178 protein-coding genes and 3 tRNA genes (1 of these 181 cut by a window edge) are annotated in these 230,686 nt (G+C 32.2%); 93 read left to right on the top strand and 88 right to left on the bottom strand.

Annotation, left to right across the window (positions count from 1 at the left end):
* Positions 1–4: 4 nt before the first annotated feature.
* The 19 genes from CLV91_RS05155 (at position 5) to CLV91_RS05065 (ending at position 22,083) form a co-directional block, all read left to right on the top strand.
* Positions 5–1,006, top strand: a complete 1,002-nt coding sequence (locus CLV91_RS05155; protein WP_121064631.1) for an AAA family ATPase — start codon at positions 5–7, stop codon at positions 1,004–1,006.
* A gap of 98 nt (positions 1,007–1,104) precedes the next feature.
* Positions 1,105–1,971: a DUF58 domain-containing protein gene (locus tag CLV91_RS05150; RefSeq protein WP_121064629.1), complete on the top strand. Its 867-nt coding sequence runs from the start codon at positions 1,105–1,107 to the stop codon at positions 1,969–1,971.
* A gap of 6 nt (positions 1,972–1,977) precedes the next feature.
* Positions 1,978–3,636 carry a BatD family protein gene (locus CLV91_RS05145; RefSeq protein ID WP_121064627.1) on the top strand — a complete coding sequence of 553 codons (1,659 nt, stop codon included), beginning with the start codon at positions 1,978–1,980 and terminating at the stop codon, positions 3,634–3,636.
* Positions 3,637–4,635, top strand: a complete 999-nt coding sequence (locus tag CLV91_RS05140; protein ID WP_121064625.1) for a vWA domain-containing protein — start codon at positions 3,637–3,639, stop codon at positions 4,633–4,635.
* A 3-nt stretch (positions 4,636–4,638) separates the two neighbouring features.
* Positions 4,639–5,685 carry a VWA domain-containing protein gene (locus CLV91_RS05135; RefSeq protein ID WP_121064624.1) on the top strand — a complete coding sequence of 349 codons (1,047 nt, stop codon included), beginning with the start codon at positions 4,639–4,641 and terminating at the stop codon, positions 5,683–5,685.
* 1 nt (position 5,686) lies between these two features.
* Positions 5,687–6,568, top strand: coding sequence for a tetratricopeptide repeat protein (locus tag CLV91_RS05130; RefSeq protein ID WP_121064622.1), 882 nt, complete (start codon positions 5,687–5,689; stop codon positions 6,566–6,568).
* Positions 6,568–8,349: a BatD family protein gene (locus CLV91_RS05125; RefSeq protein ID WP_121064620.1), complete on the top strand. Its 1,782-nt coding sequence runs from the start codon at positions 6,568–6,570 to the stop codon at positions 8,347–8,349. The genes CLV91_RS05130 and CLV91_RS05125 overlap by 1 nt, the downstream gene beginning before the upstream one ends.
* A gap of 2 nt (positions 8,350–8,351) precedes the next feature.
* Positions 8,352–9,113 (top strand): tetratricopeptide repeat protein, encoded by a 762-nt coding sequence (locus tag CLV91_RS05120; protein ID WP_121064618.1) that lies wholly within the window; start codon positions 8,352–8,354, stop codon positions 9,111–9,113.
* Between the two features lie 58 nt (positions 9,114–9,171).
* Positions 9,172–9,465 carry a hypothetical protein gene (locus tag CLV91_RS05115; RefSeq protein WP_121064616.1) on the top strand — a complete coding sequence of 98 codons (294 nt, stop codon included), beginning with the start codon at positions 9,172–9,174 and terminating at the stop codon, positions 9,463–9,465.
* 67 nt (positions 9,466–9,532) lie between these two features.
* Positions 9,533–11,131: a SulP family inorganic anion transporter gene (locus tag CLV91_RS05110; RefSeq protein ID WP_121064614.1), complete on the top strand. Its 1,599-nt coding sequence runs from the start codon at positions 9,533–9,535 to the stop codon at positions 11,129–11,131.
* A gap of 29 nt (positions 11,132–11,160) precedes the next feature.
* Positions 11,161–11,787, top strand: a complete 627-nt coding sequence (locus CLV91_RS05105) for a carbonic anhydrase family protein (protein WP_121064612.1) — start codon at positions 11,161–11,163, stop codon at positions 11,785–11,787.
* Positions 11,788–11,961: 174 nt separating this feature from the next.
* A complete protein-coding gene (locus tag CLV91_RS05100) occupies positions 11,962–13,821 on the top strand; it encodes a SulP family inorganic anion transporter (protein WP_121064610.1) in 1,860 nt (619 codons plus the stop codon).
* Positions 13,822–13,918: 97 nt separating this feature from the next.
* Complete coding sequence (gene pheS, locus CLV91_RS05095) at positions 13,919–14,938, top strand: phenylalanine--tRNA ligase subunit alpha (protein ID WP_121064608.1); 1,020 nt, start codon at positions 13,919–13,921, stop codon at positions 14,936–14,938.
* Positions 14,939–14,950: 12 nt separating this feature from the next.
* Entirely contained in the window at positions 14,951–15,346 is a 396-nt protein-coding gene (locus CLV91_RS05090; RefSeq protein ID WP_121064606.1) for a hypothetical protein, read from the top strand.
* Between the two features lie 93 nt (positions 15,347–15,439).
* A complete protein-coding gene (locus tag CLV91_RS05085; RefSeq protein ID WP_121064604.1) occupies positions 15,440–15,916 on the top strand; it encodes a GbsR/MarR family transcriptional regulator in 477 nt (158 codons plus the stop codon).
* A gap of 102 nt (positions 15,917–16,018) precedes the next feature.
* A complete protein-coding gene (locus CLV91_RS05080) occupies positions 16,019–17,107 on the top strand; it encodes an efflux RND transporter periplasmic adaptor subunit (protein ID WP_121064602.1) in 1,089 nt (362 codons plus the stop codon).
* A 37-nt stretch (positions 17,108–17,144) separates the two neighbouring features.
* Positions 17,145–20,291 (top strand): efflux RND transporter permease subunit, encoded by a 3,147-nt coding sequence (locus CLV91_RS05075; RefSeq protein ID WP_121064600.1) that lies wholly within the window; start codon positions 17,145–17,147, stop codon positions 20,289–20,291.
* 7 nt (positions 20,292–20,298) lie between these two features.
* Positions 20,299–21,702, top strand: a complete 1,404-nt coding sequence (locus tag CLV91_RS05070; protein WP_121064598.1) for a TolC family protein — start codon at positions 20,299–20,301, stop codon at positions 21,700–21,702.
* A gap of 18 nt (positions 21,703–21,720) precedes the next feature.
* Positions 21,721–22,083 (top strand): TetR/AcrR family transcriptional regulator, encoded by a 363-nt coding sequence (locus CLV91_RS05065; RefSeq protein WP_121064596.1) that lies wholly within the window; start codon positions 21,721–21,723, stop codon positions 22,081–22,083.
* Positions 22,084–22,195: 112 nt separating this feature from the next.
* Here CLV91_RS05065 and CLV91_RS05060 read toward each other — a convergent pair whose 3' ends face one another.
* Positions 22,196–22,672, bottom strand: a complete 477-nt coding sequence (locus CLV91_RS05060) for a CYTH domain-containing protein (RefSeq protein WP_121064594.1) — start codon at positions 22,670–22,672, stop codon at positions 22,196–22,198.
* 51 nt (positions 22,673–22,723) lie between these two features.
* Between CLV91_RS05060 and dinB the strand changes: the two genes are divergently transcribed.
* Positions 22,724–23,821: a DNA polymerase IV gene (gene dinB, locus CLV91_RS05055; protein WP_121064592.1), complete on the top strand. Its 1,098-nt coding sequence runs from the start codon at positions 22,724–22,726 to the stop codon at positions 23,819–23,821.
* A 54-nt stretch (positions 23,822–23,875) separates the two neighbouring features.
* Here the strand turns inward: dinB and CLV91_RS05050 are convergent, their stop codons facing one another.
* The 9 genes from CLV91_RS05050 to CLV91_RS05015 form a co-directional block, all read right to left on the bottom strand.
* The gene (locus CLV91_RS05050) at positions 23,876–24,265 is read right to left on the bottom strand and encodes a cupredoxin domain-containing protein (protein ID WP_121064590.1); all 390 of its coding nucleotides are present in this window, start codon (positions 24,263–24,265) and stop codon (positions 23,876–23,878) included.
* 37 nt (positions 24,266–24,302) lie between these two features.
* Positions 24,303–24,851 carry a carboxymuconolactone decarboxylase family protein gene (locus CLV91_RS05045; protein WP_121064588.1) on the bottom strand — a complete coding sequence of 183 codons (549 nt, stop codon included), beginning with the start codon at positions 24,849–24,851 and terminating at the stop codon, positions 24,303–24,305.
* Between the two features lie 51 nt (positions 24,852–24,902).
* On the bottom strand, positions 24,903–25,058 hold the full coding sequence (locus CLV91_RS16800) for a hypothetical protein (protein ID WP_170146700.1): 156 nt from the start codon (positions 25,056–25,058) through the stop codon (positions 24,903–24,905).
* A 90-nt stretch (positions 25,059–25,148) separates the two neighbouring features.
* Positions 25,149–25,997: a helix-turn-helix domain-containing protein gene (locus tag CLV91_RS05040; RefSeq protein WP_121064586.1), complete on the bottom strand. Its 849-nt coding sequence runs from the start codon at positions 25,995–25,997 to the stop codon at positions 25,149–25,151.
* Positions 25,998–26,115: 118 nt separating this feature from the next.
* Complete coding sequence (gene pyk / locus CLV91_RS05035; protein WP_121064584.1) at positions 26,116–27,558, bottom strand: pyruvate kinase; 1,443 nt, start codon at positions 27,556–27,558, stop codon at positions 26,116–26,118.
* A 2-nt stretch (positions 27,559–27,560) separates the two neighbouring features.
* Positions 27,561–28,025: an IPExxxVDY family protein gene (locus CLV91_RS05030; protein ID WP_121064582.1), complete on the bottom strand. Its 465-nt coding sequence runs from the start codon at positions 28,023–28,025 to the stop codon at positions 27,561–27,563.
* A 109-nt stretch (positions 28,026–28,134) separates the two neighbouring features.
* Complete coding sequence (gene rnc, locus CLV91_RS05025) at positions 28,135–28,872, bottom strand: ribonuclease III (protein WP_121064580.1); 738 nt, start codon at positions 28,870–28,872, stop codon at positions 28,135–28,137.
* 6 nt (positions 28,873–28,878) lie between these two features.
* The gene (fabF, locus tag CLV91_RS05020) at positions 28,879–30,129 is read right to left on the bottom strand and encodes a beta-ketoacyl-ACP synthase II (protein ID WP_121064578.1); all 1,251 of its coding nucleotides are present in this window, start codon (positions 30,127–30,129) and stop codon (positions 28,879–28,881) included.
* 107 nt (positions 30,130–30,236) lie between these two features.
* Positions 30,237–30,470 carry an acyl carrier protein gene (locus tag CLV91_RS05015; protein WP_008269813.1) on the bottom strand — a complete coding sequence of 78 codons (234 nt, stop codon included), beginning with the start codon at positions 30,468–30,470 and terminating at the stop codon, positions 30,237–30,239.
* A 161-nt stretch (positions 30,471–30,631) separates the two neighbouring features.
* Here CLV91_RS05015 and purN point away from each other — a divergent pair, with 161 nt between their 5' ends.
* From purN to CLV91_RS04995, 4 genes are all read left to right on the top strand, one after another.
* Entirely contained in the window at positions 30,632–31,201 is a 570-nt protein-coding gene (purN, locus tag CLV91_RS05010) for a phosphoribosylglycinamide formyltransferase (protein ID WP_121064576.1), read from the top strand.
* Positions 31,201–31,836: a ribonuclease H1 domain-containing protein gene (locus CLV91_RS05005; protein ID WP_121064574.1), complete on the top strand. Its 636-nt coding sequence runs from the start codon at positions 31,201–31,203 to the stop codon at positions 31,834–31,836. The genes purN and CLV91_RS05005 overlap by 1 nt, the downstream gene beginning before the upstream one ends.
* Before the next feature lie 122 nt (positions 31,837–31,958).
* Positions 31,959–32,885, top strand: a complete 927-nt coding sequence (locus tag CLV91_RS05000) for a PfkB family carbohydrate kinase (RefSeq protein ID WP_121064572.1) — start codon at positions 31,959–31,961, stop codon at positions 32,883–32,885.
* A gap of 45 nt (positions 32,886–32,930) precedes the next feature.
* Entirely contained in the window at positions 32,931–34,829 is a 1,899-nt protein-coding gene (locus CLV91_RS04995) for an amidophosphoribosyltransferase (RefSeq protein ID WP_121064570.1), read from the top strand.
* A 1,104-nt stretch (positions 34,830–35,933) separates the two neighbouring features.
* On the opposite strand, the gene CLV91_RS04985 is transcribed toward CLV91_RS04995, so the two are convergent.
* Positions 35,934–36,542, bottom strand: coding sequence for a superoxide dismutase (locus CLV91_RS04985; RefSeq protein ID WP_121064566.1), 609 nt, complete (start codon positions 36,540–36,542; stop codon positions 35,934–35,936).
* A 118-nt stretch (positions 36,543–36,660) separates the two neighbouring features.
* On the opposite strand from CLV91_RS04985, the gene CLV91_RS04980 reads away from it, so the two are divergent.
* The 3 genes from CLV91_RS04980 (at position 36,661) to CLV91_RS04970 (ending at position 44,110) form a co-directional block, all read left to right on the top strand.
* A complete protein-coding gene (locus tag CLV91_RS04980; protein WP_121064564.1) occupies positions 36,661–39,759 on the top strand; it encodes a UvrD-helicase domain-containing protein in 3,099 nt (1,032 codons plus the stop codon).
* A gap of 191 nt (positions 39,760–39,950) precedes the next feature.
* On the top strand, positions 39,951–41,297 hold the full coding sequence (locus tag CLV91_RS04975; protein ID WP_121064562.1) for an OmpA family protein: 1,347 nt from the start codon (positions 39,951–39,953) through the stop codon (positions 41,295–41,297).
* 65 nt (positions 41,298–41,362) lie between these two features.
* Entirely contained in the window at positions 41,363–44,110 is a 2,748-nt protein-coding gene (locus CLV91_RS04970; RefSeq protein WP_121064560.1) for a PD-(D/E)XK nuclease family protein, read from the top strand.
* A gap of 2 nt (positions 44,111–44,112) precedes the next feature.
* On the opposite strand, the gene CLV91_RS04965 is transcribed toward CLV91_RS04970, so the two are convergent.
* The 5 genes from CLV91_RS04965 to CLV91_RS04945 all read right to left on the bottom strand — a co-directional run bounded on the left by CLV91_RS04965 (position 44,113) and on the right by CLV91_RS04945 (position 49,441).
* Positions 44,113–44,826 carry an SDR family oxidoreductase gene (locus CLV91_RS04965; protein ID WP_121064558.1) on the bottom strand — a complete coding sequence of 238 codons (714 nt, stop codon included), beginning with the start codon at positions 44,824–44,826 and terminating at the stop codon, positions 44,113–44,115.
* 164 nt (positions 44,827–44,990) lie between these two features.
* On the bottom strand, positions 44,991–46,106 hold the full coding sequence (gene hppD / locus CLV91_RS04960; RefSeq protein WP_121064556.1) for a 4-hydroxyphenylpyruvate dioxygenase: 1,116 nt from the start codon (positions 46,104–46,106) through the stop codon (positions 44,991–44,993).
* Between the two features lie 16 nt (positions 46,107–46,122).
* A complete protein-coding gene (locus tag CLV91_RS04955) occupies positions 46,123–47,010 on the bottom strand; it encodes a flavin reductase family protein (protein WP_121064554.1) in 888 nt (295 codons plus the stop codon).
* A 4-nt stretch (positions 47,011–47,014) separates the two neighbouring features.
* Positions 47,015–48,259, bottom strand: a complete 1,245-nt coding sequence (fahA, locus tag CLV91_RS04950; RefSeq protein WP_211333189.1) for a fumarylacetoacetase — start codon at positions 48,257–48,259, stop codon at positions 47,015–47,017.
* Positions 48,260–48,277: 18 nt separating this feature from the next.
* The gene (locus CLV91_RS04945) at positions 48,278–49,441 is read right to left on the bottom strand and encodes a homogentisate 1,2-dioxygenase (RefSeq protein WP_121064552.1); all 1,164 of its coding nucleotides are present in this window, start codon (positions 49,439–49,441) and stop codon (positions 48,278–48,280) included.
* Between the two features lie 108 nt (positions 49,442–49,549).
* On the opposite strand from CLV91_RS04945, the gene CLV91_RS04940 reads away from it, so the two are divergent.
* A complete protein-coding gene (locus CLV91_RS04940; protein WP_121064550.1) occupies positions 49,550–50,128 on the top strand; it encodes a TetR/AcrR family transcriptional regulator in 579 nt (192 codons plus the stop codon).
* A gap of 21 nt (positions 50,129–50,149) precedes the next feature.
* On the opposite strand, the gene CLV91_RS04935 is transcribed toward CLV91_RS04940, so the two are convergent.
* From CLV91_RS04935 to CLV91_RS04885, 11 genes are all read right to left on the bottom strand, one after another.
* Complete coding sequence (locus CLV91_RS04935) at positions 50,150–51,451, bottom strand: glycoside hydrolase 5 family protein (protein ID WP_121064548.1); 1,302 nt, start codon at positions 51,449–51,451, stop codon at positions 50,150–50,152.
* A 15-nt stretch (positions 51,452–51,466) separates the two neighbouring features.
* Positions 51,467–52,879, bottom strand: coding sequence for an alpha/beta hydrolase family protein (locus tag CLV91_RS04930; RefSeq protein ID WP_147406402.1), 1,413 nt, complete (start codon positions 52,877–52,879; stop codon positions 51,467–51,469).
* Positions 52,880–52,966: 87 nt separating this feature from the next.
* The gene (locus CLV91_RS04925; protein ID WP_211333188.1) at positions 52,967–53,818 is read right to left on the bottom strand and encodes a sialate O-acetylesterase; all 852 of its coding nucleotides are present in this window, start codon (positions 53,816–53,818) and stop codon (positions 52,967–52,969) included.
* Between the two features lie 32 nt (positions 53,819–53,850).
* Positions 53,851–54,675 carry a sugar phosphate isomerase/epimerase family protein gene (locus CLV91_RS04920; protein ID WP_121064544.1) on the bottom strand — a complete coding sequence of 275 codons (825 nt, stop codon included), beginning with the start codon at positions 54,673–54,675 and terminating at the stop codon, positions 53,851–53,853.
* 42 nt (positions 54,676–54,717) lie between these two features.
* The gene (locus tag CLV91_RS04915; protein ID WP_121064542.1) at positions 54,718–56,313 is read right to left on the bottom strand and encodes a sodium:solute symporter; all 1,596 of its coding nucleotides are present in this window, start codon (positions 56,311–56,313) and stop codon (positions 54,718–54,720) included.
* A 23-nt stretch (positions 56,314–56,336) separates the two neighbouring features.
* The gene (locus CLV91_RS04910; protein WP_121064540.1) at positions 56,337–57,887 is read right to left on the bottom strand and encodes a cellulase family glycosylhydrolase; all 1,551 of its coding nucleotides are present in this window, start codon (positions 57,885–57,887) and stop codon (positions 56,337–56,339) included.
* Positions 57,888–57,889: 2 nt separating this feature from the next.
* On the bottom strand, positions 57,890–58,933 hold the full coding sequence (locus CLV91_RS04905; RefSeq protein WP_121064538.1) for a glycoside hydrolase family 130 protein: 1,044 nt from the start codon (positions 58,931–58,933) through the stop codon (positions 57,890–57,892).
* A 48-nt stretch (positions 58,934–58,981) separates the two neighbouring features.
* Positions 58,982–60,508, bottom strand: a complete 1,527-nt coding sequence (locus tag CLV91_RS04900) for a hypothetical protein (RefSeq protein WP_245987144.1) — start codon at positions 60,506–60,508, stop codon at positions 58,982–58,984.
* Between the two features lie 50 nt (positions 60,509–60,558).
* Complete coding sequence (locus CLV91_RS04895) at positions 60,559–62,256, bottom strand: hypothetical protein (protein ID WP_121064536.1); 1,698 nt, start codon at positions 62,254–62,256, stop codon at positions 60,559–60,561.
* 11 nt (positions 62,257–62,267) lie between these two features.
* Positions 62,268–63,767: a RagB/SusD family nutrient uptake outer membrane protein gene (locus CLV91_RS04890; protein WP_245987143.1), complete on the bottom strand. Its 1,500-nt coding sequence runs from the start codon at positions 63,765–63,767 to the stop codon at positions 62,268–62,270.
* Positions 63,768–63,814: 47 nt separating this feature from the next.
* Complete coding sequence (locus CLV91_RS04885; protein WP_121064534.1) at positions 63,815–66,898, bottom strand: SusC/RagA family TonB-linked outer membrane protein; 3,084 nt, start codon at positions 66,896–66,898, stop codon at positions 63,815–63,817.
* Positions 66,899–67,141: 243 nt separating this feature from the next.
* Here CLV91_RS04885 and CLV91_RS04880 point away from each other — a divergent pair, with 243 nt between their 5' ends.
* The gene (locus CLV91_RS04880) at positions 67,142–68,002 is read left to right on the top strand and encodes an AraC family transcriptional regulator (protein WP_121064532.1); all 861 of its coding nucleotides are present in this window, start codon (positions 67,142–67,144) and stop codon (positions 68,000–68,002) included.
* A 108-nt stretch (positions 68,003–68,110) separates the two neighbouring features.
* The gene (locus tag CLV91_RS04875) at positions 68,111–70,771 is read left to right on the top strand and encodes a T9SS type A sorting domain-containing protein (protein WP_121064530.1); all 2,661 of its coding nucleotides are present in this window, start codon (positions 68,111–68,113) and stop codon (positions 70,769–70,771) included.
* A 223-nt stretch (positions 70,772–70,994) separates the two neighbouring features.
* On the opposite strand, the gene CLV91_RS04870 is transcribed toward CLV91_RS04875, so the two are convergent.
* The 6 genes from CLV91_RS04870 to CLV91_RS04845 all read right to left on the bottom strand — a co-directional run bounded on the left by CLV91_RS04870 (position 70,995) and on the right by CLV91_RS04845 (position 78,130).
* Positions 70,995–72,689 carry a restriction endonuclease subunit S gene (locus tag CLV91_RS04870; protein WP_121064528.1) on the bottom strand — a complete coding sequence of 565 codons (1,695 nt, stop codon included), beginning with the start codon at positions 72,687–72,689 and terminating at the stop codon, positions 70,995–70,997.
* 1 nt (position 72,690) lies between these two features.
* Positions 72,691–74,121: a class I SAM-dependent DNA methyltransferase gene (locus CLV91_RS04865; RefSeq protein ID WP_121064526.1), complete on the bottom strand. Its 1,431-nt coding sequence runs from the start codon at positions 74,119–74,121 to the stop codon at positions 72,691–72,693.
* On the bottom strand, positions 74,118–74,702 hold the full coding sequence (locus tag CLV91_RS04860; RefSeq protein WP_121064524.1) for a hypothetical protein: 585 nt from the start codon (positions 74,700–74,702) through the stop codon (positions 74,118–74,120). Before CLV91_RS04860 ends, CLV91_RS04865 begins: the two co-directional genes overlap by 4 nt.
* A gap of 5 nt (positions 74,703–74,707) precedes the next feature.
* On the bottom strand, positions 74,708–77,077 hold the full coding sequence (hsdR, locus tag CLV91_RS04855) for an EcoAI/FtnUII family type I restriction enzme subunit R (RefSeq protein ID WP_121064522.1): 2,370 nt from the start codon (positions 77,075–77,077) through the stop codon (positions 74,708–74,710).
* Positions 77,078–77,229: 152 nt separating this feature from the next.
* Positions 77,230–77,316 (bottom strand) — tRNA-Gly (locus CLV91_RS04850).
* Positions 77,317–77,332: 16 nt separating this feature from the next.
* On the bottom strand, positions 77,333–78,130 hold the full coding sequence (locus CLV91_RS04845) for a universal stress protein (RefSeq protein WP_121064520.1): 798 nt from the start codon (positions 78,128–78,130) through the stop codon (positions 77,333–77,335).
* Between the two features lie 137 nt (positions 78,131–78,267).
* Here CLV91_RS04845 and CLV91_RS04840 point away from each other — a divergent pair, with 137 nt between their 5' ends.
* From CLV91_RS04840 to CLV91_RS04825, 4 genes are all read left to right on the top strand, one after another.
* The gene (locus CLV91_RS04840; protein WP_121064518.1) at positions 78,268–79,602 is read left to right on the top strand and encodes an MATE family efflux transporter; all 1,335 of its coding nucleotides are present in this window, start codon (positions 78,268–78,270) and stop codon (positions 79,600–79,602) included.
* 15 nt (positions 79,603–79,617) lie between these two features.
* Positions 79,618–80,385: an enoyl-CoA hydratase/isomerase family protein gene (locus CLV91_RS04835; RefSeq protein WP_121064516.1), complete on the top strand. Its 768-nt coding sequence runs from the start codon at positions 79,618–79,620 to the stop codon at positions 80,383–80,385.
* Positions 80,386–80,614: 229 nt separating this feature from the next.
* Complete coding sequence (locus CLV91_RS04830; protein WP_121064514.1) at positions 80,615–81,064, top strand: 6-pyruvoyl trahydropterin synthase family protein; 450 nt, start codon at positions 80,615–80,617, stop codon at positions 81,062–81,064.
* 8 nt (positions 81,065–81,072) lie between these two features.
* Positions 81,073–81,840 (top strand): UDP-2,3-diacylglucosamine diphosphatase, encoded by a 768-nt coding sequence (locus CLV91_RS04825; protein ID WP_211333187.1) that lies wholly within the window; start codon positions 81,073–81,075, stop codon positions 81,838–81,840.
* On the opposite strand, the gene CLV91_RS04820 is transcribed toward CLV91_RS04825, so the two are convergent.
* The 9 genes from CLV91_RS04820 to CLV91_RS04780 all read right to left on the bottom strand — a co-directional run bounded on the left by CLV91_RS04820 (position 81,833) and on the right by CLV91_RS04780 (position 88,611).
* A complete protein-coding gene (locus CLV91_RS04820) occupies positions 81,833–83,098 on the bottom strand; it encodes an MFS transporter (RefSeq protein ID WP_121064512.1) in 1,266 nt (421 codons plus the stop codon). The two genes, CLV91_RS04825 and CLV91_RS04820, sit on opposite strands and share 8 nt — an antisense overlap.
* 99 nt (positions 83,099–83,197) lie before the next feature.
* Complete coding sequence (gene recJ, locus CLV91_RS04815) at positions 83,198–84,886, bottom strand: single-stranded-DNA-specific exonuclease RecJ (protein WP_121064510.1); 1,689 nt, start codon at positions 84,884–84,886, stop codon at positions 83,198–83,200.
* 95 nt (positions 84,887–84,981) lie between these two features.
* On the bottom strand, positions 84,982–85,275 hold the full coding sequence (locus CLV91_RS04810) for a GIY-YIG nuclease family protein (RefSeq protein WP_121064508.1): 294 nt from the start codon (positions 85,273–85,275) through the stop codon (positions 84,982–84,984).
* Between the two features lie 69 nt (positions 85,276–85,344).
* Complete coding sequence (locus CLV91_RS04805; RefSeq protein ID WP_121064506.1) at positions 85,345–85,773, bottom strand: OsmC family protein; 429 nt, start codon at positions 85,771–85,773, stop codon at positions 85,345–85,347.
* A gap of 84 nt (positions 85,774–85,857) precedes the next feature.
* Positions 85,858–86,433 carry a uracil-DNA glycosylase family protein gene (locus CLV91_RS04800; RefSeq protein ID WP_121064504.1) on the bottom strand — a complete coding sequence of 192 codons (576 nt, stop codon included), beginning with the start codon at positions 86,431–86,433 and terminating at the stop codon, positions 85,858–85,860.
* Complete coding sequence (locus CLV91_RS04795; protein ID WP_121064502.1) at positions 86,434–86,775, bottom strand: HopJ type III effector protein; 342 nt, start codon at positions 86,773–86,775, stop codon at positions 86,434–86,436.
* 13 nt (positions 86,776–86,788) lie between these two features.
* Positions 86,789–87,460, bottom strand: a complete 672-nt coding sequence (rsmI, locus tag CLV91_RS04790) for a 16S rRNA (cytidine(1402)-2'-O)-methyltransferase (RefSeq protein ID WP_121064500.1) — start codon at positions 87,458–87,460, stop codon at positions 86,789–86,791.
* 9 nt (positions 87,461–87,469) lie between these two features.
* Positions 87,470–87,826 (bottom strand): DoxX family protein, encoded by a 357-nt coding sequence (locus CLV91_RS04785; protein WP_121064499.1) that lies wholly within the window; start codon positions 87,824–87,826, stop codon positions 87,470–87,472.
* Between the two features lie 101 nt (positions 87,827–87,927).
* Entirely contained in the window at positions 87,928–88,611 is a 684-nt protein-coding gene (locus tag CLV91_RS04780) for a hypothetical protein (RefSeq protein ID WP_121064497.1), read from the bottom strand.
* Positions 88,612–88,713: 102 nt separating this feature from the next.
* On the opposite strand from CLV91_RS04780, the gene CLV91_RS04775 reads away from it, so the two are divergent.
* The 7 genes from CLV91_RS04775 to arfB all read left to right on the top strand — a co-directional run bounded on the left by CLV91_RS04775 (position 88,714) and on the right by arfB (position 95,741).
* Complete coding sequence (locus tag CLV91_RS04775) at positions 88,714–89,358, top strand: thymidine kinase (protein ID WP_121064495.1); 645 nt, start codon at positions 88,714–88,716, stop codon at positions 89,356–89,358.
* Positions 89,351–90,457, top strand: a complete 1,107-nt coding sequence (gene alr, locus CLV91_RS04770) for an alanine racemase (RefSeq protein ID WP_121064493.1) — start codon at positions 89,351–89,353, stop codon at positions 90,455–90,457. The genes CLV91_RS04775 and alr overlap by 8 nt, the downstream gene beginning before the upstream one ends.
* A gap of 81 nt (positions 90,458–90,538) precedes the next feature.
* Positions 90,539–90,940 (top strand): large conductance mechanosensitive channel protein MscL, encoded by a 402-nt coding sequence (mscL, locus tag CLV91_RS04765; RefSeq protein WP_121064491.1) that lies wholly within the window; start codon positions 90,539–90,541, stop codon positions 90,938–90,940.
* 189 nt (positions 90,941–91,129) lie between these two features.
* Positions 91,130–92,119, top strand: a complete 990-nt coding sequence (locus CLV91_RS04760; RefSeq protein ID WP_121064489.1) for an aspartate-semialdehyde dehydrogenase — start codon at positions 91,130–91,132, stop codon at positions 92,117–92,119.
* A 156-nt stretch (positions 92,120–92,275) separates the two neighbouring features.
* A complete protein-coding gene (locus CLV91_RS04755; protein ID WP_245987142.1) occupies positions 92,276–94,357 on the top strand; it encodes a prolyl oligopeptidase family serine peptidase in 2,082 nt (693 codons plus the stop codon).
* A complete protein-coding gene (locus tag CLV91_RS04750; RefSeq protein ID WP_121064485.1) occupies positions 94,358–95,329 on the top strand; it encodes an ABC transporter ATP-binding protein in 972 nt (323 codons plus the stop codon).
* Entirely contained in the window at positions 95,301–95,741 is a 441-nt protein-coding gene (gene arfB, locus CLV91_RS04745) for an alternative ribosome rescue aminoacyl-tRNA hydrolase ArfB (RefSeq protein WP_317124768.1), read from the top strand. Before CLV91_RS04750 ends, arfB begins: the two co-directional genes overlap by 29 nt.
* Here arfB and CLV91_RS04740 read toward each other — a convergent pair.
* From CLV91_RS04740 to CLV91_RS04720, 5 genes are all read right to left on the bottom strand, one after another.
* Complete coding sequence (locus CLV91_RS04740) at positions 95,733–96,866, bottom strand: glycerate kinase (RefSeq protein ID WP_121065728.1); 1,134 nt, start codon at positions 96,864–96,866, stop codon at positions 95,733–95,735. The two genes, arfB and CLV91_RS04740, sit on opposite strands and share 9 nt — an antisense overlap.
* Before the next feature lie 5 nt (positions 96,867–96,871).
* Positions 96,872–98,518: a sodium:solute symporter family transporter gene (locus tag CLV91_RS04735; protein ID WP_121064480.1), complete on the bottom strand. Its 1,647-nt coding sequence runs from the start codon at positions 98,516–98,518 to the stop codon at positions 96,872–96,874.
* A gap of 23 nt (positions 98,519–98,541) precedes the next feature.
* Positions 98,542–99,135 carry a GNAT family N-acetyltransferase gene (locus CLV91_RS04730; RefSeq protein WP_121064478.1) on the bottom strand — a complete coding sequence of 198 codons (594 nt, stop codon included), beginning with the start codon at positions 99,133–99,135 and terminating at the stop codon, positions 98,542–98,544.
* Between the two features lie 19 nt (positions 99,136–99,154).
* The gene (locus CLV91_RS04725; protein WP_121064477.1) at positions 99,155–100,468 is read right to left on the bottom strand and encodes an MGH1-like glycoside hydrolase domain-containing protein; all 1,314 of its coding nucleotides are present in this window, start codon (positions 100,466–100,468) and stop codon (positions 99,155–99,157) included.
* A gap of 77 nt (positions 100,469–100,545) precedes the next feature.
* Entirely contained in the window at positions 100,546–103,224 is a 2,679-nt protein-coding gene (locus CLV91_RS04720; RefSeq protein WP_121064475.1) for a TonB-dependent receptor, read from the bottom strand.
* A 182-nt stretch (positions 103,225–103,406) separates the two neighbouring features.
* On the opposite strand from CLV91_RS04720, the gene CLV91_RS04715 reads away from it, so the two are divergent.
* A complete protein-coding gene (locus tag CLV91_RS04715; RefSeq protein WP_121064473.1) occupies positions 103,407–104,432 on the top strand; it encodes a LacI family DNA-binding transcriptional regulator in 1,026 nt (341 codons plus the stop codon).
* Positions 104,433–104,441: 9 nt separating this feature from the next.
* On the opposite strand, the gene CLV91_RS04710 is transcribed toward CLV91_RS04715, so the two are convergent.
* From CLV91_RS04710 to pdxA, 13 genes are all read right to left on the bottom strand, one after another.
* Complete coding sequence (locus CLV91_RS04710; protein WP_121064471.1) at positions 104,442–104,900, bottom strand: 3-oxoacyl-ACP synthase; 459 nt, start codon at positions 104,898–104,900, stop codon at positions 104,442–104,444.
* 38 nt (positions 104,901–104,938) lie between these two features.
* A complete protein-coding gene (locus CLV91_RS04705; protein ID WP_121064469.1) occupies positions 104,939–105,568 on the bottom strand; it encodes a hypothetical protein in 630 nt (209 codons plus the stop codon).
* A 119-nt stretch (positions 105,569–105,687) separates the two neighbouring features.
* On the bottom strand, positions 105,688–106,809 hold the full coding sequence (locus tag CLV91_RS04700) for an NAD(P)/FAD-dependent oxidoreductase (RefSeq protein WP_121064467.1): 1,122 nt from the start codon (positions 106,807–106,809) through the stop codon (positions 105,688–105,690).
* 213 nt (positions 106,810–107,022) lie between these two features.
* Positions 107,023–108,411 (bottom strand): hypothetical protein, encoded by a 1,389-nt coding sequence (locus CLV91_RS04695; RefSeq protein ID WP_121064465.1) that lies wholly within the window; start codon positions 108,409–108,411, stop codon positions 107,023–107,025.
* 2 nt (positions 108,412–108,413) lie between these two features.
* Positions 108,414–110,243, bottom strand: coding sequence for a hypothetical protein (locus tag CLV91_RS04690; RefSeq protein WP_121064463.1), 1,830 nt, complete (start codon positions 110,241–110,243; stop codon positions 108,414–108,416).
* Positions 110,244–110,252: 9 nt separating this feature from the next.
* Positions 110,253–110,810, bottom strand: coding sequence for a hypothetical protein (locus CLV91_RS04685; RefSeq protein WP_245987141.1), 558 nt, complete (start codon positions 110,808–110,810; stop codon positions 110,253–110,255).
* Between the two features lie 206 nt (positions 110,811–111,016).
* Positions 111,017–111,358 carry a hypothetical protein gene (locus CLV91_RS04680; RefSeq protein ID WP_121064459.1) on the bottom strand — a complete coding sequence of 114 codons (342 nt, stop codon included), beginning with the start codon at positions 111,356–111,358 and terminating at the stop codon, positions 111,017–111,019.
* 141 nt (positions 111,359–111,499) lie between these two features.
* Complete coding sequence (gene accC, locus CLV91_RS04675) at positions 111,500–112,849, bottom strand: acetyl-CoA carboxylase biotin carboxylase subunit (RefSeq protein ID WP_121064457.1); 1,350 nt, start codon at positions 112,847–112,849, stop codon at positions 111,500–111,502.
* A gap of 70 nt (positions 112,850–112,919) precedes the next feature.
* Positions 112,920–113,408 (bottom strand): acetyl-CoA carboxylase biotin carboxyl carrier protein, encoded by a 489-nt coding sequence (gene accB / locus CLV91_RS04670; protein WP_121064455.1) that lies wholly within the window; start codon positions 113,406–113,408, stop codon positions 112,920–112,922.
* Positions 113,409–113,447: 39 nt separating this feature from the next.
* On the bottom strand, positions 113,448–114,440 hold the full coding sequence (locus CLV91_RS04665) for a beta-ketoacyl-ACP synthase III (RefSeq protein ID WP_121064453.1): 993 nt from the start codon (positions 114,438–114,440) through the stop codon (positions 113,448–113,450).
* Between the two features lie 240 nt (positions 114,441–114,680).
* Positions 114,681–114,878, bottom strand: a complete 198-nt coding sequence (gene rpmF, locus CLV91_RS04660; protein ID WP_121064451.1) for a 50S ribosomal protein L32 — start codon at positions 114,876–114,878, stop codon at positions 114,681–114,683.
* A 6-nt stretch (positions 114,879–114,884) separates the two neighbouring features.
* A complete protein-coding gene (locus CLV91_RS04655) occupies positions 114,885–115,421 on the bottom strand; it encodes a YceD family protein (RefSeq protein ID WP_121064449.1) in 537 nt (178 codons plus the stop codon).
* Between the two features lie 127 nt (positions 115,422–115,548).
* Positions 115,549–116,598, bottom strand: coding sequence for a 4-hydroxythreonine-4-phosphate dehydrogenase PdxA (pdxA, locus tag CLV91_RS04650; RefSeq protein WP_121064447.1), 1,050 nt, complete (start codon positions 116,596–116,598; stop codon positions 115,549–115,551).
* 58 nt (positions 116,599–116,656) lie between these two features.
* Between pdxA and CLV91_RS04645 the strand changes: the two genes are divergently transcribed.
* Positions 116,657–117,247 (top strand): riboflavin synthase, encoded by a 591-nt coding sequence (locus tag CLV91_RS04645; protein ID WP_121064445.1) that lies wholly within the window; start codon positions 116,657–116,659, stop codon positions 117,245–117,247.
* 2 nt (positions 117,248–117,249) lie between these two features.
* Here CLV91_RS04645 and CLV91_RS04640 read toward each other — a convergent pair whose 3' ends face one another.
* The gene (locus CLV91_RS04640) at positions 117,250–119,061 is read right to left on the bottom strand and encodes a sodium:solute symporter family protein (RefSeq protein ID WP_121064443.1); all 1,812 of its coding nucleotides are present in this window, start codon (positions 119,059–119,061) and stop codon (positions 117,250–117,252) included.
* A gap of 75 nt (positions 119,062–119,136) precedes the next feature.
* Here CLV91_RS04640 and CLV91_RS04635 point away from each other — a divergent pair, with 75 nt between their 5' ends.
* The 18 genes from CLV91_RS04635 (at position 119,137) to CLV91_RS04550 (ending at position 148,487) form a co-directional block, all read left to right on the top strand.
* Entirely contained in the window at positions 119,137–119,892 is a 756-nt protein-coding gene (locus CLV91_RS04635; RefSeq protein WP_121064441.1) for a sulfite exporter TauE/SafE family protein, read from the top strand.
* A 399-nt stretch (positions 119,893–120,291) separates the two neighbouring features.
* A complete protein-coding gene (locus CLV91_RS04630; protein ID WP_170146699.1) occupies positions 120,292–120,873 on the top strand; it encodes an RNA polymerase sigma factor in 582 nt (193 codons plus the stop codon).
* A 110-nt stretch (positions 120,874–120,983) separates the two neighbouring features.
* On the top strand, positions 120,984–122,039 hold the full coding sequence (locus tag CLV91_RS04625; protein WP_121064437.1) for a FecR family protein: 1,056 nt from the start codon (positions 120,984–120,986) through the stop codon (positions 122,037–122,039).
* A gap of 180 nt (positions 122,040–122,219) precedes the next feature.
* On the top strand, positions 122,220–125,633 hold the full coding sequence (locus tag CLV91_RS04620; protein ID WP_170146698.1) for a TonB-dependent receptor: 3,414 nt from the start codon (positions 122,220–122,222) through the stop codon (positions 125,631–125,633).
* Between the two features lie 10 nt (positions 125,634–125,643).
* Positions 125,644–127,383 (top strand): RagB/SusD family nutrient uptake outer membrane protein, encoded by a 1,740-nt coding sequence (locus CLV91_RS04615; protein WP_121064433.1) that lies wholly within the window; start codon positions 125,644–125,646, stop codon positions 127,381–127,383.
* 80 nt (positions 127,384–127,463) lie between these two features.
* Entirely contained in the window at positions 127,464–130,754 is a 3,291-nt protein-coding gene (locus CLV91_RS04610) for a VCBS repeat-containing protein (protein ID WP_245987140.1), read from the top strand.
* Between the two features lie 187 nt (positions 130,755–130,941).
* Positions 130,942–134,247 carry a VCBS repeat-containing protein gene (locus CLV91_RS04605; protein WP_121064429.1) on the top strand — a complete coding sequence of 1,102 codons (3,306 nt, stop codon included), beginning with the start codon at positions 130,942–130,944 and terminating at the stop codon, positions 134,245–134,247.
* A 165-nt stretch (positions 134,248–134,412) separates the two neighbouring features.
* Positions 134,413–137,337: a glycoside hydrolase family 2 protein gene (locus tag CLV91_RS04600; protein ID WP_121064427.1), complete on the top strand. Its 2,925-nt coding sequence runs from the start codon at positions 134,413–134,415 to the stop codon at positions 137,335–137,337.
* Between the two features lie 348 nt (positions 137,338–137,685).
* Positions 137,686–138,600: a DUF4268 domain-containing protein gene (locus CLV91_RS04595; RefSeq protein ID WP_121064425.1), complete on the top strand. Its 915-nt coding sequence runs from the start codon at positions 137,686–137,688 to the stop codon at positions 138,598–138,600.
* 9 nt (positions 138,601–138,609) lie between these two features.
* Positions 138,610–140,073 (top strand): class I SAM-dependent DNA methyltransferase, encoded by a 1,464-nt coding sequence (locus CLV91_RS04590; RefSeq protein WP_121064423.1) that lies wholly within the window; start codon positions 138,610–138,612, stop codon positions 140,071–140,073.
* A complete protein-coding gene (locus CLV91_RS04585) occupies positions 140,070–141,341 on the top strand; it encodes a restriction endonuclease subunit S (RefSeq protein ID WP_121064421.1) in 1,272 nt (423 codons plus the stop codon). Before CLV91_RS04590 ends, CLV91_RS04585 begins: the two co-directional genes overlap by 4 nt.
* A gap of 71 nt (positions 141,342–141,412) precedes the next feature.
* Positions 141,413–141,832 carry a virulence RhuM family protein gene (locus tag CLV91_RS04580; protein ID WP_121064419.1) on the top strand — a complete coding sequence of 140 codons (420 nt, stop codon included), beginning with the start codon at positions 141,413–141,415 and terminating at the stop codon, positions 141,830–141,832.
* Positions 141,829–142,791, top strand: a complete 963-nt coding sequence (gene rhuM, locus CLV91_RS04575; RefSeq protein WP_121064417.1) for a RhuM family protein — start codon at positions 141,829–141,831, stop codon at positions 142,789–142,791. Before CLV91_RS04580 ends, rhuM begins: the two co-directional genes overlap by 4 nt.
* Positions 142,788–145,256 carry an EcoAI/FtnUII family type I restriction enzme subunit R gene (gene hsdR / locus CLV91_RS04570; RefSeq protein WP_121064415.1) on the top strand — a complete coding sequence of 823 codons (2,469 nt, stop codon included), beginning with the start codon at positions 142,788–142,790 and terminating at the stop codon, positions 145,254–145,256. The genes rhuM and hsdR (CLV91_RS04570) overlap by 4 nt, the downstream gene beginning before the upstream one ends.
* A 35-nt stretch (positions 145,257–145,291) precedes the next feature.
* Positions 145,292–147,004: a hypothetical protein gene (locus tag CLV91_RS04565; RefSeq protein ID WP_121064413.1), complete on the top strand. Its 1,713-nt coding sequence runs from the start codon at positions 145,292–145,294 to the stop codon at positions 147,002–147,004.
* Positions 147,005–147,114: 110 nt separating this feature from the next.
* Positions 147,115–147,657: a hypothetical protein gene (locus CLV91_RS04560; RefSeq protein ID WP_121064411.1), complete on the top strand. Its 543-nt coding sequence runs from the start codon at positions 147,115–147,117 to the stop codon at positions 147,655–147,657.
* A 6-nt stretch (positions 147,658–147,663) separates the two neighbouring features.
* A complete protein-coding gene (locus CLV91_RS04555; RefSeq protein ID WP_121064409.1) occupies positions 147,664–148,026 on the top strand; it encodes a helix-turn-helix transcriptional regulator in 363 nt (120 codons plus the stop codon).
* 2 nt (positions 148,027–148,028) lie between these two features.
* The gene (locus CLV91_RS04550) at positions 148,029–148,487 is read left to right on the top strand and encodes a hypothetical protein (protein ID WP_121064407.1); all 459 of its coding nucleotides are present in this window, start codon (positions 148,029–148,031) and stop codon (positions 148,485–148,487) included.
* Between the two features lie 208 nt (positions 148,488–148,695).
* Here the strand turns inward: CLV91_RS04550 and CLV91_RS04545 are convergent.
* Together CLV91_RS04545 and mce are read right to left on the bottom strand one after the other, a co-directional pair.
* Positions 148,696–148,769 (bottom strand) — tRNA-Ile (locus CLV91_RS04545).
* Positions 148,770–148,830: 61 nt separating this feature from the next.
* The gene (gene mce, locus CLV91_RS04540) at positions 148,831–149,232 is read right to left on the bottom strand and encodes a methylmalonyl-CoA epimerase (protein WP_121064405.1); all 402 of its coding nucleotides are present in this window, start codon (positions 149,230–149,232) and stop codon (positions 148,831–148,833) included.
* A 70-nt stretch (positions 149,233–149,302) separates the two neighbouring features.
* Here mce and rbfA point away from each other — a divergent pair, with 70 nt between their 5' ends.
* Together rbfA and CLV91_RS04530 are read left to right on the top strand one after the other, a co-directional pair.
* Positions 149,303–149,695, top strand: a complete 393-nt coding sequence (rbfA, locus tag CLV91_RS04535) for a 30S ribosome-binding factor RbfA (protein WP_121064403.1) — start codon at positions 149,303–149,305, stop codon at positions 149,693–149,695.
* A 3-nt stretch (positions 149,696–149,698) separates the two neighbouring features.
* A complete protein-coding gene (locus CLV91_RS04530) occupies positions 149,699–150,904 on the top strand; it encodes an ABC transporter permease (protein ID WP_121064401.1) in 1,206 nt (401 codons plus the stop codon).
* A 151-nt stretch (positions 150,905–151,055) separates the two neighbouring features.
* Here CLV91_RS04530 and dusB read toward each other — a convergent pair whose 3' ends face one another.
* Positions 151,056–152,051 carry a tRNA dihydrouridine synthase DusB gene (dusB, locus tag CLV91_RS04525; protein ID WP_121064399.1) on the bottom strand — a complete coding sequence of 332 codons (996 nt, stop codon included), beginning with the start codon at positions 152,049–152,051 and terminating at the stop codon, positions 151,056–151,058.
* On the opposite strand from dusB, the gene CLV91_RS04520 reads away from it, so the two are divergent.
* From CLV91_RS04520 to CLV91_RS04510, 3 genes are read left to right on the top strand one after another with little or no spacing between them, the layout of a single operon-like run.
* On the top strand, positions 152,032–152,862 hold the full coding sequence (locus CLV91_RS04520) for a prolipoprotein diacylglyceryl transferase (protein WP_245987139.1): 831 nt from the start codon (positions 152,032–152,034) through the stop codon (positions 152,860–152,862). The two genes, dusB and CLV91_RS04520, sit on opposite strands and share 20 nt — an antisense overlap.
* 7 nt (positions 152,863–152,869) lie before the next feature.
* Positions 152,870–154,264 carry a radical SAM protein gene (locus CLV91_RS04515; protein WP_121064397.1) on the top strand — a complete coding sequence of 465 codons (1,395 nt, stop codon included), beginning with the start codon at positions 152,870–152,872 and terminating at the stop codon, positions 154,262–154,264.
* Positions 154,261–154,476, top strand: a complete 216-nt coding sequence (locus CLV91_RS04510; RefSeq protein ID WP_121064395.1) for a hypothetical protein — start codon at positions 154,261–154,263, stop codon at positions 154,474–154,476. Before CLV91_RS04515 ends, CLV91_RS04510 begins: the two co-directional genes overlap by 4 nt.
* Positions 154,477–154,478: 2 nt before the next feature.
* On the opposite strand, the gene CLV91_RS04505 is transcribed toward CLV91_RS04510, so the two are convergent.
* Positions 154,479–156,878 (bottom strand): TonB-dependent receptor, encoded by a 2,400-nt coding sequence (locus tag CLV91_RS04505; protein WP_121064393.1) that lies wholly within the window; start codon positions 156,876–156,878, stop codon positions 154,479–154,481.
* Between the two features lie 245 nt (positions 156,879–157,123).
* Here CLV91_RS04505 and lepA point away from each other — a divergent pair, with 245 nt between their 5' ends.
* Both lepA and CLV91_RS04495 read left to right on the top strand, forming a co-directional pair.
* Entirely contained in the window at positions 157,124–158,920 is a 1,797-nt protein-coding gene (gene lepA / locus CLV91_RS04500; protein ID WP_121064391.1) for a translation elongation factor 4, read from the top strand.
* Between the two features lie 158 nt (positions 158,921–159,078).
* Positions 159,079–159,309 carry a GTP-binding protein LepA gene (locus CLV91_RS04495; RefSeq protein ID WP_121064389.1) on the top strand — a complete coding sequence of 77 codons (231 nt, stop codon included), beginning with the start codon at positions 159,079–159,081 and terminating at the stop codon, positions 159,307–159,309.
* A 3-nt stretch (positions 159,310–159,312) separates the two neighbouring features.
* Here the strand turns inward: CLV91_RS04495 and CLV91_RS04490 are convergent, their stop codons facing one another.
* On the bottom strand, positions 159,313–161,136 hold the full coding sequence (locus CLV91_RS04490) for a cation:proton antiporter (protein ID WP_121064387.1): 1,824 nt from the start codon (positions 161,134–161,136) through the stop codon (positions 159,313–159,315).
* 275 nt (positions 161,137–161,411) lie between these two features.
* On the opposite strand from CLV91_RS04490, the gene CLV91_RS04485 reads away from it, so the two are divergent.
* The 5 genes from CLV91_RS04485 (at position 161,412) to CLV91_RS04465 (ending at position 167,921) form a co-directional block, all read left to right on the top strand.
* Complete coding sequence (locus CLV91_RS04485; RefSeq protein WP_121064385.1) at positions 161,412–162,272, top strand: MBL fold metallo-hydrolase; 861 nt, start codon at positions 161,412–161,414, stop codon at positions 162,270–162,272.
* Between the two features lie 36 nt (positions 162,273–162,308).
* Positions 162,309–163,943 carry a S8 family peptidase gene (locus tag CLV91_RS04480; RefSeq protein WP_121064383.1) on the top strand — a complete coding sequence of 545 codons (1,635 nt, stop codon included), beginning with the start codon at positions 162,309–162,311 and terminating at the stop codon, positions 163,941–163,943.
* 78 nt (positions 163,944–164,021) lie between these two features.
* Positions 164,022–165,875: a M1 family metallopeptidase gene (locus CLV91_RS04475; RefSeq protein ID WP_121064381.1), complete on the top strand. Its 1,854-nt coding sequence runs from the start codon at positions 164,022–164,024 to the stop codon at positions 165,873–165,875.
* A 50-nt stretch (positions 165,876–165,925) separates the two neighbouring features.
* Complete coding sequence (rnpA, locus tag CLV91_RS04470; protein WP_121064379.1) at positions 165,926–166,300, top strand: ribonuclease P protein component; 375 nt, start codon at positions 165,926–165,928, stop codon at positions 166,298–166,300.
* Positions 166,293–167,921, top strand: a complete 1,629-nt coding sequence (locus CLV91_RS04465; protein ID WP_121065722.1) for a S41 family peptidase — start codon at positions 166,293–166,295, stop codon at positions 167,919–167,921. The genes rnpA and CLV91_RS04465 overlap by 8 nt, the downstream gene beginning before the upstream one ends.
* 4 nt (positions 167,922–167,925) lie before the next feature.
* Here the strand turns inward: CLV91_RS04465 and CLV91_RS04460 are convergent, their stop codons facing one another.
* Both CLV91_RS04460 and CLV91_RS04455 read right to left on the bottom strand, forming a co-directional pair.
* Entirely contained in the window at positions 167,926–168,762 is an 837-nt protein-coding gene (locus CLV91_RS04460; RefSeq protein WP_121064377.1) for a 3-keto-disaccharide hydrolase, read from the bottom strand.
* 284 nt (positions 168,763–169,046) lie between these two features.
* Positions 169,047–170,252, bottom strand: coding sequence for a C40 family peptidase (locus tag CLV91_RS04455; RefSeq protein ID WP_121065719.1), 1,206 nt, complete (start codon positions 170,250–170,252; stop codon positions 169,047–169,049).
* A 96-nt stretch (positions 170,253–170,348) separates the two neighbouring features.
* On the opposite strand from CLV91_RS04455, the gene CLV91_RS04450 reads away from it, so the two are divergent.
* Both CLV91_RS04450 and CLV91_RS04445 read left to right on the top strand, forming a co-directional pair.
* The gene (locus CLV91_RS04450) at positions 170,349–171,575 is read left to right on the top strand and encodes a DNA cytosine methyltransferase (RefSeq protein WP_121064376.1); all 1,227 of its coding nucleotides are present in this window, start codon (positions 170,349–170,351) and stop codon (positions 171,573–171,575) included.
* Between the two features lie 3 nt (positions 171,576–171,578).
* The gene (locus tag CLV91_RS04445; RefSeq protein ID WP_121064374.1) at positions 171,579–172,193 is read left to right on the top strand and encodes a hypothetical protein; all 615 of its coding nucleotides are present in this window, start codon (positions 171,579–171,581) and stop codon (positions 172,191–172,193) included.
* 167 nt (positions 172,194–172,360) lie between these two features.
* Here CLV91_RS04445 and CLV91_RS04440 read toward each other — a convergent pair whose 3' ends face one another.
* From CLV91_RS04440 to CLV91_RS04430, 3 genes are all read right to left on the bottom strand, one after another.
* The gene (locus CLV91_RS04440) at positions 172,361–172,807 is read right to left on the bottom strand and encodes a GNAT family N-acetyltransferase (protein WP_121064372.1); all 447 of its coding nucleotides are present in this window, start codon (positions 172,805–172,807) and stop codon (positions 172,361–172,363) included.
* Positions 172,807–173,721 carry a cation diffusion facilitator family transporter gene (locus CLV91_RS04435; RefSeq protein ID WP_121064370.1) on the bottom strand — a complete coding sequence of 305 codons (915 nt, stop codon included), beginning with the start codon at positions 173,719–173,721 and terminating at the stop codon, positions 172,807–172,809. Before CLV91_RS04435 ends, CLV91_RS04440 begins: the two co-directional genes overlap by 1 nt.
* A gap of 68 nt (positions 173,722–173,789) precedes the next feature.
* The gene (locus CLV91_RS04430) at positions 173,790–174,221 is read right to left on the bottom strand and encodes an RpiB/LacA/LacB family sugar-phosphate isomerase (RefSeq protein ID WP_121064368.1); all 432 of its coding nucleotides are present in this window, start codon (positions 174,219–174,221) and stop codon (positions 173,790–173,792) included.
* A 609-nt stretch (positions 174,222–174,830) separates the two neighbouring features.
* Between CLV91_RS04430 and rnr the strand changes: the two genes are divergently transcribed.
* Genes rnr through CLV91_RS04415 form a run of 3 tightly spaced genes read left to right on the top strand, consistent with a single transcriptional unit; the run spans position 174,831 to position 178,445 of the window.
* Entirely contained in the window at positions 174,831–177,038 is a 2,208-nt protein-coding gene (gene rnr / locus CLV91_RS04425; protein ID WP_121064366.1) for a ribonuclease R, read from the top strand.
* A gap of 39 nt (positions 177,039–177,077) precedes the next feature.
* Positions 177,078–177,761 carry a head GIN domain-containing protein gene (locus tag CLV91_RS04420; RefSeq protein ID WP_121064364.1) on the top strand — a complete coding sequence of 228 codons (684 nt, stop codon included), beginning with the start codon at positions 177,078–177,080 and terminating at the stop codon, positions 177,759–177,761.
* Between the two features lie 12 nt (positions 177,762–177,773).
* Positions 177,774–178,445: a LysE family translocator gene (locus CLV91_RS04415; RefSeq protein ID WP_121064362.1), complete on the top strand. Its 672-nt coding sequence runs from the start codon at positions 177,774–177,776 to the stop codon at positions 178,443–178,445.
* Between the two features lie 56 nt (positions 178,446–178,501).
* Here CLV91_RS04415 and CLV91_RS04410 read toward each other — a convergent pair.
* The 6 genes from CLV91_RS04410 to CLV91_RS04385 form a co-directional block, all read right to left on the bottom strand.
* Positions 178,502–178,575, bottom strand: a tRNA-Cys gene (locus CLV91_RS04410).
* Between the two features lie 52 nt (positions 178,576–178,627).
* Entirely contained in the window at positions 178,628–178,987 is a 360-nt protein-coding gene (gene folB, locus CLV91_RS04405; protein ID WP_121064360.1) for a dihydroneopterin aldolase, read from the bottom strand.
* 44 nt (positions 178,988–179,031) lie between these two features.
* Positions 179,032–179,979 (bottom strand): PorP/SprF family type IX secretion system membrane protein, encoded by a 948-nt coding sequence (locus CLV91_RS04400; RefSeq protein ID WP_121064358.1) that lies wholly within the window; start codon positions 179,977–179,979, stop codon positions 179,032–179,034.
* Positions 179,980–179,998: 19 nt separating this feature from the next.
* Positions 179,999–194,668: a T9SS type B sorting domain-containing protein gene (locus CLV91_RS04395; protein WP_121064356.1), complete on the bottom strand. Its 14,670-nt coding sequence runs from the start codon at positions 194,666–194,668 to the stop codon at positions 179,999–180,001.
* Between the two features lie 1,183 nt (positions 194,669–195,851).
* Complete coding sequence (locus CLV91_RS04390; RefSeq protein WP_121065716.1) at positions 195,852–197,990, bottom strand: PorP/SprF family type IX secretion system membrane protein; 2,139 nt, start codon at positions 197,988–197,990, stop codon at positions 195,852–195,854.
* A gap of 4 nt (positions 197,991–197,994) precedes the next feature.
* Positions 197,995–200,247 (bottom strand): T9SS type B sorting domain-containing protein, encoded by a 2,253-nt coding sequence (locus tag CLV91_RS04385; RefSeq protein ID WP_245987138.1) that lies wholly within the window; start codon positions 200,245–200,247, stop codon positions 197,995–197,997.
* 289 nt (positions 200,248–200,536) lie between these two features.
* Here CLV91_RS04385 and CLV91_RS04380 point away from each other — a divergent pair, with 289 nt between their 5' ends.
* The gene (locus tag CLV91_RS04380; protein WP_121064354.1) at positions 200,537–202,219 is read left to right on the top strand and encodes a glutamine--tRNA ligase/YqeY domain fusion protein; all 1,683 of its coding nucleotides are present in this window, start codon (positions 200,537–200,539) and stop codon (positions 202,217–202,219) included.
* Between the two features lie 141 nt (positions 202,220–202,360).
* On the opposite strand, the gene pdxR is transcribed toward CLV91_RS04380, so the two are convergent.
* On the bottom strand, positions 202,361–203,845 hold the full coding sequence (gene pdxR / locus CLV91_RS04375) for a MocR-like pyridoxine biosynthesis transcription factor PdxR (protein ID WP_121064352.1): 1,485 nt from the start codon (positions 203,843–203,845) through the stop codon (positions 202,361–202,363).
* A gap of 190 nt (positions 203,846–204,035) precedes the next feature.
* On the opposite strand from pdxR, the gene CLV91_RS04370 reads away from it, so the two are divergent.
* Positions 204,036–204,326, top strand: a complete 291-nt coding sequence (locus tag CLV91_RS04370; RefSeq protein ID WP_121064350.1) for a DUF1272 domain-containing protein — start codon at positions 204,036–204,038, stop codon at positions 204,324–204,326.
* 2 nt (positions 204,327–204,328) lie between these two features.
* The gene (locus CLV91_RS04365) at positions 204,329–204,991 is read left to right on the top strand and encodes a pyridoxamine 5'-phosphate oxidase family protein (protein ID WP_121064348.1); all 663 of its coding nucleotides are present in this window, start codon (positions 204,329–204,331) and stop codon (positions 204,989–204,991) included.
* Between the two features lie 55 nt (positions 204,992–205,046).
* Here the strand turns inward: CLV91_RS04365 and CLV91_RS04360 are convergent, their stop codons facing one another.
* Together CLV91_RS04360 and gltX are read right to left on the bottom strand one after the other, a co-directional pair.
* The gene (locus CLV91_RS04360; protein ID WP_121064346.1) at positions 205,047–206,009 is read right to left on the bottom strand and encodes an SPFH domain-containing protein; all 963 of its coding nucleotides are present in this window, start codon (positions 206,007–206,009) and stop codon (positions 205,047–205,049) included.
* 184 nt (positions 206,010–206,193) lie between these two features.
* Positions 206,194–207,717 (bottom strand): glutamate--tRNA ligase, encoded by a 1,524-nt coding sequence (gltX, locus tag CLV91_RS04355; RefSeq protein ID WP_121064344.1) that lies wholly within the window; start codon positions 207,715–207,717, stop codon positions 206,194–206,196.
* Between the two features lie 152 nt (positions 207,718–207,869).
* Here gltX and CLV91_RS04350 point away from each other — a divergent pair, with 152 nt between their 5' ends.
* The 7 genes from CLV91_RS04350 to CLV91_RS04320 all read left to right on the top strand — a co-directional run bounded on the left by CLV91_RS04350 (position 207,870) and on the right by CLV91_RS04320 (position 216,269).
* Positions 207,870–211,271: a hypothetical protein gene (locus CLV91_RS04350; protein WP_245987137.1), complete on the top strand. Its 3,402-nt coding sequence runs from the start codon at positions 207,870–207,872 to the stop codon at positions 211,269–211,271.
* Positions 211,264–211,683 carry an rRNA maturation RNase YbeY gene (gene ybeY / locus CLV91_RS04345; protein WP_121064340.1) on the top strand — a complete coding sequence of 140 codons (420 nt, stop codon included), beginning with the start codon at positions 211,264–211,266 and terminating at the stop codon, positions 211,681–211,683. The genes CLV91_RS04350 and ybeY overlap by 8 nt, the downstream gene beginning before the upstream one ends.
* A 4-nt stretch (positions 211,684–211,687) precedes the next feature.
* Positions 211,688–213,556, top strand: a complete 1,869-nt coding sequence (gene mnmG / locus CLV91_RS04340) for a tRNA uridine-5-carboxymethylaminomethyl(34) synthesis enzyme MnmG (protein WP_121064338.1) — start codon at positions 211,688–211,690, stop codon at positions 213,554–213,556.
* Positions 213,553–214,029, top strand: a complete 477-nt coding sequence (locus CLV91_RS04335; RefSeq protein WP_121064336.1) for a hypothetical protein — start codon at positions 213,553–213,555, stop codon at positions 214,027–214,029. The genes mnmG and CLV91_RS04335 overlap by 4 nt, the downstream gene beginning before the upstream one ends.
* 83 nt (positions 214,030–214,112) lie before the next feature.
* Complete coding sequence (locus CLV91_RS04330) at positions 214,113–214,664, top strand: hypothetical protein (RefSeq protein WP_121064334.1); 552 nt, start codon at positions 214,113–214,115, stop codon at positions 214,662–214,664.
* A complete protein-coding gene (locus CLV91_RS04325; RefSeq protein WP_121064332.1) occupies positions 214,642–215,469 on the top strand; it encodes a class I SAM-dependent methyltransferase in 828 nt (275 codons plus the stop codon). Before CLV91_RS04330 ends, CLV91_RS04325 begins: the two co-directional genes overlap by 23 nt.
* Before the next feature lie 293 nt (positions 215,470–215,762).
* A complete protein-coding gene (locus tag CLV91_RS04320) occupies positions 215,763–216,269 on the top strand; it encodes an OmpH family outer membrane protein (protein ID WP_121064330.1) in 507 nt (168 codons plus the stop codon).
* Between the two features lie 59 nt (positions 216,270–216,328).
* On the opposite strand, the gene CLV91_RS04315 is transcribed toward CLV91_RS04320, so the two are convergent.
* The gene (locus tag CLV91_RS04315; RefSeq protein WP_121064328.1) at positions 216,329–217,453 is read right to left on the bottom strand and encodes a leucine-rich repeat domain-containing protein; all 1,125 of its coding nucleotides are present in this window, start codon (positions 217,451–217,453) and stop codon (positions 216,329–216,331) included.
* Between the two features lie 235 nt (positions 217,454–217,688).
* On the opposite strand from CLV91_RS04315, the gene dinD reads away from it, so the two are divergent.
* A complete protein-coding gene (gene dinD, locus CLV91_RS04310; RefSeq protein ID WP_121064326.1) occupies positions 217,689–218,525 on the top strand; it encodes a DNA damage-inducible protein D in 837 nt (278 codons plus the stop codon).
* A 95-nt stretch (positions 218,526–218,620) separates the two neighbouring features.
* Positions 218,621–218,791: a hypothetical protein gene (locus CLV91_RS16795; RefSeq protein ID WP_170146697.1), complete on the top strand. Its 171-nt coding sequence runs from the start codon at positions 218,621–218,623 to the stop codon at positions 218,789–218,791.
* Between the two features lie 2 nt (positions 218,792–218,793).
* Here the strand turns inward: CLV91_RS16795 and CLV91_RS04305 are convergent, their stop codons facing one another.
* Both CLV91_RS04305 and CLV91_RS04300 read right to left on the bottom strand, forming a co-directional pair.
* A complete protein-coding gene (locus CLV91_RS04305) occupies positions 218,794–219,192 on the bottom strand; it encodes a DoxX family membrane protein (protein WP_121064324.1) in 399 nt (132 codons plus the stop codon).
* Between the two features lie 12 nt (positions 219,193–219,204).
* The gene (locus CLV91_RS04300; RefSeq protein ID WP_121064322.1) at positions 219,205–220,356 is read right to left on the bottom strand and encodes a DNA polymerase III subunit; all 1,152 of its coding nucleotides are present in this window, start codon (positions 220,354–220,356) and stop codon (positions 219,205–219,207) included.
* Between the two features lie 174 nt (positions 220,357–220,530).
* Here CLV91_RS04300 and CLV91_RS04295 point away from each other — a divergent pair, with 174 nt between their 5' ends.
* The 3 genes from CLV91_RS04295 (at position 220,531) to CLV91_RS04285 (ending at position 224,499) form a co-directional block, all read left to right on the top strand.
* A complete protein-coding gene (locus CLV91_RS04295) occupies positions 220,531–221,721 on the top strand; it encodes a phosphoglycerate kinase (protein WP_121064320.1) in 1,191 nt (396 codons plus the stop codon).
* Between the two features lie 116 nt (positions 221,722–221,837).
* The gene (locus CLV91_RS04290) at positions 221,838–223,481 is read left to right on the top strand and encodes a LysM peptidoglycan-binding domain-containing protein (RefSeq protein WP_121064318.1); all 1,644 of its coding nucleotides are present in this window, start codon (positions 221,838–221,840) and stop codon (positions 223,479–223,481) included.
* Positions 223,482–223,491: 10 nt separating this feature from the next.
* Positions 223,492–224,499: a DUF4837 family protein gene (locus tag CLV91_RS04285; protein ID WP_121064317.1), complete on the top strand. Its 1,008-nt coding sequence runs from the start codon at positions 223,492–223,494 to the stop codon at positions 224,497–224,499.
* A 110-nt stretch (positions 224,500–224,609) separates the two neighbouring features.
* Here CLV91_RS04285 and CLV91_RS16790 read toward each other — a convergent pair whose 3' ends face one another.
* The 5 genes from CLV91_RS16790 to CLV91_RS04270 all read right to left on the bottom strand — a co-directional run.
* Positions 224,610–224,780, bottom strand: coding sequence for a DUF6747 family protein (locus CLV91_RS16790; RefSeq protein ID WP_170146696.1), 171 nt, complete (start codon positions 224,778–224,780; stop codon positions 224,610–224,612).
* 313 nt (positions 224,781–225,093) lie between these two features.
* Positions 225,094–225,264 (bottom strand): DUF6747 family protein, encoded by a 171-nt coding sequence (locus tag CLV91_RS17045; RefSeq protein ID WP_317124767.1) that lies wholly within the window; start codon positions 225,262–225,264, stop codon positions 225,094–225,096.
* 213 nt (positions 225,265–225,477) lie between these two features.
* The gene (locus CLV91_RS04280) at positions 225,478–227,916 is read right to left on the bottom strand and encodes an OmpA family protein (protein ID WP_245987136.1); all 2,439 of its coding nucleotides are present in this window, start codon (positions 227,914–227,916) and stop codon (positions 225,478–225,480) included.
* Between the two features lie 11 nt (positions 227,917–227,927).
* Complete coding sequence (locus tag CLV91_RS04275; protein ID WP_170146695.1) at positions 227,928–228,860, bottom strand: PorP/SprF family type IX secretion system membrane protein; 933 nt, start codon at positions 228,858–228,860, stop codon at positions 227,928–227,930.
* Positions 228,861–228,863: 3 nt separating this feature from the next.
* Positions 228,864–230,686, bottom strand: the end of a protein-coding gene (locus CLV91_RS04270) for a T9SS type B sorting domain-containing protein (RefSeq protein WP_121064315.1). The gene runs 4,387 nt beyond the window's last position; the window shows 1,823 of its 6,210 coding nt (coding positions 4,388–6,210); its start codon lies beyond the right edge, outside the window — the gene reads right to left on this strand; it ends in the stop codon at positions 228,864–228,866.

The following is a 230,686-nucleotide window of genomic DNA, read 5'->3' as shown; positions in this document are numbered from 1 at the left end:
TTATATGGAAGAAAATACCACGGTAGACATTAGCGCAGTGAACGAGAAAATTGCCCAAGAAAGCGCTTTTATTGATCTTCTTATTACAGAAATGAATAAGGTAATTGTGGGCCAAAAACATATGATAGAAAGATTGTTAATTGGTCTTTTAGGGCAAGGGCATATTTTATTAGAAGGTGTTCCTGGATTAGCAAAAACACTTGCTATTAATACGTTATCTAAAGCGGTTAAAGGAAGTTTTAGTAGAATACAATTTACACCAGATTTATTACCTGCCGATGTGGTTGGTACTATGATTTATAACATGAAGTTAAATGACTTTTCTATTAAGAAGGGTCCAATTTTTGCAAACTTTGTGCTAGCAGATGAGATTAACCGTGCTCCTGCAAAAGTACAATCGGCACTATTAGAGGCCATGCAAGAAAAGCAGGTTACTATTGGTGATCAAACTTTTGTATTAGACAAGCCTTTTTTAGTAATGGCAACGCAAAACCCAGTAGAACAAGAAGGAACCTATCCTTTACCAGAAGCACAAGTAGACCGTTTTATGCTAAAAACAGTTATTGATTATCCTAAAATGAATGAGGAGCAAATGGTAATGCGCCAAAATTTATTGGGAAAATACGAAGAAGTGAAACCTGTTGTAAGTGTAAACCAAATTTTAAGTGCCCAAAAAGCAGTTAGAGAAGTTTATATGGATGAGAAAATAGAAAAATATATCCTAGATATTATTTTTGCTACTCGTTATCCAGAAAAATATAACCTAGAGAGTCTTAAGCCACTTATTAATTTTGGTGCATCTCCTAGGGGTAGTATTAACCTTGGAGTTGCTTCTAAATGTTATGCCTTTATTAAAAGAAGAGGGTATGTAATACCAGAAGATGTAAGGGCTGTTGTACATGATGTATTAAGACACCGTATAGGAATTACCTATGAAGCGGAAGCAGAAAACATTACTTCGGAAGAAATAATTAATAAAATTATTAATGAGGTTGAAGTACCTTAGGCACTAGCGTGCCAGTATTAAGTGCAACGTATAGAGAACTAAATTTTCTTAATATTTTGTACTAACTACTTTGTACTAAATGAGCCAACGGCGAATGTATGGATACTAAAGAGTTACTAAAAAAAGTTCGTAAAATAGAAATAAAGACTAGACGTCTTTCTGATAATATTTTTGGAGGAGAATACCACTCTACCTTTAAAGGTCGTGGTATGACATTTAGTGAGGTACGCCAATACCAATTTGGAGATGATGTACGTAGTATAGACTGGAATGTAACTGCAAGATATAACGAACCTTTTGTAAAAGTTTTTGAAGAAGAACGCGAACTTACCATGATGCTTATGGTAGATGTTAGTGGTTCTGAACATTTTGGCTCTAACCAACAATTTAAGAAAGAGGTAATTACTGAAATATCTGCAACACTTGCTTTTTCTGCATTGCAAAATAACGATAAAGTAGGCGTAGTTTTATTTACCGATGAAGTAGAACTTTTTATTCCTCCAAAAAAAGGAAAAACACACGTTTTACGTATTATTAGAGAACTACTAGAATTTCAACCAAAAAGTACTAAAACCAATATTGCAGAAGCATTAAAATATGTTTCTAATGTTATGAAAAAGAAAGCAATAATTTTTGTGCTTTCAGATTTTATAGCAGATGATTATGAAAAAACCTTGAAAATAATAGGTAATAAACATGATGTTACTGGTATAAGAATCTATGATGAAAGGGAAGAAACAATACCAAATTTAGGTATGGTTCAAATGCAAGACGCAGAAACAGGTACAATTAAATTGGTAAACACCCAATCTAAAAAAGTCCGTACAGCGTATAGTAACTTTTACAAAGAACAAGTAAACTATTTTACAAACACCTTTACAAAATCTGGCTGCGGTGTTCTAAGTAGTAGGGTTGATGAAAGTTATGTAAAAAAATTATTAGGTTATTTTAAAAGAAGAGCATAACTACAAATGAGTTATAACAAATTATTTAATAAAGATTTTATTTTATGCTTTTTGCATAAAGTAGTACTGTGTTTATTTTTTATAGGAACCTATTCTAGTTATTCCCAAACAACACCAAAAGTAACTTCTGAAGTAGATGTTACTACATTAAAAATAGGAGAGCAACTACATTTTAAAGTATCTGTAGAGGTAGACTCTACTGCACAAGTAATATTTCCTGAAGGACAAACCTTTTCTCCTCTAGAAACGGTTGAAGCCTTTAAAACAGATACTACAAGAAAAAAAGACCGTGTTACGCTACAAAAAACATATGCTTTAACGCAATTTGATTCTGGTTCTTATAAACTACCACAACAGCGTATAGAAATTAACGGAAAAGGTTTTTTTACAGACTCTTTGCGTATTGAAGTTTCTACAGTAAAAGTAGATACTATTGCGCAAAAAATGTTTGATATTAAACCATTACTTAGTGTAGATAAAAGCAATACTAAATTATGGAAAATAGTACTTGCAATACTATTTGTTTTACTAATTGCAGGCCTTGTATACTGGTTTTTATATAGAAAAAAACCTTTAACAGAAGAAGAAAAAGTAGCACTACTACCTCCTTACGATAGAGCACTATTAGAACTTAAAAAACTAGAGAACTCTAGATATTTAATACAAGACGAATACAAACAATATTACTCTGAACTTACAGATATTGTACGTTCTTATTTAGAGGAAGATGCTAACGTATCTGCTCTAGAAAGTACCACAGATGAGCTTATTTCTAAATTAGAATTACGTAAAGATGCCGGGGAGTTAGATTTGGACCATGAAACCATATCTCAATTTAAAAAAATACTACAAACAGCAGATTTGGTAAAATTTGCCAAATCTAAACCTCCAATTTCTACTGCAGAAAATGACCGTAAAGCTGTAGAACAAATTGTGGTTAAAACACATGAAGCTATTCCGGAACCTTCCGAAGAAGAACTTTTAGAGCAAGCAGAATACCAAGAAGAATTAGCTCGTAAAAAACAAAGAAAAAAGACAATAGTTGCAATAAGTGCTGCATTAGGAGCTGTTATAATTGGTATTGCAGGCATAACAGCATATTATGGGCCAGCTAATACGTGGGACACCATTACAGGAAATCCATCTAAAAAAATGTTAGACAATAAGGAATGGGTTTCTAGTTCTTATGGCTACCCTCCAATTAGTTTAGAAACTCCAGAAGTTCTTATTCGTCAAAAAACAAAAATACCTGCAGAGGCGAAAGAAAAAATAAAAGAGTTACAAACTTTTGCATACACAAACAAAGCTGCTTTATTTACTATTGCAACCACCTCTACCACTTTTACTTCAGAAGAAGAACCTGATTTTCAAAAATCGGTAGAACATTTAATTAAAAACTTTGAGAAAAAAGGAGCAAAAAATATTATTACTAAAAGCGAAGAATTTACCACAATTTCTGGTGTTAAAGGTCTAAAAACTTACGGTAATGCTAAATTTAAAATTCTAGAATCTAAAGAGCTTGTAAAAGGCAACTATATAATATTAAGTTTTGGTGGTAAAGGTTTTCAGCAACAAGTATTGTTAACATGGTTAGCTAATGATACGTATGCTCAAGAAATTATAGATCGTATACTAACCACTGTAGAAGTTAAAACAGAAGCATAAATGTTAGAAAATATATCTTTTGCAAATCCTGAGTTCTTTTGGTTGTTTTTACTACTTCCAATTGCTTTGCTATGGTATTTTTTTAAACGTAAAGAGCAAACAGCTACTTTAAAAATATCTAGTATACAAGGTTTTAATACCTCTAGCATTCTACCAAAACTAAAACCTATTTTATTCTTATTTAGACTGCTAGCTCTTGCAGCAATAATTGTTGCAATGGCAAGACCGCAAACAGAAGATATTTCTACAAGAACAAAAACTACAAAAGGGATTGATATTGTAATGGCAATAGATGTTTCTTCTAGTATGCTTGCTCGCGATTTAAAACCTAACAGATTAACTGCTTTAAAAGAAGTTGCTGCAGATTTTATTAAAAAACGCCCTAGTGACCGTATTGGTATAGTAGAGTACGCAGGTGAAGCCTTTACTAAAACACCTATAACTAGTGACAAATCTATTGTACTAAGTTCCTTAAAAGGAATTACATACGGCCAATTAAATGATGGTACTGCAATTGGTATGGGACTTGCAACCTCTGTAAACAGATTAAAAGAGAGCAAAGCAGTTAGTAAAATAATTATTCTATTAACCGATGGGGTAAATAACTCTGGATTTATAGAACCCCAAACTGCTGCAGATTTAGCTATAGAATTTGGTATAAAAACATATACAATAGGTTTAGGAACAAACGGTAATGCACCCTCTCCAATTGCCTATAATCCTGATGGTTCTTTTAGGTACGGAATGCGACAAGTAGAAATAGATGAAGCTCTCCTAAAAGATATTGCCAAAGTTACTGGTGGCAAATACTTTAGAGCTACTAACAATAAAAAATTAGAAGCTATTTATGACGAAATAAATAAGCTTGAAAAAACGGAAATAGAAGAATTTAAATACTATAAGTACGAAGAAAAATTTAGACCATGGATTTATTTGGCCGGAATACTTCTTTTACTTGAGTGGTTATTAAGAAATACTATATTTAGAAGTTTTGTATAAACTATGATTCAGTTCGACGAAAAAATATATTTCTATCTGTTATTTATCATTCCAGTGATAATTGTCTTATTTATATTGGCATTAATCTGGAAGAAAAAAGCACAGAAAAAATTTGGCAACCCTATATTGCTTAAAAAATTAACGCCTAATAAATCGCATTTTAAATCTACCCTAAAACTAATTCTTTTGCTTTTAGGCATTGCCTTATTAGTTATTGGTTTGGTAAACCCCAAAATAGGAACCAAACTAGAAACTGTAAAAAGAGAAGGGGTAGATATTGTTTTTGCGGTAGACGTTTCTAAAAGTATGCTAGCAGAAGATATAGCTCCTAACAGATTAGAAAAAGCAAAAAGATTAGTATCCGAAATTATAAACCAATTAGGAAGTGATCGTATTGGTATAATTGCATATGCAGGGCAAGCCTATCCACAATTACCAATAACAACAGATTATGGTGCTGCAAAAATGTTCTTACAAAGTATGAACACAGATATGCTAACCTCTCAAGGTACGGCAATAAATGAAGCTATAGAACTTGCAACAACCTATTACGATGATGAAGAGCAAACCAATCGAGTATTATTTATTATTTCTGACGGAGAAGACCACTCCGAAGGATTAACATCTGATGCTGTAGAAGAAGCTACCGAAGAAGGTATACAAATATTTACAATTGGTGTAGGTAAAGAAAAAGGAGCCCCAATACCAATAAAAAGAAATGGTATTGTAGAAACTTTAAAGAAAGACTCTCAAGGAGAGGTTGTTATTACAAAACTTAATGAAAAAGTTTTGGTAGATATTGCTGATGATGGAAATGGAGAGTATATTGATGGAACCAATACAGAACAAGCGGTTGATTTTATAAAGGAGCAACTAATAAAAATGGATAAAACTGAGTTTGAAGCAAAACAATTTGCAGAATACAAAGACCAATTTCAATGGTTTTTAGGAGCGGCTCTTTTATTTCTCTTTTTAGATATTTTTGTGTTAGATAAAAAAACTAAGTGGTTAAAGAAACTTAACCTGTTTAACGAAAAAGAAGAAGAATAAAATGAAAAAATATATTTTACTTATTGTTTTTCTATTTGGTTATTTTGGTATTTCTCAAGAAGAGGAAAAAGAAAAAGCCAAGGCTTTAGAGGCTTCAAAAAATTATACATGGAATGCAAATAAAAATTTATCCGAAGATAAATTTGTAGATGCAGAGGTAGAATACAGAAAAGCAATTTCTAAAAGCTCTGAAAATGCTGCTGCTCCTTATAATTTAGGAAACGCTTACTATAAAAAAGAAACCTATAGTGAAGCTTTTGGGCGTTTTAAACAAGCAGGAGAAGTAGCTACTAGCAAAGCCGATAAACATAAGGCATACCATAATATGGGTAATGTATTTATGAAACGTAAAGAATATGAGAAAGCTGTTGAAGCCTATAAAGAAGCTTTAAGAAATAATCCTAAAGATGAGGAAACACGTTATAATTTAGCTCTTGCAAAAGAAATGCTAAAAAAACAACAAGACGAGCAAAAGAACGACCAAAATAAAGATCAGGATAAGGATCAAAATAAAAAAGAACAAGACAAGAAGGATAAAGAAGACAAAAATAAAGACAAGAAAGACGGGGACGAGGGAGATAAAGGAGATAAGGACAAAGAGGAGGAGAAAAAAGACGGAGACGAAGGAGATAAAGGCGATCAAGGGGAAGAGGAAAAAGAAGATAACAAAGAAGGAGAAGGTGATGAGAAAAAAGAGGATAAAAAACAACCTAATCAAGGAGAGCAACAACAAGAAAAAGCACAGCCTAGACCTAATCAATTATCTAAACAACAGGTCCAAAATTTGCTAGAAGCTATGCAGAATGAAGAGAAAAAAGTAAAAGATAAAATAGACGCTAAAAAAGTAAAAGGAGCTAAAGTTAAAAACGAAAAAGACTGGTAATGCCAAAACTATTTAAAATAAACATTCCCCTGCTATTTTTAGTTTTCTTTTGCCTATTTACACAGGCTCAAGATAAGGGTGCCGTTACTTTTGAAATGAAACTTAGTAAAAATAAGCTAGGTATTAATGAACGTTTGCGGGTAGATTTTGCTATGAATAAAGATGGAGACAACTTTACGCCTCCAGACTTTAGTGGCTTTAGAGTTCTAATGGGCCCTTCCCAATCTATTAGCTCTTCCTGGATAAATGGCGTTCGTAGTTATTCCAAAACCTATTCTTATACTTTAGCACCAACGGCAAGAGGTAAATTTTCTATAAAACAGGCCTCTATTGTTATAGGAGGTAAAATATATAAGTCTTTAGCTAAAACGGTAGAAGTAACTGCTGCTGTAGATAAACCAAATGGAGAAAAATCTGCAGATGCTATCGCAGATGACAATTTACATTTAGTTGCAGAAGTTTCAAAGACTAATCCTTATTTAAATGAAACAGTAAGTGTAGTTTATAAATTATATGTAAGCCCACAAATAAGTGTTTCTAATTACCGACCATTAGACAATCCTAAGTACAATAATTTTTGGAGTCAAGATATTCAAGTTTCTAGACTCAATGCACAAAATGGAACCTATAAAGGAAAAGCATATCGCTACGTAGTATTAAAACGTGTGGTACTATACCCTCAAAAATCAGGAAAATTAGAAATAGAACCTTTATCGCTTGAGGTAACTGTAGATGTTCCTACAAACAAGAGAGATTTTTTTGGTGGTCGAGTATACTCCCAAACTAATAAAACTGTTTCTGCCGGTAAACGCACAATAAATGTAAAAGCGCTTCCAGAAAAAGGAAAGCCTGCAGATTTTAGTGGCGCTGTTGGCGACTTCGATTTTAAAGTTACCACTAGTAAAACACAATTAAATGCATCAGAATCTTTACAAGCTAAAGTAGAGGTTAGTGGTAAAGGAAATTTAAAACTTTTTCAACTTCCAAAACCTAATTTACCAAGTTCATTAGAAGTATATGAGCCAGAATTTAAAGAAGGGATAAGAACAAATTTAGCTGGTATGCAAGGGAAGGTTAGTGATAGTTATACTATTGTACCAGCTTATAAAGGCAAATACCCAATACCGTCTATTTCTTTTAGTTACTTTAATCCAAAAACTAAAAAGTACATTACAGAAAATTCTGAGGAAATTTTAATAAATGTAATAAAAGGTCCTTCAAGTTCTTCCGCTACAAATCAAACTAATTCAAATAACAAACAGGTAGTATCTTCTAGTAATAATGCATTTCATTTTATTAAAACTAAAACAAGTTTACAAGCTATAAAGTCTAATTACTTTTTTGGCTCTACTCCTTTTTACTTATGGTTACTACTTCCTCTTTTGTTAATTCCTATGTATATTTTACTACGTAAAAAAAGAGAGGCTATTACTAATGATGTGGTTGGTAATAAAGTTAGAAAGGCAAATAAATTAGCTAAAAAATATTTATCTAAAGCAAAAGCAACATTAGGAACCAAAGATGCATTTTATGTTGCATTAGAAAAAGCTTTACATAATTATTTAAAAGCAAAATTAAAGATAGAAACATCCGAATTTAGTAAAGATAAAATTCAAGTTTTACTGTCAGAAAAGAAGGTAGATACAGCTACTATAGATGAATTTATTTCTCTTCTTAAGAATTGTGAAGCAGCACGTTATAGTCCATTCTCAAATGTGCAAATGCAACAAGATTATGACAAAGCTAGTGAGGTAATTTCATTAATGGATAAACAATTATAGGTATGCTAAAAAAATTAATATTCCTATTTGTTCTTTGTTTAAGTACTTTAGGAAACGCTCAAAATACTACTCTATTTAATGATGCTACAACGGCATATAATAATGGTAATTATAACAAGGCTATAGAGAATTATTTAAAAATAGTGGAAAATGGGGAGCATTCTGCTGAAGTATATTATAATCTTGGTAATGCCTATTATAAATTAAACCAAATAGCTCCAAGTATTTATTATTTTGAAAAAGCGTTACTTTTAAAACCTAATGACAGTGAAATTAAAAATAACCTAAGTTATGCTCAAAACATGACTTTAGATGCTTTTGAAACACTTCCTGAGACACAATTTTCTAAAATTTACAAATCTATAATAGGAACTTTTTCCTTTGATCAGTGGAGTTATATTGCAATTTTATTTATCTTTTTATTTGTTTTATTATATATTGCTTTTAAACATTTCAGGTTTTCCACAAAAAAACGTGCTGCTTTTATAGGAAGTATTATATCGTTGTTTATGGTTATAACTAGTCTAGTATTTGCCTATGCACAGTACAAGGAGTTTAATGCTAAACAACCCGCTATAATTTTTACAGAAGAAGTTGTAATTAAATCGGACCCAAATAAAAGTGGTCAAGAACTATTTAGATTACACTCTGGAACCAAAGTAAATGTTCTAGAAGAACTTAAAAATTGGAGAAAAATAGGGTTAATAGATGGGCAAACTGGCTGGTTATTAGCTGAAGATATTAAGTTACTTAAAGATTTTTAAAAGTTTGTTAACAGTTTTTAATCGAATGCGCATTATATTTACCATCGAATTTTAGTATATGAAAATTTTTGCACGCATTACTTTACTTATATTATGGCTTTTTGCAGTTACTGCACCAAGCATAATAACCTTATGCGATGTTGAAAACCCAATTGTAATTACCAATCTTAATGAAGAAGAGCAAGAGTCTGGTAAAAAATCATTGGGAGAAGAAAAATTCGTTAATGAAAATTCCTTAGACTTTTCAATGGTTGCTATTTTTGTAAGTTCAATAATTAGCAATTATAATAGAAAAGGATATCAAGATTTATCCTTAGAAGTATTATCCCCTCCGCCTGACCTGGTAAGTTAGTTATTCTCGTTTTTTCTATTTAACTAATCTTGTCCTAAATTATTTAGGGCTCAAATAATTTATTTACATGTTTAAACATTTAAAAAAAGACTTACCAGCTAGTATTGTCGTATTTTTTGTTGCACTACCTTTATGTTTAGGTATTGCCTTAGCCAGTGGAGCACCACTTTTTTCAGGATTAATTGCTGGTATTATTGGTGGTATTGTTGTTGGTGCAATAAGTGGGTCTAAAATTGGAGTAAGTGGTCCTGCTGCAGGTTTAGCCGCAATTGTATTAGTGGCAATTACCTCCTTAGGCTATGAAAACTTCTTAGTAGCTGTAGTACTTGGTGGAGCTATTCAAATTCTATTTGGTGTATTACGATTAGGTATTATTGGGTATTTCTTTCCTTCCTCTGTAATTAAAGGAATGCTTACAGGTATTGGAATAATTATTATTCTAAAACAAATTCCCTATTTTTTTGGAATGGGTAAAAATCCCAAAGGTAACTTTGATCTTCTACAAGTAGAATGGGATAATTTAATATCTGGACTTTTAAAAGCTATTAATGCCCTAATAAGCGGCAACATAAGTATTGGTGCAACCGTAGTTGGTATAATTGCATTAGGAATATTGCTTTTATGGTCTAATGTACTTTCTAAAAAAGGAAAAATATTTCAATTAGTACAAGGGCCATTAGTAGCAGTTGTTTTTGGTATTATATTTTATGTAGTAACGCAAGGAGGTTCATTAGAATTAGCCATAGATCAACTTGTAAAAGTACCAGGAAGCATAGATGCCATTAAAGAGCAAATAACTTTTCCAAATTTTGCAGCCATAGCAAATACGGAAGTTTGGATTACTGCATTTACTATAGCTTTAGTTGCTTCATTAGAAACTTTACTATGTGTAGAAGCTACAGATAAGTTAGACCCGCATAAAAATGTAACCCCAACTAACAGAGAATTATTTGCTCAAGGAACAGGAAACATCGTTTCTGGTTTAATAGGAGGTTTACCAATAACTCAGGTAATTGTAAGAAGTTCTGCAAATATACAATCTGGAGGAAGAACTAAATTATCTGCAATTATTCACGGATTATTATTAATAGTATCTGTTCTTTTAATTCCTACATTACTTAATCAAATACCTTTAGCTGTACTTGCAGCAGTATTATTTATAGTTGGATTTAAATTAGCAAAGCCATCTACTTTTGTAAATATGTACAAGTTAGGTTGGAAGCAGTTTGTACCATTTATGGCAACGGTATTACCAATGGTTATTACTGGAGATTTATTATTGGGTATTGGCTTAGGTTTAGCAGTAGGTATTTTTATTATTCTACTTAAAAACTTTCAAAACTCACACTTCTTACATAAAGAAGGTGAAAATCTTGATGATGGTAAAATTAAAATGACCCTTGCAGAAGAAGTTACTTTTTTTAACAAAGGAGCTATCTTAAAAGAGCTAGATAGTTTGCCAGAAAATACCTATTTAGAATTAGATGTAAGGCAAACTAGATATTTAGATAACGATATTATAGAAATCTTAGAAGATTTTGCATTTAAAGCTAAAGAAAGAAATATTGATATTAAGTTAATTTCAAAACGAGGCACTGTTGAAAACCCAGATAGCTTTATTGAGTTTTTTAAACTAAGACCAAAATCAAATACTAGCTTAAGCTAAACCATTTTTAATAGAAAAGTAAATAACATATGAAAGCACATACAAAAGAAACACAAGCAACCATGAACCCTATAAAAGCTCTTGATTTTTTAAAAGAGGGAAATAAAAGGTTTGTAAATAATTTAAAAGCAAACAGAAATTTACTAGAACAAGTGAATGATACTAGTGAAGGACAATTTCCATTTGCTACTATTTTAAGTTGTATAGATTCACGAGTGTCTGCCGAGCTAGTTTTTGATCAAGGTCTTGGTGATATTTTTAGTATTAGAATTGCAGGAAACTTTGTTAACGAAGATATTTTAGGAAGTATGGAGTTCGCAAGTAAACTTGCAGGAACAAAACTAATTGTTGTTTTAGGCCATACAAGTTGTGGTGCTATAAAAGGTGCTTGTGACCATGCAAGAATGGGAAATCTTACAGCGTTAATAAACAAGATTGAGCCAGCTGTTGCTGCCGTTCAAGAACCAAAAGATGAAAGCATAAGAAATTCTAAAAATTTAGAATTTGTAAATGCCGTTTCTGAAAAAAATGTTCATATAACAATTGAGAACATTAGAGAAAGAAGTAAAATTTTAGCCGAAATGGAAGAACAGGGTGAAATAAAAATTGTAGGAGCTATGTACAATGTTTCTACGGGTAGTGTAGATTTTTATTAATCATTAATACTACAAATAGTATATAGTAAGAGTCTTGGTATAAAATCAAGACTCTTTTTTTGTCTATTACATGAAGTTTTATACACAAAAAATAAATAACTTTATTTTTTATAAAGAAAACTCTCCTTAACTAAATTTTTAGAATCTATAATTACATATAAATTTAACCTTTACATGAAAAATTTATTCTCTAACATAAAAGGAGACCTTTTTGGTGGTATAACTGCCGGTATTGTAGCATTACCACTAGCCTTAGCATTTGGTGTTTCTTCTGGTCTAGGACCAAGTGCTGGTTTATACGGTGCTATTTTTATAAGCTTTTTTGCTGCTTTATTTGGAGGTACAAGCACACAAATATCTGGGCCAACTGCCCCTATGACTGCAGTTAGTATGGTTGTTATTGCAGGTATAATTGCTATGAACGATGGTGTTATAGAAAAAGCATTACCTGCCATTCTAATTATATTTTTCTTAGCCGGATTAATGCAAGTTGGACTAGGTTTATTGGGTATCGGAAAATATATTAGATACATTCCTTATCCTGTTGTATCTGGCTTTATGACAGCTATTGGCGTAATTATATTAGTTACCCAAATACTCCCAGCTGTAGGCTATTATCCTAAAGAGGATACCGACTATGTAAATGGTTTTAAAGCACAGGCAGAGGAAGTTATTTTAGAAAATATTCTAAAAGAAGAAGCTGCCGAAAATATATTGGTATTAGAAGATTTTAAAGAAACTATTAAAAGAGCTGAAAAAATAACCAAAGATGATATTCTAAAAGAGTCACAGACCTTGGCTAAAAAAGAAGCTTCTGGTGTTTTAGGAACACTAAAAGTTATTGGCCGGGCATTACAAAATATAAATTGGTTAGAGCTAGGTTTAGCACTAGCAACCATACTTATTATATACGGGTTTAAACGCATAACAACAGTTATTCCTAGTACACTTGTTGCTTTATTAATTGTCTCTGGTATTGCCTATGGTTTCAAATTAGAATATAGGTCCATAGATGAAATTCCGTCTGGATTTCCAATGCCTAATCTAGGCATATTTACCAATTTTGAAATCGGTTCTATTTCTCCCTATATCTTTACTGCTCTTACTTTAGCTTTATTAGGCTCAATTGACTCCTTATTAACATCGGTAGTTGCAGATAATATGACCAAAACAAAACATAAACCAAATAAAGAATTAATTGGTCAAGGTATTGGCAACAGTATTGCAGCCATTTTTGGAGGAATCCCTGGTGCGGGTGCAACTATACGTACTGTGGTAAATATTAAAGCGGGGGGTAAAACAAAACTATCAGGTATGGTAGCTAGTATTATGCTACTAGTTGTAATGCTTGCTCTAGCGCCTGTAGCATCACAAATACCAGCAGCAGTACTTGCAGGAATATTAGTTACCGTAGGTATTGGAGTAATGGATTATAAAGGATTAAAGGCTATTCCAAGTTTACCTAGAGATATTAAACTTGGACCTTTAAAATTAAGTTCAGAAGTTTTAATTATGCTTGTAGTATTAGTGCTTTCTTCGGTATGGAATTTAGTATATGCAGTAGGCGTTGGTTTAGTAATTGCATCTCTAATGTTCATGAAAAAAATTGGAGATCTTACTGCAGAACGTTCTGATGTAAAAACTCTTTCTGAAGAAAAAGCATGGGCAGATGAGAAAAATTTCCCTCAAGAACTAAAAGAAGAAGTTTTTATTAAGCATCTTAAAGGACCCCTATTCTTTGGTTCTACAAGTGAGTTTCAACAAATGGCTTCTCAAATTCCTAATACTGCAGAAGCGGTAATTATAAGAATGGGTAAAATGCCATACATGGATCAGTCTGGTTTGTATGCCATGGAAGACGTATTAATAGACTTAGAAAATTCTAATATAACCGTTTTATTGATTGATGTTTTAAAACAACCTAAATACATGATGGAGCGTATAGATATTATTCCTGACCTAATACCTAAAGAACATATTTTTACCACGTTTGATGAATGTTTAGCTTGGGTTAAAGAGAATGTAAAAGGGTAAATATTTGATTAATTTTATAGTAGAGCAGTAGCATATTTGGTTAAAAACCTATTGCTACTGCTCTAAATGTTTTAAATTTGCTGGTTTAGAAAGAGTCATGATTGATAAAATTAAAGAGCACATTGCCGAAGTAGAAAAATTTACAACAGAATCTAAAGAAGCTGTAGAGAGTTTTCGTATAAAATATTTAGGTAAAAAAGGGTTGTTAAACGACTTTTTTGCAGAGTTTAAAAATGTTCCAAATGAACAAAAAAAAGAATTTGGGCAAACTATAAATAAACTTAAAAAAACTGCAGAAGAAAAAGTTAACACATTGAAAAGTGCTTTAGACAATACTACAGCAGAAACTGGAATATATGGCGATTTAACTCGCCCAGGTGAAGCAACAAATATAGGGGCTCGCCATCCTATTTCTATTGTAAAGAATCAAATTATAGATATCTTTTCTAGAATTGGGTTCAATGTTTCTGAAGGACCAGAAATTGAAGATGATTGGCATAACTTTACAGCATTAAACCTTCCAGAATATCACCCTGCAAGAGATATGCAGGATACATTTTTTGTACAAACAAATCCTGATATTTTATTACGAACGCATACCTCATCGGTACAAGTACGTTATATGGAAAATAATAAACCTCCAATTCGTACTATATCCCCTGGTAGAGTATATAGGAATGAAGCAATTTCTGCACGTTCACACTGTTTTTTTCACCAAATAGAAGGTCTGTATATAGATAAGAATGTTTCCTTTGCAGACTTAAAACAAACGTTACAGTTCTTTACAACAGAACTTTTTGGGAAATCTAAAATACGGTTACGCCCATCTTATTTCCCTTTTACAGAGCCAAGCGCCGAAGTAGATGTGTATTGGGGGTTAGAAACTGAAGCGGATTATAGAATAACCAAAGGAACTGGTTGGTTAGAAATTGGTGGTTGTGGTATGGTAGACCCTAACGTATTAAAAAATTGTGGTATAGATGCGGAGGAATATTCTGGATTTGCTTTTGGTGTGGGTATAGACCGTATTGCAATGTTATTATATCAAATTACAGATATAAGATTATTGAGTGAGAATGATGTTCGTTTCTTAGAACAATTTAAAAGTGCCCTTTAATACGTTTACCATTTGAAAAAAGATATTCAAATTCCAGAAGTAAAAGATGTTCATGTTGCTTTAATCTACGAGTATAATAATGATTTTAAAGCAAAAGAATGGAATGCCTATATTCTAAATAATAAAGACACTCCTATTGAGCTTGTTTTTGTGGTTTCTAAAGGATATGATGGCGATATAAAAACCGCTCCGTTACGTCATAGTATGGCTGGCTTAGAACCTAAATCTTTTGCTAAACTAGAATTTGTTCAGGACGAGGTTTTAAAACTTAATAATGAATTCTTTGTTACTTTCTATTTAGACGGAGTTTTATTCGAGAAAAAATTCTTGTTCAAAAAAAATACTATAAATAATACTAGTTTAACAACTATTCCTACAATTAACAAGCAAGGTATATTAGGTAAATAAATCTAAAATTTTATTTTTTAACAAAAACTTAAGTTCTTTTAGTTTGTTTTATACAGAACCAATCATATATTTGTACTATAATTATTTAGAATTATGGATAAAGAAGAAGAAAAAAGAGCTTTAATTGAAGAAATGGGTATCCATTTTGAGTCTGAATATTCTTTACCCCCCTTAGCAGCAAGGATTTTTGCAAACTTGGTAATAACTGAGGAAACAGGCTTAACATTTGATGATTGTAAGGTAAAAAGAGGTGCAAGTAAAAGTTCTATTTCAACAGCATTAAATTTATTATTACAAATAGGTTTTATTAATTATTTTACCAAATCTGGTGACCGAAAAAGGTATTTTAAAATTGCTGTAAAAGGCTCCTTTTTTATTAAAAAATTAAATAAAGAATTAAATAAATTAGAGAAAGAAACTTTTATAGTTAATAAAGTACAAGACTATTTTAAAAAACATAACCCAGAAAGGTATAATGAAGATGAAGAAATGAAAAATATTTATTTAACATGCTTAAAAAATAATAAAGAAGTTTTTAAAGATTCAATTAATAAATTAAAGAAGATATAGTTATTACTATTTTTTTAATAATTTGGTTCGTTTTTTACCGAACATTACGAATTAACAATGCTTTAACAAAAGGAAAACATTAAATCAAAACATCCATTCAAAATGAAAAAGTTATCAATTATAGGACTTTTAAGCATCGCTTTATTATTAAGCTCTTGCTTTTCAAAAACGCCAACACAAAATACAACTGCAACAGCTCCGCCAGCACCTAGTTTAAGTGTGGCGAAATTAAATAAAGAAGACATTACAGTGTATACTGAGTTTTCTACAATTTTAGAAGGTAAACAAAATGTAGAAATATGGCCAAAAGTATCTGGCTTTGTACAAGAAGTTTATGTAGAAGAAGGTCAAAAAATTAAAAAAGGACAGCTACTTTTTAAATTAGAAACTCAAACTTTAAATCAAGATGCAAATGCTGCTAAAGCATCTGTAAATGTTGCACAAGTTGAAGTTAATAAACTTAAACCATTAGTTGAAAAAGGTATTATTAGTGATGTACAATTAGAGACAGCTAAAGCAAATTTAGAACAAGCTAAAGCCAGTTATGAAAGTGTGGCTTCTACTATTAATTATTCAAGAATTACAAGCCCAGTAGATGGTTATATTGGCGAAATTCCATTTAAAATTGGAGCATTAGTAAGTTCTACAATGACACAGCCATTAACAACGGTATCAGACATTAGTCAAGTACGTGCCTATTTTTCAATGAACGAAAAAGAGCTATTGAAATTAAAAGAATCTATGCCTAAAAACAATAACAATGTTATGGACGTTAATAAAGCTCCAGAAGTAACTCTTGTTATGGTTAATGGTAAAGATTATCCTGAATATGGTAAAATTGCTATGATAAATACTATTATTAATAGCACTACTGGTAGTGTTACTGCTAGAGCAGATTTTAATAATGAAAATAACTTACTAAGTAGTGGTAGTACAGGAAAAATTAAAATACCTACTGTATATAAAGATGCATATGAAATACCGCAAGTAGCTACAATTGACTTACAGGGTAAAAAGTTGGTATATGTGCTAAAAGAAGACAACACAGTAACAACATTGCCTTTAAATATCATTACTACAACTCAAAAAGGATATATAGTAGAAAAGGGCATAAATGAAGGAACTACAATAGTTCTGGAAGGTGTTTCCAAATTAAAAGACGGTACGGTTATTAATCCAACCAAGCCCTAATTACCGCAAATATTTTATAATACATAAATAAAGAACAATGTTTCAAAGGTTTATAGATCGTCCCGTATTATCTACGGTTATATCGATTATCATAGTTATTCTAGGTGTATTAGGTTTAACCACCTTACCCGTAGAACAATATCCAGAAATAGCACCTCCAACAGTACAGGTTACGAGTACATATACTGGTGCAAATGCAGAAACTGTATTAAATAGTGTTGTTATTCCGTTAGAGGAACAGATTAATGGTGTAGAAAACATGTTGTACATGACCTCTAACGCGAGTAACGACGGTGCTTCTACTATAAATGTATTTTTTAAATTAGGCACAGATCCAGATATTGCTGCGGTAAACGTACAGAATAGAGTTGCAAGAGCAAACAGTGTATTGCCACAAACGGTTGTACAAACAGGGGTTATTACACAAAAATCACAAACTAGTGCGTTACTTTTCTTCTCATTATTCTCTGATAATGATGAATACGATGCCACGTTTGTAGAAAACTATGCAAGAATTAACATCGTACCAAAATTACAACGTATTGAAGGCGTGGGGAATGTAACTGTTTTTGGCGCAAAAGACTATTCTATGCGTATATGGCTTAACCCTGAAAAAATGGCTGCTTACAAATTAATGCCTTCAGATATACAAGCAGCATTAAACGAACAAAACCTAGAAGCTGCAACTGGTAAAATTGGAGAAAATGCAGATGGTGTATATGAGTATGTACTAAAGTATAAAGGTCGCCTTGCTGAAGAAGCAGAATATGAAGACATTATCATTAGAGCGCAAGAAAACGGACAGTTTTTAAGACTTAAAGATGTAGCCGAAATAGAATTAGGTGCTTTTAATTATGGTACGAAGAACGAAGGTATGGGTAAACCAGGCACTGCTGTTGGGATCTTTCAAACTTCTGGATCTAATGCAAATGCTATTATTGATGAAATACAAACGATACTTGAAGATAGTAAGACCGATTTCCCAAAAGGATTAGATTATGTAATTCCCTATAATACTAAAGATTTCTTGAGTGCTTCTATTGATCATGTAGTACAGACTTTAATTGAAGCTTTTTTATTAGTTTTCTTAGTAGTATTCATATTCTTACAAGATTTTAGATCTACATTGATTCCTGCTATTGCAGTACCTGTGGCTATTGTTGGTACATTCTTTTTCTTATCCTTATTTGGGTACTCCATTAACATGCTAACATTATTTGCAATGATTTTAGCCATTGGTATTGTGGTCGATGATGCTATTGTAGTAGTTGAAGCCGTACATGCCAAAATGGAAGAAGGCGCAACTAATGCAAAAAAGGCAACAAAATCTGCTATGTCAGAAATTTCAGGAGCAATTATCTCAATTACCTTGGTAATGTCTGCTGTATTTATTCCTGTGTCATTTATTAGTGGTTCCTCTGGAGTATTTTACCAACAATTTGGTATTACATTAGCAATCGCGATTCTAATTTCCGCAGTGAATGCATTAACGTTAAGTCCTGCTTTGGCAGCGCTTTTATTAAAACCCCATAATCCATCCGAAGAACATAAAAAAGGAATTACAAAACGTTTCTTTTCTGCTTTTAATACTGGTTTTAATGCCATGACAGATAAATATGTTGGTTCTGTAAAATTCATAGCCAAAAGAAAATGGCTAACATGGGTGTCTCTTATCCTATTTGCTGCAATTGCAGTGATGTTATTTAGATCTACCCCAACAGGGTTTATTCCTAATGAAGATCAAGGTCTAATTTTTGCCGATGTTACTATGCCGCCAGGTACAACATTAGAACAAACGCAAAAGACCGTGAAAAAACTAGATTCAATTTATCAATCTATGGATATTATAGAAGCTAGAATGAACATTACAGGTTTTAGTATTTTGAATAGTGTTAACGGTGGTTCTTATGGTTTCTCTGTACTTAGACTTAAAAACTGGGCAGAAAGAGAAGGTGAAGGCGAATCTGTTAGTGAAGTTGTAGGTAGTCTTTTCGCTAAAACCGCAGGTTTAAAAGATGCTAAAATATTCTTCTTTACACCGCCAAGTGTTAGAGGTTTTGGTAACTCTACCGGTTTTGAAATGAACCTACAGAGTAAAGGTGCCGATGATTGGCAGACAGTAAATAAAGTAACTGGAGAATTCCTAGCTGCATTAAATGCAAGGCCAGAAGTACAATATGCCATAACAAATTTCAACGCTAATTTCCCACAATATGAATTACAAGTAGATGTTGAGAAAACCAAAATGGCTGGCTTAGCCGTGACTGATGTCTTTAGTGCAATGCAAGGTTATTATGGCGGACTATACACTACAGATTTTAACAAATTTGGTAAGCAGTATCGCGTAATGATTCAAGCCAAACCTGAGGATAGAGCAGATGAAAATTCATTGAATCATATTTTTGTGACCAATGCCAATGGAGAGTCAGTTGCGGTATCTCAATTTGTATCCTTAAAAAAAATATATGGTCCTGAGGTGGTTAGTAGGTTTAACCTATTAAGTTCTGTGAAGGTCAACGGTGCAATGAACCCTGGGTATTCTACCGGTGATGCTATTGCCGCTATTGAAGAAGTAACTGCAGAAGTGCTACCTAACAATTACACGTATGAGTATTCTGGTCTTACCAAAGAGGAAAATAGTGCTGGTAGCCAAACCATCATCATATTTATGTTGAGTTTGGTATTCGTTTATTTCTTGTTAAGTGCACAGTACGAATCATATATTTTACCATTATCAATACTATTATCGTTACCAATTGGTATTGCAGGAGCTATTAGCTTTGTAAGCTTTGCTGGATTAGAAAATAACATCTATTTCCAAATTGCATTAATCATGCTTATTGGTCTATTGTCTAAAAACGCTATTCTTATTGTAGAATTTGCTTTACAACGTAGAAAGCATGGCATGTCTATTCTAGATTCTGCTATAGACGGTGCCAAAGCTAGACTTAGACCAATTTTAATGACCTCTTTTGCTTTTATCCTTGGTTTAATGCCATTGGCATTATCATCTGGTATTGGTGCTGTTGGTAACCAATCTATTGGTATGAGTGCTGTTGGAGGTATGTTAATTGGTACTATATTCGGTGTATTTGTAATACCTGCTCTGTATGTCATATTTCAAACACTACAGGAACGTATAACTGGTGCTCCGCATGAAATAATTGAAGAACCTAAGAATTAGAGAAATCATGAATAAAATAATATCACATAAACTTATACTAGTAGCCATACTTTCAATTTTGCTACAATCCTGTTTTTCAGCAAAAACATACAAAAGGCCTAGTGTAGAAACAGAAAATTTGTTTAGAACGGATAATCTGTCACAAGACAGTGTATCTTTTGCATCAGTATCTTACAAAGACCTATTTACAGATTCCTATTTAAAAACCTATATCCAAAAAGGGTTAGACAATAACATAGATATTCGTATTGCTGTTCAAAATATTACAGCAGCGCAAGCTTATGTAAAACAAGGAAAAGCTGGTTATTTACCAACTTTAAACGGTGCTGCTTCTGCAACAAGAACAGCAAGAAATAGTGAAAACGGACAGTTTGGTGCTCTTTTTACACAACCATACAATCAATTTGAAGTGTCTGGAACTTTATCTTGGGAAGCAGATATATGGGGGAAAATAAGAAGTACAAAACGTGCTAGTGATGCAAGTTACTTACAAACATTAGCTGCTCATAAAGCAGTAAAAACAAGTTTAGTAGCTCAAATAGCAACTACCTATTATCAATTATTAGCTTTAGATAAACAAATTTCTGTAACTAAAGAAACTATAGAAACGCGTTCTAAAAGTTTAGAAACTATTACTGCTCTAAAAGAAGCAGGACAAGAAAATCAGGTTGGTGTAGATCAAACCGCAGCGCAGTTATACAGTGCTCAAAGTCAGTTATTAGATCTTAAAAATTTACTATACCAGACAGAGAATACTTTGAGTATTCTTCTAAGTGAGCAACCACAAGCATATGCTCGTGGATCTTTAGATGACCAAAAATTAACAAATGAAATGCAACTTGGGATACCTGCGCTATTATTAAGAAATAGACCAGATATAATACAAGCAGAATATAACTTAATAAATAGCTTTGAGTTAACAAATATTGCTAGAAGTAATTTTTACCCTTCTATTACTCTTTCTGCACAGGGTGGCATGCAAAGCTTAGAGCTTGATAATTGGATAGATTCTAGTTCAATTTTTGCAAACTTAGTTGGCGGACTTACACAACCTATATTTAATGGTAGAAAAATAAGAACTGCTTATGAAGTAGCCCAAGCACAACAAGAACAATCTTTATTAAACTTTAAAAAAGTGCTTTTAACTGCTGGAAAAGAAGTGTCTGATGCTTTATATGATTACAATCTTTTGGCAGAAAAAGAAGTTTTTGTCACCAAACAAGTTGTAGCATTAAAAAGAGCTGAGAAAAACTCTGAAGAACTCTTAAATAGTGGCTACTTAACCTATTTAGACCTTTTAACCGCAAGAGAAAACTCTTTAAATGCAGAATTAAATTTAATAAATAATAGGTTCTCGCAATTATCTGCAACTGTAGAACTATATAGATCTTTAGGTGGCGGTTGGAACTAATTATTAATCATAAAATTCATGATAAATAAGTGTCAGTTTTTAGAATTTGCAATTTCTAAATTTACAAAATTTGGAAGTAAAAAATTTACTTTAGATGAGCTTGCTCGCGAAATGGGAATCTCTAAAAAAACTATATATAAAAAATTTTCTGGTAAAGAAGCTATAGTTAATGAGAGCCTTATTTTACTTCTAGAAAAAATAGAAATTGACATTAATAAATGTATTGAAAAAGAAAATTCTAATCCAATTCTTGCTGTAATAGGAATTTATAGAGTTGGGTTAGATTATTTAAAAACCTTTAGTCCTTCTTTTTTATATGGCTTACAAAAATATTACCCTAAAGCTAATAGAGAATTTTCAAAATTTAGAAAAAAACAGTGAATAAAACTGTATATAATTTACTCTTAGAAGCACAAAATAATGGTATTATTAGAACATTTAATAATTAACAACATTAGAGGTATTACAACAGAAAAATATGCTAAAGAGAACCTTATTTCTCTACCCAATTTTTAAAAGGCACTTTACTTAATTGCGAATTATAATATTTAGTTATTCCAGAAACTTCTTGTCCTAGCCATTCTGGTTTTTTAAAAATTTCATCTTCAGAAGACAACTCTACCTCAGCTATTATCAAACCTTTATTATCCCCAAAAAATTCATCCACCTCAAAAACATGATTACCAACTTTTACTTCGTATCTAATTTTATCTATACTACCAGGTTCCGCTATTTTTAATAATTGTTCTGCCTCAGTTAAATCAATTTCCTTCTCCCATTCAAACCTAGAAACCCCTGTTTTGTTCCCTTTTCCTTTTACAGTAATAAAACCTTTGTCTCCTTTAATCCTAATACGAACTGTACGTTCCGGGTTCGTATTTAAAAAACCTTGAACAATACGCGTTTTTGTATTTGCATTTGTTTTATAATCTTCCGAAACAACTAAAAATTTACGTTCTATTTCTATCATTTAAAGCCTTGTTTTACTTTTTGTAAAAATATATAAAGTTTACATTTGTTTATGCTCTCTAAACTTCCTTTACGAAAAATAATTCATGTAGATATGGATGCCTTTTATGCATCTGTAGAGGAATTAGATAATCCTAGCTTAAAAGGAAAACCCTTAGCTGTTGGCGGTAATGAAATAAGAGGAGTGGTTTCTGCTGCTAATTATGAAGCTCGCAAATTTGGTGTTCGTAGTGCTATGAGCGGATTTATGGCAAAGAAAAATTGTCCACATCTTACCTTTGTAAAGCCAAGATATGATCGTTATAAAGCAATTTCTCAAAAAATTAGAGCTATCTTTTTTGATTACACAGATTTGGTAGAACCACTTTCATTAGATGAAGCTTATTTAGATGTAACTACCAATAAAAAGGGAAACCCTTCTGCCTCTTTAATTGCCAAAGAAATTAGACAACGTATTTATAATGAGCTTGGTTTGGCTGCCTCTGCTGGAATCTCTATTAATAAATTTATTGCCAAAGTTGCAAGTGACTTTAATAAACCCAATGGTCAAAAAACGGTAAACCCAGAAGAGGTTATACAGTTTTTAGAAGATTTAGAGATCCGAAAGTTTTATGGGGTTGGAAAAGTAACTACCCAAAAAATGTATAAGCTAGGTATTTTTACTGGGAAAGATTTAAAAACTAAATCCCTAGAATTTTTAAAAACTAATTTTGGGAAAAGCGGAGCGTATTATTATAATGTTGTCCGTGGTATTCACACCAGTGAAGTTAAAGCCCATAGAATTCCTAAATCTTTAGGAGCAGAACGTACGTTTAGTGAAAATCTAAGTAGTGAAATTTTTATGTTAGAACGCTTAGATAATATTGCAACTGAACTGGAAAAGCGATTAGATAGAGCCAAAATAGCCGGAAAGACAATAACTCTTAAAATAAAATATAGCGACTTTAGTTTACAAACCAGAAGTAAAACACTTCCCTATTTTATTTCAAAAAAAGATTTAATTTTTGAAACCGCTAAAGAGCTACTATTTCAAGAAAAATTAGAAAATTCGGTTCGCCTTTTAGGTATTTCTTTAGCTAATTTAAATACCGAGGATAAACAAAAAGAAAAAAAGAAAACCATAGATATTCAACTACGGTTTGATTTTTAATAAAAAAAGCCTCTATGTTAAATAACATAAAGGCTTTTTTAACAAAACACTTAACTACTTAACTGTTAAAATATTATCCGTTGAAGTTGGATTCATAGGACAGAAATAAACGTACTCTCCTTTTGCCAAAGTTGTAGGTTTAGATTTTTGAGTTTTACCTGTTGCTACAACCTCTGTAACATAAGCTGTTTGTATATGATTTTCTGGTTTAGTAATGTCTTTTCCTTTTTGTACTAAAACAAAACCAACATCATGACCCACTGCATTATTTGCAATTTCAAAAACATACGTTCCCTCAGAAACTGTAATTTCTTTTTGTGTAAATTCTCCAGTTGTTTGCTCTAAAGAAATGGTTTTTTGCGCCTTTTTCATCATTTTGTCTTGTGCATTTGAAGAAAATGTTACTCCTAATGCTAATACTGCTAATACAATTAATTTTTTCATGATTTTAATTTTTAAAGTTTATTCTTATTTATGTTAATTATGCTTCTATTGTTTCTAAATCTTGCGCTACTGGAAAATCTACAGGCACATCTGTTGTTTTATGTAAGTAGTTAGATATTGTTTTATCCCCTACTAAAACTATTGTATCTATTAAGTTTTCTTTTGTCCAGCCTGCATTAAAAAAGTTTTCAACTACTGCAGAACTTGTTGCTCCTCGGTTTTCTGTAATATTTTTTGCTAAAGCAGCCAACGCATTTAATTTGGTATCAAAAGAAGCTTTACCAGCTCTTAATTCTAAGATTTGAGCATCCGTAAATCCGTTCATTTTTCCTATTGCTGTATGTGCAGAAAGACAGTATGTACAAGCGTTTACTTGACTTACAGCTAAATTCACAACTTCTTTCTCTTTAGCTGATAAAGATGTTTTTGCATTAGATAATGCTAAATAGTTTCCTAAAGCATTTTCTGAATATGCATAGGTTGCATAAAGGTTTGGCACAAAACCAACTGCATTTTCTAGGTTGTCAAAAATTGCTTGATTAGCAACACTTACTTCTTCTCTTTTTGGTACATTAAAATTGCTCATATTATTATTTTTTACTTCCGTTATTACGAAAATTTAGTATTACTATTTAGTTTATAGGGATATAAATGGTTTCTCCGCATCACAATAAAAATCATGATGGTGTTTTTGCTCACAATGACTTTCTAAATTAATAGTCTTAGCCTCTGCTCTATTGGTGTTTCCAAAAATCTCAATGAGATTAAAAAGTGACTTATGTATATTTTTCATCTTGTATTGTTTTTAATTACACTACAAAGATGCGACAGTAAAGAACCTTTTTGTTATTACGTATTTCCCGACTACTTGTATAAATTTCCTTTATGGAAGAATTTCGTTTGTTTCTCGGTATTTAGAAGGAGATAATGAGGTCATTTTCTTAAAAAAGCTACTAAAATGAGCAGGGTCATTAAACCCTAATTCATATGCTATTTCTTGATTTTGTTTGTCTGTGAAGTTTATTAAACGTTTTGCCTCTAGAGCAACACGCTCCAAAATAATTTGCTGTGGTGATTTTTGATTATATAATGCAAACAAATTAGATAGTGTTTTAGGGCTTTTAAAAAGTAGCTCTGCATATTCACTAACTTTTCTTTTAGTTTTATAATGAGCGTCTACCAATACATTAAACTTACGAATAACGTCTATCTGATCATTATCTAACTTTTTTACAATAAGTTGTTCTTTAGCCAACCTTGTAGAAATAATAATTAATCTCTTTAAAAGCATTTGAAGCATGTCTCCTTGAATTTTATCTGGAGTAGCAAACTCGTCTTCAAAAATCTCATATAGGGTGTTAAATTTGCGCTCTTGCTCTATAGGGATTGTTATTATTGGCAAATCTTGTGTTCCAAAAAACAAAATACCATTACAAGAAACTTCTTCGTCATGGTCAGAAATACAATAAAATTCTCTATTAAATAAAAAAGAGGTTAGTGGTAGTTTGGTAATGGAATAAGAAATATGCTGTAAATATGTTGTTGTAGCTAGCTGGTTAGGTTTTAAGATTAGCGCTTGCCCATCAATTAAAATTTCTAAATCTTCTGCGTTCCTATTCCATAAAAAATTAATTGTCCCAGAAGTTATTGTAAATCTTTGTGCGTCTTTTTTAATATCATCTGTTAACCCAAAAATGGATCCTAACTTTTGATCATAAAATTCAAACTTCATAGGTTTTTTCTTTTTTATAAAATTTTAGTCCTTAGACAAGTTAAAAACTTACTCGTCTCAATAAAAAAGAAAAGCCCAAACACTTTCATGTTTGGGCTTAAAATATAAATTATTGTTTTTAGAAATTACAAGAATCTATTTCTGTAACTCTTAATGTATTTACCATTCCTTTATCTTTTATAGGCATTGCAGCAAGGCTAATTAACATATCGCCTTCTTCTAAAAACCCTTTTTGACAAGCAATTTTATTTACATCTTCTATGGTTTCATCTGTAGAAACATAACGATCGTAGTAAAAAGCTTTAACTCCCCAAAGTAAATTTAGTTGGGTTAGTATTCTTTTGTTTGATGTAAATACTAAAATATGAGCACTTGGTCTCCATGCTGATATTTGAAAAGCTGTATAACCACTATTAGTTAATGTAGATATTGCTTTTGCTTTTATTTCATTTGCCATTAAAGATGCATGGTAACAAACAGATTTTGTAATGTATCTTTTTGTTTTAATATGTGGCGGCTCTTGTGGTACTTTAATAAGGTCTGACCCTTCTACACTTTCTAAAATACTTGCCATTTTATCTATTACCTGTACTGGGTAATTACCTACAGAAGTTTCTCCAGAAAGCATAACGGCATCTGCACCATCCATCACAGAGTTTGCAACATCATTAACCTCTGCTCTTGTTGGTGTAAGGCTTGTAATCATAGTTTCCATCATTTGGGTAGCTATAATTACTGGTATTCTAGCTCTTTTAGCTCGTAATACTAATTGTTTTTGAATAAGTGGAACCTCATGTGCTGGAACCTCTACTCCTAAATCTCCTCTAGCTACCATTAAACCATCACAATAAGAAACTATTTTATCAATATTTTCTACCGCTTCTGGCTTTTCTATTTTAGCAATAATTGGAATTTTATGCTCTGAATGTTCTTTTATTATATTTTGAAGATCTATTAAATCTTGACTAAAACGAACAAAAGAAAGTGCAATCCAATCTACCTCTAGAGAAATAGCGAATATTGCATCTTTAACATCTTTTTCTGTTAAGGCTGGTAAAGAAATATCTGTATTAGGTAAGTTAACTCCTTTTTTAGATTTTAAAGGACCTCCTTGTATTACTTTAGCTTTTACTTCATCTTTTTTATTAGTAGAAACTACCTCGAACATTAATTTTCCGTCATCTAATAAAATACGCTCTCCTGCTTTTACATCTTCAGGAAATTTTGCGTAGTTCATATAAACTCGCTCTGAGTTACCTTCAAATGCTTCTCCTGTTACAAATGTAATTTCGTCTCCTGGAGAAACTACAACTTCTCCTGCCATTACACCTACTCGTAATTTAGGACCTTGTAAATCCCCTAAAATAGATACGTTAGAACCTAATTCATCATTTAGTTCTCTAATCATTTTAACACGCTCTGTAACATCTTCATAATCGGCATGAGAAAAGTTAATTCTAAAGACATCTACACCTGTATTAATCATGTCTCTTAAGACTTCCTTTTTGCTTGTTGCTGGGCCTAAGGTTGCTACTATTTTTGTTTTCTTTTGTCTTGACATGGTTAAAATATTAAGTTGTTCTTAGATTTTAAGTTTTCAGCATCTATCTTATATGCTGTAATTATTTTTGGTATGGTTGTTAATGCTTTTAAAAGATCTTCTACCATATATGCATCTTCCTCTTCTATTTTTAGAAAATAATCTATTTCCTTATGCTCAGGAACTAAATAATGCCTTGTAAAAGTTACCTCATCTTTAAACAAATCTGCAGTAATTATATTCTCTTTATTTCTACTAGAATTTGTAATTAAAGTCCAATATCTATCATTAATTTCATCTTCCCACTCAAAAAAAGGAAAAGAAATAATATTAGATAGATCTAAATCCTTTTTTGATCTTATAAAGGATGCTTTTAAAGAACTATTTATAGCATATGTTAGAGCATAGTCTGGCAAACTGCTATGCAAAGCAATTAGTATGAAGTTGTCTTCATAAAAATCTTCCGTAATTTTATGTACTGCAACCATAGGCCATAAAAAGCAAATATAGGATTAATTAGCAATCTGCCTAGTTAAGAAATTACAATAAAATTGTGAAATTGTAAACTATATCGTTGTAGTATGTAAAAAAAATAATTTAAGAGTGACTCATTTTGTTTTGGAGTGCAAAATACGCCCTTTTTGATGCTCTTTCTTCGGCTTTTTTCTTAGAAGTTGCTCTTGCTTTTGCGACTATAGTATTATCTATAGATAATTTTACGGCAAAGTGTTTTAATTCGTCATTACCCGTATCCTCATAGACATTATACTTAAATGACTTTTTTTGCTTTTGGCACCACTCAATTATAAGGCTTTTATAACTTATTACTTTTCCTTCTAATTGTTCTATATCTACATAAGGGTTTATAACTTTTTTAGTTATAAAAGTTTCACAGTATTTATATCCGCGGTCTAGATAAATGGCTCCTACTAGGGCTTCAAAAACATTACCGTGTATATTGTCTCCAAAATGGGATTTAGGGATTCTACTCTCAACAAAATTTATTAATCCTAAATCTTTTCCTAATTCGTTAAGGTGCTCCCTACTTACTATTTTAGACCTCATTTTTGTTAAGTATCCCTCATCTCCTTCTGGTACTTCATTATATAAGTACATAGAAATAATAGTTCCAAGCATAGAGTCTCCTAAAAACTCTAGTCTTTCATAATTCATAGGAATGCCATCTGCATCTTTTATATTTACAGACCGGTGTAAAAATGCTTTTCTATATATCTGAAGATTTTTAGGTTTAAAACCTAATATAGCTTTTATTCCCAATAAAAAATTCCCATCCTCTTTAGAATGGGAATTAAATATATTGTATGGGAAACTCATGCAGTCTTAGCTTATTTTTTTAAAAATAACACAAGCATTATGACCTCCAAATCCAAAGGTATTGCTTAAAGCAACATTAACTTCTCTTTTCTGAGCTTTGTTTAATGTTAAATTAAGTTTTGGATCTATATTCTCATCTACTGTAGTATGGTTTATTGTTGGCGGTACTATACTGTGTTTCATTGCCAAGATAGATGCAATTGCTTCTATAGCTCCTGCAGCACCTAACAAATGACCTGTCATAGACTTTGTAGAATTAATATTTATTTTTTCGGCATGTTCACCAAAAACTTTAGAAATTGCTTTTAACTCTGCAACATCTCCTAATGGTGTTGATGTTCCGTGTGTATTAATAGCATCTACATCTTCTGGTTTTAAACCTGCATCTTGTAAACAATTTTGCATTACGCGAACAACTCCTATACCATCTGGGTGTGGGGCTGTCATATGGTATGCATCATTAGATAAGCCGCCACCTAATACTTCTGCATATATTTTTGCGCCTCTTGCTTTTGCATGCTCGTATTCTTCTAGAATAAGAGCTCCTGCTCCTTCTCCAAGAACAAAACCATCTCTAGTAGCATCAAAAGGTCTTGATGCTGTTTCTGGGCTTTCGTTTCTTTTAGATAAAGCATGCATAGCACCAAAACCGCCCATACCTGCAATAGTTACAGCTGCTTCACTACCTCCTGTTACTATAACATCAGAATATCCTAAACGTATATTGTTCATGGCATCTATCATAGCATTAGCAGAAGATGCACAAGCAGAAACAGTAGTATAATTAGCACCCATAAAGCCATGCTTTATAGAGATATTACCTGGAGCAATATCTGCAATCATTTTTGGAATAAAGAAAGGATTAAATCTTGGGGTACCATCTCCTTCGGCAAAATTCATTACCTCATTCTGGAAAGTTTCTAAACCTCCAATACCAGCTCCCCAAATAACACCTACTCTAAATTTATCTAATTTTTCTAAATCTAGACCAGCGTCTAAAATTGCTTCATCGGAAGAAATTAAAGCATATTGCGCAAATCTATCTAATTTACGTGCTTCTTTTCTATCAAAGTAATCTAAAGGGTCATACCCTTTTAACTCACAAGCAAATTTGGTTTTAAACTTTTCTGTATCGTAATAAGTAACTGGGGCAGACCCACTTTTACCTTCGATTAAAGCATTCCAATACTCCTCTATATTATTACCTATAGGTGTTAAAGCACCCAATCCAGTAACTACAACTCTTTTTAATTGCATTAAACCTGGTGTTTGTTAATACTTAATAAACTGAAATTTAAAAAAAAATATCCATGCAGCATATTTACCGCATGGATAATTTAAAAACTTTTTAAGAAATCATAAGATTACTTCGCTTCTTCTATATAGCTTATGGCCTGGCCAACTGTTGCGATATTTTCAGCTTGATCATCAGGGATTTGAATATCGAATTCTTTTTCGAACTCCATAATCAACTCAACAGTATCTAGTGAATCTGCTCCTAAGTCATTAGTAAAGCTAGCTTCCGTTACCACTTCGTTTTCATCAACTCCTAATTTATCAACGATGATAGCTTTTACTCTTGATGCAATGTCTGACATAATAATATTGGTTTTAAAAATTTAAATTGATGGCAAAAATAAAAAACTTATGGTTTAATAACACAATTTGTCGTTAAAATGTAGTGTAATTTAAGAAAATTAAATACAAGTGTGGTATTTTAGCCCTAGAATTTTATATTAAAGTAACGTTATTTTACCTAATGAAAAATATTGTTTTATTTGCTTCTGGTTCTGGTTCTAATGTTGAAAACATAATACAGTATTTTCAGAATAACGCTAACGTTACTATTGCCTGTGTACTTACTAACAAAAGGGATGCCAAAGTTATTGATAGATGCAATAGACTAAAAATCAATTGTTTATATTTTAATCGAACGGCTTTTACTAAAACAGATTGCGTTTTAAAAATTGTAGAATCTCATAAACCAGACCTAATTGTTTTGGCTGGTTTTTTATGGAAAGTGCCCTCTAATTTAATTGCAAATTTTCCAAATAAAATAATAAATATACATCCTGCTCTACTTCCAAAATATGGTGGAAAAGGTATGTTTGGAAATAATGTACATACTGCTGTAAAAGAAAATAATGAGTCAGAAACAGGTGTTACTATCCATTTTGTGAACGAAAATTATGATGAAGGAGCAATAATTCATCAAGAAAAAACACTTTTAAGTCCGTCAGATTCTATTGAGGAAATAGCTTCTAAAGTTCATAAATTAGAATATACTTTTTTTCCTAAAGTAATAGAAAAACTACTTTTAGAAGCATAATGGCCGGAAAGAAAAAATTTTATGTAGTATGGCAAGGTTTAAAACCTGGAATTTATACTTCTTGGAAAGAATGTAAAGCCGCCATTACTGGTTATAAAGGAGCACAATATAAATCTTTTGAGTCTTTGGCAACTGCGCAAACAGCATATAATGGTAGCTATAATGACTATAAAGGGCAAAAAACAAAAAAAGCATCTTTATCTAAAGAAGAACTTTTAAAATATGGTTTGCCTAACTATAATTCTATTGCCGTTGATGCTGCTTCTAGTGGAAACCCAGGTATTATGGAATACCAAGGAGTAGATTCTAAATCTGGAAAAAGACTCTTTCATCAAGGTCCTTTTAAACAAGGAACCAATAATATAGGAGAATTTTTAGCGCTTGTACATGGTTTAGCATATTTAAAAAAGCATAACAGCGACCGTATACTTTATACAGATTCTAGAACAGCAATGAGCTGGGTTCGTAAAAAAAAATGCAATACCAAGTTAGCACAAAACGATAAAAACAAAGAGCTTTTTGTTTTAGTAGACAGAGCTGTTGCTTGGCTTCAAACCAATTCCTACACTACATCTATAGTAAAATGGGAAACCAAGGCTTGGGGAGAAATTCCAGCAGATTTTGGACGTAAATAACGGTCTAGTCCTATTTTTCGACAAAAATTCTTATGGATCGATGAAATTTTACTTTTTTGATTCACTGGTTCCTTTTTTCCCTTTTCAAAGCATTATATTTGTAGCTTAATTTTTTTAATAGAATGGGTAAATTATTAATTGTTGGTACTGTTGCATTTGATGCTATTGAAACTCCTTTTGGAAAAACAGATAAGATTTTAGGGGGAGCTGCAACTTTTATTGGTTTAGCAGCATCTCAATTTGATGTAGAATCTGCAATAGTTTCTGTTGTAGGAGAAGATTTCCCTGAAGAATACATAAATCTTCTTAAAAATAAAAACATTGACCTTTCTTCTTTAGAAATAGTAAAAGGCGGAAAAACCTTTTTCTGGGAAGGCAAATACCATAATGACCTTAATTCTAGAGATACAATTACAACAGAACTAAATGTTTTAGCAGATTTTAATCCAGTAGTTCCAGAAAATTTTAAAGATGCAAACGTTGTTATGCTAGGAAATTTACACCCTAGCGTACAAATGAGTGTTATTAAACAAATGGAAAAAAAACCAGACCTTATAGTGTTAGACACTATGAATTTTTGGATGGATAATGCGCTTGAAGAATTAAAAGAAGTTATAAAAGAGATTGATGTAATCACCATTAATGATGAAGAGGCAAGACAATTAACTAATGAATATTCTTTAGTTAAAGCTGCTGCAGCTATTCATAAAATGGGACCTAAATATGTAGTTATTAAAAAAGGAGAACACGGTGCACTATTATTTCATAATAATGAAATTTTCTTTGCTCCAGCTTTACCTTTAGAAGAAGTTTTTGATCCAACCGGAGCAGGAGATACTTTTGCTGGTGGTTTTTCGGGCTATTTAGCATCTACTAACAACATAAGTTTTTCTAATTTAAAAAATGCTGTAATACACGGATCTAACCTTGCATCTTTTTCTGTAGAAAAATTTGGAACTGCTAGAATGGAAGATTTAAAACGAGAAGAAGTAAACAAAAGACTTCATCAATTTAAGACATTAACACAATTTGATATTAAACTAACATAATTTAACGCCCCTTATTTGGGGCTTTTTTAATACTAAAATAACGTAATGAGTGACGCCATTAAACACGAATGTGGAATTTCTGTAATACGATTACTAAAACCCCTAGAATATTATAAAGAAAAGTATGGCACTGCATTTTATGGTGTAAACAAAATGTATTTAATGATGGAAAAACAGCACAATCGCGGTCAAGATGGTGCTGGTTTGGCAAGTATTAAATTAGATATGGAACCTGGAGAGCGCTACATGAGCAGAGTGCGTTCTGCAGAACAACAACCCATACAAGATATTTTTGCACAAATAAACCAAAGAATAAATACCGCTTTTAAAGAACATCCTGAGTATTTAGATGATGTTGCTTTACAAAAAAAGAATATACCTTATATAGGAGAATTATTATTAGGCCATGTACGCTATGGTACTTTTGGCAAAAATAGTATAGAAAGTGTACACCCTTTTTTAAGACAAAACAATTGGATGCACCGTAACTTAATTGTTGCTGGTAACTTTAACATGACAAATGTTAATGAGCTTTTTGACAATCTTGTACATATTGGGCAACACCCTAAAGAAATGGCAGATACCGTTACTGTTATGGAAAAAATTGGTCATTTTTTAGATGATGCCGTTGCCAAAATATATAAACAGGTAAAAAAAGAAGGCTATACAAAAAGAGAAGCTTCCCCTTTAATTGCGGAACGTTTAAAAGTTTCTAAAATATTAAGAAGAGCTGCAAAGAATTTTGATGGCGGTTATGCAATGGCTGGTTTATTAGGCCATGGAGATGCTTTTGTTCTTAGAGATCCGGGAGGAATAAGACCTGCTTATTATTATAAGGATGATGAAGTTGTAGTTGTAGCTTCTGAAAGACCCGTAATACAAACCGTATTTAATGTTCCTTATGAGTCTGTACAAGAAATAGACCCCGGACATGCATTAATTATAAAGAAAAGCGGTGAATCTGCAATAAAACCGATTTTAGAGCCTACCGAAAGAAAGGCTTGTTCTTTTGAACGTATATATTTTTCTAGAGGTAGCGACAAAGAAATATACCAGGAGAGAAAAGAGTTAGGGAAACTATTATTTCCACAAATCTTAAAATCTATCAATAACGATATTAAGAACTCTGTTTTTTCATATATACCAAATACCGCTGAAACTTCTTTCTTTGGTATGGTTAAAGAAGCTCAAAATTATCTAAATAAAAAGAAAGAAGAACAAATTTTAGCTCTAGGAAGTGCAATTACAAGTGACGAACTACATGAAATTTTAAAAGTAAGACCTAGGATAGAAAAAGTTGCTATTAAAGATGCCAAACTAAGAACCTTTATTACCCAAGATAGTAGTAGAGATGATCTGGTTGCTCATGTTTATGATATATCTTATGGATCTGTAAAAAAAGGGGATAACCTTGTAATTATAGATGATAGTATTGTTAGAGGAACTACACTTAGAAAAAGTATTTTACGAATTCTAGATCGTTTAAATCCTGGGAAAATTGTAGTTGTTTCTTCTGCCCCGCAAATACGATATCCAGATTGTTATGGTATAGATATGGCTAAACTAGAAGATTTTATTGCTTTTAGAGCTGCCCTAGAATTACATAAAGATAACAATACAATGAATATTGTAGAAGACATTTATAATAAGTGTAAGCTGCAAATAACGTCAGATGATAAAGATGTAATAAATTATGTAAAAGAATTTTATGCACCTTTTACTGCTTTAGAAATATCTAAGAAAATTGGAGAACTTCTTAGTCCACCAGAAATAAAGGCCGAAGTAGAAATAATATATCAAACTATAGAAAGTTTACATGAAGCTTGTCCAAAAAACTTAGGGGACTGGTATTTTACAGGCAATTATCCTACTCCTGGAGGTAACAGAGTAGTTAACAAAGCTTTTATTAACTTCTATGAAGGAAAAAACGAAAGAGCATATTAAAGGTTTTATCGATGAAATGCATGCAATAGTGTATTTCATCGATAAAACATACTTTTCAACGGCAATATAGCCTCTAAGGTAGTACACAAGACTATTTTAGAGATGCCATAGCATAAGTAGGTTAAGTTCATGGTAAGATTTGGGGTAAAGACGGAGCAATGCTTCGTCTTTTATTTTTTACACTATTCCTAGATTATCCTATTTATTAAACTAAAAACAATACAAAAAAACGGATAAAAAACTTACTGTAGTAGTTTAACTAAAGATACGGTTGCTTTATCTAATACCTTTCTTAACTATACTTCTTTACATTACTTTTGGAGAACCATAGCATAAGTAGGTTAAGTTCATGGTAAGATTTGGGGAAAAGACGGAGCAATGCTCCGTCTTTTATTTTTTATACTATTCCCAATTCATAGTAACACTCTTTCTCTAAAAACTATAGAATTATACCATCAAAAGCTTTATCCTAACACTTTAACTAGAGATATGATTGCTTTGTCTAATACCTTTCTTAACAACACTCCTTTACATTACTTTTGGAGAACCATAGCATAAGTAGGTTAAGTTCATGGTAAGATTTGGGGAAAAGACGGAGCAATGCTCCGTCTTTTATTTTTTTATACTATTCCCAACTCCTAGTAACACTCTTTCTCTAAAAACTATAGAATTATACCATCAAAAGCTTTATCCTAACACTTTAACTAAAGATATGATTGCTTTGTCTAATACCTTTCTTAACTATACTCCTTTACATTACTTTTGGAGAACCATAGCATAAGTAGGTTAAGTTCATGGTAAGATTTGGGGAAAAAAGGTAGAGCAATGCTCTACCTTTTTTATTGCTGAAAACCAGACATTTAACAAGATAAATCCTTCATTTTGTTCTATTCCGACAAAAAAAATTTGTTAAAATTACTTTTTTATGTCCCACAATACCAGTAATTTAGTTTCGCCATAGCATAAGTAGGTTAAGTTTATGGTAAGATTTGGGACGAAAAGGGTGGAGACTTCTCCGCCCTTTTCTATTACAAAAAAAGCCGCCTTGTTTTTTTAAACAAGGCGGCTTTTAAGCTGATTATTATAGTGTTCCTATAATAAATCTTATTTATTTGCTTCATATAAAGCAGAAACTTTATCCCAATTAATTACATTAAAAAATGCATTAACGTAATCTGGTCTTCTGTTTTGGTAATTTAAGTAGTAAGCATGTTCCCATACATCTAAACCTAAAATAGGAAAACCACCACAACCAGTTTCTGGCATTAATGGGTTGTCTTGGTTTGGTGTAGAACAAACTTCTACTTTCCCACCTTTATGCACACAAAGCCATGCCCAACCAGAACCAAATCTTGTTCCAGCAGCACTACTAAATTTATTTTTAAACTCTTCAAAAGAACCAAATGCAGAAGTTATTGCACTTGCTAATTCTCCTGAAGGTTCCCCTCCACCATTTGGAGAAAGTATTTCCCAAAATAATGAGTGGTTATAAAAACCTCCGCCATTATTTCTTACAGCTCCGTTAGACATATCTAAAGTAGCTAGAATAGCATCAATAGATTTTCCTTCTAAAGCAGTACCCTCAATAGCACCATTTAATTTAGTTGTATACCCGTTATGGTGCTTAGTATGGTGTATTTCCATAGTTCTTGCATCAATATGTGGTTCTAACGCATCATAAGCGTACGGTAGTTTTGGTAGTTCAAAAGCCATAATTTCTATATTTTTATTAATTAATTTCCTGTATCAAATTTACTGTTTTTAAGTGTCACATTCAATTAATTCTTTGTTAAGAACTATACATAATTTTGTACTTTGCATATAAAACACATTGCAAGAAGCTTCTTATAAAATATACAATGCCTCCGCAGGTTCCGGAAAAACCTATGTACTTTCTAAAGAATACATAAAAACCATACTGTCATCAACACATTCTTTTAAACAAATACTAGCCATAACATTTACCAATAAAGCTGTAAATGAAATGAAACAGCGTATTGTTCAAAGTTTATTTGAGTTTAGTAAAACTAAATCTATAAATGAGGCATCGGCCATGTTTTTAGATATTATGAAAGAGCTAAAAATAGATGCTGCTACCTTACAAGAAAAGAGTAAAAAAGTGCTAAAAAATATTTTACATAATTATGCTTTTTTTGATATTTCTACCATAGATAAATTTACACATAGGCTTATACGTACTTTTGCGAAAGATTTAAAATTGCCTCAAAATTTTGAAGTTGTTCTAGATACTTCCTTATTATTAGATGAAGCTGTATCTTCTTTAATAAACAAAGCAGGTTCTAATAAAAAACTTACCAAAGTACTTTTAGATTTTGCAATAGAAAAGATAGATGATGATAAAAGTTGGGATATTGCTATAGATTTAAACAAAATAGGGAAACTACTTTTTAATGAAAATCAAGCAAAACATTTAGAAGCGCTTAAATCAAAAAGCTTAGATGATTTTTTAAAACTAAAGAAAGATTTAGTACAAGAAATTTCTAAAATAGAAGCTGATGTTAAAGATGTAGCAAAAAATACATTGCTTTTAATACAAGAATCGGGGTTTGAATTCAGTGATTTTCCAAGAGCAACTCTTCCTAATCATTTTAAAAAAATTGGAGAGGATATATTTGAACCTAACAAACTATACAATAATAAATTAGAACAAAATTTAATGGATAATGAAATAGTAAAAAAAACTATTTCTAAACCTACAGAAGAGCTTTCTAAACAACTATTAGAGTGCTATATAGCTATAAAAAAACTTTTATACTCCAGAGCTTTTTATAAAAATGCATATAAAAATTTAGTCCCTTTAACTGTACTAAACGCTATACAACAAGAAGTAAAAAACATTCAAAAAGAAAAAGACCAGCTTTCTATCTCAGAATTTAATACTATAATTTCTAATGAAATAAAAAACCAACCTGCTCCTTTTATTTATGAAAGGTTAGGAGAAAAATATAGACATTATTTTGTAGATGAATTTCAAGACACTTCTGAGATGCAATGGAATAACTTAACGCCATTAATGAGTAATGCATTAGAAAGTGAAGATTTATCTGGAAAAACAGGTTCCTTATTTTTGGTTGGTGATGCTAAACAAGCAATATATAGATGGCGAGGAGGAAAAGCAGAACAATTTTTAAACCTAGCAAATAATAAAACAAATCCTTTTGTTATACCTCCAAACATTAATAGCCTACCAAATAATTATCGTAGTTATGAAGAGATAATAGAGTTTAACAATTCTTTTTTTACAACTACTAGTCCTTTTTTAAATAATAACAGTTATAAAGATTTATTCATAGAAGGTAATAAACAAGGTAGTAACACCAAAAAAGGAGGTTTAGTTTCTCTTACCTTTTTAGAAGAAGAAAATAGTGACGATGAAAATTACTGTGAAAAAGTACTAGAAACCATACATAACGTAAAAAAAGAAGGCTATAATTATAAAGACATTTGTATAATTACTCGTAAAAAGAAACATGGTATTTTAATTGCAAATTTTTTAATGCAACATAAAATTCCGATAGTATCATCAGAAAGCTTACTTCTTAAGAATAGTCCAAAAGTTCTTTTCTTAATATCTCTCTTAAAATATAACTTACAACCAGATGATTTAGAAAACAACTATTTACTACTTCAATTTTTATCTCAGGACAAAAAAAACAAACACAACTACATAGCCTCTAATATAAATGCTATTCAAGAATTATTTAATACAAATTTTAACTACAATACATCGCAAATAGAACAAGCATCTGTTTTTGATACCGTAGAATACGCCATTAAGCAGTTTAATTTAGCGGAGAATTCTGACGCTTATATAAACTATTTTTTAGATGTTGTATTAGAAGTAGAACAACAAAATAGTGCAGATTTGCAAACCTTTTTAAACTATTGGACAAAAAAAGAAGATTCCCTTAGTATCAGTGCGCCTGAAACTATGAATGCTGTACAAATAATGACCGTTCATAAATCTAAAGGTTTAGAGTTTAATATTGTTATTTTCCCTTTTGCAACTACTAATTTTAATGAAGAAATAGACCCAAAGCTTTGGTTACCGAATACACTAAAAACATCTGAGAATTTTAAAGAACTACTAGTTAGTAAAAAACAAGAAGTTATTAATTATAATACTACTGCAGAATATCTATATAATAATGAAGAACAAAAGTTAGAGTTAGATGCTTTTAATGTTCTTTATGTAGCACTAACAAGAGCGGTTAAGGCATTATATATTTATACAAAGAAAGAACTTAATAAAAGTGGTAGTTATAAAAAAACATCCTATGCGGGAATGTTTATAGATTATCTAACACAAAATAACCTTTGGAACCTTGATACTCTAGAGTATACTTTTGGCACTCTACCAGATACTAAAGAAAAAGATAATACAAATACCCTTAATAGTATACCTTATATATATACAGAAAAGGACCGGCCAAGTTTTAATATAATAACAACATCTGGTATGTTATGGAACACCTCTAGGGAAGATGCTATAAATACGGGAAATTTATACCATAATATTTTAAGCAATATAAAAAACAAAGAAGATATAAATAGTGCCGTAAATAAAGCTATTACTGTTGGAGAAATAAATAATGAGGATGTAGAAGTTATTACTAGTAAATTAAAAGAAATTATAAGTCATCCAGAATTAAAAGAATTTTATCAAGGTACTATTATTGTTAATAACGAAAAAGAGATAATTACAAAAGAAGGAAAACTATTAAGACCGGATAGGGTAATCATAAATAATAAAGAAGCAACGGTTATAGATTATAAAACTGGAAAGAAAAACCCGCGATATTACCAACAAGTTTATGAATATTGTGACGCTCTTAAAGATATGGGCTTTCAAATAAAAAATAAAATTATTATATATATAAATAAAAAAATAGAAATAGAATATATATAATGCTATGGTACTCATGCACATATATTTAGGAATAATATGGGGCAAACTACTACAAGAAGAATGTTAAAATTCGACAAAATGCATGCTTTTTTCTATAAAAAGCGTTAAAAAAAATAGGAAATTGATTTTGTTAATAATATTTAACAACTTACATTTGCAGCTAATAAACACTTAAACTTAAAAATTTGAACATGAAACATCTTAGCAAATTATTGGTTGTTGCTCTACTTGTTGTAGGTTTTAACAACATACAAGCGCAGGACGAAAATAACCCATGGCAGGTTACTTTTGGGGTTAATGCAGTTGACGTATACCCTACAGGTGATTTCCCAAACAGTTCTTTTGGAAATGAGCTTTTTAATGCAACTGACCACTGGAACATTTTACCATCTATCTCTTATATAGGAGTATCTAAAAACGTTGGTGGTGGTTTCTCTGTTGGAGCTAAAGGTTCTTTAAACAAAATTAGCAAGTGGGGAGACGATAGTAGAGATGACTTATCTTACTACGGTATAGATGGTACTATTAAGTACAACTTCTTACAAAACACTTGTATTGACCCATTCGCTGAAATAGGTGGTGGTTATTCTTGGATTGATGAAATTGGTGCTGGTACTGCAAATGCAGGTGTTGGTGTTAACTTTTGGTTCACAGAAAACATTGGTCTTACAGTTCAATCATCATATAAGCATTCTTTTGAAGATTACTTAGTATCTCACTGGCAACATATGGCTGGTATAGCTATTAAGTTTGGTGGTACTGATACAGACGGTGATGGTGTTTATGATAAAGATGATGCTTGTCCAGAAGTTGCTGGTTTAGAAGCTTTCAACGGTTGTCCTGATGCTGATGGCGATGGTATAGAGGATAGCAAAGATGCTTGTCCTAATGCTGCTGGTACTAAAGAAATGAATGGTTGTCCTGATTCTGACGGTGACGGTGTTGCTGATAAAGATGATGCTTGTCCAGAAGTTGCTGGTTTAGCTGCTTTAGCTGGTTGTCCTGATGCTGACGGTGACGGTGTTGCTGATAAAGATGACGAATGTCCTCAAGAAGCAGGTCCTGCTGAAAACAAAGGTTGTCCTTGGGCTGATAAAGATGGAGATAGCGTTTTAGATAAAGATGATGCTTGTCCAGAAGTTGCTGGTACTGTTGCTAACAACGGTTGTCCTGAAGTAACTGAAGAAGTTCAGAAACAATTAAATGAATATGCAAGAACTATCTTATTTGATACAGGTAAATCTTCTATCAAAGCAGAATCTACTGCTGTAATGGTTGATATTATCACAATCTTAGCTGAGTACCCAACTGCTAAATTTACAGTAGAAGGTCATACAGATAGCGTTGGTAGTGCTAAATTAAACCAAAAATTATCTGATTCTAGAGCTAATTCAGTTCGTGATTTCTTAATTGATAAAGGAATTGGTTCTGATAGATTAACAGCTATTGGATACGGAGAAGATAAGCCTATAGCTACTAACAATACTAGAGCTGGTAGAAAATCTAACAGAAGAGTTGAAATTAACTTAGTTAAATAAGAATATTTAACACTCTTATTATAATATAAAGCTCCGCAATTGCGGAGCTTTTTTTATATTTAAAAATGAATGGATTTTTAGAAGAAGTATTAGATAAAATACTTTCCCAAAATAGTAGTCTTAGTAATCATATATTTATTTTACCTAGTAAAAGAGCAGGTACATTTTTAAAAAATTCTATTGCAAAAAAAGCAACAAAAACAGAATTTGCACCAGATATATGGAGTATAGAAACATTCATAGAAAAAATATCTGGCCTCTCCTATGCATCTAACATTGAACAACTTTTTGCGCTTTATAACACCTATTTAAATAGTAAACCCAAAGAAATAGAAACATTCTATTCCTTTTCTAAATGGGGACAAACACTACTTCAAGATTTTAATGAAATAGACCGTTATTTAATAGATACCAAGAAACTTTTCTCTAATTTATCTGCAATACAAGAAATAACCCATTGGTCTCCAGAAGCACCAAAAACCCAATTAATGGTGGATTACCTTCTTTTTTGGAATAATTTAGATGCTATTTACAAAGCGTTTAACGCTGCTCTATTAAAACAAAATAAAGGACATCAAGGTCTTGTTTACAGAACAGCTTGCAGTAAATTAAAATCCTATTTAGAAGAAAATAAAGACAAAACATTTATTTTTTTAGGATTTAATGCCCTAAACGAATCTGAAAGTATTATAATACAACAAATCCTAGAACAACATAGCTCCGACATATTTTGGGATATAGATACTAGTTTCTTAAAAGACCCTGTTCACGATGCTGGTCTTTTTCTTAGAGATCATAAAAAGAAATGGAATCACTTTATTTCTAATGAATTTAAAGGGGTTAGTAATTACTATTCAGAATCCAAAAAAATTGAAATAGTAGGCACCCCAAAAAATATTTCGCAAGCTAAATATGTTGGTAACCTACTAAAAGAATTAAAAGAAAAATCGTCTACCTCTATAAAGAATACCGCAGTAATTTTGGCAGATGAAACATTACTAAACCCAATACTAAACTCTATTCCGCAAGAAATTAACTCGGTAAATATTACCATGGGGTATAGTTTAGAAAAAACGCCTTTAGCTAGTTTTTTTAAACTCTTTTTTGAATTGTATATTACTCGAAATTCTAAAGGTTGGTTCTACTCTATACTACTAGATTTTTTATCGCATCCAACTACAACATCGTATCTAAATAATAAGGAAGACAATAATAGCATTACAATAAGTAATGCCATAAAAACTAAAAATTGGTCCTATATAACTCCAGAAAAAATTAAAAGTGTTTCAAAAGACAAAAATTCTATAGCCTCCTTGTTTCAAGAAATTAATTTTACCCCCTTATCGTTTACTAAAAGATGCCTCACCATTATTGCAGAATTAAGAGAAATTTATACCGAACAAGCTAACGCATTAGCTCTGGAATATTTATTTCGTTTTAACAGCTTGTTTAACCAACTTTCCACATTATTAAAGGAACATAACTATGTAAACGATTTAAAATCGCTCTTAAGTCTTTACAACGAGCTTTTATCTTCAGAAACAGTAGATTTTAGAGGAGACCCTATAGAAGGGCTTCAAATTATGGGTATGCTAGAAAGTAGAAATTTAGATTTTGAAACCGTAATTATAACTTCTGTAAACGAAGGTATTTTACCCTCAGGTAAATCTAATAATTCTTTTATTCCTTTTGATTTAAAAATAGCGCATGGGCTACCAACCTATAAGGAGAAAGATGCTGTTTATACCTATCATTTTTATAGAATATTACAACGTGCAAAAAACATTTACCTCATTTACAACACAGAACCAGATGTGTTAGAAGGCGGAGAGAAAAGTAGGCTTATTACACAACTCTTAACTGACGAAGATAAAATTGCTGATATTACGGAAAAAATTGCGACTCCAGAGGTTGTTCCCTACCTAAAAAAGGATGAAATAATAGAAAAAGATATAGCTTTATTAACCCTAATTAAAAACCATGCTACCAATGGTTTTTCCCCAACTTCATTAAGTAATTATATTCGCAATCCAATAGATTTTTATAAAAGAAACCTCTTAAAAATAGATGACCTATTAGCAGTAGAAGAAACAGTTGCTGCAAATACTTTTGGTACTATTGTACACGATACTTTAGAAGATTTATATACTCCTTTTATTGGAAAAAAGTTAGAGGTTAATTTACTAAATGAGGCTAAAAAAAATATTAAACCACTAGTAAAAAAACACTTTGCCAAAACATATGCCGAGGGAGACATAAACTATGGTAAAAACTTAATTGCGTACAATGTTATTCTACGATATATAGAACGGTTTATAAATTTAGAGATTGACCAAGTAAAACAAAATTCTATAAAAATAATTGGACTGGAACAAAACCTTAGAGTTACCCTTAATTTTCCAGAACTAGACTACCCAGTAATTTTAAAAGGTAAACTAGACCGTATTGATGAAGAAAACGGTGTCTTAAGAATTATAGACTATAAGACCGGAAGAGTAGAGCTTAAAAATGTCTCTATAAAGAATTGGGAAGATTGTATTACAGATTATTCCTTTAGTAAGGCTTTTCAGTTACTTTGCTATAGCGTAATGTTTGATGCTAAAAACCCTATTTCTGAAATACAGGCAGGTATTATAACTTTTAAAAATCTTAAAGCAGGAATCTTAAAATTTAATACTCCTAAAGGACCTAAAAAAAGTGCAGAAGATGCTCTAATAAATAAAGAAACGCTTGATCTATTTTTAGTAGAGCTCAAGCGTCTTATTTTAGAAATTTGTAATCCTAATATTCCTTTCACAGAAAAAGAAGTTTAAGATTATTTTTTATCTGGTCTAGTAGGTCTTACTTCTATTTTACTAGGTAACGTTCTTGGGTGCATTTTTAGCAAATCTAAAACCAATTCCCCAATATCCTCTGGTTGTATTTTCCATGCATCTTTATCTGATGGAGAATTTCCTGCAAATTCTGTAGATACAGACCCTGGCATTATGGTAGACACCTTAACACCGTACTGACGTAAATCTAGCATAGCTGCTTGTGTAAAACCAACAACTCCAAATTTAGTAGCATTATAACCCGCACCATTTGCAAAAAAATTTGCCCCTGCTAAGCTAGCCAACGTAATATAATATCCCTCTGTTTTCTTTAAAGCTTCTACAGATGCTTTTAAGGTATGAAAAACACCACTTAAATTGGTATCTATCATAGCTTGCCAATCACTGGTAGACATTTGGTCTATTGGTGCAAAATGACCTACCCCTGCGTTTGCCAAAACAACATCTACTTTCCCCCATTTTTTTATAATTGTAGCAATAGCTTTTTGCTCCTCTTCTAGTTTAGTAACATCAGACGATAAGGCCAATACATTCTCATTGTTTTCTAAATATTCTGACGCCTTTTCAACTGTTTTTAAGGTTCTACCACTAATAGCAACTTTCATTCCCACTTCAATTAGTTTTTTTGCTATTCCAAAACCAATTCCTTTAGAGCCTCCTGTTATATATGCTACTTTTCCTTGTAAATCTTTCATATTGTTTATTTTCAAATTATATCCTATCAAAATATACTTCCAAAAGTATTAAATAAGTCAGCTAAAGAGAAGTAAATATTGGTTAGTAATAAAAGAGGTTATCAACAAAAAAGCTCCAATATTTACATAAATATTGGAGCTTTTATTAATAAGAGGATTTAAGCTTATAAAGTTCCTCTTAGTTCTTGTTCTCTTTCTAAGGCTTCAAACAAAGCTTTAAAATTTCCTTTTCCAAAAGAAGTTGCTCCCTTACGTTGTATTATTTCAAAAAACATAGTGGGTCTTGCTTGTACTGTTTTAGTAAATATTTGTAGTAAGTACCCTTCATCATCACGGTCTACTAAAATTCCTAAAGGTCTAAGCGCCTCTATATCCTCATCAATTTTACCAACTCTTTCAGTTAAAACATCATAATAAGAATCTGGTACTCTCAAAAATTCTACGCCTCTATCTCTTAATTCTGTTACTGTTTTTACAATATTATCGGTTGCTACAGCAATGTGCTGTACCCCTTCACCTTCATAGAACTCTAAATACTCATCTACCTGCGATTTCTTTAGTCCTGGTGCTGGCTCATTTATAGGAAATTTAATTCTGCCATTACCAGAACTCATTACTTTACTCATTAAAGCTGTAAATTCTGTAGAAATATCTTTATCATCAAAAGACATAATTTGTGTAAAACCCATTACTTCTTCATAGAATTTTACCCAATGGTTCATTTGTCCTAAAGCTACATTACCAACCATGTGATCCACATATTTAAGTCCAACTGGCTCTGGATTGTAATTAGCCGTTTCCCAAGCAACAAAACCTGGTAAAAACACGCCATTATAATTTTTACGTTCTACAAAAATATGTACAACCTCTCCGTAAGAATAGATTCCAGAACGCACTACTTCTCCATGTTCATCCTTTTCTGTTACTGGTTTCATATAATGTGTTGCTCCTCTCTTTATAGCTTCATTATACGCATAAGTAGCATCATCTACCCAAAGAGCAGTAACTTTTACACCATCACCATGCTTGTCTATATGTTTGCCAACTTCTGTTCCACTTTTTAAAGGAGAAGTTAAAACCAAACGTATTTTATCTTGTACTACTACATAAGACTCTAACTCCTTACTTCCAGTCTCTAATCCTTTATACGCTAAGGATTTAAAACCGAAAGCAGATTTATAATAATGTGCTGCTTGCTTGGCATTACTAACATAAAATTCTAAATAATCAGTTCCGTTAATAGGCATAAAATCCTTATCCCCTTCTACTATTTGTGACATTACAACTTATTTTTAATTATTTATTCAATGAAAAAGCAACTAGAATTGCCTTAGATACATTTTCTTCTTTTAAAAATTCTTTTATTTTAGTGTGCAAAGCAGGAATATCTTTATTGCTCACCATAGTTTGCACTTCTTTGTTTTTTCCTAAAAATGTAGAAATTTCTTCATACGTTGGTAACTTTTCTGAATTACCAAGTCTTCCTAAATTATTACCAGTAAGTATTTCACTTTCTAAAATATGTTTGGGTAATTTATCAACCCCAATTCCTTTTGTAAATACTGGTTTTGGAATTTCAAATAACGCATCTTTACTAGCTCTACAATACCAGCTCTCTCCCATTCTTGCAACCATATCTAACTTTCTAGTATCCAAGTTTCCTTTCTCATTTATATAGGCATCATCTATATGAATTAAAACAACTCTTGCTATTACAAGATTTCCTGCACCACCTTCCTTACCAAGAGGCATCACATTTTCTACAATACACTCAAAAGATACTGGAGATTCTTTTACTCTTGGAGGTTTTACTTTCACAGAAGGTACCGGTGTTAACCCTGCTTTAGTAAACTCATTTACTCCTTTACCATACTCTGTACTTGCTAAAGACATTTGCTCTACCATAGAGAAGTTTACCGTATTAATAACCACTTCCTTAGTTTCTATAGTATTTTCTAAAGTGTGTTTGGTAGTATTATCACGTACCCTTCTTGCTGGTGAGAAAATTAATATTGGTGGATTTGCGCTAAAAACATTAAAAAAGCTAAAAGGGCTTAAATTAACATTCCCTTCCCCATCTACTGTACTAGCAAATGCAATAGGTCTTGGCGCAATACCAGATAATAATAATCCATGTAATTGTGCCGTTTCTATTTCCTTCGGATCTAAAGTACGTGTTGCCATAATATTATTTTACAGGTAATAACTTTGTTCTAACTTCTCCAAAACCAACTCTTATTTCATCACTTTCACAAAAGCCACGCATTATTACCATATCGTTATCCTCTATAAATTTTCGCTCTGAGCCGTCTCCTAATTTTACTGGATTTTTTCCTGCCCAGGATAACTCTAGCATAGAACCATAACTATCTTTAGATTTTCCGCTAATAGTACCAGAGCCCATCATATCACCAACATTTATATTACAACCATTCATAGTATGGTGCGCTAATTGTTGTGCCATATTCCAATACATATATTTAAAATTAGAAGTACTAACTATTGTTTCTTCTCCATTTTCTGGTTGAATAGCCACTTCTAATCCAATATCATAATTACGTTCTCCTGTATATTCTAAGTATGGTAATACTTTTGGTTTCTGTTCTGGGCCAGCAACCTTAAAGGGTTCTAAAGCTTCCATAGTAACAATCCAGGGCGATATAGAAGAAGCAAAATTCTTAGCTAAAAACGGCCCTAAAGGAACATACTCCCATTTTTGAATGTCTCTTGCAGACCAGTCATTGAACAATACTTTTCCAAATATATACTCCTCCGCATTTTCTACTTTAACCGTGTTTCCAAGATTGGTTTTTTTACCAATAATATATGCCATTTCTAACTCAAAATCTACTCTCTTAGAAGGCCCATACTTTGGTGCCTTTGCATCTGGAGCAATAGTCTGTCCCATAGGCCTATGAACATTTACACCACTAACGATAATAGAAGATGCTCTACCATGATAACCAACAGGAATATGTCTCCAATTTGGTAAAAGAGCATTATTTGGGTCTCTAAACATGGTTCCTACATTAGTAGCGTGTTCTATACTGGAATAAAAATCGGTATAATCTCCAACAAAAACAGGTAAATGCATTTGTGCCTCCACTTGCGATATAAACACATTAGAATTTGTTTTTAATGTACTGTCTGGATTTGTTAATTCTTGTTGAATTAAAACTCGCACTGCTGATGTAATTTCTTTTCCTAAAGCAATAAAATCATTCAATGTTTCCCTTTTAAAAACATGCGGATTAAAATCTAAAGAATTAAACACTCCTAACTCTGCAGCAGCATCCAAATCTAATATTTGGTCACCAATAGCAACCCCGGCTCTTGGGGCATCATTTTTTGTTGAAAAAATTCCAAAAGGAATGTTATGTATAGAAAAGTCTGAATTTTCAGAAATAGAAATCCAAGAATCAATATTTTTCATAATTGTAGTTGCTTAATATTATTGTTTTTCTAACCAAGATTGATAATATGTTCCATCATCAATATCTAAGGCTGTTTGTGTAAGTTGTAAAGGCCTAAAGGTATCTATCATAACGGCCAATTCTCCTGTCTCTTTCTTGCCAATGCTTTTTTCATAAGCTCCAGGATGCGGACCATGAGGAATTCCTGCCGGATGTAATGATATATGACCTTGCTCTACATGATTTCTACTCATAAAATCGCCATCTACATAATACAAAACCTCATCAGAATCTATGTTAGAATGATTATAAGGCGCAGGAATTGCATCTGGATGATAATCATACAAACGGGGGCAAAAAGAGCAAATTACAAACGCATTTGTTTCAAAAGTTTGGTGTACTGGTGGTGGTTGATGTACTCTACCTGTAATGGGCTCAAAATTATGAATAGAAAAAGCATACGGAAAATTATAACCATCCCAACCAACAACATCAAAAGGGTGCGATGCATATACCATATGGTGTAATTGCCCTTGCTTTTTTACCTTCATAACAAAATCTCCTAATTCGTCATGCGCTTGTAAATTTTCAGGCAACTTAAAATCGCGCTCACAAAAAGGCGAATGCTCTAAATGTTGACCAAACCAATTTCTATACCTTTTGGGTGTATATATTGGCGAATAGGATTCTGCAATAAGTAATCTGTTATTCTCTGTTTCAAATGTAATTTGGTATATCATTCCACGGGGAATAATGATATAATCTCCATATTCAAAAGGGATATTACCCAACATGGTTTTTAAAGTTCCTTTTCCTTTATGAACAAACAACATTTCATCGGCGTCTGTATTTTTATAAAAATAAGTAGTCATAGATTTTTTAGGAGCCGCCAAACTTACATGCACATCATTATTAAATAAGATTACTTTCCTACTTTCTAAAAAATCATCTTCTGGTCTTACATCAAATCCTTTTAACAACCTAGATTTTATATTATGTTCTACCGCTGCTTGTGGACTTAAATCTATACTTTGTCCTACAGATTTAACCATAGTTGGCCTATGCAAATGATACATTAAAGAAGACATCCCATCGAAACCAATAGTGCCAAACAATTGCTCGTAATGTAGCGTTCCATCTTCCTTCTTAAAAACCGTATGTCTCTTTGTTGGGATTTTACCCAAAGTATGATATAATGGCATAATTTTATATTTACATGAACAATTGTTCATGTAAATATATTAAATTTTCTTCCACAAGCAAACTTTTTCCTTAGTTTTGAGGTCTTTAACTATAAAAAGTAGCTTTAAATGGGCAAAATAACCAAAAGAGAACGTTTTTTAGAAACCTCTTTAAAATTGATTAATGAAAAAGGCTTTAAGGCAACTACAATGCGAGATATTGCTCAAAAACTAAATTGTGAAGTTGCTAATATTTATAATTATGTAGATTCTAAACAGTCCCTTTTAGAAACGTATTTGTTTGGTATCTCTAACGAATTTCATGCTGCCATAGATACTATAATAGAGTCTAAAGTAACCTCTGAAGAGAAACTTAGACTTATTATTAGAACACACATAGACCTAATGGTTAAAAAACCTTACGAATTAGCATTATTGGTAAACGAATGGCGAAATTTAAAAGAACCAAAATTAGGGTCTTTTTTAGCCGAAAGAGTTGTTTATGAAAATAAAGTAAAAGTGGTAATACAAGAAGGTGTAGAAGAGGGCGTTTTTAAAAATTTAGATTTAGAAATAGTTACCTATACTTTTTTATCTACTCTTAGGTGGTTACATGATAAATATACAGACCATAATCTAGATATTAATCCTGATAAAATTGAAAAGCAAATTTCTGAATTTGTTTTTTCCGGGATTTGTAAAAAGTAATGGTACCTTTAATAATACAACCTACTTTTCTTCTAACTCAAACATAATTAATTCATTATATAATTTAATTATCTGTAAAGTACTTATGTCTTTATCATAAACAGAATACCAACCTTGCGCTTCATGTGGTGGGTCTCCAATAAAGTCATCATTTATTTTCCAAAAGGCTTTTGGAACATCTGGCCTGCCAAATCCACCCCAAGCCCAAAAATTAGCTCCTTTTAAAGGCGTGCCTCTTTTTATACTTCGTAAAACTATCTCAAAGATTTTTTTATAGTATAAATCTCTATAGATAATAGAAGCTGATGGGTCATAATTATTATTATCCCTAGCAATTCCAAACTCTTCTAAAACCAACGGCTTATTTAATTTTTTAGCAATCTTAGAATGCTCTTTAATATATTTTTTTGCCTTTTTTAATGCTTTTGAAAAAGTCTCTTTAGGCTCTTGTGGGTTATACCAATCCCAATTCTGAATCCAGATATGAATAGTTAAATAATCTATATAATCGCTATTTCCATCTAGTAATAAATTATTGTTTGTAAAATTGGAATTATTGGTGTTTCCTTCTCCTCCAATAGTAACTAGTTGGCTAGGTGCCAACCCCTTTATTAATTTAGCTGTAGTATTAATCCATTCTTTATACACTTCTGGAATAGACATTGCGTATGGTTCGTTTCCTAACTCCCAAGACATTATTGTAGGGTCTTGATTATACCGCAGATTTGTATACGGGTTTTCTCTGTTTAAAATAAAACGAACATGATTATTAAATAACGCTATTGCCTTATCATCACTATAAAATTGAGAGGTAAATTTCATATATGTTCCCCAATCCCCACCTTCTTGTGGCGGTGGATAAGGAATGTTTCTATTATTATTTGCCCAAGAAACATATTGTGACATTCCTCCTGACCAATGCCAAAAATTATTTAAACAAACTACAGCAAACATATTTCTCTTACCCATTTCGGCAATTAAAAAATCTAACCCATCTAGTAATTCCTCATTATAAACACCAGGAGATTTTTGTAGCGTAGGACTCATTCTCCATGGAGCATCATCTGGACCTTCAGACGCTGCCATAATTCTTAAATTATTAACTCCAATAGATTGTAACGAATCTAATTCCTTAATTAATCTACTTCTATCTCCACCTTCGCCTAAGGACCCTAAATTAAACCCATACCAAAAGTTGGTGCCAATAAAAGAATAGGACTTGTTTTTTAATTTAAAGTTCGTTCCTTCTACCTTCACAAAATCTTGTGAAAAAGAAAATGTCATTGCATAAAAGAACAAGAATACATTGAAGAATTTTTTCATAACAATTTTAATTTCTTAATCATGACTTCCTTTAAAATCGTTCACCGTTGGGCTCCAGGCACGATTATATTTTGTTACCGGTTGGTAATTAAAATAACGCGATTTACCTTCTGGGTCAGCAATTTTTCCTAATTTATTTAATGTTTCCGGGTCTGTTTTAGGCCACACGCCTGTGTTCATTCGTTCTTCCATTGTTTTAATAGCAGACACCCATTCCGCTAGACTAAAGCTACAATGCCCCCAACTGTTGACATAAGCAATACGAAAAAAATCATCATATCCTTTTTCTTTTACTAATTCTTCATATCCCTGTGCCATAGACGGATAAACCAAACCATCTCCTGAAGTATGAATTCTAAGTTGTGGAACTTTAGGTTCGCCAATGTGTGTACGTCCAGGAACACTCCAATATTTAATAGCATTGGCATCAGACTTTATCCGTGGAAAAGCATTTATTTTTTCAAGCTCGTCATTTAGGTTTAGATTGGCATCTTTATAAAGTTTTTTAACTGCCTTTTTGTAAAACGCATTACCGTTTTCATAGAATTCTTTATAATCAACACCAGTATTCCATTTTAGCTGCCCGCGTCCAGCCTGCTCAAGCATTCCTGTACCAAATGTTGCTTTAGATGGTAGAAGGGTTAACAGACTAAGATACATGCTTTCCTGAAGAGCGTATACGTCTTTAGCATCTGGCTGAAGAACGGGTGCTTTTCCTCTTGCTCCCCAAGCTGGCCATTGCCCAATAGTAATCGCTAGTGCAATACGAGCACGTCCTTCTGGTGTTTTTTGAGCCTCCTTTATAGCTTTCAACCATTTCGCTTCTATCTCCCCAATTTCAGGGTTTTTCAAAGGAAGTGCTGCAATGGGCAATTCAGGGGCAATAAGTGCTTGTAAAACAAACAAACCATCTAGATGTGTGTTGGCCATCCACGGACTTGTAGCACCACACCCAGCAATAGCCCCATCAATTCTATCCGGATGAATTTCTGCCATAGCTAATGTAATTGTACCACCGCCAGAACATCCTAATTGGATAATACTTTTAGGTTTTCCAAATGTGTTTTCAAAAATGTCTAATACCGATATAATATCATGAATTTCATGAGCCGGATCATAATTAAAAACCCTCCCCTGACGACGTTGTGTTCCAGACAAAGCATAACCTTGTTCCAGTAAATATAAATTTCTTTTAGAGTTAGCTGATTTTACATAGTCCAAATCACTAATAAGTATTCCGTTCCAATTTTCAGGAACTCGAATTTTATATTTTGTGCCTCTAATCGGAATGGTATCACTTATCTCTTCATAGTTCATTTCTATGTGAACATTAACAGGTGCGTTCTTTAAATCGGGAATATGCCAGGTTTGTTCCGCCTGTTTTTCCTGAGAATAAACCAATTTTGGCAAACCTATAATGATTATCATCCAAAAAAAGCACACCATAAACAGATTACCTACAACTCCTTTTCTTTCTTTAACTATAATTGATGCATTTTTTAAGTCCATAACTTATTATTTAGAATTATTCTCTTGTAAAGAAAGCATTTTTAAAGCATAACGTTTCCCTAGTTCCCTAACACCTTCCGAGTTAAAATGTACATTATCTTCCCTTACTTTACATCCTTTTGAAGATATTACATGTGCAGTAGGAATAGCATTGGGTAAAGTATTGATTATAGGATTCATGCTTGCACAAACTCCGTTCTGTTCTTCATGTACTACTTCTCCTGCCAATAAAGGAACGTCCTCAGCATTTAACGAAAGGTCTTGAAGCATATTATTGTAAATAACTTTTACATATTCTGGCCAGTTTTTATCATCTTGATTGGTTTCTCCTTGGTGTAATAAAATCCCCTTAATAACGCCATTTTTCTGAGCCAACTTCGCTAGGTTAATAAAATGATTATAAGGGTTACCTTCATAATCCCTGATTTTTTTAGTAAACCATTCTTCGGAATAGGTCGTGGTATATTCTTTATAAATAGCTTTGTCAAACAATCGGATGTCACTTCCACCAACAGCAACATTTACAATACCTATTTTCACGCTATCCGGAAGGTGTTTAATCATAGTTCTTCCGAAATAATCGGCGGGAGAGAGCCCTGTATAACACTGTGTAAGCGGAGCAAATGCAGGGTACCAAATATCCTTCTTTCTTAATAAATTATCACAATCCAGTGATTGCAAAGCTAAAAAACGACTACTCCCTGTTTTATCTTGACTTTCTATTGTTGCGGAACCTTCCATATTGGACTGTCCAAAACACAGGTATACATGAAAATTAGGATCTTGAGAAAACACATTTATCGTTGATAAAAATACTGTAAGGAGTATTACAATTCTTTTATTTATTTTCTTTTTCATTCTTTTTTTTATAGTTTAAGAATAGATAATATTTAGGATGTGTTATTTTTTAATCCATTCAAATTAGCTTTTAGTATCCTTTCAGCATCAGCATCTTCAACATGCCCCAAAATACCAAAATCTCCCTTATAACCTTTTTCTAGTAACAGGTTAATCATTTTTTTTTCATAATCACCTTCACCTATCCTAAGAATTTTAGGCCCTTCTTTTTTTAGTCCATTCAAATTTACATTCCAAAGGTAAGGCAACATCAATGTAGCCATTTCGGGAAAAGTATCAATATGCTTATGCGCATGGTGAAAATTATAAACTATCCCTAAATCTTGCTTTGGTAGTGCTTCTATTATCTTTATTTGATTTATTGGCTCTCCAAACCAACCTCCATGATTATACAATGCTATTTTACATTTTATAGCATTTGCTTTCTTACTTAAGTAAGCAATCATTTCTACACCTTTTTTAACAGCTTCTGAATTTGATAAATTTTCAAAAAAATTGGCCTCAAAACTCACCCATATCTGTCCTTGATAATCTACCTCCTCTAAAATATTAAATACTTTTAAATTACAATTACTTAATGTATTAATTGAATCAAAATTGCCGTCTATCCACATCCATATACCAACTATACTTAAATCATTTTGTTTAGCTAGTTTTAGTTCTTTAGCCATATAAGGAAGATGTTCCTCTCTCCAATCATATGCATATTTTTTAATTCCAAGCCTTTTAAGCATGCTTATTCTGTCCTTCGCTGATCTTTTTAAACTGTCGTACGGAACAATACACCATGCATATATCCTTTTGATATCTACTTCTACTATTTGATTTTTGATTTTCAGTGCTCTTGGTATAGCCATTTTAATTATTAGTTTGTAAAATCTATAACCCTTCTATTCGTATTACTGATACATATACAATACTAAAAAGCAGAATGCAATTAAAACAAGACACCAAACTCTAAAATTTTTGTAAAAAGGAACTCCAATAAGCTCCTTAGTCTCTTCATGATAAATCTTTTTAGTCCAAATTAAATCTTTAATAGAATCCTGATTATCTGGTTTAGAGAATAAACTAACTACAATAATTATGATGGCACTAAATACAAAGTAAAAAGGCACTTTTAATAAAAAGTGAATATCTCCTAACAATTCAACTTCAAAAGAAACCTTGGCTACAATAGTTGTAATAGCTGCAAAGGCACCACCCATTAACCCCCAAAATGCACCGTGTCTATTAATACGTTTCCAAAAAACACCTAAAAAGAAAACAGCCACAACTGGAGGCGCTATATAAGTAAGCATTTCTTGATAGTACTTTAACAAAGAATCAAACTTAGATACAAATGGCACCCACAATACCGCTAATACTAAAACAATAACAGATACTATTTTACCAACATATACTTGTTCTTTTTGAGATGGTTCTTTTTTAAATTTTGTATAAAAATCCATAGTAAACAAAGTCGCTACAGAATTTAGTAATGCACTTAGCGTAGAAGTCAAAGCTGCTACCATAGCAGCAAGCATTAATCCTAATAAGCCTGTAGGCATTAACTCAATAACCAACTTTGGATAAATCATATCGTTTTTTGGTAATCCTGGAAATAATTTTGTCCCTATAACCGCTGGAAAAATAACAATGAAAATTAAGGACACTGTTAAGAAACCAACCAAAAGGATTCCTTTTCTACCGTGATCAATAGATTTAGCTGTTAAAACACGCTGTACTAATACTTGATTATTACCCCAGAAATAAAATCCAAGAATAGGTATCCCTACAATCATTCCAAGCCAAGGCACAGAGGAATCATTCATTGGGCGTATTAACTTCATCATCATATCTTCTTGTAAAAGAAGTTCTTTTAAATGGTCTAATCCGCCATTACTCATTGCCAAAAACGTAAGTATAAATGTCCCTACTAAAAGTAATATTCCTTGAATAAGGTCTACTTTAATAGCCGCAGACAATCCCCCTGGAATGGTATAAGCTGCTACAATTACAGCAAATATTACAGATAACTCCATAATGGACAAGTCCGGAAAAACTAATTTCATTAATAAGGATGCTGCGTACAATGCTCCTGCTGCATCTAAAAAAGTAGAGCCCATTAAGGTGATAAAAGAGAAATAGTATCTAGACCTTTTATCAAATCTTTTTTCTAAAAACTCAGGTATTGTAAAAATGCCCGATTTTATATAAAAAGGTAAAAAGAACATGGCAAAAAACACCATGACTAATACCGAAATTAAATCGTAATTAAAAACTGCTATCCCAGTGGAATAGGCATCGCCACTTTTTCCAATTAAGGTGGTACTTGAAATACTTGCCGCAAATAAAGAAAAACCAATTATTGGCCATGTCATATTTCTTCCTGCTAAAAAATAATCGCTTGTAGAATTACTTCCTTTTTTTGATGATTTTATACCAAACCAAACAATAAAAATAAAGTACACTACTAATACCGTAATATCTACTATTCCTAAATTATATTCCATCTTCTATATTGAAACTTAAAAGGTTATTTTATTACTATTGTGCTAAGAAAAATAACACTATTGGACTTTACTTCAACAGTTAATTCTTCTTCAATGTTTTTTGAAACAATAGGAAATCCCTCTGAATTTATAGGTCTATTAATTTCTGAATACTCATATAAATACAATGGTGTATTCTCTTCTAATAAATCTGTCTCTAAATGTATATTTTTAACGGATTTTGATTGATTTACTAGCGCCATTGTAAACTGATTTTTGCTTGTCATTGCAACCGAACGGATACTATCATTTTTAATGGAAAATTCTGGTTTATAAATGGTAGATTCTGGCGGAAATAAATTACATAGTAATGTCCATGTGTAGGACCAAGGCCTAGGTTTTTTGTCAACTTCTAAATCTCCAAATTCCTCAGCAAGAATATTCCACATCCCCCATTTCTTTAGTTGGTTCTTTTCACCTAAATCACCGACAGTATGCATCGCATCGTCTAAATCCCAAGCAATAGTACCTCCGACACCAGCTAGCATACTTTGTATAGCTGCATCTGCCATATCTACACCATAAAAATAGTCATAAACGAACATAGAGGAATCGTCAGGTCCTGCATGAGAATCTTCTTCTCCTCTTTTTCTATTCTCTTCTTTTAACGCTCCACTATACTTCATTCCTAATTCTCCTAACACTAAAGGTTTTTTAGTTTTATTTATTTCTGAAGTAAAGGGTTCTAAATAGGAAACAAAATTTCCGGTTCTAATTAAGTCTTGATCTGCATAAATATGAAAATCGTACAAACCAGTAATTGAATCTAAATCTGTTACTGTAGAATATACCCAATCGTGTGCTTTTTTTGGATGTGAAGGGTGATTCCATTGTGTTACCGCATCGGGCCCTGAAAGTGAAACATACTTATGTAGCCCTGATGTTTTTAATGCTTTATTTAATTGAATATAACCAGATTTCCATTGCTCCCAATCTCCATCTGTAGATGCCCAATAGCCATTTGGCTCATTAACAAGATTGTAATATTGAATGCAGGTGTATCCTTTTTCTAGAATTAAATGTTTCAAGTACTTTACAATCATACCGATCCATCTTGGGTCATCTGCTCTTTCAATTTCTGGAATTGTTTCATCTAAATTCCACAAACCTGGAGCTCCCCATTCGCCAAAGAGTACTTTTATTTTTCTATCTTGACAATAATCTAATAGCTTATACAGGCTTTTTATTTCTTGGGTATTAAAATCTAAAATGGGTTGTTTATTTTTATCTAATCCTTTGTAATAACGCCATGTTGAAACGTCCATCACTCGAATGATATTTGGCTTCACAAAATCTAAGCGCTTATAAAGTTCTTCCCATTTTTCATTGGTCATTAAAAATCCCCATTCTGCATCTTTAGAATCTGCATGTGGATAAGCAGACCATTGAACTCCATGCCCTATAAAAGAAAAATCTAATTTATTAGCCTTAGTAAACGCAATATCTATGACTGCTTTCTTTTGACCTTTAGTTTCAGAGCAACTGGACAAAAGCAATATAATTGCTAGTAGTACTACTAAATTAGATTTATTCATTTTTATTTTTTTAATGCTTCTAACAATTCATTTACATTACAAGTTGCTAGTCCAATATATTTATCAGCGGCTCCATAATATACATACAATGTATCATCAATTATAACGTTTCCTGTTGGAAAAACACAACCTTTATAATAACCTTCAATCTCATAATCGTGCTCCGGCTCCATAATCCAATTCTCTAAACGACCAATAACTTTTGTTGGGTCTTCTAAATCTAACAATGCTGCTCCTGCACGATAGTATCCTAATCCACCGTTTTCTACACCATGATAAATAACCAACCAGCCATCTTTAGTTTTTAGAGGCGGTGTGCTTCCTCCTACTTTTTCTTCCCATGTACCTTCTATACCTGCAATTAAGAGAGTGCTTTCTTCTTCCCAGACCATTAGATCATCTGTAAAACGAATCCATATAGCCGGCCTGTTTGTGCCATATTTTTCTCCAATCCACTCTTTTGGTCTATGAAGCATTGCATATTTTCCATTTATTTTTTCAGGAAACAAAATCACATCTCTATCGTCAAGATTAGATGAAGTAATACGCCCTAATCTTTTAAAGTTTTTTAAATCTTTAGAAATAGCTAATCCAGAATTTGCAACATTATTTTTATAAACTAGTGGTGTATCTTCTCCAGATTCTGGTAATAAAATAACATCATGCTCAAATTTCCAGTATTGTCCTGGAGGAAATGGCCTATATGCATATGTAATATAAAACTCATTACCAAATTTTGCTATACGAGGATCTTCCACACCTCCCATATCTGGACCATCTATACTTGGTGAAAAAACAGGCTCATCAGATACTCTTTTAAAATTAACGCCATCGGTACTTTCTGCCAATCCGAACCTAATATAATGTTCTTCATCATCTCCAGCAGCTCTATATAGCATTGAAAATTTTCCATTTTCATACCAAACCCCAGGGTTACACACCACAATGTTTTCCCAGTAGTTGTCTGGGTTTGGGCTAAAAATTGGGTTGTTTTCGTGTTTTTTTAAACGTATTACTTTCGTTCTATTCTGTTCAATAGTATTCATTCTATATTTTTTCAAAAATTCTTAAATTGATGGATTATGATTGTGTTTTTAGTCCATATTTGTAAATAAAACAAACGACTCCCCTTCTAGAGTAATATCTACTCCTTCTTCAAAATTTAGTGTTACCTCATTGTCTGATGGAGTAGCAAAGCCATTAACATCTAATTCTCCGATAAAAGAACCATCTGTATTTGATTTATAGTAATATTTATCCGCCGTAATATTGCCTGTTAAATCAGACTTTAAAATAATATCATATGTAGAATAATGTGAATTAACTAAAGCAATTGTATACTTCCCGTTATATGAACCAACTATAGCACGCACCCCTTTTTTCTCTGGCAAGGCAACATTATAAATATCACTTCCTGCAGGAAAATAGCGCGTTAATAAAGAAACAGGATAAAAGTATGGTCGAATATTTTCATCGGCGGCATCTCCTGTATGTTCCTCTCCTAATATATTCCAAAACCCCCAACGCTTTAATTTATCTGTTTGATAATTTCCGTTGTCTGGACTATTATACATTGCATCATCCATATTCCAAACTAAAGACCCTGAGTAACCTTCCCGCATAGTTTGAATTAATGCATCTGCCATATCAATACCATAAAAAGCTTCATAGACCATCATGTTAGAATCTTCACCAGCATATGGGTCATTAGCTATTGCTTCCTCATTTTGCATTTTAAGTACTGCATCTACTTCATCATATTTAAAACCTATTTCTCCTAAAACAATTTGCTTCCCAGAAGGTGTAATTTTTTTATATGCTCTTAGCATATTACTAAACTCTCCATTACGAATAAGTTGTTGTTTAGGATACACATGAATATCATATAACCCTACGTTATCTCCTAAATCGTTATGCGTTTTTGTAATCCACTCTGTTTGGCTTGCTGTATTAAATACTGCAATATCTGGCCCCATTAATTTTACACCTGTTAAGGCATATTTAGCCATCTCATCAATGTATGCTAATTGTACATTTTTATAGATATCATAATTTCCTTCTGTACTTGCCCAATATCCATTTGGCTCATTAATAATATTTACTGTTTTAATGTTTGAATATCCTTTTTCATTTACCAAATGGTTTAAGAATTTAACAGAGTTAGCAACCCAGTCCATATCTATAGTGTTAATGTCTCCTCCAACAGAAGTGTGTCCCCATTCGCCATATGTTATTTCTATATTTCTACTTTTAGCGTAGTCTAACATTTTGAAAAGAGATAGGGTTTTAGTTACCTCATCATACGTACCATTATTATTATAAGACCATCCAGAATTTGTCATAATTCTTAAAAATGGAGGTCGCATAAAATCAATTCTTTGAAACAGTTTTTCCCAATCGGCATCACTAAGCGTTTCTGTTCCTAACCAAGTTGGTACTATATCATAACCTCCCCATTGTGCTCCATTACCAACAAAATTTGTTGAAACTAAGTCCTCTGTAATGGTCATTTCTCTATTGCTTTTTACCGTTTCTTCAAACGATAATTCGTTGTCATCGCAGCCCATAAACAAAAGCAGGAATGGCAGTATAACTGGTAGCATATTATTTGTTTTTATCATTTTCAATATTTTTATGATATCTGCTTGTTTTAACGCAAGCAGATGATCTATTATTTACTTAAGTTATACCACATCTTTTTAGACATATGGGCTGTCTCTTCGTAACTGTAGTTTGTATTATCCCAGCTAAATAAGTCTGCTAAAAATTCTATTTCAGAGGTTAATGCAATTTCAGTTCCTGTTTTAACTTCAAGAGTTAGTACAAATTCTGCTCCTTCATTATCAATAATAGTTACTGTTTCCCCTACAAGTTCCCAAGTTCCTGATTCTGTTGGTACTTTTCTAAATCTACTATTGAAATCTGTTTCGGGCCAACTGGTATCATCAGAAACAAAGTCTCCGTATTCACTATCTGCACCAGCATTATTTTCGAAAGTTCCGTAAGGATTCTCTCCATTTACACCTTCAACTACAAATGTGATTGTATTATCAAGCTCTTTTCCTGCACTAGGCAAATAATTATTTAATAGCTCATTTTTTTCCCATCCCCAAGTTTCCCAGGTAAATAAATCTGAATAAACCCCAATTTCATTTATAGTCCATGTTCCAGCAATAGAGACATCACTTAGGTCTAAATCTATTTGTAACTTAATTGTCCAAGTAGTTGACTCTCCAATTTCTGAAGTAACTGTAATAGTAGATTCATTATTTGTAGAGAAATCTAATGTTTCTCCTTCAGAAACATTCGCAGAAGCTCCAAATGATATTCCTAAATTTTCTAAAGCAATCATAGAGATATCAGCACCATTATCTTCAATTGTTACTGTAATTTCTTTAGCATCATTATCTATTACAGTATCTCCAACTTGGTCTTTTACTCCTAACCCTGTTATGCTGTTACCTGTTTGAAGTACGCGTTCTTTAGTTAACACATACCACATTGGGTTAGACATATGTGACAATTCTTCATAGCTCCAATCTGTATCTGTCCAATTAAACTGATCTGCCAAATAAGGTAGTTCTGATTTAAGTACTACTTCTCCTGTATCTGCTAAAACCTCTAATTCTAACTCATGCTGTACTCGGTTTTCATCTGTAATTATAACCATATTACGTTCAAAATCCCTTAACCATGTTCCGGTACCCATTGGAATTTTTCTAAATCTTTCATTAAAATTCCAAGACTTCGCTGTATCTCCAAAGTTTCCAAAAAGTCCATCATTACCTCCAGTATGCTCGTAAGCTCCAAAAGGATTTCCTTTTTCATCTGCTCCTTCTACTGTAAAAATAATTTCATTATCCCATTCTGGGCCTAACTCTGGTAAGTAACCAAAAATGCTCTCATTCTTTTCCCATCCCCAAGTCTCCCAAGTAAACATATCGCAGTACATACGAACATCTCCTACATACCAACTTCCTTCTAAATCTGATTTAAAAGGGAGTAAAGACACTTCCCATTCTAAAGTTTTTCCTGCTCCAGATACCACAGATATTGTACTAGTTCCACTTGTTAAATCTAAGGTTGTCCCTTTAGAATTTATAGTACTCGATCCATAAGACAGCTCTATATCCTTAATCTCTACTTTAGAAATATCTGCAATATTTTCTATTTTGGCGTAAATATTTATTTTAGCATCTTCAAATTCGCGCTCAATTGCTGCTGTTCCTATTTGACCTTCTACTAAAATTGAAATAATATTACGTTCTTTTTTCCATGCACTACCTTCTACATCTTCTAAAGGGTTTTCTGTACAGCCAACTATAAAAATTGCCAATACTATACTATATATTTTAAATAATTTTTTCATTTTTATTTAGTTTAGTTGATGTTAGGATTTAAATCTATTTCTCTCTGAGGTATAGGATAAAAAGCTACTACTTCAGGAGAAAGCCCAGCCGCCTGAATTACTTCTTGTTGTACTATATTTTTACGTCTTAAATCCCAAAGACGATCCCCCTCATAAGCTAACTCTCTTTGACGCTCATCTATAACTAGTTCTCTAAAATCTGCTTTAGATAAACCTCCTAAATCTGCCAATTCACTTACTCCTGCTCTATTTCTTATTTGATTATACTGAATAAGACCTTCATTGTTAGCTGTTGCCTCTGCATATACTAATTGAATATCTGAATAACGTATTAGATAAGGACGTGTACTTGTTTTATCTCCTTCAAATAATGGATCAATGTATTTTCTTGTAAACGCATAGGGTATAAAGCCATCTGCAGTTGTACCAATAGTAGCCCCACTTTCATCAAAAATCTCAGAAACTAATAGTTCATTACGACGTTTATCTGTAGACTCATAAGATGTATATAAATCATCTGTTGTTTGGAAAACACTCCACCCATCATGCGTAGGAGAAAAAGTGTCGTCTACATTTTTTAAGTAAACAGTAGCCCCTCCAAGCCAAGGAGTAAAATATTTTGAAAGTTTTGAATAATCTCCCTCTTGTGTTCCTGAACGATCAAATGACAAAATAAATATATGCTCTGGACCATTTGGCTCATTAACATTATATATGTTTTGCAAATCTAAATCATGGCTATATTCCCCTTGACTATTTAATACATAACCAGCATATTCCGCTGCTTTTGCATATAGGCCATCTGCGCTTTCTAAAATTGTATCGTACTTTGGCACTCCACTTTCTTTAGCAGAAGCAGCAAATAAATAAACTTTAGCAAGCAATGCTTGTGCTGCTACTTTATCTACCCTACCAGTAACTCTATTTACTTGAAGATAATCAATAGCTCTTGTTAAATCCTCGATTAAAAAGGCGTATGCTTCTTCCATGTTTTCTGGTAAAAAAGCAGTTGTTTCATTTAATTTATCAATCAAAGATTTTTGCAATGGCGCTAAACCAAAAGCTCTTACAGCATTAAAATGATTAAAGGCTCTTAAAAATAATGCTTCTCCTAAAAGACGTTTTTCATCTTCGGGATTAAAACCTTTCCCCTCTACATTTTCTATTACTGCATTTGCACGGTTTATGGCTATATAAATAGACCTATAGTACTGTGATAATAGAGCATTTTGAGAGTTAACCTCCCAGTTAACAAATGCCTGAGCATCCGCTCCCTCATCTGGTTTTACAATACAGTTATCAGAAGATAATTCTGTAATATAATACGTTACAGGCGCATAACTTACCGAAGTAAGTCCATCATATGCATAAAGCATGGATGCTTCTGCATCTTCTATAGTTTTATAGAAATTTTTATCCGAATAGAACCCTTGTGGCTCTACATCTAAACTTTCACAAGACACAAACCCTACGATGAAAGTTAATCCTAATATTATATTTTTTATTTTCATTATTTTCAATTCGTTTATTATTGTACGTGTTATTAGCATACCTAAAACTAAAAGGTGAATTCTACACCTAGAGTCCAGTTTCTTAACTTAGGGTAACCACCCCAATAAATACCATCGCTTCCCAATTCAGGATCATAACCTTTAAAATCTGTTATTGTAAATAAATTGGTTCCGTTAATAAAAATTCGAGCTTTTTTTACTCCAGCAATGCCTTCTGCTCCTAAATTATATCCTAATGAAAAATTTTGCAGACGTACAAAACTTCCTTTTTCAATATACCAGTCTGACATGTACACTGTACGCCCGTCTCTTAAACTTGGGTAATTGTTAGTTGCATTATCTTGCGTCCAACGTAAAGGCATAGTACTAGGTTCCCCAAAGCTTTTAGTATTAAAAATATCTTGACCAAAACTTCCATTAAAGAAAAGTGACATATCAAAATTCTTATAATTTGCACTTAGATTTAAACTTGCAATAAAATCTGGATTTGGATTTCCAATAATGGTACGGTCATCTTCATTTATAACCCCATTCTCATCTAAATCCATATACTTAAATTCTCCAGGTTGTGCTAAATTTCCTTCTAATCCTGCGGCAAGTCCTTCTGCTTCCGATTGAATAATTCCATCTACCTTATAACCATAAAACACATTTATAGGCTGACCTACTGCTAAAATATTTGGGATTGAACGAAAAGCTTCTACTTGGCTTCCTGAGAATTCATATTTCATTCCAGTAAGTGCATCCGTATTTAAACCAGAAGCCAATTCATCTCCAAGGCTAACTACTTTATTTTTGTTTTTTGAAAAAAGTAACGTAGCATTTAATCCCCATTTTTCTTTATCAAAAATTCTACTGTCTATAGTAACCTCAACTCCTTGATTTTCAATTTCACCATCGTTTACCCACATTCTATCATAAGAAGAAGAAGGAGAAAGTAAACGCTCTCGAAGTAAATCATTCGTATATTTATTGTAGTAATCTAATGTTACTTTTAAACGACGATTAAAAAATGCAAAATCACCTCCAATATTAAATTGTCTTGTTGTTTCCCACTTTAAATCTGGATTAGGTATACCTCCCCAAGTTTTTTTCCCGCTTTGGCTATCTTGACCAACCACATATCCTGGACCAATTGTTGTTTGCCAATTTCCATTTACATAATATTGGTCTTGTCCATACCTACTGTTTATGAGATAAGGGCTAATACCTTGATTTCCTGAAATACCAAAACTTGCACGTAATTTAAATTCATCGAACACTTCTAGATTACGAATAAATTCTTCGTTATGCAGTTTCCACCCTAAAGCTCCAGAAGGAAAATATGCCCATTGGTTATTAGATCCAAATTTTGAAGACCCATCAGCACGCACCGTAAATGTTGCTAAGTATTTATCATCATATACATAATTTAAACGTCCTAAACCAGAATACATAACTGTTTCTGAAAGACTATTAGAAACGGATTGTTTTTCAGGATTTCCTGCAGCAAGATTACCATTACCTAAAGATTCATTTAGAAAATCGTACGCTTTTAAATCAGATGCACGTGTTTCATTATATTGGTATGAAACACCACCCATAGCATTAAATTTATGTTTCTCGTTAAATGTTTTATCAAACGTTAAGAAGGTCTCTGAAACTACTTCATCATTATCCCAATTATTAATTCCTCCTGATCCATTGTTGAAAGTACCATCCTCAGTATACACCTTTGGATTGTAGTAATCTGTAACAGAATGACCCGTTTTATAGTTTAACTGTGTTTTTAATTTTAACGCTGGCAGCAATTGTATATCTACAAAAGCAGAACCTATAAAATCTTTAAACTCATTTTTATTAGTCCTTTTGTCTGTCAATGCAATAGGGTGAGAATAATCTTGAGCTCCAATTAAATAATAATCATTGGCCGAATTATTATCTTCATAAATTGGAAAAATTGGGTTTCTCCAATATGCTAAATTCCCATTATTATTTCTATTCCCTTTAGAGTAAATAATATTTGCTCCAACCGTAACTTTATCATCGAATATCTTATGCGCTATATTAAGATTAACATTTAATTTATTGTAATCATCATCAATATAAACGCCTTGATTTGTATAATACGTAGTACTTAAACTAAATTGGGTTTTGTCTGTTTGACTACGAATTGCCAAATTAGTATTATTAGAAACTGGGTCGCGAAATACCACATCATCCCAACGTGTATTATAAGGCCATGCCCCATTTTTTAATTCGCCTGTAGAAGGGTAATAAATTCCGTTTGCATCTTCTGCTCCTATATAAACAGGAACAAAACCGCCATTAACACGAGATTCATTACTTAATTCGGCCATTAATACTGGATCTCTCCATAAGTTTAGTTCTGAGTTAAACCTAGAAAAAGTATTCTGTTGAGATACCGTAACCTCTGTAGTATGTTTAGCCCCTTTTTTTGTGGTAATCATGATAACACCATTTGCTCCACGTGAACCATAAATAGCAGAAGCTGATGCATCTTTCAATACTTCCATAGAAGCAATATCTTGTGGTGATATTTGTTTTAAATCTCCTGCGTAACCTATTGGAAAACCATCTACAACTACTAATGGGTCATTTCCTCCACGTAAAGAACTGCCCCCTCTAATTCTAATTACAGAAGCCGCTCCAGGATTATCTGATGGTGAGACCACCTGAACACCTGCAACCTGGCCTTGTAATAATCCATCTATTGAGTTCGAAGGCTTTAAAGGGATATCTTCCATTTTTACTGAAGAAACAGAGCCAGTAAGATCACTTTTCTTTACAGAGCCATATCCTACGACAACCACCTCATCTAAAGCCTCTATATCTTCTTTTAAAATAATATTAAATGTTGTTTTATTTCCAACTTCCATTACTACTTTTTCAAATCCAATGTAAGAAACCTCTATAATTGAATTTTTATTCTTTACGGTTATTTGAAAATTTCCATCAAAATCCGAAACGATTCCATTAACTGTGCCTTTTTCCACTACTGTAACCGATGGTATTCCTATACCAGCATCATCTGTAACCTGACCATTAATGGTAATTTGAGCAGATAAGCCAAGGGAACAAAACAGTACAGCTACCACTAGGAAGAAGTGCTTTGATATTGTTTTTTTCATAAATTGAGTTATTAGTTTGTTAATTTTTTGTAAAATTAAATGGAATTAAGTTCAATTTATGATACTATCCTGTCAATCTATGTGCATTTTATGAAACATTTAGATTAAATACGTTACCAAAGTATTGATTTCGTTATTTTTTCCTACAAATAATACATTTTCAATAATTATTAGGGTTGTTTTTTGATTTATCACTACTTTTAGAGTGTTTGCAAGTTTTTTTAAGTGAAAAATTAATATAAAATGAAAATAATAAGGGAGGTTACCCCAGTAAAATCTGAAGATCCTTTAATTGTATTACGACATGAAAATGCTCAGTTTGATTACCCTTTACATTTTCATCCAGAATATGAAATAAATTTCATCATGAACTTCTCGGGCAAAAGGATTGTAGGAGATTCCATAGAAGATTGCCAAAATATAGATTTAACATTATTGGGTCCATACCTTCAGCATATCTGGAAATCTAAAGACTCTGAAAGTACTGCTACCGTTATAACTATTCAGTTTCAAGAAAATTTTTTAGGATCTAAGCTTCCAAACTATAAGCTATTTAAAGATGTAAAAGAATTGTTAGAAATGTCTAGAAGAGGTATTGCTTTCTCTAATCCGACTAAAAAAAAAGTTAGTAAAAAAATTATACGTCTTTGCGAAACAGAAGGGTTAGATACTTTTATATTGTTTTTAGAGGTACTAAAAGAACTTGCCGAATCTTCCGACAAGCAAATATTATCTAGTTCGCCAATTGCCAATGATTCCTCTCAAGGAAAAAGTAGAAGAATAAATGCTGTAGTACATTATATAGAAAATAATTATAAAAATGATATTTCTTTAGGCTCTATGGCTAAAGTGGCAAATATGTCTGAATCTGCTTTTAGTCATTTTTTTAAAAGAAGAACCAATAAAAGTTTTACAAAATATATTTTAGACTTTAGAATAAGAGTAGCAACAAAACTATTATTAGAAACAGAAATGGCTATTAATGAAATTTCCTTTAAATCTGGTTTCAAAACATTATCTAACTTTAATAGGTCTTTTAAAAAAACACATGGTTTTTCTCCTAAAGATTATAGAAAAAACTATATTAAAGAAGCTACTAATTAATTTTATTTTCTTTTACCTGTTATTAACCATCATTGCAACAATACTACCTTATAGAATAAATATTAATATCTATTTTTAGCTAAAATTTTAGCCCGTTGTTTTATTACTATGATTAAAAATACATTCCTTATTCTAGTATGTATAATTTTCTTTTCTACTAAGTCCACAGCACAACATTCCGTGGCTAGAGAATGGAATGAAGTACTTTTAGAAGCCATACGTTTAGATTATGCAAGACCCACAGTGCACGCAAGAAATTTATTCCACAGCTCTATTATTATGTATGATGCATGGGCTGTTTTTAATGAGACAGCAGAAACTGTATTTTTAGGTAAAAACTATGGTGATTATTCTTGCTCTTTTGAAGGTATAACTACATCTGCAAACATAGAGAATGCAAGACATGAGGTTATGAGTTATGCTATGTTTAGATTACTAAACCATAGATTTAAAAACTCTCCAGGAGCTACAACATCATTAGAAAATTTTCGAAATCTATTTTTATCCTATAATTATGATGAAAATATAACAAGCCTAGACTATGCCGCCACAAACTCTTATGCCGCTTTAGGTAATTACATAGCAAGTGAAATTATTTCTTTTGGCATGCAAGATGGTTCTAATGAAGAAAATGACTATAGAAACAAATTTTATACTTACAGTAATGACCCAATTGTTTTAGAACAATATGAAGAAACTAATAATGTAACTTTTCCAAATAGATGGCAACCCTTAGCTTTTGATCTATTCATTGATCAAAGTGGCAATCCACAACCAACTAGCATTCCAGATTTTTTAAGCCCTGAATGGGGAGAAGTAACTCCTTTTTCTCTAAAAAAAGAAGACCTAGAAATATTAAATAACGGATTTGAAAGTACTTTTTACGATGGTTTTGACAGTTATGTATATAATAACCCTGGTGCCCCCGTATACATTCAGAATTCTAATGAAAATGGTATAGATGACCCCTATAAGTGGCATTTTTCTTTGGTAGCGCAATGGTCCTCACAATTAGACCCCAACGACCCTACAGTAATTGACATTTCTCCTGGTTCCCTTGGTAATGTAGATATAGCTAACTACCCAGAAACTTTTGAAGAGTATAAAAATTTCTATAAATTTTATGAAGGAGGAGACATTGGTACAGGGCATTCTTTAAACCCTGTTACTAATGCGCCATATATACCACAATTAGTAAAAAGGGCAGATTATGCTAGAGTTTTAGCTGAGTTTTGGGCAGATGGACCAGATTCTGAAACTCCGCCTGGTCATTGGTTTACCATTTTAAATTATGTCAATGATCATCCACAGACAATTAAAAGAGTAGAAGGGGAAGGTGCTATATTAAATGATTTAGAATGGGATGTTAAATCTTACCTCGCATTGGGTGGTGCAATGCACGATTCTGCTGTTAATACATGGGGTATAAAAGGATATTACGACTATATAAGACCTATTTCTGCTATTAGATATATGGCAGGAAAAGGGCAAAGTACAGATGCTTCTTTACCTAGCTATGACCCCCATGGAATACCTCTTATTCCTGGTAGTATAGAACTTATTGAGTCTGGAGATGTATTAGCTGGAGATAATAATGAAAATGTGGGCAAAATTAAAATATATGCGTGGAAAGGCCCAGATTTTATCCAAGATCCAACTACAGACATTGCCGGAGTAGATTGGATATTAGGAACGCATTGGTGGCCCTACCAAAGAGGTACTTTTGTAACTCCTCCTTTTGCTGGGTATGTATCTGGGCATTCTACTTTTTCTAGAGCTGCATCAGAAGTATTAACTATGTTAACTGGTAGTGCTTTTTTTCCTGGGGGAATGGGTACTTTTAGTATAGAACAAAACAACTTTTTGGTTTTTGAAAATGGCCCAAGTGAAGATTTTACTCTACAATGGGCAACTTATAGAGATGCATCTGACCAAACAAGTTTATCTAGAATTTGGGGAGGAATACACCCTCCTATTGATGATATTAGGGGTCGTATTATTGGAGAAAAGATTGGTGTAGAGGCTTTTACTCTTGCAAAAGAATATTTTACAGGAATAGCGCTTTCACCAAATAATTTAAAATTAAATGTCACAAAAGAAAATTGTTTAAATAATAATGATTCAGAAATAATAATTTCTTCTCTTAATAAAACTCTAGAATTTCAATTCTCTCTGGAAGGTAAAGACTACACTTTCAAAGATAAAATTACTATTGAAAACCTAAACCCAGGTAATTATTCTTTTTGCGCCACACCTGTACAAAATATAGAATATGAACAATGTTTCGATTTTATTATTGAAGAACCGAATACTTTACAAGTAAAACTAGAAACAAATAATGGAGAAAGTGTTAATGAAGCAAATGTAGAAATAGTATACGGGACTCCTCCCTTTTATATTACCATTAACAGCGCTTTTTCTATACAAGAAAATGAAAGCAATTTTAAAATAAATATTAAGGAAGGAGACAAAATAGAAATTACTTCTGCTATTCCTTGTGAAGGAAATTTTAGTCAAAAAATAGTATCAAAAAATGATGCAATAATTTACCCTAATCCTACTATTATAAACTCTAAAATTTTTATACCTGAAGAAGTAGAAGAGGTGTTTACAGAAATTTTTAATGCACAAGGCCAATTAATATCTTCAAAAAAATATACCGTAGAAAATAATGAAATTAGTATTCATTTTGAACTTCTTAATTCCGGAGTATATTATATAAAACTTCATTTAGAAAAGCATCAAACTATAACTCTTGTAAAAGAATAAATGTTATTTACAAAAACTCGCCTCTTTAAAGGTGGTAAATTTATAGCGAATACCGCCCCCAAGCTTTGGGGAAACCGGTGACCTTTTGTCTGCCGCTAAGGCTCCATTAAATTTATACTTTATGCATCTGTTGTACTATACAATTGGGCTTTACATACTAAATTCTTTAAAAATTGTTTATCACAATCATCTGAAGGTCTTATCGCTAACAACTTAAACCCACTCATACCGAAACCATTTTATTTTCTCCCTCAAAAACCACACGCAAACAACTCTGCATTAACTGCGCACTATGTTCTTGGCTTTGTTGTACTTCATGCTCTAAACTATCACATAAACCCATTAAAGCATTTACTTTTTCTACAATAGCTTTTTGTTCTTCTAATGGTGGAATAGCAAATAAGAAGCCTAATAGTTCTTCTTGCTTTATCCCAGATACTGTCATACCTGAACCCGTAATACTTAGAGTTTTATATTGATCATAAATAAATTCAATGTCAACTTGATTTGATAATGAAACAGCTTTTAAATCTTGATTTATAGTAGTAGGAATTTTGTTTATAGATATCTTTCCTAAACCCATTCGTGTACAAATTATCAATGAATTTATTGGAATAAGGTTAGCACTACTATTGTCCAAACCTTCTTGTGTTATGAAGTCTTGTGTTTTTTCAAGATACCTGAAGTCCTTCAAATCTTTAACACTCGCCCAAGGAAGGTTTCCATCCCAAAATGATGAATTTCTCTTACTAGGTGTTCCTCCTCCTTTCACTTCATTAATAATATTTTGAAACCTACACCAAACCCAACCTTCAGGTAATTCATAAGGAATCTCATCTTTAGTAATTTTTGGTAAGGCTTTTTCCTTTTTTATTTTTTTGTCTTTAATAAGTTGTGCTTTCTCTTTTTGTATGTGTTTTAATAAAACAGAAGCATCTTCTGTATCAGTATTTTTAGCGCGCCAATCTGCTGTTAATTTTCCTTGAACGGCTAATTGCAAAACCGTTTCTCTTAACTTTTTAATGTTAGCAGTTTCATTAAAGAAACTTTTAAAATGTTCTTGTAAAAAAGCCCATTCTTGGTTGGCATTATTGGTAGTGAGTTGGTTTAAAGCAGACGCTACAAAGTCTTCTTTTAAACTAATTCGCTCAACCGTTAATTGCTCTAATTGTTCAACTTCTTTAAAAAGAGTTTTTACTACTTTTACGATTTCTTTTTGCTCTTCTAGTGGTGGAATAAAAACAGGAATTTGCAACCATTTACTTTTATTTATCATAGGTGTTGCTGAACCAGTTGACCTATCCCAAACTTCTTTTTGAAAGTATGGTGATTGACAAACAATTTTAATGTATTCAATTGGCGAACAAATAGTCGTTAAAACATTTATTTGCTGATTACAACTAACGTCTTTAGTATTTACATTGCATTTACCCATACTACCTCCAATACAAACCATCATTAAGGAATTTACTTCAATCAATCTTCCTTTTTTTAGACCCTCCTCAGAAAGGCCATCTAATGGATATTCCATAGAACTATTTGAAATATTTGCTGGTCCCAAAAAAGGAATAAAAGAACCATAATTATTTGGATTCTTAGTTGGTGGCGTCGTTCCTGTTTGAGCATATCCTAAATCACCTAAATATGAATATTCCCAATTTATGGGAAGCGTAAACAATGGCTTATCGTCTAAAATTCGAAAAGCCTTTTCTTTTTTTATTTTCTTCTCTTTAACAAGTTGCTCTTTCTCTTTTTGTATTCTATTTAGTAATTCCGAAGCAGGTTCAATATCTGGATTTTCTTTTCGCCAATTCGCAGTCAACTTTCCTTGAATTGCCAATTGTAAAATCAATCCTTTTAACTCTTGGGCATTTTTTGGTCTAACTGTAAGTTCTTTAAAATGTTGTAGTAACTGCATATTATTTTAAAGCTTCAGTTAATACATTTACAATTTCGTCTTGTATACTAGAAATTTTAGTTTCTGTAGTTCTAAATTTTTCTAAAATCACTTCTGGACTTTCTAAGGTATCTACTTCTTGGTGTGGATTTTTAATATCTAAATTATAACCTCGTTTTTTAATGTCTTCGATAGAGACTTTCCAAGCAAATTCATTCTCTACACGTTTGTTCCACCATTTTTTTTCAACATCAAACTCTTTAATATTAATGGGTTTGCTCTTGTTATAACTTTTGGCTCCTTTTGGGTATTGGTGTTCGTAATACCAAATTTCTTTAGTTGGCGTGCCTTTTTCAAAAAACAACAGGTTGGTTTTAATACCTGTGTATGGGTTAAAAACACCATTCGGTAATCGTACTATAGTATGTAGATTACAACGCTCTAGCAACTCTTCTTTTAAACGTGTTTTCATTCCTTCGCCAAACAAAGTACCATCTGGTAATACAATGGCACAGCGCCCGTTATTTTTTAATAGTTTGATGATTAAAGCTAGGAATAAATCGGCTGTTTCTTTAGTTCTAAACTTTTTAGGAAAGTTGGTTTCGGTACCATCTTCTTCTACTCCACCAAAAGGTGGGTTGGACAATATAATATCGAGCTTGTCACTTGTTCCCCAATCTGCATAAGGTTTACTCAATAAATTATCTCTTCGCACAGCAGGCAAATCAAAACCGTGTAACATCAAATTTGTGGTACATAGTAAATGCGGTAATGGTTTCTTTTCTATACCACGAATGCTTTTTTGTAAAATGCTTCGGTCTTTGCGATCTTTTACTTGTTCTCGAACATGGTCTATCGTGCATGTTAAAAAACCACCAGTACCACAAGCTGGGTCTAATACACTTTCTCCTAATTGTGGATTAATCATATCTACCATAAACTGCGTAACTGCTCTTGGTGTATAATACTCACCAGATGAGCCAGCAGATTGTAGTTCTTTTAATATGGTTTCATAAATATCATTAAAAACATGGCTTTCTTTAGAGTCGTTAAAATCAATCTCATTAATCACGTTAATAACTTGACGAAAAAGTGTTCCGTTTTTCATAAAGTTATACGTATCATCAAACACCGAACGTATAATTTTTGCTTGTGGGCTTATGGATATGTCCAACTCTTTTAATGTTGGGAACAACTCGTTTTCTATAAACTCCATTAATGCATCACCAGTTAATCCTTCATCATCTGCTGCCCAATTATGCCATTTTAAGTGTTCAGGAATTGGGCTTTCATAATTGTCTATTGTGATTTCCCATTCTTCTTCTTTATCGGCAAAAATCTTCATAAAAAGCATCCATACCATTTGCGAGATACGTTGTGCATCTCCATCGACTCCTGTGTCTTTACGCATGATATCGCGTATGCCTTTTATGTTGGTTGTTATGTTACTCATATTTTAATTATATAGTAGTAATATTTGATGTTATTATTTGTTAATTCCCTCAATTCAAAAGGATAGGAATCACAAATATCTAGTTCCTTTAATCCTTTGCTCATAAACGGTTTCACATCACATTTATCAACTTTATATATTCTTTTTTCTTTTCTAAGATATTTATAAATACCATCACTCTTTTTGCTGTTATCAAAGAACAAAAATAATGGTGTAATAAATATAGCATATCCTTCAATATTTTTTTCTTTTTTTAATATTTCTAAAAAACAAACATCTTGAATAGCTTGATAAGTTCTTTTAGGATAAGCACCTTTTGTTGGAAATTTAATTTCTATTGCGATTTTTTGATCAATCAAAATATCTACAACACTTTTATGGTAAACTCCTTTAGTTTTATTAATTCCAATAGAATTTATATTCCTCTCGAACTCAATTTTAATATCAGGATATTTCAGTTTTAAAAATAGACCTAATTGAAATTGTAATCCAGCTTCATTACAAAGTTCTATTCCATTTGTTATAACCTCCTGCTCTAAAAAAATATCAAATTCCTTTATAATATTTAATGCCTGCGTCATAAGCTTTAGGCTATGTTATAAATTTCGTTTTCTAATTCTTTTATGGCTTGTTCAAAATCCTTTTTCTTACCAAAAGCACGCACCAATTCTACTGGTGAGCCCATTTGGCTCAAGGGTTGTACTCTAAGAATAGAACCTTGTTCTATGGAAACAATACCTTCTTGCTCGTATTTATCAAGTAGTGTTAATAATACTCTTTGCGCTGTATCACCATATTTTGTGAAATAATTACGCTTACGTACATTATTTGCTCGTTCTTGTCTGGTTAAAGCTGGTTTATCATAGGCAACATGGCAAATCAAATCAAAAGCATCCATATCTTTTCCTATTTCTTCACGAAGTGCTTCTATGAGCACGCCATGCTCTGCAAGTTCTGCAAGCAACTCTTCTTTACGTTCTGTAGTCTGCCATTTTTTAATGAAGTCATCAATAGACCTAAACTCATTTGTAATATTAGTTTTTGTATAATCTTTTAATGATTCTGTGATTAGCTTACCGTTTTTACCGTAATACTGCACACGTTCATTAGCAACAGATACAGGGATTTTATTCACATAAAATTTTCTTACCTCTGATTCCTCTTCATCTATATCAATATTTGGTTTTGGTGGTTTAAATTCTTTATCATCATCTATGATATCATTGATAATTTCTGTAGACTCAACTTCATCTGGTGGCACAACAGTTTCATCTTCTAACGGTTCATAAATTTGTACTGGGTCACCATCAAAATCTGGGTCTGCAAATAAGTTGGTTGCTTTTCTAAAATCCATAATTGTAAAAAACACTTTTCCGTCTGCTTCTCTGATTCTTGTACCGCGACCAACAATTTGCTTAAACTCTGTCATTGAAGCAATATTCGATTCAAGCACAATAAACTTTACCATTTTAGTGTCAATACCAGTTGTAAGCATTTTAGATGTTGTAGCAATTACAGGAAAACGTTCTTCTACATCTGTAAAATTGTCTAACTCTTGTTTCCCTACTTCATCATCACCCGTAATCTTAACACAGTAGTTCCAATGCTTTGAAACTAAATCAGCATTTTCATTAATTAATGCTTGTCTCATACGATTAGCATGGTCTATATCTGTGCAAAAGACAATAGTTTTAGCAAACCTATCTACAGCTTTTAAGTATTCTGTTATTTTTTTAGCTACAACTTGTGTGCGTTCATCAATTACAAGGGTTTTATCATAATCTTTAAGGTTATAAATTCGGTCTTCTACTTCGTTTCCGTATTTATCAACTAAACCAGCTGTTGGCCTCCAACCTTCATCAACATTCATAGCTATTCTCACAACCTTATAAGGTGCTAAAAAACCGTCATCAATACCTTGTTTTAAAGAATAGGTATACACAGGTTCACCAAAATATTCCATATTTGAAACATCTTTGGTTTCCTTTGGCGTAGCAGTTAAACCAATATGTGTAGCTGAGTTGAAGTACGTTAATACATCTCTCCATGCAGAGGCTTCTGATGCACTTCCTCTATGGCACTCATCAATAACAATTAAATCAAAGAAATCTCTACTAAATTCTTTATAAGCATTTTTAGTTTCATCATTACTGGTTAAACCTTGGTATAATGCGAAATATATTTGATACGACTTATCAATTTTTCTGTTCTTGATAATGTGCATGATGTCATTCCCAAAAGGTGAAAAATCTCCATTTTTAGTTTGTGTTAAAAGTGCATTTCTATCTGCAAGAAATAAGATTCGCTTTTTGATTCCGTTTTTCCAAAGACGCCAGATAATATTAAAAGCAGTATAAGTTTTTCCTGTACCCGTAGCCATTACTAATATAATTCGGCTTTGTCCTTTTGCAATTGCTTCAACAGTTCTATTGACAGCATTTTGCTGGTAATATCTTGGTGACATTCCACTATCATCAGCATAGTAATCTTGGGTTACTACATGCTGAACTTCTGGTGTGTCTAATCCATTATACTTTGAATACTTTAGCCATAGATCTTCTGGAGAAGGGAATTCATGTAGTCCTATTTCGTGCTCTACTTGAGAGGACAAACCTGTTTTATCATGAAATACAAAACCATCTCCGTTTGATGTAAATACAAAAGGTATTTGTAGTATTTCTGAATATTCCAGAGCTTGTTGCATTCCATCACCAACCTTATGCTTATTGTCTTTAGCCTCAATGATTGCAATAGGGATATTTGGTTTGTAGTATAAAATATAATCTGCCCTTTTTTGTTTTCCACGAGCATATAACTTTCCTTGGACAATGATTCTACCATCAGTAAATGATACTTCCTCACGAATTTGTGAACGCATATTCCATCCTGCTTGCATAATAGCAGGGTTAATAAATTTTGAACAAATGTCTCTCTCCGATAGGTCTTTCTTATTCATTAATCGTTGTTGGCTAGGTTTCTAAGCTAATATACGTCTTATAAAGAAAAATTCGCAAGCAACAATCGGGTAAAACCTACATTAATGAAAAGTTTAGTATGTAAATTATAAAAACCAAAAAGCCTCCAATTTCTCGGAAGCCTTGTATTTATTGGTGGAGAAACCGCCCCCAAACTTCGGGGAAACCGGTGACCTCTTGTCTGGCAGACAAACACTCTAGCCAGCTGAGCTAATCCCCCTTAAACATGTAAATTTCTAATTTTTATTTGCACTTAAAACTAATACTGGAATTGGTGCAAAAAACTCCGATTTTAGAACCGTATTTTTTTCCCATAATTTTTTAAAGAAACCTCTTTTTCTTCTAAAAACACAAAGTAATTCTGGACTAAAAGATTGTAAATGCTGGGTTACACCTAAATAGGTTGTAGCGTTTTCGGTTAGTGTAAGCTTAGAACTAATGTCCATTAAAGCCGTATTTACATTTAAATCGCTATCTACATAACCAGGAGTTTTAACTAAAAGTAAATTTACCTTAGCATCATACTTTTTACGAATAGTTACTAATGAATTTAGAATACGGTTTCTTTTAATTACTCCAGATTTAAAAGCAACTAAAATATTTTTAAATGCAACATAACTACTCCCTTTAGGTACCAAAAGTGCAGGTATATCTGTTCTTTTTATAATTTTTCCAGAAGTATTTCCTAAATAAAGTTCTTCTTCTATAGCATTACTTCTGGGAGCAAGTATTATTATATCTATTCCTAATTCTTTGTCTAAATCTTTAATACCATCAACAATTCCTCCATTATAGGTTGCTATTTTTATAGTTACATTTTTGGCATTAATCTTAGTAATAATTTCTTTTAAACGTTCTCTACTATTTTCTGCTACTTTTTCAGAAATATTAGCCAAATTCCCTGCTTTTGCAGATACATTAAAAACATCCATCACAAAAATATTGGATGAAAATTCATTTGCAAAATCTACGGCATATTGCAATGTTTCATGAGAGGTACTAGAAGTGCCAATAGGAACAAGTATATTTTTCATTTGTTAAGAAGGATTGTTTATTAATATTCTAAATTTACAATTAAAAATAAAATCTATTTATACTATAAGGCTACAAAGATATTCTAAATTCATAAAAAACAGTAATTATAACCCTCTCTTCATTATAAAAACAACTATTGAAAACCGTTATTAATTTTAAAAGTATAAATAACCTTGCTATTCCTGCTACTATTGCAGGTATTGCAGAACCGTTATTATCTATTACAGATACTGCAATAGTGGGTAATATTCCTGTAGATGGGTTAGAGTCTTTAGCTGCTGCAGGTATTGTTGGTTCTTTTTTATCTATGCTTATTTGGGTTCTAGGACAAACACGTAGTGCCATATCTGCAATACTTTCTCAATATTTAGGCGCAGGAAAAATAGAAGAAGTAAAAACATTGCCAGCACAGGCCATTTTCTTAAATATTGTACTTAGCATTATATTATTACTATCTACGATTTTTGTTATAGAAGAAATATTTATGTTGCTAAATGCATCGGGTAAAATATTAAACTATTGCGTTAGTTATTATTCTATTAGAGTTTGGGGTTTTCCGCTTACTTTATTTGTGTTTGCAATTATGGGTATTTTTAGAGGGCTACAAAATACCGTTTGGCCAATGGTTATTGCAATAGTTGGGGCTGTAGCAAATGTTCTTTTAGATTTTATTTTGGTCTATGGAGTAGATGGTTTTATTGCTCCAATGTACCTAGAAGGTGCTGCATGGGCTAGTTTAATTGCACAAGCTATTATGGCTGTGCTTGCTTTTTTTCTTTTAGTAACAAAAACCGATGTTAGTCTAAAATTAAAACTACCTATACATCCAGAGTTAAGCAGATTGGTACTAATGAGCCTTAATCTTTTTGTGCGAGCATTAGCCCTTAATACTGCACTAATTTTAGCAGTAAGAGAAGCTACTGCTTTAGGAGACCAATATATTGGCGCACATACTATAGCAATAAATTTATGGCTTTTTGCTGCGTTTTTTATTGATGGTTTTGGAGCTGCAGGAAACATTTTAGGCGGAAAATTACTTGGCGCTAAAGACTATAAAAACTTATGGTTGTTAGCCAAAAAAATAGTTTATTACGGTCTTATTGTTAGTGGTGTTTTAATGCTTCTTAGCTTTATTTTTTATAAACCTATTGGTCTTCTTTTCTCTAAAGAAATTCCTGTTTTACATGCTTTTTATGCCATATTTTATATTATAATTTTAGGGCTCCCTTTAAATACCATTGCTTTTGTTTTAGACGGACTTTTTAAAGGCCTTGGAGAAATGAAATATTTAAGAAACGTTCTTTTATCTGCTACTTTTTTAGGCTTTATTCCTATACTTTTTATTAGTAAAATGGCTAATTGGGGTCTTTATGGAATTTGGATTGCTTTTACCTTTTGGATGTTAATAAGAGGAGGTGCTTTGGTTTGGAAGTTTAACCAAAAATTTCGTCCATTATTACAAAAGCATTAATTTTAAACAAAAAATATGTCTACATCTCGTACAGGCGGAAGTCTTTATACCTCTATAAATAACCGAATAGCAACTATAGAATTTGGTCACCCTGCAAGTAACTCTTTTACTGCAGAATTATTAGAAAGACTAACAAAAACATTGAATGAACTATCTATAAACAATGCTGTTTCTATAATTGTTTTAAAATCTGAAGGAGAAAAAGCTTTTTGTGCTGGGGCATCTTTCAATGAACTAATGGAAGTTTCTAATTTATCGGAAGGAAAAATATTCTTTAGTGGTTTTGCTAATGTTATAAACGCTATGCGTAACTGTTCTAAGGTAATTGTTGGTCGTGTACATGGAAAAGCTGTTGGTGGTGGTGTTGGTATTGCTGCCGCTTGCGACTATGTTTTTGCATCAGAAAAAGCATCTGTAAAACTATCGGAACTTTCTATTGGTATTGCTCCTTTAGTAATTGCCCCTGCTGTGGCGCATAGAATAGGGAAAGCTGCCCTTGGAGAACTTTCATTAGCACCTACAGAATGGAAAAACGCGTATTGGGCTAAAGAAAAAGGGCTTTTTGCTAAGGTTTTTGAAAATACAACTGATTTAGATAAAGAATTAGATTTTTATACCAATCAATTAGCACAATATAACCCAGAAGCTTTAGAAGCCTGGAAAAAAGTGCTTTGGGAAGGTACAGACCATTGGGACAAACTACTTACAGAAAGAGCAGCTATAACAGGAGAGCTTGTGCTTTCTAATGCAACAAAACAAGCGTTACGTAAGTTTAAGAAATAATAATCGACTATTGTTATCGTTTATTGACCATAAAACTTATAGAATGAAAATTATAAATTTTTTAAACGGAGACCTAGTTTTTCCTTTTTTAGCGCTTTTTGTTTTGGTTATCTATTTTGTAAATAGAATCCGTACAAGAAAAAAATATAAAAGATAAGCGTATACCCAATACTCTCTTCTATTGAAATAGGAATAAAGTGTACCTTTGCATTGCAATATTCCACAGACAATGAGCAACATTAGAATTACAAAACAATTTAATTTTGAAACTGGTCATGCCCTTTTTGGTTATGATGGTAAGTGTAGAAATGTTCATGGCCATAGCTATAAACTTTCCGTAACTGTTATTGGCACTCCTATTACCGATAAAAGCCATGTAAAGTTAGGTATGGTAATAGACTTTGGCGATTTAAAAAAAATTGTAAAAGAAGAAATTGTAGATCAATTTGATCATGCTACCGTTTTTAATAAAAACACACCGCATGTAGAGTTAGCCAAAGAGCTAACGGATAGAGGTCACAATGTAATTCTTGCAGATTACCAACCTACAAGTGAAAATATGGTAATAGATTTTTCTGCAAAAATAAAGGCTCGTTTACCTAAAAACATTCAGCTTCATTCTTTAAAGTTACAAGAAACAGATACTTCTTTTGCAGAATGGTACGCATCTGATAATTAGTTTTTTTCATGAAAAGCATATCAATTCCAAAAGGTAAAAAAGTATACTTCGCAAGTGATAATCATTTGGGAGCGCCTACTATGGAACAAAGTATGCCCAGGGAAAAGAAATTTGTTGCTTGGTTAGATGAAATTAAAGAAGATGCTGCTGCTATTTTTCTTTTGGGTGATATGTTCGATTTTTGGATGGAATACAAAACCGTAATTCCAAAAGGATTTACAAGAACTCTTGGTAAACTGGCAGAATTGAGTGATGCAGGTATACCAATTTTTTACTTTGTTGGTAACCATGACCTTTGGATGAATGGTTATTTTGAAGAAGAGCTTAATATTCCTGTGTACCATACCACCCAACAATTTAAACTTAATAATACATCATTTTTCATTGGACATGGAGATGGTCTTGGCCCAGATGACAAAGGCTTTAAACGCATGAAAAAGGTGTTTACGAATCCTTTTGCAAAATGGCTGTTTAGATGGTTGCATCCAGATATTGGAGTTCGACTAGGGCAATATCTTTCCGTGAAAAATAAATTAATTTCTGGGGATGATGATGTGAAATTTCTTGGCGAAGAAAAAGAATGGTTAGTACAGTATGCTAAACGAAAATTAGAAACCCAGCATTACGATTATTTTGTTTTTGGACATAGACATTTACCTTTAGAAATAGACCTCAACGGAAAATCTACCTACGTAAACCTTGGGGACTGGATTTCTTATTATACCTACGGGGTTTTTGATGGCACCAAGCTTAGTCTAGAAAAACTACCTAAGTAGTAGTCTCTTTTTCATGCTCGTCTATATCTTTTTGTAAATCTAATTTTCTAAAAGAAGGCAAAGAAATAGCTGTTATACCAACGGTTAATAGGGTCATAGTTCCACCAAACACTACAGCTGTTACTGCTCCCATCCATTTGGCTGTTAAACCACTTTCAAACGCACCCAATTCATTAGAAGAACCCACAAATATAGAATTTACAGATGCTACTCTACCGCGCATATGGTCTGGAGTTTTTAATTGTAATATGGTTTGTCTTATTATCATAGAAACACCATCTACCGCACCACTTAAGAATAATGCAAATACGGATAACCAATAGTAGGTAGACAACCCAAAAACTATAATACAAAGGCCAAATCCAAAAATGGCATATAATAATTTTTTCCCAGCATTTTTATGCAACGGAAAACGAGTGGAACCTAACATCGTTAAAAAAGCACCTACAGCTGGAGCTGCCCTTAGAATACCAAAACCTTCTGCACCTACATGTAAAATATCTTGCGCAAAAATTGGCAAGAGGGCAACTGCACCACCAAAAAGAACCGCTATCATATCTAGGGTTAAAGCACCTAAAACAGCTTTAGTGCTAAAAACAAAATTTAGCCCCTCCTTTAAACTTTGAAAAACTGGCTCCCCAATTTTTGGATTTAATATTGGTTTTTTACCTATTTGAAAAAGGAATAGTAATGCTAGGATAGAAAAGCCAAAAATAACACACATAGACCAATGCACACCTATCCAACTAATAGAAAAACCTGCAAAAGCAGGCCCTAAAACAGACGCCATTTGCCAAGTAGAACTACTCCATGTAGCGGCATTAGGGTATATTTTTTTGGGAACTATTAAAGCAACTAAAGAAAATATGGTTGGCCCAATAAAAGAACGTACTATCCCTCCTAAGAAAACCAAACAGTAAATAGCATAAAGAATGGTTTTTGTACTATAATCTACTTGTACTTGTGGCATACTAAGCATAAATAACCCAAAACTAATTATAGAAAAACCTAAGATACATTTAACTAGTAAACTTCGTTTCTCTTTCTGATCCACAATGTGCCCAGCAAAGAGCGCCATAAGCACTGCAGGAATAACTTCCATAAGACCAATAATACCCAAAGAAAGAGGGTCTTTTGTCATAGAGTACACTTGCCATTCTATCACAATAAATTGCATAGACCAAGCAAATACCATGGCAAAACGAACTATTAAAAACAGGTTAAATTCTTTATAACGAAGTGCTGCGTATGGATCCAAAAGTCTAAGTGTATAATTTATTTTTCAAAGTTAAGGTATTATTTAACTTCCGATTTTAATACTCAATAGTTATCAATATATCAAAATTGATAATAGCACTTATTTTATATCCCTGATTTTCAGTTGCAAAGAAATATTACCTTGCCATTCATTTTCATCAATAGAAAAAGCAACGCTAAAAGAACCTTCTTTTACAACAGGGAGTTTATCCCCTAAATTAAAACCAATTCCGTTAATTTTTTGGGTATTCCCTACTTGAAAAACAGAACATTTTAAATGACTTTCATCTGCGCCAACTCCTTTTGCATAGCCAGAATCTTTTATATTTTCGGACATAAAAATTGGTGTCATATTCCCAGGGCCAAAAGGCTCGAATTGAGAAAGTATTCTATGGAATTTTGGAGTAATATCTTTAAAATCTATAATAGAATCTACACTGATTTCTGGAGTAAGCAAGTTTGGATCTATGGTTTCAGAGACCACTTCTTCAAACTTTGCTTTAAAGGCCTCATATTGTGATTCTAAAAGTGTTAATCCCGCAGCATATTTATGTCCTCCAAATTGCTCAATAAATTCCGAGCTTGCATCTAATGCATTATATACATCAAACCCTTTTACGGAACGCGCTGAAGCTGCTAACTTTTCACCGCTCTTTGTAAAAACTAAAGTAGGTCTATAATACGATTCTGTTAATCTAGATGCTACAATACCTATTACCCCTTTATGCCAAGAATCTTTATACACTACCGAAGTAAATTTCTCTTCTTCTCCATTATCAATAATCTGTTGAAGAGCTTCTTTGGTAATTTCTTTATCTAAATTTTTACGGTCTAGATTATACTTTTCTATTTCACCGGCAAACTTCTCTGCCTGCTCAACATTTGTTTCTGTTAGTAGATTTACCGCATGCTGACCATGCTTCATTCTACCTGCAGCATTAATTCGTGGTGCAATGGTAAAAACTACATCGGTAATGGTAAGTTTTTGTTTTTTGGTTTGTGCAATAATAGCTTGGAACCCTGTTCTTGGTTTACTATTAATAACCTGAAGACCATAATAAGCTAAAACTCTATTCTCTCCTGTTATAGGAACAATATCGGCTCCTATAGCTGTGGCAACCAAATCTAAATACGGTATTAAATCTTCTAGGCTTTGGTTATTATTTACAGCCAAAGCTTGTATCAGTTTAAAACCTACTCCACAACCACACAATTCGTCATAGGGATAATTACAATCGTCTCTTTTAGCATCTAAAACCGCAACTGCTTTTGGTAATTCTTTACCGGGTCTATGGTGGTCACAGATAATAAAATCTATTCCTTTATCTTTAGCATAGGCAACTTTATCTATAGCTTTTACACCACAATCTAATGTAATAATTAGGCTAAAATCATTGTCTTCTGCAAAGTCTATTCCCATATAAGAAACTCCATACCCCTCGGCATATCTATCTGGAATATAGGTAGCAACATTAGGGTAATAGCTTAAAAGGTAAGAGGAAACTAATGCGACAGAAGTGGTACCATCTACATCATAATCGCCAAATACTAGTATGTTTTCATTATTAGCAATAGCCTTTTCTATACGCTCTACCGCAATATCCATGTCTTTCATTAAAAAAGGGTCGTGCAAATCGGATAATTGGGGTCTAAAAAAAGTTTTAGCCTCTTCGTAAGTAGAAATCCCCCTTTGTAAGAGTAATTGCGATACAATACTTTCCACATTTAAAGCTTTTGCTAATGAAGTAATTTCTTCTTCCTGTGGTTTTGGTTTTATGGTCCAGCGCATGGTATTTATTGAAAATTTTTCTCTTTTTTGGGTTTGTAACAGTTTTCGTCAGTTCGAGTGATATTTCGCCCTAAGCGAAATATTGTATCGAGAACCTATTCTCTAAATTTCTTTTTTGCCAAATTTGGTAATGTATCATAATCGCCATTAATTAAGGCTATTTTCTTAGCTCGTGACCATTTCTTAATTTGCTTCTCTTTCTCTATTGCTATTTGGATATCTGTAAATTCACAATAATAAACCAATGCTAAGGGTCTTCTAGAAAATGTATAACTTTCTTTATGCCTTCCTATTTGATGTTCTGAAAATCTTCTTTCTAAATTAGAAGTAACCCCTGTATAAAAAGTATTATCGGAACATTTTAATATATAAACATAGGATTGTTTCATACATAGTAACATATAAGCTTCTCGATACAATTTCTCCTGTCGTCGAAATCACTCGAAGTGACGAACTTATTACGAATGATGAAAAACCGTTTTAATTTCCATGGTAGCAAACTGACGAAACATCTCCATTACACCACAATACTTTTCTACAGAAAGGTCTACTGCTCGTTGTAATTTTTTCTCGTGCAAATTTGGTCCAGTAAAATGATATTCTACCGTAACCGCGTCGTAATGTTTTGGATGCTCGTCTGTTAAATTAGCAATAGTATCTATAGTAAACTCATCTACCTCTAGCTTCATTTTTTTTATCAATGCTGCTACATCTAAGCCAGAACAACCTGCAAGAGAACTAAGCATTAAGGCTTTGGGTCTATAGCCACTACCATCTCCGCCGTCTTCTTTAGCAATGTCTATTTTTAGGTTGTGTCCTGATGGGTTATTGCTTTCAAAAGCCATATTACCCAACCATTTTGTAGTTACTTTATTTGTTGTACTCATTGTTTTAGTTTTCTGTGTTATTCAAAAATACGGTTTCTATGTTGATAATTGTACTTCATAATTAGTCGGTATTAAATACTAAAATTATATCTCCAAAGTTTCAAATACCCTACTTTTTAACACCGGCAACACATCCGTATTAAACCAAGGATTCTTAGTTAGCCAAAATCTGTTTCTAGGAGAAGGGTGCGGTAAAGGCATGTACTTTGGCAAGTAGTTCTCGAACACTCGTACTGTTTCTGTAAGGTTCTTTTCTGCTGTTTTTCCTAGGTAATATTTTTGGGCATAAATACCTATCAATAAAACCAGTTCTAAATTAGGAAGTTTATCAAATAATTGTTGGTGCCATAAGGGTGCACATTCTGGTCTTGGTGGTAAATCTCCTGTTTTTCCTTTGCCAGGATAACAAAACCCCATGGGTATAATGGCTATTTGTTTTTCATCATAAAAAACTTCGTCCGTTACTCCTAACCATTTTCGTAGCTGTCTTCCACTAGGGTCGTCCCAAGGAATTCCAGAGGCATGTACTTTAGTGCCAGGCGCTTGTCCTATAATTGCAATTTTTGCTTCGGCATGTGCAACAACTACAGGTCTTGGGCCTAAGGCTAAATGCTCCTTACAAATAGTACACGCTCGGATATCGGAAAGGAGCTTTTCCACTTATTTGGTTTTTAATGCTTCTCCATCAAAAGAAATACCATCGAAACCAGTTACCATAAAATTTCTAATATTCTGATGTCCTGTTCCTTCTAAATCTTGTAACACTTCTTCTGTATAATATTTTCCAAAGCAAGCTAAAGTTTCTTCCTTGGATAAATTCTCTACCCTAGCAAAAGCAAACAATTTACAAGAACCAGAATTTTCTCCAACGTTATTTTTTAATTTTCCATTGGTAAAAGTAGTTGGTGTAAACTCATAATTTGCTTCAATAACTGCCATAGTATCGGTAAATTCTACTTTACCTTCTGTGCTTAATTTGTTTTTAAAATCTTCTATTTTCATACTTAAATATCTCTTATTTTTTTCCTCCTACTACTATTACTATTTCTCCTTTTGGTGGCTTTTCTGTAAAATGCGCTAAAACCTCTTCTGCGGTTCCTCTTATGGTTTCTTCATACATTTTGGTAAGTTCTCTAGAAACAGAAACTGGTCTTTCTGCATCAAAATATTCTACAAACTGTCCTAATGTTTTTACTAACTTATGTGGCGATTCATAAAAAATAATGGTTCTGGTTTCTTCTGCAAGTAGTTTTAAACGTGTTTGTCTTCCTTTTTTTACGGGTAAAAATCCTTCAAAAACAAACTTATCATTTGGTAAGCCACTATTTACTAATGCAGGTACAAAAGCCGTTGCTCCTGGCAAACAGTCTACCTCTATATTCTCTGCAACACAGGCTCTAGTAAGTAAAAATCCGGGATCCGATATTGCTGGAGTACCAGCATCGCAAATTAATGCTATGGTGGTTCCTGCTTGAATTTTATTTACCAAAGTATCTACCATTTTATGCTCATTATGCATATGATGGCTTTGCATTGGGGTGCCAATTTCTAAATGTTTTAAAAGTTTACCACTGGTTCTAGTGTCCTCCGCTAGAATAAGGTCTGCCTCTTTTAGTACACGTATAGCACGTAATGTAATATCTTCTAAATTACCTATTGGTGTTGGCACTAAATAAAGTTTTCCCATACTGCAAATTTACGGCCTTACTTTCTTTCCAAGAAAATAGGAAGCCAATAAAACTACTAATCCTACTACTGCAAGGCTTTGCTGGCCATCACTTATCATATAATGCGCAAAAAAAGCTAGGACAAAATCAAAGAAAAAACCTGCATATGCCCATTCTTTTAATGCCCCTCCTTTATTAGATGCTATTACTCCTAATCCTAATAATTTTGCCACAGCTAATGGATAAATTATATAGGTAGGATACCCAAAAGAGGTAAACGCTTCTTTTATCATTTCATGTTTAAAAAAATACATAGAAGCCGAGAATAACATTAATACCGTTAATAAGCCTGTTGCTATCCAATAAATAATTTTTTGTGTTTTCATGTCTTTTAATTTTAGTTGATTTCAAATTTAGTCGTACAAATTGCCTTAAAACAACAATGCCCCGCAAAAGCAAGGCATTGTAATTTAATTTCTTTAATATATTACGCAAACTTACGCTCAATGAGTTGCATAAAACGCTCCTCTAAATCTTCTTTTCCTTCCCAATTGTTATAATCTGGTTTAACCATATTTACAATGAATGATACGGAGCGTTCTTCAGAATCTATGGTATTTAACTGTGATAATACTCGGTTGTAATCTTCTGTGCTATCATTAAAAAGGTGCTTTACAAACGCAAGTCTATTATTTAGATCTACCTTAATTTCTTTTGAACTTACTCTATCATTTACAGATTTTGAATCCTTTGTTTGAATTTCATTTGCCTTGGGCATAAAAAGCTCTTTATCATTCTTTGCATAATTTGGTTTTTCAAGAAATTCAGATAAAACGGCATCTACCTTTTTATCCTCTGGCATTTCTAAAACCATGTCTTTTATGGTATCCATACCTGGAATCATAATATCTTCTTCATGCGGATTGCTTTCTGGAACTAATTTATTTTCATTTAAAACCGCATTCGCCATTTTTTCAAACTTAGCAGCTATAGGGCTTTTAGCAACATTTACTTCAACGTCATTTAAATTGTCATTTATGTATTTTAAAACCGCCAACTTCTCATACATTTCTTTACTAGCATCATAAAGTCCCGTAATTTCTGTAAGGTCTTCTGCAGTAATAATTTGTGTTGCGAGCTTTACTAACTCTGCTTTTATTTTCTTTTTCATGACGCTATTTTTATCCTTTCAGAAAAGGTGTATTTTTTCTTAAATTTATATCATCGTTAAATAAGAACGAAAAAACACCTTATTTTCGTCTAAAATTACAAAATGTTTCTCGAAAACACCGTTAATCATAAAGAACAATTTGGCTGGATAGAGGTTATTGCTGGATCTATGTTCTCTGGTAAAACAGAAGAATTAATTAGAAGGTTAAAACGTGCTCAATTTGCTAAACTAAATGTTGAGATTTTTAAACCAATGGTAGATACACGTTACGATAAAAGTAAAGTGGTATCTCATGATTCTAATGAAATACATTCTACACCTGTAAAATCTGCAGCCAAAATTAGAAAGCTCGCAGAAGATTGTGATGTTATAGGCATTGATGAAGCTCAGTTTTTTGATGATGAAATTGTACAAGTTTGTAATGACCTTGCAAACAAAGGTATTCGTGTTATAGTTGCTGGTTTAGATATGGATTTTAAGGGAAATCCTTTTGGACCAATGCCCAACCTAATGGCCACTGCAGAATATGTAACTAAAGTTCACGCAATTTGTACACGATCTGGAAACTTAGCAAATTATAGTTTTAGAAAAACTAATAATGATGACCTTGTGCTTCTAGGAGAAGTAGAAGCTTATGAGCCGTTAAGTAGAGGCGCCTTTTATAAAGCGCAATTAAAAGAAAAGGTAAAAGAATTTTCAGTAAAGTCTCAAGAAATAGTACCGCCTAAAAAAAGTGCTAATGACTAAAACTCAAGAAACAGTTTTAGAGATTAGTTTGTCTGCTCTAGAGCATAATTATAATTTTATTTTATCTAAAATAAAGCCTGATACCAAGTTCTTAGCAGTTACTAAAGCTTTTGCTTACGGTAGTGATGCCTGTAAGATTGCTAAAAAACTAGAAAACTTAGGGGTAGACTATTTTGCAGTTGCCTATACAAAAGAAGGAGTAGAATTAAGAAATGCGGGAATTAAGACTCCTATTTTAGTTTTGCACCCGCAAGCAGTAAATTTTAAAATTATTCTAGAATATAACCTAGAGCCTAATTTGTATTCCAAAAAAATTCTTGAGGAATTTTTAGAGGTAGCAAAACAAGAAAATAAAAGCAATTATCCTGTTCATATAAAGTTTAATACTGGGCTAAATAGGTTAGGTTTTACTAAAGAAGCTATTCCTAAAATTATTACTACCATATTAAATGATAATACGTTACATGTTCAAAGTATATTTTCTCATTTAGCTGCATCTGAAGATTTAAATGAAAAAAAGTTTACGCAAGACCAAATAAATGAATTTCTAAAAATTAAAGAAGAAATTGAAAAATTACTTCCATATTCCATCACAACACACATGGCAAATACTTCGGGAATATTAAATTATCCTGAAGCTCATTTCTCTATGGTTCGGAGTGGTATAGGACTATACGGATACGGAAATAACCCCGAATTTGATAAAAAATTAAAGCCTGTAGCTACCTTAAAGACAATAATTTCTCAAAAACATATTTTAGAACCTGGAAAAAGTATAGGTTATAACAGAGCTTTTATTGCAGAAAAAACTATAGTTACAGCAACATTACCAATTGGTCATGCAGATGGTATTGGTAGGCAATACGGACAAGGAAAAACTTTTGTAGAAGTTAACGGCAAAAAAGCACTTATTGTTGGTAATGTTTGTATGGATATGATTATGATTGATGTAACAAATATTGATTGTAAAGAAGGGGACGAAGTAATTATTTTTGGTCAAGAACAATCTGCAGAAGATTTTGCTACAACTGCGAATACCATATCCTACGAGCTTTTAACAGGAATTTCTTCCCGAGTTAAAAGAGCATTAATAATTTAATTTACAGTTTCTAAATTTTAAATGTGACTTTTTTTATTAAATTGCGTCTTAATATATGTAACCAATTAAACACTAAATATTATGTTAAAAGAATTTAAGAATTTCATCATGACCGGAAACGTGATTGATTTTGCAGTAGCAGTTATCATGGCAACCGCTTTAGGTGCTGTAATTAATGGTTTTGTAAACAACATTGTTATGCCATTTGTTGGTCATTTCGCTGGTGGAGTAGATTTTGCTGACAAAAAAATTGTTTTAGATGAAGCTGTAGTTGATGCTGCAGGGGTTGTAACTTCTCCTGAAAATGCGATCATGTGGGGGTCATGGATAAACACAATCATTAATTTAATTATTGTTGGTTTTATTATGTTCTTAATTGTAAAAGCTTACAACAAAACAAAAGCTCCTGAACCAGAAGCAGCTCCAGCAGGACCTACTGCAGAAGAATTGCTTACTGAGATTCGTGATTCTTTAAAAAAGTAATTCAACTACTTACTTTTTAAAGTTCAATAGAAAATTAAAGCCTCTACTTAATCGTGGAGGCTTTTTTTAGTTTAAATATCAATTGTTACAAATAAAACATTTTGTTATATTTTAATTATTCTTTACTTTAATACTTGTACAACCCTAAGTTATACTTAAATTTGCATCTTAATTTAAAATATATTTCAAGTGAAAATAGCAGTTGTTGGAGCTACAGGTATGGTAGGAGAGGTAATGCTAAAAGTATTAGCAGAGCGTAATTTTCCTATTACAGAGTTATTATTAGTTGCCTCAGAGCGTTCTGTAGGTAAAAAATTAGCGTATAAAGGTGTAGATTATACAATTATTGGATTAGCAGATGCTGTAGCAGCTAAACCAGATATTGCTATTTTCTCTGCTGGTGGAGACACTTCATTAGAATGGGCTCCAAAATTTGCAGAAGCAGGTACAACTGTTGTAGATAATTCATCTGCATGGCGTATGGATCCTACTAAAAAACTAGTAGTTCCAGAAATTAATGCAAGTGAACTAACGGCAGAAGATAAAATTATTGCTAATCCTAATTGTTCTACAATACAATTAGTAATGGCATTGTCTCCATTACACAATAAATATAAAATGAAACGTGTGGTAGTTTCTACATACCAATCTGTTTCTGGTACAGGTGTTAAAGCTGTACAACAATTAGAAAATGAGATTGCTGGTGTAGAAGGAGAAATGGCTTATCCTTATCCTATTGGAAGAAATGCTCTACCTCATTGTGATGTGTTCTTAGAAAATGGATACACTAAAGAGGAAATGAAATTAGCTAGAGAACCTCAAAAAATCTTAAACGATAGGACTTTTTCTATTAGTGCTACTGCCGTTCGTATACCAACTGCTGGTGGCCACTCAGAGTCTGTAAATATAGAGTTCGAAAATGATTATGAACTAAACGAGGTTCGTAGCATATTAAATGACACACCTGGTGTTACCGTACAAGATAATCCTGATACAAATACGTATCCAATGCCAATTTATGCACACGATAAGGATGATGTTTTTGTTGGAAGAATTCGTAGAGATGAAACCCAACCTAATAGTATAAATATGTGGATTGTTGCAGATAACCTTAGAAAAGGTGCTGCTACCAATGCAGTGCAAATTGCAGAGTATTTAGTAGACAAAAAATTGGTGTAAACATTTATTGTAAACACAAATATTTTAATCCTCCTATAAAAACCTTTGACCCTTATAGTGTCAAAGGTTTTTTTGTATTAATTTAGGGCTGATTAATTTAAAAAAATGAAAGCCTCTACGTTTTTTACCTTATTATTACTAGTAAACACCCTTTGTATGGCGCAAGAGAAAGAAGCTCCTTCTATTACATATCCTATCACAAAAAAAGCTAACATTGAAGACACCTTTTTTGGAACTACCGTAAAAGACCCTTATCGTTGGTTAGAAGATGATAGAAGTGCCGAAACAGAAGATTGGGTAAAAAAACAAAACAAAGTCACTTTTAGTTACCTTGACAAAATTCCGTTTAAATCGCACATAAAAAACAGACTAGAAAAACTGTGGAATTATGAAAAACTAACTTCCCCATTTAAAAAAGGAAATCACACCTATTATTATAAAAATGATGGTTTGCAAAACCAATATGTGCTTTACAGAAAAAACTTGAAAGGTGAGGAAGAAGTGTTTTTAAATCCAAATACATTTTCTAAAGACGGAACTACATCTTTATCTGCAATAAAATTTACTAAAGATGGCTCTCTTGCAGCCTACCTTATTTCTGAAGGCGGTAGTGATTGGAGAAAAGCTATTGTATTAGATACTAAAACCAAAGAAATAGTTGGAGACACCCTAGTAGACATAAAATTTAGTGGTATTTCTTGGAAAGGTAATGACGGTTTTTATTATTCTAGTTATGACAAACCAGAAGGCAGTGAACTTTCTGCAAAAACAGACCAACACAAAGTATATTACCATAAACTTAATAGACCACAAAGTTCTGACGAACTAATATATGGAGGCGTAGAGTCCGAAAAACATAGATACGTTGGCGCTAATGTAACAGAAGATAATAAATACTTGTTAATCTCTGCATCTACCTCAACATCTGGAAACAAGTTGTTTATTAAAGATTTAAGCATTCCTAACGCACCTCTTGTTACTATTCTAGATCATACAGATACAGATAGTTCTGTCATAGAAAATGTAAATTCTAAACTCTACATTGTTACCAATTTAAACGCTCCAAATAAAAAAATAGTTACTGTAGATGCTGCCAACCCTACACCAGATAATTGGGTAGATTTTATTCCAGAAACCGAAAATGTTTTAAGCCCTAATACTGGCGGAGGTTACTTCTTTGCAGAATATATGGTAGATGCTATTTCTAAAGTATATCAATATAATTATAATGGTAAGCTTATAAGAGAAGTAAAACTTCCTGGAATAGGTAGTGCCGGTGGTTTTGGAGGAAAAAAAGAAGATAAAGATTTTTACTTTTCTTTTTCTAATTACAAAACACCAGGTTCGTATTACAAATACAATGTAGAAAGCGGGGATTACAATTTGTATTGGGCTCCAGAAATTGATTTTAATTCGGATGAATTCGAGTCTAATCAGGTATTTTATACGTCTAAAGATGGCACCAAAATACCAATGTTAATTACGCATAAAAAAGGAATTGAATTAAACGGTAAAAACCCAACTATTTTATATGGCTATGGCGGATTTAATATTAGCTTAACCCCTTCTTTTAGCATTACCAATGCTGTTTGGATGGAACAAGGAGGTGTTTATGCTGTGCCTAATCTTCGTGGTGGTGGTGAATATGGTAAAAAATGGCATGACGCTGGCACCAAAATGCAAAAGCAAAATGTGTTTGATGATTTTATTGCTGCTGCAGAATATTTAATAGAAAACAAGTATACTTCTTCTAACTTTTTAGCGCTTCGTGGTGGTAGTAATGGAGGTCTTTTAGTAGGAGCTACTATGACACAACGTCCAGATATAGCTAAGGTAGCACTCCCTGCTGTTGGTGTTTTAGATATGCTACGTTACCATACTTTTACAGCTGGTGCAGGCTGGGCTTACGATTATGGTACCGCAAACGATTCTAAAGAAATGTTTACCTATTTAAAAGGCTATTCCCCAGTTCATAATGTAAAAAAAGGTGTTTCTTATCCTGCAACTATGGTAACTACTGGTGATCATGATGATCGAGTAGTTCCTGCGCATAGTTTTAAGTTTGCTGCAGAATTACAAGCGAAACAAACGGGACTTAATCCTACACTAATTAGAATAGAAACTAATGCTGGCCATGGTGCCGGTACACCTGTAAGTAAAATTATTGAGCAATATGCCGATATTTTTGCATTCACTTTATTTAATATGGGCTATACAGAGCTGCCAAATAAAAAATAAATGTTACGAATAAATAACCTAGACTTTTCATACGACGAAACAGCTATTTTAGAAAAAATTTCTTTCCACATAAAAAAAGGAGAACATGTATCTCTTATTGGGGAGAGTGGTTGTGGTAAAAGCACCTTATTAAAGCTTATTTATGGTATTTATGATTTAAATAATGGCACCATTTTTTGGAAAGAAAATCAAATTTTAGGGCCTGCTTTTAAATTAATTCCAGGAGAAAAATACATTAAGTTTTTAGCGCAAGATTATGACTTAATGCCACATACAACCGTTTTTGAAAATGTGAGTCAGTATTTATCCGTATTTGAGCCAGAAGAGCTTAAAAAACGCACCCAAGAGCTTTTAGAAACTATTGAAATGACTTCTTTTGCGCACACAAGGGTAAAGTATTTAAGTGGCGGACAACAACAAAGGGTAGCTCTAGCAAGAGTTTTGGCACAACAACCAGAACTTTTATTATTAGATGAACCTTTTAGCCATATTGATAATTATAGGAAGAATAGTCTTAGAAGAAATATTTTTAAATATTTAAAGAAAGAAAAAGTAACTGTATTAACTGCAACTCATGACCCTAGTGATGTTTTACCATATGCAGATCAAGTAATTGTAATTAAAAACAGAAAAATAATAGCGCAAGATTCTCCTGAAAAATTATACGAGCGTCCAACAAATTTATATGTTGCTTCTCTTTTAGGAGAAGCCAACCGTATTCCTGTAAATGTTGTAAAAACATATGCAAATACTAAAAGAAGAATAATTGTATATGCTAATGAATTTAAAGTATCCGAAAAATCTGGGTTAAAAGTACAAGTAAAAAAGAATTACTACCAAGGAGTTAACTATTTAATAGAAGCTGTTTATGAAAAACAAAAAATATTTTTTTACCATACTACAGCCATAGAAAAAGGGAAAAAAGTGTATTTAAATATCTCTATTGAGACTATTAACCAAAGGTTATCTTAGGATTGAAATGAATAAAGCGCTACTAGTTTCTGAATTACAATTTAAAGGCATTAGAAGTAGTGGTGCTGGTGGCCAGCATGTAAATAAGGTTTCTTCTAAGGTAGAATTAAGTTTTGAAATTAATAAAACCAATGCGCTTACCACTTTTGAAAAAGAACGTATTCTTGAAAAATTATCTAATAAAATAAACAAGGAAAATGTTCTTATTTTGCAATGCGATGAGAGCAGAAGTCAGCATAAAAACAAAGATTTAGTAATTAAGCGTTTTTTAAAATTAATAGAAAATTCATTACTAATTCCTAAAAAAAGAAAAGTTTCTAAGCCCAAAAAGTCTGCTATAGAAAAACGTTTAAAATCTAAAAAAAGAGCTGCTTTAAAAAAAGTAAATAGAAGAAAGCCAGATTTAGATTAGTTCTTTTAAAAAGTAATCTTCTATTAACTCTTCTATTAACTGAGATGCATTTTCCATGCTATATTTTACCCCTTTAGATGGATTATAGGTTTGCATTACTTTTTGTACTCCTAGCTTTTGTAGTTCATTAGCATCTACATCTAACTTACCACAAATAGCAACCACAGGAATCTTGTGTTTTTTTGCCATTTTTACTACGCCATTTACCAATTTTCCATGTATGGTTTGACTATCAATCTTTCCTTCTCCAGTAACTATATAATTAATCTTTTGACTTTCAATAATTTTAGGCACCTCTGCTAATTCTAAAAGAAAATCTACTCCGCTTAAATATTCCGCATCAAAAAAAGTTTTTAATCCATAAGCGGTGCCTCCAGCTGCTCCCGCTCCTGGAACTAAAGCAAAATCTTTTTGAAGTTCCTCCTGTATAATTTTATTTAAATGTATTAGTCCTGCATCCAAAAAAATAATTTCTTCTTTACTAGCACCTTTTTGTTCCCCATATACATGAGCTGCACCATTAATCCCAAAAAGTGGGTTGTCTACATCATTAACAGCATAAAATTTAACGTCTTCATACTTTTTAAACGTTTCGCTTTTTTCAATTTTAAAAACTGTAGCTAAATTGGCTCCTATTGGTTTTACTTCCTCCCCATTTTTATCCTTAAAAATATAGCCTAAAGCACTTGCAATACCAATACCAGCATCATTTGTTGCACTACCTCCTAAGCCCATATATATAGTCTTTGCTCCTCTAGAAACCGCATCTTTTATTTGTAACCCAGTACCATATGTAGACATTTGCATTACGTTGCGTTCTTCTTCTTTTAAAAGCTCTAATCCAGAGGCTTTTGCTAGTTCTATATATGCAGTATCGTTTTTACTATTTAACAAATAAGAAGCTGTTAATTCTCTTCCCATTGGGTCCATAGTCTCTACTTGGGTTTTTGTAGTACAAATAATATTAGAAATTGCATCTAAAAAACCATCGCCACCATCGGAAGCAATAATGTTGAATATGTTGGAAGAAGTATCTGCTCTTTTTATCCCATTAGAAACAGCATTAATAACTTCTGTTGCGGTTAATGAACCTTTAAATTTATCTGGAATTAATAAGTAATTCATCATAACTAACTATAAATTTGTGGTATAAAATAACTTAATACCAAAATGAACACAAAAAATGCTATAAGAATATAAACCTCTTTAATAAAGAAATCTTCTTTTTTAGGTAATACACTTATCATTAATTCTCCTTTTTCTTTTTGCCAACCAGTTAAATAACTAATGCCATAAGAAAATACTAGTGTAAGTATAACTCCTGTAAAGTTTAACCATATCCAAAACACATGTATTCCTAGATCTACATTGAATATGTTTTGCATTGTTTTAGAAAAAATAAGATTAATAAGAACGGCTAATATTATACCCGTATTCATCCCTATATAATTAACTTTTTTGCTAAACATAGCTAATAAAAAAGTTACTAATACTGGTCCGTAAAATACCGACCCTATAGCATTTATAATTTCTATTACAGCACTTTTACTTCCTCCAAAAAGAAAGGAACAAGACATACAAACTACTCCCCAAAAAATTACAGATAGTTTAGAGATTAACATATATTTTTTAGAAGACAGTTCCTTCTTACCTTTAGAGAAAAAGTCCTCTACTGTAACTGCAGATAAGGAATTTACCGTGGAACTTAAAGAAGACATTGCGGCAGATAAAATACCAACCATTAGTAATCCTATTAATCCATGAGGCAAATATTTTATAATAAATATAGGCATCATTAAATCGGCCTTAACTCCATTTTTAGCAAATTCCTCCGGAAAATATTTTTGGGTCATAAGAGCTATATCTTCCAGAAAATCTGGGGACATACTTACTAGTCCCCCTATAATTAAGCCAATAGAACAATACAATAACACTACAGGAAAGCGTAACAATCCGTTTGCTAATAATAATTTACGAATAGTACCCTCATCCTTTGCAGATAGTAATCTTTGCGCTTGTGTTTGGTCACAACCATAATAGGAAACATAGAGAAAAAAACCACCTATAATCATGGGCCATAAACCATATTCTTGGTTCATTCCTAATCCCCAATTTAAATCTATTACTTGTAATCTTTCTGTAGGGAAGCCATTTTCTAATCCTCCTTGCCCTTGTAATAAATCCCAGCCATAAAATAGGCAAACTACTAACCCAACAAATAATATTATCATTTGTATAGCATCTCCCCAAACAACAGCCTTCATACCGCCCTGCCATGAATAAATTATAGTAATTATACTTATTATAAGAACTGTGTAAACAAAATCTATGTCTAAAACTGCTTGCAATATAATAGCAACGGTATAGACCATTACTCCTGTTGCTAAAGCTCTACTTATTAAAAACACCACACTCAAAATAAGCCTTGTAGATGGGTGAAAACGCCTTTCTACAAATTCATAAATACTTACCACACCTGATCTAAAAAGTGGGGGAACAATAATTACCATAATAAAAATCATGGCTAACGGTACTGCAAATTCAAACGTTAACCATTTCATTCCGCCACCTAATTTTAAGCCAACAAAGGCAGGTGCAGAAATAAAACTAATGGCCGATAATTGTGTTGCCATTGTAGATAAGCTTAAAGGGAACCAACCAAGACTTTTTCCTCCTAAAAAGTAATCTTTAGAATCTTTATTTTCTTTAAAAAAGTAACCCATTCCTAAAAAACCTATTAGATAAGCTACAATTATGATATAATCTAGATAATTCATTTTGGTTTGTTTTTATTGATGGGTTACAATTTATACTTTAAAATATCTCTTTCTTTTTTAATCCATTCTTCTTTAAGAATACTTAGTAATACTATATTTACCCTCTTTGAACTTATGGAGGATGGTAAAAAACTTCGTAATATACCTTCCTTTTTACAGCCTACACTTTGCAATGCAGCAATACTAATTTCATTTTCGCTACTTGCTCCAAAACCTATTCTTTCCAGCTCTAGAATATCAAAAACAAATTGAAATAATAAATACTTGCAATGTTTGTTTAAGCCTGTACCTCTAAATTCTTTGCCATACCATGTATGCCCTAATTTAATATTTTTTAATTCTTGTGAATACTCATAAAAACGAGTAGTTCCTGCGTATTTTTCATTTTTTTTATCAAAAACTATAAAAGGATATTCTTTTTTTAATTTTCGATTATTAATTGATTCATTAATATAGGCTTCTAAATTCTCTCTTCCATTGCCCTTTTCAATAAAATGCGTCCATAAATCTGATTCTTCAGAAATACTGACAAGTTCATTTATATGAAAACTATGTAAAGGACTTAATTTAACTCTGTCATTTTCTAGAATATAATTCTCTAAAAAGTTAAATGCCATCCTATTTTATATTAAAATTTTATTTCTGATGCAAAAGATCTATTAACAAGGCTGCACTCCATGAAAAATTGTTGCCTCCGTAACCGCCAGTCTCTGTTTTTCTAATCTCTTTTCTAGAATCAAAATATTCATAGAAACCATCGTTCTCAATCAACGCAATAGAGTCTTGCTTTACTCTCTCTGAAATCTCTGCATATCCATAATCTTTAAGACCGTAATAAAGCATCCAGTTAAGGTTTATCCAAACTGGCCCTCTCCAATACTTTTTAGGATTAAAACGATCACTTTCTGGATCAAAGGACGCACAAAGATATTTATCTTCACCACCGAATTTATCCATCATTGTTTTTACCAATTTTGCTGCTCTTTCTTTATCTGGAATCCCAGCATACAAAGGAGAAAAAGAAGACGACGAAACAAAACGTATTGGTTTATTATTTCTTAAATCATAATGTACGTAAGCCCCTAGCTCTTCGTCATATAATTTAGCATTAAACCCTTTAATACTCTTCTCTTGCCAAGATTTTAATTGTGCTACTTTATCGGCATTGTTTCCTATCTTTTCATACAATTCTATTAACGCAGTGTTAGATTTTATAAGCATTGCATTAAATAATGGATCTTGCACTAAAAAAGGAGATAACTCTGCAATTTTGACGTCATCATAATTGTTTGCCTTGGCAATTTCTATGATATGCAAATAATGATCATACTCTCTTTTAGAAGGCCTTTGAGAGGCATCTACGTGAGTAGTATCTCTTCTTTCAAAACTATATTCTGGTGGGTTCATTGTTTTCCAGATATCATCCCAAATAGGAGAATTGTCTGTTCCTGATTCCCAGTTATGGTATATGTATACTAAGCCTTCATTATTTATATCTCTATTGGAATAGAAATACTTGTGATTATCATATACTTTATCAATCTGAGACTTTATAAACCCTAGCATATCTTTTTTATCATCTGCTATTTTTAACATCTCTTGTAATACAAAACCTGTTACAGGAGGCTGCGTCATACCTGTAGATCTATATTCTTTAGAAGCTAACGGATGTAGTTTTGATAAGTGAAAATCTGCACCAGGAAAATATGTATCGCTCTCGTTATGAAAAACAATATGCGGTATAAATCCGTTTTCCCATTGTGCATTTAATAGAGTTTCTATTTCTGCCTTAGCATTTTTTACATTGTAATATGCTAGACCTATAGCAATGAATCCCGAATCCCATTTCCATTGAAAAGGGTACAAACCTTTACAAGGAATAGTAAATCCTCCTTCTTGAAAATTTGCATCTAATATTTCTTTTGCTTTTTCTACTAACTTCTCTTTCATATAAAATAAAATAAAAACACATTGGGGTAAAGTACCACCAGTGTGTGTTACTATATAAAACTTAAACTAAACTGACTCTAAAAATTTAAGGTTGCTGTTGCAAAGAATCTTCTTGGTAAAATTGGTCTTCCAAAGAAAAACTCACCTTCTGTAGCTCCTGCAGCTCCTGCTCTAGGGTTACCTTCTGTAATACCATTACTATCAAATAAATTAAAAACGGAAACACCTAGCCTTAATGTTTCATTATTTTCTCCCATTGCAAATGTATATCCAGCTCCTATACGTGCAATAGTAATTGCATCTAACTCTATACCATTAGTATCATCTGTAAACTTAGCTCCTGTATGTGTTCCTGAGAAACTAGCATCAAACATTTTATTATCATAATAAACTCCTAAGCTTCCTAAGAAATTTGGTTGTCTTGCCAACTCATTACCTTCATTTGCAGCTGTAGAACCTCCATTTACTAAATCTTCATTTATGTTTTTAGTAATTTCATGATCTTGGTATGTAGCCGTTCCTCTAAGGCTAAAATCTTGAGCAAACTTATAATCCCATGTTGCTTCTAAACCAACAGTTGCAGTATTTTGTATAGATCTTGTTTCATCTACTAATTGACCGCCAACAATTGCCTGTGTAATTTTAATTCTATCATTTAAATTAACATAATACGCTGCTAAAGAACCTGATAATTTTTCGTTTCCAAACTTTGCACCAGCTTCAAATTGTATAATGTTTTCTGCATCATAAGGGTTTTCACTAATACCTGCTACTGGAGCAAAACCTCTTATTTGTGGAAAGAAATATCCTTTAGAAAAGTTAGCATATAAATTTGTTGCATCAGAAAGTTCATATAATGCTGCTAAAGACACCGCCCATGCAGAAGCGCTTACTGTAGATCTTACAAAACTACCATCTGCAGATTGTACATCACTTAATCCTGTAGTTATATCTGCATCATCATAAACAGTTTCTGTTCTTAAATCTCCTTTCGCAAATTTACCATCTGTTTTTTCCCATCTAAAACCAACATCAAAACGCCATCTGTCAAAAATCATCTCATCTGTAAGATATAATGCTGTTCTATTTTGTGATAAATAATTATTAGATGTCATCCCAATACGGTTATATAATCCTCCTTGAGAGTATATTACATTTTCACCAGCTGCATCTGTATAATTAAGATTAACCAAGCGTGGCGTATTATTAAATTCTGATAACGCTCTAAATTGATAGTTTACGTCTTCCGCTTCTGTACGAGCTAAGAAAGTACCTACTGTAATATTGTGGCTTCCTCCATTTGCAGTTTCAACAGTTTTAGTTAATGAAGCTTCTCCAGAATAATCAGTCATTGGTCTTAACCTATCAATATGTAAATTATCTACCACTAAATCTGAACCACTAACTTGTTGGTTTGGATCACCGCTTTGGTACGTTGCTTGGTATCCTTGATTTGCACCATCTAAACTTTCTACATAATTATCTAAAGTTATTGGGTTACTATTGGCTCCATTACCTCCAACATATAAAGCAAAGTTATGCTTGTAATTTGCATATTTTATTTTAGACTTAAATCTTAAATCATCTTCAATATTATAGTTAAAATCTGCTAAAAGATACCCTCCTTTTGTAGAAACACCATCTGCAATAGGACTATTGTAAACACCTCCTGGTGTATTAAAAGAAGTATTTGCTAATTGGCCTGTTAATAATTGTTCTACCGGCTCCCCATCATTACCATTTATTCTTTCTCTAGAACCTCCTTGTAAAGGTAGTGGCATATAGAATTGCGCATTGTCATTAATAAATTGTCCGTGAAGCGTAAAAGAACCTTTATCAAACTTCTTTTTAACATTACCTCTTAATTGAATACCTTTTGTTGGTAATCCTGTTTTAATTGGCCCCTCATCATAACGTACAAAACCTGTTAAAGCATAAAAAGTATTAGACTCTTCACCACCTAATCTTCCTCCTGTATAAAACTCCGTTTTAATTCTACCTTCATTAGCCACTTCAATATTAATAGTGTTTCCAGGGTTTGTATCTCCTGTTTTACTAGTGTAATTAATAATACCAGCAACAGAGCCTGCACCATATAATACTGCAGAACCACCACGAACAAACTCTACACCTTTAAAACCTAAATCTGGTCTTGCGTAAACATCATGTGCAGAAGAATTTAAACCAAATGTGCTCATTAATGGCATACCATCATACTGTAAAGGGTTAAATACATATTGCCCTCCAGAGGGTAACCCTCTTACAAAAATATTACTGGCAGTTTCACCACCACCACCTTCAGCAGTAATACCTGGTACACTTCTTAAAATATCGGCCTGACTATTTGCTGATAATTTTACTATTTCTGCTTGTTTTACAGATGTAATAGATAAAGGTGCTTGTTTCTGAGATCTAAATGTACTAGAGCCAGTAAGTACAACCTCGTCTAATTGCTCTCCTCCTTCTAATAAAACAAAATCTAGTTTTATTAAAGAACCATTTAATTCTATTTCTTTTTCTTGAGAAGCAAAACCTAAATAGGAAACTTGTAATTTTTGTGTTCCTTCTAAATCTGATTCTAAAGTAAAATTACCATCAAAATCTGTTACTGTCCCTGTTGTTGTTCCAGTAATTAAAACATTGGCTCCTATAATAGGCTCACCAGAAAGGTCTTTTACATGTCCTTGAATCTCTGTTTGTGCAAAAGCAAATGAGATTCCAAAAACACAAATCATTGTAAAGAGTATTTTTTTCATAAAACAGTTTTTAGTTAATTCTTATTTTGAGTTATTGTTAATTTTTTGATAAAATTATATTGACATTCCTAATTTTGATGCTGTTTTTTAACGAAAATCTTATGCAAACGTTCTCGCAAACGATTGCAATTTGATTTTTTTTTATATCTTAATATGAAAATACCCTAAAAAGAATTTAAATTTTGAGTAAACAAAGAAATATTACATTAAAAGATTTAGCAAAAGAGCTTAATTTATCTATCTCTACAGTTTCAAGAGCTTTAAACCAACACCCTGATATTAAACCGAGTACCGTAGAAAGAGTAACAACCTTAGCTAAACAACGCCACTATTCCCCTAATTTATTTGCAAAAAGTTTTAGATCTAGAAAAACTAATATTTTAGGCGTTATTGTCCCTAATATTGCACATTACTTTACATCTACTATTTTAAAAGGGATTTTAGAAAAAGCCGAAGAGAAAGGGTATAGGGTAATTATATCTGAATCTAAAAACAATGAAGTGAAACAAACCGAAATGTTACAAACCATGACACAGTTTGGTGTAGATGGTGTGTTACTTGCATTGGCAAGAAAAACAACGTCTGTTACAGATGTTTTACAAATACTAAATCGTATTCCTTTAGTTATGTTTGATAAAGTATCTGATAAAATCCCTTGTACCCAAATAGTTATAGACGATAAAGAAGCAGCATTTAACGCTGTAGAGCACCTTATAAATATTGGCAAAAAAAGAATCGCAATTATTAAAGAAACGGAGAACTCTTTTAATTCTGAAAAAAGATTTGCTGGCTATTTAAAAGCTCTTAAAGAACATAACTTGCCAATAGATGAAAAAATAATTCTTAGCACCGAAGATATATCTTTAACGAACGGAAGAAGACTTACTAATATTCTTATTAGTATGAAAAACCCTCCCGATGCTATTTTTGCTATTACAGATAATGCTGCTATTGGCGCAATTAAAGCATTAAATAAATTTAAAATAAAAATACCAGAACAAATTGCAGTTGTTGGTTTTAGTAATTCTATGAACTCTACCATAATACAACCAGCTCTTTCTACAGTAGATCAGCCTGGAAATAAAATTGGGAAAACTGCTGTTAAATATTTAATCCAAGAAATAGAAAAACCTAATGAAGATGTTAGTATTAAAACTGTGAAAATTAAAACAAGCCTAATTATTAGGGATTCTTCTTTTACAGCATAAGTACTTAATTTAAAAAATTTCCTTTATTGTTGTCTCCACTTTGTTAAATGTTATTGAATCGCCAACACATTTCCCCATTAGTAACTTGGCAATAGGTGTAGCTGCAGAAATACAATAGACCGATGCATCTTTACTCTTATACTCTCCTGCAGAGATTGCTATGAAGTATAAAAATTTGTTTGTTTTTATTAAACTTCCTAAACCAATTTTTTCTTGAGACGTTTTAATATCTATTTTACTAAGTAATTGTGCTATTTTTTCAGCTTCTGCTAATTGGGCACCTAATTTTTCTCTTTCTAACTGTACCATTGCCCTACCAGTCTCGTGCTTATCGCCCGCGCTACTTTTAGTTTCTGACGTTAGAGCGGTTTGTATTTCTAGTATTTGATTATGGATTCGAATAAGACGGTTATTAATAAAATCTTTACAAAATTGAAAAGTATTTTCTTTTAAGGTGTTATAAGGCATACAACAAAAGTAACTGTAAATACTATAAAAGAATAGCTTTACTCTTCAAAATGGTATAAATCGGCTAATTTAAAAACAAGGTAGTTTACCATAGCCTTTTCTTCTAAACCTTGAAGATACATCTTATGTATTGCTTCATCATTCTCTGCTTTAAAGTAATCTAAATCTCCAGACCTATCTTCACTAAAAATATTCCAAGACTTTAAGCCTGAAAGCATATTTTTATGTGCTTCATACTTTTTAATAACTAAACCAACTCTTTTCTTTAATGTTTTATCCTTTTCTGTAGAAGCAGCTTCTTTAGCGGTCCAATATTCATAATCTTCTTCTAATCTAGCATCCGCTTTTTGTGCTTCAGAAATGATCTTAAAATATGCTCTAGATACTAAAGAAGCATACTTATCTTTAAACCAAGGGCTTTGTATTGTTTTAAAGGACCCTGGAGTACTTAAAACTAAAACATCTTCTGAACTTGCATATAATTCATTAGAATTTGCATTATCTTTTGTAGAAACTAAAGCTTGTTTCCATGCTTCTGTTTTAATTAGCTCTTTCCAAACTTTAGCATATTCTTTTTTATAATTAGACTTAGATGAAGAACATGACTGAATAAGCAGCACTATAATTAATGCAAAACTTACTCTAAAATATTTTGTAATTAGTATCATTCCTATTTTATAATACTAGCACGTATTATGATAGGCAAAGTTCTTATAATATAGCTATAGATTTTTTGGGATTTCAATATAACAAATAATTTAAAAGAATACGTCTTTTAAAAATAAAACTATGATATTAAATACAAACCCGCTAGTTCTTCTCCAATAACAGTTCCTATTGCTACTCCCATTCCCCCAAGTCTAACACCACAAAAAACACGGGAAGAAATACGTTTAAGAATTGGTTTTTTTGTCTCTCCTACACCCATTATACCACTCCAATTATGTTCTATTGAAAATTCCTTATTTGGTAATATTATCTCTTTTAAAAGCTGCTCTAATTTTTGTTGAATTAAAGAAGTTACTCCAAATTCTGTGGTTTGTTCCTTTTTAAAATCTAAATTTCTACCACCACCTAAAAGTATTCTATTATCAATATTTCTAAAATAATAATAGCCTTCTTCTAAATGAAAAGTGCCTTTAATATGTAAATTTTTTATTGGTTTGGTTAGTACTACTTGTGCTCTTGCAGGTTTTATTTTTTCTGTTATTAAATTAGCAGCAAAACCATTAGTTGCTATAAAAAGTTGTTGGGTATTAAATTGAAATTTATCTGTTTTTACTTCCACCCTGCCTTGCATTTCCTGGAAATCTTGGACATTTATGCCATTTAGGATAGTTATATTGTTTTGTACTACTTTTTTTAATAAAGCCTGCATCATAGCACCCGTGTTTATTTGACCTTCAAACTTGTGGGTAATATATTTTTCTTTGATATTTAAGAAACTAAAAATGTTCTTATTTTCTTCAAAAGCATTCTCTTTAAAAACAGGAAACAATAATGTATTAACTTCTTCTATTTTAGATAACGACGAGTAGTATAGCTCTTTATCTTTTTCTAAAAACAGTTCATGCCCACCTAATTGTTGGTAGCCTATTTTAGTATCGCTTAATTTTTCTCTTAGTGCCTGTATACCATTATACCTTTTTTGAACCAAAGAAACCACCTCTTCTGGGGTATGTGATTTTAAGTCTGCTAGTATTTCCGAGATACTCCCAAAACAGGCAAAACCAGCATTTTTTGTACTAGCTCCTTGTGGTAAAATGCCTTTTTCTAAAATTAGAATACCAGCTTCAGGATATTTTTCTCTAAGTTTTAATGCACAGTTTAAACCAACTATTCCGCTGCCAATAATGGTAAAATCTATATTAGATAACCATGTTTTGTATTCCCAATAACTAAGATTCATAGTACTAAAATAAGTACAATTGCTTAAATTCTAATTAGAAATAAGCATCTACCCCATTTATTAGGTAACCAACTTATTAGTCTGTTTTTAATTTTTATCTCTACCCCCTAATAAAATTAAAAATCGTTTAACAGCTGGTTTTATCGCTAATGAAAAGTTTTGGAGCACCTAAAAGAATTACTTTCTCTAAAATAAAACCTTATGGTTTGTAAATTATTCTTGGCGTACCCCAAAAAATACCTGAGAAAGTATATTAACCTTTTCTAATTTACCTTCAATAGTACCTTTTAATACTACTTTATTATTGGAAGATTGTTGCGCTGATATTTGCAAACTATTTAGTAAATTAAAAAAACGATTTACTTGCGGAATTTGTACTACTTCTTTTGCTTTATTAAAATCTACAAACAAATTCATAAAATTAGAACTAGTAATTTGTTCTGTACTCTGTTTTAATTTTTGAGTTTTAAAACAGGTAGCCGTAGCATCTTCTTCAACATAAAAATGATAAAAAGGAATACTCTTAAAAATATTATTTTCAGTCAACAATTCTTGTTCTTTTAAATAGCTTTTTAAAGGTTGTTTTTCTCTTCCTAAATTTAAAATAATAGATGGCACTAGTTTTTCCTGCAGCGATTTTTGTTCAATTTTATTAAAATTGTCATCGTAACCATAGGTTATAATAGTATCTGTTTGCATAGTTGTACCATTAACGCCTGCATAGAAAAAACCATTAGTTAACTCTGCAATCTCTGGCACATTTATATTTGCTTTTTTTAAGAACGCGTTATTCTTCCAAGAGGCTATAAATTGCTCTCTATTTTTATTACGATTAAAATTTCCATCCCAATAAAATTCTAGTGCTGCATTAGGAACTCTATCATAAGATACTTTGTTAGGATACGCATTAACCTCATTAGTTTCTAGACTTCCTTCTAAAACGGCCTTGCCATCTTTAAATTGAATTTCTGTTTTGCCCTTTGTATCTATAAAGGTTATATGACTATTGCTTTTAGAAAGAGTGGTAATCCATTTGTTATTTTTTGACGTTATAACTTTACCCTCTTTTAAAACTTCTACAAAAACCTTTTTACTCTTTTGGTAGGTATTATCTAATCCAAAAGAAACAACTAATTTATTGTTACTCCAAGCACAAACCCAATGTTGTTTTTTATGTTCTAACCAATGTATGTTATGCTCCTTATCAATTTTCTGATGTAATCCCTTAGAATACTCTTTTATCTGATTTTTAAACGCATTATTATCCTCAATAGTAAGAATAGAAAAATAAGTGTTTTGTACTTTAGGTACTGTAAATAATACCAAGTTATGAGGTGTAAAATTTATTCCTTTTTTCTCTACAGTATCTTTCTCTTTTTTCTTTGTTTTAAACGATGCATTGTTATAGTAATACTTTGGAGAAGTAATTGCATCTAAAACAAGTGTTTCTTTTATATCCTGAATGCCTATTTTAATAACACTATCCGCATCTTTATGAATAACCCCCAATAAAGAGGCTGTATTACAATACCAAGTATAACCCCAATAGCCAACTAATGAGGTTATACTTAATATTACAATTATTTTTAGTGCTTTTTTCATTCTTATTTATCCATCATAGCATCTATGATATTAATAAAGTACACAAAGCTATTTTTATGCCCTTCTGATGGAATTTCCCAAATAAGTTCTCCTTTCATAGAATTTCCTTTTATTTTCTGAAAATTAAACTTTATATCTTCTGTATTAGAGGTTAAGAAATCTACTTTATTGCGTAATTCTCTAGGAAAAGATTCTACAGGAATCTCGGCTATAATCTTCTTACCATTTACAAAAACACTAGAAGCATTTTTAGTAATGTTCTTTTTATGTGTACTTGATAGTTTAGAAACAAATTTTCCGTTTTGTATTGCGCTCATATCTTTTAGAGAACTTCCAAGGAATACCGTATTATCCTTATACATTACATAGATATTAAATGGAGTAGATTTTGGTAAGTCTATTAATTTATACACCCCATTATTGGCTTCTAATTGTTTTTCTTTAACTCCTATTCTTACCAGCCTATTAAATATTTCTTGTTCTTCTGATGTAAACATGAACATAAAATCTGGAACAGTTTCGGTTTTGGTTTTTTCTACTTCTTTGTAATTAAAATCTTCATCATACTCATAGTCTGTGTAGGTTACTTGCTTCTCTGTTAAGTTTGTAAGTGCTAAAAACATATCTCCTCTAAGTATTTTAGAAGCTCCTTCTTCATCTATTAATAGCGAAAAAACTTTGGCTCCTAAAGCTACCGACTCACTTATTGTTTCTCCAGAACCAGTATCAAACAAACTAGAGGCTAAGTTTGGGTATGCCTTAAGAACACCTTCTGTACTAAGGTTTAAAGACATATAACCTAGCATAGTATCTTCATTAATATATTTAGCAAAACTTTTATTAATTTTCCCATTATACATAGGCTTATAAAGCGCTGCCATTTCATTATTCATGGTGTATTCCGTTTTTATAACTGCCTCATCTTCATTAAAATTTAACTTTGCCATTAAAGATAAACCACCATATAATTTATCTATATTCATAAAACTATATGGGTTAAAAGAGTTCCCTAACATATAACTAGGTATTGCTTGTTCATATATTGTAGCAAAATCGTTTATCCAAACACTAGCTTCTTCTTTTCCTTTACCTAAACTTTTTAAATAACTTTTATTGGTTAGTATACTTTTATTAGCATAAGTACCTGCTATTATTTTCTTTGCTTTTTCTAAAACTTCTTGCGAAAATTCTTTAGTTCTTGCCAAGCGTTTTTCTTCTCTTTCTAAACGTTTTTTTTCTCTCTCTTCTTGCTCTTTTTTATAAGCATCACTATTATAATAATTTCCCTCTTCTGTTGCATCTACTGCTTCAACTGCAACTTCGGATTGGTAATCATTATAATAGCTATAAGATTCTTCTTTTACTTTATTGTCTGATGAAACAATGAACATTAAAACATCTTCATTCCACATAGTAACCTCATCGCCTCTATAATTTTGAAAATAAGATAAATTACCTTCTGTTATGGTTTTTTTTATCTCACTATTTCTTAATAAAGCAGTAAAAGCTTTTCCATCCTTTAAAGGAATAAGAAAACAATTGGTGTAAACACCATCATTCATTTCAAAAAAGTAATGAAATGTATTAGTATAATCTAAGCCTAAATCTTCTAGAGTTTCTAATTTTCCCTTGCTTTCATCCATTAATTCCTTCTCTAAAAAAGAACCAAACTTTGAGTTAGAAAACTCTTCTAAACTCATTAATTCCAAAACATTTTTTCCTTTTATAGAAACTACTGCCGAGGCCGTAGAAGGAACTTTAGTTATTAAGTCTTGCGCACTAAGCGTAATAGATATACAAAAAGCAGAAACTGCTATTACAAATTTTTTCATCTAAAAATATTAATTGATTAATTGGATTTTATTTTCAACATTTTTTTCTCCTAATATTAGAGAAAGAGCATCTATTTTTAAAAAAACAGCTCCTTTATTTGGTGCTATTTTAGCATTGGTATTAGACACACTTTTTACTTTATCCTGAAATCTATAAATACAAGTATAACTAGCATTATCAAAAACCTTACGGTCTTCATTTTTTAAAGTGTTAAAGGATTTTTTTATGGCATCATCATACGTAAAATGCCTATTAAAAACATTTTCTGATGGATTATAAGATAAATTTGTAGTAGTAAAATTGGTGTAATTATTCTTATTCTGCTTTTTTATAAGCTCTTTAAAAATGGCATTTACATTATCTACATTCTTAAAATCGCAGGAAATTGTAAAAATATAATTATCAAAATCTTTTGTTTTTTTAATGTTTGATATTCCTGGTGTTTTCTCTAAATGATACAATATATCTTTAAAAGATTCATCTATCTCATCTTCCGAAGGAATTTTATACCCATTTATGCTATCTAAAAGCATTAGAGAAGCTAATTTGGTTTTACTCTTACTCATGTTCAGAGTTACCATAACAGTGCCACTACCGTCCTTATTTAACGTTATTTCTTCTAATATTTCAAAACAACTTGTGCACAAAGAAATACATATAAATAAACTGAAATAAATAAATGCTTTTTTAATCATATTGGTTGCGTTATTATAGTAATAGGTAACACTAATTTTAACTAGAAATTGTATTTGTTCTTTGAAACTTTCTCTTCCTAAAATGGATGACTATTTTTTCCCACAGGAACTAAAATTTCTTGTAACTTATTTACAACCTCTTTTTCCATTGTTTTTTGTTTCTCCTTTTTTGCATAAATATAAATTCCTATTGGAAAAGAAATTATTAAGAATAAAATTAACATGTCATAATTTGTTTGGGTTTTTATCTTTCCTTTAGTACCATTAACACTAAGTTTTACATTGCCTGTTAGTGTAAAACCACTAGTTCTTACCTGTAAATTCCCTAATGAGTTTTGTATTTTATACTGCGGAAAATTTTCTTTTAAAGAAGTAATTAATTTTGCTTTCTCAAAGGCTTTAAAATTTAGTTGTTGCATTTTTTATTAGTTATAATTATCCATATTTCTTAGGACAAAACTAAATTTTAAAAAATTGGCCAAACAGGCCATAAAACACTAAATACACATCCCTGAAAAAAGGGTATATAAAAAAACCCTAATTTTCATTAGGGTTTATTTTTATTTTTCTATCGGATTCATTTCAAAATCTTCCATAAATGCTGTGGTATAATTACCCGTTAAATAATCTGGATGATCCATTAACTGCCTATGAAATGGTATTGTAGTTTTTATTCCTTCAATAACAAACTCGTCTAAAGCCCTTTTCATTTTATTAATTGCCTCTTCACGTGTCTGTGCAGTAGTAATTAATTTAGCAATCATAGAATCATAGTTTGGCGGAATTGTATACCCACTATATACATGAGTATCCATACGTACACCATGGCCTCCTGGAATATGTAACGTAGTAATTTTACCTGGAGAAGGTCTAAACCCATTATAAGGATCCTCTGCATTTATTCTACATTCTATGGAGTGTAATTTTGGTAAATAATTTTTACCAGAAATTGGCACACCACCAGCAACTAATATTTGCTCTCTAATTAAATCGTAATCTATTACCTGTTCTGTAATTGGGTGCTCTACCTGAATACGAGTATTCATCTCCATAAAATAGAACTTTCTATGCTTGTCTACCAAAAACTCAATAGTACCTGCTCCTTCATATTTTATGAATTCTGCAGCCTTTACTGCAGCTTTACCCATACTATCTCTAAGCTTATCGGTCATAAACGGAGATGGTGTTTCTTCCGTTAATTTTTGATGTCTTCTTTGTACAGAACAATCTCTTTCTGATAAGTGACACGCTTTACCGTATTGGTCACCAACAATCTGTATTTCTATATGTCTTGGTTCTTCAATAAGCTTTTCCATATACATACCTCCGTTACCAAAGGCTGCAGTAGCTTCTTGTACTGCACTTTCGAAAAGGTCTGGCATTTCTTCTGCACTCCAAACGGCACGCATTCCTTTACCACCACCACCAGCTGTAGCTTTAATCATAACAGGATACCCCATTTTTTCTGCTATTTCTAGTGCTTCATCCACATCTTTTAATAATCCGTCTGAACCAGGAACCGTAGGCACCCCTGCTTCTTTCATGGTTAATTTAGCGCTAGCTTTATCTCCCATGCGATCAATATGTTCCCCAGATGCTCCAATAAATTTTATATCATGCTCTGCACAAATTTTAGAAAATTTAGAGTTTTCTGATAAGAATCCGTATCCAGGGTGTATTGCATCTGCATTTGTAATTTCTGCTGCTGCAATAATATTTGGAATTTTTAAATAAGACTCACTACTTGGTGCTGGCCCTATACAAACAGCCTCATCTGCAAATCTTACATGCAAACTTTCTTCATCTGCTTTAGAATAAACAGCTACTGTTTTTATTCCCATTTCTTTACAGGTTCTAATAACACGTAGTGCTATTTCCCCTCTGTTGGCAATTAGTATTTTTTTAAACATCTTCTTTAAATTTTAAATTAATTCTAATAGATACTACTACTAAAAAAGTAGTATTTGCTACTTAAAATTATTAAGATGGGTCTACTAAGAATAATGGTTGGTCAAATTCTACTGGAGAAGAATCGTCTACTAATATTTTTACAATTTTACCGGAAACTTCAGACTCAATATCATTAAACAATTTCATTGCTTCTATAACACAAAGTACATCTCCTTCTCCTATAGTACTGCCTACCTCAACAAAAGATGGTTTGTCTGGAGATGGTTTTCTATAAAATGTACCTATTATTGGAGATTTAACTGTAATATATTTAGAATCGTCTTCTGCGGCAGGAGTAGCTGGCGCTGCTGGTGTATCTGCTACAGGAGCTGCTACTGGCGCTGCAGGTGCCATTGCTTGTTGTGCAACAGGAATTTGCTGTACATATGTTGTTTCTGAACCAGAATTTAATGATCCTGTTCTAATTGTTATTTTTAAATCATCTGTCTCTAGTTTTACTTCACTAGCTCCAGACTTTGCCACAAATTTAATTAGGCTTTGAATTTCTTTAATATCCATAATAAAAATACATTAAGTTGGTTATTTTCTTTAAATAATTTAATAGGCCCATTTTAAATAAATAGAACCCCAAGTAAAGCCACCTCCAAAAGCGGCAAATACAAGATTATCTCCTTTTTTTAATTGTTTTTCATAATCCCATAATAGTAATGGCAATGTTCCAGAAGTAGTATTTCCATACCTCTGAATATTCATCATTACTTTATTTTCATCTAACCCCATTCTATTAGATGTTGCATCTATAATTCTTTTATTGGCTTGATGTGGCACTAACCAATCTACATCTTTATCACTTAAATTATTACGCTTCATGATTTCTGCAGCTGCAAATGCCATATTAGATACTGCAAATTTAAATACAGTCCTGCCTTCTTGAAAAATATAATGTTTTCTATTTTTTACAGATTCTATAGTTGCTGGCATTAAAGATCCGCCGCCTTCCATTCCTAAGAACTGTCTTCCAGATCCATCTGCTCTTAAATACTCATCTTGTAAGCCAAAACCTTCGGTGTTTGGTTCCATAAGTACTGCTCCAGCTCCGTCTCCAAAAATAATACAAGTAGTTCTATCTTCGTAATCCAAAATAGAGGACATTTTATCTGCTCCAATAAGTAATACTTTTTTATACCTGCCAGACGCAATGTAACTAGCTACTGTAGACAAGCCAAAAAGAAAACTAGAACATGCTGCTAGTAAATCATAAGCAAAAGCATTACTAGCTCCTATTTCTGAAGCAACAAATGCTGCTGTTGAAGCAACCATATTATCTGGAGTTGCAGTTGCTACAACTATTAAATCTATTTCTTTTGGATCTATACTTTTCTTAGCAATTAAATCTTCTGCTGCTTTTATTGCTAAATAAGAAGTACCCTCTCCTTCATCCTCTTTAAGAATTCTTCTTTCTTTAATACCGGTTCTGGTGGTAATCCACTCATCATTGGTATCTACAATTTCTTCCAACATTTTGTTGGTTAAAATATGCTTAGGGACATAGCCCCCAACAGCAGTAATAGCTGCGGTAAGTTTGTTCATGTATTAGTTGGTTTTGGGTGAAAAACTTCAAAAACTAATCAAAATCGTCGAAAAATAGTGATTTTTTGCGACTTTTTGATGAAAAACCATCAGTTTTTAACTTTTTTTCTAAAAAAGAATCCCTAGTCCGGGATTTTAAATTTTAGTATAAAATAAAACAAGTTTTATTCTAAAAAAAGAAATAAAAAAAACTCTCGTCATTACAATAAATGAGAGAGTTTTTTTAAAATATCTTACTATTTAAGCTTCCGCTTCTACTGTTTTGTCAACTAAAACTTGACCTCTATAGTATAATTTTCCTTCGTGCCAGTGTGCTCTATGGTATAAATGCATTTCACCAGTTGCTGAATCTGTTGCCAAAGTAGGAGCTACAGCTTTGTAATGTGTTCTTCTTTTGTCTCTCCTTGTTTTGGAAATTTTTCTCTTAGGATGTGCCATTAGTACTTATTTATCCGTTAATAGTTTTTTTAATTCGTCCCATCTGGGATCACTTTCTTCTTTATTTTCTTTTTCGTCTTTTGCTTTTGGCTGAAGCTCTTCTAATTTATCTAAAGCTTCCGATTTTAATGTGCCATCTGCTATTCCAGGGTGCACTCTTTTTTGAGGCACAGCTAAAACAAGCATTTCATAAACGTACTGAGCAATATTCATTTCATATTCCCCGTGAGGTAATATTAAAATTTCATCGTCCTCATTATTAAATGCTTCTCCAAACTTGACTAACAACTGTATATCAGAATCTACTGATTGGTCGTAAGGCTCATTTGTAGTATCGCAGTTAACATTTACGCTACCTGATGCAATAAAATCAAGCTCCATCATAGTGCTCGTTTTATTTAATAGTACAGTTAAATTAACATCTGCGCTATTAAACTCATCATATTCAAAAGATTCAAAGAACTCGTTTTTAATTACGTACTTAAACTCATGTTTCCCTTGCTTCAATCCTGAGAAAGGAATAATAAACTCCTTTTGCTTCATCGTATAAACACTTAAATTTAAAACGCCCACCCAATTATAGGGGGGTGCAAAGATACTATTATTTTAATAATACCCAATTTTTACACATTAAAATTAAACAATAAATCATTGTGTTTTAATACAATACTTATTTTCTAGTAATTTTTTGCTTTTTTAATGGGTTTTCTGTTAGTTCTAAATACTCTTCTCTATTTCTAAAAATATGTATTGCAGAAAATACAGCTTCTTTAAAAGAACTATGATCTGCCTTACCTTTTCCTGCTATTTCATAGGCAGTTCCATGATCCGGAGAGGTTCTTACCTTACTTAACCCTGCAGTATAATTTACCCCTTTTCCAAAAGATAAAGTTTTAAAAGGAATTAACCCTTGATCATGATAAGCTGCTAAAATAGCATCGAACTTTTTATACCCATCTGATCCAAAAAAACTATCTGCAGCATAAGGACCGTAAACTAAATGCCCTTTATTAGCTAATTCTTTAATAACTGGCTTTAAAATCTTATCGTCTTCTTTACCTATTACACCATTATCTCCGCTATGTGGGTTTATTCCTAAAAGTGCAATCTTGGGTTTCGTAATTCCAAAGTCCATCTTTAAAGAATTCTCTATTACCTCAATCTTATCATTAATTAGTTTAGTAGTAATTGCAGCAGATACATCTTTAACGGCAACATGATCTGTTAAAAGACCAACTTTTAAATCATCGGTTACCATAAACATTAAACTCTGCCCATTTAATTCCTTAGCCAAGTAATCGGTATGTCCTGGAAAATTAAATTCCTCGCTTTGTATATTATTCTTATTAATAGGAGCAGTTACCAAAACATCTATCTTTCCTTGTTTTAAGGCTTCAACTGCTTTCTGTAACGATTTAATTGCAAATTTTCCGCCCTCAGGAGTTGCTTCTCCAAATTGTAATTTTGGCGTTTCTTTCCAAACATTAACTACATTAAACTTACCATCTAAAGCTTTATATGCATCTGGTACACCATTATAATTAATTGGTATTTTTAAATGATTTTTTTGTTGTGATATTGTTTTGTTTGATGCAAAAACAATAGGTGTGCAAAAATCTAGCATTCTAGAATCTTCAAAAGTTTTTAAAACAACTTCGCAACCAATACCATTTAAATCTCCTATAGATATACCTAATTTAATTTTCCCTTTTTCCTGCATTATATCTTTACCTTTGTATCTAAATATATTACGCAAAATTACTTAAATAAAACGACACATGTTTACAGGAATAATTGAAACACTAGGGCAAATTACTAATTTAGAGAAAGAAGGAAGTAATTTACATATTACAGTTGCATCTAACATTACTTCCGAATTAAAAATTGATCAGAGTGTTGCTCATAATGGCGTGTGTTTAACTGTTGTTGCCATAAAAGACAAAGAATATACCGTTACAGCTATAGATGAAACTTTAGAAAAAACAAGTTTAAATAATCTTGCTGTTGGAGAAAAAATAAATCTAGAACGCGCCATGATTTTAGGCTCAAGATTAGATGGACACATAGTTCAAGGGCATGTAGACCAAACTGGCATATGTACTTCTATTTCTGAAAAAGATGGTAGTTGGTTTTTTTCTTTTGAATATGATGCTACTTTAAACAACCCAACTATAGAAAAAGGTTCTATTACTATTGATGGTACAAGCTTAACCGTAGTAAATTCTGGAAAAAATACCTTTAGTGTAGCTATTATCCCTTATACGTATGAGCATACCCGTTTTGGCACCTATAAAGTAGGAACAGTTGTTAACCTTGAGTTTGATGTTATTGGCAAATATGTTTCTAAATTAATGGCAAATAGAGAGTAATCCTATAAAATATCTTCTTTAAGAGCTTTCCATAATCTTATAAGTACTAAGGCAGAAACAATTGCTATGCCTGTTAAGGTTAATGCTAGTGTTGTTTCACCATAAATCCAATATCCTGTAGCAAACATACATGTATAAATAAGTGTACAACCCACAATCATTGCATATATACCTTTAGGAACGCTCCATGCTTTATCCTTGTTTTTAATAGATAGGTTGTTCTTTTTGGCTTCCTTTACTACACTGTTCCAACCTGGACCGCCTGGCTGTATTTTTTTATAAAAATTTTGCAAAACTTCTGGAGATTCTGGTTGTGTCAAAAAAGTAACTAATAGCCATATTATAGTGGTTAGTAATACAACAAAGGGATACTCCATCCAATCTGGAAAAATTCCTGTTTTTGCAGTAAAAAAGAAATCGCCAATAGGTGTAAATTTTAAAATTATAGCTATTAAACCCGAGGCAAACATTGCGGTAATTTCGCTCCAAGCGTTTATACGCCACCAAAACCAGCGTAAAATAAATATAAGTCCAGTACCTGCTCCAAAGGTTAAAAGAACATCAAAAAGTTGTAGTGCATTCTGCAAAAGTAATGCTAAGCCTGCGCTTAATACCATTAAAAAAACTGTAGATATCCTACCAATAGCTACTAGCTTTTTTTCGGTTGCATTTGGGTTAATTTGTTGTTTATAAAAATCGAAAACAATATAAGAAGAGCCCCAATTTAATTGGGTAGATATTGTACTCATATATGCTGCAATTAAAGAGGCCAAAACCAATCCTAAAAGCCCGCTTGGAAGTTTCGTTAGCATAGCAGAATATGCCAAATCATGCCCTAATTTGTCCTCAGAAATAGTAGGAAAAGCTTCTTGTATACTAGCAATATCTGGAAAAACAACTAAAGATGCTAGTGCCACCAAAATCCATGGCCAAGGTCTTAAAGCATAATGCATAATATTAAAAAAGAACGTTGCGCCAATGGCATGATTTTCATCTTTTGCAGCTAACATTCTTTGGGCTATATACCCACCACCTCCTGGTTCTGAACCTGGATACCATGAACTCCACCACTGTACTGCTAAAGGAATAATAAATAATGTTATAAGTGCTTTTTTATTACTAAAGTCTGGTAAAATAGATAGTTTATCACTAACATTTTCATTAGCCATTAAAGCTTTTATACCACCAACTTCTGGAATATTTACAAGAAAATACGCAGCGCCAATAGAACCTGCCATTGCTACAAAAAATAACAAAAAATCAGTATAAACAACACCTTTAAATCCACCTAAAGCACTAAAAACCACAGTTATTACTCCTCCACAAATAACCGTTTGCCAGGGTTCTAAACCAAGCATTACACTTCCTATTTTTATTGCTGCAAGTGTTACCCCAGCCATAGTAATTACATTAAAAAAAACTCCTAAGTAAACCGCTCTAAATTTTCGTAAAAAACTTGCAGGAGCACCACCGTAACGCAATTCATAAAACTCTAAGTCTGTTTTTACATTAGATTTTCTCCATAGCTTAGCATATACAAATACGGTTAACAATCCTGTAATTAAAAATGCCCACCACACCCAGTTACCAGAAACTCCATTTGTTCTAACAATATCGGTAACTAAATTAGGGGTGTCTGTAGAAAAAGTAGTTGCTACCATGGAAAGACCCAATAGCCACCAAGGCATTGTTCTTCCTGATAAGAAAAATTCTGATGAGTCCCTCCCAGATTTCTTAGAAACAAAAAAACCTACCCCTAAAACAATTAAAAAAAATCCAATTATAAGCGTATAATCTAATGCACTTAAAGTCATATACTATTTTTGATTGGTTCTAAAGGTATTATATTTTTATATATACTTTTGCTCAACTTTATATATACACATTATATGTTATCCTTACTTTCTTTAGAATTAACAAGTATGCAATGGTTTTTGGCCTTACTATCTGCCTTTATCATTGGTGTTTCTAAATCAGGTATTAAAGGCATAGCAATATTAATAGTTACGTTAATGGCTCTTGCATTTGGAGCAAAAGAGTCTACAGGTTTAATTGTCCCATTACTTATAGTTGGAGATATTTTTGCGGTTATTTATTATAACAGACATACCCAATGGAAATATATAGTACGCTTTTTACCTTGGATGATGTTAGGTGTACTAATTGGGGTTTTTATTGGAAAAGATTTAGACGAGTTAACCTTTAAAAACAGTATGGCTGTTGTTATTTTAGGTAGTGTTATAATGATGTATTGGTGGGATCGCAAAAAGTCTAAAAATGTACCTACGCATTGGGCTTTTGCGGGCAGTATGGGCATAATGGCAGGAATTACTACAATGATAGGAAACTTAGCGGGAGCATTTAGTAATATCTTTTTCCTAGCAATGCGTTTGCCAAAAAATGAATTCATTGGTACTGCAGCATGGTTGTTTTTTATTATCAATATTTTTAAACTCCCATTTCATATTTTTGTATGGAAGACCATTACTTTAGATTCTTTTATTTTAAACTTAAAATTAATTCCAGGTATACTTCTTGGTTTATTCGTCGGGATATTTTTAGTTACTAAAATTAAGGAGGGTTTTTATAGAAAAATGATCTTATTCTTAACCGCTCTAGGTTCTTTACTAATTTTATTACGTTAGCTTTTCTATTAAATTCTTTAAACTACTATATAAATAAAGCCCTAAGACTACATGCTAAAATAAGCGTAAATTTTACATTATTAATAATTTTTAAATATTTAAATGATTATTTCGTAAATTTTTGTTAATATTATTGTCGAATTATACTACAAGAAGCTCATAATATTTATTTAATACAACTGTTTTATAATTTAAAAACTTAGCTAACAACTCAAAAAAAATGAATCAAAAAATTACTCTAAACGCAGTTACCCCATACTATTAATTTGTTTTGGTATTTAAATTCTAAAAGTGGTTTTTACCCTCTTTTTAACGATAAAATTTTTTTAAACAATTACTTTTTATAAAGGTTTGTTTTATACCCAAGATTTCCAAAACAATTTTAATAATGACTAGATTTTGCAAACGTTAATTAACAAAGCTTCCATAGAATTATGGAATAATTTAAAAACAGGGGATGTAGAGGCCTTAGGGAAACTATATGACTTGTATGTAGATTCTCTTTTTAGATATGGCTTACATACTTCTAACGATAAGGAGTATGTGATGGACTGTATACATGATTTGTTTCTAGATTTATACAAATACAGAAGTAAAATTGCTGCAACAGAAAATGTAGAATATTATTTGTTTAAAGCTTTAAAAAGAAAGATTAATAGAAAATATAGAAGTAAATTAATAACTACAGCAGATATATCATATTTTACAAAAAATCAGTCCATTCCTTCTTTTGAAGAGGATATGATTAGCATGCAGCATAACACTGAAAAAATTAATAAGCTAAAAGCAGCTTTTCATTTACTTACCAAAAGACAAAAAAAGGGTATAACTTTAAGGTACACAGAAAATAAACCTTATGAAGAAATAGCTGAAATTCTAAATGTTTCGGTAGCCTCTTCTCGCACAATAATATATAGAGGTATCAAGGTTTTAAGGCAGCACTTAGCCCTATTTTTATTATTCTTATCCAATATTTTTTAAAAAAAATTAAAAAATACTGTCTATAAACAGCAAACTTTTTACTTATACTAAATAGAAGGTAAACTTTGTTCGCTTTCTAAGTAGTTTTCTACGAGTACAATTAAATCAAAATGACAGATAAAAACATCTCTAAATTAACTAACAACGAAAAAAAGTTACTTAGAAATAAGATTGCTACATCTATATATTCTCACAAAAGAAAAATTGTTAGAAGAAAAATTGGTGCTGGTCTTGCATTTTCACTAGTTCTTATATCTTCTTTTCTTTTTTATAATCAACAAAAAAAATCTTCTTCAATAGATAGCTACATACAAACAGCAAATAGTGTTAAGGCAGATAATTTAGATGCCGTAGAACTTATTTTAAGTAATAATAAAAAAATAAACATCTTAGACGATAATACTACCATTAGCTACTCAAAAACTGGAGAACAAGTTACCATTGCTTCGGAAAAAACAAATGATGTTTCTGAAGCAGAAAATACTGCTGCCGGATTTAACACCGTTGTTGTTCCTTTTGGAAAACGCTCTAAAATAGAACTTTCTGACGGTACTAATGTATGGTTAAACTCCGGCTCTAAACTTATATACCCTGTTGCTTTTTCAAAAAATAAAAGAGAAGTATTTTTAGAAGGAGAAGGTATTTTTGATGTAGCTCATAATAAAAGTAAGCCCTTTACTGTAGTAGCAAAAAACCATGAAATAGAAGTTTTAGGAACCGTATTTAACGTAAGTAATTATACTAATGATGGTATAATTGAAACCACCCTTAAAAGTGGTAGTGTAAAAATTAATTACAAAGGAGATTCTTTTTTAAAAAGAAACCAATCTATAAAAATAAAGCCTGGCATCTCTGCTAGTTATAATAAAAACACAAACCAAATCTCCTCTAAAAAGGTAAATATAAACAATTACTTTTCTTGGAAACAAGGTCTCTTTATTTTTAAGAAAGATGATTTAGGTCATATTATGAAACGCCTTTCTCGCTATTACAATGTAGAGATTACAATTAAAGACCAACAATTAGCAAAGCAAACTTTTACTGGTTCTTTAGATCTTAAGGATACTATAAATGAAGTTCTGGAAGCTATTAAAGAAACTACAAACTTAGAATATACTAATATATCTAAAACTAAAATAGTAATAACTAAAACCGAAAATTTATGAAGTAACTAAGAAAGAATAAAAAAACCAGAAGATGGACCAACACCTTCTGGCTATAAAAAAATCAACACTGCTGTTACTCACAGCAATATTAACTAACGAAAAAACAAAATTATGAATAAAATAGTTAAATCAAACTATTTAGGGTTTTTTATACCCCTAAGAATGTGCATATTAACCATTATGAGAATTTTTCTTCTAGTAATTGTTTTAGGTCTGGGTTCTGTATATGCCAATCCCTCTTACGCGCAAACTAAAATTGATATTAACGTAAGTAATATTGGTTTAGAGGATTTGTTTGTAGAAATTCAAAATAAAAGTGAATTTGTATTCTTTTATAAAGATGCTACCTTAGACAAAAACAAAAAAATATCCCTTAAATATAATGAGATTACGGTCTCTAAAATATTAGACGTTGTATTTAAAAACACACAACTAACCTATAAGATAAAGGACAGACAAGTAATTATAAAAAAAGCACCTAAAAGAAAATTAAAAAAAGCTTCTTCTATTTTAGCTCCTATAATTGAGCAATCAGAAATTTCTGGATTAGTAATAGACGCAGACGGCTTACCACTACCTGGAGCAAATGTAGTTGTTAAAGGAACTACAAATGGAACGCAAACAGATTTTGATGGAAAATTTAGTATAAACGCAGACCCAAATGCTACTTTAATTTTTAGTTATATTGGGTATGCTTCCAAAGAAATTCAAATAAATGGTCAATCTACTATAAATATTACTTTATTAGAAGATGCCAGTCAATTACAAGAAGTTGTTGTTACAGGGTATACTAAGCAAAATACAAGAGATATTACTGGGTCCGTAACAACAGTTAAATCTGAAAACTTAGAAGCAACATCTCCAACAAGTTTAGAACAAGCATTACAGGGGCAAGCCTCAGGTGTTGTTGTAGGTAGTCAAGGAGGCCCTGGAGGTAGTGCTGCGGTAAGAATTAGAGGTTTTGGTACTATTAATGGAAATGATCCTTTATACATTATAGATGGAACGCCTTCTGGTGCTGGACTTAATGATATAAATCCAAACGATATTGCTTCTGTACAAATTCTAAAAGACGCCTCTTCTGCTGCAATCTATGGAAATAGAGCTGCAAATGGTGTAATCATTATTACTACTAAGGGTGGTAAAAAAAATAAAAAACTTACTTTTTCTTTAAATTCTTATGCTGGAATAGATTTTATTCCAAATTCAGCATTACCAGATATGGCAAGTTCTCAACAAGTAGCAGAAAGTGTTTGGAGAGAATTTAATAATGATGGTAACAACCCTTCTAATTCTCAATTTGGAAATGGTGCAACACCAGTAATACCAAACTACTTAATTCCACAAGGATCGGCAACAGATGAAGGTATTATTTATGATGCTGGTTCAAGAGCAACTTCAGTAACAAGATCAAACCCACAAGGAACAAACTGGTTTAATGAGTATTTTGGTTCGGCAATAACTCAAAGTCATAATATAAGTGCATCTGCCGGAACAGAAAACTCTAGTTTTTTTACTTCTATGAGTGTTTTAGATCAAGAAGGGGTGGGCAATCAATCTGGATTTTCTAGATATACTTTGCGTGCAAATACCAGTTTTAATATTACTGATGGTTTTAGAATAGGTGAAAATATTACTGTTTCGTTTTCAGATCAAATTACACCTCCAGGATCAAGTGTAGATGATGGTACGATAGCAAATTTATATAGAATGAGCCCATTAATTCCAGTAAGAGATGTTGGTGGTAATTTTGCGGGATCTGGTGTAGGAGGTTTAGGTAATGGTAAAAACCCAATCGCCATTGCAGAACGAAACAAAGACAATAGTAATAAAACATTAAGAGCCCTTGGAAATGTATATGCAGAGGTAGATTTAATAGATGGTCTGACATTTAAAACAAATTTAGGTTTTGATCTATCTTCATTTAATATGGTTTACTTCCAAGCGCCACAGCTAGAAGGAGAAATCTTTAACACACAAACAACGTTGACCGAGAGAAATAGCTCATCTAATACTTATACTTGGTTTAATACTTTAAACTATAATAAAGCTGTTAGTGAAAATATAGAGCTAGATGTGTTGGTAGGTACAGAATTTAATAAAAATACTTTTAGAACAACAACAGTAAATAGATTAGGTTTTGATGTATTTACAGAAGACTTAAGATATTTTGATAATGCCAACGGAAATTGGGGTGGCTATGGTACTGGAGCAATATCTTCCTATTTCTCATTATTTGGTAAAGCAGATGTTAAAATACTAGATAAGTATTTATTAAGTGCTACTGTTAGGCGTGATGAAACATCATTATTTAATGAAAATAGTAGAGATGGTATTTTCCCTTCTGGTAGTATTGGATGGAGAGTTAGTGAAGAAGACTTTATGAAAGAATCTAAAGTGTTCACAAATTTAATGTTTAAAGCAGGATACGGTGTTGTTGGTAACAACGGTAATGTCAGAACAGATGCTAGATCTACTACTCTTGGTCCAAACGTAGATAATTATAATTATGCCACAGGAACAACAACTTCATCGGCTGGTTTGGGTATCTCTCTTAGAGGAAACCCAGATATTGGTTGGGAAACTACAAAAAGTTTAAATGTTGGTATATCATCAAGACTGTTTAATAGTTTAAATTTCGATTTTGATTATTTTAATTCCACAACAGAAGACATGCTATTAAGTGTTCCTGGAGACCCAACACTTCTGGGGAACATAAGTGCTGTTCCTGCCAATTTAGGAGAAATGACAAATAAAGGGTTTGATGCCACTTTAAGTTATGATAACTACCAATCAGATGGAGACTTTAAATACAATTTAGGATTTAATATTTCAGCATATAAAAATGAAGTTACTTTTTTAGACCCTGAAAATCCTGATAGTTTTATAAATGGAGATCGTTTAAGAGATCAGAACCCTACCCGTACTCAAGCAGGACATCCTTTGTCTTCTTTTTATGGAAATACATGGGCTGGTATTGAAAATGGTAGAGTGGTGTTCGATGAGCTAGATGATACAGGAGAACCTGTTAGAGGTTTTATTGGAAGCCCTCATCCAGATTTTACTTATGGTCTTACGTTTAATGCCGATTATAAAAACTTCGATTTTTCTATGTTATTTCAAGGTTCTCAAGGAAATGAGATTTATAACTTTAATAAGTTCTTTACCGATTTCAATAAATTTACTGGAGGAAGAAGTGTAAATTATGTTAATGAAGTAGGCTTACCTGCTGTAACAGCTAATTCTAGTCTTGTTGATCGTGAGGCAGCAGCATCTAGCTATTATGTAGAAGATGGGTCTTATTTAAGGTTAAAAAACATTGTAATTGGTTATAGTCTACCAAACTCTCTAACGCAAAAGCTTAAGTTAGACAAAATTAGATTATATCTTCAAGGCAAAAACTTAATCACTCTAACAGATTATTCTGGCTTAGATCCAGAAGTAAGTTTAAGAAGTTTTGTTGGGTCTGTTTCAGCTCCTGGTGGTAATGCCCCAGATAGAACACTACCTGGTCCAAACTTAACATATGGTGTTGATTCTGGGACATATCCCATTAATAGATCCATCATTTTTGGTTTAAACGTTTCATTTTAAAAAAAAGAACATGAAAAATATATTAAAACAATTTTTGTTATTCACTATAACAATAAGCATTTTCTCGTGTGATGATGAATTAGATATTCCATTATCTACATTAACTACAGATGATGTTGTGCCAAGTGTAAATTTGGTTGAAAAATTAGTTATAGGAACTTATGCAGGTCTAGAAATGAGAAGAGAGGCCGCTGCGTCAAACTGGACATTTGGTGGAGCTGCATCAGATGATGCTTACAAAGGGAGTGATCCAGGAGATCAATCTGAAATTACTCAGATGGAGGTTTATGATGTTTTACCAAATAATAACTATGTAAGACTTAGATGGAATAATCTTTATGAAGGAGTAGCTAGAGCAAATGCAGCTATAGGTGTAGTAAAAAGTGGTTTAGAATCTGGAGCTATTGGAGAAAGTGATGCTAATACAGCTTTAGGTGAACTTCGTTTTTTAAGAGGTTTTTTTCACTTTCAGTTGAAGATGACTTATGGTAATATCCCTTATATTGATGAAAATACTACCGAGACACCAGCTAATACTAGTGATGTTTGGCCAAATATTGAGGACGATTTTCAATATGCTATAGATAACCTTGATGTAGAAGCAAAACGATATGGAGGAGCTACGCAATGGAATTCAAAAGCTTATTTAGCTAAGGTTCATATGTATCAACTAGATTATACAGCTGCTAAACCACTATTGGACGATATAATAAATAACGGTCCATATGACTTAATGCCTAGCTTTCATCAAAACTTCAATTATGCATACAATAATAATATAGAAACTGTTTTCTCTGTACAATATGCTGTTAATGATGGTGCTGGCTCAGGACAAGGCAATGGGAATGAAGGGGATGAATTAAATTATCCACATAGCGCAAGTCCTTTTGGATGTTGTGGGTTTTATCAACCAACACATGATTTAGTTAATGCATATTTAACAGATGCCAATGGTTTACCATTAACAACACCCCCATCAGACCCTGCTAATTATGTATCTAATGTAGATCCAAATGATATTGTTGGAGGGGTTCCTAGAAATGTCCCTGTTGAAGATCCAGTTGCAGGAACTTCTATTTTTCCAGAAGAAACTAGAAATTTAGATCCTAGACTAGATTGGACAGTTGCTAGAACAGGTATTCCTTTGTTTGATCGTGGAGATTTTATGCTAGCATGGGCAAGAGACCCTGCAAACGGAGGTCCTTATTATAGCAAAAAATTACTTTGGTCGCAAGTTGATGATGGTTTAGCAAGAGTAGCAGGAGGATGGGGGCAAAATATTAGCACCATACAAACAAATTTAATTCGTTATTCTGAAATACTATTATGGAGAGCTGAAATAGCTGCCTCTGAAACAGACCTATTAACAGCAGTTACTCTTGTAGATCGAGTAAGAGCAAGAAATACAGATCCAGAAAATTGGGTTAAGGAAAGTGATGGAGTAACCAATGCAGCAAATTATGCTATAGGACTTTATTCAAATAATGGTGGCTTCCCTGATGCAACATTTGCAATGAATGCCGTAATACATGAATATCGTATAGAAACAGCAATGGAAGGACATCGTTTCTTTGATTTGGTACGTAGAGGAGAAAATATTGCCAAACAAGTTTTGGACGGTTATACATCACGCCCTCAATTTAGAGGATATTTAAATGGTGTTTCTTTTCCTGCTACAAGAGGAATTTATCCAATACCACAAGAGGTAGTGGATCTTTCTGGTGGAACAGTGCAACAAAACGCATATTAATAAATTTAAGTTAGTTTAGTTTTTTATTAACAGGGTGTGTACACACTCTGTTTTTTCTTTTTTACATAAAAGCACATAAAATGATGAAATATTTTTATTTATTTATTCTTATTATCGCTATTACTTTTAGCTGTAATAAAAAAGATGATTCCGTAAAAATATTTAATAATCTAAGTACAAAATATTCTCATGTTACCTTTTCTAATACTATTGTTGAAAACGATTCACTAAATTATTTTACATACCCTTACATTTATTTAGGCGGGGGAGTTTCTGCAGGAGATATAAATAATGATGGCCTTATAGATTTGTATTTTACAGGCAATATGGTTGAAAATAAGTTGTACCTTAATAAAGGTGGATTACAATTTGAAGATATTACAATAGCAGCAAAAGTTTCTGGAGATTCAAGATGGTATACAGGCTCTACTATGGCTGACGTTAATAATGACGGTTTTTTAGACATATACTGTTCTGTAGGAGGTAAATTCTCACCAAAAAAAAATCAACTATTTATAAATAATGGCGACAATACTTTTACTGAAAAAGCAGATGAATACGGTCTTGCTGAAGAAGGGAATAGTATACAATCTACTTTTTTTGATTATGATAATGATGGAGATTTAGATATTTACATTGCTAACTATCCAGAAACAGCATTTAATGCGCCTCCTAGCCATTACGCATTTAAAATGCACAACCATCTACCAATAGAAACAGATAAGTTATATAGTAACAATGGAGATAATACATTTACAGATGTTACCCATGCTACAGGTTTAAGTTCATTTGGGTTAACGCTAAGTGCTACAGCAGCAGATTTCAATAATGATGGATGGGTAGATTTATATGTGTCCAATGATTTTAGTTCACCAGACTTTATGTATCAAAATAATAAAGATGGCACTTTTTCAAATGTTTTAAAAAAAGCAACGGAGCATACTTCGCATTTTGGTATGGGAGTGGATATTGCCGATTTTAATAATGATGGCCTTTTAGATATTCTTCAAGTGGATATGGATGCAGCAGATAATAGGAGAGCAAAAGCAAATATGGCAAGCATGAATCCTAAATTATTCTGGAAAAGTATTAACGCTGGTTTTAATCATCAATACATGCATAATACTTTGCAGTTAAACAATGGCGTTTTAAGTGATAGCACTCCAAGGTTTAGTAATGTTTCAAGGCTAGCAGGTATATCTTCAACAGACTGGAGCTGGGGTCCATTGTTGACGGATTTAAATAATGATGGATTAAAAGATGTATTTATTACCAATGGTACAAGAAGAGAAATAAATAACAAGGATTACATTAAAATACTCGAAAAAAAGGTAAATAATAAAGATAGTTTGTTAAAATGGAATCTTGAAATACCTACAGAGAAAATAGACAACTTTGTGTTTCGTAATAAAGGAGACTTATCCTTTGAAAAAGTAAATAAATCTTGGGGATTGTCCTTTAAAGGTTTTTCAAATGGAGCAGTATATTGCGACTTAGATAATGATGGAGATTTAGAAATCATAACAAATAATATTGATGATAAGGCATCTATATTTGAAAATAAAAGTTCTGAAAAAAACAATTACCTCACTTTAAAATTTAAAGGGACAACTAAAAACCCTTTAGGTATTGGAGTAAAAGCATATTTAAAAACAAAAAATACTACGCAATTTCAAGAAATGACCTTAACCAGAGGATTTCAGTCTTCCGTTGCGCCACAATTACATTTTGGTATAGGAAAAATGGAGAGTATAGACTCTTTAAGAATAAAATGGCCAGATGAAAGAATAGAAATACTTACCAACTTTAAACCAAACCAAACGCTAACATTAGATTATAAAAATTCAATTAAAAAAATAGAAGAAAAAAGTAATATATCCCATAAACTATTTAGTACAGAAAAAGATACAGCACTAATAGTTAATCATAAATATATTGAGAATAGTTATAACGATTTTTCTAAAGAAATTTTATTGCCTCACCAAACTTCCATGTTAGGGCCATGCCTTGGAGTTGGAGATTTAAATGCTGATGGATTAGAGGATATTATTATAGGAGGCTCCTCCAATAATCAAGCAGCTGTCTATTATCAAACATTAAAAGGGTTTGTAAAAAAGGAAACAAAAAATTTAGCCAAAGATAGTGGCTATGAAGATTTAGGAGTAGAGATTTTTGATGCTGATAATGATGGAGATAATGACATATATATAGTTAGTGGAGGGAATGAATTTGAACAAACATCTAACATGCTCCAAGATCGGTTGTATATAAATGACGGAAAAGGGATTTTTAAAAAATCTAGTACTGCGTTACCAAAAATGATTACAAGTGGTAGTAGGGTTCATAGCTTTGATTATGATAATGATGGCGATTTAGATTTGTTTGTGGGTGGTAGGTTGGTTCCTGGAAATTATCCTTTGCCAGCTACTAGTTATATTTTAGAAAATATAAGTTCCCTTGGGAGTCCAAAATTTACAGATGTAACTAAGAAAGTAGCTCCGGAGTTAATAAAACTAGGAATGGTTACTGATGCCATATGGACAGATTATAATAATGATGGTTGGGTAGATTTAGTGGTTGTTGGAGAATGGATGCCTATAACATTTTTTAAAAATGAAAATGGTGTTTTTAAAAATATAACTAATAAATTAAATCTAGACAATACTACAGGCTGGTGGTTTAGTGTTAAAGAAGGTGATTTTGACAATGATGGCGACAAAGATTATATCGCAGGAAATTTAGGACTTAATTATAAATATAAAGCCACAGAAGAAGAGACTTTTGATGTTTATTTTAATGATTTTGATAATAATAAAACGAATGATATTGTTCTTAGTTATTTTAACGATGGCAAAAAATATCCATTAAGGGGTAGAGAGTGTTCCTCCCAACAAATGCCAGCAATTAAACAAAAATTTAAAGATTATAGTTCCTTTTCTGTAGCAACCTTAGAAGATATATATACAGAAGATTATTTAGAAAATTCTTTGCATTATAATGTAGAATCTTTTGCAAGTGTTTACTTAGAAAATAAAGATGGTAAATTTATAAAACATGATTTACCAACAATGGCGCAAATTTCTAGTATTAATCAAATTTTGATTAATGACTATGATAATGATGGAAATTTAGATGCTCTTATTGCTGGAAATTTATATGCTTCAGAAGTAGAAACACCAAGAAATGATGCTGGTTATGGAATGTTTTTAAAAGGAAATGGCAAAGGCAAATTAACAGCGATTTCAACTACAAAAAGTGGTTTATATATACCCGGAGATGTTAAAGATATGACCAGAATTTATATAAAAAATCAAGAATACATTATTGTGGCTAAGAATAATGATTTTTTGCAAATGGTCAAGGTAAATTAATCCACGCATAAGAAAGAATATCTATAAAAACCTTTTTTACATTTAAAAAAGGGACTGATATTTTAAAGATAATAGTTTGTACTAATTAGTTTAGAGTTAGTTTTTTATAACAGGACATTAAGAATGTCCTGTTTTTTTGTTATCATAATGTAACTTAGTTATCTTAGTAGATCTCAATTTTTTACTCATGAAATTCCCAACTTTCTTCCTTATTTTACTTTCTCTAAGTACTCTTTTAAATTGCTCCGAAAAAGCTTCAAAGACTAAAAAAGAAACAAAAAAAATATTCTCAGAATTAAGTCCTAAAAAGTCCAATATATCCTTTTCTAATATTTTAACCGAGAACGATTCTTTAAACTATTTTACCTATGGTTATATATTTATGGGTGGTGGAGTTTCAGCTGGTGACATTAATAATGACGGACTTATAGATTTGTTTTTCACAGGTAACATGGTTCCCAATAAATTATATTTAAATAAAGGAAACCTTGAATTTGAAGATGTTACAAAAAGTGCCAATATAACAGGAGATTCTAGGTGGTATACAGGGGTAACCATGGTAGACATTAACCAAGATGGTTTCCTAGATATTTACTGTTCTGTAGGTGGTAAGTTTGGGCCAAAAGAAAATCAATTATTTATAAACAATGGTGATACTACGTTTTCCGAAAAAGCAGAAGAATTCGGCATCGCAGAAACAGGAAACAGCGTGCAAGCTACCTTTTTTGATTATGATTTAGATGGTGATTTAGACCTGTATGTAGCAAACTACCCTCCAACTCCATTTAATGCACCAAACCAATATTACCGGTATAAAAAAGATAACCCAAAGAATAAAGAATCAGATAAATTATATAGAAATGATAACGGCCATTTTAAGGATGTAACAAAAAAAGCAGGGGTTCGCAATTTTGGGCTTTCCTTAAGTGCAACGGTAGGAGACATAAACCAAGATGGTTGGCCAGATTTATATGTATCTAATGACTTTAGTTCGCCAGATCATTTCTACATCAATAATAAAAACGGAACTTTCACAGAAATGTCTAAAAATCTTACTAAAAACACCTCTTTTTATGGTATGGGTGTAGACATTGCCGACATTAATAATGATGGTCTTCTAGATATTTTTCAAGTAGATATGACCGCTCAAAATAATAGAAGAGCAAAAGCCAACATGGCTTCTATGAACCCAAAATTATTTTGGAGTACCGTTAATTCCGGTTTTCACTACCAGTACATGCAAAATAGTTTACAGTTAAATAATGGTATTGTTAATGACACATTACCAGATTTTAGTAACATATCTAGGCTTGCTGGTATTTCTTCCACAGATTGGAGTTGGGGACCATTACTGGCCGATTTAGACAATGATGGTTTAAAAGATATTTTTATTGCAAATGGTACAAGAAGAGAAATAAATAATAAAGATTATTTTGATTCCATAAAAAATGTATGGGACCCTAGTAAAAATTTACTTCAAAAAAGTTTAGCAATACCTTCTGAAAAGATTGACAATTTTGTCTATAAAAATAATGGTGATTTAACTTTTTCTAAGAAAAATGAAGATTGGGGAATAAGCTATAAAGGTTTTTCTAACGGTAGTGTTTATGCCGATTTAGATAATGATGGCGACTTAGAAATTATAAGTAATAACATAGACGATACCGCTACCATATTCGAAAATAAAAGTGCAGATTTTAATAATTACCTAACCATAAAATTAAAAGGAGCAGAAAAAAATATTTTAGGTATTGGAGCCAAAGTAACTATTAAGACAAAAGAAAATACTCAGTTTCAAGAACTTACACTTTCTAGAGGTTTCCAATCTTCGGTAGCGCCACAATTGCATTTTGGAATAGGACAGGCAGATACAATAGAAACCATTGAAATTCAATGGCCAGATAACAACATTCAAAAAATTGAAAACACCTTAGCAAATCAAAACATTACTATTAATCATAAAAATGCACATAATAAAGAAAATATCTCTACTGATTTAAACAAGCTGTTTACATCAATCATAAAAGACTCTTTAATAAAACACCAACATATAGAAAATATGTATGACGATTTTAAGAAAGAAGTACTACTGCCTCATCAAACATCAAGGTTAGGGCCTTTTGTTGCGGTTGGCGATTTAAATGGAGATAACTTAGAAGATGTTATAATAGGAGGTTCTTCTCAAAACCAAACCGGATTATATTTTCAAAATGCCGAAGGGTTTAATAAACAAGAAGGGAATTCTCTAACTATAGATAGTGGTCATGAAGATGCTGGTATTCATATTTTTGATGCCGATAACGATGGTGATAATGACGTTTATATAGTTAGCGGAGGGAATGAATTTGAGCCAAATTCTGTAATGCTACAAGACCGTTTCTATGTAAATGATGGACAAGGAAATTTTACAAAATCTAGGATTGCTCTACCAGAAATGTTAACCAGTGGTTCTAGAGTTTATAGTCATGATTATGATAAAGATGGTGACTTAGACCTTTTTGTAGGTGGGCGATTAATTCCAGGAAACTACCCTTCACCAGCAAAAAGTTATCTTTTAGAAAATATAAGTGAAAAAGGAACCCCTAAATTTAAAGATGCAACTCATTCCATTGCGCCTGATTTAGAAAAACTTGGTTTAGTAACCGATGCTTCATGGGCAGATATTGATAATGATGGGTGGACAGATTTAGTAATTTCTGGAGAATGGATGCCAATTACAGTCTTTAAAAACAATAAAGGCACTTTTAATAGTACTGAAGAACTAGGCATAGAAGACACTACAGGTTGGTGGTTTAGCATTAAATCTGGAGACTTTGATAACGATGGCGACATAGATTTTATAGCAGGTAACTTAGGCTTAAACTTTAAATACAAAGCCAATGCAGAAGAAACTTTTGATATTTATTTAAACGATTTTGATAAAAATGAAAAGAATGATATTGTTCTTAGTTATTACGATGATGGTAAAGAATATCCTTTAAGAGGAAGAGAATGCTCCTCACAACAAATTCCTACAATTAAGAAAAAATTCGAAGATTATGCCAGTTTTTCTACCGCAACCTTAGATGATGTTTATACAGAAGAAGCGTTAGAAAACTCTTTACATTACCAAGTAAAATCTTTTGCAAGTGTGTATATAGAAAATAAAAACGGAAAATTTATTCTTCATAAACTTCCTATAGAAGCACAAATATCTAATATTAACCAAATAATAGTTAAAGACTTTGATAAGGATGGTAATTTAGATGCCGTTGTTGCCGGTAACTTATATAGTGCGGAAATAGAAACTCCTAGAAATGATGCTAGTAACGGCCTATTTTTAAAAGGAGATGGCTCTGGGTCTTTTAAACCTATAAAAGCTCTGGAAAGCGGCTTATTTATTCCTGGAGATGTTAAAGATATGCATCTAATTTCTGTTGCGAATAAAAACTATATTATAGCCACTAAGAATAGTGATTTTGTGCAAATGGTTGCCCTTACTAATAAAGAATAAAAAACTACAATACATTATCTAATACTCCTCTTTTTCTAAATTTAAAAAGGGGCTTATTTGTTCCTATGTTTAAAAGTAAGCAACAAATGATCCTTTTTAATACAAAGTAAATAGCACCTCCATTACTTTCACTAATTTGTAGGTATTTATTTAACTTCTTTACCTATGAAACCAATTGTAATACTGTTTTTATTTATAAATCTATGTGTTATTCAAAACACAAATAGTCAAAATCTACCTTATGGGTTTCCAGATACAGACCGAACCAAAGTAAGTCTTAATCAAGGATGGAAATTTCATTTAGGAGATCCGGAAGCTAAATACTTTGAAAAAGAAGTAGATGATTCTAGTTGGAAAACCGTTAACGTTCCGCATACCTTAGAACTTACTTCTTTGGCTTTAGATGGTTTACAAGACGAAAAAACACAATTAGTTTTTCATAGAAAAGTAGGGTGGTACCGTAAAAATATTACGGTGGGTAATGGTAACAAAAAAGTATTCTTAGAGTTTGAAGGAGCACACCAAGTAACCAATCTTTGGGTTAACGGAAAGCATGTAGGGGAACATGCCGTAGGCGGTTATACTCCTTTTCATTTTGATATTACGTCCTATATAAATAAAGGGCAAGAAAACCAAATTACACTTTTAGTAGACAACCGCAGAAATGAAATGATTCCGCCAGACCCTGGTCCTTTTGATTATGTAAAATTTAGTGGCTTATATCGCGATGTATATTTGGTAGAAACCAATCCCGTGCATGTAACTTTTAACTGGGAAACCCTAAATTCTGGAGTAAACATTACAACTCCAACTATAGACCCAGTAAATAAAAATGCTACCATTAATATTAAAACTGCGGTAAAAAACGAAAAACAGGCCGAAGTAGATTGCGAGTTAGTTACCAGAATACTTAATAAAGAAGGTATTGCCGTATTAAGATTAGTAAATAACAAAAAAATACAAGCAGGAGAAGAATATCAATTTAACCAAATAGGAAGCTTAGAAGACAATGTACAACTCTGGGGAATAGATAACCCATATTTGTACCGTGTAAATAGTGTAGTGAAAATTAATGGTAAAGAAATTGACTTTGTAGAAACAAAAATTGGACTCCGTAAGTTTGAGCAAGATCCTGTTCGTGGTTTTCTACTGAACAATGAACCTATAGAATTAATAGGAGCAAACCGTCACCAGCAATATCCATATATTGGTGATGCCGTTCCAAATGCACTACATTATAAAGACATGCTTCAATTTAAAGAGTATGGTTTTAATATTATGCGTACAGCACATTATCCGCAAGACAATGCATTAATTGAAGCTTGTGATGAACTAGGAATTTTAGTGTATGAAGAAGCGCCAACTTGGATTTCTATATCGGACAAAGACGAATGGTGGAATAATCTAGAAAAATCTGCCAGAACCATGATTCGAAATCATAGAAACCATGCTTCTATTGTAATGTGGGGAGCTGGTGTAAATCATAGAGGATATGTTCCAAGGGTTCATAATATCATAAAACAAGAAGACCCAACAAGACTTACTGCTTCGCAAGGAGCAAGATGGACAGGTTGGCAAACATCTGGTTTAACAGATATTAATGCTAATATGCTTTATGGGCCTTTTATTTGGGATCGCTCCGAACCTATGTTTGCTATGGAAGGTAGAACAGGAGCTGCTGCTGTTGCACCTTTTAAAAACGACCCTTTAATGACTGGTTTAATCTCTTGGACGGCACATGCCTATTATACATTTCACCCAACCCATGATAAAGCAAATAACAAAATAGACCGTACCAGGTCTGGTATGATGACCATTTTTAGATATCCTAGACCAGAATTAGAATGGTACAAATCAGAATTATTACCAAAACCCTTTGTTTCTATACAAGAAGATTGGAGTCCAGAAACTAAAGAGATTACCGTTCATAGTAATGCTGAAGAAGTAGAACTCTTTTTAAATGGTAAATTATTAGAAAAAACACAGCCTAGCATTGATACCATATATAAAGGCTTGGAACATGCGCCATTTCATTTTAAAAATATAAAATATGGCGCAGGAAAAATAACAGCCAAAGCATTTTTTAAAGACGGAAAAATCTTAGAAACCACCAAAGAAACAGCAGGCAAAGCCTACGCAATTAAATTAGAATTAGATACCGAGGGTAGACAATTTACCGCAGATGGTTCCGATATTCTAATGGTATACGCCACCGTTATTGATAGAAAAGGAAATACCGTACCCAATACTAATCATCTTATAAAATTTGCAGTAAAAGGCGATGGCTCTGTAATTGGAGATAATGCCTCTATAAATGCTAACCCTATGTTCACGGAGTATGGGGTTGCACCAGCATTAATAAGAGCAGGAAATACTCCTGGGAGTATGACTATTACGGCCAAATCTAAAGGGTTAAAATCTACTAGTAGTACCGTTACATTGGTTCCAAATAGTAATAATACTTTACTAAATAATGCTAAGCCTGTTTATGATTTTACCAAAGAACGAGTAGACCTTGGAGCTAGTGATCAATTACTTCAGTTTGGTTGGAACCCTTGGTATGGTGCAGATGACGCTAAGAACACCTACACTTTTAAAGCATTAAAAGGGGTAAATGCAACAATTGAAAAAGGCTCTGAAGATGGTATTAATCGTTGGTTAGGAGAAATGAATGTTATAGGAAAATACGGTTATGCATACGGAGATGGCCTTATTAGTTTAGATGATAAAGGAGTTAATCTAGTATTTAATAATCTTCCTAAAGGAACCTATAAACTTAAAACTTGGCACCATGCTCCTAGTAGTAATTCAGATTTAATGGATCCTAATAAAGACAAATTAAAGTCTGCTACTATTCACAAATTACCTTATGAAAAGAAAATTATTATTTCTTCAGAATCACTTATCGGAAAAAAACAGATTGAAACTAAAGTAACTGCAGGAAAAGAAATGCAATGGGAATCTCCAGGGGTTGGAGAAGTTATCTTTACTTCGGATGGAATAAAGCCCGTAAAAATTAATTTTAATGGTAAAGGAAATAAGGGCGTTTGGCTAAATGCTTTTGAACTGAGTGAGTGGAAGAATTTTTAGAATTTGCATACAAATTTTACTTAATAAAAAAACCCTTACATCTCTGTAAGGGTTTTGTTTTACTTGTGGTTCCATAATGAGCTTCTAGTTTCTCTTGTTTAGTAGTTAACGATACTGAATTACACATAACGAAAGCTAATTAAAATAATTCACTTTTTCAAAATAGTCTTATAAGAGAAGTTTCATATGAAGAGTTTTACTTTAGCAAACTTCTCAACACAATTATTACTTCTCATAAACTATACAGGAAAATTCTCCATTCAAATCTATTAAGAATTGTTAAACTGTTTAAGATTGTTTAATTTGGTTGTACCATTAACTTATTCCCCCTTAAATTAGCATATTCAAGTGAATTTAGGACGTATAAAACAAGTAGCACTTCGAGAAATCTGGAAACACGAAGCCACCAATTTTACCCAATGGTTAGCTTTACCAGAAAATTTAGAACTTTTAAGTGATGAAATTAATATTGAACTTTCCCTAATAGATACTGAATATAATGTCGGCAGATTCAATGTCGATATCTATGCCGAAGAAAGCGGTCTAGATAGAAAAGTAATTATTGAAAACCAATTAGAACGGACTGACCATGACCATTTAGGTAAGCTAATCACTTATGCTTCTGGCCTAGATGCAGAAATCATTATTTGGATTGTAAAAGAAGTTCTTGAAGAGCACAAACAAGCTATTGATTGGTTGAATGAAAATACCGATGAAAAAATAAACTTCTTTGCCGTCCGTATGGAGGTTTGGAAAATTGGAAATTCAGAGCCAGCGCCTAAATTTCATATTGTTTCACAACCAAACAATTGGGCTAAAGCGATAAAACAAAGTGTTAAATCATCAGTACTTTCAGAAACAAAACAATTGCAATTAAAATTTTGGGTTGAATTTAAAACATATATTGAGAACGAAAATATTAAACTTAGATTACGTAAACCATATCCTCAACATTGGTATGACATCAGCTATAGTGGTAGAGATTCTCATATTACTTTAACTTTAAATACGCAATCAAAAGAAATGGCTTGCGAGGTTTATATACCGGATTCTAAAGAAACGTACAAAGAGTTTTTTAGTCATAAAGATGCTATCGAAAATCATATTCCTGGTTTAAAATGGTTCGAATTACCAACAAAAAAGGCCTGCCGAATTAAGAAGATTACAAAAGGCAATTTAACTTCGGAAAATAAATGGCCAGAATATTTTAAATGGATGGCAGAAAATGCCGTACTTTTTCAACAAACCTTTTCAAAATACTAAAATTCATAAATGAGTTTCGAACAAACATTTAAAAATATAGACGACCTACTATACAAAGATTCTGGGTCTGATAGTGAGTTAGATTACATAGGCCAGACTTCTTGGGTCATGTTCTTACGTTACTTAGACGAGCTAGAACAAGACAAAGCAGACGAAGCCGAATTAAAAGGCGAAGAATACAGCTTTATCCTTGATGAAGAATACCGATGGGCAAATTGGGCAATGCCTAAAGACACCGAAGGAAACCTAAACCACCACGTAGCACTTACGGGTACAGATTTAGTACAATTTGTAGATGGTAAACTATTCCCATACTTAGCAAAGTTTAAGCAAGAAGCAGATTCTGCAAATACTATAGAATATAAAATTGGAGAGATTTTCTCAGAACTGAAAAACAAAATTCAGTCTGGTTACAACTTGCGCGAGATTTTAGAATATGCAGACAGTTTGCCTTTTAGAGCCTCAAAAGACAAGCACGAATTAAGCCACTTGTACGAGACCAAGATTAAAAACATGGGGAATGCAGGGCGTAATGGTGGCCAATACTACACACCAAGACCGCTTATACGTGCCATGATTAATGTAATAGACCCACAAATAGGTGAAAAAATATACGATGGTGCTGCAGGTTCTTGTGGTTTCTTGGTAGAAGCCTATGAGTATCTGTACGAGCGCATGGATAAAACCACCGACAACCTAAAAACATTACAAGAAAACACACTCTACGGTAAAGAGAAAAAAAACTTGGCCTATGTAATTGGTATCATGAATATGATTTTACACGGTATAGAAGCACCCAATATTATACATACCAATACCTTAGGTGAGAATATACGCGACATACAAGAAAAAGACCGTTACCACGTTATATTAGCAAACCCACCATTTGGCGGTAAAGAACGCCCAGAAGTACAGCAAAATTTTGATATTAAAACAGGAGAAACCGCTTTCTTGTTTATGCAGCACTTTATAAAGAGTTTAAAAACAGGTGGTCGTGCAGCCGTTGTTATTAAAAACACCGTGTTAAGCAATACAGATAACGCTTCTATTGCCCTGCGAAAATTGTTATTAGAAGACACAAACCTGCACACTATTTTAGATTTACCAGGCGGTACCTTTACAGGTGCTGGTGTTAAAACCGTTGTCTTGTTTTTTACGAAAGGAGAACCTACTAAAAAGATTTGGTACTACCAGTTAGACCCTGGCAGGAATATGGGGAAAACAAACCCTTTAAATGATAAAGACATGGCAGAGTTTACCGCTTTTGCGAAAGCAGAAACAAAACCTGAGTCCTCAACATCTTGGACCATTAAAGTAGCAGATATAGACGGTACTACCTTCGATTTATCTACCAAAAACCCAAACACACCAGAAGAAACACCTTTACGTAAGCCTGAAGTGATTCTTGCCGAAATGGAAAGCTTGGATGCTGAAACCAATACTATTCTTCAATCAATTAAAGAGTTGATATGAGAGAGGATTGGACTGTGAAATTATTAGAGGAAATTGTTAAGATAGGTGATGGAAATCATTCCGGTAATTATCCAAAAGCAAGTGAAATGGTTTCGGAAGGAATTCCATTTATTAGAGGTACTAATTTGATTGATGGTAAAGTTAGCCCTGAAGATATGAGATTTATAAGTGCTGAAAAACATGAGATTTTAAAAAAGGGACATTTAAAGACTGGCGATATACTTTTCACTAATCGTGGCCAAGTAGGGAAAAAAGCGATTGTAGATGAAAGATTTAATGGCTCAAATTTAAATTCGCAAGTTGCTTGGTTTAGATGTAATGAACAGATTAATAATCGCTTTTTATTTCATTTTTTGGACTCACCTTCAGTTTTAAATTATATTAATGAAAATACTAATGGTACGGCATTGCAGCAATTGACTATTAGACAAATAAGAAAATTAAATATAGCCTTTCCAACTCTCAAAGAACAAAAACAAATAGTAGCGCTATTAGACAAAGCGTTTACAGCTATAGACCAAGCCAAAGCCAACATCTCAACAAACATAGAAAACGCAAAAGAGTTGTTTCAATCTAAACTCAATGACATTTTTAGTCAAAAAGGTGCTAGTTGGGAGGAGAAGACGCTTAAAGAAATTACGACTAAAATTGGTAGTGGAGCAACACCAAGAGGAGGACAAGCTTCATATAAGGATTCTGGTATTTCATTAATAAGAAGTATGAATGTTCATGATGATGGTTTTAGAGAAAAAAAGCTTGCATTCATTGATGATGAACAAGCAAGTAAATTAGATAATGTTACAATTCAGAAAAACGATGTATTATTGAATATTACTGGAGCTTCTGTAGCACGTTGTTGTATCGTTGATAATTCATTTTTACCTGCAAGAGTTAATCAACACGTTTCTATAATCAGACTTAAAGAAGGGATTATGAATTATAAGTTTCTTCATTTTGCATTAACTTCAAAAGAAACTAAAAACCTATTATTAGGGATTAGTGCACAAGGAGCAACAAGACAAGCTATAACAAAAGTTCAAATTGAAAATTTTAAAATTAGTTTCCCGTCAAGTATAGATGTGCAAGATAAATTAGTGAAATCTCTTGAAACTATAAGTAAACAGACGATTCAAATAGAATCTAACTATACTAAAAAACTTGAAGATTTAGAAGAACTCAAAAAATCCATACTTCAAAAAGCCTTTGCAGGTGAGTTAACAAATCAGTCAGTAGCTGGCAGTAATGAGTTTGCAGTTAACATAGAATAAGTAACAGGTGCAAAATATGCGACAGTTTAAAAATAGATAACTTGTGACGTATTTGCACAAGTTAAAATAGAATGAAAGAGCAAAACCAAATAGAAATCTACCAAGCCCAAGATGGCTCTACTCAAATAAATATGCAGTTTGAGCAAGATACTGTTTGGTTAACTCAAGCTCAAATGGCAGCCCTTTTCGGTAAAGGAAGAACAACCATTACCGAGCATATAAAAAATGTGTTTACAGAAGGAGAACTTGAAGAGAAAGTGGTATGTCGGGATTTCCGACACACCACTCAACACGGTGCAATAGAAGGAAAAAAACAATCCAAAAAAGTAAAACATTACAATCTTGACGTCATCATATCTGTTGGTTATCGCGTAAAATCTAAACAGGGTACACAGTTTCGTATTTGGGCAAATACTATTTTAAAAGACTATTTAGTTAAATGCTACGCACTTAATGAAAAAAGATTAGCGCAAAAAGAACTATTGGTATGAGTGAAATAATAATTTATGAAGATGAAAATCTGGTTCACGTTGAAGTAACTTATGATGAAGATTCTTTATGGTTAAACCTTAATCAAATTTCAATGCTGTTTGGTAGGGATAAATCTGTTATTTCAAGACATTTACATAAAATATTCAATAATAAAGAATTAGAGAAAAATTCAGTTGTTGCAAAAAATGCAACAACTGCTTCTGATGGAAAAACTTATCAAGTAGAATTTTATAATCTTGATGCTATTCTTTCAGTGGGTTATAGAGTAAATTCTAAAAAAGGAACTGCTTTTAGAATATGGGCAAATACTATTTTAAAAGACTATTTAGTTAAAGGCTACGCACTTAATGAAAAAAGATTAGCGCAAAAAGAACAAGAAATTAAGTTACTAAAAGATGGTATTCATATTTTAACAAGAGCTGCTAGCATTGCTATTGAAGAAAAATCATCTGACAATGCCATTTTAGAAACATTTGCTAAAGGGTTAAGCTTATTAGATGATTATGACCACGAAGCATTAGATGCTAAAGGTTTAACCACAACAATAGCAAAGTATCCAAGTTTAGAAACGTATCAAAAACTAATCAATCAAATGCTAACTGAATTTGACAGCGATGTATTTGGTAAAGAAAAAGACCAAAGTTTTGAAAGTGCAGTGGCACAAATAGGAAAAGGGTTTGGAGAAAATGACTTCTATCCAACATTAGAAGAAAAGGCAACTACACTTTTGTATTTGGTAGTAAAAAACCATGCATTTGTAGATGGAAACAAGCGTATAGCAGCAGCCTGTTTTTTAAAATTTTTAGAACATAATCATATGCTGTTCAATGCAGAAGGCCAACCTGTTATAAGTAATGATACATTGGCTACATTAACGCTGTTTATTGCATCTAGCAAACCAGAAGAAATGGAAATCGTAAAACGTTTAGCAATAAGCGTCTTAAACCGAAATAAATGAACGAAGCACAAACCAGACTAGACCTTATAGACCCAGCACTTAGAGCAGCAGGCTGGGGTGTTGTGCCAGAAAGCCGCATAAAAGTAGAGGTAATTACTTCTGGTAGAATTATTGGTAAAAATCATAAAGGAGAAAACCTAAGAAAAAAACCTTTGTCTTGCGATTATGTATTAGAGTTTAAAGGAAGAAGATTAGCTGTTTTAGAAGCCAAAGCAAGAGATAAATACTACACAGATGGTTTGGCACAGGCAAAAGACTATGCCTTAAAGTTAAACACGCGTTTTGCCTACTGTACAAATGGCCAAGAAATTTATGGTGTAGATATGGATGAAGCCACAGAAGGTGATGTATCTACATATCCAACACCACAAGAGTTGTGGGAAATGTGTTTTCCTACACCTAAAGAAGATTACAAGGTAGAAATAGTTAATTGGAAAGAACGTTTTAGAGAAATTGCTTTTCCGCTCTTTAAAGGGCAATACTTACCACGTTATTACCAGCGCACCGCAGTAGAAAAATGCTTAGATGCTATAGCCGAAAAGAAAGATAGGTTGTTATTAACTATGGCAACGGGTACAGGTAAAACAGCTACTGCATTTCATTTATGCTGGAAACTGTTTCATGCCAAATGGAATTTAAAACGAGATGCGACAAGAGCACCAAGAATTTTATTTTTGGCAGATAGAAATATACTGGCTAATCAGGCATTTAATTCATTTAATGATTTTGATACCATAGACGAGAATATAAAAAAACGAATTACGCCTTCAGAAATTAGAAAAACAGGTAAAGTACCTAAAAACGGTAGTATTTTCTTTACCATTTTTCAGTCTTTTATGACCGAAGTTAGAGAAGAGGGAGTTGACATAGAAGAATCTGATGATTTAGCTGCAGAGCCACGTATTGAATACGGTGACCCTAAATTTAATTTTGGGGAGTATGATGCTGACTTTTTCGATTTTATCATTATTGATGAATGTCACAGAGGTGGTGCAAATGACGAAAGTAGTTGGCGAGAAATACTAGAATACTTTTCACCAGCTGTTCAGTTAGGTTTAACAGCAACACCAAAACGCGATGTAAACGCAGATACGTACGATTATTTTGGAGAACCTATTTATACCTATGCTTTAAAAGATGGTATTAATGATGGTTTTTTAACACCTTTTAGGGTAAAACAAATTCAAACAAATTATGATGAATATACCGTAACAGCAGATGATACGGTTATAAGCGGTGTTGCTGAAGTAGGCGATACGTTTACTTATAAAGACTATGGTAGAAAAATTATTATAGACCAAGTAGAGCGTTTTAGAGTTAAGAAATTTTTAAGTGAAGTAAATCAAAATCATAAAACACTAGTATTTTGTGCTACACAAGTACATGCAGCTGCAATAAGAGATATTATTAATCAAGAAAGCGATAGCAAGAGTATAGATTATTGTAAACGTGTAACTGCCGAAGATGGTAGCCGTGGAGAACAAGCCTTAGCCGATTTTCAAAACAACGAGAAGCTTATTCCTACTGTTTTAACAACATCACAAAAATTAAGCACAGGAGTAGATGCACCTGAAATACGGAATATTCTGTTACTTCGTCCTGTAAATTCTATGGTAGAGTTTAAACAAATTGTGGGTAGAGGTACACGCCTTTTTGATGGTAAAGATTATTTTACGGTCTATGATTTTGTAAAAGCACATGAGCATTTTAATGATCCAGAATGGGACGGAGAACCACTACCACCCGAACCACCAACAGGTGGAGGCACTCCAAAAATATGTCAAAAATGTGGTGTAAAACCTTGTGCCTGCGAAAAACCAGACGAAGAACTTTGTGACCTATGCGATAATATACCTTGTATTTGCGAAAAAGAACCTTCAGTATTGATTAAAATAAAATTGTCTGATGGTAAAGAAAGAGAAATAGATGCCACTGTTAAAACAACGTTTTGGAGTCCTGATGGAAAACCTATTGGACACGAAGAATTTATGAATCAACTTTATGGAGATTTACCCGGCTTAGTAGCAGATGAAAAAGAATTACGCAAGATTTGGAGTTTGCCAAGCACACGTAAAAAGTTATTAGAGGAATTAAGCGAAAAAGGCTATACAAATTCGCAACTAGAAGATTTGAGAAATCTAATTCATGGAGAAGAAAGCGACCTTTTTGATGTATTAAGTTATGTAGCTTATCACAAAGACCTTGTTCCAAGATTAGAAAGAGCAAGTAGAGCTAAAATTCAAATGAATGATTACAACCAAAAGCAACAAGAATTTTTAAATTTTGTGTTGGAACAATACATAAAAGAAGGCGTTGACGAGTTAGATGATTCTAAACTTCCGAATTTATTAGAATTGAAATACAAAGCTATTGCAGACGCCAAGCGTGAATTAGGAGATATAAAATCGATACGTGAATCATTTATTGGGTTTCAACAGTATTTGTATAGTGGTGAGGCTGGGTAATTGTTGGTGTGATTATTTTTGATAAATAAAACAAAATGAGTTTAGAAACCAAATCACAGGAGTTAAAAGATTTAATAGCAACCTATGACACGCAATGGTTTTTGGGTGATTTAGCGTTCCTAACTACTTGCATCGCAAATGGTGCTGCCCAAGAAGAATTGGGTCAGTTGTCTTCACCTTTACGTCAACTTTACTTTTTAGGTGGCCTTATGTTAAGTTCTGATTCAATGCCAAGTGGAGAGGTTCAATTCATTCCTAAAAAGTGGAACAAAATTGTTCAGCTCTTAAATGAAATTGAAAGAGAATATGACAAACTTTTTTTTCCAAAGGGAGATGAAGAAATAGACGAAGAATGGCGGAAAATAAGGCAAGTTGCTATGCCTTCATTTCTTTCATACTTTAATCAAGGCCCTTTAAACTACGAGGAACAGACCATCAATTGGATTCGTGATTTATATGGCCCAATGAATGCGGAAATTGAAGCTGAAACAGGCGTTTCCGTTGAATATTTTATTCAGTTTTACGAAGACGTTGACACTCTAAATCAAACCAAATTTAAGGGATTTTCCACTAACCCAGAATTGATAAAACCTGAATGGTTAACGTATACTGAACTAAAAGTAGGTGTTGACGAAAATGTTCCTGATTTTATAAAAAAAATGGGTGCACCAAACATTTTGCTGTTTACTTTCATGGCTGATAAAGGAATTAAAGACCGTTTTAAACCAGAGGATTTAATTTCAGCCAAATTACCGTTAGATAAAATTAAGCTGATTCTTGCAAGTATATCATGTCAAAGAGGTAATGGCAGTTTTTTGTATTATACATCAACTAAGCCTGGCAATCCCTTAAATGACTTTCCTATAGTTAATATTGATAATGGCCTGTATCAAGTTTTTGAAGTAAAGCAGATAATCCACGCAGTAGAAAATTTACTAGAAAAGACCTGTTCCAACAACGTAAAATTAAAAAGTAAATTAATTAAGCAGAAAGGGAAACTATTAGAAAGCAGAGTGCTTGAACTATTCAAGAAATTTTTTAAAAAAGACTTTAAATATTTTGAAAGCTATTATGTGGATGGATGTGAACAAGACATTCTATTCTTATGGAAAAATCATGCGTTTATTATAGAAGCAAAGGGTTATAATTTAAGAGAACCTATGCGTGACCCAAGCAAAGCCTTTATAAAAATTAAAGATGATTTTGAAAATTGTATTGGTTATGGCTACACACAGACAAAAAGAGTAGAACAAAAATTTGTTAATCAAGTCCCTCTGAGGATTGAGGACAGTAAAGGAAATCTTCTTGAGGAAATTGATACAACAAAGTATAATGAAAATGATTTTTCAATTATTGTAAACATAAACTCTTTTGGACAAATCCAAAATGACCTTTCTACGCTTTTGAAAATTGAAGAAGAAGACGCTCATCCTTGGGCAATAAAGTTGGATGATTTAGAAGTTTTCTTTTTGACTATGATTGCACAAAAAAAAGACCCTATAGACTTCATTAACTATCTTATACTTCGTGAACAATTACATGGCAAACTAATTTGTTCCGACGAGCTTGAAGTTTGTGGTGGATATCTTACAGGAGAATTAACAGAGGATAGGGTTGAAGAAGTAGACCAAATAATTACAACACCTGATCTACCAGGTGTTTTTGACAAACAATACTATAAGGGCATGGGTTTTACCAATGAAAAGTATTTAACGGAAAAGAACAGTGGTAAATATGTTTTCTGGTAAAAGAAAGCATATTGCTTAGAGCATTATTTTACAACACTTAAACCCTATTTCACAACATTTAATATAAAATTTCACTTATAAGTGAAATTTTTTAATACATTTACCGACCAATGAATGGGATAGTACGCCTTAAACATATAGCAGATTACCAAAAGGTTAGTTATTATTCCGTGATATTGGATAAAGACGAAGAGCCTATAGAAACGGCAGATTCAATATTTGAACACTTTGTTAAACAGCAAACCATAGACAACCCTGAAAAGTTAAATCATATACTTTCATGGCTGGCAGAAATAGGCAATAAATATGGAGCACAAGACAGGTATTTTAGAAACGAACAGAACGAAGGCGAAGCTATGGGGCTTCCACCCTATGCAATGGGGCGTCCACCCGTTTTTACAGAAGATGGAGAAACAGCTCCAAACAATTTAAGGCTGTATTGTCATCGTATGAATCAAAATGTGGTCGTTCTGTTTAACGGTTCAATTAAAACAGAGGCACAAGCACAAGAATGCCCTAATGTAAAAACACATTTTTTACTTGCAAATCAACTTACAAATATTATAGATCAAGCTTTTCAAGAAAAAGATATCAAATGGATAGATGAAGATACAGATATCGACTATGACAATGATATGATTTTATATTACTAACTAAACATGGAAAAGAACAAAAAGAACATTATTGGTGATTGGTTAGCCGAAAACGGCAACCCTGAAATTGACATCATGGTCAAACATAACTTGGCCATATCAACAAAAATAACCCGTATACTTAAAGAAAAAGGTATAGGTAAAACTGCCTTTGCGAAAAAAATGGGTAAGTCACCATCAGAGGTCAGTAAATGGTTAAGCGGTAGCCATAATTTCACAATAAAAACCATCGCCAAACTAGAGTACGCATTGGGAGAAAAGTTGATTCATATAGAAAAAGAGTATAAGTACGTAAAATTCTATATTGCAAAAACTGAAAATTCAAAAAAACCACCAAAATATAGCTTTATGTCTAGCTATGCTAGCTAATTATGGCAAAAAAAGAACAAAACCATATTGATCCAGAAAAAATTCATCTCCTCCAGATTGAATCAATAGAAACCTCAATTTCAGATTTGAAAGAACCTTTTAATAATGAGGAAACTATTGATATGAAAATAGCACATGTGAGTGCACATAATCTTGATGACAAAGGATTTTTATTGGGATTAGACCTTATTCTTACTTTAACTGATAGAGGAGTGCAAAGTATAGCACGCTTTCGTTATGATTTTCATTATAGAATAGATAACTTAGAGCAGATGTACACAATTAAAAGTGATGGCAAACCTACCTTTCAAAAGTTGTTTGGTGCTACTTTAGCTGGCATTTCCTATTCAACCTTACGTGGAATCATTTTTGAAAGCTTATCAAACTCCTCTTGGGGTTCGATTGTCATCCCTGTTATCAATCCAATCAATATTTTAGAAAACTGGATTGAATCAGAGTAATTAATTACACAAAATTCATATCAAAGTTGTTGTTATTTATAATTCAGTCTGCCAAATACATTCAAATTATTAAATAATCAATGAAAACAAGCCTATTTTTATAGTGAAAAAGAAGGGTAAATAAACTATTTCAATAAAAACAGTCCCCTTATCTGCCCCCTAATAAAAAACAAACCCTTCTAAATCAATGACTTAGAAGGGTTTTCTGTGGTCCCACATGGGCTCGAACCATGGACCCCCTGATTATGAGTCAGGTGCTCTAACCAGCTGAGCTATAGGACCCGCAAAATGCGGTTGCAATATTACTACTTATTTTATTATGGTGCAAGGAAAATTGGTGCTTCTATACTATTTCTTGGCACAATTCTATTAATACACCATTTGTTGTTTTAGGATGTACAAAGGCAACTAGTTTATTATCAGCTCCTTTTTTAGGGATTTCATTTATAATAGTAAAGCCTTCTTCCTTTAAACGAGCTATTTCTGCAACAATATCTTCTACCTCAAAAGCTATATGGTGTATACCTTCCCCTTTTTTTGCTAAAAATTTTGCTATAGGGCTATCTTCCTTTGTTGCCTCTAACAATTCAATCTTATTAGGACCCGTCATAAAAAAAGAAGTTTTAACTCCCTCAGATGCCACTTCTTCTTCCTTATAACAAGGAGTTCCCAATAGTTTTTCAAACAATGAATTAGAAGTTTCTATACTATTTACAGCAATACCAATATGTTCTATTTTCTTCAAAACGCTACTTATTTTAGATATGAATATACGTAAAAACTAAATTACTCAATATTCTGCGTACTTTTGTAGTATGGAAACGCAAAGACAGAAAAAAATAGCCGGAGTAATACAAAAAGATATTGTAGATATTTTACAACGTGCCGCAATTGATGGTGGACTTAAAGGCACCTTAATTTCTGTGTCTAAAGTTAACATAACTACAGATTTATCTATTGCCAAAGTATACGTTAGTATTTTTCCTAATAAAGGTGCAAAAGAGCTTTTAGAAGGAATACAGTCTAACCAACCACTTATTAAACATGAGTTATCGCAACGAACTAAAAATCAATTACGTAGAGTTCCTGAGCTATTATTTTATTTAGATGATTCTTTAGATTATATAGAGAAAATAGAAGACTCTCTAAAAGGAGAAGAAAATCCTATTGAGAATAGAGACCTTTTAGACAAAAGAAAAAAATACTAAACATTGGGCTTTCCTCTATACATTGCAAAAAGGTATCTGTTTTCTAAAAGCAGTCAAAATGCAGTGAATATTATAAATTTCATTACTTTTTTTGTTATTGTTGTTGGTTCTGCTGCACTTTTTATTGTTTTATCTGGTTTTGCTGGTCTAAAAGAATTTAGTCTTTCTTATACGAACACTATTGATCCAGATTTAAAAGCCTTACCGCAAACGGGAAAATTCTTTTCTATTACCCCAAAACAAGAAGAGCAACTTTTAGAAATTAAAGGAATAACATCTTTTTCTAAAGAAATAGAAGAGAAAGTTTATTTATCGCACCGACAAAAAAACCATATTGCTTATATAAAAGGGGTAGATTCTAATTACATTAAAGTAACGGGTATTGATAGTACTATACAGTACGGAGATTGGGCTATAAACCTTAAACAAGGTGTTACTGGTATTGGTATTGCTAATTTATTAGGTCTTACGATTAACCAATATAGAAACCCATTAATTATTCTAGCTCCAAAGCCTGGAAAAGGAAATACATCGCAACTAACTCTTAAAACAAAACCATACAATGAGCTTGCATTAATAATGAGTGGTGTATATGTTATTGAAGAAAATATTGACAAAAAGTATGTTTTTGCAGATTTACCATTGGTGCAAGCCTTACTAGAAAAAGAAAATACGCAAGTATCTGGAATAAACTTTAAAGTTTCGGACGGTGCTACTTTACATGAGTTAAAAAAGAAAATAGCAGCTGTTTTACCAGAAACTAGTATTAAAAACAGAAAGGAATTAAACAGTACTCTTTATAGAATGCTAAATACCGAAAACTTAGCTACCTATCTTATTTTTACATTGGTTTTAATTATTGCTCTTTTTAATGTAGTTGGCGCTATAATAATGATGATTCTGGATAAACAACAAAACTCTAAAACTCTTTATAATTTAGGAGCCACCATAAGCGAGTTAAGAGAAATTTACTTTTTACAGGGCGTTTTAGTAACTAGTTTAGGTGGGTTTATTGGTGTTTTATTAGGCTCTTTATTAATTGGTTCGCAGTTAGCTTTTGGTTGGTTAAAAATTACCCCAACCTTATCGTATCCTGTGCAATATAACTTTAGTAACGTACTAATAGTTTTAGCAACAATTATTGTGTTAGGTATAATCGCTTCTTTAGTTGCCAGTAGAAGAATCTCTAAAAAACTTATTACTGCTTAGCGGCTGTTGGCTGTTGGTGAGAAAAAATATCTCAACTTAGATACCTAGACAAATGAGGAAAATTCTAATGAAAAAAGAGAAGAGAGAATAGATTCAAGAACCAAGTTTCATGACTAATTACTTTGTACTTAATACTTAGGTCTAAAAAATACTACCTACGAAACTGATAATTTCCAAACTTTTCTAAAACCTCATCAAATGCAGCAAAGACATCTTTAGAATCATCACTAGTAACCATTTTCATTCTATACTCTTTAAAGTCTGGAATGCCTTTAAAGTAATTAGTATAGTGTCTTCTAGTTTCAAAAACACCTAATTTTTCGCCCTTCCAATCTATCGACATTTGTAAATGCCTACGTGCAGCTGTAACACGCTCTTCCATAGTAGGTGGTTCTAAATGTGTTCCTGTATTTATAAAGTGTTTTACTTCTTTAAAAAACCAAGGATACCCAATACTTGCACGCCCAATCATGGCGCCATCTAAACCATATTCATCGCGCATTTTAACAGCGGCTTCTGGTGTATTTACATCGCCATTACCAAAAACCGGAATATGCATTCTTTGGTTATTTTTTACAGCAGCAATAGGTTTCCAATCCGCATCTCCTTTATACAACTGTGCTCTAGTTCTACCATGTATAGCTATAGCTTTACAGCCAACATCTTGTATGCGCTCTGCTACCTCAACAATTTTAATAGAGGAATCGTCCCACCCTAATCTTGTTTTTACCGTAATGGGTAATTTGGTGTGTTCTACCATTGCTTTGGTTAAAGACACCATTAAATCTATATCCTTTAATATTCCTGCACCAGCTCCTTTACTAACCACTTTTTTTACAGGACAACCAAAATTAATATCTATAATATCTGGGTTAGATTTTTCTACAATCTCTACAGAGCGTAGCATAGAATCTAAATTAGCACCAAATATTTGAATTCCTACAGGGCGTTCTTTCTCATAAATGTCTAACTTCATTACACTTTTTGCAGCATCGCGAATTAATCCTTCCGAAGAAATAAACTCGGTATACACCACATCTGCTCCTTGTTCTTTACACAAAGCTCTAAAAGGTGGATCACTCACATCTTCCATAGGTGCAAGTAATAGAGGGAAATCTGGTAATTGTATGTCTCCAATTTTTGGCATGATGCAAATTTACTACTATTCCGGTAGCTGTAAAAACAGAAAATGCTACTATCTTAGTTCTATGTTTTTAAGCTTTTCTATTCCGTATGAACCCATTCTATTTGGAATAGAGATTAATATGCACCTAATCTTAGAGTATTTAGCTTTTATTATTGGCTTTCAATACTACCGATTTCTTAGGAAAAGAGGTTCCGATTTAATATCCTCTACAAACCGACTGTCTATAATTATTGGTGCCATTTTTGGAGCTTTATTTTTGTCAAGATTTATTGCTTTTTTAGAAAATCCAGTACTTCATTATAACCAAGGGTGGCTTTCTATTCTAAACAATAAAACTATCATGGGTGGCCTGTTTGGTGGTCTTTTGGGTGTAGAATTGATTAAGAAATACATAGGCGAAAAAAAATCATCTGGAGACCTTTTTACATTACCTATAATTGTAGGGTTAATCATTGGGCGTTTGGGTTGTTTTTTAGCAGGTACTAATGAATTTACCTATGGTATTGTTACTAATAGTTTTCTTGGAATGTATTTGGGTGATGAGTACTTAAGACACCCAATAGCACTATATGAAATAGTATTTCTATTTCTACTTTTTGGTTTTATTAAATACCTTATTAAAAAGAATACACTAGAAAACGGAATGCTTTTTAAAATATTTATGATTAGCTATTTTGTTTTTAGATTTTGCATAGAATATCTAAAACCAAACTCTTTTTTAGTGTTAGGCCTAAGTACCATTCAATATTTATGCATAATTTGTATGTTCTATTACACTAAAACTATAAAAAGCATACTGTCTTTTAAATAACTATTTTATGCCTACAAGAAATTATACCTATTACGATTTTACTCTAAGCCTTTGCCCGGAATGTTTACGAAGAGTAGATGCTAAAATTGTTTTTGAAAATGATAAGGTTTATATGCTTAAAAACTGCAAAGAACACGGTAGTTCCAAAGTTTTAATAGCTGATGATATTGAGTATTATAAAAACATAAGAAACTATAACAAGGCTTCTGAATATCCTAATACGTTTAATACGAAAACCCATTATGGCTGCCCTTATGATTGCGGTCTTTGCCCTGATCATGAGCAACACTCTTGTTTAACAGTAATAGAACTTACAGATAGATGTAATTTAACTTGCCCAACATGTTACGCTTCTTCTTCTCCAAGTTATGGCAGACATAGAACTTTAGAAGAGGTAAAGAAAATGCTCGATGTTATTGTAAAAAATGAAGGGGAGCCAGACGTGGTACAACTTAGCGGAGGGGAGCCAACCATTCACCCTAATTTTTTTGAAATTATGGAGTATGCCAAAAGTTTACCTATACGTCATTTAATGCTTAATACTAATGGAATAAAAATTGCGCAGGATTTTGAATTTGCTAAACGACTAGCTTCCTATATGCCAGATTTTGAAATCTATCTTCAGTTTGATTCCCTTGACAACACCGTTTTGCAAACCTTACGTGGTGCAGATTTGGCCAACACAAGATTAAAGGCCTTAGAGCACCTAAATAAATTAAACCTCTCTACAACCCTTGTTGTTACGTTACAAAAAGGACTTAATGACCATGAAATGGGAGAAACTATTGATTTTGCTTTAAAACAAAAATGTGTGCGTGGGGTTACTTTTCAGCCCACGCAAATAGCTGGTAGATTAGATAATTTTGAAGTAGATGAAAATAGAATAACCTTAACCGAAGTTCGAAGAAAAATTTTAGAGCAATCTCCTATTTTCGAACCCGATGATTTAATACCTGTACCCTGTAACCCCGATGCTTTGGTAATGGCATATGCTTTGAAGGTTGGTAATGAGGTAAGCCCTTTAACGCGCTATGTTAACCCAGATGATTTATTAAACGAAGGTAAAAATACTATTATATATGAGCAAGACCCAGAATTGCACGGTAAAATGATTGAACTTTTTAGCACAGGAAACTCTGTGGATAAGGCTTCCGAAAATTTAAAATCTATAATGTGTTGTTTGCCAGAAATTGATGCGCCAGAATTGGGCTATGACAATCTTTTTAGAATTATTATTATGCAATTTATTGATGCCCATAATTTTGATGTTAGAGCTATTAAAAAGTCTTGTGTTCATATTGTTAATAAAGACTATAAAATTATTCCGTTTGAAACTATGAACCTCTTTTATAGAGATGAAAAATTAACGCGCTTAAAAGAACTACAAAACGAAATATTATGAATATAATTGTACCCTTAGAAGTTGGTAATTTAGACGGATTAGCAACCTTACTTTTTGCAATAATGTTTGGACCATCAATATTATTTATAATTGTTGGGGTTATTCTTAGGGCTAATCAAAAAACAAAGGCAGGAAAAACGTTTTTTATTTTAGCAGGGGTTTACTTATTAATAAGTCTAGGGGTATGCGGAGGAATAATGAGTAGGAGCTAAATTTATAATCTTGATCGCTCTTTTACGCGCTTCGATTTTTTATTACTTTTAATTTTTTCATTACCAAACTTATATCTAAAAGAAAATTTAAAAAGCCTGTTTTCTCTTCTTGTAGAGGTGGAGTTATTTTGGTCTGCATATATTCTTGAGCCAAAATAATTACTTTGTCTAAAAATGTCTGAAACACCTAAGGAAATGCTTGCTTTTTTATTCCATAGTGTTTTTCGTAAATCTATATCTAGACTATTAATAGATGAATATCTATTATTACCAGAAAATGATGGGGAATAATACCTAAAATTAACGTCGGCCATTAAGCTTTTATCTGCTAAAAGGGTAAAGCTATTTCTAAACCTTGTAATATAATACCACAAACTATTTTCTATTACATCATTAGAACCAAAATCTAGAAATTCATTTTCTTTATTTATTACAGAAAACAATACATAAGTATCCCAATAAGAAGTAATGTTTTTATTAAAAGATAAATCTATTCCATAAGAAATATTACTATTAATATTATAACTTAAATAGCGCAATAAATTAGTGTCATTGTCTTGGAAAACTTGTTCTCTGGATTGATTTTTTTCGTTTCTATAAAAAACCTCAACCGCATATGTTTTATTATAAACATATTCTAAAGCCAAATAGTTTCTTGTTGCAGGTAATAAATCTGGGTTTCCTTCTATTACAGAATTATTATTTTGAAAATATTGAAAAGGGTTAATTCTATTATACCTAGGCCTATTAATTCTCCTATAATAATAAAGTCTTAAATTATTCTTTTTATTAGGTAAATAATTTAATGAAAAGGAAGGGAACAGTTCTAAATAACTTTTTTTGTTTTTAATACCAGTGGTGTTTAATAACCCTATAGTTTCAGTATATTCTGCACGCAAACCGGTATTTAATTTAAAATTGCTCCACTTGGTATTAAAACTAGAATACGCAGCAAAAATATCTTCATCATAATTAAAAGTGCCATCCTCAGTAGGGTTTATTCCTGGTTGGTTTCTATCAAAACCCTCTTGTTTAATGGTATTTTTAGACTCTATTCCTGCATAACGTATACCTGCTTCTATTCCTGCTTTTTTTCCTATTGGAGTTATGTAATCTATTTGCGCATTATATAAGTTTATTTTTTGAAAAGAATCTGTACTAAAATTATTTTCGCTAATTGGTTCTCCAGAAGAGTTAAAAAATTCTGTGTTTAAGTTTTGGTTTATAGTTGTGTCATAAAATGTAAAATGGGAACCAAAAGAAATTTCTTCTCCTTTTTTTCTTAATTTATGTATCCAATCTAAATAATATGAGGTGTTTAATTTATCACGATTGTCAAGTATAAAAGTGTTAAAGCTGGAATTATCGCCTTCTTCTTCTATTCTCGTTTTAGAAGAAATAAACCTGTCTTCTTTTGGTGTTATAGTGTTAAGACTATAAAGGCTTATGTGGTTTTTATCATTTAAATAAAAATCAAAATATAGGCTTATTAAATGCTTGTTTTGTTTGTTAATAGTTTCTTGGTTAGCTGTCCAAATAGAATTCGGGATATCATTCTCAAAAAAATTAGTAATATCTGTAAATTTGGTTGTCTTTTTGTCTTTAGTAAGGGCATAATTTATAGAAAAATCTGTTTTATTTCCCTTAAAATAATGGTCATTACCCAAAGTGTTTTTTGCAAAAACTCCTTGTTTATAGGTCCCGTATATTGCGCCATTATAACCTTCAGATAATTTTTTACGCATTACAATATTAATAAGCATTCCGCCTTCTGCACTATATTTTAATGGCGGATTGGTAATTACCTCTATAGACTCTACATTACTTGCACTGGTTCCAGATAATAAATTAAAAATATCTTCCTTTGGTAAATTAATTTTACGACCATTAATCATTACCCCTATTTTATCTTCTCCTTTAATTTGTATTTTATCGCCAGAAATAAGTACCGACGGTGTTTTCTTAAGAACATCCCAAACATCTGAATCTGTTAAAGCAGTATTAGCTATGTTATAAACCAATCTATCTGCTTGTCTTTCCAATCTAGGTTTTTGTAGTGTAACAATAACCTCATCTAGATTTTGTTCTAATAAATGTATTGTCATTGGATCAACAACCATATTAGAACCAACATTAATCATAACAAAAGAAGAATAATTTCCTATATAACTTGCAGAGATGTAATACGTTCCTTTTTTTAATTTTTCTATTGTAAAACTTCCGTCTTCATTAGTAGAAGTTCCTTTTAAGAGTACAGAATCTAATGATCTTACTACAACAGTAGCATAAGAAATTGGATTCTGAACACCATCAACAATCTTTCCTGAAACAGAAAATTCCTGAGCGGAAACAATAAAAGAAATAAAAAAAAACCATAAAAAGAGTAGGTAATTTTTATTCATATAAGATTTAGCTATGCAGTAAATATATCAAATATATCTAAGAATAAACCTACGATTTATGTGGCTTTGAAAAAACATTAAAATAAAATAAGAAAAAGAGGGTTTTTCCATAATAAATCTTAAACCCAACTTCTATTTTCTATAAAATGCTTATATATCAGTACTTAAATTAAGCTATATTTGCAATTGCTTTTAAATACCGTATACTACGGTAAAAAAGAAATATAATTGCTCATTTTGTTCCTATGAAAAATATTAGAAATTTCTGTATCATTGCTCATATTGATCACGGTAAAAGTACTTTAGCAGATCGGTTGTTAGATTTTACAGGGTCTGTCACTGATCGAGAAAAAAAAGAGCAATTGCTTGATAGCATGGATTTGGAAAGAGAACGTGGTATTACCATTAAAAGTCATGCTATTCAAATGGAGTACACTTATAAAGGAGAAGAATATATTCTTAATTTAATTGATACTCCTGGTCACGTAGATTTTTCATATGAAGTTTCTAGATCTATTGCTGCTTGTGAAGGAGCTCTTTTAGTGGTAGATGCTGCACAAAGTATACAAGCGCAAACCATTTCTAATTTATATTTAGCGTTAGAGAACGATCTGGAAATTATACCGGTACTTAATAAAGTAGATTTGCCAAGTGCTAACCCTGAAGAAGTAACAGATGACATTGTAGATTTATTAGGATGTGATGCTGAAGAAGTTATTCCTGCAAGTGCTAAAACAGGTATTGGCATAGAAGAAATTTTAAATGCAATTATTGATCGTATTCCTGCACCAAAAGGAAATCCTGATGAATCTTTACAAGCATTAGTTTTTGATTCTGTTTACAATCCTTTTAGAGGAGTTGAAACTTACTTTAGAGTTATTAACGGAGAAATTAAAAAAGGACAGAAAATTAAATTTGTAGCTACCAATAAAGATTACTTTGCCGATGAGGTAGGTACTTTAAAACTAGAACAACATCCACAAAAAAGTATTAAGGCTGGTGATGTTGGCTACTTAATTACTGGAATAAAAGATGCCCGTGAGGTAAAAGTAGGAGATACCATTACCGATGCTGCAAACCCTACAAAAAATGCAATTGATGGTTTTGAAGATGTAAAACCAATGGTATTTGCTGGTATTTACCCTGTAGATACGGATGAGTTTGAGGAACTACGTGCTTCTATGGAAAAATTACAGCTTAATGATGCTTCCTTAGTTTTTGCACCAGAAAGTAGTGCCGCTCTTGGTTTTGGTTTTAGATGTGGGTTTTTAGGAATGCTACATATGGAAATTATTCAAGAACGTTTAGAGCGTGAGTTTAATATGACTGTTATTACTACAGTACCAAACGTTAGTTACCATGCATACACACGTAAAGACCCAGAAGAAGCTTTAATTGTAAATAACCCTACAGACTTACCAGACCCTTCTAGTATTGATCGTGTAGAAGAACCATATATTAAAGCTACAATAATTACAAAGTCCGATTTTGTTGGTAATGTAATGTCTCTTTGTATTGAAAAAAGAGGACAAATAACCAACCAAACCTATTTAACAACAGAAAGAGTAGAACTTAATTTTGATATGCCTTTAGCCGAAATTGTTTTTGATTTTTATGACCGTTTAAAAACAGTTTCTAAAGGATACGCTTCTTTTGATTATGCGCCAATTGGTATGCGTACTTCTAAATTAGTCCGAGTAGATATTTTATTAAATGCACAACCAGTAGATGCTTTATCTGCACTTATACACGCGGATAATGCGGTTACTATTGGTAAAAAAATGTGTGAAAAACTAAAAGAGCTTATACCAAGACAACAGTTTGATATTCCTATACAGGCCGCTATTGGAGCAAAAATAATCTCTAGAGAAACCACAAAAGCATTGCGTAAAGATGTTACTGCAAAATGTTATGGAGGCGATATTTCTCGTAAACGTAAACTTTTAGAGAAGCAGAAAAAAGGTAAAAAACGTATGCGACAAGTTGGTAATGTAGAAGTGCCACAAGAAGCGTTTATGGCCGTTTTAAAGCTAAATGATTAATAAGTAAGGTCTTAGTTTCTCTAAGGCCTTTTTTAGTAAACAATAGTTTCCTAAAAGAAGTAATATCTTTCCTAAATTGTATTTAAAAAAAATTACACATACCAATAAAAAATACTAGTTATTCTTCCTACTTTTGTTTTCCAAAATTTCCCCGACAAATGACATTATACATTACACTATATACTGCTAAACACAGTATTATTCAAGTAGAAGAAAACTCTATTTTTACTTGGAGACAAGAAAGCGGAGACATAGATGAATCTATGTTAATCAATAAAATTAAAAGAGAATCTTCTGTTCATTTTTTTGAAATGATAGCTGGAGAAAACTATCCTATTAAAGAAGAAGATATTACCGTTACTATTAATAAAGCCAAGCCTTTTTCTTAGTACTTATAAAGAAAACTGTTTTCCTAAATAAACCAATTTACAGCCCTTTGTTATTTCTTCTTTTTCTTTGCCATAAAAAGATATAATCTCAATAGTATCTTCTAAGTTTTTTATAAAGATAGGCACTATATGTTCGTCTGTTTTTGTTATTTCTATTAGCTTTAAATAGTGTTCAGGGCTTTCTATTTCTATTTCATTTATACTAGGATACTTTCGTGCAGCTTCTGTTAGTTTTATAAAATCATCGGAATGGGAAAAAAGTCCTTCTCTTGGGTTGTTTTCAGCATCATTCATTTCTTCTGTGTTTACAATCCTAAAAGCACCATTCTCTCCAAATTGGTTTTTAAACTTATCTATAGCTATTTTATTAATTTCAGAGTTTCCTGTAAGAGCCATTAAATAACCCATATCATTTAATTCTATATTATCATCTAACGAATCCGAAAAAATATTAGCTTCTATTGCTTCTAAACCAAGCTTTTTTGATTTGTCAATGTTAGATTTATTATTATCTATAAGAACAACATGCCTGTTATTTTTAGCTAAATATTGTCCTATTAATCTAGAAACCTTAGAGGCTCCAATAATTAAAATTCCCTCAGACTTAACCAAAAATACGCCTACCAATTTTGCAAACAGCCTTGCCGTAGTTGCATTAAGCAATACCGTTCCTAATACAATCATAAAAACAAGCGGGGTTATATATTCTGCCCCAGGCTCTCCCCTTGCTATTAATTTAGAGCCAAATAAAGACGCTATACCTGCTGCTACAATACCTCTTGGTCCTACCCAACCAATAAAGAGCTTTTCATTTATTTTTAAATTAGAACCATATGCACTTAAAAAAACAGCAAGAGGCCTAATAATAAAAACTATAATGGCAAAGAGAACAAGGGTTTTCCAGTTTAAAATTAACTCCATGTCCGAAATATTAATATTTGCAGCTAATAGAATAAATAATATAGATATTAAAATAACACTTAAAGACTCTTTAAAATATAACAGCTCTTTTAGGTTAGGTAAATTTGTATTACCTATTACCATTCCCATTACTACAACCGCTAATAGACCAGATTCATGAGCAAATAAATCCGAAGCAACAAAAACTAATAATACTGTGGATAAAGCCACCACATTAAGTAAATAATGTGGAATTAATTTTTTTTTAATTGTAAAAACTAAACCATGCGCAAATGTAAAACCAAAAGTAAAGCCAAATAACAATATTTTACCAAACTCTATTAAAGCTGTTTTTGTAAATGCTTGTCCTTCTCCTACCACTATAAACTCATAAACTAAAACAGCTACTAAAGCTCCAATGGGATCTATTAATATTCCTTCCCACTTAAGAACCGCAGAAATATCTTTTTTTAAAGGAATATTTCTAAGTATTGGGGTAATTACTGTAGGTCCTGTAACAATTATAAGTCCAGAAAAAAGAAAGGAGATTTGCCAACTTAGATTAAAAATATAATGAGCAGCCAAACCTGCTCCAAAAAATGTAACAATAGAGCCAAGGGTAATTAACTTAGTTATTACAGGCCCTACATTTTTAATTTCAGAACTTTTTAAAGTTAAGCCTCCCTCAAAAAGAATAATACTAATAGCCAAAGAAACAAAATAATATAAACCCTCTCCAGGGAAAAGACCTTTTGTACCATTCCAAATAGGTTCTATTAATTTTAAACCATCCTCTGTATATAATGTAGATATTGGACCAACCAATAAACCTATTAAAATTAGTGGCAAAATGGCTGGTAATTTAAGCCGCCATGCAACCCATTGCGCAATTATTCCCAAAATAACAATTCCTGCAAGTTCTACCATTACTTAATTTTTTGGAAATTTACTTTATTTAATTTAAAAAGAAGAATGTGTTTCTATAAGATTTTATGTAATAAATAGACCTTTATCCTATAAACCCAGTAAATGTATTGTTAATAAGCCCATAATACGCTTTTTTCAATTTAATTTCACATTTTAGAAGAAATAAAAGTATTAAAAAATTAAACCTCCTTTTACTTGTTAAAAAACACCCAATAAAACCTCCTAATTCTTAAATTACCTTCTATATTTCTTAATTTGCAAAAATTCAATTTTTTATGAAACTACACCCTATAGAAACTGGTAATTTTAAATTAGATGGTGGTGCAATGTTTGGCGTTGTACCTAAAACCATTTGGCAAAGAACTAATCCTGCAGATGCTAATAATATGATTGATATTGCTGCCAGATGTTTATTAATTGAAGATGGAGAAAAATTAATATTGATTGATACCGGAATGGGTAACAAACAGTCCGATAAATTCTTTAATTACTATTACCAATGGGGAGACCACACTTTAGATAATTCTTTAAAAAAAGCTGGTTTTCATAGAGATGATATTACCGATGTTTTTATGACCCATTTACATTTTGACCATTGCGGTGGAAGTGTACAGTGGAACAATAACCATACTGCTTATGAGCCTGCTTTTAAAAATGCAACTTTTTGGACTAATGAAGAACATTGGAAATGGGCCACCCAACCAAATGTGAGGGAAAAAGCATCTTTCTTAAAAGAAAACCTATTACCAATGCAAGAAAGTGGTCAATTAAAATTTATAGAACGAGGAGAAAGTTCTTTCATAAAAGAATCAGAACTAGGTTTTGGAATACTATTTGTTGATGGTCATACCGAAAAACAAATGCTTCCACACATAAATTATCAAGGAAAAACCCTTGTTTTTACAGCAGATTTAATAGCTACTGTTGGCCACTTACCTGTACCATACGTAATGGGTTATGATACTAGACCACTACTAACTTTAACAGAAAAAGAAGTATTTTTGAAGAATGCAGTAGATAAAGAGTATCTCTTGTTTTTTGAACATGATGCGCATAACCAAATGTGTTCTTTAAAAACTACAGAAAAAGGGGTGAGATTAAAAAACACTTATACTTTTAATGATTATTTTAATTAAGCTAAAACATTTTAAATTATAACAAATAAATTTTATATGACTATTAAAATTTCTAAACCATTTGCAGGATTAGCTTCTGCTCTTTTATTAATGGGTTGCGGTGCAACCAATCTAGTAACCACTCCTGTAGAAAACATAGATAAAACACCACTTAAAATAGCAGATCTTACTGAAAAAGAAAAACAAAATTGGGGGCATTTAGATTTAGTTACAGATACTATTCCTGGAATGAGTGTAGATAAAGCCTATAAAGAGCTTATTCATAACAAAAAAGGAAAAAAAGTTATTGTAGCTGTTTTAGATTCTGGAATGGACTTAAAACATGAGGATTTAGATGGCGTGCTTTGGACAAACACCAAAGAAAAAGCAGGTAATGGAAAAGATGATGATAACAATGGGTATGTAGATGATATACATGGATATAATTTCTTAGGAGAATCTTATAATGAGCAATTAGAATTTGCTCGTATGTTACGATTAAATATAGGAACACCAGAAATGCTTGCAAAAGCACAAGCAGAAATAGATAAAAAATACCCAGAAGCATTACAAAATAAGCAGCAATACGAACAAATTTTACAACAAGTAAAAGGGTCAGACGCCGCTGTAAAAAAACTTTTAGGAAAAGATTCTTATACCAAAAAAGATTTAGTAGGTATAAAAACAGAAGATCAGGCTATGCAGCAAAATGTTGCTGTTTTAATGCAAATGTTAAACTATGCAGATACTATCCCAGAAGTTATAGAAGAACTTAATGGCGGAATTACACATTTTACAGAAAGCGCCAATTATAATCTAAATAAAGACTTTAATGGCCGTAAAGATGTTGGCGATAATCCTTATGATTTAAAAGACCTGGGTTATGGCAATGGAAATCCTCAAAATAGAGTAGACGATGAAAGTCACGGTACACACGTAGCGGGTATTATTGGAGCAGAGCGTAACAATGGTAAAGGAGCTAATGGTGTAGCAAATAATGTTGCAATTATGAGCATAAGAGCCGTACCTAATGGCGATGAATACGATAAAGATATTGCATTAGGAATACGTTATGCAGTAGATAATGGCGCAAAAATTATTAACTGTAGCTTTGGAAAATCATTTTCACCAAAAGCAGAATGGGTATATGAAGCAATTAAATATGCTGCTTCTAAAAATGTTTTAATTGTTCATGCCGCAGGAAATGATGGTCATAATATAGATGATTCCAACAATCCAAATTTCCCTAATGACCATAATAACTATTCTGGTTCAGAAATAGCCAATAATGTAATTACTGTTGGTGCTTTAGCAGAAAAATATGGTTCAGAAATGGTGGCCCCTTTTTCTAACTATGGTGTACAAAATGTAGATGTATTTGCCCCTGGCGCTGCAATATATTCTACCGTTCCTGGTAACAAATATAAATCTATGGGAGGAACTTCTATGGCTGCTCCTGCTGTAGCAGGTGTTGCGGCACTTATTATGTCGCAATATCCAACATTAAAAGCTACGCAAGTAAAACAAATAATTATGCAGTCTGGTTTAGCGCCACATGCTAAAGTTATACTTGGCGGAGATAATGCAAACAGTAGTACTTTAGATAAAGTTTCTAAATCTGGGAAAATAGTAAATGCATATAACGCATTACTAATGGCAAAGAATGTTTCTACAGGAAAAACACAGTTATAAATTCATAATACACGCCTTAACTCCTTAAATTATAAGGTTGTTAAGGCATTTTTTTTAAGACTAAAAAAAATAAAAACAATGAAACATATTCTCCCTTTTTGTGCGCTACTAGTACTTGGTATTACAAGTTCTCTTTTTGCGCAAAACAATACAAGCTATTGGCAACAACATGTAGATTATACTATGGATGTTTCTGTAGATGTAAAAACATACCAGTTTTCTGGTACACAATCCTTAGTTTATACCAATAACTCCCCAGACGAAATTTCTAAAGTTTACTATCACTTATATTTTAATGCTTTTCAACCAGGAAGTGAAATGGATGCAAGGCTGCAAAGTATTAAAGATCCTGACGGAAGAATGGTAACCGAAGAAAAAACGAGTAGAATTGCTCCTTTATCAGAATCTGAAATAGGTTTTTTACATGCCACTTCTTTAAAACAAGACGGGAAAAAAGTTACTTTTTCTGAAGCGGGTACCGTTTTAGAAGTACAATTAGCAAAACCTATTGCTTCTGGAGAAAAAACCACTTTAGAAATGGTTTTTAAAGGGCAGGTTCCTTTACAAATTAGACGTTCTGGGCGTAATAGTAAAGATGGTATTGCTCTTTCTATGAGCCAATGGTATCCTAAACTAGCAGAGTACGATTTTGAAGGCTGGCACGCTGACCCATACATAGCAAGAGAATTTCAAGGAGTTTGGGGTAATTTTGATGTAAAACTTACCCTAGATAAAAATTATACGGTAGGAGGTACAGGATATTTACAAAACCCTAACCAAATTGGTCATGGGTATGAAACTCCTGGTACTAAGGTAAAAAAACAAAAAGGCAAAACACTAACATGGCATTTTATAGCTCCTAAAGTGCATGATTTTATGTGGGCAGCTGATCCTGATTATATTCATGACACTTTACAGGTAGAAAATGGTCCAATGTTACATTTTTTATACCAGGACAATGATACAGAAACAGCTGAAAACTGGAAAAAAGTACAGCCTAAAGCTGCTGAAATGATGCAATATTTTAGCAAACATATTGGCAAATATCCTTATGACCAATATTCTATTATTCAAGGCGGCGATGGTGGTATGGAATATGCTATGAGCACCCTAATTGCTGGTGGAAAAAAGTTTGGGAGTCTTGCTGGTACTACTGCTCATGAAATGGCACATGCATGGTTTCAACATATTCTTGCCTCTAACGAAGCTAAACACGCATGGATGGACGAAGGTTTTACAACCTACATATCAACCCTGTGTATGAACGATGTTGTTGGACCAAAAAAAGAAAACCCATTAGAAAGGTCTTATAAAGGATACTACTATCTAGTTAAATCTGGTTTAGAGCAACCACAAACAACCCATGCAGACCGTTATGATTCTAATATGCCGTATAGTATTGCTGCTTATAGTAAAGGTTCTATATTTTTAGCACAATTAGGATATATAATCGGAGAAGAAAAACTACAAGAAACTATAAAAAAATATTATTCCGATTTTAAATTTAAACACCCTTTGCCAAATGATATAAAGCGTACCGCAGAAAAGGTAACAGGTTTAGAGTTAGATTGGTATTTAACAGATTGGACCCAAACCACCAACACTATAGATTACGGAGTTAAAAAAGTAATAGAAGAAGGAGAAAATACAAAAGTTACACTAGAGCGTATTGGTCTAATGCCAATGCCTCAAGAAGTTCTAGTGACTTATAAAGATGGTACAAAAGAAACTTTTTATACCGCATTACGAATGATGCGTGGTGAAAAAAATAAAATTAATGCAACTATTTTAACAGATTGGCCCTGGGCTTTTTCTACCTATGATTTTGTGATAGAAAAACCAATACACACCATACAATCTATTGTTTTAGATAGTTCCCAATTAATGGCAGATGTAGACCGCTCTAATAATGTTTGGAATACAAGTAATTAAAAAATTATAATATTGATAAGACCTACTAAATATAAAAAAGTACTCTATACATGAACTTGTCTTATCCTAAAAAAGAAAAACTAAAAAGCAAAAAGCGCATTGAGCAACTGTTCGTTGAAGGCAAAAATGTTACTAGTTTTCCTTTAAAACTAATCTATTTAGAAACTGCCCTTCCAGACCAAATAAAAGTACAAACAGGAGTGGCGGTTTCTAAAAAAAAATTTAAAAGTGCTGTAAAAAGAAACCGTATAAAACGCTTACTTAGAGAAGCTTATAGACTTAATAAAACCATAGTTTTGGGCAATACCGAAAAAAGCTATGCGTTTTTAATTTTATACATTGGTAAAGAAATGCCAACCTACGCTGTGATTGAAAAACAATTGCACTATTTATTTCAAAAATTTAATGCCAAAACAAATGCATAAATTGGTTAAGAAAAAGATTTTAATTCCGTTCGCAGCAATAGTAATTCTTATTGCCAGCTCTAGTTTTAAAAGTGATTTTTTTGAAATAGCGAAACAAATAGAAATATTTACAACGCTTTTTAAAGAGCTAAACATGAATTATGTAGATGAAACCAACCCTGCAGAATTAATGGATACTGCTATTAAAAATATGCTAGAGGGTTTAGACCCTTATACCAAATTTTTAAATGAACAAGATGTAGAAGCATATAAAATTAACAATGCTGGTGAATACTCTGGAATTGGCTCTTTAGTGCGTTCTTATAAAGATAAGTTACTAATAGTAGAACCATACAAAGACTACCCCGCAGATAAGGCTGGTTTAAAAGCTGGTGACGAAATAATAAAAATTGGAGAAATAAATGTTGCCGATTTTGATGATAATGCGAGTGAATTATTAAAAGGCGCTAATGGTACTTCTGTAACGGTAACTTACAAAAGACAAGGAGAAACCAAAACAACTACGATTAAAAGAGAAGGTATTGAAGTAGATGCTGTTCCTTTTTATAAAATGGTAGATGCCAAAACAGGGTATATTGTTCTTTCTAAATTTAATGCTAAAGCATCAGACCAAACAAAAGAGGCATTAAAAGATTTAAAAGAAAAAGGAGCAGAAAAAATAATCCTAGATTTAAGAGGTAATCCAGGTGGATTACTTTCTGAAGCTATAAATGTTACTAATTTATTTGTTTCTAAAGGAGAGCTAATTGTTACTACAAAATCTAAAGTAAAAAAATTCAATAGAGAATATAAAACTAAAAACAAAGCGGTAGATACAGAAATACCACTAGTAGTACTTGTAAATGGCAGAAGTGCTTCTGCTAGCGAAATTGTTTCTGGTAGTTTACAAGATTTAGATAGAGCCGTTATTATGGGAGCCAGAAGCTTTGGAAAAGGCTTGGTACAGCGCCCAATGAAACTTACCTATGGAACACAGCTTAAAGTGACCATATCTCGTTATTACACGGCCTCTGGAAGATGTATACAAGCATTAGACTATTGGAATAGAGATGATAGCGGAAATGCGGTTAGAAACACGGAATTTAATGATTTTAAAACCCGAAACGGTCGTAAAGTACAAGATGGTGGTGGCGTTTTACCAGATATAGAAATTGAAGCAGCAAAAACGAACGACTTAACAAAAGCCTTATTAGCTAGCCATACTATTTTTGATTATGCTACAGAATATAGTTATAAAAACAAAGTAGAAGATGTATCAAAATTTTCTTTTACAAATAATGATTTTGAGGTTTTTAAACACTTTGTTTCTAATAGCGATTTCTCTTTTGAAACTAAATCTCAAAAAGCCTTAAGAGAGGCTTTATCTGCTGAAGATAAAGAAATTTATGGTTCTAATGTGCAAGAAGGGTATAAGAACTTATTAGCCGAAATGGAAAAAAGTAAACTTAACGCGCTAGACACCTTCCAAAAAGAAATACAAAAGAACCTAGAGGACGAAATTGTAAAACGTTACTTCTATAGAGAAGGACTTTATAACTACTATTTGCAAAAGGATGAAGCCATTCTTGCTGCTACAGAGTTATTAAATGCCAATGAAAAATATAATTCTATTTTAAGGTAGTAATTTAAAACTCACAAGAAGCTTCATCCGATTTAATATAGTATTTTTTGTAATTCTTAGCCTTAGGGTTCATACAACCCTTAAGGTTTTTAATTCTTACATTTTTAAAATCTAATGGTTGTCCTTCACTTTGTAAGGCAATAAAACCTTCCGTTAATGCTTTCCCGTCTTTTTTTGTTTTAGGGTCAAACCCCTTTATTGGCCCACCTCCTATGGTAGGTTTTGTGTAGGTTAATACCAATTCTCCATTTATTATATGTTTCACAATAGAATCTCCTAAAACAATTAGCTCTGCTTTTACCCATTGTCCTTTAGGGTAAGTTTTAGAAGAAGATTTTATACAATGCTTTGTGGCTTTAACTCCATTATACACAATGTCTGTACCTGGAGAACACATATTACCTGTTGGCCTTTCTATTCCTTTTTCTATCTCGGCTAAAAATTGCATTTCTACAGAAATTGGCCAATTTTGTTCTTTTAGCATTGTTCTTGGATCCTGCGAATGAAACATAACTCCACTATTTAAATTTGTATGTTTTGGCGCACCCAAATACCAATCGCCAACAAACCTATAGTCCATTTCTAAATGAAAATAAGAATAAGGAGTATCATAATATAAATGACCAAAGCGGTCATTATAATCTCCTTCATATTTATCATACCTAACTTGTAAAATACTGTCTTTTACTCTAAACGTATCTCCAAAATTATCGCCCGTTTCATAGTGGTGTATTTTAGTTGTCCACCCGCTTAAATCTTCACCATTAAATAAATTTTGCCATTCTTTATCCTCTTCCTGTGCTATTATAAATCCTGAAATAAGACAACAAAATAATAACATAATTACCTGTAAAAATGAACTCGCGTTTTTTAAGCTTTTATTAAATAACATAAAGACGTTTTTTGTATTTTTTTTATAAGTTACTTCCTATTTTATAAACTGCAGTGTTTATTGTAACAAACTAACAAGTTGGTGCTTTCTTTTTATAATTCTGTATTTTAATTAAAAAAAGGAATTCAACTAAATAATACGTCTTTTACTCTGGTATTTATCTCTTTTTTAAAAAGTATTCTATTAGTAAAACAAACCTTTTGGTTTGTTTCTTCTTTTCATTAAAAATAACATCAGTCCTTAAAAATTGGAGTATTAGCCAAGTTAACTAAAGCTTTATCTTTTTCTTTTAGGATACGTTTGGTGCGCAAATATCTATCTACATTAAAAGCATCATAATTAGCTGCTTTGCTATCTACACTGCCTATTTGAACACGACCAGAACCGGAGGAATGAATAAATTCTTTGTTCCCAATCCACATACCTACATGTACTACTCTTTCTTTAGTAGAATCTGTTCTTTTTCTTCCAAAAAATAATAAATCTCCTTTTTGTAAATCTTTAAAATTCTTAACAGAATCTATCGATTTACCTGTATTTACTTGTTGTGATGCGTCTCTAGGAATTACCATTCCGTTTAAAAAATAGATGCTTTTTGTAAAACCACTACAGTCTACTCCCTTTGTAGAAGTGCCTCCCCATAAATAAGGTAATCCCATAAATTTTTTAGAAGTAGCTACTAAATTTTCTCCAGTGGGGTTTAGGTTAGATATCCAATTATCATATTTCATAACTTCAGTTTTTAAAACAAATCCTTTTCTGCCATCTGGAAAACCAACTTTATAAAACCCTTTTTCTTCACTCAAAAATTCCATAATACCTCCAGCAACAACATCAGATAGTATTTGCGATTCTTTGTCTATCTTAGAATAAACATATCCCATGGTGTTAGTATATATTATTTTTGGGGCCTTTTTCCATTGCAAAAAATCTTCATTACTAAGTGCTACAATTGCACCAGAATCTACCCATGAAATATATTTATCTGGTGTCTGAATCAAAACCCAATCTCCCTCTCTTTTTAAAATATTTACGGGTGTTCCTAATGTTGCTTGCGTTGCTAATTCTGCCGAATGTTTTGCATTGCTCCTAATATTTGCAACAGAAATAGTTACAATACCTTTTGTTTTTCCTTCCAAATCTGCTTTTGGTAGTATAGTAATACTATCTACAAAAATTACATTCTTTTCTTTTAAATCGTCCTTTAAAGCTTCTACTGCTTTTGGTAAATTACTTTCTCCTCTTAAAATATAAGTGTCTTCCTCTTTAACTGCCGAAACAGAAAATAATGCAACTCGTTTATCTGGGGCATATTCTTCATTTATTGCAGCAATTTCTCCCATTAATGGTATCTTTTCTAATTTTGAACTATCCACACAAGAGGAAAGTAAAAAACCAATAAAAAGCAGAGATAAACCCGTTCTATAATGCAATTCCATTTTTATATTTTTTTGAAAATTAGAAATTTTTAAGGACTTACTAACTGAATATTTAAAACTATCTTCTTCATTTTCCCTAATTTTAACCCGTAGCATATGAAAAAACTAAAAGTAATAGAACTTTTTGCGGGTGTTGGCGGCTTTAGGCTAGGGCTCGAAAAAACAAATAAATATCAGGTTATTTGGTCCAATCAATGGGAGCCAAGCACTAAAACACAACATGCATCTTTAGTTTATGAAGCTCGTTTTGGAACAGAAAACCATAGTAATGAGGATATTGCAGAGGTAGAAGTTTCTAGTATTCCAGATGCCGATATATTAGTTGGCGGTTTCCCTTGTCAAGATTATTCTGTTGCTACTACCTCTCAAAACTCTAAAGGTCTTATTGGTAAAAAGGGGGTTTTATGGTGGTCTATACATAAGATTTTATCAGAAAAGAAAAACCCGCCTAAATATCTATTTTTAGAAAATGTAGACCGTTTGTTAAAATCTCCAACCGCCCAACGCGGAAGAGATTTTGCTATTATGCTTAAAAGTTTAGACCATTTAGATTACGCTGTAGAATGGCGAGTTATTAATGCTGCGGATTATGGAATGCCACAAAGAAGGCGCCGTATCTTTTTCTTAGCATACCACAAATCAACAACGGTTTATAAAAAACTTAAGAAAGCTAATAAATTAGATTGGTTTAGTAAAGTAGGTACTGTTGCCAAAGCTTTTCCTATTTTACCTAAACTTGAGATTGATGCTACATTTACATTAGAAGAAGATTTAGTAACACTGTCTAATACCTTTAATAAAGAGGGTAAACTATCCCCTTTTCTAAACACTGGTGTTTTTTGTGATAGTACTGTTTATACCTCTAAAACAATACCTCAGCAAGTATCTAAGAAAACTGTTTTGGAAGATATTTTACAAAATGGAGAGGTTACTCCAGAATTTTATATTGATGAGAAAGACCTTGCTAAGTGGAAATATTTAAAAGGTTCTAAAAAAGAAGTTAGAACTGCTAAAGGTGGTTTTACTTATAATTATAGCGAGGGTGCAATGATTTTTCCAGATGCTTTAGATAATGCTTCTAGGACCATTATTACAGGTGAAGGAGGTAAAAGCGCCTCTAGATTTAAGCATGTAATTTCTTCTCCAAAAGGGCTAAGAAGATTAACACCTATAGAATTAGAACGTTTAAATATGTTTCCGGATAACCATACCAAACTAGAAGGAATATCGGACACTAAAAGAGCCTTCTTTATGGGAAATGCTTTGGTTGTAGGGGTTGTAGAGCGTATTGCAAAAGAACTTTATAATACTATTAATTCTTAATCTGTGGGAGTCCAAAGTAATTTTAAAAAGGACTTACAAAAAGAAAAAGAGCTTGCTGTATATTTAGATTCTCTGTATAAAACACATTTAAAAAAATATACTACACAACGTGTTCTTAATTACAAAAAACAATTACAAGGTATAGATGTTCTCTTTACACATAATGAAACGCAAGAAACATATAAAATAGATGAGAAAGCACAACTAGATTATATTGGAGAGGATCTGCCAACTTTTGCTTTTGAAATTAACTATATAAAAAATGATTCTCTTAAAAAAGGTTGGCTTTTTGATACTTCTAAAACCACACAATTTTATGCTTTAATAACTGCAATTTATAAAGACGAACCCAATAAATTTACTTCCTGTAAAATAACATTAGTAAATAGAAAAAAGTTAATTGCTTTATTAAAATCTAAAAAGATTACCCAAGATGTTTTGTGTAATTATTTAGAGAATGAGCATAAAACATATGGAAAAATAATTATTAAAGAGTTACATAATTATAGAGAAGGATATCTTTACTTTTCTTCCAAAAACAAAGCAGAAAGTCCATTAAATCTTATTCTAAAATTAGATTATTTAATACAAAAAGGAGTTGCTAAAAGGTTAATTTAAGGTTTTATACATACCCTGTAGTTTGTTTCCTTTTTAAAAGTTTAATTATTTTCCTTTAAATAAGGTATTCAACCAAGAAATAAGAAAATCACCTTAATCTTAGAGCATATTTCTTTATTATTAATCAAAGGAAACAAACTTGTTGGTTGGTTTTATAAAACTAGGGTTTATTCCGTTTTAAACATAGCAATATGTGGAATATTGTCCTCTAAATACCCTTCCCCTACTTGTTTAAAACCTAAGGAGGAGTAAAATTTTATTAAATACTCTTGAGCAGAAATATGAATTTTTATTTGATTAAAATGTGTTTTAATTGCTTGTATAGAAGCTTCCATTATTACTTTTCCATAACCGTATTTACGTTCCGACTTTTTTACCACTACCCTACCAATACTAGCATCTTTAAAATAAAATCCCGGAGCAAATATTCTAGTATATGCAACTACTTCGCCATTTTTTGTTCCTATAACATGCAAAGCATTTTGGTCTTTATTATCTATGTCTTGGTAAACACAATCTTGTTCTACTACAAATACTTCTGTTCGTAATTGTAAAACTTTATAAAGTTCTTGTGTAGTAAACTCTTTAAATGTTTTGGTTGTAATGTTTAACATTAGTCTTGTACTATTACATTTTTACTATCGCACTTGCCAAATTCTGGTTGAATGTTAACATGGTTAATTCCATAATTTTGGTATAGTTCTTCTTCTATTTGTTCTAAAATAATATCGAACTCCGATAATTTTATATCGGTATTAAAATCTATATGTGCTTCTAAATGTACCTCGTCTTCATTTAACTGCCAAATATGAACATGGTGTACATTTTTAACACTAGGAATTTTGTTAATAATAGCTACAATCTCTTTAACCTTAATAGTATCTGGAGTAAATAACATAAGAACTTTAGTAGAATCTATAAGTAAATCGTAGCCCATGTATATTAAATACAAAGCAATAGCTAAAGTAAGTAAGGGATCTACCCAATACATTTGAAAATACGCCATTAACAATCCGCCAATTAATACCGCAAAGGATGCTAACATATCTGTTAATAAGTGTAAGTAAGCAGATCGCATATTCATATTACTATCTGCATCTTTTTTTAAAAGAAAAACACTTAACCCGTTAGCTACTATACCTAATAGTGACAACCAAATAACCAAACTAGATTCTACATCTTGCGGATGCATAAATCTTTCTATTGCTTCCTTAATAAGAATTATTGCTACCACAATTAATGCTCCAGCATTAACAAAAGCAGCTATAATTTCTGCCCTTTTGTAACCAAATGTTTTATTGGTAGATGCATTCTTTTTAGAAAGCCTATTTGCTATGTAACTAATAATTAATGAAAGTACATCACTAAAATTATGAAGCGCATCTGATAAAAGAGATAAACTACCTGAAATAATACCACCTATTACTTGTGCAACAGTAATAACTATGTTTAAAAAAATAGAAAATATAAGATTTCTACCTTTTAAATCAGGATGTGAATGATTATGAGAATGATGCGTATGTGGCATAGTCAGTATAAATTTATAAAAATGAATACTGCTATTCTACTTTATAGTTAATTAAAGTATATAATAAATTATTTACAAGGTATTTTTTCTATTCTACGCTCGTGTCTGCCTCCTTCAAAATTGGTATTTAAAAAAGTATTTACCATTTCTAATGCCTGTGGTAAAGAAATAAAACGTGCAGGTAAACTTAATATATTAGCATCATTATGTTCTCTTGCTAACGCAACTATTTCTTTTGTCCAACATAAAGCAGAACGCACTTTTTGATGTTTATTAGCAGTCATAGAAGCACCGTTACCGCTACCACATATTATTATTCCTAAATCTACAGTACCTTTTTCTACATCATTAGCTACCGGGTGTACAAAATCTGCATAATCTACACTATCTGTACCATCTGTACCGTAGTTATTAACATCTATATTTAACGATTTTAATAAACCTACAATTGCAAGTTTATATTCTGTTCCAGCATGATCATTACCAATAGCTATTTTCATATGTTTAGGTATACTAATTAATAGTACAAATGTACAATACATAAGTGTATACCACAATAAATAGCTGTTTCACAACATATATTAATGTTAATAAAATTTAAGTTGTTAATTACACCTGCAAATAATTGTATTAGTTGTTAATAAACTTACCAAAGAAAATAACTTTTAAATTTTGATTTCTAATTTAGAATTTGCCTTATAAAAGAAATCCAAAAAAACTAATTAACTTCTTAGAATATAAAAGAAAGATATTAAGTTAATTTTTATAGAAGTTAACACTAAATTAATATTTAGTTATTATTAATTTCATGTTAACAGAGGTTATTAATATATGTTAATAAAATACGTAACATATTGATAACTATAAATTACAGACTTGTATAAATTGTCAATAAAAATATTAAACGGTTCAATACAAATTATTCTTCATTTTTTTATCCCCATTATTAACAAGCTATAATAACCACCATTGTTTTTTTAAATTTAATAAAAGAAAAATATTATATATTATATATGTTAATAACGTTAAATTAATTTTAGTGTAATGGATAAAATAAATAGTACTGAATTATAATTCGTAATTTTCCAATAAATTAGAAAGAAAGATTAATGTCAAAGAGAAATAAGAAAGCAAAGAATCATAGAAAGAACGAAATTACTAAAGGAATTTTTACAGTTTTAGAAAAAGACCCTAAAAAAAGCTTCACTTATAAACAAATAGCATCTAGAATACATATTACAGATGCGCATGATAGGAACCAATTAATAAAAAGATTGGTGCAGTTAAAAGAGAAAAAAAGAATCCTAGAAGAAACTAGAGGTCATTACAAGGCTATAGCTTCTACTAAAACTTATCAAACTGGTACTGTAGACCTTACCAGTAGAGGTAATGCATATATTGTTATTGAAGGAATGGATGATGATGTTTTTATTCCCAGTAATAAAGTAAATAAAGCATTTCATAAAGACACTGTTGAAGTATATGTTTTTCCGCAACGAAAAGGAAAAAAATTAGAAGGAGAAATCACCAAAATTGTTTCTAGAAATAAGACCGAATTTGTTGGTATTGTAGATATGCAAAAAGATTTTGCTTTTATAAGACCTACAGATCCAAGAATGTATACCGATATTTTTGTTTCTAAAGATAAAGTTGGTAAAGCAGAAGATGGCGATAAAGTAATTGTAGAAATTACAGAATGGCCAGATCGTACAGATTCTCCTTTTGGGGAAATAAAAGAAGTTTTAGGAAAACCAGGAGAACATAATACTGAAATACATTCTATTTTAGCAGAATATGGTTTACCACATGAGTTTCCTTTAGAAGTAGAACGTTATGCACAGCAATTAGATACATCTATAAAAGAAGAAGAAATTGCAAAGCGTAGAGATATGCGTAATGTATTAACCTGTACTATAGATCCAAAAGATGCAAAAGACTTTGATGATGCACTTTCGTTTCAAGTTCTTGAAAATGGAAATTATGAGATAGGGGTTCACATTGCAGATGTTTCGCATTATTTACAAGAAGATACTATTTTAGATGATGAAGCTTATGAAAGAGCAACTTCGGTTTATTTAGTAGATAGAGTGGTACCTATGTTACCAGAAATTCTTTCTAATAATGCATGTTCATTGCGTCCTAATGAAGAAAAATATACATTTTCTGCTGTTTTTGAAATAGATAAAAATGCAACTATTATTAACGAATGGTTTGGTAGAACCGTTATAAATTCTAACGAACGTTTTGCTTATGAAGAAGCACAACATATTATAGAAACTAAACAAGGAGATATTCCAGAGGATATATCTATTAGAAATTCTTCATATATAGTTTCAGATGAAGTAGTTAACGCTACTTTAACTATGGATAAATTAGCAAAAATAATGCGTGCTAAACGTATGCAAAGTGGCGCTATTTCTTTTGATAAAGTAGAAGTTCGTTTTAATTTAAATGAAGAAAGCGAACCAACAAGTGTGTATTTTAAAGAAGCAAAAGATGCTAATAAACTTATAGAAGAGTTTATGTTGTTAGCAAATAGAAAAGTGGCTGCTTTTATAGGAAAACAAAAACCAGAAAAAACATTTGTGTATAGAATACATGATGATCCTAATGAAGAGAAGTTATTTGCGCTTAATGGAATTATTTCTCGTTTTGGACATAAGTTAGACTTTAAAGATAAAAAATCTATTAGCGTGTCTTTAAATAAGCTTCTAGAAGATGTTAAAGGTCAAAAAGAACAGAACTTAGTAGATACGCTTGCAATACGTACAATGAGTAAAGCAACCTATACTACAAATAATATTGGACATTATGGTTTAGCGTTCGATTATTACTCGCATTTTACATCGCCAATACGTAGGTATCCAGATGTTATGGTGCATCGATTATTGCAACATTATTTAGATGGTGGTAAAACTGCTAATGCAGAAACTTATGAAGAAAAATGCAAGCATTCTTCTGAAATGGAAATTTTAGCATCTAGAGCAGAAAGAGATTCTATTAAATACATGCAGATTAAATTTATGCAAGATCACCAAGATAAAGAGTTTGTTGGTGTTATTAGTGGTGTAACCGAATGGGGTATTTATGTAGAAATTATAGAGAATAAGTGTGAAGGAATGGTAAGTATTAGAGATATAAAAGGAGATTATTATATCTTTGATGAGAAGGAGTATGCTATTACTGGAGAAAAAACAAATACAACCTATCAATTAGGAGATGAAGTTATAGTAATGGTAAAAAATACCGATTTAATAAAACGACACTTAGATTTTTCTCTTATAGGAATAAATGAAAAGGTTTCTATTTTGGAATAACTTTTGTTTTAGTACGTATATACATACTTAAAAACGAATATGAAAAAAACAGTTTTATTTTTAATTTTTATCGCAATTAGTCTACAGACTCTATGCGCTCAAAATGAAAAAATAACCGTAAGATTATCTGAATTTTCAGAACTAAAAGGTTTTGATGGTCTCTCTATTAATCTAATTAAAAGCACAGAAAATAAAGCAGTAATTTCTGGTGATAATATAGATAAAGTTGTTTTTGTAAATAAAGAAGGTATTCTTAAAATACGAATGGAAATCAATAAAATATTTAGTGGTTATAAAACTTTTATAGATTTATATTATACCAAACCTATTATAATAATTGATGTTAATGAAGATGCAAGAATAACCTCAAAAAAAACAATACAGCAAGATGTGTTAGAACTAAAAGCACAAGAAGGAGGAGAATTAATTATTGCTGCAGAGGTAGAACAACTTTTAATAAAAACAGTTACTGGTGGTGTTATAGAAACATCAGGAACAGCAGATTTACAAGATGTAGCTATTAATACAGGAGGTATTTATGAGGGTAAAAGTTTAATTACTAAATTTTCTACTGTAAATGTAAATGCTGGTTCTAGAGCAGAAATATATGCATCAGATTATGTAAAAGCTTCTGTAAAAGCTGGTGGCGAAGTATTAGTATATGGCAACCCTGCTAAATTTGAAGAAAAAACTGTTTTTGGTGGTAAAATAACTAAAATGTAATTTTACTCTTATATGCTAGAAGATATACAGGCTGCTATTCCTCTCGGGTTTTTACTAAGTTTTATGATTGGTCCTGTATTTTTTGTGCTTTTAGAAACTAGTGCAATTAAAGGTTTTAGAGCAGCAATTGTTTTTAACTTAGGCGTAATTATTGCCGATATACTTTTTATTACCATAGCTTATTTTAGTAGTTTTCAATTATTAGAAAACTTAAGTAACGAACCTGGATTATATGTTTTTGGAGGTGTAATATTAGTAATATATGGTATCACTAGTATTGTAAAGAAAGAAGCAAAAAAGGAAGAAACTATAAAAGTATCCTCTGGGCATTATATTAGTTTATTTGTAAAAGGCTTTTTACTAAACTTCATAAATATTGGAGTTTTAGTTTTTTGGCTTGGAATAATAATAGTAGTTGGTCCTAGCTTAGATAATGAGTCTAATAGAATTGTAGTTTTCTTTTCCGCAGTATTACTAACGTATTTTATAGTAGATATTTTTAAAATCTTATTAGCTAAACAATTAAAAAGAAAATTAACTTTTGAGAGAATAAGGTTAGTAAAAAAGTTTCTTGGAGTTGTTTTAGTTATTTGCGGATTAGTACTTATTATAAAAGGTTTTTTACCAAAAGACAAATTTACTATAGAAGAAGGTATAGAAAAAATGGAGCAAATAAGAGAGTAATAATGTGTTAATAAACAGCATTTTAAATAAAAAACCCTCTATTAAGAGGGTTTTTTTGGAGGCATCGAGCGGATTCGAACCGCTGTACAAGCTTTTGCAGAGCTGTGCCTAGCCACTCGGCCACGATGCCATTTTAGTGGTGCAAATGTAATGCCTTATTTTTAGCTTTCAAAAATATATAATCAGGATCTTTTAGATTTTAATGTAATAGTTACTTTTTCTACATCGCCACCTATAGGAGGGTTTATTTTAGAAACAACTACAGATACTTCCATAACTATATTGATTTCTAGTAAAATACGTTGAATAATTCGGTCTGCTACATGTTCTAAAAGCTTAGCTGGGATAGCCATTTCTTCTTTTACGATATGATTTATATGCACATAATCTACAGTATCTTTTAGATTATCTGACGCAGCTGCATTAGTTAAATCTGCTTTTACAGATACATTTACTAGATAATCACTACCTATTTTAGTTTCTTCTGCTAAGCAACCATGATAGGCATAAACCTTAATATTAGTAACTTCTATTATTCCCATGAATATCTTTAATTTTTTACAAAATTAAAGGAAACATTTGGTTTTTAATACGTACATCTACAATTACTAACACCTTGGAATAAATCTAAACCTAAAGTTACTACATGTGTTCCTGTACTATACCCTAAAATTTCATTAAGAATTACTTGATACGAATATCCAAAATAAAAATTACTCTTTTTTAAACCAACAATTGGAGCTATATATAATGGATCACCAATTTGATCATTTAAAAAACGGTAAGTAACACCAGCATAGTAATAGTCTTCAAAATCATACCATCTAAATTTCACATTTAAATCGGTAACAGATCTACCATCACTCTCAAATAATTGAAAGAATACAGAAGGTTCTATTTCTAAATTACTGTTTTTACTTCTTTTATATCTATATCCAGTATACGCGTAATAGTTTCTTAATCTATTAGGTTCAAAAATTGGATTAAATTTTGATAAATCTTTATCAATTATGTTAGATGCATTTGCACTTATATAAAATTTATCTTTTCTATATAATAAACCTACATCAAAGTTATGATTGGTTGTAGCTCTATCATCTGTTACACTTGGATCTATGATACTAAAGTTTTCAATATCTATCCTAAACTGGTTAAAATTATACGATAAACCAAAGGATAAGAACTCATCATCATACCTATCTATAGTTAAGTGATGGGCAAAAGATAACCTAGCTCCTCTTTGCTTAGTTTCTCCATTACTATCATTATATAATAAAATACCAACACCAGATTTTTCTCCTAAACGCATATCTGCAGCTAAAGATTGCGTGTCTGGCGCATCTTTAATTCCTACCCATTGCGTTAATCCATTAATCCTAATTTTTACATGATCTCCAATACCTGCATAGGTAGGCGACATTACAAAAGGGTTATCTGCTAAATATTGCGAGAGCTGTGGTAAGGTTAACTCTTGCGCTTTAGCACCAAAGACACTTAGTAGGAGGAGGACTAAGGTTAATAATTTATTATACATACTAGTTTAGGTTAAGTTCTTATCTATATAAAGTAAAATGGCCAACAAATTCACGATCATCTTCTTCACCACGTAATTTTATTACATACCAATAATCTCCTGTTGGTAGTTCTGTTTGTTGGTAAAGACCATCCCATGGATTATCATTAACACCCATTCTATATACTTCTCTACCATAACGATCAAATATGATAGTTAGTATTTCTGGGAAGGCTTCTTGGTTTTTTGGGAACCAAGTATCATTAAGACCATCGCCATCTGGTGTAAATACATTGGGTATATCAATATCTATAAATTCCATATAAATATTAGCAACAGATTCACAACCATTTTCATCTATAACGGTTACGGTATAAGTATCTGTACGGTTAATTCTAAACGTATTATCTGTACCATTATCTCTATCGCCCATGATAAAAGTGTATTCTTCTTTACCACCTGTTGCAATAGCTGTAATTTCATTTAGATTACGCTGTTCTAGAGATAATACTAAAGGCTGGTAATCTTCTATTACAAAATTAAAAGTTTGTACACATCCATTTGTGTGTGCTATTGCTATGTAATGTGTTCCTGGAGTAGAATTTCTAAAATCAGGATTTAATTGCATGTCATTTGGATTTGTAGAGTCTATAGCATATAAAACATCGCCTAAAACACTAGAATCTTCTAAGGTTATGTTTACATAATTTGTAGGTACATCTCCACTACACTCATAAACAGGAGTAATAGTTGCATTAAGGTTAACGCCAGGTTCTACATCTACAACAATATTGGTTTCACAGTTATTAACATCTCTTACAAAGATTAAATAGTTACCAGCAGCAAGGTTTGTAAAGTCTAAACGATCTTGTACAAAATCTGCTTCAGAATTAGAGTTTATTGCTGTTCTATAAGGACCATTACCACCATCTACAGTTAGTGTTATAGTACCATCTTCACTACCTACACATATTTCGGGTGTAGTAGTTGCTGTTGTAGTTAAGACTACTGGTTCTGAAATGGTATATTCTAAATATTCAAAACATCCATTTTGATCTTGTGCAATTACGCCATATAAACCAGGTGCTAAATCTGTAAAAGTATTTACACTATCAAATTGATTTAAATTTGGAGATATTGCGTATTGGTAAGGACCAACACCACCTTGCAATTCTACTGTTATAGTACCATCATCTTCCCCGTTACAAGTTACATCTGTAAAGTTATTTGTATCTATAACTTCCAAAATAGTAGGTTCTGTTATTTCTACACGTTGTGGTTCTGTAGTACAATCATCACTAGTAACATTAACAAAGTAGGTTCCTGCTGTTAATCCAGTAAACTCACCTTGATTTTGTGGTCCTGCCAATAAATCTGCAGGGTTTAAAGTAGAACCATTATAAGCACTATATAACTCATATCTATAGTTTCCTAAGCCGCCAGTAGCACTTGCAAAAATATTACCTGTATTATCCCCATTACAATTAACAAATGTGGATGTTTCAGGTTCAATTGTAAGTATCAAATCCTCAATAGGATCCTCTGTAATTGCATTAGACAATACAGCTTCACAACCATTAGCATCTCTTACATAATATTGGTATGTTCCTGCCCCTAAAACTGTAGGTGGTATAGGTAAGTTAACCGTGTTACCAACCATAAGAGTAAAGGTTACATTATCTATACTATACTCATACGTACCACTTAGACCACCAGTTGCAGAAAGTTGTAATTCTACACCGTCTTCACAAGTTAATGCTTGCGTTCTTATTAGTTGTGCACTAACCTCTGTTGGGTTTATAATAACTTGTAAAGGTGTTTCATCACTACATCCAAAATCGTCTGTAACAGTAATACTATAGGTACCAGCACTTAAACCAGTAAATGTAGGGTTACTTTGAGCAACAGATGTTTGTGTTATTGTTGTACCACTAGCATCATATACATTTAATTGATATTCATACACTGGTGTTGCAGGGAATGTTCTTACCGCTACACTTGCAGTGATAGTTGCTGTGTTTTCATTAAAACAAGTTAGAGCAGTTGCTGTTGCGCTTGCATCTATTACCTCTGGAGTTTGTAAAATAATCTCCGCAGGGAAATTTTGTATACAACCTACAGTATCTGTAATTTCTATGTCATACGTTCCACCTGCTAAACCTTCAAAAAGGAAAGCACTTACATTAGTTTGGGTGTTAGAATACCCTGTACCGTTACTTAATGTAATTGTAAAAGGTCCTTCACCACCTGTTGGATTTACTAAAATACTACCTTGATCATTACTACACGTAGGGTTCGCTTGTTCACTTGCATTTGGTGCAATAACTTCAGGTTCTGTAATACTAAAGAAACGTTCTGCCGCACAACCAGGATTAGTTTCCTGAGCAATACGTATTCTATAGTTTCCTGCTGCAAGAGCTATTGGCGCTGTTGTTGTATTTGGAGCCATTCCTGTTCCTGAAGTAATACTAGTATCATCTCCAGTATTTGTTGGAGTATTATTTGTATCAAATATTTCCCACTCAAAATTACCAGTATATACTGCATCGGTAACTTCTAAGGTTATTTGTCCACTATTTGTACCATTACAAACTACATTGTTAAGTATCGTAATTTCTGGTGTAAACGTATTAGGGTCTTCTACAATGTATTCTGTTTGCATAATACAGCCCGTAGAAATATTTCTAGCTTCAAATCTATGTACTCCTACATCTAAACCCGTAAACATATTAGAACCTTGGAAAGAACTAGCAGGACTAGTTATTTCTCTAAACTCATAATTTGTTGGGTTTGCCGTAGAGTTTGTAATACTACTTGTAGCATCTATACGAATATCGGTACCAGAACATATTATTTGTGTTGCTACTGGAACTACAGTTTGTAACTCATCAAAAGCAGCAATAGTTGTTGTAGTTGTACCTACACATCCATTATCATCATAGACGTTAATAGTATAATTACCACCAGCAAAGTTGGTTTCTGTATAACTATTATCTGTACCATTTTGCACTGTTGTTCCTGTAGTTGTATTTATAAACTCGTAACGAACAAAGTTTGTAGAACCACCAGTTTCTCCAGTAATTGTTATTGTTGGGTAATTTGTAACATTACCAGTAGTACAATTAAAGCTTACAGCTGTTGGTGCTGGAACAGTAATAACATCTGGTTGTGTTATAGTAGCTGTCTGTGTATCATCTGTACAACCATTAAAAGCCATTGCTCTAATAGTATAGGTAATACCAGGTGTTGTACCTCTTAAACCAGTAAATACTGCTGTTGTATTTGTATTACTTGTTGGTGTAATAGGAGAACCTATTGTAGCACCATCGCCATCTATAATAGTAAATGTGTATGGTCCTACGCCATTATCTAGAACACTAACATTTATAGTACCATCACTATCATTATTACAAGTAACATTAGTAGAAGCATCTACAGAAGCTTCTGGATAAATAATATCTACCAATTCTCTATCTATAGTTTTTACACAAAGGGTTACATTATCTGTAATACTAAATGTATAGGTACCAACTTGTGTTAAGTTTGTAAATGAAGCAGAAGTTGCAGTACTACTCGTTGGAGCAATTACATTAGGTACACCATCTATATGGGTAATAGTATAGGTATATGAACTTCCTTCACCACCTGTTTGTGTAACATCTATAGAGCCACCAGAATTACAATCAATAGCTTTAATAATATCTGTTTGTGGTGCTATGTCTTCGTAAAGAGTAACAGCCGTTGTAGTTGTTAATGTACAACCCCATTGGTCAGTTACAGTTACAGTATATGCACCAGCTCCTAAACCAGAGAATGTGGTTGTAGTTTGTTCCGCTCCAAAAGGAGTACCATCTTTTATAAGTTGGTAGCTATAACCGTTTCCTTGACCACCAGAAACTGGGTTTGGACTAGGAGTTCCTGTAACTTCTATAACACCATCAAAGTTTGTACAATTTTCTTGTGTAACATTTAATTGCGCTACAATTGGTGTTGGATTATTTAATACAACATCAGTTAGTTGTTCTGTACATTCTTCTTCATCTATAATCCAAACTTCATAAGTACCAGCACTTAAATTATCAAACACAGGGTCACCTATATAATTTGCTGCGTCACTAGTACCCGTTGCTGGTGGTGCTGTAGTATTAAATACTAAGTATTCATAACCACCCCATCCGCCAACAGGATTAATAATTTCTATAATTCCGTTATTTGTTGGGTTACACGTTATTTCTGTAACTGTTCTATCCGCACTTAAAGTAGCATCTGGCCCAGCAATACTAAAGTCTGCTCTGTTTTCACAATCCGGGTTGCTGTCTTGTGTAATAATAACATAGTAGTCACCAGCACCAAGATTAACCGTAGGTGTTGGCCCAAGGTTAGGGTGGTTTACTGAAGCTGTTACAGGAGTATTAGTTACTTGTTCAAATACTCTATAGTCAAATCCATCAGTATAGGTAGCATCTGTAATAGAAAAGTTTACAGCACCAGTATTGGTTCCAAAACAGATTACATCACTAGTTTTATCCACTACAATATCAAAAGTATTAGGATCTGTAATTATTTGCGAAGCATTTAAAATACAACCAGTATCTACATGTCTTATAATAAAATTATGCGTACCAATGCCTAAACCAGGGAATATATTAGAAGGTTGGTAAGTTGTACCACCATCTATACTAAATTCATATTTAGTAGCATCGCTATTTGAAGAAGTTACTGTTATAGTTACCTCCCCATCACTACCTGGTGTACAAGTAATGTCGTTACTTGTTGCAGTTGTAGCTGTTAATAACTCATCATAAGCCTCTATAGTTGCAGTGGCTGTACCAAGACATCCATTATCATCATAAACATTAATGGTATAATTACCTCCTGCAGTATTTGTTTCTGTATACGTTGTAGAAGTTCCAGTTTGTACTGGGTTAACTAAGTCTAGGTCATTAAAAAATTCATACCTAACATAATTTGTAGAACCACCAGTAACAGAAGCTACTGTTATAGAAGCACTGTTTTGGTTATTACCATTACCAGGAGTACAAGTAAATTCTACCACAGGATCTAAAGTAACCGCCATAGCAATTGGTTCATTAACTATAATAGAAGTACTATTTGTAGGGCAATTATTAGTTGCACTATCTGCAGTAACTGTAATTATATAACCAGCTGCTGTTGTAGTTGGAGCTAATCCTGTAAATGTTGCAGAAGTAGCAGTAGTACTTGTTGGAGCAATAGAAACCGCAGCACCATCTAGGCTAGTAATTTCAAACGTATAATCTCCAATTCCATTATTTACTACGCTTGCAGTAATAGTACCATCATTAGCAGTGTTACAAGTAACATCAGTTGGCGTTATAGTATCAAATATTGGTTCTAATCTTGGTGCTATTTCCACAGGGAAAGTGGTAGCAGGACAAGATGGTGTGTTTACATCATAAATAGAAACAGTATATGTTCCTGGTGCTGATGCTAAATTCCAAACCGTACTATTTGCTGGAGAAGGTAAAGCTGTTAATCCTTGATTTACCGGACCAGAAATTTCATAGGTAAACGAACCAGAACCTCCAGTGGCAGATATTGTAATTTCTGCATTAGGTGATGCGGTACAATCTAATAATTTTGTTGGTGTTGCACTAGCAGAATAGCTAGGATAAATAGTAATATTTTCCGTTTCTCCACAGCCATTAATATCACTAATTTCTATAGTTTGTGCAGCTCCAGAACTTAATCCTGTAACTGTATATTCGTTACTTCCATTAAAAGTAATATTTTGATAAGCAGCACCATTTACACTTAATCTATATGGAGATACTCCTGCTTGATCTAATGTAACTACTACTTCAAAATTTCCTTCTGTTGCACATTCATCAACTAATGCTAATGATATTTCTGGAGTAGAATCTGTAGGTAGATTGATGGTGTTAAATTGTATACAACCGTATGCATCTTTAACATATACATCATAATCTCCACCCTCTACATTAAAAGTATTATTTGATGTTCCTGCCCAAGTTAAAACTGTAGGAGTGGTGCTTCCTGTTGGTAAAATTTGATATTCATAAGGAGCTGTACCAAATTGTCCTGTTGCAGTAATAACCCCTGCATTAACATTACAATTATCATTTTTAGTAACTACTGGAGTTACATCTAATAGGTTTACAGATTCTCTAATCGTAAAGTTTCCTCCGTGTACTGTACAACCAGGATATGCTCCACCTACTTCAGAAAGTAATAAATAATACTCTCCAGGTGCTAAGGTTGCAAAATTATCTACTGTCCTTGCTCCTGTTGGTGGATTTACAGGGGATGATCCTGTTATTCCTGTAGAAATATTAGATTGTAAATTAAATATTTCATACCCTACAGCAGTAGCTCCTACATCATAATTATCAAAAGTGAATGATATATTACCGTCTGCAGAACCTGTACAAGTTACATTATTAACAGCATCTAGAGTAGCCGTCATGTTTGATGGCGTATCTATAGGTAATGCCGAGGTTTCAAAATAATAACATTTAGTAGTTGTATCAAAAACTACGAATGTATAAGTTACACCAGGGTTTAATCGTATTCCGTTTGCAATGCTAGAAAAAGTTGCAGTACTTCCACCTGGCACGTCTGGATTGACATAATTAGTAGAGTAAGGTGGGCTATAGGTTTCTAAAACAGCAAATTCATAACTACCACTACCCACAGCAGCATCTACAGTAACTACTGCAGTTCCACCGTCTGCACAATTTGCAGTTGAGGTACTTACATCAATATCCAAATCGTTTGGTGGGGATGCTATAATTTCTGTACTAAAAGCAGCGCAGCCATTAGCATCTACAATATCAATTTGGTAAATACCAAAAGATAAAATAGTAAAAGTATGGTCTCTATTTCCAGGTGTTGTATTATACGTTTGTGTTGGAATACCATTATTTGCAGTTAAATAGTAGGTATATTCTGCTGTACCTCCAGTAATTGCACTAATTGAAATTTCTCCAGGCGTTGTATTATTACTTGGGTCTGTCCCTGTATTATCACACTGAATAGGGACACTTGTTGCTGTATAGTTAATTACATTTGGTTCTGTAATTGTTTCTGTTTCTGTTACAAAACATCCTTTTGCATCGGTTACTGTAACTTCATACGTACCAGCAGCAAGACCAGAGGTTTGTGTTCCATATACTGTTCCTGTAGTAGTATTAACCACATTTATTGAATAAGGTGCTAAACCAACACTTGTATCTATAACAATTTCTAGAGCACCAGAATCATCACCATTACAATTTAAATTTGTAGGAGTAATACTTGTAATTACTGGGGTATCTGCTGGGGTAACTACTACTTCATTAGTAATAAATGTACATACCGTTGGTGCAGTAGTATCTGTAATTCTAAAGAAATAAGATCCTGCAGTATTGGTGTTGTAAACATTTGCCGTAAACCCTGTAGTATTCCAAGGGCCTGCGTTTGTAGTGCTCCACTCATATATGTATGTTCCAGAACCGCCATCAGCATCTATTGTTATAGTTGCATCTGCAGTACAGGTTAAATCTGGCTGTAATATTGTCGTAGCGGTTAATTGGTCATTCAACGTTACAGTTTGTTGCGTTGCTGCACATCCATAACCATCTCTAACATCAACAGTATAGGTACCATTTGCAAGATTAGTAAAAGTATGGGATGTTGTTCCTGGTGTTACCCAAGGAGCACCATCTAAACTAAATTGGAATCCACCATTACCAGGTAAAGAGGTAATATCTACGAAAATAGTACCATCATTAGCTCCAGAATAACAAGCAGTACCTTCTGCTGTAAACGTTGGGTTAATTGGAGCAGCTATATTTATAGCAGTATCAATAGGGTCGCTACAGTTATTTATATCTCTTGCAACCACAATATAGTCACCAGCAGCAAGGCCAGTAAAAATAGTATTGTTACCGTTATTTATGAACTCATAACCAACAATTGGTGTTCCACCATTATCTTCTAATTGGTACACGTATGTTGGTGTACCCCCAGAAGCAGAAGCAGTAATTGTAGCCCCTGTATTGTTACATGTAAATTCTTCTGTAATACTTGCAGAAGCAACAACAGGTGCTGGCTCTGTAAGTGTTTGTGTTATTGTAATAGAACATCCTGTAAGCGGACTAACATTTGCCGCGTTTGTAACATCTCTAACTTCAATAGAATAATTACCTGCAGCTAAAGAGTTAATAGTTTCTGGAGTAGTAAATGGCCCTACAAAAGGCGCACCATCAAGACTATATTCATATCCTCCAGTTCCAAAATTGTTGGCAGAAATGGTAATAGTACCAGAACCGTCTGTATTACAATTTAAATTTGTAAAAGCATCAATAGCAGCTTCAAAAGCATTACCATTTTCTATGGTAACATTAGAGTCTGTAGTACATTCTCTACCATAATTAATAGAAATAGGATACGTACCTACCGCTACATTATTAAAGACATTAGTAGAAACATAAGCACTACCACCTAAGCTGTATGTATACGTAGCATCTGCAGGTAAAATATTTACGTTTGCAGTACCATCACAATTATATTCTAAAGTTGTTGTAATTGTAGGTTCAGTTGGAAGAGGATCAATAACAATATCCGCAAGTGTTAATGTACATGTTGTAGCATTTGCATCTCTTACTTGAATAGAGTACGTGCCGTCTGTTAAACCAGTAAATGTATGTCCGCCTGTTGTAGAAGCAGTCCAAGAACTTCCATTAATACTATATTGGTAGTCACCAGAACCACCATCTGTAGCAGTAACACTACCTACAGTAATTTCTCCATCTACCAAACAAGTATAGTTTTGTGTAAGAACGGCCTCAGCAGTTAAAACATCGGTTTCTGTAATTTCAAAAGAATTTGCTAATTCACAATCGTTAGCATCTTTAATTCTTATTGGGTATATACCAGCTGCAAGATTATTAAAAGTTGCTGTAGTAACATAATTAGCTCCATCGTCAATACTATATTCATAAGGAGCTTCTCCTCCTGTAACAGCAAGAGCTATAGAACCGTTAGTATCTCCAAAGCAAAGGTTGTGAACAAGAGTTTCCGTAATATTTAAAGCAGGATCTTGTGCAATGTTAATATCAAATACGGCTTCACAAAAATCTGTTGCACCAGACTTATCTCTTACATACACATCATAATCCCCAATTGCAGGAGCAGTAATAATGTTAGAAGGATTAAAGTCACCAGGAGCAGGTGTTGCAGCATTAGCAACAAGAGCGTATACATAATTCCCATCCCCGCCATCGGCAGTTATAGTAATGTCTGTACTAGTAGCACAAGCCGTAATATTTTCTGCAGAAGCAGTTACGGTTACTTGTCTGTTAATAGTTACGGTTTGTTGTGCAGCAGCACATCCAAAGCTATCTCTAACATCTATAGTATATGTACCGTTAGATAAGTTGTTAAATGTATAGGACGTATTAGTAGCAGGATTTGGTGTTACCCATGGGTTACCCTCTATACTAAATTGGAAACCACCATTACCTGGAACAGAAGTAACATCTACTTGAATAGTACCATCACTATTACCAGAATAACACAATATTGGTTCTGCCGTAAAAGTTGGATTATTAGGAGCAACTACTGTAAGGACAGTATCAAAAGCGTCTTCACAAGTGTTAAGGTCTGTTGCTTTTACAATATAATCGCCAGCAGCAAGTCCAGAGAAAATAGTATTGTTTCCATTAGTAGCGTAATCGTATGTAGCAATTGCGTTACCAGAAGTGTCTTCTAATTGGTAAACGTATGTTGGCGTACCACCAGTTGCACTAGCAGTAATTGTTGCACCAGTATTGTTACATGTAAATTGTTCTGTAATTGAAGCAGAAGCAACTACTGGAGTAGGCTCTGTAATGTCTCTTGTTACAGAAATTTCACAAGAATGATCATCTGCTCTTCTAATTAAAACAGTTTGTGTACCAGCTCCTAAAACAGCGGCAGTGGTAACAGGAGAACTTGTAGAGTTTGTAAAAGTTGTCCAATTATCTGTAGAATAGTCAAAACCATCTGTAGCATCAAAATTTTCAACTTCAAAAGTAATAGTACCATCTGTTAAACCATTACAACTAACATTGGTAGAACCTGTTGCTGTTGATGCAAAAGCATTACCTGGCTCTATGCTTATAGGTGTGTTTATAGAAAGCTCACAAATTTCTGGTGTTTGTGTAACTAAGATATCATCTATAGCTACATCACTACCGTTAATTACACTTCCTGTTGATGTAATAACCAAGTTTAAAGAGGTATACGCACCTGGGTTTAATGCTATTTCATATTGTCTCCATAATTCTTCTTCTGGCATAAAACCAGTATTTGCAGAGCCAACCAAAGTATTTGTTGAAGGGTCTCTAAGTTCTATAGTTAAATTAGGATCACCTATGTCACGAATCGTTCGAACTAAATTTATTGCCCATAATGATATGTTTAAATCTTGATTTGGTATTATATCATTTATTTCTTTTTGATATATAGTTGCTCCATCAGCTACTGCTCCTAGGTTTATAGCTAAATAACGCCCTTCTGTGCTTCTATCACCAGTCGTGTGGTCTACTGGACTAAACCATGCGGTAAAAGGATTTTCAATATTGCTAGTTACTGCATACTCATAGTCATTTAACTGGGTTTCGTTTGTACCCGAACCATCTCTTGGCGACCCACTAGGTATACCATCTGGTAACTGACTTTCATAATAATACAATGCTGTTGAAGTATTTGCATTTGGAATAGTTGGTCCATATCCAAAATCTTCTACCAATAAAACAGCTGCTGTTGGCGGTGTTTGTGGTACATAATTAGTGGTAATCACATAGTCTCCAATAGGTAAATCATTAAACGTATTACTTGTTGGGTCTGGAGTGTTTAATACTCCATCTAATTCATATGTATAGTTATAGGTTGTAATGTCTGGTGTTACGGTAATATTACCTGTACCACTACAGTTGTAATCTACGGTTGGTGTTAAGGTTACTATTGGTCTTGCTGGTAAACCTTCTACCTCTATTGTCATAGGAAAGTCACAAGAAGCATCACGAGCAATTAAGTTGTAAGTTCCTGGCATTAAAATTGCTGTTTGGCTTCCACTAAAAGTAGCACCACCATCAAAACTAAAGCTATATGGAGGCGTACCACCAACTACATTAGTAATACGCACTTCTGCCCCATTAGATGGGTCACAAGAAACATCTCTAGAAACACCCGCAGATGCACTAAAAGGGAATGGCTCTGAAAGAACATATGGCGGTTCGCTAACATCACAACCAGAACTATCTGTAACTCTAATGTTGTATGTTCCTGCTGTTAATCCTGCAAAAGTTGCAGTTCCTTGCGTTGTTACACCATCATCTATACTATATAAAAATGGACCAACACCACCAGAAATATTTATGGTTAAAGACCCATTAGCATCTCCACTACAAGAAGGTTGTACCTCATCTATACTTGTAATAGACATGGTGCCGTTATCTAATATTGTTGTAGCACTTGAGAATGCTGTACAACCGTTATCATCTATAAGAATAAATTCATAACTACCGTCTTCTCCTGGTGTATATGTACGTGTTTCATTGCCATCTTCATCAATTGTTGTTACCCAACCAAAAGAAAAAGTTGTTGTTGTTTGGTATGCATCTGCAGGAATATCGGAAACGTCTGAATATAAATCTACACCGTCTTTACTCCATATAGCAAAACCATAACTAGGGTTTGGAAAACCACCATTTGGTGTTAAAGTTATTGTTCCTGCTGTACAACCAATATTTTGTGTTGTTACTGCTGATAAGGTTGGGTCTGGAATTCTGTTTACCGTTATATTTTGAGAATTAAAACATCCATCTCCTGTAGAGGTTTCTACAATATAATCTCCAGGAACAACATCAAAAGAATGTGTGTTATCTGGTTGCGCCGTCTCATCATCAATTATTGTACCGTCACTTCTTCTAAGTACATAAGTATAATCTGGTTCTACATTTAAAACAGAAATATCTATGGATCCATTAGAATTACAATTTGCAGAAGTAGTTGTTATTTCTACCTGAAAATCTCTGTCTCTAATTCCTATTTCTGGAGTACTAAAGATACACGCATTTGGGATTGGGTTTCCAGAATTATCTAGTTGAACCACTTCTACTCTATAGGCACCATTGCTAGTAAAGCTAAAATTTGGGCCATTATTAGCACTAAATGGTATTTCTACGGTGTTTGGTGTTGTAGAAACATTAATTAATTGGTAACCGTAGCCACTATTTGGGCTTGTTATTCTTATGTTCCCTGGAGTAGTACAAATAACATCATTACTAGTATATTCTATATCTAGCGTATTTTGAAATACATTAAAATAGAATCTATTAAAACAACCATTTTGGTAGTTTACTACTAATCTATATTTTCCTGGAGTATTAACATCATAACTGTTTCCAGTACTAACTTGGCTCCATGTACAGGTTAAATTTTTGTTGGCGCAATCATCGCCGGCCGGGTCACAACTACCTTCATTTAATTGTTCCCAAACTATACTTTGTGCATCTAAGATATTTACTTGTAGTAACTCAGAATCTGCAATACCACATAAGAATATTTTTGGGAGCATATCTCCATCGACACTACATTGTACTATTTCTCCTTGAATATCATTAGTAGCATCTGCATCACCATTTACAGTATTAAAATAATCTATAATTGGGTTTACCGTATTATCTCCAAAACGTTCTACGGTTATGTATTCTCTAAAACCTTTACATGGCGCTGGTATTATCTTATCTACCATATAAAAGCCAGCTTCTGTTACAATGATCGTGCTTAGGTCATTATCAGGGTTACCGTCATTTAATACGGTATCTACCCCTGGGTCTATTTGGTTATTGTTGTTTTCATCTCTATACCAGATATAATCATCAAAATTGTCTCCAGCATCTAGTACTACATCATCCCCACAAAGCTGTACGGTACGTGTAAAATTACAATCCGATAAATCGTCTAATAAAAAGTTTGTTGCTCCTGGTGTAGTAAACCCACAGTTATCAAAATCGGTTACACTTGGATCATCAGAAATTACGTTGTCATTAATTACACCAGAATAGGTAGAATAGGCTAAATTTTGAATTAAATCGGTACAAGCATCAATAAAATCGAAACAGTTTTCGGCCACCCTTACCCTCATTCTTATAGAATAAATAGGGTCATTTTCGTTTACTAAGTTGTCTGGAATATCAAAAACAACAGTTCTTGTTGCTGGGTTATATGTATATGTTACACCAGTAGGTAAATCAAAATTACTCTCATCTAGAGTTACATTTATTGGTAAAATATCGGTAATAGTATAGTGCGAATTTGGGTCTCCTGAAATAGGCCCTGTAGCATGATCATTACCAATATTTTGAAAAGACAAAACATAATCTAATACTTGTCCTAAGTTTACACCAAGGCCAGTAATATCATTACCGGCTATATCTTCTACCTTTTTTTCTAGAACAATTTCTGGTTCTATAATTTCTATATTAAAGGAGTTAAAAAATGGATAGTATTGGTCACCGTTAGTCCTAAATTGAAAAGTAGCAGCGGTTTCGTTATTTGGAATAACAGAATTACCTAGATTTCTTAGTTCAAAAATATCGGTATCATATCCTAATGTATTTGAACTATTTGGATTTCTATTTGTAGTAAGATCACCGTCTAAAGTTATATCACTATTAAAAAAGTTATTAGGGTTTATCTTATCACTAACTTCTCTTACCAAACTAAACCCACCTCCACTAGAAGCAGCTCTAATACGCATTTGATCTCCGCCAATAGAAAAATCTCCTTCTAAAGCTCCTGCACCTATTTGAGCTTTTACAGAACCTGCTGGTATGGTGGTAAAACCACTATAATTAATTGGAATAGAACTTGTTCCTGTTACTCTTGCAAAACCATCAAAAGTGGTAATTAATTTACCAGACATGGTTGGGTTTTCATATACAATAACAAGGGTCCAACCTGCAGCAGAACCCCCGGTAAAACCATTACCAAGTGTTGCTCTAACATCTGCTATTGTATACTCTCCTTCTGGGTTTGCCAAAGGAGTTATTAATGATGTAACATCTGCATAACAAGCATAAGGGCTATTTGCCCTTGTTTGTGTGTTTGTAAAACCGTCAAATAAAATTTCTCCAGTAACTGGAACATAATTTCCATTAGGAACCTTAAATTGTATTTGATTAAAATCTGTTCTTCTATTTGTACCAGGTGTTTGCCCGCCTATTTCACTAGGATACGTAGCGGACCAATAAAGACCAGCATATCGTATTAAATTACAGTTAGGGTCTGGAAAAGTAAAGGTTGCAGAACTAGAACTAAATGTAGATGCATCTGTATCTACATCTATATACTGCATGTTTTTAAAATCATTATAATTATAAAACCCACCAGTTTCTGCATTATAATAATCTGGAGGTCTTTGGTTATTAGGAACTCTAACATTTTGGTTGTTATAAGCATCATTTGGGGTTGTTGTTGCAGTTCCCTGATCCCTATTTAGAATATTGTTACTTATAAAGGTTAAATCTCCTTTTAAATTATTTTGATACCTATAGGTGTTACCTCCTCCATAATCTCTTGTAAAGGATCTGTATTCCTGAGAAAATCCAGAAAATCCTATAGTTAGTAGGAAAATAATTAAAACTAGTAGGTTTGGTTTCTTAAAAGTAATGGCTTTCATTTGGTCACATCTTATGTTTTGGCAGAATTCCCAAATATCCTAGAAAACAGATTCTATTGAATTTGGGGATTTTACTAAAACAAATATTAACTATATATATGATGTGTAGAATTTTATGTTGTAACATTCGCTTTTATTGTTGTGAAAGCACATTTATGTAATGTTACAATGAGGGTAAAACCCTTACTTTAATACGCGTTTTAAGCTTTTCTTTTTAATTAAAAAGGGATAATTTGCCTTAATTTTAAGGCTTATTTTTCTTAAAAAATGCCCAAATTTTGATTGTTTTTCAAGCAAATGAATATTAAATTTAAGCGTAATTTTGTGTGTATTTTACTATTTTAAGGACTAATAAATTTCTCAGTTTAAAAAATATTCGTGTAAAGAGTTTACCAATTTTCATGAAAATTTTAGGGATATAATTTTTCTACTTTTCTTAGTTCTTCCTAATAATTTTCTTTTTTAAATAATTAGAATTTTTCTTAACGGAAAGTTTCAAATTTTATACAGGATACTATTTATATTTTTTTATGTCTAGTTTACATTAAAACTACTATTAGAATTGGCATTTTCTAATTGAATTTTTTTAGAATATGTAATGAAAAAAACTACTAAAACAATGCTATAGATTGTTTACTAGTTTTTAATTTTTTTTGTTCTCTAATTTTAAATCAATTCATTATTAAGATTTGTGAACTACAAACAAATACAATTATAAATTTTTAATTAGAGGTTAGTAGATAAATACGTAACAGTAAACTACCCCGGGGCAAGCCCACGAGGCATTTCTTAGGAAGCTAATTTTTATTTCGAGGCAAGCCTCGGAGTATTTAAATCTCGATTATCGAGTAAATATCTTCAACGGATTGAAATTATGTCTTTAATAAAAAGATTAACATTGTCAGTTCGAGCGGAGTCGAGAACTATTCGTTAGTTCTCAATAGACTTTGATTTCGCTCCCCTAATATTTACAAAAAATTTGAGCTGTAATTAGGTAACGATCTAACTACTTCTATTTTTAATTAATCCATTGCTTAACAAATTTTACATAACACATTAGTATGTTTTACATATTTGAAGAGTTTTTTTGTTTTTCAGAAATGAATTTTATTTTATAATCTATTCTTAATTTTTTTCTAGGAACCGGTCTTAGTTTTGCTCCAATATTTTTTTGATAAATAATTTACACAAAATCTTCTTCTCTATTCACTCTCATAATCCACATTTTATCATCATAAGAATCATTTAATTTAGAGTAGTATGATATTAATGCATTATTCCAAGACTCATGTCTTTTTAAATAAACGTAACGGTATTTATTCTCTGGATTAATAAAATAACTTGCATTTAATCCGTATGAATTTAATAGTTTAACAAATCTATTTGCGTTGTTAGGGTTTGCAAAAACATTTGCAATTATGTAGTATCCAGAATTTGCACCATCTATAACATAGGTTTTAGGCGTTGGTTCTGCATTAGCAATATTATCTTTTACAATAACATTAGTCTGTAAATTATCTGTATCATATTTAGAAGATTTCTCTTTTAATTTATCTACATTACTTGCATAAGCTTCGTTACTATACTTATTGTCTACATTCATTATCCAAAGCTTACCATCGTAATTTCCGTTTAAATTACTTTTATACGCTTCTGCAGCTTCATCCCAAGAATCGTAACGTTTTAAATACACATATTTAAGTCCGTTATTTTGGTTATCTATATAATCTGCATTAAAACCTTTATCTTCTAGCTTGTTTAAAAATTTATCTAAATATTGGCCACCTTTATACACATTTGCAATAACATAATACCCATCTTGTACACCCTCTAAATTTTTAAACTTTCGGCTTTTTATAGGCTCTTGTGTTGGTGTTATTGCAGCATAATCTCTTTGTTGCGTATTATCTCTTGTACTTTCTGGTTGTATTGTTTTAATATCTTTAGTTTTTGTAGAAGTTGGTTCTACATTTGCTATAGAAGAATTTGAGTTATACGTATTCTCTTTTTCTTTTATAGTAGTATTTTTATTTGGCGTACCAGTTGTATAATTTGTTTGCTTGGTATTTGTAGTGTTTTGTGCTACACTTGGTTTATCTCTACCAGTATAAAATAAGTCTTTGGCTCTTTTTTCTACGTCAGGTCTTTGGCCATTAGTTTCACTACGAACCATTTTCATAACTAAGTTAAATCTTCTTTCAAGATCTAATTGTCTGTTTGCTTCTAAAGAATCTTGCTTAAACATAAGTTCTGCAAGTACTTCATCATTTTCTTCTAATTTCTTTTTAAGTGCTTCTAACTCATCATTTTTAACTAAGTCTTCAGCTTTTATTTCTGAGTTGTCCGCTAGTTCTTCTTCATAATCGTCCTCTAACATTACACGATCTTCTGTAAGATTAGGTGTAAAAGAATATGCAAAAGAAATTTCATGCGTTACTCCAAGGTTATCAAAATCTGTGCTTAGACCTTTTTCCATGGTATACCCAAGAGATATTCTTCTATTAATATTAAAACCAATACCTGCAGATGCTCCATAAAAAGTATCATAACCACCTTGTACCCATCCTAATTTAGGTAGATCTAACAATAAACTACCGCCAAGCTCTACATCTTCTTCTCCTTGCATTTTTACTCTTGCTAAAGGCATAAGTCTTGCGTTTTCCATTATACCAGCAGAGTTTTTAAACCGATGAGTATATTGTAAATGACCAGAATAGGTTTTGTCTTTAAATTCTGTAAGTGTTTCGCTTGTTTTTAAATTATAATCAAAAAGGTTTTCTGCAAAAACACCCACATCAAAATTACCGTAAGAAATATTAAACCCTGGTTGAAAAGAAAGTACGTTACTATCTTCTGTCCCGTTTAATCTAAAATCATTAACATCAACAACATCTACATTATTTCTATTTAAACCAGAACTATAGTAGGCAAGGTTTGCACCAAATGTAAAATTACTTTTATCACTTAATTTTATACCATATGCATAATTTGCTAAAACACCTATATTAGATAAAGGCCCAACTTTTTGTGAATATAAACTTAACCCTAAACCACTACGGTCTCCCATTCTACCACTATAACTTAAAAAGTATGTTTGCTCGTTATCTTTAAATTGTACCGACTGGTTTCTGTGTAATAAATTTATGTACGATTTATCTTCCTGTACTGTTGAAAAGGTAGGATTTATTAAAAAACGATTATATTTTAATAAGTTCTGTGGTGCTACTTTATATGGCAAAATAGGGTCGTCTTCTTGTGCATTTACTGCTGTAAATGATAAGAAAGCTAAAAGTAGTAGGCTGGTTAATTTTTTTAGTTTCATCTTGTTAACGGATAACTGTAATTGTACCTTGTTTAAGAGTTTCGTTGGCATTCTTGATAACATAATAGAATACCATATTTTGTTTAGCAAATGTTGTTGTAGATTCTGGCCAGTTGTTTTGGTAGCCATTTTCATTAAGTAACTCTACACCTTTATCCGTATAGATAACAACATTTATATCTTGTTTGTTAGAATAGGTATTTGGAATAACCCATTGGTCATTTGCTCCATCTCCGTTAGGAGTTATTACATTAGGAACATTAAATAAATCTTGATAAACTACCGTAAGTGGTTTGCTTATTTCGCAGTTATCAATATTTGCTATTAATACATATTCTCCTTCTTGCGTAAATGTGTATGAGTTAGTTGACCCTAATTCTATACCATTAGTATCTAACCAACGGTATGCTGTACCACCACTTGCAGTAACTGTTTTAGAACTACCTTCTGGAAAAATTATTTCTCCGTCTACATCTAAAGTTATAAGACTTGGGTCTAATGTAGAAATTACCACCTCATTAGAATATAAGGTACAACCGTTTTTATCTATAGCTAACCTATACGTTCCTGGCGCGGTAACATTTAATGTTGCTCCAGAAGTACTTACAGAAGAATTATTAAGTTCCCAAGCATATGTTTCTGTACTTAAATCTTTTGTTGTTGAAATAGTAATAACATCACTAGAGCTACAATAAATAGTACTTGTACTGCTAATAGTTACCGTTTCATTAGTTAATAATTGTACCGGCAATGTATCTGAAGTATCATTATAGGTTGCAATAGTACCCTCTATTGTATAATCACCATTCTCAGAGGTATCAGTTAAGCTAATAGTTTTACTAGTTGCTCCAGAAATATCTACACCATCTTTTTTCCATTGGTAGGTAAAACTGTCTATAATAGAAGTGGTAACATCTGTTTTACTACCGTCATCTGCTATAGCATTAATGGTTTTTACTTCTAAAACAATAGAGGTTGCAACACATGCCGTATAATTTGATTGATAATCTGCAATAATCTCAAAAGATGCAGGAACTACAGCTGTTGTTGTTTCAGAATTTCTTATGGTACCTGGGCAAGTACCACCTGACTGTGTTACTTCTACATAATAAGAACCTTCTTGTGTAATATCTAAAGTGCTATTTGTTGCGCCACTTATTATAGTATTGTTTCTATACCATTGGTAACTTGGTGTAATTGCTGTTGTAGATACACTTAAGGTTTCTGGTTGTGATGGTAACACCACTACATTGGCACTATTGTTTCTTGTTATTGTAAAATTATCAGCATTTGTTATGGTAACCGCACCAGATTTTTCGGTACAAATTCCTGCACCAGATATTTCTACTTGGTAATCTCCTTCAAATCCTGCAACGCTTGCATCAATTATAAACGTTTCTGTAATTGCTCCAGAAATAGCAGCACTATCTTTATACCATTGGTAAGACCAACTAGGGTCTGTTAAATTCATGGTAAGTGTTTCGGTATCTCCATTACATAAAGCAGTTTTAGAAGGGGAGTTAATTGCTATACCAGAACCTGTTGCTCCAATTGTAACATCTACCCAATTAGAATCTGTATTACCAGATCCAGTACATTCTGGACCATAATCTATAAACGCATTATAAATACCACTTTGGGTTACACTTATAGTATGTCCTTTTTCTGAAGTTAATTCGGTACCACTTCTATACCAAATGTATTGATACGTTTCAGGATTAGATATATTATCCACTTGTAGTGTAATAGGATTTTCACTACATATATTTCCTGGAGGAACACCATCACCAGCTTCACTAATATTTAAGTTATTTGTTACATCCATGTAATACATGCTGTATGCTGCAGACTCTGGACTAGTTTTTTCTGGATCCGTACTACGAACTCTCATTTTATACCCCTGCCCTCTTGTTGTTGTGGGTATAGCAAATTCTATATCAAAATCTGTAGTAGTGTTTTTATCGGTTGCTTTTGCTAACTCTGTTGGAGAACTAAAATCTCCATTAGCGTCTGAAAGTTCTAAAATAAATTCATTGTTAGTGTTTGCTGTACCTGCCCATTTAATGTTTGCATAGTATTGGTTAAAACCGCCATTACCTGCGCAAATATTTCCCCAAGGTGAGTTTCCGGATAGGTTTGGATTATCAGCAGGAGTTGGTGCATTTAATACAATTGCTTGTGCGCTAAGTGTTGTTGCACCAAGAAAAATAAAAAGCATTAAGAGTAATGCATTGCCGTAAGTTAGTCTTTGTTTCATAAGTAGATGTAGTTTTGGGTTACTACTATATTGGGCCGTATTTTTACTTAAAAGTGTTTTTACTGTCGTTCCATAACGTAAAAATTTTGAAAATAACGCATTTGAACCCCACTTTTTTACACTTTATAAGTAATAAACACAAATATGTTAATTATTTAAGGGCTATAGAATTTAATGTTGTATGGGTATTTAAATGTGTTGTGAAACGCATTTTTTATAGAGTCTGTACTTTTTAATGTACCAGTATTACTGCATTTTTGCTACTTTTGCAGACTAAAGATTAGAAAGAATGAGCGACGATTCAAAACCGTTAAATTTTATTGAGCATATTGTTGAGGAAGATCTAGCAAATAATTTTCCTAAAGAGCATTTGCGCTTTCGTTTTCCACCAGAACCAAATGGATATTTACACATAGGACATGCTAGTTCCATATCTTTAAATTTTGGACTTGGATTACGTTATAATGCACCTGTAAATCTGCGTTTTGATGATACAAACCCCGCAAAAGAAGAGCAAGAGTTTGTAGATGCTATTAAAAGAGACGTAGAGTGGTTAGGTTATCAATGGGATACCGAACGGTATGCGTCAGATTACTTCCAGCAACTATATGATTGGGCTATTTATTTAGTTAAAAAAGGAAAGGCATATGTAGATGATCAGTCTTCTGAAGAAATGGCAGCTCAAAAAGGCACACCTACAGATCCTGGGATGAATAGTCCTAATAGAGATCGTTCTGTAGAAGAAAATTTAGCGCTTTTTAATCAAATGAAAAAAGGAGATTTTGAAGAAGGAACTCATGTTCTACGTGCTAAAATAGATATGTCTTCTTCCAATATGCTTATGCGCGATCCTATCATGTATCGTGTGTTACACAAAGCACACCATAGAACAAATACCGATTGGTGTATTTACCCCATGTATGATTGGACCCATGGAGAGAGTGATTATATAGAACAGGTTTCGCATTCCTTTTGTACATTAGAATTTGCTATGCATCGCGAATTGTATGATTGGTTTTTAGACCAAGTATATGATGAGAAAAAAGTGAGGCCAAAACAAAGAGAGTTTGCTCGTAGAAATTTAAGTCATACTGTTGTTAGTAAAAGAAAATTGGCGCAATTAGTAGAAAATGGCGTGGTAAATTCTTGGGATGATCCAAGAATGCCAACCATTTCTGGGTTACGCAGAAGAGGGTATACTCCAGAATCTATCCGTAATTTTACAGAGACTATAGGTATAGCAAAAAGAGATAATTTAATTGATGTTTCTTTATTAGAATTTCAAGTTCGTAACCATTTAAATAAAATTGCTCCTAGAGTAATGGGTGTTTTAGACCCTTTAAAAGTGGTAATTACTAATTATCCGGAAGGAGAAGAGGAATGGTTAGACGCTGAAAATAATCCTGAAGATGAAACTGCTGGTTCTAGAAAAGTCCCTTTTTCTAGAGAGTTTTACATAGAAAAAGAAGATTTTAGAGAAGAAGCAAATAAGAAATTCTTTAGACTTAAGTTAGGTAAAGAGGTACGTTTAAAGAATGCATATATAATTAAGGCAGAGTCCTGTACAAAAGATACCGATGGGAATATTATAGAAGTACAATGTACCTATGACCCAAAAAGTAAGAGTGGTAGTGGCACAGAGGAGAGCCTTAGAAAAGTAAAAGGAACCTTACATTGGGTTTCTATAAAACATGCTTTGAAGGCAGAAGTTCGTTTATACGATCGTCTTTTTACAGAGGAAAGTCCAGATACCCATAAAGACAAGGATTTTATGGAATTTGTAAATCCAGATTCTTTACAAGTTATTACAGGATTGTTAGAACCACACCTTAAAGATGCAAAAATTGGAGATAGAGTTCAATTTCAACGTATGGGTTATTTTTGTGTAGATAAAGATTCTACCACCGAAAAATTAGTTTTTAACAAAACAGTTGGCTTAAGGGATTCTTGGGCAAAAATTTCTGAAAAATAGGAGTATAAATTTTATCAATACAATAAAAAATATCAATTGGTATTTTTTATTGTATTGCCTTTTTTTAAAGCGTTTTCACGTGTTTTTATATAATTTTAAGGTCAATATAAAGCTGTGTTCTATTAGAGTTATGTAACTGCTTTATTTTAGTTTTTTGACTTCTAAGAATGTCTTTTTTAATTGCAATACTAAATTTTGTATTTCTTCTATAGTATAAGAAGCAAAACCAAAGCGCATTCCATTGTGTCCGGAATTTATTGGATCATAATTTTTCCAATCAGTAATTACCAGCTTGTATTTTTGGGAAATTCTAGAAACATCTCCCCAATTGTATTTTTTATTAAGTTGTACCCAAACGGCCATACCTCCATTCGGAATTTCAAACTTTATAAATTCTGATACTTCTTCTTTTAACCGTTTACAGAAAAAATCTCTTCGTTCTTTATATATTTTTAAAACCTTATTGGTATGTCTTTGTAAATCTCCGCTTGCTATAAATTTAGAAAATGTAATTTCCAAAAGAGCATCTCCTTGCCTATCCATATATTTACGTCTTGTTGCTGCTTCATCAATTACATCTTTTGTCGCAATCATATAACCTACTCTAAATACTGGAGCAACACTTTTACATATGGATCCTAGATAAATTACATTTCCATTACAATCATGACTCGCTAATGGAAGAATTGGAGAATGGTTATAATGAAAGTCATAATCATAATCATCTTCCAAAATAGCAAATTTGTATTTTTCGGCTAATTGCAAAATTTTAATTCTACGTTCTGCCGATAAAGTGACCGTTGTAGGGTGATGATGGTGTGAGGTTATATAAATTGCTTTAATAGTATTTTCTGAGCATAATTTTTTTAATGATGAAATACAAAGACCATCGTTGTCTACAGGTATCCTTTTTATAGAGGCACCATGATTAAGAAAAGTTCTATCTGCAGATATGTAATTGGTATCTCCAACTACGATAATATCTTCTGGTTTGAGAATTAATTTCGCCGAAAGATATATTCCCATTTGGCTTCCTCGTGTAATTAGCACATTATCTTTTGTAATTTTTAATCCCCTTGTTTCATTTAAGTATTTTGCAATATTTTTCCTTAAATCCTTGTTCCCGTGTGCAGTACCATAATTAATAAACTGTAAGGTATTTTTTTTAACTACAACATTCCTATAAATAATAGCAAGTTCTTTTAGCGGAGCCAATCTTGTATCTGGAATACCATCATTTATATAAATGGTACTATTGGCTACTTTTTCTTCATGTGCTATTAAGTGCTTATTCTTATAAAATGAAAATCCAGCTTTTTCACTTTTAGTAGTTTTTTTATTTTGTAAAAAATCTTTTTGAACAATAATGGGAACCTTAGAACTCACAAAAGTTCCTTTTTGCGGCACTGTGGTAATCCAACCTTGTAGTTGTAATTCTTCATAGGAAGCAAGTACCGTTTTTCTATGAATTTCTAATAATTGAGATAATGTTCTTGAACTTGGCAATTTTGCTCCGGAAATTAATGTACCATCTTTTATTAAACCAATAAATGCGCTGGTTAACTGCAAGTATATGGCGGTATCTTTTTCTTTATTTATTTGAATGATAGATTTGTATGGAATCATCTGGACTATGTTCTATTTAAACACTGGATTACTTTGGTAGTCCACTAATATATTAATTTTACTCGATAATCGAGATTTTAATATTTCGACGCTTGCGTCGAAATTAAACATGAATTTCATTTCAATATATCATGAGCTTGCCCCGAGGTAGTTTATTATATCAATACGTGCTAATTTTAAATTAAAGGCTATGCTACAGATAAGACCAAGTTGCGAAAATTGTGATACATTTTTGCCAGCAGATAGTTTGGACGCAAGAATATGTACTTATGAATGTACTTTTTGTGAGGACTGTGTAACGAACATTTTACATAATGTTTGCCCTAATTGCGGTGGTGGTTTTGAAAAACGTCCAATTCGCCCTAAGAAGGAATTAAATAATAATCCTGCTACTGTCGTCAAGGTATTTAAACCAGTAGTACCAGAGAAATTTAAAATTGTATTAGAGGAATTTAAACATATAACACCGGAAAATAGATAAGGATGAAAACTTATAAAACTACAGATTTAAATAAAGTAAAGAGAGGCCCAAATAGAGCTTCCTATGATGTAGAAACTATACATACGATTATAGATGCTGGGTTTATAGCACATGTTGCCTATATCTACCATAATAAGGCAATTACAATACCTATGGCCTACACTAGAATAGAAGATAAAATGTATTTACACGGTTCTCTTAAAAACAGAATGCTAACTGCTTTGTTAGACGCTAAAGAGGCTAGTATGACAATTATGCATTTAGATGGATTGGTTCTTGCTCGTTCAGGGTTTCATCATTCTGTGAATTATAGGTCTGCTACCTTATTTGGTTCCGTAAAACGAATAGATAATTTAGAAGAAAAAGATAAAATTTTGGAGGCTATTGTAGATCAAATGATTCCAAATAGATGGGATAGTCTACGACCTATGTCTGATAAAGAACGTAATGCTACTTTGGTTGTAGAAATGACCATTGAAACTGCATCAGCTAAAATTAGAGATGTTGGTGTAGCCGATGAAAAAGCAGATGAAGATTTGCCAATTTGGGCGGGTATTATCCCCGTAAAACAAGTGGCTTTACCACCTATATCCGATGATAAGCTTTCTGATGAGGTTACTATTCCAAATCATGTTTTGGAGTATTATGAAGAAAACAAATTGTAATAAAAAACCCGTTTGAAAAATCTTCCAAACGGGCTTTTATTATTAATCCAGATTCTTAAGAATTATCAGAATTAGAAGGCCCTTTCTTCTTATTTACAATTCCTTTTTTAGCATTTTGTTCTTTCATAGCTTCTCCAATTTGGTTCGATGCTGTGAAAGATGCAATCATATTATTTAACATATCACTACCAGCTTGTGGTGAGTTTGGTAATAATATTAAGTTAGAGTTTGTTTCTTCTCCAATAGATTGTAATGTATCGTAATGTTGTGTAACAACAATAAGAGCAGATGCTTCTTGAGAGTTAATACCAACGTTATTTAAAACATCTACAGACTCTTCCAAACCACGAGCAATTTCACGTCTTTGGTCTGCAATACCTTGTCCTTGTAAACGCTTGCTCTCTGCTTCTGCCTTTGCTTTTTCTACAATTAAAATACGTGCAGCATCCCCTTCAAACTGCGCAGCAATTTTTTCACGTTCCGAAGCATTAATACGATTCATTGCTTCTTTTACCTGAGCATCTGGATCAATATCAGTTACTAAGGTTTTAATAATTGTAAAACCGTAATTGGTCATCGCTTCTTGTAGTTCTGCTTTTACCGCAATAGCAATATCATCTTTCTTTACAAAAACATCATCCAATTTCATTTTTGGAACTTCAGCTCGTACCACATCAAAAACATAAGAAGTTATTTGATCGTGTGGGTATTCTAATTTATAGAAGGCATCATATACTTTATCTTTATGAACAACATATTGTACAGATACTTTTATTTTGGTAAATACATCATCCAAAGTTTTGGTCTCTACAATTACATCTAATTGTTGGATTTTTAAACTTACACGTCCTGCAATACGCTGTACGATTGGAATTTTAAATTGCAATCCAGATTGGCGAATGCTGCTAAATTTACCGAAGCTTTCTATAATTACTGCGGTTTGTTGTTTTACAATAAAAATTCCAGAGAAAACAATTACTGCAACTAGTACTAGAATAGGTATTAATGTTAAATTCATGGTTATGTTGTTTTAAATTAAAAAATCAATTTACAAAGTCTTTCACTAATTTGTAGGTAAAATACTCTTTTTGTTACAGTTATTGCCAGATTATATATTTATAAGTCCAAAGTCTTATGTTCCTTAGCTTATATTCTATTTACATGTATTTATTGTTACGAGTCCTATTTTTCGTAACCATCAACTATAAAACCTGTATCGCTTTCTCTATTCTAGAAATACTTTCTTCTTTCCCTATCATTTCTAGTATATCAAAAATGTGAGGCCCTTTCATATCTCCAACAATAACTAAGCGGAGTGGAGGCATAACTTTACCAAAAGAAAGTTCTTTATCGGTTATCCATTGTTTTACAATAGTCTCTACGTTGTTAGAACTAAAATCTTGTATAGGATTAAGTACAGCTAATAGTTCTTTCATAATATCTGGCGTTCCTTCCTTCCATTGCTTTTTAGTTGCTTTTTCAGGATAGGAGGTAGGGGCTGCAAAAAAATAATCGCTTAAATTCCAAAAATCTTTTACAAAAACTGCACGTTCTTTAATTAATGAAACTACTTTTTCTAAATACTCAGCTTTGCTTTCTATTCCTTGTGCAGCAACAATAGGTTGGAATAATTGTGCCAATTTTTGATTATTTGCTTCTTGTAAATAGTTTTGGTTATACCATTTTGTTTTATCTGGATCAAAACGAGCTCCAGATTTATTTACACGTTCTAAACTAAATTCATTTACTAACTCCTCTAAGCTAAAAATTTCTTGTTCGGTTCCAGGATTCCATCCTAATAAGGCTAAAAAGTTTACTACAGCTTCCGGAAAATATCCTTCTTCTTTATACCCAATAGATTCGTTCCAAGATAAAGGGAATACTGGGAAGCCTAATTTTTCACCATCTCTTTTGCTTAATTTTCCTTTACCAACAGGTTTCATAATTAATGGTAAATGCGCAAAAGTAGGAGCTGTCCATCCAAAAGCGTCATACAATTGTTGGTGTAGTGCAAGGGAAGGCAACCATTCTTCTCCACGAATAACGTGGCTAATTTCCATTAAATGGTCATCAACAATATTTGCTAAATGATAGGTTGGCATACCATCGCTCTTAAAAAGAACTTTATCATCTAACACATTGGTATCTATTGTAATAGTTCCACGAATAACATCTTGTAAAATTAGAGTTTCATTTTCTGGTGTTTTAAAACGTATAACATAAGCTTCACCTGCATCTAGCTTTGCTTGCGTCTCTTCTTTAGATAGGGCAAGAGAGTTATCTAACTTTAATCTATTATGCCAGTTGTAAATAAAGGTTTTACCATTTTCTTCGTGTTCCTTTCTATGTGTATTTAAGCTATCTGCAGTATCAAATGCATAATATGCCATGCCTTTTTCTATAAGTTCATCGGCATATTTTTTGTACAAATGTTTACGTTCACTTTGTCTGTAAGGTCCAAAAGAACCTTTTTTTTGAGACTCGCTGAGCGTAGCCGAAGTGGGGCCTTCATCAAAAGAAAGTCCGCACCAGTTTAGTGCATCTACAATATATTTTTCTGCACCTTCTACATATCTGTTTTGGTCTGTATCTTCAATTCTAAGAATAAAATCACCACCATTTTTTTTTGCAAATAAATAATTAAATAGAGCAGTACGTACACCGCCAATATGTAAAGGTCCGGTAGGACTAGGTGCAAAACGTACACGAACTTTGTTATGAGCCATTATTTTCTAATTTTAAAGTGTAAAGATAGGTTTAACGGCCTTAAACCCCAAAGCCCTTTTTTTGTAACTTTGGTATAAATTTATTTGTATTGCATAGCTACCAAAATGTACTATTTAAAATAAACCTCTTTATTCGTAAGTATTATACCAATATGCTTATTAAAGGGGCTTTACTTTTTATAGCTTTTGGTTTTCTTTTTTTAATTGCAGTACTTGGAGTAGAGTATTTTCTATGGCTTAATTCTACTGGCAGACTTTTATTATTCCTATTGGGAATAGGTATTATTACATATCTTCTTATAAAATATATATGTATTCCTCTATTTTATTTATTTAAACTTAAAAAAGGGCTGTCTAATAAAGATGCCTCTGTTTTAATTGGCAAACATTTTCCTGAAGTAGGGGACAAGTTGTATAATCTTTTAGATTTGGAGGAAGACCCCAATAAATCAGAATTATTAGTAGCAAGTATTGAACAACGAAGTAAAAATTTACAACCTATACCTTTTGTAAATGCGGTTACTTTTAAAGACGGATTTAAATATATTAAATATGCTGTAATTCCTCTAGTTATAATTTTAGTTATTGATTTAACAGGAAATTTAAAATCATATTTTGATTCTTATAAGAGAGTTGTTAATTATGATTTAGCATATGAACCCCCAGCACCTTTTTCTTTTCATTTATTGTCTACTAATTTAACCGTTTTAGAAAACCAAGATTTTACAATAAAAGTAAATGTTGTTGGTAAAATAAGACCAGACGAAGTTTATATTGTTGTAGATGGTAAAGAAATGTTATTACAAGAAAATAATGGGGAATATGAATATACTCTTAATGCACCTTTAGTTTCAAATACTTTTTATTTTACTGGAAATGAAGTTACCTCTAAAGCTTATTCACTTATTGCATTAAAAACACCAGGCATTGAAAAATTTAAAATGATTTTAGACTATCCAAATTATACAGGATTGTCTAATGAAATTATTGAAAGTACTGGTAATGCAAGTTTCCCAGAGGGGACAAAAGTAAGTTGGAATATTATTGGGAAAAATACCGATGCTATTCATATGAACACAAAAGATTCTACATATATTTTTAATAAAAATGAGAACAAGCATACACTTTCGGAACGTATATATAAGGATACAAAATATTCACTTACTACCTCTAATAAAAATATAGCAGATTTTGAAAAACTTATTTATACTTTTAAAGTTGTAAAAGATGCTAGTCCTACTATTACTGTTAATCGAATTAAAGATAGTTTAAATCCTAATATTTCCTATTTTGTTGGTAATGCTACAGATGATTATAAGTTAAAAGAACTTAAGGTAGTTTGCTATGAAAAAAGCCAACAAAACACATCGCAAAGTGTTGTCTTAGAAGAATTTAACACTAATTACAGTCAATTTTACTATACTTTTCCTTCTGGCTTTTCTTTAGAGAAAGGCAAGGAGTATAGTCTTTACTTTGAAGTAACAGATAATGATGCTTTACACAACGGAAAAACCACAAAAAGCGAAGTATTTAATTTTGGTTTATTAGAGGATAATGAATTAAAAAATAAAGAATTAGAATCTCAAAAATCTTTGATCAATAATTTAGATAAATCTTTAGAAAATGCTAAAGAACAAAAGCAAAGTCTTAAAGAAATTAATAACAATCATAAAGAAAAGGAAAACCTTAATTATAACGAGAAAAGAAACATTCAAGATTTTCTAGAAAAACAACAAGAGCAAGAGTCTTTAATGCAAAAGTTTAGTAAAGAACTTAAAGAGAATTTAAATAAACAGGACAAAGATTCTGAGAAGAATAAGTTGTTACAAGAACGTTTAGAGAGACAAGAACTACAAGCCAAAAAAAATCAAAAATTATTAGAAGATTTAAAGAAGGTTGCTAATAAAATTAATAAAGAAGACTTATCTAAAAAGTTAGAAGACATTGCTAAAAAGCAAAAAAATAGTGAACGTAATTTAGAGCAATTATTGGAACTCACAAAACGGTATTATGTTACAGAAAAATTAAATCAACTTTCTAAGGATTTAAAAGACCTTTCTGAAAAACAAGAAAAATTATCCAATAACAATAATGAAGAAAAAGCTTTAGAGGAACAATTGAAATTAAACAAAGAGTTCCAAGAAATATCTAAAGATTTAGAAGAATTGCAAAAGGATAATCAGGACTTAAAAAAGCCATTAGATTTAGAAACCAATCCTGAAAAACAAGATGCTATTACTAATGACCAGCAAGATGCAAAAGTTTCCTTAGAACAAAAAAACCAACAGGCCTCTAAAGAGGGTAAAGATAAAGAATCAAAAAAGGCTAGTTCTAAACAAAAATCTGCTGCACAAAAAATGAAAGAATTAAGTGAAGCTATGGAACAGAGTTCTAGTGCTTCTAGTGATTCTTCCTCTGTAGCTGAAGATGCGGAAATGTTACGCCAAATTTTAGACAATCTTATTACTTTCTCTTTTAAGCAAGAAGCACTTTATAAAAAAATGAACATCCAAGATGCTGATGCTAATGTTTTTGGCAATAATATTAAAGAACAACAACAGTTACGATTATTATTTGAACATGTAGATGATAGTCTTTTTGCACTTTCTTTGCGTAGAGAAGAATTGTCAGAATTTGTTAATGAACAAATTACGGAGGTTTATTACAATGTAGACAAAGCTTTAGAAAATGTTGCCGATGGTCGTTTATACCAAGGCGCATCTAATCAAAAATATGTTATAACCGCAGCTAATAGTTTATCGGATTTTCTTGTTAATATTTTAGACAATATGCAACAAAGTATGCAAATGGGAAAAGGAGAGGGAGATAGTCAACAAGGTTTTCAACTTCCAGATATAATAAAATCTCAAGGCGATTTAAAAAAGAAAATGGACGGCAGTGGCAAACCAGGTCAGGGAAACCCTGGAGGCAAATCTGGTCAAGGTAAGAGCGGTTCTGATGGTGAAAAAGGAAAAGAAGGTTCTAAGCCTGGTAGTGAAAATGGTTCTACTTCTAACAATGGTAAAAATGGTACTGAGGGTAAGAACGGAAAAGGAAACAAAGGTAAAAATGGAGAAGGAGAAGGAGGTCAAGGAGAAGGCAACGGTAGTTCCAGTGGAGATGGATTAAATGAGTCTGAATTAAAAGAAATCTATGAAATTTATAAATCACAACAAACTATTCGTAGAGCACTAGAAGAACAACTTTCTAATATGATTAACGAAGGAGATAGAGAACTTGGAAAAAAGTTAATACAACAAATGCAAGATTTTGAGAATGATTTATTAGAGAATGGTATAACTAAACGCACTACTACTAAATCTATTGTTATCCAATATGAACTTCTTAAGTTAGAAAATGCCGCTCTTAAAAAGGGAAAAAAATCCGAAAGAGAAAGTAATTCAAATAAAAACACTTTTGTAAACCCTATACTTACTAAGCCCTCATTATTAGAGGATTATCATAATGAAACCGAAATATTAAATAAACAAAGCTTACCTTTGCGCCACATTTTTAAAAACCGTGTAAAATTGTATTTTAAGTCTAATGATTAATTTTAATTACGAAACAAATTTTAGTCCTATTGATGCTACTGTTTATAGCAATTGGATTATTTCTATTCTAGAATCTGAAAACTTTATTCTAGGAAATTTAGAATATATTTTTTGTGATGATGCTTACTTGTTAAAAATTAATCAAGAGTATTTAAATCATGATACGTTTACAGACATTATAACTTTTGATTATTCGGAAGGGAAAACTATTGGAGGAGATATATTTATTTCTATTGAAAGAGTAAAAGAAAATGCTTCTAATTTTAATGTAAATTTTACAAATGAATTGCAACGTATTATGGCACATGGTATTTTACATTTACTAGGATTTAAAGATAAAACTAAAGAGGAATCTTTAGTTATGAGAAAAAAAGAAGAGGAAAAAATTAAAATGTTCCACGTGGAACAATAAGATTATGTTTGGAGAAATTTATGATGTTATCGTTGTAGGAGGTGGTCATGCTGGAGCAGAAGCTGCAGCAGCAGCAGCTAATATGGGTTCTAAAACTTTATTAGCAACAATGAACTTAGAAACCATTGGTCAAATGTCTTGTAATCCTGCTATGGGTGGTATTGCAAAAGGGCAAATTGTTCGTGAGATTGATGCGCTTGGAGGTTATAGTGGTATTATTACAGATAAGTCTGCCATACAATTTAAGATGCTAAATAAATCTAAAGGGCCTGCAATGTGGAGTCCTCGTGCGCAAAGTGATCGAAGACGTTTCTCTGAGGAATGGCGTCTTATGTTAGAGCGCACGCCTAATGTTGATTTTTACCAAGAAATGATTTCTGGTTTACTTATAGAAAATAATAAAGTTGTTGGTGTAAAAACTTCTTTAGGAATAGAAATTAAAAGTAAGTCTGTAGTACTTACTAATGGAACTTTTTTAAACGGACTTATTCATATTGGAGAAAAACAATTTGGTGGTGGTAGAGCAGGGGAGAAAGCTGCTACTGGAATAACGGAACAATTAGTTGGCATTGGCTTTGAAAGTGGTAGAATGAAAACGGGTACACCACCAAGGGTAGATGGTAGATCCTTAGATTATTCTAAAATGATTGTGCAACCCGGTGATGCAAGACCTGAAAAATTCTCTTATTTAGATACTAATTTTTTAACAAACCAAAGGGATTGTCATATGACCCATACTTCTGAAATGGTTCATGATTTATTACGCGAGGGTTTTGATAGATCTCCAATGTTCAATGGTAGAATTAAAAGTTTAGGTCCGCGTTATTGTCCCTCCATTGAGGATAAGATTAATAGGTTTGCTGATAAGAATAGTCATCAAATTTTTGTAGAACCAGAAGGTTGGGATACCGTAGAGGTTTATGTAAATGGGTTTTCCACATCATTACCAGAAGATGTTCAATTTAAAGCATTACGTTCTGTTGTTGGTTTTGAAAACGTAAAATTCTTTAGACCTGGGTATGCTATAGAATATGATTATTTTCCGCCAACCCAATTAAAGCATTCTTTAGAAACAAAATTAATTGATAATTTATATTTTGCTGGCCAAATAAACGGTACTACAGGTTACGAAGAAGCAGCTTCTCAAGGATTAATGGCAGGTATTAATGCGCATCTTAAAATAAATAATAAAGAACCTTTTATTTTAAAAAGAGATGAGGCATACATAGGAGTTTTAATTGACGATTTAATTACTAAAGGCACAGAAGAACCTTATCGTATGTTTACTTCTCGTGCAGAGTACAGAACATTGTTACGACAAGATAATGCAGATTTGCGTTTAACTCCACTTGGTTATGAATTAGGAATTGCAAAGAAAGAGCGTCTTATTAAGATGGAAGAGAAGGAAGCAAAATCTAATATGTTTGTAGATTTCTTTAAAAATACCAGTGTTATTCCAGAGGATATAAATCCAATATTGGAGAATGTTAATTCTGCTTTAGTAAAACAATCCGATAAGATGTTTAAGGTGTTTTCTAGACCTAAAGTAAAGATGGAAGATATGCTAAAATTAGATAAAGTTTCTTCCTTTGTTAAAGAACATAATCTTAATAGAGAGGTTTTGGAACAAACAGAAGTACAGGTAAAATATGCGGGTTATATAGCTAAAGAAAAAAATAATGCAGATAAATTACAACGTTTAGAGAACGTTAAAATACCTTCTAATTTTGACTATACTAAACTTAAGTCTTTGTCTTACGAGGCAAGAGAAAAACTTACTGCAATACAACCAGCAACTATTTCTCAAGCATCTAGAATAAGTGGCATTAAACCAAGCGACATTAGTGTGCTTTTAGTATTTATGGGACGATGATGCAATCTCTTTTTTTTAAGCAAAAGAAACCTTTAACGGTTGTTATTCTTGGTTATATTTTATTAGCAGTTTTACTCTCCCTTTTGGCAACTAATTCTGGGCCCTTAAATCAACATATTGTTTTAGGATTTCTTTCTTTGCTACTTATTGGTTATTCTAATTCTTACGAGGTATTACATAAATTTAAACTGTATAAACATTTTAAATTTTTTGGAATTACTCTTTTTAAAAGTAAGGTTGTATTTCCCTTGCCAGATTATTTAATTGTTTTTTCTGCTAAATATAAGCAAGGAGCAGAGTGGGGTTCTGTTGCTGCAATGGGAAAAGAGCGTGGTGGTGATAATTATGTTATTAGATTGTTTAAAGGAAATAAACATTTTACTATTTATCGTACGAATACTATAGAGGTGGCCAATAACAAAGCAACAGAATTGTCTAATTTTCTGGCTATAGAAATTCGCGGTGAGAACTAAATTGTTCCACGTGGAACAATTTTAAAATTATTTTTTTGGCTTAGTTTTTGATGCATATAAGCAACTTAATATGCCATTAAAAAATGAAGAAACTTCTCTATGTCATTGCTTCTGTTACTTTCCTTAATTCTTGTATTCCTATTCGTATAGCACCAAGTATTTCTGATTATAATGTTACCAAAGGAAAAAAATTTAAAAGAAGCCTATCCAAAAGGCAAATGTTTATTTTTGAAGACCCAAAGGAAGTAAATCAATTTTATAATTATGTGAATACTAAATATGATTTACAGCATATAGATGTTTATGATAATGTTCCTTTTAAAATTAATGACGAACAATATTTCTTTTCTTTTTATGAAGTAGAAATTCCGGACAAAGCTATAAATTTAGCACCCATGATTACAAGTGTGATGTTTAATGCTTTAATAGGTAACTTAGAAGATGCAGATATTGAGGATCCAACTATGTCAAGAAACGGAAATTGGTATTTAGCAATAGAAGTGTATAGCGATCTAGAAAAAGATTGTTTAGAAATAAATTCACTTTCTAGAGAAGTTGTTTTAAAGTATCTTTGCACTTTGAAAAAAGAATATTTGTCTACGCACAATTACAATGAAATTGTATTTAAAAACTAAAGATTTTTTAATAACGGGTGAGGAGTTTCAATTAGAGCATGATTCTGATTTGGATATGTTGGTAACAAAACCACAGCCAAATAATTTAGATATGTATTATGAGAGTGATGCTTATATTTCACATTCCGACGCTTCTATTTCTTTGCTAGATAAAATTTACCAAGTCGTAAAAAAATATAGTATTCAAAAAAAAGTCTCACTAATTAATTCTTATAGAACTTCAGATAAAAATGTATTAGATGTTGGAGCAGGTACAGGAGACTTTTTGTTAGGAGCAAAAAATGGAGGTTGGCAAGTTTGTGGAATGGAACCAAATTCTAATGCAATTACAAAAGCATCGGAAAAAGGAATTACTCTATATTCAGACTTTACGGAATTAAAAAACAAAAAGTTTAATGTAATTACTCTTTGGCATGTTTTAGAACACCTTCCAAATTTAGAAGAGCAAATTCAAAATCTAAAAAAATTACTTGCAGAAAATGGCACTTTAATTATTGCCGTTCCAAACTATAAATCTTTTGATGCAAAATGGTATAAAGAAAATTGGGCAGCTTATGATGTGCCAAGACATCTTTGGCATTTTTCGAGAACATCTATCTCTAAACTATTTTCTTCTCATAGTATGAAAGTTGTAAAAACTAAACCCATGTGGTTCGATTCCTTTTATGTATCTATTTTATCAGAAGAGCATCAACCTACAAAAAAAAATATTTTTAGAGCATTTATGGTAGGCTTGTGGTCTAATCTTAAGGCAGTCTTTACAAAAGAATATTCTTCTGTAATATATATACTTAAAAATGCTTAATTCTTGTTTTAAAGAGGTTTAGTGGCTTTTTGTGGTTAGAAAAGTATATTGTAGTCAAGATTTTTATAAGCGTTGTTAAATCTATCAATTTAAAATCATTTAACATAATTAAAACTTATTATAAACCATTTTTTAAATAGATTTTAGCTATTATTTGTTTTTTCAGGTTTTTATAAACCATTTTGTATGATTTTAACAATTATGAGTATAAAGGCTTTCAATTTAAAAACCTTTGTTATTTTAGCGCAGCAGAAAAATAATTTTTGCAATAAGAAAATATTAAAGAGAACAAAATGAAAAAGATTTTATTAGTATTAGCTGTGTTAGGAATGGCTTCTTGTCAGCAAGAGAAGATAGGTTATGTAGATAACGTAAAGCTAATGGATGAATACCAAGAAAAAATTGATGTAGAAGCTAAATTTAAAAAAAAGGTAGAAGCATTAACAAAAAAGAGAGATAGTATCTCGCAGGCTTTTCAATTAGAAGCACAAGCTTTTCAGATAAAGGCACAAAAAATGTCTCAGAAAAAAGCACAAGAAGAGTATGGCTTAATGCAACAAAAAGGGCAGGTAATGGGGCAACAATTGCAACAAGAAGACCAACAGTTACAAGCAGCCGGACAAGTAGAAATGGACAGTATTGTAAGTAAGGTAAAAAAAGAGATTATCGCTTATGGTAAAGCACAAGGCTACTCGTATATCTTAGGTGGTGGTGAAGGTGGTAGCGTACTTTACGGTACAGATGCTAATAACTTAACAAATCAGGTAGTTAAAATATTAAATGATAAGTATAAGAAGTAAAACGTTTTACTTTTAGAACATAAAAAAATCCCGCTGGTTAATTAACCAGCGGGATTTTTTTATGATTTTAGTAAGCCATAGACCTCTTTTGTTAAGTTTAAGAGTTGTTTTTCTATTTCGGAAGGCGTAAGAGAGTTTAAAGGTTTTTCAGGAGAATTAATTGCCTGAAATTCAGATAAATTTTTGTTGTTATTAAAAAAACAATGCCCTACAATTAAAGGTAAAATTCGCGTGCCATTATTTTTGGCATTTCTAAGTAATGTAGGGAGTTCATCACTTTGAATAAAATCTGAAGCAAGGAACTCAGTTGATATAATTAATATTGCAATTCTAGCGTTCTCTAATGCGTTTTCAATTTCATCTCTCCATTTGTCTCCTACCTTAATTTTTGTATCATCCCAAACATCATGCTCTTCATTTATGCTATGGCCCATAGCCTTTAAGTTAGTTTGGACCTTTTCTAGCCACAATTTATCTTTATGAGAATAACTAATAAATATTTTATTTTTAAGAATATTTTGTTTTTTCATATTAGAAGGCCTAATTTTTTTTAATTCTAAAGTTGAATTATTTCTCAATTTTTTGATAGAATTACCTTTATGTTTAGATAATTGAAGATAGATATCTTTTGTTGATTTTCTATTTTGAGAATAACAATAGATTGAATTAAGGGTTTTAAGTTTATTAATCATTTCTTTCGAAAACGATTTTTGGATGTTTAATTCATTCATCCATAAATGAGTCAGTGAATCTAATTCTAAAATTTCACTAGGAAAATTATCAAGATTATTTTTTGATAAATTTAATTTTTTAAGGTTTTTAAGGTTGGAAAATGTAATTGGAAGACTAGTTATTATATTATTTGCAATAGTTAGAGTATTTAATTTATCAAGATTTTCAATTTGTTTAGGAATGGTTTTAATTTGGTTGTTATTAAGGTTTAATACCTTCAGTTTTTTTAATGAACATATTTTAGAATAGAAATTATTAATTAAGTTTTTTGACAAATCTAGTTGTTCTAAATTTTTTAATCTTTCAATTTCTTTAGGAATGTGTTTTATTTTATTTCCGCTAAGGTTTAATTTTTTTAAATTTTTGAGATTAACTATTTCTAAAGGAAACTGAGTTAAGTTTTGATTTGATAAATCTAATTTCGAAATATTCTTTGAAGGTATTTTTATCATTTTTTGATTGTAAGTTGTCTCATCAAAATTAACTCAAATTTCCTACATTTGTAATGTCCCTTCGGAGGAAAGGGGATTAATAAATAAATATAGGGTAATGGCGTGGTCATAAGAGATTAAATTTTATGATGCTTAATAGCTAGTATACTATATAGCTTAGGCAGCCTCACGATAATTAACTTAAGTTAATAGACCCGAGCCGGCAATTATGTCACTCGGGTTTTATTTTTATAATATGAAAACATCAATAATATACAGTCTTACAGAAAATTTTGAGTCTCAGGCAAATGAAACTTCAGATGGAGTAGAATTTTGGATGGCAAGAGATTTACAACATCTTTTAGGATATAAAGAATGGAGGAATTTTAGTTTAGTAATTAATAAAGCTAAAACTGCTTGCGAAGTTTCTGAACAGCAAATAGATGACCATTTTGTTGACGTCAACAAAATGGTCACTCTAGGTTCTGGGAGCGAAAGGGAAATTGATGACATTATGTTGACAAGATATGCTTGTTACTTAATAGCCCAAAATGGAGACCCTAGAAAAGAGACTATAGCATTTGCTCAACGTTATTTTGCAATTCAAACTAGAAAAGCAGAACTAATAGAAAAGAAAATATTAGAATACGAAAGAGTTTTAGCTAGGGAAAAATTAAAATCTACTGAGAAAGAATTATCTCAAGTAATATTTGAGCAAACTGGAGGAAATAAAAATTTTGCTTTAATTAGAAGTAAAGGAGATACAGCATTGTTTGGCAAAACAACCCAACAGATGAAGGATAGGTGGGGAATAAAGAATAAACCTTTGGCAGATTTTATGCCTACAATACTTCTAAAAGCAAAAGATTTTGCGACTGAGATTACCATATTTAATGCCAAAGGAAACAATATGAAAACCGAAGGGCAAATCTCTAAAGAACATATTACAAATAATAAATCTGTAAGAAGTACTTTAATTTCAAGAGGTATTAAACCTGAAGCTTTAACCCCAGAAGAAGATATTACTAAGATAGATAGGCGTTTAAAAAGTGATGAAAAGAAGAGTCTAAAAAATCCCAAAAAATTAAAGTAATAACCCTTTTAATAAAACACCAAATAAAAACATAAGAATCAGTAAGGAAGAAAGTATAAATAGCTTACCTCTTTAATCGTATATTGGATATAAACATGTTAATTATAAGTGTAATTTTTATTTTAGTAGGTGTAATATCTATTGGTCATACAATTTACAATCCTTTAGATGAAAAATATGAGTTTAATAATTTTGAGAATAAACAAGCTATTATTTATGGAATACTAATGATAATATTTGGAGTATATTTCATTATATTTAGTTAAACTTACCCCTGCAATAAAAACACTAAAAATATAGCTGGTATAAAGTAAATAGCAATGGTTCTAGCACCATCATAATCTTTAGCTACACGCTGCCCAAAAAGAAGCATTAAGAGAACCACACAAGAAAGGATTGCTCCATACATAGCAAAAGTAGAAATCCCTGTTGCATATAGTTGATATATTCCTATGGCACATAAAACACCAGCAATAATTTCTGTAACTAAAATTACCGCAACAAGCATTGGCACCATATTTTTAAGAGGCGTTTCGGCAAAATGTCCTTTAAGCCAAGATACATTACCATTCCAATCGGCTATTTTATCATAACCACTTTGTAAAAAAGTAATAATTAAAAAAAGTAAAATAAGAATCTCTGTTGCATTCGTAAATATAGGTTCCATAAATAAATTTTGTTAGGCTGCTTTTGCATGCAGTAATCTAGTTAGTCGTATAGAAAGGTCGGTTAGTATTAGTTTAGAATTACCGTTACGTTCTATATGGTAAATAGCATCTTCTAATTCTTTAACAATACTAAGAATATTATTTTCATGTACAAAAGGAGCAAACTTTTTAAGCTGAAAACCTTCGGATTCCATATGCATATATGCAAGCTCTTCGGCATTAAAATTAATAAGCATTGCTTGGCGCATTACTGCTATACAATAGAGTAAAAATTTCTTTTGGGTTTCTCTACCTGTTTTTGCAACCTCTTCGCTCCAAAGAATTAAATCATGAATAGCAGCTTTATTTCCTTTGGCTTTAAAAGCACTACGTACCCATTGTACAAACCACTTTTCAAAAACTAAATCTTCAGAATCGTTATTTAGTAAATCTATAGCTTTATTAAAATTACCATCTGCTTCATGAGCAATACGTAAAGCTTCTTCTCTATTAGCTCCTTTTTCTATAAGAGCAGTAGCAATAGCATCTTCTGCAAGAGGAGGAAAATGTAATATTTGGCATCTAGATTTTATGGTTTGTAGTATTTGCTCTTCATCCTCGGCAAGCAAAAGAAAAACGGTTTTATTAGGAGGTTCTTCTATTAGTTTTAAGAGTTTATTAGCCGCAGAAACATTCATTTTTTCGGCCATCCAAATAAGCATCACCTTATACCCACCTTCATAAGATTTTAAGGCTAATTTTTTAACCACATCTAATGCTTCATCAACCCCAATTTGGCCTTGTTTTTTTTCAATACCTAACATTTGGTACCAATCAAACAAATTACCATAAGGCTGTTCGGTTATAAATTGTCGCCATTCTTGCATATAATGGTTACTTACGGCATGGCTTTTTACTTTATCTGAGTTAGCAACCGGAAAAACAAAATGCATATCTGGGTGCGCATAAGAATCGAATTTTGTATTGCAAGAACTATTGGCTCCATTATTTTCTTCATTGGTGTTTCCACAAATAATATATTGCGCATAGGCTAATGCCATAGGCAGTAAACCACACCCTTCTGGCCCTACAAATAGTTGTGCATGTGGTATTCTACCAGCATTGGCACTTGTTGCTAAATGTTTTTTAATATGGGAAAGCCCTAAAATTTGACTAAATAACATACCCCCAAAGATAGCTTTTTTGGTCTATTCTATAATTATAACGTTATAGTAGATTTATTAAGGGTTATACTTTAGCTAAAGGTTATAAATCTTTACCTTTACCATTCAAGAAAGCATATTTAGAAGCGTTTAATGATAAGTTAAACCAAATTAAAAACAAACACACTGCAATAGATGAAAGTAATTAACGATTTTAATTTTGAAAACAAAAAAGCACTAATACGTGTAGATTTTAATGTGCCTTTAGATAATGATTTTAATGTAACAGATGCAACTAGAATAGAAGCAGCAAAACCTACTATAATTAAAGTTTTAGAAGATGGTGGTAGTGCTGTTCTTATGAGTCATATGGGAAGACCAAAAGGAACTCGTAATGCCGATATGTCTTTAAAGCATATTTGCGATAAAGTTTCTGAAGTTATTGGTGTTGCTGTAAAATTTGTTGACGATTGTGTTGGTGAAACAGCAGAAAAAGCTGTGGCAGAATTAAAAAGCGGAGAAATTTTATTATTAGAAAACTTACGTTTTTATAGTGAAGAAACTAGCGGAGATGTAGCTTTTGCAGAACAACTTTCTAAATTAGGAGATATTTATGTTAATGATGCCTTTGGTACAGCGCATAGAGCTCACGCTTCTACAACTGTAGTTGCTCAATTTTTTCCAGAAAATAAATGTTTTGGACTTTTACTTGCTAAAGAGATAGAGTCTATAGAAAAAGTAATGCAAACAGGAGAAAAACCAGTACTTGCAATATTAGGAGGAGCTAAAGTATCTTCTAAAATAACAATTATAGAAAATATATTAGACAAAGTAGATCACCTAATTGTTGGTGGCGGAATGACTTATACTTTTGTAAAAGCACAAGGAGGAAAAGTAGGAGATTCTATTTGTGAAGATGATAAAATGGAATTGGCTTTAGAGATTTTAAAACAAGCAAAAGCAAAAGGAGTAGAAGTACATATTCCTGTAGATGTTTTGGCTGCAGATGATTTTAGTAATGATGCAAATACACAAATAGTAGATTCTGATAAAATTCCTGACGGATGGCAAGGTTTAGATGCAGGTCCTAAAACTTTAGAAATCTTTAAAGAGGTTATTTTAAAGTCTAAAACTATTCTTTGGAATGGCCCAATAGGTGTTTTTGAAATGGAATCTTTTGCTAAAGGAACTATTGCATTAGGAAATTATATTGATGCATCTACACAAAATGGAGCTTTTTCTCTTGTTGGTGGCGGCGATTCTGTTGCTGCAGTAAAACAATTTGGCTTCCAAGATAAAGTAAGCTATGTATCTACAGGCGGAGGTGCAATGTTAGAGAGTTTAGAAGGAAAAACTTTACCTGGAATTGCTGCTATATTAGCATAGTTGGTACGTTATCGACAAACGGTAATAAATTAAAAATCGCACATTTTAAGAGAGAAAATTTTATTCTCCCAGAAAAATGTGCGATTTTCGTTAGTCCCGAAATTAAATAACGTACTATGAATTTTTTAAAAAAGCGTTTTCATTTTAGTATTGCGCTATTCCTTTTTGCGTTTCCACTACTTGCACAAGAAGAAGATTCTACTCCGCAAAACGAAGTAAAAATTATTGAGTCTAAGGATATTCCTTTAGACACCCTAGCATTACCATTATTAGAACAAAAGGCAATACAAACTACTGCTGTTAATGGTGATATAAAAGATAATCCTTTAACACTTACTGCAAAAGAAAATACACCCGCAAAGTATGATTTAAAAGACAATGAACATGCTGCAAAGTATGATAGTTTATGGATGAAAGAACTTTTAGAGACAAATGTTCTTTTTGAAGATATGTATGCAGAAATAGAGAATCTTGATTTAGATGCAACATATGAAACTGAAATTAATACAGATTCTTTAAAAGCAAGGTTAGAACGTCTAAACCAAAAAACACCATTTAATATAACATATAACCCATCTTTAGAAAACGTAATTAAATCTTTCTTAAAAAGAAAAAGAGGTTTAATGGAGCGTATGCTAACGGTTAGCCAATTTTATTTTCCTCTTTTTGAGCAGCAATTAGACAATTATGATATTCCTTTAGAGATGAAATATTTGGCTATTGTAGAGTCTGCATTAAACCCTAGAGCAAGGTCTAGAGTAGGAGCAACAGGACTTTGGCAATTTATGTACAGTACAGGTAAAATGTATAAATTAGATGTTAGTAGTTATGTAGATGAGCGTAGTGATCCTATAAAAGCTACCGAAGCGGCCTGTAAATATTTAGGCAGACTTTATGATATTTTTGACGACTGGGACTTAGCATTAGCAGCCTATAATTCTGGTCCAGGGAATGTAAATAAAGCAATTAGAAGATCAGGAGGGAAAAAGAATTACTGGAACATAAGAAGAAATCTTCCTAGAGAAACTGCAGGTTATGTGCCTGCATTTATAGCAACTATGTATTTGTTTGAGTATGCAGATGAATATGGTTTAAAAGCAAAAGAAGTAGACCGTAATTATTTTATTACAGATACCATACATGTAAAAAGCCTAATAACCTTTAAACAAATATCGGAACTGGTTGGTGTTGATGTAGAAGAGCTAAAACTTTTAAACCCGTCCTATAAGTTAAACGTTATTCCTTATGTAGATGGTAAAAATTATTCTTTACGATTGCCAGTTGCAGCTATGGGTAAATTTGTGGCAAATGAAGATGCTATATATGCACATGTAGAAAAGGAATTAAAAAGTAAAGAAAGCCCAATGCCGCAATTGGTAAAAGCGCAAGACCAAATACGATATAAAGTGCGTAGCGGAGATTATTTAGGGAAAATAGCAAGTAGATATGGCGTTGGAGTAAGCCAAATTAAACGTTGGAATGGTTTGCGAAGTAATAATTTACGTATAGGGCAAAGACTTACTATTTTTACAAGAAATCCATCTATTACTTCTTCTAAGAAAACAGTAGCAAAAACAACTAAAAAAGTAGTAATCCCTCCTGGAGCAAAGGTACATACGGTGCAAAGTGGAGACTCGCTTTGGACTATTTCAAAAAAATATCCTGGAATTAGTATAGAAAATTTACGAGAATGGAACGGTATTAGTGGTAAGAACTTAAAACCAGGAACAAAGCTTAAATTATGTGCTTGTCCATCATAAATAATATACCATGAATAAGAAATTAAGGATGTTTTCTGTACTGCTTTTTGTAGCAGTGCTTTTTGGCTGTAAAGAAACCAATAAGAAAAGTTATTTACCAGAATCTATTGGAGCAATAAATAACCTTACGGTCGTTATAGAAAACGACTTATGGAAAGGAGACGTAGGAGATAAAATTAGAGAACATTTTGCGGCACCCGTTGTTGGGCTTACTTGGGATGAGCCTTTATTTAATATTACTAATGTTCCTGCAAGTGTATTTTCTGGCGCTCTAAGAAACACAAGAGCAGTATTGTATGTTCAAAAAGACACTTTAAATATAGCACATATAAAAAGGGATATGTATGCTAGACCTCAGAAAATTGGTGTTATAAAAGGACACAATAACCAAGAAATTATTGCCAATATAGACAAAAAAGCTACCGAAATAATTGCGGCATTTAAGAAGCAAGAAATTGATGAGGCTCAAAAAAGATTTTTACGTTCGTTAAACAAAGAAAAAGCTTTAGAAAATCAGTTTAATATTAGTCTAAACATACCCTCTATTTATAAAGTTGGTAGAGAAGTAGATAATTTTGTGTGGATAGACCACCAAATACCTAAAGGAACCGTTAATGTAATAGCCTATACAGTACCTGCAAATAGTTTTAAAACAGATTCTACCTTAGTAAGGGATATAGTGCATATGAGAGATTCTATAGGCGAGAAATATATTCCAGGGCCAGATGTAGAAGGCAAAATAACGCACATGCGTACAGAGCCAGCCTTTTCTCCAAATATTTTCCCTGCAGAAATAAACGGAATGAAGGCTATTGAGGTGCGTGGTATTTGGGATATAAAAAACTATCCTATGGCAGGGCCTTTTATAACTTATATTATTGATGATACTAAAAATAATAGAAAATTAGTAATAGAAGGATTTACGTTTGCACCAGCAACAGAAAAGAGAGATTACATGTTTCAGTTAGAAGCAATCCTGAAAACACTTAAGATTAACGTGAAGGAAGGCGAAAAATAGGCCTTTTAATACACTGTTTTAATACAAACAGTGTATTTCCTTGTTTGAAACAAAAAAGCTCATTAGCAATTGCTAATGAGCTTTTTGATTTTAAAACTTTGATTTACTTTTCATACAAAGGCAAATCCAGTAGACATTCTAAATATTAATGCGTAAAGGGCAACAGCAATTAAAAACACACATGCCCAAGAGAGCACTTTAAAATATCTTTTTAAAAACTGGCTTCCCCAATTTTTGAAAGCTTCAAAATAAATTTCTTTTAATAGTAATAATTTCTCCATAGTAAACAATATTTGGTTCGCTACAAAGTTCCGACTTGTTTTGAATGAGGGAAAAACCTTTGGCTAAAAAGCTGAATTAAAAGGATGTAAGGAGTTTATTTGCAGGCGCATAGACAAACAGTAGTTTTTTGGGATAACTTACTAAGGGAGCTTTAAGCATTTGCTTACAAAAAACAAGCAACTATTATTTTTTCATATTTCTTTGTAAGATTTGTCTTTAGTAATTATAAAATTAAATTTCAGAATTAGTCATAAAAAAGAAAAAGCGTCTTAAAAAGACACTTTTTCTTAAAATTGGTTGGTTGAAATATTTTTATTGAAATGGGAAACCAGTAACAATTCTAAAAATAAGAGCATAGAGCACTACAAGAAAACTGGCAAAGCAAAACCAAGTGAATATTTTAAAATAGGATTTTACAATTTTACTCCCTAAGCTTTTAAATGCTTCGAGATAAATTTCTTTGATAAGTAGGATATTTTTCATTGGTTTGGATTTTAGGTTATTTGGGAATATTATGTATATATAACTATAAATGAGCTTATAAGGTATGTATTAGCCTTGTGTTTGTTGTGAAAATACTCACTTTTGTTGTGAAAATTAGTTTGTAGTAATTTATAGATATAACATTAGAATATTTATAAAATAAAAGCCCATAGATATAGTATATCTATGGGCTTTTATTATGTTAAAAATTAGTTACATTTTTACAATTATAAATTCGGACCTACGGTTTAGATAATGTTTTTGCTCTGTACACCTAACTGTACCATCACATTCATTAATTAACCTTTCTTCACCATAACCTATAGCACTTTCTATACGTTCAGCAGCAATACCTTTAGAGATTATATAGTCTCTAGAAGATTTAGCCCTTTTGTCCGATAGGTATTTGTTATAAGCCCTTTTACCTCTAGAATCTGTATGAGATTCAATTTTAATAACCATATTAGGGTATTCTGTCATTACTTCGACAAGTTTGTCTAGTTCTACAGCAGCATCTTCTCGTATGTAAGATTTGTCAAAGTCAAAGTGAATCATTTCTGTTTTCAACTTCTTAATTCCATCTTCTACAGCAATCATTTCTTTTAGCTTACGTAAAGAAACATCTACACTAATTGTGTCATTCTCTTTTGTTGTAACCTCTTGTAAATCGTCAAAATAAGTTCCCTTAGTGGTTTTAATTACATATTTGGTTGTAGCCTCTAAGTCTTCGAAAATAAAGCTACCATCATCACCCGTTAGTACTTCTTTTAATTTAATATTGTTTTCATCTAATAATTCTACTAACGCCTTTGGCATAACATCGCCTGTAATTAGCTCTGTTACAACACCATCGATAGCATTTGTATTAGCAGGAATTTCTTCTAAAACTAAGTTTTTAAAGGCATAAATATCATCATCACCTCTACCACCTTCTCTGTTAGAAGCAAAATAGCCTTTTTGAGTCTCTTCATCTATAATATAAGAGAAATCGTCTTTGTTACTATTAATTGGTTGTCCTAAGTTAACTACATCTAAAAAGCCTTCCTCTTCTTCAAAAGACACTTCATAAACATCTAAACCACCAAGACCTGTATGCCCGTCCGAAGAAAAATATAGTTTTTTATCATTAATAAAAGGAAACATTTCTCTTCTTTCTGTATTAATTTCTGGGCCTAAATTTCTAGGTTCAGAAAAACTACCATCTTCACGAACATCTACCATAAAAATATCCGTTTCTCCGATACTTCCTGGCATGTCAGAAACAAAATATAATTCTTTACCATCTGGACTTAAAGCTGGGTGTCCTGTGGAGTAATTATCACTATTAAAAGGTAATTCTGTAGCCTCTGTCCATTCTCCATCTATTTTTTTAGACTGATAAATTTTAAGGTGATTTACTCCTTTTTTATCTCTCTTTAATTTTTTACCATAATTATTTCGTGTAAAATACATGGTTCTATTATCGGGAGCAAAAGTTACAGCTGCTTCATGATATTTTGTATTTACCTTTTTAGAGAATTTAATAGCATCTTTAAGTTCTTGAGATTCTTCATTTATTTTGGCAACATACAAATCTAAATATGGTTGATTGTTCCATTTATACCGTCTGGTATTAAAAAAAGAGGAGTCTTTTGCAGAAGCATAAACAACTCTATTATCATCATGAAACATTGGAGAAAATTCTGAATATTCAGAATTTACAGAAAGGTTTTTTACTTCAAACTTTTTACTTGTACCTAAAATATTATCTAAAACAATTTCATTAGGTGTAGCTTCCGATGGGTTATTTATTGCAGCAAGGTCTTCTTTCTTTAGTTTTCTATTATATAAACGCATTAAACGTTTAGATCTAGCATATTTTCCTGTTCCTTTAAGAGAGTGTGCATATTTAAAAATATTATCGGCAGACATTTCTTTTTCATACTTTTCATAAAGTATGTTATACCAATGGTATGCTTTTTCCATATCGGTATTAAAGTAATGTGAATCTCCTGCTTTTTGTAAAACATCGTAGGAGTAATTTTTTTCGTTCTTTTTAAGAGCCATTTCATATAAATCTGCTGCTTCTGCGTACCACATTTTATTAAAATAGTAATCTGCTCTTTGAATAAGTTTACTTTTATTAGGTGTACCGTCTATGCTTTTAGAGGTTAAATTTTCGGCAATACTTTCTTCTGAAGAATTATTTGTAATAAAATCTTCTTTAGTTGGATTTTCCATAGCTGGTTTGCTATTCTCAACTTCCATTATCCAAACTTCATCTTTATATTTTCCATTAAACTTTGAAGTTACTTTAGATATAGATTCTTTCCAATCACTCTGATAATCAATATATAAGTAGTTTAATCCATTTTCTGGATTTGCAATGTAACCAGAGTTATACCCTTTTTTCTTGTATTTTTTTGCAGCTTTTTCTTGACTTTTACTAAAAACACCAGCAATTATATAGTAACCATTATAAATATCAGTAAGGTTTGTAAAAGTTCTATGAGCAATAGTATTTGTTTCTGCTGCTTGGGCAAAGGAAACGTCATTTTCCTCTAGTATAGAACTAAGATTTGTGCCAGGTTGTAACATGGCAGAATTTTCTTTCTCTTGTGCACCTATGCTTAAAGATAAAAAGAGTATTAAAGCTGTAAGTAGTTTTTTCATGATTTGGGTAATTAGAAAAACCTTGGGGATTTAATTTTGGTTAATTTAGATATTAGTTGGTATCGTATAAAAATCTCGTGTGTTCCCGAGTTATATGTATTTAGTTCATTTGTATTGTAATCATAAGCATAACCTATGTTAAATTGTGGGTTAATTTGGAAGCCAAAAAGAGCTCCGACAGAATCATCCCATCTATAGTTAACGCCTAAATTTAGTCTTTCGTATAACAAGAAATTTAGAGAAACGTCTGCAATAAGGGGTGCCCCCTCTACATATTTAACAAAAGTGGATGGTTTAAATTTTAATAAGGGGTTTAAATTAAATACATAACCACCTATAAAATATAAGTGCATACGGTCTTTACCAACAGATTCTTCTAAAACGTCATAGCGTTTATTGTATAATATATTGGGTGTAGATATACCTAAATAAGCATTGTCTGTATAGTAGAAAAGACCTGCGCCAACTGTTGGTAAAAATTCACTATTAATATTTTCATTGAAAAGAACATCTGGGTCTCTATATGTTCCTTTAGACCAGTCTACACTTAAAAAACGACCTCCTGCTTTTACACCAAGTGCTAATTTGTGACCTCTTCTATTTAAAATAATATTATGTGCATAATTTACATCTATAAAAGTTTCACTAGAGGGGCCAATTTGATCTTGTACTATAGATAAACCAACACCATCAAATTTTTCAAAAGGAGAGTCTATTCCTAAAGAAATAGTTTTTGGAGAGCCTTCTAGGCCAACCCATTGTGTTCTAAATAATGAAATTGCAGCAAAATGCCCTCTAGAACCAGTATAACCAGGATTTACCGTCATGGTATTATAGTTATATTGGGTGTATTGCGGTTCTTGTTGCCCAAAAATATTTGAGACACCAAAAAATAAGAGTGCAATAGAACCTAATTTTATTATATATCTTTTTTTAGTATTCATTTTTTAACGTGTAATGTATAACCATCCTGTTTTTGGTTCTTTTTGGTTTTCATTTAAAAGAAGGATATAGTAATATGTACCAATTGGTAGTTTTTGTTCTGCGTTTGCAGTAGCTCTACCCTCAGAGGTACCATCCCAATTATTGTTGTATCCTTTTGTTTCATAAACTAAAGTTCCCCAACGATTAAATATTTGTAGAAAATTATTTGGATAATTTTCTATACATTCAATAAAAAAGAACTCGTTACTACCATCATTGTTTGGAGAAAATTCATTATAAATAACTAAACATTCTTCTTCAATAGTAATGGTAACTTCAGATTCATCATTATCTGTATTTAAATCCATTTGATCTACAAAAGACATTCTTGCTACATTCGTATAATTTGACCCTTCTACTACTTCTACAGTGATATTTAATTCTGCAGTTTCATTACTATTTAAAGAAGGGATAGCCCAACTACCAATAGTATAATCATAAGTTCCATGCGAAGTGTTTTGAGAAACAAATTCAAAACCATTTGGTATAATTTCTTCTACTTCAATATTTGTAGCCTGTATATTTCCTAAGTTTGTAGCGCTTATGGTAAATATTATTTGGTCACCAATTGCTGCAGTTGTTACAGATGCAGTTTTGTTTATTGCAATATCTGTAATTGCATTTGTTAACGTATATTCACTTTCATCATCTTCATTAGGACTGTTGGCATCATAATTATCTGGAGTAGAATCTACATCTAATTCATTAGTTCTTGTAACCTGTACTACATTTTTATATTCATCTACAGCTCCAGTAGGTGCATTTACTGTTACAGTATAATTTAAAACAATGTTTCCAGGGCTTAAAGTGCTTATTACCCAAGTAATTGTATTGCCAGCATAAGTACCTCCATTAGAAATTGAAGCAGGGTCCACGGTTAAACCAATTGGTATGTAATCTTCTATAACTATTCCTGTTGCCGTATCTGTTCCAGAATTTGTTGCAGTAATTTCAAAAATTACTTGTTCTCCTATGTTTGGGTTTATACTAGAGCCAGAAGCTAATTGTTTATCCAAACTTAAATCTACCGTTGCAATACTAACATTATCCACACTATCTTCATCATCTTCCGATTGGTCACCATCATCATTATTAGGTGTAGAATTTGGATCTAGTTGATCACTTGCAGTTACTTGTGCAATATTTTTATATTCGTCTCCTGCTCCCGTAGGTGCATTTACAGAAACCTCATAAGTTAAAGCAGTTGTACCGTTAGTTACAGTTGCTAAATTCCAAGTAATAGTATTTCCAGTAATTGAACCACTATTAGAAATTGAAATAGCATTTACAGTATACCCAACCGGAACCATATCTGCAATACTAACATTAGTAGCATTATTGGGGCCGTTATTAGTAAGGTCTATGGTAAAAGTTATAGAATCTCCAATATTCGGATTAGTTTCAGAAACAGATTTGTTAAGAGATAAATCTGCCGAATCATTAGAAGTTGAAATTAAAAACGAAACTGCATTACAAAAACAATTTCCAACAGCTGGTTCTAATTCTATTAATAAATTAGTTCCTGCTCCACAAAAAGAAGTAGTTGTGAAAGAATCGGTTTCATTGATAGTATTTCCACTAAGAATTTCAGAATCTAAACTCCCTGTATATATTGCTGCACCAGATTTATTATTAGAAGCATCTGTACAAAAAACAGAATAATTTGCTCCAGAGGCAACTGTATATGCTCCAATATTATCGATACTAAAATCTATAGAATAAGTATAATCTGATCCACTACTTGTGTAAGTTCCTTGTGGCGTAATTGCAGATAAAGCAATTTCCG

Source organism: Maribacter vaceletii (genome assembly GCF_003634105.1).
Lineage (GTDB): Bacteria > Bacteroidota > Bacteroidia > Flavobacteriales > Flavobacteriaceae > Maribacter_B > Maribacter_B vaceletii.
This window is presented reverse-complemented; position numbering and strand designations above follow the sequence as displayed.

What these genes read in the sequence shown, in the direction of transcription:
- CLV91_RS05155 (WP_121064631.1), top strand. Translation starts at nt 5, where the DNA reads ATGGAAGAAAATACCACGGTAGACATTAGCGCAGTGAACGAGAAAATT.
- CLV91_RS05150 (WP_121064629.1), top strand. Translation starts at nt 1,105, where the DNA reads ATGGATACTAAAGAGTTACTAAAAAAAGTTCGTAAAATAGAAATAAAG.
- CLV91_RS05145 (WP_121064627.1), top strand. Translation starts at nt 1,978, where the DNA reads ATGAGTTATAACAAATTATTTAATAAAGATTTTATTTTATGCTTTTTG.
- CLV91_RS05140 (WP_121064625.1), top strand. Translation starts at nt 3,637, where the DNA reads ATGTTAGAAAATATATCTTTTGCAAATCCTGAGTTCTTTTGGTTGTTT.
- CLV91_RS05135 (WP_121064624.1), top strand. Translation starts at nt 4,639, where the DNA reads ATGATTCAGTTCGACGAAAAAATATATTTCTATCTGTTATTTATCATT.
- CLV91_RS05130 (WP_121064622.1), top strand. Translation starts at nt 5,687, where the DNA reads ATGAAAAAATATATTTTACTTATTGTTTTTCTATTTGGTTATTTTGGT.
- CLV91_RS05125 (WP_121064620.1), top strand. Translation starts at nt 6,568, where the DNA reads ATGCCAAAACTATTTAAAATAAACATTCCCCTGCTATTTTTAGTTTTC.
- CLV91_RS05120 (WP_121064618.1), top strand. Translation starts at nt 8,352, where the DNA reads ATGCTAAAAAAATTAATATTCCTATTTGTTCTTTGTTTAAGTACTTTA.
- CLV91_RS05115 (WP_121064616.1), top strand. Translation starts at nt 9,172, where the DNA reads ATGAAAATTTTTGCACGCATTACTTTACTTATATTATGGCTTTTTGCA.
- CLV91_RS05110 (WP_121064614.1), top strand. Translation starts at nt 9,533, where the DNA reads ATGTTTAAACATTTAAAAAAAGACTTACCAGCTAGTATTGTCGTATTT.
- CLV91_RS05105 (WP_121064612.1), top strand. Translation starts at nt 11,161, where the DNA reads ATGAAAGCACATACAAAAGAAACACAAGCAACCATGAACCCTATAAAA.
- CLV91_RS05100 (WP_121064610.1), top strand. Translation starts at nt 11,962, where the DNA reads ATGAAAAATTTATTCTCTAACATAAAAGGAGACCTTTTTGGTGGTATA.
- pheS (WP_121064608.1), top strand. Translation starts at nt 13,919, where the DNA reads ATGATTGATAAAATTAAAGAGCACATTGCCGAAGTAGAAAAATTTACA.
- CLV91_RS05085 (WP_121064604.1), top strand. Translation starts at nt 15,440, where the DNA reads ATGGATAAAGAAGAAGAAAAAAGAGCTTTAATTGAAGAAATGGGTATC.
- CLV91_RS05080 (WP_121064602.1), top strand. Translation starts at nt 16,019, where the DNA reads ATGAAAAAGTTATCAATTATAGGACTTTTAAGCATCGCTTTATTATTA.
- CLV91_RS05075 (WP_121064600.1), top strand. Translation starts at nt 17,145, where the DNA reads ATGTTTCAAAGGTTTATAGATCGTCCCGTATTATCTACGGTTATATCG.
- CLV91_RS05070 (WP_121064598.1), top strand. Translation starts at nt 20,299, where the DNA reads ATGAATAAAATAATATCACATAAACTTATACTAGTAGCCATACTTTCA.
- CLV91_RS05065 (WP_121064596.1), top strand. Translation starts at nt 21,721, where the DNA reads ATGATAAATAAGTGTCAGTTTTTAGAATTTGCAATTTCTAAATTTACA.
- CLV91_RS05060 (WP_121064594.1), bottom strand. Translation starts at nt 22,672, where the DNA reads ATGATAGAAATAGAACGTAAATTTTTAGTTGTTTCGGAAGATTATAAA.
- dinB (WP_121064592.1), top strand. Translation starts at nt 22,724, where the DNA reads ATGCTCTCTAAACTTCCTTTACGAAAAATAATTCATGTAGATATGGAT.
- CLV91_RS05050 (WP_121064590.1), bottom strand. Translation starts at nt 24,265, where the DNA reads ATGAAAAAATTAATTGTATTAGCAGTATTAGCATTAGGAGTAACATTT.
- CLV91_RS05045 (WP_121064588.1), bottom strand. Translation starts at nt 24,851, where the DNA reads ATGAGCAATTTTAATGTACCAAAAAGAGAAGAAGTAAGTGTTGCTAAT.
- CLV91_RS16800 (WP_170146700.1), bottom strand. Translation starts at nt 25,058, where the DNA reads ATGAAAAATATACATAAGTCACTTTTTAATCTCATTGAGATTTTTGGA.
- CLV91_RS05040 (WP_121064586.1), bottom strand. Translation starts at nt 25,997, where the DNA reads ATGAAGTTTGAATTTTATGATCAAAAGTTAGGATCCATTTTTGGGTTA.
- pyk (WP_121064584.1), bottom strand. Translation starts at nt 27,558, where the DNA reads ATGTCAAGACAAAAGAAAACAAAAATAGTAGCAACCTTAGGCCCAGCA.
- CLV91_RS05030 (WP_121064582.1), bottom strand. Translation starts at nt 28,025, where the DNA reads ATGGTTGCAGTACATAAAATTACGGAAGATTTTTATGAAGACAACTTC.
- rnc (WP_121064580.1), bottom strand. Translation starts at nt 28,872, where the DNA reads ATGAGTTTCCCATACAATATATTTAATTCCCATTCTAAAGAGGATGGG.
- fabF (WP_121064578.1), bottom strand. Translation starts at nt 30,129, where the DNA reads ATGCAATTAAAAAGAGTTGTAGTTACTGGATTGGGTGCTTTAACACCT.
- CLV91_RS05015 (WP_008269813.1), bottom strand. Translation starts at nt 30,470, where the DNA reads ATGTCAGACATTGCATCAAGAGTAAAAGCTATCATCGTTGATAAATTA.
- purN (WP_121064576.1), top strand. Translation starts at nt 30,632, where the DNA reads ATGAAAAATATTGTTTTATTTGCTTCTGGTTCTGGTTCTAATGTTGAA.
- CLV91_RS05005 (WP_121064574.1), top strand. Translation starts at nt 31,201, where the DNA reads ATGGCCGGAAAGAAAAAATTTTATGTAGTATGGCAAGGTTTAAAACCT.
- CLV91_RS05000 (WP_121064572.1), top strand. Translation starts at nt 31,959, where the DNA reads ATGGGTAAATTATTAATTGTTGGTACTGTTGCATTTGATGCTATTGAA.
- CLV91_RS04995 (WP_121064570.1), top strand. Translation starts at nt 32,931, where the DNA reads ATGAGTGACGCCATTAAACACGAATGTGGAATTTCTGTAATACGATTA.
- CLV91_RS04985 (WP_121064566.1), bottom strand. Translation starts at nt 36,542, where the DNA reads ATGGCTTTTGAACTACCAAAACTACCGTACGCTTATGATGCGTTAGAA.
- CLV91_RS04975 (WP_121064562.1), top strand. Translation starts at nt 39,951, where the DNA reads ATGAAACATCTTAGCAAATTATTGGTTGTTGCTCTACTTGTTGTAGGT.
- CLV91_RS04970 (WP_121064560.1), top strand. Translation starts at nt 41,363, where the DNA reads ATGAATGGATTTTTAGAAGAAGTATTAGATAAAATACTTTCCCAAAAT.
- CLV91_RS04965 (WP_121064558.1), bottom strand. Translation starts at nt 44,826, where the DNA reads ATGAAAGATTTACAAGGAAAAGTAGCATATATAACAGGAGGCTCTAAA.
- hppD (WP_121064556.1), bottom strand. Translation starts at nt 46,106, where the DNA reads ATGTCACAAATAGTAGAAGGGGATAAGGATTTTATGCCTATTAACGGA.
- CLV91_RS04955 (WP_121064554.1), bottom strand. Translation starts at nt 47,010, where the DNA reads ATGGCAACACGTACTTTAGATCCGAAGGAAATAGAAACGGCACAATTA.
- fahA (WP_211333189.1), bottom strand. Translation starts at nt 48,259, where the DNA reads ATGAAAAATATTGATTCTTGGATTTCTATTTCTGAAAATTCAGACTTT.
- CLV91_RS04945 (WP_121064552.1), bottom strand. Translation starts at nt 49,441, where the DNA reads ATGCCATTATATCATACTTTGGGTAAAATCCCAACAAAGAGACATACG.
- CLV91_RS04940 (WP_121064550.1), top strand. Translation starts at nt 49,550, where the DNA reads ATGGGCAAAATAACCAAAAGAGAACGTTTTTTAGAAACCTCTTTAAAA.
- CLV91_RS04935 (WP_121064548.1), bottom strand. Translation starts at nt 51,451, where the DNA reads ATGAAAAAATTCTTCAATGTATTCTTGTTCTTTTATGCAATGACATTT.
- CLV91_RS04930 (WP_147406402.1), bottom strand. Translation starts at nt 52,879, where the DNA reads ATGATAATCATTATAGGTTTGCCAAAATTGGTTTATTCTCAGGAAAAA.
- CLV91_RS04925 (WP_211333188.1), bottom strand. Translation starts at nt 53,818, where the DNA reads ATGAAAAAGAAAATAAATAAAAGAATTGTAATACTCCTTACAGTATTT.
- CLV91_RS04920 (WP_121064544.1), bottom strand. Translation starts at nt 54,675, where the DNA reads ATGGCTATACCAAGAGCACTGAAAATCAAAAATCAAATAGTAGAAGTA.
- CLV91_RS04915 (WP_121064542.1), bottom strand. Translation starts at nt 56,313, where the DNA reads ATGGAATATAATTTAGGAATAGTAGATATTACGGTATTAGTAGTGTAC.
- CLV91_RS04910 (WP_121064540.1), bottom strand. Translation starts at nt 57,887, where the DNA reads ATGAATAAATCTAATTTAGTAGTACTACTAGCAATTATATTGCTTTTG.
- CLV91_RS04905 (WP_121064538.1), bottom strand. Translation starts at nt 58,933, where the DNA reads ATGAATACTATTGAACAGAATAGAACGAAAGTAATACGTTTAAAAAAA.
- CLV91_RS04900 (WP_245987144.1), bottom strand. Translation starts at nt 60,508, where the DNA reads ATGATAAAAACAAATAATATGCTACCAGTTATACTGCCATTCCTGCTT.
- CLV91_RS04895 (WP_121064536.1), bottom strand. Translation starts at nt 62,256, where the DNA reads ATGAAAAAATTATTTAAAATATATAGTATAGTATTGGCAATTTTTATA.
- CLV91_RS04890 (WP_245987143.1), bottom strand. Translation starts at nt 63,767, where the DNA reads ATGAAAATAAAAAATATAATATTAGGATTAACTTTCATCGTAGGGTTT.
- CLV91_RS04885 (WP_121064534.1), bottom strand. Translation starts at nt 66,898, where the DNA reads ATGAAAAAAACAATATCAAAGCACTTCTTCCTAGTGGTAGCTGTACTG.
- CLV91_RS04880 (WP_121064532.1), top strand. Translation starts at nt 67,142, where the DNA reads ATGAAAATAATAAGGGAGGTTACCCCAGTAAAATCTGAAGATCCTTTA.
- CLV91_RS04875 (WP_121064530.1), top strand. Translation starts at nt 68,111, where the DNA reads ATGATTAAAAATACATTCCTTATTCTAGTATGTATAATTTTCTTTTCT.
- CLV91_RS04870 (WP_121064528.1), bottom strand. Translation starts at nt 72,689, where the DNA reads ATGCAGTTACTACAACATTTTAAAGAACTTACAGTTAGACCAAAAAAT.
- CLV91_RS04865 (WP_121064526.1), bottom strand. Translation starts at nt 74,121, where the DNA reads ATGAGTAACATAACAACCAACATAAAAGGCATACGCGATATCATGCGT.
- CLV91_RS04860 (WP_121064524.1), bottom strand. Translation starts at nt 74,702, where the DNA reads ATGACGCAGGCATTAAATATTATAAAGGAATTTGATATTTTTTTAGAG.
- hsdR (WP_121064522.1), bottom strand. Translation starts at nt 77,077, where the DNA reads ATGAATAAGAAAGACCTATCGGAGAGAGACATTTGTTCAAAATTTATT.
- CLV91_RS04845 (WP_121064520.1), bottom strand. Translation starts at nt 78,130, where the DNA reads ATGAAAAATATACTTGTTCCTATTGGCACTTCTAGTACCTCTCATGAA.
- CLV91_RS04835 (WP_121064516.1), top strand. Translation starts at nt 79,618, where the DNA reads ATGTCTACATCTCGTACAGGCGGAAGTCTTTATACCTCTATAAATAAC.
- CLV91_RS04830 (WP_121064514.1), top strand. Translation starts at nt 80,615, where the DNA reads ATGAGCAACATTAGAATTACAAAACAATTTAATTTTGAAACTGGTCAT.
- CLV91_RS04825 (WP_211333187.1), top strand. Translation starts at nt 81,073, where the DNA reads ATGAAAAGCATATCAATTCCAAAAGGTAAAAAAGTATACTTCGCAAGT.
- recJ (WP_121064510.1), bottom strand. Translation starts at nt 84,886, where the DNA reads ATGCGCTGGACCATAAAACCAAAACCACAGGAAGAAGAAATTACTTCA.
- CLV91_RS04810 (WP_121064508.1), bottom strand. Translation starts at nt 85,275, where the DNA reads ATGAAACAATCCTATGTTTATATATTAAAATGTTCCGATAATACTTTT.
- CLV91_RS04805 (WP_121064506.1), bottom strand. Translation starts at nt 85,773, where the DNA reads ATGAGTACAACAAATAAAGTAACTACAAAATGGTTGGGTAATATGGCT.
- CLV91_RS04795 (WP_121064502.1), bottom strand. Translation starts at nt 86,775, where the DNA reads ATGAAAATAGAAGATTTTAAAAACAAATTAAGCACAGAAGGTAAAGTA.
- rsmI (WP_121064500.1), bottom strand. Translation starts at nt 87,460, where the DNA reads ATGGGAAAACTTTATTTAGTGCCAACACCAATAGGTAATTTAGAAGAT.
- CLV91_RS04785 (WP_121064499.1), bottom strand. Translation starts at nt 87,826, where the DNA reads ATGAAAACACAAAAAATTATTTATTGGATAGCAACAGGCTTATTAACG.
- CLV91_RS04780 (WP_121064497.1), bottom strand. Translation starts at nt 88,611, where the DNA reads ATGAAAAAGAAAATAAAAGCAGAGTTAGTAAAGCTCGCAACACAAATT.
- CLV91_RS04775 (WP_121064495.1), top strand. Translation starts at nt 88,714, where the DNA reads ATGTTTCTCGAAAACACCGTTAATCATAAAGAACAATTTGGCTGGATA.
- alr (WP_121064493.1), top strand. Translation starts at nt 89,351, where the DNA reads ATGACTAAAACTCAAGAAACAGTTTTAGAGATTAGTTTGTCTGCTCTA.
- mscL (WP_121064491.1), top strand. Translation starts at nt 90,539, where the DNA reads ATGTTAAAAGAATTTAAGAATTTCATCATGACCGGAAACGTGATTGAT.
- CLV91_RS04755 (WP_245987142.1), top strand. Translation starts at nt 92,276, where the DNA reads ATGGCGCAAGAGAAAGAAGCTCCTTCTATTACATATCCTATCACAAAA.
- CLV91_RS04750 (WP_121064485.1), top strand. Translation starts at nt 94,358, where the DNA reads ATGTTACGAATAAATAACCTAGACTTTTCATACGACGAAACAGCTATT.
- CLV91_RS04740 (WP_121065728.1), bottom strand. Translation starts at nt 96,866, where the DNA reads ATGAATTACTTATTAATTCCAGATAAATTTAAAGGTTCATTAACCGCA.
- CLV91_RS04735 (WP_121064480.1), bottom strand. Translation starts at nt 98,518, where the DNA reads ATGAATTATCTAGATTATATCATAATTGTAGCTTATCTAATAGGTTTT.
- CLV91_RS04730 (WP_121064478.1), bottom strand. Translation starts at nt 99,135, where the DNA reads ATGGCATTTAACTTTTTAGAGAATTATATTCTAGAAAATGACAGAGTT.
- CLV91_RS04725 (WP_121064477.1), bottom strand. Translation starts at nt 100,468, where the DNA reads ATGAAAGAGAAGTTAGTAGAAAAAGCAAAAGAAATATTAGATGCAAAT.
- CLV91_RS04720 (WP_121064475.1), bottom strand. Translation starts at nt 103,224, where the DNA reads ATGAAAAAAATACTCTTTACAATGATTTGTGTTTTTGGAATCTCATTT.
- CLV91_RS04710 (WP_121064471.1), bottom strand. Translation starts at nt 104,900, where the DNA reads ATGCCTTATAACACCTTAAAAGAAAATACTTTTCAATTTTGTAAAGAT.
- CLV91_RS04705 (WP_121064469.1), bottom strand. Translation starts at nt 105,568, where the DNA reads ATGATACTAATTACAAAATATTTTAGAGTAAGTTTTGCATTAATTATA.
- CLV91_RS04700 (WP_121064467.1), bottom strand. Translation starts at nt 106,809, where the DNA reads ATGAATCTTAGTTATTGGGAATACAAAACATGGTTATCTAATATAGAT.
- CLV91_RS04695 (WP_121064465.1), bottom strand. Translation starts at nt 108,411, where the DNA reads ATGAAAAAAGCACTAAAAATAATTGTAATATTAAGTATAACCTCATTA.
- CLV91_RS04690 (WP_121064463.1), bottom strand. Translation starts at nt 110,243, where the DNA reads ATGAAAAAATTTGTAATAGCAGTTTCTGCTTTTTGTATATCTATTACG.
- CLV91_RS04685 (WP_245987141.1), bottom strand. Translation starts at nt 110,810, where the DNA reads ATGAGTAAGAGTAAAACCAAATTAGCTTCTCTAATGCTTTTAGATAGC.
- CLV91_RS04680 (WP_121064459.1), bottom strand. Translation starts at nt 111,358, where the DNA reads ATGCAACAACTAAATTTTAAAGCCTTTGAGAAAGCAAAATTAATTACT.
- accC (WP_121064457.1), bottom strand. Translation starts at nt 112,849, where the DNA reads ATGTTTAAAAAAATACTAATTGCCAACAGAGGGGAAATAGCACTACGT.
- accB (WP_121064455.1), bottom strand. Translation starts at nt 113,408, where the DNA reads ATGGATATTAAAGAAATTCAAAGCCTAATTAAATTTGTGGCAAAGTCT.
- CLV91_RS04665 (WP_121064453.1), bottom strand. Translation starts at nt 114,440, where the DNA reads ATGAACAAACTTACCGCAGCTATTACTGCTGTTGGGGGCTATGTCCCT.
- rpmF (WP_121064451.1), bottom strand. Translation starts at nt 114,878, where the DNA reads ATGGCACATCCTAAGAGAAAAATTTCCAAAACAAGGAGAGACAAAAGA.
- CLV91_RS04655 (WP_121064449.1), bottom strand. Translation starts at nt 115,421, where the DNA reads ATGAAGCAAAAGGAGTTTATTATTCCTTTCTCAGGATTGAAGCAAGGG.
- pdxA (WP_121064447.1), bottom strand. Translation starts at nt 116,598, where the DNA reads ATGCAGGAAAAAGGGAAAATTAAATTAGGTATATCTATAGGAGATTTA.
- CLV91_RS04645 (WP_121064445.1), top strand. Translation starts at nt 116,657, where the DNA reads ATGTTTACAGGAATAATTGAAACACTAGGGCAAATTACTAATTTAGAG.
- CLV91_RS04640 (WP_121064443.1), bottom strand. Translation starts at nt 119,061, where the DNA reads ATGACTTTAAGTGCATTAGATTATACGCTTATAATTGGATTTTTTTTA.
- CLV91_RS04635 (WP_121064441.1), top strand. Translation starts at nt 119,137, where the DNA reads ATGTTATCCTTACTTTCTTTAGAATTAACAAGTATGCAATGGTTTTTG.
- CLV91_RS04625 (WP_121064437.1), top strand. Translation starts at nt 120,984, where the DNA reads ATGACAGATAAAAACATCTCTAAATTAACTAACAACGAAAAAAAGTTA.
- CLV91_RS04620 (WP_170146698.1), top strand. Translation starts at nt 122,220, where the DNA reads ATGAGAATTTTTCTTCTAGTAATTGTTTTAGGTCTGGGTTCTGTATAT.
- CLV91_RS04615 (WP_121064433.1), top strand. Translation starts at nt 125,644, where the DNA reads ATGAAAAATATATTAAAACAATTTTTGTTATTCACTATAACAATAAGC.
- CLV91_RS04610 (WP_245987140.1), top strand. Translation starts at nt 127,464, where the DNA reads ATGATGAAATATTTTTATTTATTTATTCTTATTATCGCTATTACTTTT.
- CLV91_RS04605 (WP_121064429.1), top strand. Translation starts at nt 130,942, where the DNA reads ATGAAATTCCCAACTTTCTTCCTTATTTTACTTTCTCTAAGTACTCTT.
- CLV91_RS04600 (WP_121064427.1), top strand. Translation starts at nt 134,413, where the DNA reads ATGAAACCAATTGTAATACTGTTTTTATTTATAAATCTATGTGTTATT.
- CLV91_RS04590 (WP_121064423.1), top strand. Translation starts at nt 138,610, where the DNA reads ATGAGTTTCGAACAAACATTTAAAAATATAGACGACCTACTATACAAA.
- CLV91_RS04585 (WP_121064421.1), top strand. Translation starts at nt 140,070, where the DNA reads ATGAGAGAGGATTGGACTGTGAAATTATTAGAGGAAATTGTTAAGATA.
- CLV91_RS04580 (WP_121064419.1), top strand. Translation starts at nt 141,413, where the DNA reads ATGAAAGAGCAAAACCAAATAGAAATCTACCAAGCCCAAGATGGCTCT.
- rhuM (WP_121064417.1), top strand. Translation starts at nt 141,829, where the DNA reads ATGAGTGAAATAATAATTTATGAAGATGAAAATCTGGTTCACGTTGAA.
- hsdR (WP_121064415.1), top strand. Translation starts at nt 142,788, where the DNA reads ATGAACGAAGCACAAACCAGACTAGACCTTATAGACCCAGCACTTAGA.
- CLV91_RS04565 (WP_121064413.1), top strand. Translation starts at nt 145,292, where the DNA reads ATGAGTTTAGAAACCAAATCACAGGAGTTAAAAGATTTAATAGCAACC.
- CLV91_RS04560 (WP_121064411.1), top strand. Translation starts at nt 147,115, where the DNA reads ATGAATGGGATAGTACGCCTTAAACATATAGCAGATTACCAAAAGGTT.
- CLV91_RS04555 (WP_121064409.1), top strand. Translation starts at nt 147,664, where the DNA reads ATGGAAAAGAACAAAAAGAACATTATTGGTGATTGGTTAGCCGAAAAC.
- CLV91_RS04550 (WP_121064407.1), top strand. Translation starts at nt 148,029, where the DNA reads ATGGCAAAAAAAGAACAAAACCATATTGATCCAGAAAAAATTCATCTC.
- rbfA (WP_121064403.1), top strand. Translation starts at nt 149,303, where the DNA reads ATGGAAACGCAAAGACAGAAAAAAATAGCCGGAGTAATACAAAAAGAT.
- CLV91_RS04520 (WP_245987139.1), top strand. Translation starts at nt 152,032, where the DNA reads ATGTCTCCAATTTTTGGCATGATGCAAATTTACTACTATTCCGGTAGC.
- dusB (WP_121064399.1), bottom strand. Translation starts at nt 152,051, where the DNA reads ATGCCAAAAATTGGAGACATACAATTACCAGATTTCCCTCTATTACTT.
- CLV91_RS04515 (WP_121064397.1), top strand. Translation starts at nt 152,870, where the DNA reads ATGCCTACAAGAAATTATACCTATTACGATTTTACTCTAAGCCTTTGC.
- CLV91_RS04510 (WP_121064395.1), top strand. Translation starts at nt 154,261, where the DNA reads ATGAATATAATTGTACCCTTAGAAGTTGGTAATTTAGACGGATTAGCA.
- CLV91_RS04505 (WP_121064393.1), bottom strand. Translation starts at nt 156,878, where the DNA reads ATGAATAAAAATTACCTACTCTTTTTATGGTTTTTTTTTATTTCTTTT.
- lepA (WP_121064391.1), top strand. Translation starts at nt 157,124, where the DNA reads ATGAAAAATATTAGAAATTTCTGTATCATTGCTCATATTGATCACGGT.
- CLV91_RS04495 (WP_121064389.1), top strand. Translation starts at nt 159,079, where the DNA reads ATGACATTATACATTACACTATATACTGCTAAACACAGTATTATTCAA.
- CLV91_RS04490 (WP_121064387.1), bottom strand. Translation starts at nt 161,136, where the DNA reads ATGGTAGAACTTGCAGGAATTGTTATTTTGGGAATAATTGCGCAATGG.
- CLV91_RS04485 (WP_121064385.1), top strand. Translation starts at nt 161,412, where the DNA reads ATGAAACTACACCCTATAGAAACTGGTAATTTTAAATTAGATGGTGGT.
- CLV91_RS04480 (WP_121064383.1), top strand. Translation starts at nt 162,309, where the DNA reads ATGACTATTAAAATTTCTAAACCATTTGCAGGATTAGCTTCTGCTCTT.
- CLV91_RS04475 (WP_121064381.1), top strand. Translation starts at nt 164,022, where the DNA reads ATGAAACATATTCTCCCTTTTTGTGCGCTACTAGTACTTGGTATTACA.
- rnpA (WP_121064379.1), top strand. Translation starts at nt 165,926, where the DNA reads ATGAACTTGTCTTATCCTAAAAAAGAAAAACTAAAAAGCAAAAAGCGC.
- CLV91_RS04465 (WP_121065722.1), top strand. Translation starts at nt 166,293, where the DNA reads ATGCATAAATTGGTTAAGAAAAAGATTTTAATTCCGTTCGCAGCAATA.
- CLV91_RS04460 (WP_121064377.1), bottom strand. Translation starts at nt 168,762, where the DNA reads ATGTTATTATTTTGTTGTCTTATTTCAGGATTTATAATAGCACAGGAA.
- CLV91_RS04455 (WP_121065719.1), bottom strand. Translation starts at nt 170,252, where the DNA reads ATGGAATTGCATTATAGAACGGGTTTATCTCTGCTTTTTATTGGTTTT.
- CLV91_RS04450 (WP_121064376.1), top strand. Translation starts at nt 170,349, where the DNA reads ATGAAAAAACTAAAAGTAATAGAACTTTTTGCGGGTGTTGGCGGCTTT.
- CLV91_RS04440 (WP_121064372.1), bottom strand. Translation starts at nt 172,807, where the DNA reads ATGTTAAACATTACAACCAAAACATTTAAAGAGTTTACTACACAAGAA.
- CLV91_RS04435 (WP_121064370.1), bottom strand. Translation starts at nt 173,721, where the DNA reads ATGCCACATACGCATCATTCTCATAATCATTCACATCCTGATTTAAAA.
- CLV91_RS04430 (WP_121064368.1), bottom strand. Translation starts at nt 174,221, where the DNA reads ATGAAAATAGCTATTGGTAATGATCATGCTGGAACAGAATATAAACTT.
- rnr (WP_121064366.1), top strand. Translation starts at nt 174,831, where the DNA reads ATGTCAAAGAGAAATAAGAAAGCAAAGAATCATAGAAAGAACGAAATT.
- CLV91_RS04420 (WP_121064364.1), top strand. Translation starts at nt 177,078, where the DNA reads ATGAAAAAAACAGTTTTATTTTTAATTTTTATCGCAATTAGTCTACAG.
- CLV91_RS04415 (WP_121064362.1), top strand. Translation starts at nt 177,774, where the DNA reads ATGCTAGAAGATATACAGGCTGCTATTCCTCTCGGGTTTTTACTAAGT.
- folB (WP_121064360.1), bottom strand. Translation starts at nt 178,987, where the DNA reads ATGGGAATAATAGAAGTTACTAATATTAAGGTTTATGCCTATCATGGT.
- CLV91_RS04400 (WP_121064358.1), bottom strand. Translation starts at nt 179,979, where the DNA reads ATGTATAATAAATTATTAACCTTAGTCCTCCTCCTACTAAGTGTCTTT.
- CLV91_RS04395 (WP_121064356.1), bottom strand. Translation starts at nt 194,668, where the DNA reads ATGAAAGCCATTACTTTTAAGAAACCAAACCTACTAGTTTTAATTATT.
- CLV91_RS04390 (WP_121065716.1), bottom strand. Translation starts at nt 197,990, where the DNA reads ATGAAACTAAAAAAATTAACCAGCCTACTACTTTTAGCTTTCTTATCA.
- CLV91_RS04385 (WP_245987138.1), bottom strand. Translation starts at nt 200,247, where the DNA reads ATGAAACAAAGACTAACTTACGGCAATGCATTACTCTTAATGCTTTTT.
- CLV91_RS04380 (WP_121064354.1), top strand. Translation starts at nt 200,537, where the DNA reads ATGAGCGACGATTCAAAACCGTTAAATTTTATTGAGCATATTGTTGAG.
- pdxR (WP_121064352.1), bottom strand. Translation starts at nt 203,845, where the DNA reads ATGATTCCATACAAATCTATCATTCAAATAAATAAAGAAAAAGATACC.
- CLV91_RS04370 (WP_121064350.1), top strand. Translation starts at nt 204,036, where the DNA reads ATGCTACAGATAAGACCAAGTTGCGAAAATTGTGATACATTTTTGCCA.
- CLV91_RS04365 (WP_121064348.1), top strand. Translation starts at nt 204,329, where the DNA reads ATGAAAACTTATAAAACTACAGATTTAAATAAAGTAAAGAGAGGCCCA.
- CLV91_RS04360 (WP_121064346.1), bottom strand. Translation starts at nt 206,009, where the DNA reads ATGAATTTAACATTAATACCTATTCTAGTACTAGTTGCAGTAATTGTT.
- gltX (WP_121064344.1), bottom strand. Translation starts at nt 207,717, where the DNA reads ATGGCTCATAACAAAGTTCGTGTACGTTTTGCACCTAGTCCTACCGGA.
- CLV91_RS04350 (WP_245987137.1), top strand. Translation starts at nt 207,870, where the DNA reads ATGCTTATTAAAGGGGCTTTACTTTTTATAGCTTTTGGTTTTCTTTTT.
- ybeY (WP_121064340.1), top strand. Translation starts at nt 211,264, where the DNA reads ATGATTAATTTTAATTACGAAACAAATTTTAGTCCTATTGATGCTACT.
- mnmG (WP_121064338.1), top strand. Translation starts at nt 211,688, where the DNA reads ATGTTTGGAGAAATTTATGATGTTATCGTTGTAGGAGGTGGTCATGCT.
- CLV91_RS04335 (WP_121064336.1), top strand. Translation starts at nt 213,553, where the DNA reads ATGATGCAATCTCTTTTTTTTAAGCAAAAGAAACCTTTAACGGTTGTT.
- CLV91_RS04330 (WP_121064334.1), top strand. Translation starts at nt 214,113, where the DNA reads ATGAAGAAACTTCTCTATGTCATTGCTTCTGTTACTTTCCTTAATTCT.
- CLV91_RS04325 (WP_121064332.1), top strand. Translation starts at nt 214,642, where the DNA reads ATGAAATTGTATTTAAAAACTAAAGATTTTTTAATAACGGGTGAGGAG.
- CLV91_RS04320 (WP_121064330.1), top strand. Translation starts at nt 215,763, where the DNA reads ATGAAAAAGATTTTATTAGTATTAGCTGTGTTAGGAATGGCTTCTTGT.
- CLV91_RS04315 (WP_121064328.1), bottom strand. Translation starts at nt 217,453, where the DNA reads ATGATAAAAATACCTTCAAAGAATATTTCGAAATTAGATTTATCAAAT.
- dinD (WP_121064326.1), top strand. Translation starts at nt 217,689, where the DNA reads ATGAAAACATCAATAATATACAGTCTTACAGAAAATTTTGAGTCTCAG.
- CLV91_RS16795 (WP_170146697.1), top strand. Translation starts at nt 218,621, where the DNA reads ATGTTAATTATAAGTGTAATTTTTATTTTAGTAGGTGTAATATCTATT.
- CLV91_RS04305 (WP_121064324.1), bottom strand. Translation starts at nt 219,192, where the DNA reads ATGGAACCTATATTTACGAATGCAACAGAGATTCTTATTTTACTTTTT.
- CLV91_RS04300 (WP_121064322.1), bottom strand. Translation starts at nt 220,356, where the DNA reads ATGTTATTTAGTCAAATTTTAGGGCTTTCCCATATTAAAAAACATTTA.
- CLV91_RS04295 (WP_121064320.1), top strand. Translation starts at nt 220,531, where the DNA reads ATGAAAGTAATTAACGATTTTAATTTTGAAAACAAAAAAGCACTAATA.
- CLV91_RS04290 (WP_121064318.1), top strand. Translation starts at nt 221,838, where the DNA reads ATGAATTTTTTAAAAAAGCGTTTTCATTTTAGTATTGCGCTATTCCTT.
- CLV91_RS04285 (WP_121064317.1), top strand. Translation starts at nt 223,492, where the DNA reads ATGAATAAGAAATTAAGGATGTTTTCTGTACTGCTTTTTGTAGCAGTG.
- CLV91_RS16790 (WP_170146696.1), bottom strand. Translation starts at nt 224,780, where the DNA reads ATGGAGAAATTATTACTATTAAAAGAAATTTATTTTGAAGCTTTCAAA.
- CLV91_RS17045 (WP_317124767.1), bottom strand. Translation starts at nt 225,264, where the DNA reads ATGAAAAATATCCTACTTATCAAAGAAATTTATCTCGAAGCATTTAAA.
- CLV91_RS04280 (WP_245987136.1), bottom strand. Translation starts at nt 227,916, where the DNA reads ATGAAAAAACTACTTACAGCTTTAATACTCTTTTTATCTTTAAGCATA.
- CLV91_RS04275 (WP_170146695.1), bottom strand. Translation starts at nt 228,860, where the DNA reads ATGAATACTAAAAAAAGATATATAATAAAATTAGGTTCTATTGCACTC.